229 protein-coding genes, 3 tRNA genes, 1 rRNA gene and 1 pseudogene (1 of these 234 cut by a window edge) are annotated in these 209,674 nt (G+C 66.7%); 113 read left to right on the plus strand and 121 right to left on the minus strand.

Features of this window, described 5'->3' with window-relative positions:
- The 4 genes from ACSC1Y_RS08580 to ACSC1Y_RS08595 form a co-directional block, all read right to left on the minus strand.
- Positions 1-548, minus strand: partial view of a selenium-binding protein SBP56-related protein gene (locus ACSC1Y_RS08580; protein WP_435334370.1) — the 5' portion only. The gene continues 925 nt to the left of window position 1, outside the view; the window shows 548 of its 1,473 coding nt (coding positions 1-548); its start codon is at positions 546-548; its stop codon lies beyond the left edge, outside the window.
- Between the two features lie 178 nt (positions 549-726).
- Positions 727-1,110, minus strand: coding sequence for a DUF5789 family protein (locus ACSC1Y_RS08585; protein ID WP_435334371.1), 384 nt, complete (start codon positions 1,108-1,110; stop codon positions 727-729).
- A 38-nt stretch (positions 1,111-1,148) separates the two neighbouring features.
- A complete protein-coding gene (cgi121, locus tag ACSC1Y_RS08590) occupies positions 1,149-1,670 on the minus strand; it encodes a KEOPS complex subunit Cgi121 (protein ID WP_435334372.1) in 522 nt (173 codons plus the stop codon).
- Positions 1,670-4,123: an ATP-dependent DNA helicase gene (locus ACSC1Y_RS08595; protein ID WP_435334373.1), complete on the minus strand. Its 2,454-nt coding sequence runs from the start codon at positions 4,121-4,123 to the stop codon at positions 1,670-1,672. Before ACSC1Y_RS08595 ends, cgi121 begins: the two co-directional genes overlap by 1 nt.
- Before the next feature lie 153 nt (positions 4,124-4,276).
- Here ACSC1Y_RS08595 and ACSC1Y_RS08600 point away from each other — a divergent pair, with 153 nt between their 5' ends.
- The 6 genes from ACSC1Y_RS08600 to ACSC1Y_RS08625 all read left to right on the plus strand — a co-directional run bounded on the left by ACSC1Y_RS08600 (position 4,277) and on the right by ACSC1Y_RS08625 (position 9,222).
- Complete coding sequence (locus ACSC1Y_RS08600; protein ID WP_435334374.1) at positions 4,277-4,540, plus strand: DUF7967 family protein; 264 nt, start codon at positions 4,277-4,279, stop codon at positions 4,538-4,540.
- Between the two features lie 119 nt (positions 4,541-4,659).
- Positions 4,660-5,628 (plus strand): ABC transporter ATP-binding protein, encoded by a 969-nt coding sequence (locus ACSC1Y_RS08605; RefSeq protein WP_435334376.1) that lies wholly within the window; start codon positions 4,660-4,662, stop codon positions 5,626-5,628.
- On the plus strand, positions 5,625-6,458 hold the full coding sequence (locus ACSC1Y_RS08610; protein ID WP_435334377.1) for an ABC transporter permease subunit: 834 nt from the start codon (positions 5,625-5,627) through the stop codon (positions 6,456-6,458). Before ACSC1Y_RS08605 ends, ACSC1Y_RS08610 begins: the two co-directional genes overlap by 4 nt.
- Before the next feature lie 67 nt (positions 6,459-6,525).
- Positions 6,526-7,467, plus strand: coding sequence for an ABC transporter ATP-binding protein (locus tag ACSC1Y_RS08615; protein ID WP_435334378.1), 942 nt, complete (start codon positions 6,526-6,528; stop codon positions 7,465-7,467).
- On the plus strand, positions 7,464-8,312 hold the full coding sequence (locus ACSC1Y_RS08620; protein ID WP_435334379.1) for an ABC transporter permease: 849 nt from the start codon (positions 7,464-7,466) through the stop codon (positions 8,310-8,312). The genes ACSC1Y_RS08615 and ACSC1Y_RS08620 overlap by 4 nt, the downstream gene beginning before the upstream one ends.
- A gap of 193 nt (positions 8,313-8,505) precedes the next feature.
- Positions 8,506-9,222, plus strand: a complete 717-nt coding sequence (locus ACSC1Y_RS08625; RefSeq protein WP_435334381.1) for an NINE protein — start codon at positions 8,506-8,508, stop codon at positions 9,220-9,222.
- A gap of 57 nt (positions 9,223-9,279) precedes the next feature.
- Here the strand turns inward: ACSC1Y_RS08625 and ligA are convergent, their stop codons facing one another.
- A complete protein-coding gene (ligA, locus tag ACSC1Y_RS08630; protein WP_435334384.1) occupies positions 9,280-11,361 on the minus strand; it encodes an NAD-dependent DNA ligase LigA in 2,082 nt (693 codons plus the stop codon).
- 77 nt (positions 11,362-11,438) lie between these two features.
- Positions 11,439-11,879: an SRPBCC family protein gene (locus ACSC1Y_RS08635; RefSeq protein ID WP_435334386.1), complete on the minus strand. Its 441-nt coding sequence runs from the start codon at positions 11,877-11,879 to the stop codon at positions 11,439-11,441.
- 404 nt (positions 11,880-12,283) lie between these two features.
- On the opposite strand from ACSC1Y_RS08635, the gene ACSC1Y_RS08640 reads away from it, so the two are divergent.
- Positions 12,284-13,570 carry an O-acetylhomoserine aminocarboxypropyltransferase/cysteine synthase family protein gene (locus ACSC1Y_RS08640; protein ID WP_435334388.1) on the plus strand — a complete coding sequence of 429 codons (1,287 nt, stop codon included), beginning with the start codon at positions 12,284-12,286 and terminating at the stop codon, positions 13,568-13,570.
- A gap of 198 nt (positions 13,571-13,768) precedes the next feature.
- A complete protein-coding gene (gene metX / locus ACSC1Y_RS08645; protein ID WP_435334389.1) occupies positions 13,769-14,989 on the plus strand; it encodes a homoserine O-acetyltransferase MetX in 1,221 nt (406 codons plus the stop codon).
- A gap of 89 nt (positions 14,990-15,078) precedes the next feature.
- Here the strand turns inward: metX and serB are convergent, their stop codons facing one another.
- Positions 15,079-15,714, minus strand: a complete 636-nt coding sequence (serB, locus tag ACSC1Y_RS08650) for a phosphoserine phosphatase SerB (RefSeq protein ID WP_435334391.1) — start codon at positions 15,712-15,714, stop codon at positions 15,079-15,081.
- A 288-nt stretch (positions 15,715-16,002) separates the two neighbouring features.
- Between serB and ACSC1Y_RS08655 the strand changes: the two genes are divergently transcribed.
- Together ACSC1Y_RS08655 and ACSC1Y_RS08660 are read left to right on the plus strand one after the other, a co-directional pair.
- The gene (locus ACSC1Y_RS08655; RefSeq protein WP_435334393.1) at positions 16,003-17,091 is read left to right on the plus strand and encodes a PrsW family intramembrane metalloprotease; all 1,089 of its coding nucleotides are present in this window, start codon (positions 16,003-16,005) and stop codon (positions 17,089-17,091) included.
- Between the two features lie 105 nt (positions 17,092-17,196).
- On the plus strand, positions 17,197-17,583 hold the full coding sequence (locus ACSC1Y_RS08660; protein WP_435334395.1) for a DUF7522 family protein: 387 nt from the start codon (positions 17,197-17,199) through the stop codon (positions 17,581-17,583).
- A 27-nt stretch (positions 17,584-17,610) separates the two neighbouring features.
- Here ACSC1Y_RS08660 and ACSC1Y_RS08665 read toward each other — a convergent pair whose 3' ends face one another.
- On the minus strand, positions 17,611-18,255 hold the full coding sequence (locus ACSC1Y_RS08665; RefSeq protein WP_435334397.1) for a DUF7504 family protein: 645 nt from the start codon (positions 18,253-18,255) through the stop codon (positions 17,611-17,613).
- Positions 18,256-18,351: 96 nt separating this feature from the next.
- Here ACSC1Y_RS08665 and serA point away from each other — a divergent pair, with 96 nt between their 5' ends.
- Both serA and ACSC1Y_RS08675 read left to right on the plus strand, forming a co-directional pair.
- Positions 18,352-19,938 carry a phosphoglycerate dehydrogenase gene (serA, locus tag ACSC1Y_RS08670; protein ID WP_435334398.1) on the plus strand — a complete coding sequence of 529 codons (1,587 nt, stop codon included), beginning with the start codon at positions 18,352-18,354 and terminating at the stop codon, positions 19,936-19,938.
- Between the two features lie 85 nt (positions 19,939-20,023).
- A complete protein-coding gene (locus tag ACSC1Y_RS08675; RefSeq protein ID WP_435334400.1) occupies positions 20,024-20,716 on the plus strand; it encodes a DUF4013 domain-containing protein in 693 nt (230 codons plus the stop codon).
- A 67-nt stretch (positions 20,717-20,783) separates the two neighbouring features.
- On the opposite strand, the gene ACSC1Y_RS08680 is transcribed toward ACSC1Y_RS08675, so the two are convergent.
- From ACSC1Y_RS08680 to ACSC1Y_RS08695, 4 genes are all read right to left on the minus strand, one after another.
- Entirely contained in the window at positions 20,784-21,041 is a 258-nt protein-coding gene (locus ACSC1Y_RS08680; protein WP_435334401.1) for a hypothetical protein, read from the minus strand.
- A gap of 102 nt (positions 21,042-21,143) precedes the next feature.
- A complete protein-coding gene (gene thrC, locus ACSC1Y_RS08685) occupies positions 21,144-22,397 on the minus strand; it encodes a threonine synthase (protein WP_435334404.1) in 1,254 nt (417 codons plus the stop codon).
- Between the two features lie 66 nt (positions 22,398-22,463).
- Complete coding sequence (locus tag ACSC1Y_RS08690; RefSeq protein ID WP_435334406.1) at positions 22,464-22,853, minus strand: helix-turn-helix domain-containing protein; 390 nt, start codon at positions 22,851-22,853, stop codon at positions 22,464-22,466.
- Between the two features lie 30 nt (positions 22,854-22,883).
- The gene (locus ACSC1Y_RS08695) at positions 22,884-23,126 is read right to left on the minus strand and encodes a DUF8001 family protein (RefSeq protein ID WP_435334407.1); all 243 of its coding nucleotides are present in this window, start codon (positions 23,124-23,126) and stop codon (positions 22,884-22,886) included.
- Between the two features lie 123 nt (positions 23,127-23,249).
- Between ACSC1Y_RS08695 and ACSC1Y_RS08700 the strand changes: the two genes are divergently transcribed.
- Positions 23,250-23,762 (plus strand): DUF6789 family protein, encoded by a 513-nt coding sequence (locus ACSC1Y_RS08700; protein ID WP_435334408.1) that lies wholly within the window; start codon positions 23,250-23,252, stop codon positions 23,760-23,762.
- 192 nt (positions 23,763-23,954) lie between these two features.
- On the opposite strand, the gene argF is transcribed toward ACSC1Y_RS08700, so the two are convergent.
- The 9 genes from argF to ACSC1Y_RS08745 form a co-directional block, all read right to left on the minus strand.
- The gene (argF, locus tag ACSC1Y_RS08705) at positions 23,955-24,905 is read right to left on the minus strand and encodes an ornithine carbamoyltransferase (protein ID WP_435334409.1); all 951 of its coding nucleotides are present in this window, start codon (positions 24,903-24,905) and stop codon (positions 23,955-23,957) included.
- Positions 24,902-25,960, minus strand: a complete 1,059-nt coding sequence (locus ACSC1Y_RS08710; protein ID WP_435334410.1) for a [LysW]-lysine hydrolase — start codon at positions 25,958-25,960, stop codon at positions 24,902-24,904. Before ACSC1Y_RS08710 ends, argF begins: the two co-directional genes overlap by 4 nt.
- A complete protein-coding gene (locus ACSC1Y_RS08715; protein WP_435334411.1) occupies positions 25,957-27,084 on the minus strand; it encodes an aspartate aminotransferase family protein in 1,128 nt (375 codons plus the stop codon). The genes ACSC1Y_RS08710 and ACSC1Y_RS08715 overlap by 4 nt, the downstream gene beginning before the upstream one ends.
- Positions 27,084-27,941: an acetylglutamate/acetylaminoadipate kinase gene (locus tag ACSC1Y_RS08720; protein ID WP_435334412.1), complete on the minus strand. Its 858-nt coding sequence runs from the start codon at positions 27,939-27,941 to the stop codon at positions 27,084-27,086. The genes ACSC1Y_RS08715 and ACSC1Y_RS08720 overlap by 1 nt, the downstream gene beginning before the upstream one ends.
- Positions 27,942-29,009 (minus strand): N-acetyl-gamma-glutamyl-phosphate reductase, encoded by a 1,068-nt coding sequence (argC, locus tag ACSC1Y_RS08725; protein WP_435334414.1) that lies wholly within the window; start codon positions 29,007-29,009, stop codon positions 27,942-27,944. It abuts the gene before it with no gap.
- Positions 29,009-29,893: a lysine biosynthesis protein LysX gene (gene lysX, locus ACSC1Y_RS08730; protein ID WP_435334416.1), complete on the minus strand. Its 885-nt coding sequence runs from the start codon at positions 29,891-29,893 to the stop codon at positions 29,009-29,011. The genes argC and lysX overlap by 1 nt, the downstream gene beginning before the upstream one ends.
- Before the next feature lie 2 nt (positions 29,894-29,895).
- Positions 29,896-30,060, minus strand: coding sequence for a lysine biosynthesis protein LysW (gene lysW, locus ACSC1Y_RS08735; protein WP_435334417.1), 165 nt, complete (start codon positions 30,058-30,060; stop codon positions 29,896-29,898).
- A gap of 221 nt (positions 30,061-30,281) precedes the next feature.
- Complete coding sequence (argH, locus tag ACSC1Y_RS08740; RefSeq protein WP_435334418.1) at positions 30,282-31,763, minus strand: argininosuccinate lyase; 1,482 nt, start codon at positions 31,761-31,763, stop codon at positions 30,282-30,284.
- On the minus strand, positions 31,738-32,991 hold the full coding sequence (locus tag ACSC1Y_RS08745; protein ID WP_435334420.1) for an argininosuccinate synthase: 1,254 nt from the start codon (positions 32,989-32,991) through the stop codon (positions 31,738-31,740). Before ACSC1Y_RS08745 ends, argH begins: the two co-directional genes overlap by 26 nt.
- A gap of 296 nt (positions 32,992-33,287) precedes the next feature.
- Here ACSC1Y_RS08745 and ACSC1Y_RS08750 point away from each other — a divergent pair, with 296 nt between their 5' ends.
- Positions 33,288-33,500: a DUF7554 family protein gene (locus tag ACSC1Y_RS08750; RefSeq protein ID WP_435334422.1), complete on the plus strand. Its 213-nt coding sequence runs from the start codon at positions 33,288-33,290 to the stop codon at positions 33,498-33,500.
- A 40-nt stretch (positions 33,501-33,540) separates the two neighbouring features.
- Positions 33,541-34,041 carry a 2'-5' RNA ligase family protein gene (locus ACSC1Y_RS08755; RefSeq protein WP_435334423.1) on the plus strand — a complete coding sequence of 167 codons (501 nt, stop codon included), beginning with the start codon at positions 33,541-33,543 and terminating at the stop codon, positions 34,039-34,041.
- Positions 34,042-34,190: 149 nt separating this feature from the next.
- On the opposite strand, the gene ACSC1Y_RS08760 is transcribed toward ACSC1Y_RS08755, so the two are convergent.
- Positions 34,191-36,374: an ATP-dependent DNA helicase gene (locus tag ACSC1Y_RS08760; protein WP_435334424.1), complete on the minus strand. Its 2,184-nt coding sequence runs from the start codon at positions 36,372-36,374 to the stop codon at positions 34,191-34,193.
- Between the two features lie 518 nt (positions 36,375-36,892).
- Here ACSC1Y_RS08760 and ACSC1Y_RS08765 point away from each other — a divergent pair.
- Entirely contained in the window at positions 36,893-37,078 is a 186-nt protein-coding gene (locus tag ACSC1Y_RS08765; protein WP_435334426.1) for a DUF8027 family protein, read from the plus strand.
- A 1-nt stretch (position 37,079) separates the two neighbouring features.
- Here the strand turns inward: ACSC1Y_RS08765 and ACSC1Y_RS08770 are convergent, their stop codons facing one another.
- Both ACSC1Y_RS08770 and ACSC1Y_RS08775 read right to left on the minus strand, forming a co-directional pair.
- Positions 37,080-38,039 carry a cation diffusion facilitator family transporter gene (locus tag ACSC1Y_RS08770; RefSeq protein WP_435334429.1) on the minus strand — a complete coding sequence of 320 codons (960 nt, stop codon included), beginning with the start codon at positions 38,037-38,039 and terminating at the stop codon, positions 37,080-37,082.
- Positions 38,040-38,124: 85 nt separating this feature from the next.
- A complete protein-coding gene (locus ACSC1Y_RS08775) occupies positions 38,125-38,676 on the minus strand; it encodes a hypothetical protein (protein ID WP_435334430.1) in 552 nt (183 codons plus the stop codon).
- Between the two features lie 79 nt (positions 38,677-38,755).
- Between ACSC1Y_RS08775 and ACSC1Y_RS08780 the strand changes: the two genes are divergently transcribed.
- Entirely contained in the window at positions 38,756-39,283 is a 528-nt protein-coding gene (locus tag ACSC1Y_RS08780; protein ID WP_435334431.1) for a metallophosphoesterase, read from the plus strand.
- Between the two features lie 226 nt (positions 39,284-39,509).
- On the opposite strand, the gene ACSC1Y_RS08785 is transcribed toward ACSC1Y_RS08780, so the two are convergent.
- Positions 39,510-40,199 carry an ArsR/SmtB family transcription factor gene (locus ACSC1Y_RS08785; RefSeq protein WP_435334432.1) on the minus strand — a complete coding sequence of 230 codons (690 nt, stop codon included), beginning with the start codon at positions 40,197-40,199 and terminating at the stop codon, positions 39,510-39,512.
- Positions 40,200-40,294: 95 nt separating this feature from the next.
- Between ACSC1Y_RS08785 and ACSC1Y_RS08790 the strand changes: the two genes are divergently transcribed.
- Positions 40,295-40,462: a DUF7859 family protein gene (locus ACSC1Y_RS08790; protein ID WP_435334435.1), complete on the plus strand. Its 168-nt coding sequence runs from the start codon at positions 40,295-40,297 to the stop codon at positions 40,460-40,462.
- A gap of 22 nt (positions 40,463-40,484) precedes the next feature.
- Here ACSC1Y_RS08790 and ACSC1Y_RS08795 read toward each other — a convergent pair whose 3' ends face one another.
- Positions 40,485-41,501 (minus strand): threonine aldolase family protein, encoded by a 1,017-nt coding sequence (locus ACSC1Y_RS08795; protein ID WP_435334436.1) that lies wholly within the window; start codon positions 41,499-41,501, stop codon positions 40,485-40,487.
- 148 nt (positions 41,502-41,649) lie between these two features.
- Here ACSC1Y_RS08795 and ACSC1Y_RS08800 point away from each other — a divergent pair, with 148 nt between their 5' ends.
- Both ACSC1Y_RS08800 and ACSC1Y_RS08805 read left to right on the plus strand, forming a co-directional pair.
- Positions 41,650-42,747, plus strand: a complete 1,098-nt coding sequence (locus tag ACSC1Y_RS08800; RefSeq protein WP_435334437.1) for an aminopeptidase — start codon at positions 41,650-41,652, stop codon at positions 42,745-42,747.
- Between the two features lie 437 nt (positions 42,748-43,184).
- Positions 43,185-43,907: a class I SAM-dependent methyltransferase gene (locus tag ACSC1Y_RS08805; RefSeq protein WP_435334438.1), complete on the plus strand. Its 723-nt coding sequence runs from the start codon at positions 43,185-43,187 to the stop codon at positions 43,905-43,907.
- A gap of 56 nt (positions 43,908-43,963) precedes the next feature.
- On the opposite strand, the gene ACSC1Y_RS08810 is transcribed toward ACSC1Y_RS08805, so the two are convergent.
- From ACSC1Y_RS08810 to ACSC1Y_RS08825, 4 genes are all read right to left on the minus strand, one after another.
- Positions 43,964-44,428, minus strand: coding sequence for a DUF6069 family protein (locus tag ACSC1Y_RS08810; protein WP_435334439.1), 465 nt, complete (start codon positions 44,426-44,428; stop codon positions 43,964-43,966).
- A 151-nt stretch (positions 44,429-44,579) separates the two neighbouring features.
- Entirely contained in the window at positions 44,580-45,017 is a 438-nt protein-coding gene (locus ACSC1Y_RS08815) for a MaoC family dehydratase (RefSeq protein WP_435334440.1), read from the minus strand.
- Between the two features lie 62 nt (positions 45,018-45,079).
- Positions 45,080-46,858, minus strand: coding sequence for a sensor histidine kinase (locus tag ACSC1Y_RS08820; protein ID WP_435334441.1), 1,779 nt, complete (start codon positions 46,856-46,858; stop codon positions 45,080-45,082).
- Positions 46,859-47,039: 181 nt separating this feature from the next.
- A complete protein-coding gene (locus tag ACSC1Y_RS08825) occupies positions 47,040-47,465 on the minus strand; it encodes an EamA family transporter (protein ID WP_435334442.1) in 426 nt (141 codons plus the stop codon).
- An 86-nt stretch (positions 47,466-47,551) separates the two neighbouring features.
- Between ACSC1Y_RS08825 and ACSC1Y_RS08830 the strand changes: the two genes are divergently transcribed.
- Positions 47,552-47,770: a hypothetical protein gene (locus tag ACSC1Y_RS08830; protein ID WP_435334444.1), complete on the plus strand. Its 219-nt coding sequence runs from the start codon at positions 47,552-47,554 to the stop codon at positions 47,768-47,770.
- A 170-nt stretch (positions 47,771-47,940) separates the two neighbouring features.
- Here the strand turns inward: ACSC1Y_RS08830 and ACSC1Y_RS08835 are convergent.
- Together ACSC1Y_RS08835 and ACSC1Y_RS08840 are read right to left on the minus strand one after the other, a co-directional pair.
- Positions 47,941-48,047, minus strand: a tRNA-Arg gene (locus ACSC1Y_RS08835).
- A 202-nt stretch (positions 48,048-48,249) separates the two neighbouring features.
- Positions 48,250-48,627 carry a YccF domain-containing protein gene (locus ACSC1Y_RS08840; protein WP_435334446.1) on the minus strand — a complete coding sequence of 126 codons (378 nt, stop codon included), beginning with the start codon at positions 48,625-48,627 and terminating at the stop codon, positions 48,250-48,252.
- Positions 48,628-48,740: 113 nt separating this feature from the next.
- On the opposite strand from ACSC1Y_RS08840, the gene ACSC1Y_RS08845 reads away from it, so the two are divergent.
- Genes ACSC1Y_RS08845 through ACSC1Y_RS08860 form a run of 4 tightly spaced genes read left to right on the plus strand, consistent with a single transcriptional unit; the run spans position 48,741 to position 50,844 of the window.
- Complete coding sequence (locus ACSC1Y_RS08845) at positions 48,741-49,313, plus strand: AAA family ATPase (protein ID WP_435334449.1); 573 nt, start codon at positions 48,741-48,743, stop codon at positions 49,311-49,313.
- Positions 49,310-49,729 carry an RNA-binding domain-containing protein gene (locus ACSC1Y_RS08850; RefSeq protein WP_435334451.1) on the plus strand — a complete coding sequence of 140 codons (420 nt, stop codon included), beginning with the start codon at positions 49,310-49,312 and terminating at the stop codon, positions 49,727-49,729. Before ACSC1Y_RS08845 ends, ACSC1Y_RS08850 begins: the two co-directional genes overlap by 4 nt.
- Positions 49,730-49,781: 52 nt before the next feature.
- Positions 49,782-50,429, plus strand: a complete 648-nt coding sequence (locus tag ACSC1Y_RS08855) for an HAD family hydrolase (protein ID WP_435334453.1) — start codon at positions 49,782-49,784, stop codon at positions 50,427-50,429.
- Between the two features lie 49 nt (positions 50,430-50,478).
- On the plus strand, positions 50,479-50,844 hold the full coding sequence (locus ACSC1Y_RS08860; RefSeq protein ID WP_435334455.1) for a cupin domain-containing protein: 366 nt from the start codon (positions 50,479-50,481) through the stop codon (positions 50,842-50,844).
- A 12-nt stretch (positions 50,845-50,856) separates the two neighbouring features.
- On the opposite strand, the gene ACSC1Y_RS08865 is transcribed toward ACSC1Y_RS08860, so the two are convergent.
- From ACSC1Y_RS08865 to ACSC1Y_RS08880, 4 genes are all read right to left on the minus strand, one after another.
- Positions 50,857-51,867, minus strand: a complete 1,011-nt coding sequence (locus tag ACSC1Y_RS08865) for a molybdopterin-dependent oxidoreductase (RefSeq protein WP_435334457.1) — start codon at positions 51,865-51,867, stop codon at positions 50,857-50,859.
- A 183-nt stretch (positions 51,868-52,050) separates the two neighbouring features.
- Complete coding sequence (locus ACSC1Y_RS08870; RefSeq protein WP_435334459.1) at positions 52,051-53,058, minus strand: hypothetical protein; 1,008 nt, start codon at positions 53,056-53,058, stop codon at positions 52,051-52,053.
- Positions 53,059-53,151: 93 nt separating this feature from the next.
- Positions 53,152-53,709 carry a magnesium transporter gene (locus ACSC1Y_RS08875; protein WP_435334461.1) on the minus strand — a complete coding sequence of 186 codons (558 nt, stop codon included), beginning with the start codon at positions 53,707-53,709 and terminating at the stop codon, positions 53,152-53,154.
- Complete coding sequence (locus tag ACSC1Y_RS08880) at positions 53,710-54,291, minus strand: magnesium transporter (RefSeq protein ID WP_435334463.1); 582 nt, start codon at positions 54,289-54,291, stop codon at positions 53,710-53,712.
- Positions 54,292-54,452: 161 nt separating this feature from the next.
- Between ACSC1Y_RS08880 and ACSC1Y_RS08885 the strand changes: the two genes are divergently transcribed.
- Positions 54,453-54,851, plus strand: coding sequence for a hypothetical protein (locus tag ACSC1Y_RS08885; protein WP_435334465.1), 399 nt, complete (start codon positions 54,453-54,455; stop codon positions 54,849-54,851).
- Positions 54,852-54,931: 80 nt separating this feature from the next.
- Complete coding sequence (gene surE / locus ACSC1Y_RS08890) at positions 54,932-55,792, plus strand: 5'/3'-nucleotidase SurE (RefSeq protein WP_435334466.1); 861 nt, start codon at positions 54,932-54,934, stop codon at positions 55,790-55,792.
- 33 nt (positions 55,793-55,825) lie between these two features.
- Here the strand turns inward: surE and ACSC1Y_RS08895 are convergent, their stop codons facing one another.
- The 10 genes from ACSC1Y_RS08895 to ACSC1Y_RS08940 form a co-directional block, all read right to left on the minus strand.
- Positions 55,826-56,545 (minus strand): class I SAM-dependent methyltransferase, encoded by a 720-nt coding sequence (locus ACSC1Y_RS08895; RefSeq protein ID WP_435334468.1) that lies wholly within the window; start codon positions 56,543-56,545, stop codon positions 55,826-55,828.
- Between the two features lie 55 nt (positions 56,546-56,600).
- Complete coding sequence (locus ACSC1Y_RS08900) at positions 56,601-57,803, minus strand: MFS transporter (RefSeq protein ID WP_435334470.1); 1,203 nt, start codon at positions 57,801-57,803, stop codon at positions 56,601-56,603.
- Positions 57,804-57,809: 6 nt separating this feature from the next.
- Positions 57,810-59,219 carry a signal recognition particle protein Srp54 gene (locus tag ACSC1Y_RS08905; RefSeq protein WP_435334472.1) on the minus strand — a complete coding sequence of 470 codons (1,410 nt, stop codon included), beginning with the start codon at positions 59,217-59,219 and terminating at the stop codon, positions 57,810-57,812.
- Positions 59,220-59,288: 69 nt separating this feature from the next.
- A complete protein-coding gene (locus tag ACSC1Y_RS08910) occupies positions 59,289-60,293 on the minus strand; it encodes a phosphatase PAP2 family protein (RefSeq protein WP_435334473.1) in 1,005 nt (334 codons plus the stop codon).
- A 433-nt stretch (positions 60,294-60,726) separates the two neighbouring features.
- Complete coding sequence (gene ftsY / locus ACSC1Y_RS08915; protein WP_435334474.1) at positions 60,727-62,040, minus strand: signal recognition particle-docking protein FtsY; 1,314 nt, start codon at positions 62,038-62,040, stop codon at positions 60,727-60,729.
- Positions 62,041-62,046: 6 nt separating this feature from the next.
- Positions 62,047-62,511 (minus strand): prefoldin subunit alpha, encoded by a 465-nt coding sequence (gene pfdA / locus ACSC1Y_RS08920; protein WP_435334653.1) that lies wholly within the window; start codon positions 62,509-62,511, stop codon positions 62,047-62,049.
- Complete coding sequence (gene rpl18a / locus ACSC1Y_RS08925) at positions 62,511-62,687, minus strand: 50S ribosomal protein L18Ae (RefSeq protein ID WP_435334476.1); 177 nt, start codon at positions 62,685-62,687, stop codon at positions 62,511-62,513. The genes pfdA and rpl18a overlap by 1 nt, the downstream gene beginning before the upstream one ends.
- Positions 62,688-62,756: 69 nt before the next feature.
- A complete protein-coding gene (locus ACSC1Y_RS08930; protein WP_435334477.1) occupies positions 62,757-63,422 on the minus strand; it encodes a translation initiation factor IF-6 in 666 nt (221 codons plus the stop codon).
- A gap of 1 nt (position 63,423) precedes the next feature.
- Positions 63,424-63,702, minus strand: a complete 279-nt coding sequence (locus tag ACSC1Y_RS08935; protein ID WP_435334478.1) for a 50S ribosomal protein L31e — start codon at positions 63,700-63,702, stop codon at positions 63,424-63,426.
- Complete coding sequence (locus ACSC1Y_RS08940; RefSeq protein WP_435334479.1) at positions 63,702-63,854, minus strand: 50S ribosomal protein L39e; 153 nt, start codon at positions 63,852-63,854, stop codon at positions 63,702-63,704. Before ACSC1Y_RS08940 ends, ACSC1Y_RS08935 begins: the two co-directional genes overlap by 1 nt.
- Positions 63,855-64,040: 186 nt before the next feature.
- Here ACSC1Y_RS08940 and ACSC1Y_RS08945 point away from each other — a divergent pair, with 186 nt between their 5' ends.
- Positions 64,041-64,619: a hypothetical protein gene (locus ACSC1Y_RS08945; RefSeq protein WP_435334481.1), complete on the plus strand. Its 579-nt coding sequence runs from the start codon at positions 64,041-64,043 to the stop codon at positions 64,617-64,619.
- A 103-nt stretch (positions 64,620-64,722) separates the two neighbouring features.
- Here the strand turns inward: ACSC1Y_RS08945 and thpR are convergent, their stop codons facing one another.
- Positions 64,723-65,277 (minus strand): RNA 2',3'-cyclic phosphodiesterase, encoded by a 555-nt coding sequence (thpR, locus tag ACSC1Y_RS08950; protein ID WP_435334482.1) that lies wholly within the window; start codon positions 65,275-65,277, stop codon positions 64,723-64,725.
- Between the two features lie 168 nt (positions 65,278-65,445).
- Between thpR and ACSC1Y_RS08955 the strand changes: the two genes are divergently transcribed.
- Together ACSC1Y_RS08955 and ACSC1Y_RS08960 are read left to right on the plus strand one after the other, a co-directional pair.
- Positions 65,446-66,174 (plus strand): tetratricopeptide repeat protein, encoded by a 729-nt coding sequence (locus tag ACSC1Y_RS08955; RefSeq protein ID WP_435334484.1) that lies wholly within the window; start codon positions 65,446-65,448, stop codon positions 66,172-66,174.
- Complete coding sequence (locus ACSC1Y_RS08960; RefSeq protein WP_435334485.1) at positions 66,171-66,464, plus strand: DUF424 domain-containing protein; 294 nt, start codon at positions 66,171-66,173, stop codon at positions 66,462-66,464. Before ACSC1Y_RS08955 ends, ACSC1Y_RS08960 begins: the two co-directional genes overlap by 4 nt.
- A gap of 133 nt (positions 66,465-66,597) precedes the next feature.
- Here ACSC1Y_RS08960 and ACSC1Y_RS08965 read toward each other — a convergent pair whose 3' ends face one another.
- Entirely contained in the window at positions 66,598-66,789 is a 192-nt protein-coding gene (locus tag ACSC1Y_RS08965) for a hypothetical protein (protein WP_435334486.1), read from the minus strand.
- Positions 66,790-66,979: 190 nt separating this feature from the next.
- Here ACSC1Y_RS08965 and ACSC1Y_RS08970 point away from each other — a divergent pair, with 190 nt between their 5' ends.
- Both ACSC1Y_RS08970 and ACSC1Y_RS08975 read left to right on the plus strand, forming a co-directional pair.
- Complete coding sequence (locus ACSC1Y_RS08970; protein ID WP_435334487.1) at positions 66,980-68,224, plus strand: aminotransferase class V-fold PLP-dependent enzyme; 1,245 nt, start codon at positions 66,980-66,982, stop codon at positions 68,222-68,224.
- A 45-nt stretch (positions 68,225-68,269) separates the two neighbouring features.
- Positions 68,270-68,914 carry an HD domain-containing protein gene (locus ACSC1Y_RS08975; RefSeq protein WP_435334488.1) on the plus strand — a complete coding sequence of 215 codons (645 nt, stop codon included), beginning with the start codon at positions 68,270-68,272 and terminating at the stop codon, positions 68,912-68,914.
- Here the strand turns inward: ACSC1Y_RS08975 and ACSC1Y_RS08980 are convergent, their stop codons facing one another.
- Positions 68,915-70,468 carry an LVIVD repeat-containing protein gene (locus tag ACSC1Y_RS08980; protein ID WP_435334489.1) on the minus strand — a complete coding sequence of 518 codons (1,554 nt, stop codon included), beginning with the start codon at positions 70,466-70,468 and terminating at the stop codon, positions 68,915-68,917.
- A gap of 126 nt (positions 70,469-70,594) precedes the next feature.
- On the opposite strand from ACSC1Y_RS08980, the gene sufU reads away from it, so the two are divergent.
- Positions 70,595-71,023, plus strand: a complete 429-nt coding sequence (gene sufU / locus ACSC1Y_RS08985; protein ID WP_435334490.1) for a Fe-S cluster assembly sulfur transfer protein SufU — start codon at positions 70,595-70,597, stop codon at positions 71,021-71,023.
- 186 nt (positions 71,024-71,209) lie between these two features.
- Here sufU and ACSC1Y_RS08990 read toward each other — a convergent pair whose 3' ends face one another.
- A complete protein-coding gene (locus ACSC1Y_RS08990) occupies positions 71,210-71,587 on the minus strand; it encodes a DUF8147 domain-containing protein (RefSeq protein ID WP_435334491.1) in 378 nt (125 codons plus the stop codon).
- Positions 71,588-71,695: 108 nt separating this feature from the next.
- On the opposite strand from ACSC1Y_RS08990, the gene ACSC1Y_RS08995 reads away from it, so the two are divergent.
- Entirely contained in the window at positions 71,696-72,052 is a 357-nt protein-coding gene (locus tag ACSC1Y_RS08995; RefSeq protein WP_435334492.1) for an NUDIX domain-containing protein, read from the plus strand.
- Positions 72,053-72,067: 15 nt separating this feature from the next.
- On the opposite strand, the gene radA is transcribed toward ACSC1Y_RS08995, so the two are convergent.
- The gene (gene radA / locus ACSC1Y_RS09000) at positions 72,068-73,099 is read right to left on the minus strand and encodes a DNA repair and recombination protein RadA (RefSeq protein ID WP_435334493.1); all 1,032 of its coding nucleotides are present in this window, start codon (positions 73,097-73,099) and stop codon (positions 72,068-72,070) included.
- Between the two features lie 209 nt (positions 73,100-73,308).
- Here radA and ACSC1Y_RS09005 point away from each other — a divergent pair, with 209 nt between their 5' ends.
- Positions 73,309-75,189 (plus strand): helicase C-terminal domain-containing protein, encoded by a 1,881-nt coding sequence (locus ACSC1Y_RS09005; RefSeq protein WP_435334494.1) that lies wholly within the window; start codon positions 73,309-73,311, stop codon positions 75,187-75,189.
- A gap of 171 nt (positions 75,190-75,360) precedes the next feature.
- On the plus strand, positions 75,361-75,618 hold the full coding sequence (locus ACSC1Y_RS09010; RefSeq protein ID WP_435334495.1) for a hypothetical protein: 258 nt from the start codon (positions 75,361-75,363) through the stop codon (positions 75,616-75,618).
- Between the two features lie 12 nt (positions 75,619-75,630).
- On the opposite strand, the gene ACSC1Y_RS09015 is transcribed toward ACSC1Y_RS09010, so the two are convergent.
- The 4 genes from ACSC1Y_RS09015 to ACSC1Y_RS09030 form a co-directional block, all read right to left on the minus strand.
- A complete protein-coding gene (locus ACSC1Y_RS09015) occupies positions 75,631-75,909 on the minus strand; it encodes a hypothetical protein (protein ID WP_435334496.1) in 279 nt (92 codons plus the stop codon).
- Between the two features lie 342 nt (positions 75,910-76,251).
- Positions 76,252-77,307 (minus strand): class I SAM-dependent methyltransferase, encoded by a 1,056-nt coding sequence (locus tag ACSC1Y_RS09020; protein ID WP_435334497.1) that lies wholly within the window; start codon positions 77,305-77,307, stop codon positions 76,252-76,254.
- Positions 77,300-78,412: a 60S ribosomal export protein NMD3 gene (locus ACSC1Y_RS09025; RefSeq protein WP_435334499.1), complete on the minus strand. Its 1,113-nt coding sequence runs from the start codon at positions 78,410-78,412 to the stop codon at positions 77,300-77,302. Before ACSC1Y_RS09025 ends, ACSC1Y_RS09020 begins: the two co-directional genes overlap by 8 nt.
- A 104-nt stretch (positions 78,413-78,516) precedes the next feature.
- On the minus strand, positions 78,517-78,987 hold the full coding sequence (locus ACSC1Y_RS09030) for a hypothetical protein (protein ID WP_435334501.1): 471 nt from the start codon (positions 78,985-78,987) through the stop codon (positions 78,517-78,519).
- 143 nt (positions 78,988-79,130) lie between these two features.
- Here ACSC1Y_RS09030 and htpX point away from each other — a divergent pair, with 143 nt between their 5' ends.
- Genes htpX through pspAB form a run of 3 tightly spaced genes read left to right on the plus strand, consistent with a single transcriptional unit; the run spans position 79,131 to position 81,103 of the window.
- Positions 79,131-80,009 (plus strand): zinc metalloprotease HtpX, encoded by an 879-nt coding sequence (gene htpX, locus ACSC1Y_RS09035; protein ID WP_435334502.1) that lies wholly within the window; start codon positions 79,131-79,133, stop codon positions 80,007-80,009.
- 13 nt (positions 80,010-80,022) lie between these two features.
- Positions 80,023-80,469, plus strand: a complete 447-nt coding sequence (locus ACSC1Y_RS09040; protein WP_435334503.1) for a hypothetical protein — start codon at positions 80,023-80,025, stop codon at positions 80,467-80,469.
- 25 nt (positions 80,470-80,494) lie between these two features.
- Entirely contained in the window at positions 80,495-81,103 is a 609-nt protein-coding gene (gene pspAB / locus ACSC1Y_RS09045) for a PspA-associated protein PspAB (RefSeq protein ID WP_435334504.1), read from the plus strand.
- Positions 81,104-81,123: 20 nt separating this feature from the next.
- On the opposite strand, the gene ACSC1Y_RS09050 is transcribed toward pspAB, so the two are convergent.
- Together ACSC1Y_RS09050 and ACSC1Y_RS09055 are read right to left on the minus strand one after the other, a co-directional pair.
- Positions 81,124-81,345: a DUF7561 family protein gene (locus ACSC1Y_RS09050; RefSeq protein ID WP_435334505.1), complete on the minus strand. Its 222-nt coding sequence runs from the start codon at positions 81,343-81,345 to the stop codon at positions 81,124-81,126.
- 25 nt (positions 81,346-81,370) lie between these two features.
- Positions 81,371-81,652 (minus strand): hypothetical protein, encoded by a 282-nt coding sequence (locus ACSC1Y_RS09055; protein WP_435334506.1) that lies wholly within the window; start codon positions 81,650-81,652, stop codon positions 81,371-81,373.
- A 196-nt stretch (positions 81,653-81,848) separates the two neighbouring features.
- Here ACSC1Y_RS09055 and ACSC1Y_RS09060 point away from each other — a divergent pair, with 196 nt between their 5' ends.
- From ACSC1Y_RS09060 to ACSC1Y_RS09070, 3 genes are all read left to right on the plus strand, one after another.
- Positions 81,849-82,727 (plus strand): YkgJ family cysteine cluster protein, encoded by an 879-nt coding sequence (locus ACSC1Y_RS09060; RefSeq protein ID WP_435334507.1) that lies wholly within the window; start codon positions 81,849-81,851, stop codon positions 82,725-82,727.
- Between the two features lie 144 nt (positions 82,728-82,871).
- Positions 82,872-83,795, plus strand: a complete 924-nt coding sequence (locus tag ACSC1Y_RS09065) for an NAD(P)H-binding protein (protein ID WP_435334508.1) — start codon at positions 82,872-82,874, stop codon at positions 83,793-83,795.
- Entirely contained in the window at positions 83,792-84,490 is a 699-nt protein-coding gene (locus ACSC1Y_RS09070) for a DUF7530 family protein (protein ID WP_435334509.1), read from the plus strand. The genes ACSC1Y_RS09065 and ACSC1Y_RS09070 overlap by 4 nt, the downstream gene beginning before the upstream one ends.
- On the opposite strand, the gene ACSC1Y_RS09075 is transcribed toward ACSC1Y_RS09070, so the two are convergent.
- Positions 84,487-84,660, minus strand: a complete 174-nt coding sequence (locus tag ACSC1Y_RS09075) for a DUF5786 family protein (RefSeq protein WP_435334510.1) — start codon at positions 84,658-84,660, stop codon at positions 84,487-84,489. The two genes, ACSC1Y_RS09070 and ACSC1Y_RS09075, sit on opposite strands and share 4 nt — an antisense overlap.
- Before the next feature lie 113 nt (positions 84,661-84,773).
- On the opposite strand from ACSC1Y_RS09075, the gene ACSC1Y_RS09080 reads away from it, so the two are divergent.
- Entirely contained in the window at positions 84,774-85,781 is a 1,008-nt protein-coding gene (locus ACSC1Y_RS09080; RefSeq protein ID WP_435334511.1) for a DUF5784 family protein, read from the plus strand.
- A 103-nt stretch (positions 85,782-85,884) separates the two neighbouring features.
- Here ACSC1Y_RS09080 and ACSC1Y_RS09085 read toward each other — a convergent pair whose 3' ends face one another.
- A complete protein-coding gene (locus ACSC1Y_RS09085; protein WP_435334512.1) occupies positions 85,885-86,175 on the minus strand; it encodes a DUF5789 family protein in 291 nt (96 codons plus the stop codon).
- A gap of 133 nt (positions 86,176-86,308) precedes the next feature.
- Between ACSC1Y_RS09085 and ACSC1Y_RS09090 the strand changes: the two genes are divergently transcribed.
- Together ACSC1Y_RS09090 and ACSC1Y_RS09095 are read left to right on the plus strand one after the other, a co-directional pair.
- Positions 86,309-87,088 (plus strand): PHP domain-containing protein, encoded by a 780-nt coding sequence (locus ACSC1Y_RS09090; RefSeq protein ID WP_435334513.1) that lies wholly within the window; start codon positions 86,309-86,311, stop codon positions 87,086-87,088.
- A gap of 37 nt (positions 87,089-87,125) precedes the next feature.
- Positions 87,126-87,287, plus strand: coding sequence for a DUF6757 family protein (locus ACSC1Y_RS09095; protein ID WP_435334514.1), 162 nt, complete (start codon positions 87,126-87,128; stop codon positions 87,285-87,287).
- 96 nt (positions 87,288-87,383) lie between these two features.
- On the opposite strand, the gene ACSC1Y_RS09100 is transcribed toward ACSC1Y_RS09095, so the two are convergent.
- Complete coding sequence (locus ACSC1Y_RS09100; RefSeq protein ID WP_435334515.1) at positions 87,384-87,707, minus strand: 4Fe-4S dicluster domain-containing protein; 324 nt, start codon at positions 87,705-87,707, stop codon at positions 87,384-87,386.
- A 124-nt stretch (positions 87,708-87,831) separates the two neighbouring features.
- Between ACSC1Y_RS09100 and ACSC1Y_RS09105 the strand changes: the two genes are divergently transcribed.
- From ACSC1Y_RS09105 to ACSC1Y_RS09115, 3 genes are all read left to right on the plus strand, one after another.
- Positions 87,832-88,299 carry a cupin domain-containing protein gene (locus tag ACSC1Y_RS09105; RefSeq protein WP_435334516.1) on the plus strand — a complete coding sequence of 156 codons (468 nt, stop codon included), beginning with the start codon at positions 87,832-87,834 and terminating at the stop codon, positions 88,297-88,299.
- A gap of 44 nt (positions 88,300-88,343) precedes the next feature.
- Positions 88,344-88,712, plus strand: coding sequence for a thiol-disulfide oxidoreductase DCC family protein (locus ACSC1Y_RS09110; RefSeq protein ID WP_435334517.1), 369 nt, complete (start codon positions 88,344-88,346; stop codon positions 88,710-88,712).
- A 123-nt stretch (positions 88,713-88,835) separates the two neighbouring features.
- On the plus strand, positions 88,836-89,249 hold the full coding sequence (locus tag ACSC1Y_RS09115; RefSeq protein WP_435334518.1) for a universal stress protein: 414 nt from the start codon (positions 88,836-88,838) through the stop codon (positions 89,247-89,249).
- Positions 89,250-89,303: 54 nt separating this feature from the next.
- Here the strand turns inward: ACSC1Y_RS09115 and ACSC1Y_RS09120 are convergent, their stop codons facing one another.
- The 6 genes from ACSC1Y_RS09120 to ACSC1Y_RS09145 all read right to left on the minus strand — a co-directional run bounded on the left by ACSC1Y_RS09120 (position 89,304) and on the right by ACSC1Y_RS09145 (position 96,537).
- Positions 89,304-90,482, minus strand: a complete 1,179-nt coding sequence (locus ACSC1Y_RS09120; protein ID WP_435334519.1) for an MFS transporter — start codon at positions 90,480-90,482, stop codon at positions 89,304-89,306.
- Positions 90,483-90,686: 204 nt separating this feature from the next.
- Positions 90,687-91,850 (minus strand): acyl-CoA dehydrogenase family protein, encoded by a 1,164-nt coding sequence (locus ACSC1Y_RS09125; RefSeq protein WP_435334520.1) that lies wholly within the window; start codon positions 91,848-91,850, stop codon positions 90,687-90,689.
- 106 nt (positions 91,851-91,956) lie between these two features.
- Positions 91,957-92,790 (minus strand): DUF8054 domain-containing protein, encoded by an 834-nt coding sequence (locus ACSC1Y_RS09130; protein WP_435334521.1) that lies wholly within the window; start codon positions 92,788-92,790, stop codon positions 91,957-91,959.
- Positions 92,791-92,890: 100 nt separating this feature from the next.
- Positions 92,891-93,613, minus strand: coding sequence for a type 1 glutamine amidotransferase (locus tag ACSC1Y_RS09135; protein WP_435334522.1), 723 nt, complete (start codon positions 93,611-93,613; stop codon positions 92,891-92,893).
- 309 nt (positions 93,614-93,922) lie between these two features.
- Positions 93,923-94,705, minus strand: a complete 783-nt coding sequence (locus tag ACSC1Y_RS09140; RefSeq protein WP_435334523.1) for an alpha/beta fold hydrolase — start codon at positions 94,703-94,705, stop codon at positions 93,923-93,925.
- A gap of 101 nt (positions 94,706-94,806) precedes the next feature.
- Positions 94,807-96,537, minus strand: a complete 1,731-nt coding sequence (locus ACSC1Y_RS09145) for a right-handed parallel beta-helix repeat-containing protein (RefSeq protein WP_435334524.1) — start codon at positions 96,535-96,537, stop codon at positions 94,807-94,809.
- A 197-nt stretch (positions 96,538-96,734) separates the two neighbouring features.
- On the opposite strand from ACSC1Y_RS09145, the gene ACSC1Y_RS09150 reads away from it, so the two are divergent.
- On the plus strand, positions 96,735-97,937 hold the full coding sequence (locus ACSC1Y_RS09150) for an HD domain-containing protein (RefSeq protein ID WP_435334525.1): 1,203 nt from the start codon (positions 96,735-96,737) through the stop codon (positions 97,935-97,937).
- Positions 97,938-98,285: 348 nt separating this feature from the next.
- Here ACSC1Y_RS09150 and alaS read toward each other — a convergent pair whose 3' ends face one another.
- Positions 98,286-101,057 (minus strand): alanine--tRNA ligase, encoded by a 2,772-nt coding sequence (gene alaS, locus ACSC1Y_RS09155; protein WP_435334526.1) that lies wholly within the window; start codon positions 101,055-101,057, stop codon positions 98,286-98,288.
- 186 nt (positions 101,058-101,243) lie between these two features.
- Here alaS and ACSC1Y_RS09160 point away from each other — a divergent pair, with 186 nt between their 5' ends.
- Together ACSC1Y_RS09160 and ACSC1Y_RS09165 are read left to right on the plus strand one after the other, a co-directional pair.
- A complete protein-coding gene (locus tag ACSC1Y_RS09160; protein WP_435334527.1) occupies positions 101,244-101,759 on the plus strand; it encodes a TspO/MBR family protein in 516 nt (171 codons plus the stop codon).
- An 81-nt stretch (positions 101,760-101,840) separates the two neighbouring features.
- Entirely contained in the window at positions 101,841-103,763 is a 1,923-nt protein-coding gene (locus ACSC1Y_RS09165; RefSeq protein ID WP_435334528.1) for an ATP-binding protein, read from the plus strand.
- On the opposite strand, the gene ACSC1Y_RS09170 is transcribed toward ACSC1Y_RS09165, so the two are convergent.
- Entirely contained in the window at positions 103,764-104,357 is a 594-nt protein-coding gene (locus ACSC1Y_RS09170; protein ID WP_435334529.1) for a HalX domain-containing protein, read from the minus strand.
- A 143-nt stretch (positions 104,358-104,500) separates the two neighbouring features.
- Positions 104,501-105,484, minus strand: a complete 984-nt coding sequence (locus ACSC1Y_RS09175) for a replication factor C small subunit (protein WP_435334530.1) — start codon at positions 105,482-105,484, stop codon at positions 104,501-104,503.
- A 123-nt stretch (positions 105,485-105,607) separates the two neighbouring features.
- On the opposite strand from ACSC1Y_RS09175, the gene ACSC1Y_RS09180 reads away from it, so the two are divergent.
- Genes ACSC1Y_RS09180 through ACSC1Y_RS09195 form a run of 4 tightly spaced genes read left to right on the plus strand, consistent with a single transcriptional unit; the run spans position 105,608 to position 107,867 of the window.
- A complete protein-coding gene (locus ACSC1Y_RS09180) occupies positions 105,608-106,723 on the plus strand; it encodes a bactofilin family protein (protein ID WP_435334531.1) in 1,116 nt (371 codons plus the stop codon).
- A gap of 60 nt (positions 106,724-106,783) precedes the next feature.
- Positions 106,784-106,981 (plus strand): ubiquitin-like small modifier protein SAMP2, encoded by a 198-nt coding sequence (gene samp2, locus ACSC1Y_RS09185; RefSeq protein ID WP_435334532.1) that lies wholly within the window; start codon positions 106,784-106,786, stop codon positions 106,979-106,981.
- On the plus strand, positions 106,978-107,487 hold the full coding sequence (locus ACSC1Y_RS09190) for a peroxiredoxin family protein (protein ID WP_435334533.1): 510 nt from the start codon (positions 106,978-106,980) through the stop codon (positions 107,485-107,487). Before samp2 ends, ACSC1Y_RS09190 begins: the two co-directional genes overlap by 4 nt.
- A 2-nt stretch (positions 107,488-107,489) precedes the next feature.
- On the plus strand, positions 107,490-107,867 hold the full coding sequence (locus ACSC1Y_RS09195; protein WP_435334534.1) for a GNAT family N-acetyltransferase: 378 nt from the start codon (positions 107,490-107,492) through the stop codon (positions 107,865-107,867).
- Positions 107,868-107,889: 22 nt separating this feature from the next.
- Here the strand turns inward: ACSC1Y_RS09195 and ACSC1Y_RS09200 are convergent, their stop codons facing one another.
- Positions 107,890-109,266: a phosphoglucomutase/phosphomannomutase family protein gene (locus ACSC1Y_RS09200; protein ID WP_435334535.1), complete on the minus strand. Its 1,377-nt coding sequence runs from the start codon at positions 109,264-109,266 to the stop codon at positions 107,890-107,892.
- 696 nt (positions 109,267-109,962) lie between these two features.
- On the opposite strand from ACSC1Y_RS09200, the gene ACSC1Y_RS09205 reads away from it, so the two are divergent.
- The 3 genes from ACSC1Y_RS09205 to ACSC1Y_RS09215 all read left to right on the plus strand — a co-directional run bounded on the left by ACSC1Y_RS09205 (position 109,963) and on the right by ACSC1Y_RS09215 (position 112,145).
- Positions 109,963-110,571, plus strand: a complete 609-nt coding sequence (locus ACSC1Y_RS09205; protein WP_435334536.1) for an OsmC family protein — start codon at positions 109,963-109,965, stop codon at positions 110,569-110,571.
- Between the two features lie 200 nt (positions 110,572-110,771).
- Positions 110,772-111,356 carry an NADPH-dependent FMN reductase gene (locus tag ACSC1Y_RS09210; RefSeq protein WP_435334537.1) on the plus strand — a complete coding sequence of 195 codons (585 nt, stop codon included), beginning with the start codon at positions 110,772-110,774 and terminating at the stop codon, positions 111,354-111,356.
- Positions 111,357-111,422: 66 nt separating this feature from the next.
- A complete protein-coding gene (locus ACSC1Y_RS09215) occupies positions 111,423-112,145 on the plus strand; it encodes an ATP-grasp domain-containing protein (protein ID WP_435334538.1) in 723 nt (240 codons plus the stop codon).
- 30 nt (positions 112,146-112,175) lie between these two features.
- Here the strand turns inward: ACSC1Y_RS09215 and ACSC1Y_RS09220 are convergent, their stop codons facing one another.
- On the minus strand, positions 112,176-112,427 hold the full coding sequence (locus ACSC1Y_RS09220; RefSeq protein WP_435334539.1) for a GIY-YIG nuclease family protein: 252 nt from the start codon (positions 112,425-112,427) through the stop codon (positions 112,176-112,178).
- 60 nt (positions 112,428-112,487) lie between these two features.
- Positions 112,488-112,640, minus strand: a complete 153-nt coding sequence (locus tag ACSC1Y_RS09225) for a DUF7563 family protein (RefSeq protein ID WP_435334540.1) — start codon at positions 112,638-112,640, stop codon at positions 112,488-112,490.
- A 467-nt stretch (positions 112,641-113,107) separates the two neighbouring features.
- Here ACSC1Y_RS09225 and ACSC1Y_RS09230 point away from each other — a divergent pair, with 467 nt between their 5' ends.
- Complete coding sequence (locus ACSC1Y_RS09230; protein ID WP_261649355.1) at positions 113,108-113,275, plus strand: DUF1931 family protein; 168 nt, start codon at positions 113,108-113,110, stop codon at positions 113,273-113,275.
- A 67-nt stretch (positions 113,276-113,342) separates the two neighbouring features.
- On the opposite strand, the gene rpiA is transcribed toward ACSC1Y_RS09230, so the two are convergent.
- Positions 113,343-114,035: a ribose-5-phosphate isomerase RpiA gene (gene rpiA, locus ACSC1Y_RS09235; RefSeq protein ID WP_435334541.1), complete on the minus strand. Its 693-nt coding sequence runs from the start codon at positions 114,033-114,035 to the stop codon at positions 113,343-113,345.
- Between the two features lie 146 nt (positions 114,036-114,181).
- On the opposite strand from rpiA, the gene ACSC1Y_RS09240 reads away from it, so the two are divergent.
- The 5 genes from ACSC1Y_RS09240 to ACSC1Y_RS09260 all read left to right on the plus strand — a co-directional run bounded on the left by ACSC1Y_RS09240 (position 114,182) and on the right by ACSC1Y_RS09260 (position 118,198).
- Positions 114,182-114,895 (plus strand): ABC transporter ATP-binding protein, encoded by a 714-nt coding sequence (locus ACSC1Y_RS09240; RefSeq protein ID WP_435334542.1) that lies wholly within the window; start codon positions 114,182-114,184, stop codon positions 114,893-114,895.
- Complete coding sequence (locus ACSC1Y_RS09245) at positions 114,892-116,133, plus strand: ABC transporter permease (RefSeq protein WP_435334543.1); 1,242 nt, start codon at positions 114,892-114,894, stop codon at positions 116,131-116,133. The genes ACSC1Y_RS09240 and ACSC1Y_RS09245 overlap by 4 nt, the downstream gene beginning before the upstream one ends.
- Before the next feature lie 347 nt (positions 116,134-116,480).
- Positions 116,481-116,693: a DUF6199 family natural product biosynthesis protein gene (locus tag ACSC1Y_RS09250; RefSeq protein ID WP_435334544.1), complete on the plus strand. Its 213-nt coding sequence runs from the start codon at positions 116,481-116,483 to the stop codon at positions 116,691-116,693.
- A gap of 49 nt (positions 116,694-116,742) precedes the next feature.
- Positions 116,743-117,108: a phosphoribosyl-AMP cyclohydrolase gene (gene hisI, locus ACSC1Y_RS09255; protein ID WP_435334545.1), complete on the plus strand. Its 366-nt coding sequence runs from the start codon at positions 116,743-116,745 to the stop codon at positions 117,106-117,108.
- Positions 117,077-118,198, plus strand: a complete 1,122-nt coding sequence (locus ACSC1Y_RS09260; RefSeq protein WP_435334546.1) for a DUF7118 family protein — start codon at positions 117,077-117,079, stop codon at positions 118,196-118,198. Before hisI ends, ACSC1Y_RS09260 begins: the two co-directional genes overlap by 32 nt.
- A gap of 76 nt (positions 118,199-118,274) precedes the next feature.
- On the opposite strand, the gene glmM is transcribed toward ACSC1Y_RS09260, so the two are convergent.
- Positions 118,275-119,639 (minus strand): phosphoglucosamine mutase, encoded by a 1,365-nt coding sequence (gene glmM / locus ACSC1Y_RS09265; RefSeq protein ID WP_435334547.1) that lies wholly within the window; start codon positions 119,637-119,639, stop codon positions 118,275-118,277.
- 441 nt (positions 119,640-120,080) lie between these two features.
- Between glmM and ACSC1Y_RS09270 the strand changes: the two genes are divergently transcribed.
- From ACSC1Y_RS09270 to ACSC1Y_RS09285, 4 genes are all read left to right on the plus strand, one after another.
- Positions 120,081-120,929 carry an HVO_0234 family beta-propeller protein gene (locus tag ACSC1Y_RS09270; protein ID WP_435334548.1) on the plus strand — a complete coding sequence of 283 codons (849 nt, stop codon included), beginning with the start codon at positions 120,081-120,083 and terminating at the stop codon, positions 120,927-120,929.
- Positions 120,930-120,969: 40 nt separating this feature from the next.
- A complete protein-coding gene (locus ACSC1Y_RS09275; RefSeq protein ID WP_435334549.1) occupies positions 120,970-121,437 on the plus strand; it encodes a hypothetical protein in 468 nt (155 codons plus the stop codon).
- A 65-nt stretch (positions 121,438-121,502) separates the two neighbouring features.
- A complete protein-coding gene (locus ACSC1Y_RS09280) occupies positions 121,503-122,351 on the plus strand; it encodes a ribose-phosphate diphosphokinase (protein ID WP_435334550.1) in 849 nt (282 codons plus the stop codon).
- Between the two features lie 72 nt (positions 122,352-122,423).
- Positions 122,424-122,960, plus strand: a complete 537-nt coding sequence (locus ACSC1Y_RS09285; protein ID WP_435334551.1) for a heme NO-binding domain-containing protein — start codon at positions 122,424-122,426, stop codon at positions 122,958-122,960.
- A gap of 19 nt (positions 122,961-122,979) precedes the next feature.
- Here ACSC1Y_RS09285 and ACSC1Y_RS09290 read toward each other — a convergent pair whose 3' ends face one another.
- The 5 genes from ACSC1Y_RS09290 to ACSC1Y_RS09310 all read right to left on the minus strand — a co-directional run bounded on the left by ACSC1Y_RS09290 (position 122,980) and on the right by ACSC1Y_RS09310 (position 129,622).
- Positions 122,980-125,337: a CARDB domain-containing protein gene (locus ACSC1Y_RS09290; RefSeq protein WP_435334552.1), complete on the minus strand. Its 2,358-nt coding sequence runs from the start codon at positions 125,335-125,337 to the stop codon at positions 122,980-122,982.
- Between the two features lie 66 nt (positions 125,338-125,403).
- Positions 125,404-125,550, minus strand: coding sequence for a hypothetical protein (locus ACSC1Y_RS09295; protein WP_435334553.1), 147 nt, complete (start codon positions 125,548-125,550; stop codon positions 125,404-125,406).
- A gap of 71 nt (positions 125,551-125,621) precedes the next feature.
- The gene (gene ileS / locus ACSC1Y_RS09300; RefSeq protein WP_435334554.1) at positions 125,622-128,810 is read right to left on the minus strand and encodes an isoleucine--tRNA ligase; all 3,189 of its coding nucleotides are present in this window, start codon (positions 128,808-128,810) and stop codon (positions 125,622-125,624) included.
- A 350-nt stretch (positions 128,811-129,160) separates the two neighbouring features.
- On the minus strand, positions 129,161-129,316 hold the full coding sequence (locus ACSC1Y_RS09305) for a hypothetical protein (protein ID WP_435334555.1): 156 nt from the start codon (positions 129,314-129,316) through the stop codon (positions 129,161-129,163).
- 57 nt (positions 129,317-129,373) lie between these two features.
- Positions 129,374-129,622, minus strand: coding sequence for a DUF8151 family protein (locus ACSC1Y_RS09310; protein WP_435334556.1), 249 nt, complete (start codon positions 129,620-129,622; stop codon positions 129,374-129,376).
- 85 nt (positions 129,623-129,707) lie between these two features.
- Here ACSC1Y_RS09310 and ACSC1Y_RS09315 point away from each other — a divergent pair, with 85 nt between their 5' ends.
- The 3 genes from ACSC1Y_RS09315 to ACSC1Y_RS09325 are packed head-to-tail and all read left to right on the plus strand — an operon-like array spanning position 129,708 to position 130,978.
- Complete coding sequence (locus tag ACSC1Y_RS09315) at positions 129,708-129,932, plus strand: DUF7860 family protein (RefSeq protein ID WP_435334557.1); 225 nt, start codon at positions 129,708-129,710, stop codon at positions 129,930-129,932.
- A complete protein-coding gene (locus ACSC1Y_RS09320; protein ID WP_435334558.1) occupies positions 129,929-130,564 on the plus strand; it encodes a uracil-DNA glycosylase in 636 nt (211 codons plus the stop codon). Before ACSC1Y_RS09315 ends, ACSC1Y_RS09320 begins: the two co-directional genes overlap by 4 nt.
- Positions 130,565-130,597: 33 nt before the next feature.
- A complete protein-coding gene (locus ACSC1Y_RS09325) occupies positions 130,598-130,978 on the plus strand; it encodes a hotdog family protein (protein WP_435334559.1) in 381 nt (126 codons plus the stop codon).
- Here ACSC1Y_RS09325 and ACSC1Y_RS09330 read toward each other — a convergent pair whose 3' ends face one another.
- The gene (locus ACSC1Y_RS09330; protein ID WP_435334560.1) at positions 130,979-131,812 is read right to left on the minus strand and encodes an amidohydrolase family protein; all 834 of its coding nucleotides are present in this window, start codon (positions 131,810-131,812) and stop codon (positions 130,979-130,981) included.
- A 140-nt stretch (positions 131,813-131,952) separates the two neighbouring features.
- Between ACSC1Y_RS09330 and ACSC1Y_RS09335 the strand changes: the two genes are divergently transcribed.
- From ACSC1Y_RS09335 to ACSC1Y_RS09355, 5 genes are all read left to right on the plus strand, one after another.
- A complete protein-coding gene (locus ACSC1Y_RS09335; RefSeq protein ID WP_435334561.1) occupies positions 131,953-132,627 on the plus strand; it encodes a SatD family protein in 675 nt (224 codons plus the stop codon).
- Positions 132,590-133,039: a hypothetical protein gene (locus ACSC1Y_RS09340; RefSeq protein ID WP_435334562.1), complete on the plus strand. Its 450-nt coding sequence runs from the start codon at positions 132,590-132,592 to the stop codon at positions 133,037-133,039. Before ACSC1Y_RS09335 ends, ACSC1Y_RS09340 begins: the two co-directional genes overlap by 38 nt.
- A gap of 79 nt (positions 133,040-133,118) precedes the next feature.
- Positions 133,119-133,538 carry an HIT family protein gene (locus ACSC1Y_RS09345; RefSeq protein ID WP_435334563.1) on the plus strand — a complete coding sequence of 140 codons (420 nt, stop codon included), beginning with the start codon at positions 133,119-133,121 and terminating at the stop codon, positions 133,536-133,538.
- Between the two features lie 53 nt (positions 133,539-133,591).
- Positions 133,592-134,194, plus strand: coding sequence for a hypothetical protein (locus tag ACSC1Y_RS09350; protein WP_435334564.1), 603 nt, complete (start codon positions 133,592-133,594; stop codon positions 134,192-134,194).
- An 88-nt stretch (positions 134,195-134,282) separates the two neighbouring features.
- Complete coding sequence (locus ACSC1Y_RS09355) at positions 134,283-135,041, plus strand: AAA family ATPase (RefSeq protein ID WP_435334565.1); 759 nt, start codon at positions 134,283-134,285, stop codon at positions 135,039-135,041.
- A 15-nt stretch (positions 135,042-135,056) separates the two neighbouring features.
- On the opposite strand, the pseudogene ACSC1Y_RS16160 reads toward ACSC1Y_RS09355, so the two are convergent.
- From ACSC1Y_RS16160 to ACSC1Y_RS09380, 4 genes and pseudogenes are all read right to left on the minus strand, one after another.
- Positions 135,057-135,635: pseudogene (locus ACSC1Y_RS16160) on the minus strand (SRPBCC family protein).
- A gap of 96 nt (positions 135,636-135,731) precedes the next feature.
- Positions 135,732-136,973, minus strand: coding sequence for a hypothetical protein (locus ACSC1Y_RS09370; protein WP_435334568.1), 1,242 nt, complete (start codon positions 136,971-136,973; stop codon positions 135,732-135,734).
- Between the two features lie 54 nt (positions 136,974-137,027).
- Positions 137,028-137,330 carry a DUF7130 family rubredoxin-like protein gene (locus ACSC1Y_RS09375; RefSeq protein ID WP_435334569.1) on the minus strand — a complete coding sequence of 101 codons (303 nt, stop codon included), beginning with the start codon at positions 137,328-137,330 and terminating at the stop codon, positions 137,028-137,030.
- A 51-nt stretch (positions 137,331-137,381) separates the two neighbouring features.
- Positions 137,382-137,897, minus strand: a complete 516-nt coding sequence (locus ACSC1Y_RS09380; protein ID WP_435334570.1) for a DUF7858 family protein — start codon at positions 137,895-137,897, stop codon at positions 137,382-137,384.
- A 168-nt stretch (positions 137,898-138,065) separates the two neighbouring features.
- On the opposite strand from ACSC1Y_RS09380, the gene ACSC1Y_RS09385 reads away from it, so the two are divergent.
- Entirely contained in the window at positions 138,066-138,944 is an 879-nt protein-coding gene (locus ACSC1Y_RS09385) for a transcription initiation factor IIB (RefSeq protein ID WP_435334571.1), read from the plus strand.
- On the opposite strand, the gene ACSC1Y_RS09390 is transcribed toward ACSC1Y_RS09385, so the two are convergent.
- The 7 genes from ACSC1Y_RS09390 to ACSC1Y_RS09420 form a co-directional block, all read right to left on the minus strand.
- Positions 138,901-139,587 (minus strand): MinD/ParA family ATP-binding protein, encoded by a 687-nt coding sequence (locus ACSC1Y_RS09390; protein WP_435334654.1) that lies wholly within the window; start codon positions 139,585-139,587, stop codon positions 138,901-138,903. The two genes, ACSC1Y_RS09385 and ACSC1Y_RS09390, sit on opposite strands and share 44 nt — an antisense overlap.
- Positions 139,584-140,006, minus strand: coding sequence for a DUF7857 domain-containing protein (locus ACSC1Y_RS09395; protein ID WP_435334572.1), 423 nt, complete (start codon positions 140,004-140,006; stop codon positions 139,584-139,586). Before ACSC1Y_RS09395 ends, ACSC1Y_RS09390 begins: the two co-directional genes overlap by 4 nt.
- Positions 140,007-140,031: 25 nt before the next feature.
- Positions 140,032-140,931 (minus strand): DUF7856 family protein, encoded by a 900-nt coding sequence (locus ACSC1Y_RS09400; protein ID WP_435334573.1) that lies wholly within the window; start codon positions 140,929-140,931, stop codon positions 140,032-140,034.
- Positions 140,928-141,266, minus strand: a complete 339-nt coding sequence (locus ACSC1Y_RS09405; protein ID WP_435334574.1) for a DUF7855 family protein — start codon at positions 141,264-141,266, stop codon at positions 140,928-140,930. The genes ACSC1Y_RS09400 and ACSC1Y_RS09405 overlap by 4 nt, the downstream gene beginning before the upstream one ends.
- 61 nt (positions 141,267-141,327) lie before the next feature.
- A complete protein-coding gene (locus tag ACSC1Y_RS09410) occupies positions 141,328-141,603 on the minus strand; it encodes a DUF7854 family protein (protein WP_435334575.1) in 276 nt (91 codons plus the stop codon).
- Complete coding sequence (locus ACSC1Y_RS09415; RefSeq protein WP_435334576.1) at positions 141,603-144,242, minus strand: AAA family ATPase; 2,640 nt, start codon at positions 144,240-144,242, stop codon at positions 141,603-141,605. The genes ACSC1Y_RS09410 and ACSC1Y_RS09415 overlap by 1 nt, the downstream gene beginning before the upstream one ends.
- An 86-nt stretch (positions 144,243-144,328) precedes the next feature.
- Positions 144,329-146,437 carry a S8 family serine peptidase gene (locus ACSC1Y_RS09420; protein WP_435334577.1) on the minus strand — a complete coding sequence of 703 codons (2,109 nt, stop codon included), beginning with the start codon at positions 146,435-146,437 and terminating at the stop codon, positions 144,329-144,331.
- Positions 146,438-146,749: 312 nt separating this feature from the next.
- Here ACSC1Y_RS09420 and ACSC1Y_RS09425 point away from each other — a divergent pair, with 312 nt between their 5' ends.
- Positions 146,750-147,535 carry an alpha/beta fold hydrolase gene (locus ACSC1Y_RS09425; RefSeq protein WP_435334578.1) on the plus strand — a complete coding sequence of 262 codons (786 nt, stop codon included), beginning with the start codon at positions 146,750-146,752 and terminating at the stop codon, positions 147,533-147,535.
- Positions 147,536-147,693: 158 nt separating this feature from the next.
- Here ACSC1Y_RS09425 and ACSC1Y_RS09430 read toward each other — a convergent pair.
- Positions 147,694-147,764 (minus strand) — tRNA-Pro (locus tag ACSC1Y_RS09430).
- Positions 147,765-147,850: 86 nt separating this feature from the next.
- On the opposite strand from ACSC1Y_RS09430, the gene ACSC1Y_RS09435 reads away from it, so the two are divergent.
- Positions 147,851-148,135 (plus strand): hypothetical protein, encoded by a 285-nt coding sequence (locus ACSC1Y_RS09435; RefSeq protein WP_435334579.1) that lies wholly within the window; start codon positions 147,851-147,853, stop codon positions 148,133-148,135.
- A 1-nt stretch (position 148,136) separates the two neighbouring features.
- On the opposite strand, the gene ACSC1Y_RS09440 is transcribed toward ACSC1Y_RS09435, so the two are convergent.
- From ACSC1Y_RS09440 to ACSC1Y_RS09460, 5 genes are all read right to left on the minus strand, one after another.
- Positions 148,137-150,026 carry an SLC13 family permease gene (locus ACSC1Y_RS09440; protein ID WP_435334580.1) on the minus strand — a complete coding sequence of 630 codons (1,890 nt, stop codon included), beginning with the start codon at positions 150,024-150,026 and terminating at the stop codon, positions 148,137-148,139.
- A 60-nt stretch (positions 150,027-150,086) separates the two neighbouring features.
- The gene (locus ACSC1Y_RS09445) at positions 150,087-150,923 is read right to left on the minus strand and encodes a DUF7504 family protein (RefSeq protein WP_435334581.1); all 837 of its coding nucleotides are present in this window, start codon (positions 150,921-150,923) and stop codon (positions 150,087-150,089) included.
- Between the two features lie 76 nt (positions 150,924-150,999).
- Positions 151,000-151,746: a DUF7504 family protein gene (locus ACSC1Y_RS09450; protein ID WP_435334582.1), complete on the minus strand. Its 747-nt coding sequence runs from the start codon at positions 151,744-151,746 to the stop codon at positions 151,000-151,002.
- Between the two features lie 172 nt (positions 151,747-151,918).
- The gene (locus ACSC1Y_RS09455) at positions 151,919-153,973 is read right to left on the minus strand and encodes a DEAD/DEAH box helicase (protein WP_435334583.1); all 2,055 of its coding nucleotides are present in this window, start codon (positions 153,971-153,973) and stop codon (positions 151,919-151,921) included.
- A 26-nt stretch (positions 153,974-153,999) separates the two neighbouring features.
- Complete coding sequence (locus ACSC1Y_RS09460) at positions 154,000-154,311, minus strand: DUF7552 domain-containing protein (RefSeq protein WP_435334584.1); 312 nt, start codon at positions 154,309-154,311, stop codon at positions 154,000-154,002.
- A gap of 171 nt (positions 154,312-154,482) precedes the next feature.
- Between ACSC1Y_RS09460 and ACSC1Y_RS09465 the strand changes: the two genes are divergently transcribed.
- Entirely contained in the window at positions 154,483-154,944 is a 462-nt protein-coding gene (locus ACSC1Y_RS09465; RefSeq protein ID WP_435334585.1) for a DUF7552 domain-containing protein, read from the plus strand.
- Positions 154,945-154,975: 31 nt separating this feature from the next.
- On the opposite strand, the gene ACSC1Y_RS09470 is transcribed toward ACSC1Y_RS09465, so the two are convergent.
- Entirely contained in the window at positions 154,976-155,347 is a 372-nt protein-coding gene (locus tag ACSC1Y_RS09470) for a cupin domain-containing protein (RefSeq protein WP_435334586.1), read from the minus strand.
- Between the two features lie 176 nt (positions 155,348-155,523).
- Between ACSC1Y_RS09470 and ACSC1Y_RS09475 the strand changes: the two genes are divergently transcribed.
- On the plus strand, positions 155,524-156,687 hold the full coding sequence (locus ACSC1Y_RS09475; protein WP_435334587.1) for a CBS domain-containing protein: 1,164 nt from the start codon (positions 155,524-155,526) through the stop codon (positions 156,685-156,687).
- Between the two features lie 87 nt (positions 156,688-156,774).
- The gene (locus ACSC1Y_RS09480; protein WP_435334588.1) at positions 156,775-157,101 is read left to right on the plus strand and encodes a hypothetical protein; all 327 of its coding nucleotides are present in this window, start codon (positions 156,775-156,777) and stop codon (positions 157,099-157,101) included.
- Between the two features lie 167 nt (positions 157,102-157,268).
- On the opposite strand, the gene ACSC1Y_RS09485 is transcribed toward ACSC1Y_RS09480, so the two are convergent.
- Positions 157,269-157,341, minus strand: a tRNA-His gene (locus ACSC1Y_RS09485).
- Positions 157,342-157,471: 130 nt separating this feature from the next.
- Between ACSC1Y_RS09485 and ACSC1Y_RS09490 the strand changes: the two genes are divergently transcribed.
- Positions 157,472-157,930: a DUF5814 domain-containing protein gene (locus ACSC1Y_RS09490; protein ID WP_435334589.1), complete on the plus strand. Its 459-nt coding sequence runs from the start codon at positions 157,472-157,474 to the stop codon at positions 157,928-157,930.
- Positions 157,931-157,942: 12 nt separating this feature from the next.
- Here the strand turns inward: ACSC1Y_RS09490 and ACSC1Y_RS09495 are convergent, their stop codons facing one another.
- The 3 genes from ACSC1Y_RS09495 to ACSC1Y_RS09505 all read right to left on the minus strand — a co-directional run bounded on the left by ACSC1Y_RS09495 (position 157,943) and on the right by ACSC1Y_RS09505 (position 160,024).
- Positions 157,943-158,365 (minus strand): DUF8146 domain-containing protein, encoded by a 423-nt coding sequence (locus tag ACSC1Y_RS09495; RefSeq protein WP_435334590.1) that lies wholly within the window; start codon positions 158,363-158,365, stop codon positions 157,943-157,945.
- Positions 158,366-158,469: 104 nt separating this feature from the next.
- Positions 158,470-159,087 carry an RPA family protein gene (locus ACSC1Y_RS09500; RefSeq protein ID WP_435334591.1) on the minus strand — a complete coding sequence of 206 codons (618 nt, stop codon included), beginning with the start codon at positions 159,085-159,087 and terminating at the stop codon, positions 158,470-158,472.
- Between the two features lies 1 nt (position 159,088).
- Positions 159,089-160,024, minus strand: a complete 936-nt coding sequence (locus tag ACSC1Y_RS09505) for a replication factor A (protein ID WP_435334592.1) — start codon at positions 160,022-160,024, stop codon at positions 159,089-159,091.
- A 229-nt stretch (positions 160,025-160,253) separates the two neighbouring features.
- On the opposite strand from ACSC1Y_RS09505, the gene ACSC1Y_RS09510 reads away from it, so the two are divergent.
- Together ACSC1Y_RS09510 and ACSC1Y_RS09515 are read left to right on the plus strand one after the other, a co-directional pair.
- The gene (locus tag ACSC1Y_RS09510; protein WP_435334593.1) at positions 160,254-160,529 is read left to right on the plus strand and encodes a DUF7091 family protein; all 276 of its coding nucleotides are present in this window, start codon (positions 160,254-160,256) and stop codon (positions 160,527-160,529) included.
- Positions 160,511-161,524: a mannose-1-phosphate guanylyltransferase gene (locus ACSC1Y_RS09515; RefSeq protein ID WP_435334594.1), complete on the plus strand. Its 1,014-nt coding sequence runs from the start codon at positions 160,511-160,513 to the stop codon at positions 161,522-161,524. Before ACSC1Y_RS09510 ends, ACSC1Y_RS09515 begins: the two co-directional genes overlap by 19 nt.
- A gap of 27 nt (positions 161,525-161,551) precedes the next feature.
- Here the strand turns inward: ACSC1Y_RS09515 and ACSC1Y_RS09520 are convergent, their stop codons facing one another.
- The gene (locus ACSC1Y_RS09520) at positions 161,552-162,337 is read right to left on the minus strand and encodes an SDR family oxidoreductase (RefSeq protein WP_435334595.1); all 786 of its coding nucleotides are present in this window, start codon (positions 162,335-162,337) and stop codon (positions 161,552-161,554) included.
- Positions 162,338-162,532: 195 nt separating this feature from the next.
- On the opposite strand from ACSC1Y_RS09520, the gene ACSC1Y_RS09525 reads away from it, so the two are divergent.
- The gene (locus tag ACSC1Y_RS09525) at positions 162,533-163,396 is read left to right on the plus strand and encodes a hypothetical protein (RefSeq protein WP_435334596.1); all 864 of its coding nucleotides are present in this window, start codon (positions 162,533-162,535) and stop codon (positions 163,394-163,396) included.
- Between the two features lie 55 nt (positions 163,397-163,451).
- Here the strand turns inward: ACSC1Y_RS09525 and ACSC1Y_RS09530 are convergent, their stop codons facing one another.
- The 3 genes from ACSC1Y_RS09530 to ACSC1Y_RS09540 form a co-directional block, all read right to left on the minus strand.
- Positions 163,452-163,817: a DUF952 domain-containing protein gene (locus ACSC1Y_RS09530; protein WP_435334597.1), complete on the minus strand. Its 366-nt coding sequence runs from the start codon at positions 163,815-163,817 to the stop codon at positions 163,452-163,454.
- A gap of 24 nt (positions 163,818-163,841) precedes the next feature.
- On the minus strand, positions 163,842-164,318 hold the full coding sequence (locus ACSC1Y_RS09535) for a Tfx family DNA-binding protein (protein ID WP_435334598.1): 477 nt from the start codon (positions 164,316-164,318) through the stop codon (positions 163,842-163,844).
- Positions 164,319-164,394: 76 nt separating this feature from the next.
- Positions 164,395-164,859 (minus strand): TRAM domain-containing protein, encoded by a 465-nt coding sequence (locus tag ACSC1Y_RS09540; protein ID WP_435334599.1) that lies wholly within the window; start codon positions 164,857-164,859, stop codon positions 164,395-164,397.
- A gap of 173 nt (positions 164,860-165,032) precedes the next feature.
- Here ACSC1Y_RS09540 and ACSC1Y_RS09545 point away from each other — a divergent pair, with 173 nt between their 5' ends.
- On the plus strand, positions 165,033-165,716 hold the full coding sequence (locus ACSC1Y_RS09545; protein ID WP_435334600.1) for a hypothetical protein: 684 nt from the start codon (positions 165,033-165,035) through the stop codon (positions 165,714-165,716).
- 51 nt (positions 165,717-165,767) lie between these two features.
- Complete coding sequence (locus ACSC1Y_RS09550) at positions 165,768-166,430, plus strand: HAD family hydrolase (protein WP_435334601.1); 663 nt, start codon at positions 165,768-165,770, stop codon at positions 166,428-166,430.
- A 61-nt stretch (positions 166,431-166,491) separates the two neighbouring features.
- On the opposite strand, the gene ACSC1Y_RS09555 is transcribed toward ACSC1Y_RS09550, so the two are convergent.
- The gene (locus ACSC1Y_RS09555; RefSeq protein ID WP_435334602.1) at positions 166,492-168,837 is read right to left on the minus strand and encodes a DEAD/DEAH box helicase; all 2,346 of its coding nucleotides are present in this window, start codon (positions 168,835-168,837) and stop codon (positions 166,492-166,494) included.
- Between the two features lie 77 nt (positions 168,838-168,914).
- A complete protein-coding gene (locus tag ACSC1Y_RS09560; protein ID WP_435334603.1) occupies positions 168,915-170,324 on the minus strand; it encodes an MATE family efflux transporter in 1,410 nt (469 codons plus the stop codon).
- Positions 170,325-170,462: 138 nt separating this feature from the next.
- On the opposite strand from ACSC1Y_RS09560, the gene lipA reads away from it, so the two are divergent.
- From lipA to pheA, 7 genes are all read left to right on the plus strand, one after another.
- Positions 170,463-171,407, plus strand: a complete 945-nt coding sequence (gene lipA, locus ACSC1Y_RS09565; protein WP_435334604.1) for a lipoyl synthase — start codon at positions 170,463-170,465, stop codon at positions 171,405-171,407.
- A gap of 364 nt (positions 171,408-171,771) precedes the next feature.
- Complete coding sequence (gene pdhA / locus ACSC1Y_RS09570) at positions 171,772-172,878, plus strand: pyruvate dehydrogenase (acetyl-transferring) E1 component subunit alpha (protein ID WP_435334605.1); 1,107 nt, start codon at positions 171,772-171,774, stop codon at positions 172,876-172,878.
- 2 nt (positions 172,879-172,880) lie between these two features.
- Positions 172,881-173,888, plus strand: a complete 1,008-nt coding sequence (locus ACSC1Y_RS09575; RefSeq protein WP_435334606.1) for an alpha-ketoacid dehydrogenase subunit beta — start codon at positions 172,881-172,883, stop codon at positions 173,886-173,888.
- A 1-nt stretch (position 173,889) separates the two neighbouring features.
- Positions 173,890-175,434, plus strand: a complete 1,545-nt coding sequence (locus ACSC1Y_RS09580) for a dihydrolipoamide acetyltransferase family protein (protein WP_435334607.1) — start codon at positions 173,890-173,892, stop codon at positions 175,432-175,434.
- A 1-nt stretch (position 175,435) separates the two neighbouring features.
- Positions 175,436-176,899 carry a dihydrolipoyl dehydrogenase gene (gene lpdA, locus ACSC1Y_RS09585; RefSeq protein WP_435334608.1) on the plus strand — a complete coding sequence of 488 codons (1,464 nt, stop codon included), beginning with the start codon at positions 175,436-175,438 and terminating at the stop codon, positions 176,897-176,899.
- Positions 176,900-176,997: 98 nt separating this feature from the next.
- Positions 176,998-177,258, plus strand: coding sequence for a DUF8593 domain-containing protein (locus ACSC1Y_RS09590; protein WP_435334609.1), 261 nt, complete (start codon positions 176,998-177,000; stop codon positions 177,256-177,258).
- Positions 177,259-177,330: 72 nt separating this feature from the next.
- Entirely contained in the window at positions 177,331-178,143 is an 813-nt protein-coding gene (gene pheA, locus ACSC1Y_RS09595) for a prephenate dehydratase (protein WP_435334610.1), read from the plus strand.
- A 38-nt stretch (positions 178,144-178,181) separates the two neighbouring features.
- Here the strand turns inward: pheA and ACSC1Y_RS09600 are convergent, their stop codons facing one another.
- Positions 178,182-178,937 (minus strand): plastocyanin/azurin family copper-binding protein, encoded by a 756-nt coding sequence (locus ACSC1Y_RS09600; protein ID WP_435334611.1) that lies wholly within the window; start codon positions 178,935-178,937, stop codon positions 178,182-178,184.
- A gap of 87 nt (positions 178,938-179,024) precedes the next feature.
- On the minus strand, positions 179,025-179,768 hold the full coding sequence (locus tag ACSC1Y_RS09605) for a plastocyanin/azurin family copper-binding protein (protein WP_435334612.1): 744 nt from the start codon (positions 179,766-179,768) through the stop codon (positions 179,025-179,027).
- A 113-nt stretch (positions 179,769-179,881) separates the two neighbouring features.
- Here ACSC1Y_RS09605 and ACSC1Y_RS09610 point away from each other — a divergent pair, with 113 nt between their 5' ends.
- The 3 genes from ACSC1Y_RS09610 to ACSC1Y_RS09620 all read left to right on the plus strand — a co-directional run bounded on the left by ACSC1Y_RS09610 (position 179,882) and on the right by ACSC1Y_RS09620 (position 181,000).
- Positions 179,882-180,232, plus strand: coding sequence for a helix-turn-helix domain-containing protein (locus ACSC1Y_RS09610; RefSeq protein ID WP_435334613.1), 351 nt, complete (start codon positions 179,882-179,884; stop codon positions 180,230-180,232).
- Between the two features lie 3 nt (positions 180,233-180,235).
- Positions 180,236-180,514, plus strand: coding sequence for a DUF7521 family protein (locus ACSC1Y_RS09615; protein WP_435334614.1), 279 nt, complete (start codon positions 180,236-180,238; stop codon positions 180,512-180,514).
- 72 nt (positions 180,515-180,586) lie between these two features.
- Positions 180,587-181,000: an Hsp20/alpha crystallin family protein gene (locus ACSC1Y_RS09620; protein WP_435334655.1), complete on the plus strand. Its 414-nt coding sequence runs from the start codon at positions 180,587-180,589 to the stop codon at positions 180,998-181,000.
- A gap of 47 nt (positions 181,001-181,047) precedes the next feature.
- Here ACSC1Y_RS09620 and leuS (ACSC1Y_RS09625) read toward each other — a convergent pair whose 3' ends face one another.
- Complete coding sequence (leuS, locus tag ACSC1Y_RS09625; RefSeq protein ID WP_435334615.1) at positions 181,048-183,711, minus strand: leucine--tRNA ligase; 2,664 nt, start codon at positions 183,709-183,711, stop codon at positions 181,048-181,050.
- A 131-nt stretch (positions 183,712-183,842) separates the two neighbouring features.
- Between leuS (ACSC1Y_RS09625) and leuS (ACSC1Y_RS09630) the strand changes: the two genes are divergently transcribed.
- The 3 genes from leuS (ACSC1Y_RS09630) (at position 183,843) to ACSC1Y_RS09640 (ending at position 187,434) form a co-directional block, all read left to right on the plus strand.
- Positions 183,843-186,761, plus strand: coding sequence for a leucine--tRNA ligase (leuS, locus tag ACSC1Y_RS09630; RefSeq protein WP_435334616.1), 2,919 nt, complete (start codon positions 183,843-183,845; stop codon positions 186,759-186,761).
- Positions 186,762-186,877: 116 nt separating this feature from the next.
- Complete coding sequence (locus ACSC1Y_RS09635) at positions 186,878-187,141, plus strand: DUF7535 family protein (RefSeq protein ID WP_435334617.1); 264 nt, start codon at positions 186,878-186,880, stop codon at positions 187,139-187,141.
- Between the two features lie 56 nt (positions 187,142-187,197).
- On the plus strand, positions 187,198-187,434 hold the full coding sequence (locus ACSC1Y_RS09640) for a DUF7535 family protein (protein WP_435334618.1): 237 nt from the start codon (positions 187,198-187,200) through the stop codon (positions 187,432-187,434).
- Between the two features lie 29 nt (positions 187,435-187,463).
- Here the strand turns inward: ACSC1Y_RS09640 and ACSC1Y_RS09645 are convergent, their stop codons facing one another.
- The 5 genes from ACSC1Y_RS09645 to ACSC1Y_RS09665 all read right to left on the minus strand — a co-directional run bounded on the left by ACSC1Y_RS09645 (position 187,464) and on the right by ACSC1Y_RS09665 (position 193,320).
- Complete coding sequence (locus ACSC1Y_RS09645) at positions 187,464-188,453, minus strand: ornithine cyclodeaminase family protein (protein ID WP_435334619.1); 990 nt, start codon at positions 188,451-188,453, stop codon at positions 187,464-187,466.
- A 73-nt stretch (positions 188,454-188,526) separates the two neighbouring features.
- Positions 188,527-189,381, minus strand: a complete 855-nt coding sequence (locus ACSC1Y_RS09650; protein ID WP_435334620.1) for a hypothetical protein — start codon at positions 189,379-189,381, stop codon at positions 188,527-188,529.
- Positions 189,382-189,500: 119 nt separating this feature from the next.
- Positions 189,501-190,421: a hypothetical protein gene (locus tag ACSC1Y_RS09655; protein ID WP_435334621.1), complete on the minus strand. Its 921-nt coding sequence runs from the start codon at positions 190,419-190,421 to the stop codon at positions 189,501-189,503.
- Between the two features lie 416 nt (positions 190,422-190,837).
- On the minus strand, positions 190,838-192,511 hold the full coding sequence (gene thsA / locus ACSC1Y_RS09660; RefSeq protein ID WP_435334656.1) for a thermosome subunit alpha: 1,674 nt from the start codon (positions 192,509-192,511) through the stop codon (positions 190,838-190,840).
- Positions 192,512-192,765: 254 nt separating this feature from the next.
- Positions 192,766-193,320 carry a KH domain-containing protein gene (locus ACSC1Y_RS09665; RefSeq protein ID WP_435334622.1) on the minus strand — a complete coding sequence of 185 codons (555 nt, stop codon included), beginning with the start codon at positions 193,318-193,320 and terminating at the stop codon, positions 192,766-192,768.
- A 127-nt stretch (positions 193,321-193,447) separates the two neighbouring features.
- On the opposite strand from ACSC1Y_RS09665, the gene ACSC1Y_RS09670 reads away from it, so the two are divergent.
- The 5 genes from ACSC1Y_RS09670 (at position 193,448) to endA (ending at position 198,260) form a co-directional block, all read left to right on the plus strand.
- Positions 193,448-194,239, plus strand: coding sequence for a YqcI/YcgG family protein (locus ACSC1Y_RS09670; protein WP_435334623.1), 792 nt, complete (start codon positions 193,448-193,450; stop codon positions 194,237-194,239).
- Entirely contained in the window at positions 194,236-194,823 is a 588-nt protein-coding gene (locus ACSC1Y_RS09675) for a cysteine hydrolase family protein (RefSeq protein ID WP_435334624.1), read from the plus strand. The genes ACSC1Y_RS09670 and ACSC1Y_RS09675 overlap by 4 nt, the downstream gene beginning before the upstream one ends.
- A 179-nt stretch (positions 194,824-195,002) precedes the next feature.
- A complete protein-coding gene (locus ACSC1Y_RS09680) occupies positions 195,003-195,998 on the plus strand; it encodes a radical SAM protein (RefSeq protein ID WP_435334625.1) in 996 nt (331 codons plus the stop codon).
- Positions 195,999-196,358: 360 nt separating this feature from the next.
- Complete coding sequence (locus ACSC1Y_RS09685) at positions 196,359-197,159, plus strand: topoisomerase DNA-binding C4 zinc finger domain-containing protein (protein WP_435334626.1); 801 nt, start codon at positions 196,359-196,361, stop codon at positions 197,157-197,159.
- Between the two features lie 75 nt (positions 197,160-197,234).
- Positions 197,235-198,260 (plus strand): tRNA-intron lyase, encoded by a 1,026-nt coding sequence (endA, locus tag ACSC1Y_RS09690; protein ID WP_435334627.1) that lies wholly within the window; start codon positions 197,235-197,237, stop codon positions 198,258-198,260.
- 18 nt (positions 198,261-198,278) lie between these two features.
- Here endA and ACSC1Y_RS09695 read toward each other — a convergent pair whose 3' ends face one another.
- A complete protein-coding gene (locus tag ACSC1Y_RS09695; protein WP_435334628.1) occupies positions 198,279-198,887 on the minus strand; it encodes a class I SAM-dependent methyltransferase in 609 nt (202 codons plus the stop codon).
- A gap of 459 nt (positions 198,888-199,346) precedes the next feature.
- Between ACSC1Y_RS09695 and ACSC1Y_RS09700 the strand changes: the two genes are divergently transcribed.
- A complete protein-coding gene (locus ACSC1Y_RS09700; RefSeq protein ID WP_435334629.1) occupies positions 199,347-200,963 on the plus strand; it encodes a tryptophan--tRNA ligase in 1,617 nt (538 codons plus the stop codon).
- A 24-nt stretch (positions 200,964-200,987) separates the two neighbouring features.
- Here the strand turns inward: ACSC1Y_RS09700 and ACSC1Y_RS09705 are convergent, their stop codons facing one another.
- Together ACSC1Y_RS09705 and ACSC1Y_RS09710 are read right to left on the minus strand one after the other, a co-directional pair.
- Positions 200,988-201,701 (minus strand): class I SAM-dependent methyltransferase, encoded by a 714-nt coding sequence (locus ACSC1Y_RS09705; protein ID WP_435334630.1) that lies wholly within the window; start codon positions 201,699-201,701, stop codon positions 200,988-200,990.
- A 65-nt stretch (positions 201,702-201,766) separates the two neighbouring features.
- Positions 201,767-202,414 carry a class I SAM-dependent methyltransferase gene (locus ACSC1Y_RS09710; RefSeq protein ID WP_435334631.1) on the minus strand — a complete coding sequence of 216 codons (648 nt, stop codon included), beginning with the start codon at positions 202,412-202,414 and terminating at the stop codon, positions 201,767-201,769.
- Between the two features lie 158 nt (positions 202,415-202,572).
- Here ACSC1Y_RS09710 and ACSC1Y_RS09715 point away from each other — a divergent pair, with 158 nt between their 5' ends.
- The 4 genes from ACSC1Y_RS09715 (at position 202,573) to ACSC1Y_RS09730 (ending at position 206,859) form a co-directional block, all read left to right on the plus strand.
- Entirely contained in the window at positions 202,573-203,118 is a 546-nt protein-coding gene (locus ACSC1Y_RS09715; protein ID WP_435334632.1) for a hypothetical protein, read from the plus strand.
- Positions 203,119-203,369: 251 nt separating this feature from the next.
- Entirely contained in the window at positions 203,370-204,872 is a 1,503-nt protein-coding gene (gene pheS, locus ACSC1Y_RS09720) for a phenylalanine--tRNA ligase subunit alpha (protein ID WP_435334633.1), read from the plus strand.
- Positions 204,872-206,635 (plus strand): phenylalanine--tRNA ligase subunit beta, encoded by a 1,764-nt coding sequence (gene pheT / locus ACSC1Y_RS09725; protein ID WP_435334634.1) that lies wholly within the window; start codon positions 204,872-204,874, stop codon positions 206,633-206,635. Before pheS ends, pheT begins: the two co-directional genes overlap by 1 nt.
- 32 nt (positions 206,636-206,667) lie before the next feature.
- Positions 206,668-206,859, plus strand: a complete 192-nt coding sequence (locus ACSC1Y_RS09730; RefSeq protein WP_435334635.1) for a hypothetical protein — start codon at positions 206,668-206,670, stop codon at positions 206,857-206,859.
- A gap of 29 nt (positions 206,860-206,888) precedes the next feature.
- Here ACSC1Y_RS09730 and ACSC1Y_RS09735 read toward each other — a convergent pair whose 3' ends face one another.
- On the minus strand, positions 206,889-207,944 hold the full coding sequence (locus ACSC1Y_RS09735) for a quinone-dependent dihydroorotate dehydrogenase (protein WP_435334636.1): 1,056 nt from the start codon (positions 207,942-207,944) through the stop codon (positions 206,889-206,891).
- Positions 207,945-208,014: 70 nt separating this feature from the next.
- The gene (locus ACSC1Y_RS09740; protein WP_267641674.1) at positions 208,015-208,212 is read right to left on the minus strand and encodes a hypothetical protein; all 198 of its coding nucleotides are present in this window, start codon (positions 208,210-208,212) and stop codon (positions 208,015-208,017) included.
- A gap of 244 nt (positions 208,213-208,456) precedes the next feature.
- Here ACSC1Y_RS09740 and ACSC1Y_RS09745 point away from each other — a divergent pair, with 244 nt between their 5' ends.
- Together ACSC1Y_RS09745 and ACSC1Y_RS09750 are read left to right on the plus strand one after the other, a co-directional pair.
- The gene (locus ACSC1Y_RS09745; RefSeq protein ID WP_435334637.1) at positions 208,457-208,765 is read left to right on the plus strand and encodes a non-histone chromosomal MC1 family protein; all 309 of its coding nucleotides are present in this window, start codon (positions 208,457-208,459) and stop codon (positions 208,763-208,765) included.
- Positions 208,766-209,557: 792 nt separating this feature from the next.
- Positions 209,558-209,674: ribosomal RNA gene (locus ACSC1Y_RS09750) — 16S ribosomal RNA — on the plus strand; the annotation flags it as partial.

The raw sequence follows: 209,674 nt of genomic DNA on the forward strand, positions 1-209,674 counted from the left end.
AGGAAGCCGCCCGGCAGTTCGCCGTCGGCGTCACCCAACATGCTGACCAGTATCTTCCCGTCGGGCACGCAGTGGACGGTGTGCGGGGCAGAGAGGTCGTGTTCGAACACCTCCTCCGGCTCGATGACCTCTTGCAGGACCGGATTCCGTCGGTCCTTCGCATCGACGACGTGCAAGCGAGAGGACCGCTGTCCCGGGACGAGGAGGTGGCGCCGCTCCAGCCCCTCCATGTGACAGGATGACGAGCAGGCGTTCCACCCGAAGTGGTGGAGTTCGTCACCCTTCTCGGGCATCTCCACCCGGTTCACCACCTCCTGGTACGTCTCGGAGTCGGGGTCGAGGTCGACGACCGCGAGGAAGTCGGGCGCGTCGACCTCGGTCCCGACGTACAGGCCCATGACGTACGCCAGTTTCTCGCGTTCGGACTCCTCGATGGCTGCCTGTGGTGTGGCGTAGCCTGGGCCGGTGTGGCTCCCGTGGTCGTGATGGTCGCCACCGTCCGTACAGTGGTCCCCGTGCCCCTCGGCCGTTGGCTGGTCGTTGGTCATGGTCACAGAGACGCTGCCTGACCGGGTGATGAATCGGGTCGCGGGTGCTGTTCCCGCTATCGATGACGGCCGATTCTCACTGCCACCCCGTCCGGTCACTTACGAGAGGCCCAGTGGAAACCATCCGCACTGTGTGGCTTGTCATCCCATGCCGTAACAACGACCGAAACTGAGGAAATTATTGCCGCCTGTCTGTCTCCATGTCGGCTGTATGGTCGAGGTCGCGCTCGTCGTTGTACTCCTCCATACCGCCGGCTTCACCGGTCACTCCGTTGTACACCGCTTCCCTGGCTTCCTCGGCGGACTCGAACCGCTCGTCGACCAGGCGGTCGAACACGTCACCCATCGACTCCGTCTCGTTCGGGAGGTCGTCGCGGGCGTCACCGTACTCGACGGCGAGCTCTTCGCCGGTCGTCGGGTATTTCTGCTCGTCGAGGAAGGTCCCGACGTCGCCGAGGATGTCCTCGACGGTCTTCGCGCGTTCGTGCTGTCGCTCCTGTGCACGGTCCATGTCGCGCTCGCGGTCGGGGGCTGTGTCGCGCCCGTTGTCTGGGTCCGACATAGGCGATGGTAGAGAGAGGAGACGGGAGAGGTTCCGGCCTACTTGTTTATGCTCAGGAGGGCGACCCGTTCGCAGACGAGGTCGGCGAGCGTCGCGTCGGTCGCGGCCAGCTCAGCGTCGCCGATATCGAAGAACTCGCGGACGGTGGCGTCGTCGGTCTCGCGCGCGAGCGTCTCACTCTTCTCGAATATGGCCGCGAGGTCTGCCGCGGCGGCCGCCTCCGCGTCGTCGGTCTCGAACGGGTGGGCGGGGAAGTCCGAGACGACGACGGCGACGACGGGCGTCTCCCCCTCGTCGACACCCATCGCCAGCGCCTCCGATATCTGTCGGCGACCGGCGGCGTACAGCAGTATCTCGACGGCCGGGTCCCGCGCCACCGCGTCGTCTCGCTCCCAGGCGCGTGCGGCCTGCCGTACAGCCGCGTCGAGGTGCGCCCGGTCGACGACGTACCGGGCGTCGAACACCTGCACCGCACAGCCGTGCTCGTCGGCGAGCTCCCCGAGGGTGGCAACGAACTCGTCGACGTCCGCGACCGTCGCGGTGCCTTCGACGACCCGCATCAGAAATCACCCAGGCTGGTCTGGCTCTGTTCGGACTCCTGTCCCTGCTCGTCCGCCCTCGAATCGGGAGTGGACCCCGGATCGTCCGGGACCGCCGTCGGGTCGGCCCGGACCTCGTCCATTGAGGGGTCCTCTCGCCCCGCGTTCTCCAGGATGTTCTCGGCGGTCTTCCGTCGGCCGTCGAGCGCCGCGAGCACGACGCCCTTCTCGACCGAACGGAGGTCGGCGGGCGTCTCGATACCTGCGTCGTACAGCTGCCGGGCGCGTTTTCGGCCGATTCCGCGGACCGATACCAGTTCGAGCAGCTCCTCGCGGACGCCGTCTTCGACTCGCTTCTTCGCGTCCCGGACGCCGCGCGTGATGGGCCCCGGCAGGCCGACCTCGCCGGCGACGCGTTCGGCCGCGCCGAGCAGCCACTCGGCCGTCTCGACCTTCCCCCGCAGGTCGCCCGGCCCGACCTCGTACGTCTCCGTGATGCGGGCCTCGTCGACCTCGTTCGCCCAGTCCTCAAGCAGTCGGGCGGTCTTCAGTGCCGACAGCCAGTCCTCCCAGCGGTTCTCCTCGTACTCCGACGGTGGGTGACCGAGCAGTTCGGTCTCGCGCTCGTAGAACTCCTCTGCGTACTGCTCGCGGTCACCCGACTTGAGGTACAGCTCGTACATGTCCGGCGTGCGAGAGATGAGCTGGTAGAGGCCCAGCGCGGTCGGTTTCTCGGGACGGTCGTCGGCGTCGTCACCTGCGTCCGCGACCGGTTCGGCCTGCTCGGTCTCTCCGTCGTCGTCCGCTTCGTCCCCGTCGTCGCCATCGAGGCTGTAGGTCTGGAACCCGGCTGCGGAGTCGGTCGCCGTGAAGCTGCCCGCCGACGTGTCGGTGCCGGCTGTCTCGCTCTCGCGCTCGGCGGCCCACCGCAGCCCGTCGATGATGGTCGCAGCGCTCATCGGGTCGAGGTAGAGCTGCGAGACGGTGTGGCCGACGTTCGTCGCCTGTAGCTCGCCGTCGTCGTTCTCGACGAAGCCGTTCTGGACGAGGTAGTCGAGCACCTGGTCGGCGACCTGTTCGAGTCTCCCCTCTTCGGTCGACTGTTCGGCGTAGAGCGTCTGCTCCAGAAAGCCGAGCAGGCCGTCGCGGTCACGGGCGAAACCGGAGGCGATGGTCGCCAGCACGTGGGTCCGCATCGCGGGCTGCGCCGCGAGCTTCGACCGGACCGGTTCCGGTTCGGCGTAAACGTAGCGGTCGAACAGCTCCTCGCGCTCGTCGTGGTTCGACGCCAGTAGGACCGCCTCGCCGTAGGGGTCCCGGCCGGGCCGGCCGGCGCGACCCATCATCTGGTGGACCTCGAGGACCGAGAGCGGGGCCATCCCGCTGCCGTCGTACCGCCGCCAGTCGCGGACGATGACCCGCCGACTCGGTGTGTTCACCCCGGCCGCGAGCGTGGGCGTGGCACAGATGACCCTGAGCTTGCGGTCGCGGAAGGCGTCCTCGACGAGCGCACGGTGTTCCCGTGCCAGCCCGGCGTGGTGGAACGCGCCGCCCTTGGCGACCACGTCCGCGAGGTCGTCGCTCGTGTCCGAGTCGCTCACGTCTCGGACCTCGGCCGCGAGTTCGCGGAGGTCGGACTTCTCGTCGGGCGTGAGGAACGGTTCTACCTCGTCGGCGAGGCGTCGCGCCGCGGCCTCGGCGTTCCGTCGGGAGTTGACGAAGACGAGGGAGGAGCCGCCGTCCTCGAGCACGTCCCTGAGCAGCGCCGCCTCCTGTTTCTCGCTGCCTTTCACCCGGACCTCCCGCTGGCTCCCGTCGTCGAACGAGAGCGCGTTTCCGAAGTGGACGCCCTTGCGCAGTTCGATGGGTCGCCAGTCGTCGTCGACGAGTTCGGCGTCGAGCCAGTCCGCGATGTCTCCCGCGTTGCCGACCGTCGCCGACAGGGCGACGACCTGCAAGTTCGGGTTGACCTGCCGCAGCTTGGCGAGGGTGACCTCGAGGGTCGGGCCGCGATGCCTGTCGTCGATGAGGTGGACCTCGTCCGCGACGACGCAGGTCAGGTCGTCGATCCACGGCGCGCCGTTGCGCACGAGCGAGTCGACCTTCTCCGAGGTGGCGACGACGATGTCCTTCTCGCCGAGCCAGCCGCCCTCTGACTCGTAGTTCCCCGTCGAGACGCCGACGCTGACGCCGAACTGCTCGAACGCCTCGAACTCCGCTTTCTTCTCGGAGGCGAGGGCGCGAAGCGGGACGATATAGAGCGCCTTCCCGCCGCGTTCGACCGCCGATAGCATCGCCAGCGTCGCGATGAGCGTCTTCCCGCTCGCCGTCGGGATGGAAGCGACGACGCTCTTCCCGTCCGTGATACCTGCCTCGACGGCCGCAGCCTGCGGCGGGTAGAGCTCCTCGATGCCCTCCGAGTGCAACTGCTCGACGAAGGGCGCGGGTACACCTGGAACGTCCGCCGTCTTCATTGGCCGGAGTTGGGTCGCGTTTCGGTTTAAACTGTCGTGTTCCGTGGCGGGCGGGAGTGTCGGTCCGTGGCTGGCAGGAGTGTCGGTTGTCGGAGTCGGGACGTGCCGACGACAGCCACAGCTTCAAACCCCCGAGCCACCAACCACGAACCGATGAGCGAAACCGTCCAGTGCTGGCTCGTAGAGCGGACCTTCGACGACCGGAACCTCGTGACCATCGTCTACGCGACCGAAGACGGCGAGCGGTACCTCCAGCAGGAGCGCTCTGCCAACTCGCTGACGCGAAATCCCGTCACGGCCGGAAAGGAGGTCGAGGAGGAGAGTCTCGAACCGGTGCCGGACGAGGAGACCCGCGCTCGTTACGCGAACGAGGTCTCCCGGACGTCCGAACAGTACGCGCCGGGCGACGCCATCTGATACGTAACAGGACTGGGGTTAGATTTTGCAGGACCGTTATACGGGCATTGATATGCGTGTATGATGGGTGATACAACCCATCAGTGTATCTATAAGTACTTGTCGGACGTATCAGTATCATGGTAGCTGCAATCGAACTTTCTGGAGTGACGAAGCGTTTCGGGGACGGGACAGTCGCGCTCCGCGACCTCGACCTCAGGGTCGAGGAGGGGGAGATATTCGGCTTCCTCGGGCCGAACGGGGCTGGGAAGTCGACGACGATCAACGTCCTGCTCGACTTCATCCGCCCGACCGAGGGAACCGCGTCGGTCCTCGGGATGGACGCCCAGGCCGACTCCCAGTCCGTCCGCCAGCGGACCGGCGTCCTCCCGGACGGGTACCACGTCTACGACCGGCTGACCGGCCGTGCCCACGTCCAGTTCGCCATCGACTCGAAGGGAACCGACGACGACCCGCTCGAACTGCTCGAACGCGTCGGTATCGCCGAGGCCGCCGACCGCAAGGCGGGCGGCTACTCGAAGGGGATGAAACAGCGTCTCGTCCTCGCGATGGCGCTCGTCGGCGAACCCGACCTGCTCATCCTCGACGAGCCGACGACCGGGCTCGACCCGAACGGCGCCCGCGAGATGCGCGACATCATCAGAGCCGAGGCTGCCCGGGGTGCGACCGTCTTCTTCTCGTCGCACATCCTGGAGCAGGTCGAGGCCGTCTGTGACCGCGTCGCCATCTTGAACAGGGGCGAACTCGTCGCCATCGACACGCTCGACAACCTCCGCGCGGCCATGGGTGACGGACAGACCCTCACCGTAACGGTCGACTCGAAACCCTCGGACCGGCTGCTCGACGAACTCGAGCGATTCCCGGGCGTCACCGCTGTCACCGCCACGGACGACACGCTCTCCATCACCTGTGACCGCGGGGCGAAGACGGGCGTCCTCGACGCCATCGAGTCCAGCGGCGTCGGCGTGCTCGACTTCGCGACGGCGGAGACGTCGCTCGAAGAGCTGTTCATGAGCTACACGAACGGCGGTGCTGACGAGGAAGACGCCGAACAGGCGACGGACGTCGATACGGAGGTGCGAGCATGAGCTTCGCAGTCGTCGCCAGGAAGGACTTCGAGGACGCGCGCCGCTCGAAGGCGCTCTGGGGCCTGACGCTCCTGTTCGTCCTGTTCGCCGGCCTGATGGCCTACGCGTACTCGACGCTGGACATCCCCATCACGGTCGGGAACGAGACCTACGAGGGCTCGACGCTCGGGCTGGTCTTCTTCCTGGCCAGCCCGGCGACGTTGTTCATCTCCATCACGGCGGTCGTGATGGCGAACAAGGCGATCGCCGGTGAGCGCGAGTCGGGACAGATGAAACTCGCCCTCGGCCTGCCGAACTCCCGGATGGACTTCCTGCTCGGGAAGGTCGTCGGCCGGACCGGCGTGCTCATCGTGGCGCTGTCAATCGGATTCGCCGTCTCGCTGGCCATCGTGGTCGCGACCCTCGGGGAACTCGCGCTCGTCCCGTTCGCGCTGTTCCTCGTCGTGACGCTGCTGTTCACGCTGGTGTACGTCTCGCTCGTCGTCGCGCTCTCGTCGATGTTCGCGACGACCGGCCGGGCGACCACGGCCGCAGTCGGCCTCTGGTTCGTCCTCGAGGTCCTCTGGGACGTCGTCCCGCTCGGCCTCTACTGGGTCACCAACGGCTTCTCGCTCCAGGGCCAGGTGCCGGCCTGGATCGGTGGTCTCAGCAACCTCGCGCCCTCGACGGCGTACTACACCGCGTTGACCTACGTCATCCCCAACGTGAACCCGTTCGTCGAGGGTGACGCGTTCTACCTCCAGCCCTGGTTCGGGCTGGTCGTGCTCGCGTTCTGGCTCGTCGTTCCGCTCGCGCTCGGTGCGATGCGGTTCACCAAGGCCGACCTCTGAGACGGCGAACGAATCCCGGCATTTCTCGGTACAAAGACATTTACCACATCGCCCAGTCGTGACCACCATGGTTGCAATCGACTGCACGGGCGTGACCAAGCGCTACGGCAGTATCACCGCCCTCCGCGACCTCGACCTGACGGTCGAAGACGGCGAGGTGTTCGGCTTTCTCGGGCCGAACGGGGCCGGGAAGTCGACGACCATCGACATCCTGCTCAACTACGCCTACCCCACCGCGGGCGAGGTGGAGGTGCTGGGTATGGACGCCGAAGACGAGACAGTCGCCATCCGCGAACGGACGGGCGTCCTCCCGGACGGCTACGGACCTCTCGGCGACATGACCGGACGCGAGCACGTCGCGTTCGCCATCGAGGCGAAGCGCGGCCGCGAGGACCCGGACGACTTGCTCGAACGCGTCGGCATCGCCGACGCGGCCGATCGCAAGGCGACCGGCTACTCGAAGGGGATGAAACAGCGGCTGATGCTCGCCATGGCGCTCGCCGGCGAGCCGGAACTCCTGATACTCGACGAGCCGTCGACCGGACTCGACCCCACGGGCGCTCGCGAGATGCGCGAGATCGTGCTCGAGGAGTCAGAACGCGGCGCGACCGTCTTCTTCTCGTCGCACATCCTGGAGCAGGTCGAGGCCGTCTGCGACCGCGTCGGAATCTTGAGCAAGGGCGAACTCGTCGCGGTCGACAGTATCGACGGGCTCCGACAGGCGACCGGCGCGACCGGCCAGCTCACGCTCACGCTCGACTCCGCGCCGGACGGCCTCCCGGACCGGATCCGTGCGGTCGATGGCGTCTCCTGGGTCGAGGCGTCCGGCTTCACCATCGAGGTCGGGTGCGAGAACCGGGCGAAGGGGCGGACCGTGCAGGCCTGCTACGAGGCCGGCGCGGTCGTCGAGAACGTCGAGACCAGCGAGACCTCGCTGGAGGACCTGTTCGTCGCCTACACCGGCGACGCCGACCCGGAACGTGAACCGGCCGTGGAGGTCTCGAGATGAGGTGGCGACTCGTCGCCCGGAAGGACTTCGGCGACGCGAAGCGTTCGAAGAGTCTCTACGTGGTCGGTGCGCTGTTCGCTCTCGTCAGTCTCGTCATCGGCTACGGCTACGGGTCGTCGACGGGCGGAAGCGGTTCCGAAACCGGCTTCGCGCTGCTGTCGCTCCTGCTCCTCGTCGGCCTGTTCTTCTTCCCACTGGTCGCCCTGTTCTTCTCACAGAACGCCGTCGTCAGCAAGCGGACCAGCGGGGAGATGAAGGTCCTGCTGGGACTGCCGCTGTCGCGCGAGGCGGTCATCCTCGGGAGCTTCGTCGGCCGGTGTGCTGTAGCGCTCTCGATACTGGCGCTCTACTTCGGCGTCGCACACGTGGTCGCACTCCTCTACTTCGCACCAGTCGACCCGCTCCTGTCGCTGGGCGTGTTCACCGCAGTCGCCCTGTTCACCGTGGCGTTCGTCGGCATCGCGACGGGCATCTCGGCGGCCGTCAGTAGCACCACTCGCGCCTCGGTCGGGTCCCTCGGGCTGTTCTTCCTGTTCGCGCTGCTCTGGGACGCCATCCCGGGCGTCGTCCAGTACGTCCTGAACGGCTTCAGCGCGACCTCACCCGGTCGTCCCGCACCGGAGTGGGCGGCCATCTTCCGGAACCTCGACCCGTTCACCGCGCTCCGGAACCTTGTGGTCGGTACGCAGCCGCAGTTCCGCGGCATCTTCGGCCTGTTCGGTGGGCTCTATCCAGGCAGCCCCGAGTACTACCAGGAACCGGTCGCCGGACTGGTGTTCCTCCTGCTGTGGCTCGTCGTACCGCTCGGCCTCGGCTACCGCCGATTCCGTGACGCCGACATCTGAACGGAGTTGGCCAACCCCCTCCGTTTCGGGTGGAGATTCGAGAATTTCATTCCAACTCCTGGTAGGACAGAGTCGAATGAACGTCGTACTCAAGAGCTGTTCTGGTGAAGGTTATCGGCAAGAAAGGTTAAGATGACAGTCAAATAATAGCATTTCAAACGTGAAATCTCCAAAATACGTCGGTAAAAACCGAATGGTAGCGATCCTCCTCGCAATATTCTTTGGAATCTTTGGTATACACCGAATCTATCTTGGCGAATTGAAGAAGGGAATACTATATTTCGTGTTCTCGTGGACAGCAATTCCTTGGTTGCTGGGACTATATGATGCGTATAAGTACGCAACCAATAAGGAAGCCTTCGAAAATAGCCCTGAAGCTATAGCGGTATCAGAACCAGCATCTATCGATTCTCAGAGGGGAGCCGATAAGACGAGTGACGTCACTGCGGATGTCGGAGACGGCCTGATGGCTATCAAAGGGGTGAACGGCAAAGTAACGCTCTACGATGACAGACTGGAAATCTCTCGTGAGGGTATCGGTATGTTGCACAAGATGCAGCACGGTTTCAAAGGAGACAAAGAAATCCCATACGAGTCGATAACGAGTATTCAGCTTCGGAAGCCATCCTCAGTGACGAGGGGTTATATTCAGTTTGGACAGAGTGGCTTTTCCGAGAGCGATGACGGCCTGCTGGACGCGACCTCCGACGAGAATACGGTGCTGTTCGAAAAAGAGTCGCTCAGTGGCTTTCAGGAATTACGATCGAAGGTCCGAGATTTGAAGAAAGGAGACGTGAAGGAATCGACTGGCTCGATGGACGGAGCGATGGAAACGCTTCGAAAGAGGTACGCAGAGGGCGACATAGACGAAGAGGAGTATAATAAGAGAAAAGATATTCTTCAACAGTAGTCCTCAATCCGTACTGAGCCAACGACTCTCGGTACCATTTACTCAAAGATACAACCTTTACGCGACCCACTCGGTCACGCCGTGCTCCTCCAGCACCGCCCGGAACTCCGCCTCGTCGATGGTCGGCACGTCGTTCGCGTCGGCGTCGTCTCGCTTCGACTGGCCCGGGTTGTCGCCGACCACGAGGTAGTCGGTGTTGCCGGAGACCGAGGAGGTCGCGCTCCCGCCGTGGCGCTCGACGAGGTCCTGGAACGCGCTTCGGGACTCCGAGAGCGACCCGGTGAAGACGAAGGTGAGCCCGTCGAGTTCATCGGCTCCCTCGACCTCGTACTCCTGTGGCTCGACGTGTTCGAGCAGCCGGTCGAGCTGGCGGGCGCTCGCCTCGCTCTGGAAGAAGTCCACGATGGTGTCTGCGACGATGGTTCCCACGTCGTCTATCTCGCGGAGGCGGTCGGCGTCGCCCGCTCTGGCCGTCTCTCGAAGTGCGTCGAAACTGCCGAACTCGGCGGCGAGCGCCCGTGCCGTCTCGGGTCCGACCTTGTGGATGCCGAGGGCGGCGACGAAGTCGGGGAGCTCGGGCGTCTTCGAGTCCTCGAGCTCCGCGAGCAGGTTCTCTGCACTCTTCTCGCCCCAGCCGTCGAGGTCGAGCAGCTGGTCCCGCGATATCTCGTACAGGTCGGCCATCGACTCCGCGACGAGTCCAGCCTCGACGAACTGCTTGACCGTCTCCTCGCCGACGCCTTCCACGTCGAGCCCGGTGTCCGAGCAGTAGTGGCCGACCGAGCGCTGGAGCTGCATCGGACAGCCCATCCCGCCGGTACAGAACGCCATCGGACCTTCGCGCTCGACCGCGGAGTCACAGACGGGACAGGTCTCGGGGGCTTCGAAGTGGCCGTCTGAGTGCTTCTCGACGACCTCCGACACGTACGGGATGACGTCGCCGGCGCGCTGGACCTTGACGACGTCGCCGACGCCGACGTCCTTCTCGGCTATCTCGTCGAAGTTGTGGAGGCTGGCTCGCGAGACGGTCACCCCGCCGACGTCGACCGGTTCGAGCAGTGCGACGGGCGTCAGCCGGCCGGTCCGGCCGACCTGAACCGCGATGTCGGCGATACGCGTCACCTCGGTCCGGGCCGGGAACTTGTACGCGAACGCCCAGCGAGAGGACCGGGCGGTCGAGCCGAGCTCCTCCTGCAGGGCGATGTCGTCGACCTTGATGACGACCCCGTCGATGTCGTAGTCGAGACCGTCGCGCGCCTCCATCATGCGCTCCCGGTAGTCGATCGCGTCCTCGATGTCGCAGCCGGTCTCGACCCGGTCGTTCAGCGGGAGGCCGAACCTGGGGAAGTCCGTCAGTGCTGCCGAGTGGGTGTCCCACGACCGCGAGGAATCGAGCACGTCGAAGAAGAATATCGAGAGGGGTCGCTCGGCCACGATGCTCGGGTCTTGCTGGCGGATGGTCCCGGCCGTCGCATTCCGAGGATTGGCGAACGGTTCGTCGCCACGCTCGACTCGCTCCTTGTTGTACGCTTGAAACGCGTCCTTCGGCATGTAGACTTCACCGCGGACCGCGAGGTAGTCGGGGTGGTCCCCGCGAAGCCGCTGCGGAAGTGCACCGATGGTTCGTGCGTTCTTCGTCACGTCGTCACCCTCGTAGCCGTCGCCGCGGGTCGCCGCCCGAACCAGCTTCCCGTCCTCGTAGATGACCTCGAGAGAGATGCCGTCGAACTTCGGCTCGCAGACGTACTCGACCTTGCCGACGGCCTTCCGCACCCGCTGGTCGAACTCGCGGACGTCCTCGGCGTCGCCGGACTGGTCGATGGAGAGCATCGGCGCGACGTGTTCGACCGTCTCGAAGTGGTCGACCGGCTCGCCGCCGACGCGCTGGGTCGGCGAGTCCTCGGTCCGGAGGCCGAAGGCGTCTTCCAGTTCCTGCAGACGGCTGAACAGCGCGTCGTACGCGCGGTCGGGGATCAGCGGTTCCGCCTCGACGTAGTAGCGGTGGTCGTGGTACCGGATGGCCTCGCGCAGCTGTGCGGCCTGCGCCTCGGCCTCGTCGGCCGTCAGCTCCTCGACCGGTTCGAACTCCGTCGGCGGCTCCTCGACGTACGGGTTGTCCCCCAGTTCGGCCTCGCTCATTGCTCCCGGCTTGGGCGGTATCCTACGTAAATCACGTCACTTCGCCGTACCGGCGGAGAGAAGAGAGTACGGACCCGTCAGACGACGACGCTCAGCGCCTCGGCTCGCTCTTTCAGCGCCCTGTTCATCGACTTGAAGCCGTCGCGGATGCGGGAATCGTCCAGCAGGACCGGGACGAGCAGTCCGGAGAACTCCTCGCTCTGGACGAGTCGCGTCCCGCCGTCGTCGAGGGGTTCGAGCTCGAAGCTGTGGGTCCCGTCGAACAGCCCGGGGACCAGCAGCCGGCCACGCCACTGGAGCAGGCGGTTCTCGTCGGCGGCAAGGACCGCGGGCGAGAACGACATCCCGCGACCGCCCTCGGGCTGGATGCGGACGTGCAGGCGTTCCCCGGGAGCGACGGTTCCGGACGCTTCCGGAATGAAGGGGTTCCACGTCGCGTAGTTCGGGAGGTCGGTCAGGACCCGCCAGACCGCTTCGACGGGGGCATCGATCTCTATTCGCGTCTCGATCCGTTTCATACCTGCAGTACGTCGTCCGAGGATATGACCAGCGCGTTACAGGAGGTACCGTACTCGGTGATAGCACCTCAGCCGCGATTCCAGACTTCTGGGAATCGGCCTGCCCACCTTTCCGTGTGCCGTCGTTAGCTCGAAGTGCGGGTCGCGACGCCGTGATGTCTCACGTACCGTGTCATCCCGTTCCCCGTCGCGTCCCCACCGAACCCCCTGACGCCCCGGACCCTCCCACGCATGCGGCGGTCGCTATCCCGGGCCACCCACCCCCGGCCGCGTCGCCGCAGTGGCACCCATCTGGGGCGTCACACACCCACCACAGCACCCACCCTATCCACCTTTCTCCGAGACCGAGCGAAAATTGCCGTAACTGCTGGTTATAGATTCGTGGAGGAATATGCTTCCTACACATGACCGAGGACGAGGACTCTCGATTCGACACTCGCGCCGTCCACGCGGGACAGGAGCCCGACCCCGCGACAGGAGCCCGCGCGCCGCCCCTCTACCAGACCACGTCGTACGTCTTCCCAGACGCCGACGACGCCGCGGCCCGCTACGCGCTCGACCGGGAGGACCACGTCTACTCTCGCATCTCCAACCCGACCGTCGAGTCACTCGAGAAACGCCTCGCCAGACTCCACGACGCGCCCGGTGCCGTGGCCACCGCCAGCGGGATGGCCGCCCTCGACGGCCTCACCTTCGTGCTCGCGGAGGCCGGTGACAACGTCGTCTGCTCGACCGACACGTACGGCGGGACGACCTCCTACCTCTCGAAGGCGGCCTCCCGCCGCGGCATCGAGGCCCGCTTCGTCGACACGCTCGACTACGAGGCCTACGAGGCGGCCATCGACGAGGACACCGCCTACGTCCACATCGAGAGCATCGGCAACCCGTCGCTCGTCACGCCGGACTTCGAGCGCGTGGCAGACATCGCCCACGAGGCGGGCGCACCACTCGTCGTGGACAACACGTTCGCCACGCCCGCCCTCTGCCAGCCGCTCGACCACGGCGCGGACGTGGTCTGGGAGTCCACGACGAAGTGGCTCCACGGCTCGGGAACCACCGTCGGCGGGGTCGTGGTCGACGGCGGTAGCTTCGACTGGAGCAATCACCCCGACGACTACCCAGAACTCGGCGGCGAGAATCCAGCCTACCAGGGCGTCGACTTCTCGACCTACGACGCGCCCCTGGCGTCCGCAGTCCGGTACCGCTCCCTGCGCACCCTCGGCAACCAGCAGTCGCCCTTCGACGCCTGGCAGACGCTGCAGGGCCTGGAGACGCTCGGCCTCCGCATGAAGCGCCACTGCGAGAACGCGACCATCCTCGCCGAGCACCTCGCCGACCACGACGAGGTCGCGTGGGTCACCTACCCCGGCCTCGCGGACCACCCGACCCACGAGAACGCCAGCGCTTTCCTCGCCGGATACGGCGGGATGATCGCCTTTGGGCTGGAAGACGGGTTCGAAGCCGGGAAACGGTTCTGCGAGAACGTCGAGATCACCTCGTTCCTCGCGAACATCGGCGACGCGAAGTCGCTCGTCATCCACCCGGCGAGTACCACGCACGCACAGCTCTCAGAGGAGGAACAGCGTGCCGCCGGTGTCCGTCCCGACATGCTCCGGTTCTCGGTGGGTATCGAGGACCCGGTGGACCTGTTGCGGGACGTGGAGGCGGCCATCGAGGCGGCGACGGACTGAACCCCCATCCGCGGCGAAATCCCGACGAATCTTCTGGCGGACGAATCTTTGCGGACCATCCGGCACACCTTGCCGTAACTATGGGTTATAAATTTCTACAGTGATATGCATACCAAACATGACCATGCACGCCGCTCTCCATCCGGTTTCGTCTGCCGACCCCTCGAACCAGCCGTTCGAGACACGGAGTGAATCCACATGACCGGGAACACGCGCGAGACCGCCGACCTCGGCGAGTTCACCTTCGAGTGCGGCGAGTCCATCCCGAACCTCGAACTCGCCTACGAGACCTACGGCGAGTTCGACGGCTCCAACGCGGTGCTGGTCTGTCACGCCCTCACCGGGAGCCAGCACGTCGCCCGGCGGACCGCCCGTGGCCGCGACGGCGACGCGAACGGCACCGCCGGGCAGGCCCGCGCCTGGTGGGCCGACGTCGTCGGGCCGGGCAAGGCCATCGACACCACGGAGTACTACGTCGTCTGCGCCAACGTCCCCGGCTCCTGCTACGGCTCTTCCGGGCCGACAAGCGAGGGTCCCGACGGCGAGCCGTGGGGCACCGACTTCCCGCCCGTGACTATCGGCGACTGGACCCGCGCCCAGCGCCGTCTGCTGGACGAACTGGGTGTCGGCCGACTCCACGCCGTCGTCGGCGGCTCCGTCGGGGGGATGAACGCCCTCGACTGGGCGGTCCGCTACCCCGACGACGTGCACCGGATCGCCGCCGTGGCGACGGCCCCGCGGCTCGACCCGCAGTGTCTCGCGCTCGATACCATCGCCCGCCGGGCCATCACGACGGACCCGAACTGGAACGGGGGCCACTACTACGGTGAGGACCAGCCGAACCCCGATGCCGGACTCGGGCAGGCCCGCCGCATCGGCCACGTGATGTACCTCTCGAAGGACTCGATGGACCAGAAGTTCGGCCGACGTGCGGCGGGTCGCGGCCACTCGCGGGAGGCCCCCGACCCCGCGGCGGCGTTCTTCCCCTACCGCGAGGTCGAGTCCTACCTCGACTACAACGCCGAGAACTTCGTCCACCGCTTCGACGCGAACAGCTACCTCTACCTGACGCGGGCGATGGACGACTACGACCTCTCGGCGGGCTTCGAGTCCGACGCGGCGGCGCTGGGCGCGTTCGAGGGCGAGCTGCTGCTCGTCTCGTTCACCGGCGACTGGCACTTCACGACCGACCAGGCGGAGGAACTCGCCGAGAGCGCCCGCGAGGCCGACGCGACCGTCGCCCACCACGTCGTCGAATCGGACCACGGCCACGACGCGTTCCTGGTCGAACCGGGCAACGTCGGCCCGCCGACGGCGGACTTCCTGGCGCGTGGTGTCAGGGGCAAGGCGGTGACAGATACGGTCGAACGCGAGCAAGAGGACGTCCACGCGCCGGTTCACACGAGCCTGTTCTCGTAAATTGCCTCGGGGTCAAGCCCCGAGGCTTTCGCGTGGACTCCCGTTCTAACCGCTGAGAGCGGTAGGCGAATACTCGCCGTTCACGTTAGTCAGAAGATTCCGCGCTCCTGCAACAGCTCACCCAGCTCGTCCATCGACGTGACCGTCACGTCGCAGGCCGGTTCGACGGCCGGCTTCGGGTCGAACCCGACCGATAGCCCCGCGACCTCGAGCATCGGCAGGTCGTTCGCCCCGTCGCCGACGGCGACGGTGTTCGAGACGTCTATCTCCATCTCGGCGGCGTAGTTCCGGAGCGCGGTGTCCTTCGTTCCCTCGATGAGTGGTCCCTCGACGCCACCGGTCAGGACGCCGTCTTCGACGGGCAGGCGGTTCGAGACGATGGCGTCGACGCTGACGCCCTCGCGCTCCAGTGCTGCCTTCACGCCGCGCTGGAACCCGCCGGTGAAGATGGCGACCACGACGTCGTGGTCGTTCAGGGTTCGGATGAGGTCGGCCGCGCCCGGGCGGAGTTCCACCTCGTCGAAGGCGGCCTGTGCGTCCTCGTCCGAGAGGTCGGCGAGCAGGCCGGCGCGCTGGCGCAGGCTCTCCGCGTAGCCAATCTCGTCGTTCATCGCCCGCTGGGTTATCTCGGTCATCTGGTCGGCGACGCCCTTTCGCTTCCCGAGCAGCACCGTCATCTCGGAGTCCGAGAGGGTTCCGTCGAAGTCGAACGCGACGAGTGTCATGTACGGGAATGGGTCGGGCGAATGCATCAAAGGTACGGTGTCGGCGAGGATTCGTGGGTGTCGCTGGGGGTGCTGGACGCTTCGGACACGGTCGACAGACGTGGGTCGGTTCACGTTCGGGAACCACCGCCGTCTCTCGGTGTCCTCCTCTACGGTGAAGACTCTCCGCGAATGGGTGTTGCGAGCCGTTATCCCGCCCAGTCGCCTACCTCTCGCCGTGTTCGGCGGTCGTCGTCGCCATCGGTCGTCGCCGCTACCGGTTGCGAGTCGGCCCCGAGGGGGGACCAGATGAATCTCAAGGGGTTGAACCAGACGCTGCACCGAATCGTCCACTGGTCGTCGACCGACGTGACGCCGCACAGTGAACCGACGCGGGCGCTCGCCGGCGAGCGCGACCTCTACGAGGTGTCGACGTGGGAGCCACGGACCAGGCTGGACGGTGCCGCGATGCACGTCGAGGCCTTCCTCCGCGAGTACTGGAAGCTCGTGGTGGTCGCACTACTCTCCCTGCTGGTCGCCATCTCGTTCGTCGTCTCGAGCGTCGTGATACTGTTCGTGCCGGGTATCATCCGCTACACCCTGCTGTCGGTCCTCGCCGCCATCGCCATCACCGTCTACCTGTGGTACGCCTTCGTCAGCCCACAGCTACCCATCAAACCGCTCGTCGTCACCTTCGGTCTCGGCATCTTCGCGTCGGTGATGGCGGGGGTCTGGAACACGACGTTCCGGCCGCTCGCGGCGATCCCCGTCGTCGGGACGCTCCTGCTCATGTTCCTCATCGCCGCGCCCGGCGAGGAGGTGGCGAAACTCCTCGCGGTCCGCCTGTACGCCTACACCGACGACCGGCTGTTCGCCCGCGTCGTCGACGGCGCGGTCTACGGCGCGGTCGCGGGGCTCGCGTTCGCCGCGAGCGAGAACTTCGGCTACATCGTCCAGGAGGCCATCTCCAGCCTCCGCTTCGGCCCGTTCATGGACCCGACGGCCGCGCTCGGCGACGTCGCGGTCGAACGGGCACTGAGCGCACCCGGCCACGTCATCTACTCCGCCTTCGCCGGGTACTATCTCGGTCTGGCCCGCTTCAACCGCGAGCACGCGAGTGCCATCGTCGTGAAGGGCCTGCTCGTGGTCGTCCTCGTCCACGCGACGTTCAACGTCTTCGTCGTGGGGACGCTCCCCGCGTTGCTCGGCGTCGGTGACCTCGGGGCTTCGGTCCTGACCATCCTCTACGACGGCGCGCTCGGCTACATCCTCTACCGGAAACTGGCCCGGTACCGCGACGCCTACCGGACGGCGACCGACCGGGGCAGGTCACCGCCGACGACACCCGACAGCGGCTATCCGCCTTCGGTTCCACCCGAAACGGTCCCCCGTGACTGACCGCCCAGGTATCGACGCTCGGCCGAGGTGACCGGTGGCGGCGAGGGTTCCGGACCCGCGACCGCCCGCCTAGCCTTAAGCCCCCGTACCCGAAACGTCCCGTCGATGACCGACGTACTCGACGACGTGCAGGACCGAGACCTCCGGTCGCTCGTGAGCCAGCTCGACGAGGAGACCGACACGTCGCTCCGGCTCGTCTTCCGCTACGACGGCGAGGAGCGAGAGCTGGTCCACGTCCGCGACGACGTTCGAGAGCAGTTCACCGGCCACGAACTCGACGAGCGGGTGAAGACGCTCGCACTAAAGGGGCTGGGCGACCCGCCGACGGAGCAGTCGCTGTACGACTTCGGCGGCCTGAACGCGACCCTCCGGTTCTTCGACGAGGTGGTCGTCGCCACGTTCCCCGACGAGGAGTGGTCCGGTGTCGTCGTCGTGTTCGAGAGACAGGCGTCGCCGCTGGTCGATACCACGCTCTCGTTCCTCGACGCCTGACGGGAGACTCTCGCGGGTCTCCAGGGTTCAGAATGTGGTCCAGCGACGCGGCCCCATCTCGACGCCTCTGATGCGGACCTGCCGTCCATCGTCGTCGTCGTCGCGCGTCTCGACGAGCCCGTCGAACGGCTGTTTCAGCAGTTCGATGGTGTCGTCCGCCGTCGGCGTGTCGACGACGAAGACGCCGACGAAGCCGGCCGACTCGATGCGGCCGGTGAGCACGTGGACGAACTGGAAGACGCGTCGGAGGTCGGTGTACATGAGAACGGTCGAGGAAGTGTGTAGCCCGACTCGAACGTCGTCGAGGTCGTCGTCCGTCTGGAACTGCCGCATGAACTCGGAGGTCCGGATACCGATACCGGTGAGATCGCCGGGGTCGGAGACGTACCGCCTGTTCTCCGAGCTGTGACTCCCCGAGAACCCGCGTTGCCGGCTGACGCAGTCGACCACCCCGAGCCGGCCCACGTCCGGGTGGACGTCGCGGTACTCGCGTTCCACCCTGTCGGCTCCCTTGCGGGTCGTGATGAGCGCCCTCGCGCTCTCCGCGCGAGAGTCGCCGGCCAGCAGTTCGTACATGAGTCTACGCTTCCCGGTCATCGCCGGGCCGGCAACGAGCAGGTTGGTTCCCTCGGGGACGGCTGCCCCGTCGAAACCGGACTCTGCAAGGGACATCTTCTTCGCCCTACAACTCATCCACATTTGAAGTTTCCTGTGGATAATTCCACCGCGAGAGGAAGCGTTAACACCGCCGAGGTGGTTGCCCCGACTATGAAGGTACTCGTGACCGACCCCATCGCGGACGCCGGGCTGCAGGTGTTCCGTGACGCGGGCCACGAGGTCGAGACGGCCTACGAAGTCGAGGGCGATGAACTCCTGAACGCGGTTTCCGACGCGAACGCGCTGGTCGTTCGTTCCGGAACCGAGGTGACGCGCGAGGTGTTCGAGGCCGCGAAGGAGCTCGTCATCGTCGGCCGCGCCGGTATCGGCGTCGACAACATCGACATCGAAGCGGCGACCGACCACGGCGTCATCGTCGCGAACGCGCCGGAAGGGAACGTCCGCGCAGCCGCCGAACACACGGTCGCGATGGCGTTCGCGTCCGCACGCTCCATCCCGCAGGCACACGCTCGCCTCAAGGAGGGAGAATGGGCCAAGAGCGACTACCTCGGCGCAGAGGTCAACGGAAAGACCCTCGGTGTCGTCGGCCTCGGCCGCGTCGGCCAGGAGGTCGCGAAGAAGCTCCACTCGCTCGGGATGGACATCGCAGCATACGACCCGTACATCTCCGAAGAGCGTGCCGAGCAGTTCGGTGCAGAGCTCGTCGACCTCGACGAGTGTCTCGAACGAGCCGACTTCCTCACCGTCCACGTCCCGCTGACCGACGAGACGGCAGACATGATATCGACCGACGAGCTCGCGAAGCTCGAGGGCGGCTACGTCGTCAACTGCGCCCGCGGTGGCGTCGTCGACGAGGAGGCGCTCGCCGAAGCAGTCGAGGATGGCGTCCTCGCCGGCGCGGCTGTCGACGTCTTCGCGGAGGAGCCGGTCTCGCCGGACAACCCGCTGCTCGACGTCGACGACGTCGTCGTCACGCCCCACCTCGGCGCGAGCACGGAGGCGGCACAGGAGAACGTCGCCGTCTCCACGGCTGAACAGATCGTCGCCGCGTTCGAGGGCGAGCCCGTGATGAACGCGCTCAACGCCCCGTCCATCGACGAGACCGCCTTCCCCCGCATCGAGCCGTACATCGAACTCGCCGAGACGGCGGGGAAGGTCGCCGCCCAGCTGCTCGACGACCGTATCGAGGGAATCGAGGTCGTCTACCAGGGCGACATCGCCGCCGAGGACCTCGACCTCGTCACCGCAAGCGCCCTCAAGGGCGTCTTCGAGCCGCTCGAGTGGCAGGTGAACGCGGTCAACGCGCCGCGCATCGCGGAAGAACGCGGCGTCTCCGTCACGGAGTCGAAGACCCGCTCGGCAGAGGACTTCCAGAGCCTCATCACCGTCAAGGTGGCCGACGGCGACGACGAGGTCTCGGTCTGCGGGACTCTGTTCGCCGGTGACGACCCGCGCATCGTCCGTATCGACGGCTACCGCGTGGACGCCATCCCGCACGGCCGCATGGTCGTCGCACGCAACGCCGACGCACCCGGTGTCATCGGCCTCATCGGGACCGTCATGGGCGAGTACGACGTCAACATCGCCGGGATGTTCAACGCCCGCGAGGCCATCGGCGGCGAGGCGCTGACGGTCTACAACGTCGATACGGAGGTCCCCGACGCTGCAATCCAGAAGCTCCACGACGACGACCGCATCATCGAGGTGCGTCAGATCGTGCTGGATGCCGGAGAGTAGTACCGGCGCGGGAGAGTAGTACCAGCGACGTTCCTGTCTTCGACACAATACTTATCCCACGGTCCGCGGTATCCTTCTCCGAACTATGATAGAAGACGCGGTTTCGTATCCGTTCGAGGGTGACGAGGGCCTGAAGCGGCTCGCAATCGGGGGCCTCCTGATTCTGCTGAGTATTTTCATCGTCCCGATATTCCTGGTGATCGGCTACCTCGTGGCGGTCCTCCGCGAGACGCTTCAGGGGTCGACCGAACCGCCCGCGTACGACGACTGGGGTGCACTGTTCGTCGACGGGCTCACGGCGTTCGTCATCGGGCTCGTCTACGGTCTCGTCCCGCTGGCGATATTCGGGGTCGTCGCGTTCGGGTTCCTTGGCGCGGGCGCCGCGGCAGGTGGCAACGGTGGCGGCATCATCGCGGGCTTCGGGCTGCTGTCCCTCCTGTTGCTCATCCCGGTGTACGTCGTCGTCTACTACATCACGCCGGCGGCGCTCGCTAACTTCGCCCGTGAGGGACGACTCGGCGCGGCGTTCGACTTCACCACCCTCGGCAACGTCGTGACGTCCGGCGACTACGTGGTCGCTGCGCTGGTCGCCATCGGCATCAGTCTCGTAGCGAACGTCGCGACGACCCTGCTGGCGGCGACGGTCGTCGGGCTCGTCGTCGTTCCGTTCGTCTCCTTCTACGTGCAGGTGGCGACGTTCCGTCTCTTCGGGTCGGCGTTCGCGAAGGCCACTGACACGGAACGGACGGCCGAGCAGCACGCGACGGCGGGCTACTGAGCCGTCGCCCGGGTCGGGTATCCGTTCAGAGAAGGAAGAACGCTGTTCTGGAAGCGGCGGGTTCCCTTCAAGAGAGAACGGTACGGACGCGAGTGAGGAGGTCGCGCACGGGATTGTCGCTGGCTGTCGGTCGCTGGTTCTTCCGTTCGTCGAGTACCGTCTCGTACCGTTCTCTGAGCGCCTGCACCTGTGTCTCGCGGGCGGCGAGGTCGCGTTCGAGTTCGGTGATACGGTCTCTGAGCTGGTCGGGGTCCTGCGCGTCGTCGTCGGCCGGCTGGCTGGCGTCCCCCGAGTCGGTCACCAGTTGCTGGGTGTCTCGGGTCACACCTGTGACTACCCGGGGAGAGACAAAGAAAGGGTGGCAGACCCGCGACGGACGGGCGTCAGACGTCTTTCAACGCGGGTGACGTTCCCGATTTCGCAGCCGTCACAGATATTCGAGCACGCCCGAAGTCTCGCCCGGGACCGGCTCGGGGTCGGCACCTGCAGCGGCGGCCGCGTCGGGGTCCTTGAGCAGGTGGCCGGTCGTGAGACAGACGACGCGCTCGTCGTCTCCTATCTCGCCCGACTCGCGGAGCTTCTTGAGTCCAGCGACGCTCGCGGCCGAGGCGGGTTCGACGCCGACGCCCTCGCCCGCCAGGTCGCGCTGTGCCGCGGTTATCTCGTCGTCGCTGACGGCGACGGCGGTCCCGCCGGTCTCTCGGATGCCCGGGAGCGCCTTCGGCGCGTTGACCGGGTTGCCGATGCGGATGGCGGTCGCGATGGTCTCGACCTCGTCCCAGCGGCGGGTCTCGTCGTTCCCCTCGCGGATGGCTTCGACCATCGGGGCGGCGCCCTCGGCCTGCACGCCGGTCAGCTTCGGGACCTCGCCGGGTTCGAGTTCGCCCGCCTGGACGAGCTCGCGGAAGCACTTGTACAGCGCCGAGGTGTTGCCCGCGTTGCCGACGGGGAGGACGATGCGGTCGGGGTAGGTCCCGTAGTCCTCGAGGTGCGCTTCGAGGATCTCCAGCCCGATGGTCTTCTGGCCCTCGAGCCGGAAGGGGTTGAGCGAGTTGAGCAGGTACGCCTCGCCGCGGTCTGCCAGGTCCTGTACGATGTCGAGGCAGGTGTCGAAGTTTCCGTCGACCTCGAGGATGCGGGCACCGTGGAGGGCGGCCTGTGCGACCTTCCCGGCGGCGACCTTCCCGGCTGGCAGGAGGACGAGCGTCTCCAGGTCGGCGCGGGCGCCGTAGGCAGCGAGCGCAGCGCTCGTGTTCCCGGTCGAGGCACACGCGAGCCGGTCGACGCCGAGTTCCTGGGCGACGCGGACGCCCATCGTCATCCCGCGGTCCTTGAACGAGCCGGTCGGGTTCATGCCTTCGTGCTTGATGCGGAGGCTCTCGACGCCGACGTCGGCTTCGAGTCGGGGGACGCGGTGAAGCGGGGTGTCGCCCTCGGGCAGGGTGACTCCTTCTTCGAACGGCAGGGCTGCCGAGTACCGCCAGACGCCGCGACCCTCGAACTCGTCCCAGGTGGGAAGGTCGGCGTAGCGGACCTCGAGCAGGCCGTCGCAGTCACAGGTGTAACGGATGTCGTCGAACGGGGCGTACGTCTCACCGCACTCGATACAGGCGAGCCAGACGCCGTCTACCGCCTCGGCGGGTTCGGCCGGTGCCTCTGCTGCAAGCGAGAGAGAACTCATTATCGGCGGATTGCGCTACGGAGGGAAAAAGACGCAGGTTCGAGCGAACGCTTGCCTTCGAACGCCTCAGTCGATCGAGGTGTCGCCGTCGAAGTTCTCGATGACGTCGTGGACGTTCTCGACCCACTCGTCCAGCGCGCCGTGGAGCATCGTCTTGGCCTCGGGGAGCGGGACGGCGGTGTACTGGTAAACGTAGCCACCGGAGTCCAGCAGTCGCCGCTCACGGGTGACGAGGCCGCGTTCGAGCAGCGTCGAGAGCGACCGGTTGACGTTGCTGCGGTCGCGTTCGAGCTCGCCGGCGAGCTCCTCGACGGTGCTTCCGGGACCGTCGATGAGGGCGAGATAGGTACGCGTCTCGTGCTGGTGGATGCCGAAGACACAGCTCATGACCTCTCTGAAGCCCGGGTCCGGCTGTTCCATGAGGTCGCCGAGGTCGTCCGGCGTCGCATCTGCCATGCGAGAAAGAGGAGAGCGCGGACCTAAAGACTACTCCTCGACGGCGATATAGCCCTGTTTCTCGATGCACAGACGCATCTCGTCTTCCGTCTCGTGTTTGTGGAGGGTCGTCGGCGTATCGCAGTAGAAGACGTTCCCGTCGTGACGAAGGGTCACCTCGTGCTCGCCGCCGAGCAGCTCGGTGGTTATCTGGACCCGTCGCCCCTCGCGGAGGGCCGACAGTATCTCTTCAGCGTCGAGTTCGCCGGCCCGTGCGCGCAGTGGTTCCGCCATCGTCTCTCGGTTCGAGCGCCTCCCTACCTGATTCTTTCGACCGGTAACGTTCACGCTATCTGGGGAGTGCGCGGATGTCGCCCACCCGGTGGGGATATCGCTCTTTCGGCGCGTATACTCAGTATGGTTCCAGCAACCACAACACCCACGCAGACCGAGGTAACGACGAAGATGAAGCACTGGGAGGGCGGCGTCGTCGCCGGCCTCGTCGCCGGTGCGGTCTTCGGCATCCTGATGACGATCATGATGCGTCCGACCATCGAGAACGCGATTCCTGCACTCCTCGGTATGGAGGGCGGACTGGCCGGCTGGATCATCCACATGTCCATCGCCGCCACCCTCGGTGTTGTCTTCGCAGCCCTGTTGGAGACGATACCCAGCATCGGCGCCGATATGCAGAAGAACGTCGCCATCGGGATGGCGTACGGTGCCGTCCTCTGGGTCCTGCTGGCCGTCATCGTCATGCCCATCTGGCTGCAGGCGGTCGGTTTCGCTGGCGCACCCGCGGTTCCGAACGTCAACTACACCAGTCTGCTCGGCCACCTCGTCTACGGTGCGATACTCGGCGCGGTCTACCCGCTCTTGACCTACACCAACATGGGGACCGAGAGGGTGGCCGAACCCCGGCCGCAGTAGTCCACATGTCTCGGTAACTACTGACAATCTCGTGCATTCCCGGCACACGACCGGGATATCTCTTTCTACGGATGGGCAAGGCGGGTGTCCCAGGGTCGAGACCCGAGGCAGTTCACGGATCGTTGCTGGGGCTCTGTACGGCGATGCTGGTCAGAACGAGGGCACCGCGTCGTGAGGACAGAGAAAAGTCGTTCAGTAGCCGTTGACGAGCGTCGACAGCAGCGCCTTCTGGGCGTGCAGGCGGTTCTCGGCCTGTTGCCAGACCACGGAGTTCTCGCTCTCGACCGTCTCGTCGTCGACCTCCTCGCCGCGATGCGCCGGAAGGCAGTGCATGACGTAGGCGTCCGTCCCGGCGAGCAGGTCGCCGTTCAGCTGGTAGCCGTCGAAGGCGGCCAGCTTCTCGTCGCGTTCGGCCTCCTCGCCCATGCTGACCCACACGTCGGTGTAGACGACGTCTGCGTCCGCGACCGCGGCTTCTGGGTCGGTCGTGACCGTCGGGGCGTTCCCGAACGAGGCCGCCGTCTCGATGGTCTCCTCGTCGAGTCCGTAGCCCTCGGGCGTCGCCACGGTCAGGTCGACGCCGGCCATCGCACAGCCGATCGCGAACGACTGTGCCACGTTGTTGCCGTCGCCGACCCACGTGGCAGAAACGTCGTCGAAGTCGCCGAACAGCTCCTTGATGGTCAGCAGGTCGGCGAGCGTCTGGCACGGGTGTGCGTCGTCCGTGAGACCGTTGACGACCGGGACGTCGGCGTAGGCCGCCAGCTCCTCGAGGTCTGCGTGGTCGAACAGGCGGGCCATGATGACGTCGACGTAGCCCGAGAGCGCTCTCGACGTGTCCTTGAGCGGCTCGCCACGGCCCAGCTGCGTGTCGTCCGGGCCGAGGAAGATGGCGTGGCCCCCTAGCTGCGTCATCCCCGTCTCGAAGGAGACGCGAGTGCGCGTCGAGGGCTTCTCGAACAGCATCGCCATCGTCTTGCCCGCGAGGTCGGCGTGCGGCTCGGCGGTGGACAGCTGGTGTTTGTACGTGCTCGCCAGGTCGAGGACCGATTCGAGTCCCGCGGGCGAGAGGTCGTCGACGGTCAGGAAGTGGTTCGGTGGCTGTGCTGGCATCGGTGTCGTGGTGTCGGTGTTCGTGCTCATTGCAGGTCGCTGCAGACGGTTTCGAGGACCGCGATGGCGCGGTCGTACTCGGACAGTGCGAGGCGTTCGTCGGGGGCGTGGTCCAGGTCGGAGTCGCCCGGGCCGTAGGTGGCCATCGGGCAGTCCCAGGCGCCCGCGAACAGGTTCATGTCGGCCGTACCGGTCTTCCTGAGGAGGCGGGGGTCGCCCCCTCGCTTCCGGATGCCGACGCGGAACGCCCGGGCGACCGGGCTGCGCGGGCTGACCATCACGGGCTGAATCTCGTCGGTCCACTCGATGGTTCCCGGGCCGAGCATGCCTTCGATGGTCTCCCGAATTTCCTGAGGCGTGACGCCGGGCGGGATGCGGAACTGGACGTCCGCGGTGGCCTTCATCGAGAGGCCGTCGTCGGCGACGCCGCCCTCGAACCCGACGGGCTTCGCCGTTATCGACTCGAAGACGCTCTCGTCGTCGGCCGACTCGAAGGCCGCCGCAACCTCGTCCCACCAGGCCATCGCGTGCTGGATGGCGTTGGTGTCCGGACGCGAGGTGTGACCCGAGGCGGTCTCGACGGTGTAGGTCCCAGAGAGCAGTCCGCGGTAGCCGAGCGTCACGGCGTCCCAGCCGGACGGTTCGCCGTTGATGACGGCCTCGGGGGCGTCGCGGTCCTCGACGAGGAAGCGGGCTCCCCGCGAGTCGGTCTCCTCGCCGACGACGCCGACGAAGGAGACGCCGGTGTTCACGGCGGCGACGGCCATGGCACAGAGCGGGCCGGTGGCGTCGACGCTGCCGCGACCCCAGAGGGTCGCCTCGCCGTCGTCGTCTTCCTCGACACGGACGGGGATGTCGCCCGGCACGGTGTCGATGTGGGAGGTGAGCAGGACCGAGTCGTCGGCGGGGGCACGCACGTTGCCCACCTCGTCGAGGTAGGCCTCGCGGCCGTGCTCTTCGAAGAAGTTCTTGAGGTAGGTCGCCGCACCCTGTTCCTCGCCGGAGGGTGACGGGATGGAGACCATCTCGACGAGCAGATTGCGGGCGGCTTGCTCGCTCACCTGCGTCGTCGTGGTCACGCTCATGCGTCCTCCTCCAGGATGTCGGCCATCGCGTCGACGACCGCGTCCGCGTGCGACTTCGTGAACGTCAGCGGCGGCAGGAAGCGGACGACGCGACGACCCGCCGGGAGCGCGAGTATCTGGTGGGAGAGTGCGAGGTCGCGGAGCATGGCGTTCGCGCCACGGCCGACCTCGACGCCGACCATCAGTCCCTTCCCGCGCACGTCGTTCACGGGCAGTTCGGCCAGCTGTTCGACGAAGTAGTCGCCGACCTCTGCCGCGTTGGTCGGCAGGTCGGCCTCGACGAGCACGTCGAGCGTCGCCGCGGCTGCCGCCGAGACGACCGGCCCTCCGGAGAACGTCGAGCCGTGCGAGGCGGCGCCATCGGCTATCCAGTCGGCACAGAGCGTCGCGCCCATCGGCAGGCCCGAGGCAAGACCCTTCGCACTGGTCAGGATGTCGGGCGTGACGCCCGCGGCCTCGCAGGCCCAGAAGGTGCCCGTGCGGCCGAGCCCGGTCTGCACCTCGTCGAAGACGAGCGCAGCGCCGTGGTCCTCGGTCGCCTCGCGGGCAGCCTGCAGGAACTCGACGGTACCGGGATTGACGCCGCCCTCGCCCTGCACGGGTTCGAGGATGACGGCGGCGGTGTCGTCGTCGACGGCCGCCGCGATGGCGTCTGCATCGCCGTAGTCGACGAACTCCACGTCCGCCAGCAGCGGCTCGTACGGCTTGCGGTACTTCGGCTTCCACGTCGCCGAGAGCGCGCCCATCGTCCGGCCGTGGAACGCCTTCTTCGCGGCGACTATCTTCGTGCCACCCGTCGCGCTACGGGCGAACTTGAGCGCCGCCTCGTTCGCCTCGGTCCCGGAGTTACAGAGCCAGACGTTGTCGACGTCCGCGGGCGCGACGGCATCCAGCTTCTCGTAGACCGAATCCTGCGCCTCGGTCGGGTACGACGCCTGGACGAACAGCAGGTCCGAGACCTGTTGCTGGACCGCCTCGACCACCTGCGGATGGCAGTGGCCGACCGGGGTGCAGGCGTAGCTCGCGCCCGCGTCGAGGAACTGGGTATCCTCCTCGTCGTAGAGGTAGACGTCCTCGCCACGGGCGAGGGAGATGGGTTTCTGCGAGTAGACGAAGCCGCCCATCAGGCGGACACCTCCGTTTCAGAATCCGAGAGTGCCTCGGGGAGGATCGTCGTCCCGTCGCCCGCGAGCGCGGACTGGATGGGCTCGTCGACGTTCGCGCTGGCGACGACGACCGAGGCGGCACCGCCCGAGAGCGCCTCCTTCGCCGCCATCACCTTCTTCGTCATGAAGCCCTCCGCGGCGGCTTCGAGGCCGTCCCAGTCGGCGGCAGTCGCCACGGTGTCGATGCGTGTCGACTCGTCGTCCGGGTCGGCGTAGACGCCCGACACGTCGGTCAGGACGACCAGGTCTGCGCCGAGTGCGCCCGCGATGGCCGCGGCGGCCCGGTCGGCGTCGGCGTTCACGGGGGTGTAGCCACCCGCGCGCTCCTCGCCCAGCATCGGGACGGTCACGACGGGCGTGTAGCCGCCGGACAGCAGGGTGTCGAGGAGGTCCGCGTTGACGGATTCTATCTTCCCGGAGTGGTCGCCGCGCTTGATCTTCTTCTTGCCGTCTTCGAGGACGCGCACGGCGTCCTTGCGCGTACCCGAGAGGAGCTTGCCGTCGACTCCCGAGAGACCGACCGCGTTGACGCCCTGGTTCTGCAGGCCGGCGACGAGGTCCGTGTTGAGCTTGCCGGGCATCACCATCTCGAAGACCTCCATGGTCTCGGCGTCGGTGAACCGCCCGACGACGCCGCCGGGGGTCTCGACGTAGGTCGGTTCGATGCCGAGCTTCTCGAGCGTCTCGTCGACCGCCGTGGAGCCGCCGTGGACCACGACGACCTGCTCACCCGACGCGACGAGGTCGTTCACGTCCGCGAGTGCACCGGCCGGGTCGACGGCGCGTGCGCCGCCGATCTTGACGACTACGACCATTCAGGGACTCCCCACGGGGTGCAGCCCGAGGAACTCTAGTCCGGCGGTCTCTTCGAAGCCCAGTGCGACGTTCGCGGCGTGGACGGCCTGGCCCGCGGAGCCCTTCATCATGTTGTCGATGGCCGAGAACACGACGATGCGCCCGTTCTTCGGGTCGAGCTCGAAGCCCACGTCGGCGAAGTTCGTGCCCGCGAGCGCCTTCGGCTCGGGATAGCGGTACGTCCCGGAACCACCGGCGACGAGGCGGACGAACGGCTCGTCCTCGTAGGCCTCGCGGTAGGCGGTCCAGAGGTCGCGCTTTTCGACCTTGTTCGCCGGGAAGACGTGCGAGGTGGCACTCGCCCCGCGCACCATGTCCACGGCGTGGCAGGTGAACGAGACGGACGTGCCGAGCCACTGCTCTATCTCGGCCTCGTGACGGTGGCCTGTCGGCGCGTAGGGCCGGACGACGCCGGAGCGCTCGGCGTGGCTCGACGCCTCGCCGCCGCCCGCGCCGCCCTCGCTGCTGCCGACCTTGACGTCGACGACGACCTTCGAGTCCTCGAGGATGCCCATGTCGGCGAGCGGTTTCAGCCCGAGGATAGTCGCGGTCGCGTTGCAGCCGCCGGAGGCGATGAGTTTCGCGCCAGGGAGGTTCTCGCGGTTGACCTCGACGAGCCCGTACTGGGCGTCGGCGAGGAGCTCCGGGTGGGTGTGGCCGCCGTACCAGTCGTCGTACTGTGCCTCGGTCGCCAGCCGGAAGTCCGCCGAGAGGTCGACGACCACGTCGGCGGCCTCCTGAAACGCGTCTATCTGCTCCATCGTGACGCCGTGGGGCGTCGCCGCGAACAGAACGTCGACCGACTCGAGGTCGGTCGGTTCGGAGAAGCGCACGTCGAACCCGCGCAGGTTGGGGTGTACGCTGCCGATAGATTTGCCCGCGTACTGGCGGCTCGTCGCCTGCGCCACCTCGAAGTTGGGGTGCCCGATGAGGAGGCGCAGCAGTTCGCCGCCGGTGAAGCCGGAGCCGCCGACGACGGTCGCCGAGAGCGTCTCTGTCGACTCGTCGGTCGCGTTCGCGACGGCCATCAGGCCGTCACCTCCGCACTCGGCGACTGCTTCACGCCGCTCGCGACGACGTCCTCGAGCCAGTCGACGACCGCTCCGGGGACGTCGACGCTCGTGCAGTCGTTCAGCGCCTTGAACTCGACCGTGTGGTTGACCTCGTGGACCGTGTAGCCCGATTCCGTCTCCATCAGGTCGACGCCGAGCAGACCGCCGCCGACCGCTTCGGAGGCACGCTTCACGAGGTCGAGCGCTTCGTCGTCCAGTTCGAACTCGTCGGTGGTGGCACCCTTCGCCGCGTTGGTCAGCCAGTGCTCGGAGGTGCGAGCCATCGCCGCGATGGGCTCGCCGTCGGTCGCGAGGACGCGAATGTCACGGTCCGGCTTCTCGACGAACTCCTGGACGTAGAACACCTTGTGCTCGTAGTGGCCCAGAGTCGCCTTGTGCTCGAGGATGGCCTCGGCGGCACTCCTGCACTCGATCTTCGCCATGAGACGTCCCCACGAGCCCACGACGGGCTTGAGGACGCAGGGGTAGCCGAACTCCTCGATGATCTCGAGGGCGGCGTCGGTCGTGAACGCGACCTTCGTCTCCGGCGTCGGGACGCCCGCTTTCGCGAGCGCGAGACTCGTCTTGGCCTTGTCCGCGCAGACGTCCGCCGTCGTCGGCGAGTTGACGACCGGGATTCCCCACGCTTCGCAGAACTGCGTGGCGTAGAGGCTCCGGGAGGTCGCCAGACAGCGGTCGAGGACGACGTCGATGCCCTCGAACGCCGCGGGCGGCTCGTGCAGCCCGAAGGTGAGGTCGCGGACGTCGAGTTTGACGACCTCGTGGCCGCGCTCTCTGAGCTCGGTGAGCAGGAGCTTCTCGTCCCGGCGGATGCGGGAGTAGAGGATGCCTACCTTCACAGTTACTCCCCCCAGTCCTCTTCGAGCTCGGGTGCCACGTCGAGGACCGGCGGGTTGGTGTCGATGACCTCCAGCTCCGCACCGCAGGTCGTACAGTCGACGATCTCTCCAGCTTCCAGGTTCTCGTGCAGGGTCACGTCGGCCCCGCATTCGACGCATTCTGTCATCACCTGTATGAGGGCGACGTAAGTACTTAAAAGTTCCGAACTTACCAATAATTTTACAAAACTACTGATGGCTCTAACTGGTTTTCTGGGGCTTGAAGCACAGGAACCCGAATACAATTATCGGATTTTAGTTATATCGTCCCCGGTGAGGGACTCGTGGCTGTCGTGGCGACAGCCGTGGTCGTGGTCGTCGAGGTGACGACCGGTAGATCGACGGCAGTTCAGACATAGGAACACACCTCGCTGGTGAGCGATTCGTGGGCGTCGGCGAGCGCCGACTGCTTCGATTCGAGCGTCTCGACGTCGGCCGACAGCGTCGCCTCGGCAGCCTCGAGTGCGTCACGAACAGCTGCGGGCGCGGGTCCGCCGACCGAGTCGCGCATCGCCACGCTCTCGGCGGGGTCGAGTGCGGCCTCGACCGATTCGGCGTCGACGTAGCTGTCGAGCGAGTCACCCAGGACCTCCTGGGAGGCCGCATCGAGCGCGTCGTAGTCGCCGCCGAGTTCGCCCGCCTTCGCGACGAGCTCGTGTGCGGTACGGAAGGGGATACCCTCCATCGCGAGCAGGTCGGCGACCCCGGTCGCCGTCGAGAAGTTCGAGCCGGCCGCCTCGGCCAGCACGTCCTCGTTCCAGGTCGCGGTCGCGATGCCGCCCGCGGCGACACTGGTCGCCTCGGTCACCGCGTCCACAGCGTTCCAGACGTGGGGCGTCGCGTTCTGCAGGTCGCGGTTGTACGCACGCGGCAGGCCCTTGAGCGTGGTCAGGAGTCCCGTCAGGCCGCCGGTCGCGTCGCCCGCGACGGAGCGGACGAGCTCGAACGTGTCGGGATTCTTCTTCTGGGGCATTATCGAGGAGGTCGACGAGTAGTCGTCGGACAGCTCGAGGTAGCCCTCGTTCGAGAACAGCACCACGTCCTCGGCCAGTCCCGACAAGGTCGTGGCGAGGTTCGCCAGCGCCGAGGCGACCTCGACGAGGAAGTCACGCGCCGACGAGGCGTCCATCGAGTTGGTCAGGACGCCGTCGAAACCGAGCAGTTCGGCTGTGCGTTCGCGGTCGATCTCGAAGGGAGTGCCGGCGAACGCGGCCGCCCCGAGCGGGCTCTGGTTGACGCGCTCGAAGGCGTCGAGGAGACGGGCCGTGTCGCGCGCCAGCGCCTGCTCGTACGAGCAGAGGTAGTGCCCGACCGTGGTCGGCTGAGCGTGCTGGAGGTGCGTGAACCCGGGCATCACCGTCTCGGCGTGCTCGGTCGCACTCGACAGCAGCGCGGCGCGCAGGTCACAGACCGAATCGACCGTCTCGAGGACGTCCTCGCGCAGGCGCAGGCGGATGCAGGTCGCGACCTCGTCGTTGCGCGAACGGGCCGTGTGCATCTTCCCACCGTCGGGACCGACCTGGTCGATGACGGACGTCTCGATGGCCTCGTGAACGTCCTCGCCGTCGGGCAGCGAGCCGTGGCCCTCGACCTCGACGACGTTCAGCGCCTGCAGTATCGTTCCGGCCGTCTCGGCGTCGACGATGCCCTGTTCGGCGAGCATCACGACGTGGGCGCGGTCGACCGCGAGGTCGGCCTCGAAGATGCGCTCGTCGGCCTCGAGCGAGGAGAGGAAGCCGCGGGCGGGGCCGCCGCTGAAGCGGTCGCCGCGGACTGCCGTCTTCTCGCCGTCGAGGCCGGTCATCTCAGTCGTCTGCGGGGAGTTCGACATCGGTCTCCTCCTGCTGCTTCGTCACCGCGTTCGCGAGGCGGGACTGGAAGCCGTGGTACTTCGCGACGCCCGTCGCGTCTGCTTGCTCGATGCCGTCGACGGTCTCGGTGTTGAACGACGCCGCGGACTCGGAGTAGACGGCGTACTCGGACTCGCGGGCGACCGGGCGGACCGTCCCGCCCTGGAGCTTGACCGTCACGGAGCCGGTGACCTTCGTCTGGCTCTCGGCGATGTAGGCGTTGAGCGAGTCCATCAGCGGTGCGTCGACGAGCCCCTCGTAGGCCTTCTGGGCCCACTGCTGCTCTATCTGGGGCTTGAAGTCGCGCTCGTCCTTCGTGAAGACGAGCTGTTCGAGCGCCTCGTGCGCGGTGAGCAGGACCGTCGCGGCCGGGTGCTCGTAGTTCTCGCGCACCTTCAGGCCGAGCATGCGGTCTTCCATCATGTCCGTGCGGCCGACGCCGTACTCGCCGGCGAACTCGTTGAGGTACTCGATGAGCTCGACCGAGCCGTACTCCGTGCCGTCGATGGCGACCGGGTACCCCTCTTCGAACTCGATGGTGAGCGTCGTCGTCTCGCCGCTCGGGGCGGTCGTCCACTCGTAGATGTCCTCCGGCGGCTCGTAGCTCGGGTCCTCGAGGTCCTTGCCCTCGACCGAGCGGCTCCAGAGGTTCGTGTCGATGGACCAGTCGCCCTCGTTGCCGCCCTCGACGGGCAGGCCCTTCTCCGCGGCGTACTCCTGCTCCCACTCGCGGGTGAGACCGAGTTCGCGCACGGGGGCGATGACCTCGAGGTCGGAGCCGCGCCAGACCGTCTCGAAACGGAGCTGGTCGTTGCCCTTGCCCGTGCAGCCGTGTGCGATGCCGGAGCAGCCCTGCTCGATGGCCACCTCGAGGATGGCCTTCGCGATGACCGGGCGGGCCATCGCCGTGCCGAGCGGGTAGCCCTGGTAGGTCGCGTTCGCCGTCACCGAGTCGAGACAGAGCTGCGCGAACTCCTCCTTGGCGTCGACGACGTAGTGCTCGAGTCCGAGCGCCGCCGCGGTCTCCTCCGCTTCGTCGAACTCGGCCGCAGGCTGGCCGACGTCGACCGTGACGCCGATGACCTCGTCGTACCCGTACTCCTCTTTGAGGAGCGGGACGCAGACCGTGGTGTCGAGACCGCCAGAGAACGCGAGTGCTATCTTGCCTTTTCCGTCTGCCGTCGTGCCGTCCGATGTGTGCTGTGTCATTGTGTGTCCGTGTGACTGGCGGACGAGTGTCCGCCGGGGGTAGTGTTGCAAACTGTGCGCCGCGATGGTGAGAAGTTGAGTAGGCCCTAACGGGCCGGTCGTCGCGGTCGTCGGACGGCAACACCGCTCGCGGAGAACGAAGGCGCGAGGTGGCTGCGGTGTTGCTTCATCGTACCCAGAGATACTACGATGTTCATACTAAAAGCTTGCGCGGCTGGCAACGCTTTCAGGTATGTCGATTGTACGCACGGGGCATGCACAGCGGGTTTTATGCGCCCCCACGCCCATCCGTTCGTATGTTCGACATCACCGGTCTCACGGACGCACGGGCGGACATGGACGCAGAGAGCCTGCTCCGCATCGTCCTGCTCCTCGTCGTCGTCTGGCTCGTCTTCGAGATCGTCGGCGAGGTCCTCGACATCGTCGGCTGGCTGCTCGGGCCGTTCAAACCGCTACTGGGCCTGGCCATCATCGTCCTCATCGTGCTCTGGCTGACCGACCGGCTCTGAGGACCGTCACGCTCTTTTCGCTCGCTCGCCGACTGCGACCGTGTACAGCCTGAACGTACCCGTCCCCGGGCGGGTCTCGCGCATCGCCAGCGACCTTCGCCCCGCCCTCATGGGCTTCGCGAACGTAAAGCGCGAGCACACGCTCCTCGCCAAGCGACTCGGCGACCCCGACCACTTCGACGGCTACGTCCACGAGGTCCGCCGCGCCCTCCGCGGCCAACCCACGTTCGAGGTCGGTATCACCGGTATCGGCTGCTTCGAGCAGCCGACGAAGGGTTCGGCGCCCGTCGTCTACCTCGACGTGGAGAGCCCCGAACTCGTGCGCATGCACGGGTCACTCTGTGACGAGTTCGGTGCCATCGACGGCCTCGAGGGCGACGACTACCGCCCGCACGTGACCATCGCCCGCGACGGCGACGTAGAGACGGCGCGACGGCTGGTCGAGCGAGACGTCGAGCCGGTGACGTGGACGGTGACGCAGCTGGAGGTCTACGACGCACGGTACGGCGAGGTGGCGGCGCGGATCAGTTTGCCGGCGTGAGTGAGACGGAACGCAGTGGAGTCGAGCGAATCGGCTGGGGAGGCTGCGGGGCGTTTCTCGCTACAGTCGTGACTCGTGGGCTCCTTCTCTCATCGACTACTGGACTCGAGGCGGGCGCTCGAAACGGTGTCTCGGGATACGACAGGAACTCACGGCGCTGGCGGCGGTCCATCGTACCGCCCGTTGTCCTGGTAGAAGTTCATCATCGCGAACTTCAGCTTCTCGGGCGCGAGGTCGATCATCTCGTCACGCTCCTCCGGCGGGAACGTCCCGCGGACGCTGTACTTTCCCATGTCGGACCGGCTCTGCTGCGTATACCGCTCGTCGAGCAGCACCCGGACGCCGATGTCCTCCGGTGACCGAATCACGCGGCCGAGCGCCTGTCTCGTCTTCCGCACCGTCGGAATCTCGACGGCGTAGGTCCAGCCGGGGTCCGACTTGCCGGGCCGGTCGAACGCCTTCCCGTAGGCCTGCTGGACCGCTTCGGCCCGGTCGTCGAGGTGCGGGTACGGAACCCCGATGACCACGACGGTCGTCGCATCGTCGCCGTCGAAGCTCACGCCCTCCGCGAGCGTCCCCCACAGCGAGGTGAGCAGGACGCCGTCGTCGTCGTTCGTGAACCGCTCGCGGAGGTCGTTCGCGTCGACGCCGGCCTCGTCGAGGTAGACCGTCGCGTCGCCCTGCTGGCGGAGGCGCTGTGCATACCGTTCGGCCTCGGCGTAGTTCGGCGTGAACACGAGCGTGTTGCCGGGGGTGAACCGGACCGCGTCGTGCAGGGCGGTGCCGACCTCCTCCTGGACCTGCGGGTCGTCGCGGGCGCTCGAGAACAGTGCGGGCGTCGAGACGGCGTAGGTTCGGCGGTTCTCGGGGGGGAACTGGAGCCCGTAGGCCATCGTCACGGGATTCGTCAACCCGAGAACGTCCTCGGTCACGTCGAAGGGTCGGAGCGTCGCGCTCATGAGGACGGTGGCGTGGACCTCCTCGAACAGCTCTCTCGTGACCTCCTGCGGGATGCAGGTGTAGAGCTCCGCCCGGCCGTAGACCTCGTCGGTCCCCTGGTCCCGGCGCACCGAGACGACCGGGTGGAGCCCCTCGTCGGTACCCTCGCGCATCCACGCGCCGACGAAGGCGGCGCTCTGGAGCGTCTGGCAGTCTTTCCGGGTGGTCGTCTCGCCGTTCTTGTACGCCTCCTCGTACTGGTCGTCGAGGTCCTTGCCGAGCATCACCGCGGCCTCGAGGTCGGACTTGTAGCCCGGCCCCTCGTAGCGCTGGAGGAACTCGATGGTGAGGTCGTCGCGCCCCGATTCGTTCGCCACGGCGACGTCCTCCCAGTTGTCGCCGACGCGCTCGCGCTCGCCGAAGCCGAACGAGTCCTCGTAGACCTCCACGAGTGCGTCGCGGTACGGCCGGAGCACGTTCGCGGCCCGTTTCGTCCGCGGGTCGTCCGTCTCCTCGAGTTCGTCCAGTGCCTGGTTCAGCGTCTGCTCCGTGAGGGTGCGCGTCGCGTGGTCGCGAGCCGCCGCCTCGACGTTGTGCGCCTCGTCGAAGACGGTGATGACGTCATCCGGGTCGCGGCCGAGCCAGCGGAAGAACTGCTCGCGGATCATCGGGTCGAGCAGGTGGTGGTAGTTCGCGACGACGAGGTCGACGCCCTCCATGCCCTCCTTCAGCAGCTCGTAGCCGCACATCGTCCGCGCCTCGGCGAAGTCGTAGACGTCGTCCGGCGTGCGCACGTCGTCGAACAGCCACTCGTAGAACTCGTCGACGTTCCCGGTCAGGTTGTTCTTGTAGTACTCGCAGACGTTCTTCTCGCTGCTGATGGACTGGACCCGCTCCGCCACGTTCTCCAGCTCGTCGACGACGGCGTCGCGCGCCTCGACCGCCCGCTCCTCGCCGTCCTGGGCGTCGGAGAGCAGCTGTCGCTCGCGCTCGCGGAGCTGTGCCTCCTCCTGTCTCGCGTCGACGAGTTCGCGTGTGTTGTCGCGCAGCACCTGGCACTCCTCGTAGCCCACGTCGATGTGACACATCGAGGCCTTCCCCTTGAAGACGACCGAGCGGATGGGCTCCTGCCGCGTGATGGCGCGCGCCTCCTGAACGAACTGGCGCATCTGCTGGTGGACGTCGGTCGTGATGACGACGGCCTTCCCCGCGTCACGGGCGTACTCCAGCGCCGGGACGAGCGCCGAGAGCGTCTTGCCGGTCCCGCAGGCCCCCTCGAACAGCACGTCCTGGCCTCGTTCGAGCGAGGTGTGGATGCGGTCCATCGCCTCGCCCTGGTTGTCGTAGGGCTCGTCGTAGGGGAAGAAGCGGAGATACTCGTCTACCTCGGACACGTCGAGAGGTACCGCGTTCTGGCCTAAAAGGATTCGCCCCCGAACGGCTGGAATAGAGATCGTGGCTCGTTCTTCGTCGTCATGTTCGGCTGTCTGGGGTCGCAGTTCGCAAATCACGATGGAAATGAGACCGCCCAGCCCCGCACAGAACCACTGCTCGCGGGCCACTCCTTCACGGGTCGCTCCTTCACGGCTTGCTTCGCTCGCCGTTCAGTGCTGGAGACGCTCCCCGTTCAGGTGGAGATGCTCGCTTCACTCGCATCTCCCGTTTGTGGCCCGCTCTCTCCTCCCCAGCCGATTCCTCATTCGCCTTCGCTCCGCTCAGGCTCACTCGTCATCCCTCGCGCAACTACCGCTCGCGGCCAGGCCGTTCACCTGACACGCTCGCCAGCGCGCGCCGGAGTGGTCGATTCGATAGCGTCGTCGCTTCGGTTCACACGGACTGTGCGACCACGTCGGCCCACTGCATGACCACGTCGGCCCTAGCCATAAGCTACCACGAGACGTAGTGTACCACGATGCCCATCCCTGGATACGACATCGACGACATAGAGGAGAACCTCAGACAGCGAATCGACGACCGGAAACTTCGAGAACTGCTCACAGAGGAGGAGTGGAAGCGCCACGAGAACGGCGAGAACCTCGTCGACCTGCTCGACGATGAGGACATCCACCGACTGCTCGGAGACGACGAGACGAACTGAGCTAGACCGACGCGCTGTCGAGAATCTCCGGCTCGATGTAGACCTTCTTCACGTCGTCGTCGTGTGCCTGTAGCTCGCGTTCGATGGCCGTGATAGTGTCGTCCATCTCCTCGGTATCCATGTCCGCGTCGAAGGCCACGTCGGCCGTGACGATGAGCCGATTCGGCCCGAAGTAGACGGTGCGGAAGTCTTCGACCTTCTGGACGCCAGCGTAGTTCGCGACGATGTTCCGGAGCGGGTCCTCTTCGTCCTTGGGAAGCGACTCGCCGAGCAGGAGACGTTTGTTCTCCCACGCGAGCGCGATGGCGAAGCCCATCAGCATGAGGCCGATGAGGAAGGCGGAGACGGCGTCGTAGATGCTGTTTCCGGTGACGCGCGTGAGGTAGACGCCGAACAGGGCGATGCCGGCGCCGCCCATCGCGATGGTGTCCTCGGTGAGGGCCGTGAGCGTCGTCACGTCGCTGGTCTTCTTGAACGCCTCGCGGAGACTGGTCCAGCCGTGTTTGTCCATCTGGAGCTTCATCGCCTTGTACGCCTTCGCGAACGCCCAGGCTTCGAAGACGATGGCGCCGATGAGCACGGCGTAGTTGACCCAGACGCTGGGGAAGGTGAAGCCCAGCAGGGTCGCCTCGGAGACCTTCGGCGGGTGCGGGTGCATGATCGCGTTGTAGCCGTGTTTGGCGGACTCCCAGCCGGCGATGCCGAACAGCAGCACGCTGACGAGGAACGAGTAGAAGAACTGTGCCTTGCCGTACCCGAACGGGTGGCTCCGCGACGCCTCCTTTCCGGAGTAGCGGATGCCGACGAGCAGGAACACCTGATTGCCCGTGTCGGAGATGGAGTGATACGTCTCTGAGAGCATCGCGGCCGACCCCGTGAGGAGGAAGCCGATGAACTTCAGAATCGCGATGGCGCCGTTGGCGATGAGCGCCGCGATGACGACGGACTTGCTAGAGGCCATTCAGGTACAGTCGCTCGGGCCAGCGAAAAAGCGCTTCCGTTCTCTGGCTGATACGTCCGCCCGTCTCGATGGCGACGAAGTCGGTTCAGGCCGGGACGTACGTCCAGGTCGAGCCGTCCTCACCGGGACCGGAGACACCGGGAAGGTGGGGCAGGCGTGGTCGGACGAACTCCCACCAGGCCTCGGGGTCGTCGTAGCCGGCGCGGTACTTCGGGTAGACCTCCGTCTTGAACCCGTCGGCGGTGACGACGTCGGCGTCGGAGAGGTGTTCCCACGCGGCCCGGATCGCGTCTCGTCGCCAGTCCACCATCATCTCGCTCACGCCAGGTACCTCCATCTCGGCGACGATCTCGTCGACGGCCTCCTCGTGGCTGACCGTCGGTTCAGCGCCGCTTCCGCCGTCGTCCGTTCCGGCGAAGTACGCGTCCAGTGTCACCTCCTCCGCCCGGAGCTCTTTCACCGATAGGTCGCCATCGGCGACGAGTTCCTCGAGGACCTCGACCGCCGTGTCGGGCGGGAGGTCGGTCTCTCGGGCGACCTCGGCCGCCGTCCGAGGGGCACCGTCGTCGAACGTCGCGAGGACGACCGCCTCTACGACCCGCCGGGTGCTCCCGTGACGCTCGCGCTCTTTCGACATACATCACAGTTCTGAGGCAGACACCAAACCGTTTTTTGTCCGACGAAAATCACGTCACCCCTCACCCCGAAGGGAGCGTATGCTCGTCGTCTGCTCAGACACACACGCGTCCGACGCGGAGGCACTCACCGGACGGACACTCGAAGCCGTCCGCGAGGCCGACCTCGTCGTCCACGCCGGCGACTTCACGACGACCGATGCCCTCGACGGGTTCCGCGAAACGGCACCCCGCTTCCTCGCGGTCCACGGGAACGCCGACGCCCCGGACGTGAAGGGCCGACTTCCCGAATCGCGGATGTTCACCTACGGCGGCGTCCAGTTCGCCATGACGCACCGTCGCGACGGCGGCGACACGGGGCTCAGGATGTTCGGCCGCGAGAAGGGGGCGACGGTGGTTGTCTCCGGCCACACGCACAGACCGCGATTCGTCCAGACCCCAGACGTGGCGCTGCTCAATCCCGGCAGCCACGCCGACCCGCGGGGCAATCGACCGGGACACGCCGAACTGGAGGAGACGGACCGAGGGCTCGATGGCCGGCTCGTCCAGCCGGACGGGACGGTGTTCGAACGGTTCCGTATCGAGCGACTCGACGATGACGGCGCCTGAGGAGGGTCGCAGTCCTGCGTCTCACGTTGTGTGCGAAGGTCGCCGGAAGAATGGGGACCGAAGGGAGGCGTCGGTGTCTCATGCCAGACTCCCTGTCCCCGGCGACTCTCGACGGCTGGAGGGCCGAATCCCCGGGGTGCATGTAGAACGAGCGCCGACATATCAATAGAGCTACCGCTAGCTGAAAGAGCTATTTTATCGAAAGCGTGGGGGCCGGTCCGAGCCGCTAGCGACCGCTCTGTTCGGTGTACCAGTAGGCGAACACGGCGACGAGGACGAGGGCGCCGCCGAGGAAGAACGTGACGCCGGGGCCGATGGCGGCCTGCGTCGCATCTGCGGCGGCGCCGGCGGCCTGTGAGGTGGTCTCGACCACCGTCGTGGTGGTCGTCGTGTTGTTGGCGTTGCCCGCGACGGTCCCGCCACCGGGCGCGGGGGCAGGACCGCCGGTCGGGAGGTCGCCACCGCCGAACAGCGAGCCGTCACCGAAGAATCGTTCGACGAGCCACGCACCGACGCCGAGCAGGCCGAAGGCGGCAAGCAGCCGCGAGAGCGCCGCCCTCAGCCCCGACGACTCCTCTTTCTTCCCCGCGAATACGACGAGGGGCTGGTTCGACGGCGCGTAGACCTTCATCTCGCGTCCTTTCGCGGAGTAGGCGGTGTCGACGACCTCGATGATGTCCGCGTCTTCGAGCTTGTCCAGGTGGTACTGCGTGTTCTGGAGCGATGTATCGACTCGGTCGGCGAGGTTCGACGGTGTTCCCGGCTCGTCGTGGAGCGCGGTGAGTAGTTTACGGGCGGTCGCGGACGACAACGCCCCGATGAGGTCGTCGGCGTCTTCGCTGTCGAGACCGATGACGCGCGGCTCTGCGTCTTCGGCCGCCGACGTGTCCGGGGTGGAGGGCAACAGGTCGGCCATATGTTGGGCTAGGTAGTGTTTGGCATGAAGGTTTGTATATGTTTCCCGTAACGACCGGCGAAACCCATATACCACGTGGTCGTGAATTTATTCGTATGCTTACACCGGTCCCAGCGCAGTTCGGCGGGCTCTTCGACGACCCGTTCACGCTCGCGGTCGTCGGATTCCTGCTCGTGCTCATCTTCTTCTTCTACCTGATGTTCCGGAAGACGATGCTCAGCTTCCGAGAAGGGATGAACAAGGGCTCGGGACGGAACCGCTGACCGGCCGAAGTCGTCGTTCCTCTCAGAGCGCTCCAGCGACTCGTTCTACCGCCTCCGCGATGTCCGACTCGTCGACGTTCCAGTGGGTACAGAAGCGCGCCGTGTACTCGCCGAACTGGACACCGAGCACGTCCCGTTCTTCACACGCGTCGAGGAACTCGCCAGCGGTGACGCCGGCGTCCTGGGTGTGGACCAGCACGATGTTCGTCTCCGGTTCCGGGACGCGGAGCCCCGAGACACCGTCGAGTCCCGCCGCGAGGGCTTTCGCGTTCTCGTGGTCGTCGGCGAGTCGCTCGACGTTCGAGAGGGCTCGCAGACCGGGGGCGGCGACGATTCCCGCCTGCCGCATTCCGCCACCGAGCAGCTTGCGGTTCCGGCGCGCCCGCGCGATGAACTCCTCGCTTCCGGCGAGCATGGAGCCGACCGGGGCACCGAGCCCCTTCGAGAGACAGAACATCACGGAGTCCACGGGGTCGGTCAGCTCGGTCACCGGCACGTCCAGCGCGACGGCGGCGTTGCAGACGCGGGCTCCGTCGAGGTGGACCGGCACGTCGTGTTCGTGGGCAGCCTCGGCTGCGGCGGCGATCTTCTCGGGCTCGATGGCGATACCGCCTTTGGCGTTGTGGGTGTTCTCGAGGGTCAGGAGCCCCGTTCCCGCGGTGTGGAGGTCCTCCTCGACGTAGTTCTCGTGGACCTGTTCGGGCGTCGGCACGCCCCGGGAGCCCCCGTCGAGCATCTTGACCTGGAGCTGCGAGAGCTGTGCGAAGCCGCCTAGCTCCCACTTGACGACGTGGCTCTGACGTTCCGTGAGTACCTCCTGTCCGCGGTCGGTGTGTGTCCGCGCCGCGAGCTGGTTGCCCATCGTGCCGGACGGGACGTAGAGCGCGGCCTCCTTTCCGACCAGCTTCGCTGCCTCGGCTTCGAGTTCGTTGACCGTCGGGTCCTCACCGTAGACGTCGTCGCCGACGACGGCGTCGCGGGCGGCCTCGCGCATCGCCTCGTCGGGCTTCGTGACCGTATCACTACGAAGGTCTATCATACGCGGGGATTCAGTGGCGGGTAGCAAATAGCCGGTGGTCGTCGTCGCGTCCAGCCGCGACGGGCGACGTCGTGCTTCATGGCGGCACCGGTCCCGGCAGTATTTCGTATCGAAAACCGTAAACGACCACCACCACGACAGAGGAGACATGGACCCACGAGTTCGCGAACACGCACAGATCATCGCCAGCCACTCCGCCGAACTGAGTGAGGGCGACAACGTGGTCATCGACGCCCACCCGGTCGCCGAGGACCTGGTGACGGCCCTGTTCGAGGAGTGTGCCGACGTGGGTGCGAACCCGCTCTCCATCAGCCAGCGGACGGGCGACCGTTTCCGGCGCGCCTACCTCCGCAACAGCGACGACACCGACTTCGACCTGCCGAGCCACGAGATGGCGCTGTTCGAGGAGATGGACGTCTACGTCGCCATCCGAGCCGGTGCGAACATGACCGAGGAGTCGGATATCGACCCCGAGGTCCTCGCCGAGTACGAGAAGGCCCGTCGCCCGCTGCTCAACGAGCGACTCTCGAAGACGTGGGTGCTGACGCAGTATCCGGCCGCGGCGAACGCCCAGCTCGCGGAGATGAGCACCGAGGGCTACGAGAACTTCGTCTGGGACGCCGTCAACAAGGACTGGGACGAGCAGGGCGAGTTCCAGCAGCAGATGGTCGAGATTCTCGACCCCGCCGACGAGGTCCGTATCGTCTCCGGCGACACGACCGACGTCACGATGTCCGTGAAGGACAACATCACGCTCAACGACACGGGCAAGAACAACCTGCCCGGCGGCGAGGTCTTCACCGCGCCGGTCCCCGACTCCGTCGAGGGCGAGGTCCTGTTCGACAAGCCGCTCTACCACCAGGGACGCGAGGTCACCGGCGTCCGACTCGTCTTCGAGGGCGGAAAGGTCGTCGAGTACGAGGCCGAGAAGAACGCGGACGTCCTCGAGGGCGTGCTCGAGGCCGACGAGGGCGCGAAGCGCCTCGGCGAGCTCGGTATCGGCATGAACCGGGACATCGACATCTTCACCTACAACATGCTGTTCGACGAGAAGATGGGCGACACCGTCCACATGGCCGTCGGACGAGCCTACGACGCCACCGTCGGCGAGGGCAACGAGCAGAACGAGTCGTCGGTCCACGTCGACATGATCGTCGACATGAGCGAGGACTCGTACATCGAGGTCGACGGCGAGGTCGTCCAGCGGAACGGGACCTTCAGGTTCGAAGAGGGGTTTGAGGAGTAGGGTGATTCGGAGCGAGCGAAGCGAGTGAGAATCACCTCATTCCGAACGGGGAGCGAGTGGGAGACGCGACCGCAGGGAGCGTCTGCAACACCTGAACGGCGAGCGAAGCGAGCCGTGAAGGGGCGACCCGTGAGGAGTAGCGAGGTTCGGAGCGAGCGAAGCGAGTGAGAACCTCGGAAGGCGAGCGGCGTAGCCGCGAGCAGTAGGGAAGTTCTGAGCGTAGCGAAGAACTTCCAGAGACGAACGGAGAGCGAAGCGACCCGTGAGGAGCAGGGTGCGTTTCGGAGCGAGCGAAGCGAGTGAGAACCTCGGAAGGCGAGTGCTGGAGCCACAACAGTCGTGGGCACAGAACTGTTTTCGTCGTCGGTTTCCGATGAGTCCTGACTCGACGCCGGAACCACAACGATTACCTCGACGAGTGACAGATACCCGTGCTCATGCCGCCCGAGGAGAGTCCCACGGTAGACGACGCGTACGATAAGCTAGCCCGGACGTACGAGGTGCAGGAGGAGGACCCCTACTGTGCGGACCTGGAATTTCCCGCGACGACGGACCTCATCCCGGACGTAGCGGGCAAACGGGTCCTCGATGCGGGTTGTGGGCACGGCCGGTACGCGGAGTGGTTGCTCGAGCGGGAAGCGGACGTGGTCGCTGTCGACAGGAACGCCGGGATGCTCGAACGGGCGCGACGACGGCTCGGTGACCGTGCAGCAGTTCACCAGGGCGACATCTCCGAGCACCTCGAGTTCGCCGCCGACGGGACGTTCGACGGTGTCGTCTGCGGCCTTTCGCTCCACTACGTCGAGGACTGGCGAGAGTGCTTCACCGAGTTCGCTCGCATCCTCCGCCCGGGCGGATTCCTGGTGTTCTCGGCCCAGCATCCAGTCGACGAGTACGTCGCGTTCGACGCCGAGGACTACTTCGAGGTCGAACGAAAGGTGATGACGTGGTCGCCCGGCGGTGAGGAGATCGACGTTCCGTTCTACCGTCGACCCTTCTCTGAGGTCGTCAACCCGCTCCTCGAGTCCGGGTTCCGGCTGGACGAACTGGTCGAACCGAGACCGACAGCGGGTTTCGCGGAGAAGAAGCCTGAATCCTACGAGAAACGGATGACGTACCCGACGTTCCTGTGTGTTCGTGCATCGAAGTCCGAGCGGTGACAGTGTGTCGAGGTCGCTCTGTGGACGAGAGGGAGTGACCTTCGTGTGCTATTCCGTCAGGGGGCTTCGTCTCTCTCGCCGAACTCTCGCTCGAATATCTCGGCATGCGTCAGCGTCCCGACGCTGGCGGCAGCAACCGCGACGTGCATCAACACCAGCAGGCCGAGAACTCCCGGGCCGACGCCGGCCGCCATCGTCGGAGCGACGGCGAAAATCGGCACCAGGGAGAGCAGGAGGACGGCCGCAGCGACGACCGTGAACGTCCGGTCGGTCTCGTCGACGACGCGGTCGAGGACCGCGTAAACGGCGGTGGCCGCGAGGGCGCCGACCGCCGAGGCGGTGACGACGGAGCCGATGCTCAGCGGCTCGAAGCCGGCCGGAATCGCGACGAACCGGTCTCCGAGCACGAGCAACAGGGTGTTCACGATGACTGCGATACCTGCGCCCGTTGCCCCCCGTTCGAGGATGGCGCGAAGCGGCTGGAACGACTTCGCTGGGGCACGGACGGTGGTTGTTGCCATGGGGCACTGTACGGTATCTGGTGCGATAACGTTACCCAGAACTCCTATCGAACCTGAAACTCGGGTACGGTGAGGATACACTGGTGAACTACTCCTCCCCACAAAAACTCTAGTTAATGAGTAACTCGGAGTTCCATATCTGCGGGACCGGTCACTCGCGCTGTTCGTACAGCACCCGCCCGACGAACGACTGTTTCACCTCGCCGTCCTGGTTCGACGTGACGACACGGCTTCGAACGAGGCCGACGCCGGGGCGGTAGTCGGCCTGTTTCTCGACGACTTCGACTTCGACGCCGAGTTCGTCGCCAGGACGGGTCGGATTCGGCCAGCGGAGCTCGTCGACCCCGACCGCGCCGAGCGCCGCCGTCCCCGGAAAGATGCCGTCGACGAGCAGGCGCATCGTCATCGAGCCGGTGTGCCAGCCGCTGGCGACGAGTCCGCCGAAGAGGGACCCTTCCGCGGCCTCCGGGTCCGTGTGGAACGGCTGCGGGTCGTACTGCTCGGCGAAGTCGACTATCTCCTCGTCGTCGACCGCGTAGGTGCCGTACTTTCGCGTCTCGCCGACCTCGAGGTCCTCGAAGTACTCCATGGGCTCACCACGCTGGGTCGAGTGAAAAATGCCCGGTGGGTCGCCGGAATGGGACCGTCGGGTCACTCGCGGTCGTCGTAGGAGGTCACACCGGCGAACTCGAAGCGGGCACCGCCGTCGGTTCCCTCGACGAGCGAGACCGACCAGCCGTGCGCCTCGGCGGCCTGTTCGACGATGGCGAGGCCCAGCCCCGTGCCATCCGTCCGGGAGGTGTTCCCGGCTTCGAACACCTGGCCGCGGGCAGTCTCGGGGATGCCGATTCCGTCGTCCTCGACGAAAAAGCCATCCGGCAGGTCACCGACGGTGACTCGGATCGGCCGGTCGGCCCGGTCGCCGTCGTCGCTACCGTTGGCTCCAGAGGTCGACCGTCCGGCGCCGGAGAGACGTTCCGGTTCGACGGTGTCACTGCTCGCGGTCTGGTCGCCCGTGGAGCCGTGCTCTACGGCGTTCCGGTAGAGATTCTCGAGGACGGTGAGCAGGCGGCTCCGGTCCGCCTCGATGTGCCGGCTCGTCTCCACGGCCAGCACTGCGACGTCGGTATCGACCGTCTCCCACGCCTCGAGCGCGGCCGACCTGAGGTCGACGCCGTAGGGGTCCATCGTGCCCTGTTTCGAGCGTGCGAGCGACAGTGCGTCCTCGATTATCTCCTCCATCCGTTCGGTCGATTCGCGGATCGCATCCAGCGAGTCGTGTTCCATCTCCTCCGCCAGTAACTCGGCGTGCCCACGAGCGACCGAGACGGGATTCCGGAGGTCGTGAGAGACGAGCCCGGCGAACTGGTCGAGCTGCTGATTCATCGCCTCGAGCTGGCGTTCGCGTTCGATTCGCTGGGTGACGTCGCTGAGGACGACGAGCGTCCCGGTGCTCCGCTCGTCCGTGGTCGTGAGCCGCATCGCCGTGACCTCGAACACTCGTCCGTCGGGATGGTCGACCTCGATGGGGAGGTCGAGAGAGAGTGCCTCGTCGAGCGCCGTTTCCCAGTCGGGGAACGGCGTTTCGAGTTCGCTTCCGCGGATACCGGCCCCGAACAGCTCCCGAGCGGAGCGGTTCCCGTCGACGACGACACTGTCGGGGTCGAGGACGAGGACGCAATCGTCGAGTTCTTCCAGGAGCCGGTCGCGTGCGACTGGAACCAGCCGAAACAGGCCGAACCGGGAGAGGGCGAGCCCGATGATGAGGACGCTCACCGAGAAGGCGACGGGCGTCAGGTTCACGCCGTACAGCGCTCCCGTTGCGAACAGGCTCGCGATACTCACCGCGAAGGGGAACAGCCCGGCCACGAGGACGGCACCGGCCTGTCGCCGGGTCTGCCCACGGGACCCGACGTACAGCCTTGCGAGCACCACCACTGCGAGGAGGTCGAGCAGAATGGTGTAGACCACGAACAGTAACAGCACGGGACCGGGCGTCGCCTCGACCAGCGAGTACCCGTCGACGGTGACGAGCTCGACGTTTCGGAAGGCGAGCTCGTGGCCCTGCCCGGTCAGGACCAGGACGAAGGTGACCACCGGGACGACCGACAGTGCGGCGATGGACTTGCGCGTGACGTAGTCGCGGTACCCGGTGTACGTAAGCGCGAACACCGGCCACGCGACCGACATGACGGTGATAGCGAACCAGACGACGACGGCCCAGAGGAACTTCCCCTGTTCCGGGCTGCTCGTCAGCTGGAGGCTGTAGGCGAACGCCCACACCGCCGCCGACCCCGAGACGACGGCGAACTCGGCCGCCGACCGGACCCGGGCGGTCCCCCGGAGCAACAGGAGGATGTAGGCGGTGATCCCCGTGCTGACCGCTGCGGAGACCAGCAATGCAGCGAAGAGCACGTCCACGAACCCCATCAGATAGCTCTACGCCTCAGTACAGTGGTTGCAGTGATGAAGCTATTGACCGCTCTGGGGAGAAGACTCGTTCTGGCCGCCCAAACCGGGGCTGACCGGCGAATGACCTGCTGGTTCTGAGAGGACGTTCGGTTACGTTCCGTCGACGGTGCTCCGGTTCAGGAACGGTCTCTCGACCGGCTCATCCGGTCGAGACGAGATAGACGGAGACGACGGCGAGTCCGATGCCGGCCAGCTTCCGTGCCGACGCCGGCTCGTTCAACACGACGATACCGAGCGCCGAACTCGTAACGAGGAACATACCGAAGATGGGCGAGACGACGCTCACCGGGCCCAGCGACAGCGCCTTGTAGTACGCGAGGATGCCGACGGCGAGGCAGAACCCCGCGGCGTAGACGTAGCCCGCCTTCGGGTGGGTGAAGTACTCGGTGGGGTCACCCTGGTTGAACGCGACGACGCCGAGCGTCAGCAGGACGAGGACACCGTTGCCCATCAGGGTCGCGACGTTGCTCGGAATCGGCGAACTGCCGTTCGTTGCGATGCTCATCAGGGGCGCGACCAGCGTGTACGCCGCGAGCGCCAGCGCGGCCCAGAGGAGATAGCTCATGCACCGGATTCAGTGGGGCAGGTGGCTAACGGTTTCGAAGTACGAGGCACCCGAAGAGGTTTGTCGAGTTACGGCCAAGTCGCCGTATGTACGAGAGCGCCCTCCCGCAGCACGGCTACATTCGTGTCACGCTCGCGTTCCTGGCGTACGCGTTCTGCGCCCTCTTCGTCGCCGTCGCCGCCGCCGAACTCGGCGCCACGGGCCAGCAGGCAGTCTACGTCTTCATCGTCGCCGCCCTGGCGCTGCTGAAGTGGTTCCTGCCGGTCTTCAGGCGGTTGGTGCCTGGTTCTGTCGGGAGCGAATAGGCTCTGGACGGTTTGTCTCTCAGGAGTACAGGATAGGAGTTCTTGAAGCGAGCACGATGGGAGTCCCGTGAGTGGAACGAACGGGATGGTTCGAGACGGCGGAGCCGTCTCGTCATGCCGAAAATCTTTGATTTTCGTGCACTACATCGTGTGAGTGAGGCGAAGTCGAACGAGCACGATGGGATTTGAACCCACGGCCATCGGATGTCTTCCCCCACCACAGGAAGTGTGTGGGGATAGAAGTCCGACGCTCTAATCCAGGCTGAGCTACGTGCCCTCGAACCAGCGTACGGCCCCCTCGTAAAAAAGAAGTAGGGATTCATTTCCTCCCCTGCGTGTGAACGATTCACAGTTCTGTCGGGCGTTCTCACCTCTACTTTCCCTCGGACGGAACGTGACGCTCAGGTCACAGACGATGTCATGCTCGCCGAGGGCTGGGCCGACAGGCCACCTTCGACCGGGTTGCTGGTCGAACCCGTCTAACCGTCTAACCGGTACAGCGACGTCACGAACGGCAAATAGGTGAACATGACGAGGCCAATAGGCAGGCCGATGATGGAGGCACAGAACGCCCACGCGACGTTCGCCCAGAGCAGGCTGAGCCACCAGCCGACGAGGAGGAAGTAGACGGCCCGGACCAGCAGCGACGACTGTTCACTGCCTCCGGCCTCGGGGTCGAGCGGCCGCTTTCGCTCCCGGAGCGTCAACAGCCACGGGACGCGGTTGATGAGCTTGATACCGAGCGGGATACCGACGACGGTGACGTTCAGGAACCACGCGACGTTGATGGCGAGGAAGGTGAGCCACCAGCCGACGAGGAGGAACCAGACCGCACGGACGAGCAGTGAGCGAGCCATGCTGTTGGAGAAGTCGGGTGACACGAAAACGGTGGCGGGCGACCTGGTGGCCGCCGGACTGGACGCGTACCAGAGCGGTGGCGTTAAGCCGCCGTCACGAATAGGGTCGGCCGATGACCGTCATCGGAACCGTCGGCCTCCCAGGCAGTGGCAAGGGCGAGGCGGCGAAGGTCGCCCGCGAGCACGACGTCCCAGTCGTGACGATGGGCGACGTCATCCGGCAGGAGTGTCGCGACCGCGGGCTCGACCCGGCCGAGCACCACGGCGAGATAGCGCAGGCGCTCCGCGAGGAGAACGGCCCGGACGCCATCGCGCAGCGGTCGCTGCCCATGATCCGCGAGTACCTCGAATCGCACGAGACGGTGCTCGTCGACGGGCTCCGCTCGGGCGTCGAACTCGACTGTTTCTCCGAGGCGTTCGGCGACGAGTTCGTCCTCGTGAGCATCGAGGCACCGTTCCAGATCCGCAAGGAGCGTATCTCCGAGCGCGGCCGCGACAAGGGCGCCGACGAGGGCGGCGAAGGGCTCGAAGCCCGCGACGAGCGCGAGCGCGGCTTCGGGATGGACGACGCGATGCGACGGGCCGACCTCGTCATCGTCAACACGGACACGCTCGAGGCGTTCCGGACGAGGATAGAGGCGCTGCTGGAGGGTGGCCCCGAAGCCGCCCGCGAGGTCGAGACGTGATCTACAGCGTCGACGTGCAGGTGACCGCACCGGTCAACGACACCGAGGTCACCGACCGGGTTCGCGACGCCATCACGAACCTGTTCCCCGAAGCCGAGGTCGAGGAACACCCCGGCGAGCTCATGGCGACGACCCACCAGCTGGAACACTTCTCCGAGCAGCTCCACAAACAGGAGATTCTGGACACCGCCCGCGGCCAGTTCTTCGAGGGGCAGGATGGCGATACGTTCGAGTTCTCGCTGAAGAAGCAGGCGGCCTTCCAGGGCAAGGTCAACTTCGCGGTCGGCAAGCCCGACGAGCTGGGCGACATCCACGTCCGCGTCCGGGTGACGGACCCGACCGTCGAGCAGTTCGTCGACTACCTGGCGCCGCCGACCGAGGACGGAAAGCCGATCCAGCCGGACGACGAGTCGTAACCCCACACCACCGGAACCGTCTTCTCGCCCACCCGAGAACCGGGCACCTACGATGCCCACGGCAGTCTTCTTCGACCTCGACGGGACCGTCGTCGAGTTCACCCGCGACTACGGAGAGATACTGGTGGAGACGTTCGACGAGTGTCTCGACGCCGTCGATGCGGGGGAACTCACGGAACGCTACGACGAGGCCTTCTTCGCCCGGTTCGAGGCCTGCGAACCGGAGCCGGTGCTGGGGGCGATGCAGGCAGTTCTCGACGAAACGGGACAGGACGGCGACCCGCACGCCCTGCGCGAGACCCTCCACGAGAAGGAACTCGCGACGACGCACGTCTCCGACGAAGCTCGCGCCCTCTTCACCGCACTCGGTGAGCGTCACCACCTCGGCGTCCTCACGAACGGGGTGCCGGACTGGCAGCGGAGCAAGCTCGCCCACCACGACCTGCTCGAGACGTTCGACACCGTCGTCGCCTCCTACGAGGCCGCGGCGCACAAACCGGATTCGCGGGTCTACGACCTCGCCCGCGAGCGCGCACCCGACGACGTGGACCAGTTCGTCATGGTCGGCGACGATTACGAGCCGGACGTCGCGGGAGCCCGGGAAGCCGGTTTCCAGGCTGTCCACCTCGACCGGGCCAGCGAGGGTGCACGGGTCGAGAGCCTCGGAGAACTGAGAACGCTGCTTGGGCTGCTGTCCTGAGTCGCAGACCCGCCCCCGAGACTTTGCCCTGCCGTCACGTGGCACCACTATGGACGAGCACGAACCGGTCTCGCTGGACGACGCCTTCGCCGCGCTCGACGACCATTGGTCTCCCGAGATAGCCGCCGAGCTGAACGGCCAGGCGGTCAAGGTCGCGCGGGTCGAGGGTGAGTTCGTCTGGCACCACCACAACGACGCAGACGAGCTGTTCTTCGTCCGGTCGGGCGAGCTTCGAATCGAGTTCCGCGACCGCGACGACGTGACGCTCGAACCGGGCGAGCTACTGGTGGTTCCGGCCGGCGTCGAACATCGGCCGGTCGCGCCGGTCGAGACCGAGCTGTTGCTGTTCGAACCGGCTGAAACGCGCAACACCGGGAACGTCGAGAACGAGCTGACGCACGAGCCGGAGCGCTGAGTGAGAGCGGCCTCAGTCGAATCCACTCACCACCGTCGCGAGCCACTGCGCCGGGTCGCTCCGGTACCGGACCTCGACGGCGTCGACCCACTTCACCCACTGGAAGCCGCGTCGCCCCGGTGCGACCAACCGCACCGGGAAGCCGTGCCCGTGGCTCAGCCGGTCGCCGTCGACGTGAGTCGCCAGTAGGGCGTCCCGCGCCTCCGCCATCGGGAGGCTCCAGCGGTAGCCCGTCACGGACCGGAACCGGACCCAGCCGGCGTCCTGGTCGGCCTCCGCAGCGTCGAGCAGGTCACCGACCCGGACGCCCTGCCAGTCGTGTTCTGAGTACCACCCGCTCGTACAGTCGAGCAGCGCCCGCGATTCGCTCCCGCCCGGAAGCTCGTCGGCCGCGAGTTCGAGCGGCGTCTCGACCCCGCCACGGACCGAGAGCTGCCACGTGGACTCGTCGATGGGTTCGGGGTCGTCCGCGACCCAGCTCGTCACCGGGAAGGCGTTGCCGTCGTCGCTGCCTGCTTCTCGCGAGCCGGTGAACCGCCGCGAGGGAACGAGTTCACTCGCGAGACCCTGCTGGAGCCGCCAGACCACGGCACCGCCGACGAGCAGTCCCCCGACCCGGAGGGCCTGCCGTCGCTCGCGGATGGTCTCGCGGTCGGGCAACCGGAACCGCGCGAGCAGGTGAACGAGGAGGATGGGAACCACGAGTGCGCCGAGGTAGCCGTGCAGGACGAGCAGGGTGAGACCCGGAACCGGTGACGTCGCTCCGAGCGTCCACGCGATGCCGGTGAGGAGCGCCGCGATAGCGACCAGCGAGAGGAGGAGGGAGACGCCGACCGTTCGGGTCAGCCGTCCCCGGAGCCGACGCCAGACCCGCCGGAACTTGAAGCCGAGCAGGACGACGAGGACGAGGCCGACGACGCCGTGGACGACGAACAGCCAGCCGTCGTCCGAGCGGGCGGTGAGGCTCCAGAGGCCGGTCACGCCCTCGACCAGCACCGCCACGAGGATGGCCGCGTCGACCACGCTCGGGTCCGGGGAGAATCTCGCACTCGTCGCGTCCGGAGAAAGAGACGAGTCGGTAGGGCCTGACGCGCCCGTAGAACGAGGCCGGTCGGGACCGGTAGAGCCGCTCATCTGACGATGGTAGGAACTGGTGAGGGATGAACGTGCGGACGAACGTAGTTCTGCGGGGCCGTCAGCGAGCGTTCAGCACTCGTTGACCTTCTGCAGCTCCGCCTCGCCGGCCTGCTTCTGCTCGTCGGCTTCGAGCAGGTTCCCGTCGTCTGCGGCCTCGGTCGCTTTCTCGAAGTGGTCCGCAGCTGCGATGAGGTGGTCGGTCTGACAGCGCGAGCGGTCGAGGTGGGCCGAGACGTCGTCCGGAGCGTCGTCGGGGATGCCGCTGAACTGCTCGTCGGCGGCGGTGAACCGGGCTTTCGCGTCGCTGATGGCGGCGTTCGCCTCGTCGTACTCCCGGGCTTCGAGGTGGTCTTTCGCGGCCACCAGGTGCTCGCGGCCGAGCAGGATCTCCTCGTAGCCGGTCGCGAGTTTGAGGAAGCCGTTCACGAGAGCGGTCAGTTTCGTCAGGGCCGGTTCGACGCGCCCGAACTCGACGGCGTCGACGGCCTCGAGCCGGGCCGGGTCGATGGCTTCGGCGGCCTCGTTCGCGGCCGTGACGTGTTCGTCTGCCGCTGCGACCTGGGACTTCGCGTCGCGGACCATCGTGAGCGCCTTCTCGTAGTTCTCGGCCTCGACGGTCGACTGTATCTCTTCGAGGTGCGCGTTGGGGTTCTCGCCCTGGAACGTCGAGACGATGTGGGCCATCGATTCCATGACGGTCGCGAGGTGGCGAAGCGTCTCGATGTCCTTCTGTTGTTCCGCCGTCGCCGTCTCGCTGGCCGCGTCGAGTTCCGTCCGTGCGAGGGAGACGACCTCGAGCGTCCGCTCGACGTCGAACTCGACGCTTGCGGGGTCCTCCTCGAGCGACTGTTCGGTCTCGGAGAGCTTGAAACCGACCTTGTTGAGGGCGCTGACCGCCTCCTTGACGTGGTTCTCTGCCCGTTCCTCGGGTGTATCGGTTCCCTGGTTCGCACCGTCGGAGTCTGCGCTGTTCCCACCGCTCGACCCTCCAGCGGCCGTTCCCGGTGCATCCTGGCACCCGGCGACCGACGCCGCCGCACCCACGGCGAACGTCCGGAGGTAGTCGCGTCGCTTCATGCACGGTACTTCTGCCCATCACTATTGACGCTTTGGGCTCAGACGTGGACCGTTTATACGTCGCGGTGGGTCTGCGTCGCGCGAAGCCTCTACTCACACCAGCACTTTCACGACCCCGAACAGCACCAGGACGCCGAGCACGTCGCACGTGTTGGTGACGACTGGGATGACCACGTCGTCGGGATCGAGCCCGAGCCGGTAGGCCGCGTAGGTCGCAGCGAGCGTCACGGCGATGGCGAGCACGGCGAGTACCGCGCCCGAACTGAACGCGACCGTCACGACCGTGCCCGGACCGAGCACCGCACCGACAGTGACGCTGGTCAGGACCCACGCGCCCAGTCCGACGACCGGGAACACAGAGAGCCCGAGCGCGACGGTCGCGATGGCGTTGCCGACGAGGGTCGGGTCGGTCGGGTCGAACGAGACGGTGCCCAGGTGGACCGCGGTCGAGAGCCGGGCGGCGAGGATGGAGCCGAGGTTCCCGGCGGTCCCGATGGTCACGGGGACGAGGACGAGTAGCGAGGGCTTCGCCAGCAACGTGTCTTCGATGCTTCCGAGGACGAGCCCGGAGGCGATTTCGACGGTCGAGAGCGCGAGCAGGAGCGGGAGCATGGCCCGCGAGATGTCGCGGACGGTCCACTGCTCCGGCATCTAGCCGCCTCCGAGGCCAAGGACTATCTCGACGGCGAGCAGGAGGAACGCGACCCCGAAGACGTCGCCCGTGGTCGTGACGAGCGGGCCGACCAGCGTGTCCGGATTGTGCCCTCGACGGAACCCGAGGAAGACGACGCCGACCACGGCGACCGTCAGCGCGACGCCCGAGAAGACGCCCGCGAGCGCGGCGATGGCCAGCAGGGTCGGAAGCGTGGTGACCTGCCCCGACGGTAGCAGCGAGAGGACGACGTAGACCGCGGTCGCGGCGAACAGACTGACGAAGACGCCGTTGGCGAGGGCGGCCGCGATGGCACCCCGCAGGCGGTCGTCGGAGAGGTCGACGTACGGGTCGACGAGACCCTGGTGGAGGCCGGTCGCGAGGCGGGCTCCGAGCGACCCGTAGACGTTTCCACGGGTCGCGAGCAGGGCTGGAACGAGCACGAGCAGGCCGTCGACCTGGCCCAGCTGGTCGCGCATCCCACCAAGGACGATGCCCGCGAACAGACCGCCGACGACGCTGGCGGCCAGCGCTGGCACCGCCTCGCGGTAGGCCTCCCGGGCGACGTCGCGGACGCTCATGTCCGTCGAATTGCAGGCCGGCGAGATAAAAGGCAGCCTCCCGGACGGTATCGACGTAGCAGTGAGAATTCAGGCGACTCCCCAACCAGATACCCACGCCAACTTTCACGATACCGTGACACTCTGCCAGGTTTATTGCACGCCTCGAAAAAAGGCGGGTGATGAGTCGTCTGTCGCCGCTTCGTATCGTCGAAACAGGCAGCTTCGTGCTCGCGGCACTCGCCGCCGTTGCGAGCCTCCGTATCGGTGTCGTCGGGGTCGGCTCGGCCATCGTGGGGATGTTCCCCATCTCGCTCGCCGCGCTCGCCATCGGCTTCGCGGCCAGCGGAGCCGTCTCGGTCCAGGCGAACCAGCCCGAACGTGGACTCGGTTCGTTACTGGGTCTGAGCGGGTTCTTCTTCTACACCGTCGCCAAGCGTCACTGGTACGGGACCGCGACCGTCGTGTCGGTCGCGACGGTCCTCGTCGTGGCCTACGTCGCGGTCGAGTCCGACCGCGTGAGCGAACTGGCCGGGTCGCTCCCCTTCGGCGACGGCCACGGCGACAAGCGCGACGACTGAACGCGCCGACGTCCGCCGGTGAGCAGTCCCATCCACCGCCGGTCGGCAGTTTTTCGACGGCCTGCGTCGTCGGTCTCCGCATGACCGCGACCGACCGCGACATCCTCCTCACCAACGACGACGGTATCGACGGCGATGGCCTCGCCGCTCTCCGCGAGGAACTCACCGAGCTCGGAACGGTGACCGTCGTCGCACCCGCCGACAACCAGTCCGGCGTCGGCCGGAAACGTTCGCGCTACACGACCCGACGCGAGCACGAGTGGGGGTACGCCATCGGCGGAACACCGGCGGACTGTGTCGCCTACGCCCTTCGCGGCCTCGACACCGACTTCGACCTCGTCGTCTCCGGCTGCAACTACGGGCCGAACATGGGTGCGTACGTCCTCGGCCGGTCCGGGACGGTCGGCGCCGCGATGGAAGCGGCGTTCCTCGGGACCCCCGCGGTGGCGGTCTCGGCCTACCACGACGTCGAGTTCTTCACGCGCCCACCCGAGGAGTACGACTTCTCGACGCCGGCGCGGATCGCCCGCGAACTCGTCGCGGACTGCCTTGCCGCAAACGTGTTCGACCAGGTCGACGTCCTCAACGTCAACGTCCCGTGTGACGCCTCGGACCCCAGGGTCAGGGTCACCCACGCCCACGGTGACTTCGACGTGCGGGTCGAGCACCGGGACCCGGCGGAGGCCGACCCGGACGACCCGCCCATCGCGGTCGGCGACGACGAGGAGCTCGTCACGCTCTGGGACAAGTTCTGGCCGCACGTCGAGGGCTACGAGAACCCACTGACGGACGTCGATGCAGTGCGCGAGAACTACCCGGTCGGTAGCGACCGCCGGGCCGCCATCGACGGTGAGGTGAGCGTCTCGCCGCTCTCTGCACCACGAGAGCCCGCTCATCACGAGACGCTCGACGCCATCGTCGAGCGGTTCAACGCCCAGTGAGGACCCGTTTCGCACGCTGACAGCTCGTTCGCGTTACTTCTCCAGCCTGGCCCTGTAGTAGACGTCGCCGTCGTGAGCCTCGGCCACCGACCACGGCGTCCCGATGCAGGCGTCCCGGAGACGCCCCGGCGAGAGCAACAGAAAGTGGAGCGTCCGTCCCACGAGTCGTTCACCGTCGCGGTCGTACTCGAAGTGAAACGTCCGGTGGGCGACGCCCTCGCGCGGGTCTGGGCGGTAGCCGAGCATCCCGTCGGGGTCGTCGAGCCGGTCCGGGTCGTAGCTATCGACGACGGCGCTCGCGTCAGCCCCCGTGACGCGCGCGAACTCGGCGAGCAGCGCTCGGACGCCCGGCACCGAGCCACCGAGACAGAGCTGGGTTCCGTTGCAGAGGAGGCCCCCGAACGCGCCGTCAGGGTAGGGCATCTGGAACATGTCCGCGACGTGGACACCGTCGACGCCCCGTTCCCGCGCGGCTTCGACTGCACCGGGGCTCACGTCGAAGGCGGTCACGGGCACGTCGCGGCCCCGGTAGAACAGCGCGTACTGGCCGCTGCCGCACCCTACGTCGAGTACCGGGGCGTCGAGGGACAAGAGCAGGGCCTCGGTCCCGGGGTCGACGTCCGACAGGTCGCGAAAGTAGTTCTCGCGGACGTGTCCGTCGACCGTGTCTCGCCCATCCACGTACCGACACTCCCCGCGCAGGCTGCCACGCTGGTAGTCGAGCATCGCCATCCCCAGTGGGTCTGCTATCATGGGCCTAGGCAGACAACGACACAGCCAATAACTCTGTAATGATGGGTGGTAACATCTAGCGTCGAGGTGTGCTATCGCCGCGTGCCAGCACCGCCAGCACGCTCACCAGTCCGAGCGCGCCTGCGAGCGCTACGAGCAACAGGGCGAATGCGGCACGGAATCCGGCGACGTCCGAGACGATGCCCACCGCCGCGGGGGCGACCGCGCCGACGCCCATGATAGCCGTCCTGACCACACCGAGCGCACCGCCGGCCACCGAATCCGGAATCAGTTCGACGAGGTAAGCGCCGCGGACCGGCCGGAAGCCGTGGCTCCCGAGGCCGAATGCGACGACCGCCACGCCCAGAACCAGCGGTCCGGCATCGGGGACTGCGACGACCGCCGCGAGCCCGGTTGTCGCCAGTCCGAGCGTCGCACCCACGACGACCAGCCGCCCGACCCGGTCGCTCACGTCACCGGTAACGACCTGCACGAGACTGACGAGGAACAGCCCGGAGTAGAGCGTCCCGGCGAGTTCAGGTGAGAGACCAGCGGCCTCCTCGAGGTACAGCGGCAGGAACGCGACCGCGCCGTTGTAGGTGAACGAGAACAGGACCGTGACGGCGACGAAGCCGAGGAACCACCGGTCGGCGAAGAGCGTCTGATACGCGGAGAGCCCTCGCTCACCCTCGCCCGTCTCCGTCGGGTCGGGAACGCGCCGCGGAACGCGCCAGGCGAACAGTACGGCGAGGACGAGGCCGGTGAGCCCGCCGGCGAGGAAGACGGCGTGCCATCCCGGGCTCCCGGCCGCGAGCGCGGCGACGACGGCCGCTGGTGCGACCACTCCACCGAAGGCACCGAGGGTGTCCATGACGCCGAGCGCCCGGCCCGTCCGGTCGCGGTAGATACGCGAGAGGAGCCCGACAGAGACCGTCTTGTGGGCGCCGGTCCCGACGCCGACGAGCACCATCGCCGCGACGAGACCGACGAACGGCAGGTGCAGAGAGAGGACGAGTGCGCCGAGTGCCGCGAGGACGGCTCCGGCGGTGACGACGCGCACCCCGCCGACGCGGTCCGCGAGGGCGCCCGAGGGGAACTGCATCGCGGCGTAGGCCAGCATCAGGGCCGTGAAGGCGCTCCCGACGACGGCGTTCGAGACGCCGTAGCCGTCTCTCAGGGTCCCGAATAGCGGTGGGAACGCGTAGCGAAGGAACTTCGCGAGGAACCAGATGACCGCCGTCAGCGCGAGGGCGTCGAGCTGTGCGAGTCGCGAGCGCACGCGAGCTTACCCGAACGGACCGCCGCCGCCACCGAAGCCGCCCATACCGCCCATGCCGCCGTCACCGCCCTGTTTCTGCATCTTCTTCATCATGCGCTGCATGTCGCCGTCCATCCCGCCCTGGAACTGCTTGAGGGTGCGCTCCATCATCTTGTGCTGCTGGAGCAGTTCGCGGACCTTCTCCTCGGGCTGGCCGGAGCCGCGGGCGATGCGTTCGACCTGCTTCTGGCCGACGCCGCGCGGGTTCTCCATCTCGTCGTCGGTCATCGAGTCCATGATGACCTCGAAGCTGCGCATCCGGTCCTGGGTGACGTCCATCGCGTCGTCGGGCAGCTGGTCCTTGATGCCGCCGCCGAAGCCCGGAATCATGTCCATGATCTGGTCCAGCGGCCCCATCTTGTTCATGGCGTCCATCTGCTTCTTCATGTCCTTCAGGGTGAAGTTCCCCTTCAGCATGTCCTCGGGGTCCCAGTCGTCCTCGTCGTCCTCCTGGGTCTCCTGCATCGCCTGCTCGACGCGGGTGACGAGCGACTTGAGGTCGCCCATACCGAGCAGCCGGGAGATGAAGCCCTCGGGCTCGAAGCGTTCGATGTCGCGGACCTCCTCACCCGTCCCGAGGAAGGCGATGGACGAGTCCGTCTCGTTGACGGCGGCGAGTGCACCACCACCCTTCGCGGTACCGTCGAGCTTCGTGATGACCACGCCGTCGATGCCGATGGCCTCCTCGAACTTCTGGGCCTGCTCCTTCGCGGACTGACCCATCGCGGCGTCGATGACGAGCAGGTTCTTGTCGGGGTTGGCGACGCCCTCGATGCGCTCTATCTGGTCGATGAGCTCCTGGTTCAGGCCGTCACGACCGGCCGTGTCGACGATGCGGATGTCGGCGTTCTTCGTCGCTTCCAGTCCGTCGCGGAGGATGGTGAGCGGGTCGTCGGCGTCGTCGTCGCCGTAGAAGTCGACCTCGGCGCGACGCGCCATCTCCTTCGACTGGTCGTAGGCACCGGGGCGGTCGGTGTCCGTCTGGATGATGGCCGGCCGAAGGCCCTTCTTCGAGAACCACCACGCCATCTTCGCCGCGGTGGTCGTCTTCCCCGACCCGTACAGGCCGGCGAGCATGATGGTCTGTTCTTCGAGGGGAAGCTCGGTCGACTCGCCGACGAGGGCCACCAGCTCCTCGTAGACGATGCGGAGTACGAAGTCGCGCGCCGGCGTCCCCTTCGGGGGCTCCTCTTCGAGGGCACGCTGTTTGATGTTGTCCGAGAGCTCCATCACCAGGGAGACGTCGACGTCCGCTTGCAGGAGCGACCGCTGGATCTCCTTGACGATCTCCTCGACGTCCTCCTTCGAGATTCGGGACTTCCCGCTGAGCTTGTCGAGTGTGCCCCGCAGGGATTTGCCCAAGTCGTCGAGTACCATTTACTGTCCGTTAGTGGAGTCGCGCGTTAAAGCCTTTTTCTCGGGGCTCGGGTCGGAACGCCCCGGTCGTCAGGCGCGAGAACTGGAGCGGTCGACAGCGAGTCGGGAGACGAGGACGGGGGCACCGACGGTCCAGCCGCCGAGGACGGCCGTCAGGAGCACCGTCACGACGACGTGGGGCGACCAGGCGTACGCCGCCACCCAGATTACGCCGAGCGGACCGGCAGCCAGGAGCGCCGGGACGATACCGAGGGAGCGAGACGGTCTGACTCGCATCCAGACGTAGCCCGCACCCGTCGCGGCTCCCAGCCACTGGCCCGCGCTCCACACCGAGCCGGTGGGCTCGAGCGCCGCCGCGACGACGGCTATCCCGCCGAGTACGGCCGCGAGGCCGAACACCTTCGTCGGGTCGTCGTCGCCGACCCAGATGGCCGCGCCCAGGAAGGCGAGTCCAGTGGCCACACCGACGACCAGGTCGACGAAGAAGTGGACGCCGAGGACGAGCCGCGAGACCGCGATGACCCCGATTCCCAGGGACGCAACCCCCCAGCGAGTCCGCGAGCTCCCGACCGAGAGCTTGTACGCGAGGGCACAGAAGACGGCGGTGGTCCCGAGCGCGTGACCGCTCGGGAAGCCGTACCCGGTCCCGGTCGTGAGGTTCCGGAACAGTCCAGCGAGCGCGGATGGCAGCCACTCTGGGATGGTCACCGTGTCGGCGCCCGGCGGCCGAGGGAACCGGTAGGCGTGTTTGAGCACGTCGGTTAGAGCGAACGCGCCGTAGGCAACTGCGACGACGAACGCACCGTCGGCGGGGCGTTCGACGATGCCACGGCTCGCCCCGAGCAGATAGACGGCGGAGGCGACGAGGAGCAAGAACCACGGGTCGCCGAACTGTGTGACGAGGCCGAAGCCTAGCAGTACGGCCGTCGACTCGCTCACCACGGCCTCGACGATGCCCAGCGAGCGCTGGGAGAGTTCGAGGCTGAAGACCGCCGTCGCGACGATGCCCGCCGTGACCGCGAGGGTGACGAACAGCGTCAGCACCCCCCAGTGGTCGCGCGAAGCGGTGGTCATCGTACTAGCACCCCGGTCGAACGGGACGGTCTCTCGGTCATCGGTGGGTATTCGGTTGGATAATCGTCTTCACCGGGTAAAACCTCTGACCCCACGGTGGCAAAGGACACAGGTTCCGTACATCTTTATGGTATGTTGTGTCGTACCATGCATGGTGGCGAGGAGCCACACCTGTCATCCCACGTCCCGTCTCCATCCGTGCCAGCGAGGCGGGACGGCCTTCGAATCAGCGAGCGACTGGTCTCTCCATCCACGACTTCGACCTCCGATTCCGTCACATCGGAGCACCGACACTCTCTGGGTTCTCGCCGACTGCTGCGGCTCTTGCACCCGAAACGATGGCCTTGCACCGCTCGCTCTCGAATGGTGAGAACAGCCTGTAGAAGGATGGGGGAGCGGGCGAGTGAAAACTCGTCCGTTGTTTCGACTGGAGCTACTCTTCGGTCTCGTCGCCCAGCAGCCGTTCGACCATCACGTCCGGGTCGAACCGCTCCAGGTCGTCGTACTCCTGACCCACCCCGAGGAAGAGGATGGGTTTGCCCGTGACGTGGGCGATGGAGATGGCCGCGCCGCCGTTGGAGTCGGCGTCGGCCTTCGTCAGAATCGCCCCGTCGATGGCCGCGGCCTCGTTGAACTTCTTCGCGCGCTGGACCGCGTCCTGTCCGGCGACGGCCTCGTCGACGAACAGCGTCATGTCCGGGCCGACGACCCGCTCTATCTTCTCGAGCTGGTCCATCAGCCCCTCGTTCGTGTGGAGCCGACCGGCCGTGTCGCCAAGGACCACGTCGACGTCGTGCGCCTCGGCGTACTCGACGGCGTCGTAGATGACCGCTGCTGGGTCTCCGCCCTGTTCGTGAGCGATGAGCTTCGTGTCGAGGTTGTCCGCGTGTTCGCGGATCTGCTCGTTCGCGCCGGCACGGTAGGTGTCACCGTTGGCCATCACGGACGAGTAGCCTCGCGCTTCGAGGTAGCGCGACAGCTTGGCGATGCTCGTCGTCTTCCCGACGCCGTTGACGCCGGTGAAGATGATGACGAGGGGCTTGTCCGCCTCGGCGATTCGCGCATCGAAGTCGAACTGGCCGACCGAGATGACGTCGTAGAGCGCGTCACGCAGGGCGTCCTCGACGATGGTCCCCGTCGAGGTCGTCATGCTCCGGCGCTCCCCGATGAGGTCCTCCTTGATGTTGTCGAGAATCGCTTCCGCGACGCTCATCTCGACGTCGGCTTCGAGCAGGGCCATCTCCAGCTCCCAGAGGGGGTCTTCGAGGTCGTCCTCCTCGATGACGAACTTGCCGGTCGCGGCCGCCTTGAGCTTCGAACCGAAGCCGGTCGACTTACTCGACTTCTCCGGTTCGGTCTCGTCGGCTGCCTCGGCTGGTTCCGCGTCCGTCGACGCGTCGACCGCGTCGTCGACTCGCGGGTCCTCGCTGGGGACCGACGCGGCACCGGCGGGCTCGTCCTGCGTCGGCTCGCTGGTCTCGCCGGTCGCCGCCGGCGGGCCGCTGTCTGCCGACTCGGTCGAGCCTTCGACCGCCGCTTCGGCCACCTCGGTGTCGGTCACGTCGTCGACCACCGACTCGTTCTCGTCGGCCGCCTCGGCCGGTTCCGCGTCTGCCGACGTCTCGACCGGCTCTGCGTCCGGCTCCTCGACGTCAGCGTCGGTCTCGGCTGCTTCCGCCTTCTCCTCGGCCGTCTCCTCGACGTCCTCGCGGAAGCTCCCCAGTTTCTTCTTCAGGCTGTCGAACATCGGTCGCTACTCGTCGTCGCCCTCTTCCTCCTGCATCTGCTGCATCTGCTGCATCTGCTGTTGCATCTGCTGCTGACGCATCTGCTGGACCTGCTCCTCTATCTCGGCGTTCTCGTCCTCGAGCTCCTGGATCTCCGCTTCGACCTCTTCGATGCGGTCGTCGATGGTGTCCTGCTTCGTCTCGAGGGTGTCGATGGCGCCGTCGCGGTCCTGCTCTGCCGCGTAGCCGCCACCGAGGCCGACGACGACCTCGTCGATGTCCTGCACTTCGGCGCGGACGTAGGCGCCGCCGCCGATGGGGACCTGCACGAGCGACTCGGTCTCGAGTGTCTCGAGTGCCTCGATGGCCTCGTCCATCTCGGTCTGCTCGTCGCGGAGGTCCTCTATCTCCTCTTCGAGCTCTTCGATCTCGGCCTGAATCGCCTGCATCTCCTGCTGGAGCTGCTGGGCCTGACCGCCACCACCGCCCATCATTGTGCCTTCACCTCCTCGATCTCGATCTGGGTGCGCTTGAGGTTGTGCTTGCTACCGAAGTTCGAGAGCGTGTGCTCCCGTGCGAGGTCCTCGTTCTCTGCTTCGATGGTCGTCTCGAACGGGCTCATACCGTCCCGTGTCTGGAACTTCCCGCGGACAGTAAACTGACTCATGGTCGAGACTCGGGGAGCGAGATGGAAGAATCTTCCCTTCTCGATAGCGGTCGACGGAGAAGTGGGGCCTCAGTCGATGAGGCCGAGTGCGTCTTCGATGCGGCCAAGTTCGGGGCCGGTGGTCTCCTCGCCAGCGACGTAGCCGTAGTCGTTGACGACGAGCCCGGAGCCGACGAGCGGGGCACCGTAGTTGATGGTGCCGACGTCGGCGGGGACGCCCAGCAGGTCCTCCAGGAAGTCGAGTTCCTCGTCGGTCGACTTCGGGTGACAGAGGACGCCCTCGTTCGTAGCGACGGCGGCGGTACCGACCGTCCGGACACCGGCGAGATCACCGCGTTCGACGGGTACCTGGAGGGTGTCCTCGACGACCGACACTGCCTCGTCGGAGAGGTCCGGGTGGACGTACGCCCCGGTGTCGTTGGCGAGCACGATGTTCCCGGCGGCGTTGCGCCGGCCCGGGAGTTCGCCGATGGGGAGGTCGACCACGTCGGCGATGCGGTCGCGTTCACGCTCGGTGACGCGACTCGTCACGACCAGTCCGTTGGAGTTGCCAGCGACTAACGCGCCGACCGTGGACGAACCGGCGATGGTCGTCGGAATTGCGGGTACCTCGAGCTCGTCGGCCATGGCGTCGCGGATGGACTCCTCGACGTCTGGTCTGCAGAGGAAACAGACGTCGGTTGCCCGCGCGAACACGCCGACGTACGGGGACCCGGCGAACGCGGTTCGAAGCACGTTACTCCGCGTGTTCGGCTTCCACGACGGCCTCGCCCTCTTCGTCGAAGCGGGCGGCACGGACGCGAAGCTTGCTCGGGGGCTTCTTGCGGCCGCGCGACCAGATGGCCTCGTTGATCGACGGGTCCAGACGGACCTGGTCCGACTCGACCTTGAAGTGCTGTGCGAGGTGGTCGCGGATGAGCGTCATCGCCTTGTCGGCGCGCTTGTGCTTCGCTTCCGCGTTGACGTCTCGGAGCGGCACGGTGACGACACGCTCCTCGAATTCGTTCGAGCTCATTATTCGTCGGTGTCGTTACGCCGCCAGTTTCGGCGCTTGGGGTTGCGCTGGACGTCCATGTTAGTCTTGAGCATGACCCACGCAGGAACGCGGCTGTTCTGACGCTCCAGCTTGGCGAGTCGCTTCTTCTTGGCCTTCGATTTCTTACCCATAGTGGACGGAGATACCCTAGCCTCGTTTAAAATGTTGTTCTTTTCGAGCCGTGAGCGCCCGACGGGGCGCTGCATCTCCCTGGCACGCGGGGGACGTCAACTGGTGTTCCAGAGGAAGTGACGAACCATGGCTAACAGGTTTGGCCGACCCGTTTCCCGTCTCTGTCGCCTATCTCGACGCACACGATGACAGACGCGAGTGACGACCGTCGACGAACGCGACGCGCGGTGCTCGCAGGAACGGCCGGCGCGGTGGCGACGCCGGCGCTCACGGGAGCGGTGACGGCCCGGGGGAGTACACAGGCGAGCCGACAGTTCGTGTTCGAGACGCCGAAAGACTTCTCCGGAGAGCTCGAGGGTAACTGGCTCGTGGTGGCCGACCAGGTGGACGACGTCGACACGAGCGGCGTCGGCGGCTGTACGAACGCGAACTGGTCGCCCGACGAGTCCCGTGCCTACGAGGCCGTCCTCACGGACAAGCTCGAGCGGGACCCGAAGGGTGCCGAGGTCCAGCTCGTGAGCGCCGCGAGCGGGGACGACATCGAGTCCGGACAGGTGTTCCAGATCAGCTCGGCGAAGGACTGCGCGAACGGCTACGTCACGGTCGACGCCGTGGTGGTGCCCGAGGAGAAGATGCCGGAGGGGACCGAGACGACCGTCCCGAACACGGCCGACGGCAGCCAGGGGCCACTTCCGGGCTTCACGAGCACCGGCTCGTTCGCGGCGCTCGCGACGCTCGTCGGCTGGGCGCGCTGGCGGGACTGATGCCGGCGGACTGACGCTGGCGGACTGATGCCGACGGGACACGGACGTCGGGAGACTGCCGCTGGCGGGACTGCCGCCGGCGGAATACGGACCCCCGCTGGCCTCAGAGCGGGAACCGTTCGACCGTCTCGTAGTTCGGTCCCGCTTGTGTGAGTGTGCTCTTCGTGAGACGTACCTCTGTCACGCGCATCTCACCACCGTCGGGGTCCCCCTCGCGGACGCACTCCTGGACCCGTTCCTTCCCGCCGGAGTGCTCCATCCGGGCGACGGTGACGTGCGGCGTGAACGAGTGACCCTCGGGTTCGAACCCGATGGCGGTCGTCTCCGCCTCGATGCCCTCGTGGAGCGCGCTCATCTCCGCCGACCCGTCGCGGACGCCGAGCCAGACGACGTTGATGTAGTTCAGCGACGGGAACACCCCGAGGCCGCCGAGCTCCGCGTCGAACGGGTCCACGTTGGCCGCGTCGACGCCCGATTCGATGGCGTCGACGACGGCGGGCAGTCGCGCCTCGCTCACCTCGCCGAGGAACTTGAGCGTCACGTGGCACTGGGCCGGGTCGGTGAAACGCAGCCCCGTCGCGTCAGAGAGACAGTCCTGCACCGACGCGACCTGGTCCGCGAGGGCCGCGGGGAGGTCGATACTGACAAACAATCGCATGGTTCTCCAGTCGACGGACGATGACTTGAAACTGTCTTCCGTTCAACCGGTTGTTCGGGGCGGGGGTCTCCCTGCCTCGGGCTGGCCATCCGTGGGCGTCAGGCCCGCCTGCAACCGTTGTCGGGGCACGTCGTAGTCCTTAACCGTCCGCACATCCAATCGCGTCACATGACCGACCGCGAGCGAAAGCACGAGTTCTCCGAGGGACAGGGCTTCTCGGACCCCTACGACGAGTTCGACCTCGACCCCCCCGAACTCGGCGTGGACCCGACGAAGGTCGACCCCGTCGACTCGCGCGTCCTGACCGACCTCCTCGACCGCGAGAACATCGACGCCGACGCCGTCGACGCGAGCGAACTCGTGGACGTGGGCCTGAACTACATGGGCATCAACCGCCACGAGCAGGCGGCCGATACGTTCGAGCGCGCCGCCCGATTCGCCGAGGACGAGATGGTGCAGCAGGAGGCGTGGGTGAACAAGGGCGTCGCTCACGCCGAGATGGAAGAGTGGGACGAGGCCATCGGTGCCTACCGGGAAGCGCTCCACATCGACGCCGAGGGCGACCACGCGGCCGACGCCGAGACGAACCTCGCCTACGCGCTCTGGGAGTCCGGCGACGTCTCCCTCGCGCTCGAACACGCCGAGCGCGCCGTCGAGATCGACCCGCGCTTCCCGCAGGCGTGGTACAACCGCGGGTTCTTCCTGCTCGAACGCGGCCTTGCCGAGGACGCCGTCAACGCCTTCGACAACGCGGTCCGCCTCGGGATGCGGAACGCGACGCTGCTGGAGGAGAAGGCGCGCGCGCTCGAAGAGCTGGGCCGTGACGAGGAGGCGGAGGAACTCGCGGACGAAGCCGAGGAGATACGCAAACGGGCCGAAGAAGAGATGGTGAGATGATACTCAACGAGCGACAGACCGAGGAAGGGCTCCTCGTCTCCCTGTGCGACGCCGACGTCCTCGGCGAGACGTTCGAGGAGGGGAAGATAACGCTCACCGTCTCCGAGGAGTTCTACGGCGGTGAGGAGGTAGAGGAGTCCGTCGCAATCGACAGCCTCCGTCGCGCGTCGGTGGCGAACATCGTCGGCCGGCGGTCGGTCGACGCCGCCGTCGAGGCTGGCATCATCGACGAAGCGAGCGTGCTCGCGGTCGAGGACACGCTCCACGCACAGCTGCTGCGACTCGGCTAGGGATTCTGCGACACGTATCGTGCTTCTGTAGCTCGTCCACGCCTGCTGCGACACGGCTACGAAGACGTTCTTCAGGAGAGAATCCGATGTAATCCGCCACTGCACCGTCGGGAACCGACGCTGTCGACAGGGGTCACCGTCGAGGGCTCAGGAACTCTCTCTCCCCGCGAACGACGATGAGGTAGCCGACGGCGACGCTCAGGAGGAACTCTGCCTCGACGACCGGTGACCCTGCGGTGTGGGCCGTGGTCAGGATGACGGTGGGCGTCACCAGCAGCGTGAACACGACGACGGTGACGATCCACACGTCGAGCAGACGGCGCATACGCCGACCCAGACGTCCTGCCGGCAAAAATTTCTCGATGTACTGAGGAGTCGGCGCTACCCCTCCGTTTCCACTCGAACTCGGGCGGAACGGGCCGCTGCCGCTCGGACTCGGTCGACCGGCGCACGGGCGACGGCAGCACGCGCCCGGACCGAAGGACAGTTGGGTCTCTGGCCCTCATGGACAGGCAATGAGCACCCAGACGACCGACCCCCTCAACGTCGAACGTATCCGGGAGGACTTTCCCATCCTCGACCGCCAGTTCGACGGGACGGACCTCGTCTACCTCGACAACGCCGCGACGACGCAGACGCCCGAACAGGTCGTCGACAGCATCGTCGACTACTACTACGGCTACAACGCGAACGTCCACCGCGGCATCCACAATCTGAGTCAAGAGGCCTCCATCGCCTACGAGGAGGCACACGACCGCGTCGCCGAGTTCATCGGCGCAGCCGGCCGCGAGGAGATTGTCTTCACGAAGAACACGACCGAGAGCACGAACCTCGTCGCCTACTCGTGGGGCCTGAACGAGCTCGGCCCCGGCGACGAGGTCGTTCTCACCGAGATGGAACACCACGCCTCGCTGGTCACCTGGCAGCAGATAGCCAAGAAGACCGGTGCCACGGTGAAGTACATCCCCATCGACGAGTCCGGCCAGCTGGACATGGACGCCGCGGCGGAGCTCATCACCGACGACACGAAGCTCCTCTCGGCGGTCCACGTCTCGAACACGCTCGGGACCATCAACCCGGTCTCCGAGCTGGTCGACCTCGCTCACGACCACGGCGCGCTCGCCTTCATCGACGGCGCGCAGGCAGTCCCGACCATGCCGGTCGACGTCGACGCCATCGACGCGGACTTCTACGCCTTCTCCGGCCACAAGATGTGCGGCCCGACCGGCATCGGCGTCCTCTACGGCAAGGAACACGTCCTCGAAGGAATGGAGCCGTACCTCTACGGCGGCGACATGATAACGAAGGTCACCTACGAGGAGTCGAAGTGGAACGAGCTGCCCTGGAAGTTCGAGGCCGGTACGCCCAACATCGCCCAGGGAATCGCCCTCGAGGCCGCTATCGACTACCTCGACGACATCGGGATGGAGCGCGTCCAGGCCCACGAGGAAGCGCTCGCCGAGTACGCCTACGAACGCCTCTCCGAGGAGGGCGACGTCGAGATCTACGGTCCGACGCCGGAGCAGGGACGCGGCGGCCTCGTCGCGTTCAACCTCGACACGGTGCACGCCCACGACCTCGCCTCCATCGTCAACGACTACGGCGTAGCCATCCGTGCCGGCGACCACTGCACTCAGCCTCTGCACGACAAGCTGGGCGTCGCCGCCAGCGCCCGCGCCTCGTTCTACGTCTACAACACCCGGGACGAGGTCGACGCTCTCATCGAAGCCGTCGACGAGGCGCGGCAGCTGTTCGCCTGACCCGGAACACCCACCGTTTTTGCAATCGCCCGTTCTCGACTGTCTATGGACCTCTCCGCTATCCGCGACCGCGCCCGGACCTACTTCGGTGGTCTCTCACCGACCCACGACTGGCACCACGTCCAGCGGGTCGCCGCCAACGCGAAGCGACTCGCGTCCCAGTCCGGTGACCCGGTCGACGAGGACGTCCTCCTCGCCGCGGCGTGGCTCCACGATGTCGGCCGCAAGCGAGAGGACGCTGGCGAGATAGACTGCCACGCCGAGTGGGGCGCAATAGAAGCGCGCGACATCCTCGCCGGGTTCGACGTGGACGAGGCGCGAATCGACGCCGTCGCCCACTGCATCCGCGCCCACCGATTCTCGAACGACGTCGAACCCGCTACCGCGGAGGCGAAACTACTCTCCGACGCCGACAACCTCGACGCCATCGGCGCGGTCGGTCTCGCCCGGACGTTCGCACACACCGGCGAGTTCGAGCGCCCTATCCACGACCCCGACCTTCCACCGGAGGCCGACGACTCGGCGGCCGGCCGGACCGCGTTCAACCACATCCACAAGAAGCTGTTGCGGCTCGAATCGCGCATGTACACCGACGCTGGTCGCGAATTGGCCGCCGAGCGGCACGCCTTCATGGAGCGTTTCGTCGAGCGGTTCGAGCAGGAGGCCGGCGGCAGTATGGGAGACCGATAGCTACTCGTCCCGTTTCGCGAGACGACGTGCCGCAGCGACCGCACCACCCACCGATGCGATCCCTGCGAACAGGCCGAACCCTGGTGTTTCGTCCGCTGCCTCCGCGGGTTCCTTCGTCGCGGTGTCGGTCTCGGTTGGTCCTTCGTCCGGGCTCGTTCCGGTCTGTGACGTCTCCGGCGGGTCCTCCGGGGTCGTCGCCGCGTTCGTAGTCGTCGTCTCGACCTGCGGCTTCGGCCGCGGTTCCATCGTCGGCGCAGGCTCGCCCTCGCTCGATGGTTCGGGGAACAGGTAGACGGTGGCCTGCTTCCCGCTCTGGTTCTCCTCGCGGGACAGGCTCGGGTCGTAGAAGCTCGTCGCGACGAAGCCCTCGTGGATGGGTTTCGCCGCCCAGAACGAGGTGGTCTCGGGCTCGCTCCACGCCCCGAGCAACGTCGGCTCGGCGAGGTCTGAGACGTCGTAGACGGCGACGCCCCCGGCGTACCACGAGGCGTAGAGCCGGTCGCCACGGATGCCGAGATTGTGCGAGGTCGCGTCCGAGTCCGGACCGAGCGGCGTCTGGATGATGCTCTCGCGGGTTCCGTCGCTCCCGTCTCGCGACCACAGCTCGATACCGCCGGGCCCGCCGTCGACCTCGGTCTCCTCGTCGTCCCAGGCCTCCTTGCCGACGAAGACAGCGTTTCCGTCGGCGGTCGGCTGGACGTAGTGGCTGTTGCCGGGCAGTTCGATGAACTCTGGCGAGAACCCGCGGCCCGAGCGACCGGCTCCCTCGAGGTAGCGGGGGTCGTGCCCCCCGAACCGGGTGATGGCGTTCGGGTTCGCCGGGTCGCTCACGTCCACCAGCCACGTGCCCGCGTCCCAGTACGCGACGTAGAGCACGTCGTCCTGCACGTAGATATCGTGCGTCTGCCTGAAGTTCTCACCCGCGTCTGCCCAGGCCTCGTCGGCGTCGCTCGCCTTCCACGAGCCGACCTTCCCCGGGTCGTCGCCGGAGACGTCCCAGAACATCGTCGGCGCCCCGGGCGACGGACCGGCGGTCAGGTAGGCGACCCCGTCGCGGAGGAAGCAGTTGTGGATCGCGTGGCTCGTCCGCTGGAATGCGATGCGCTCCGGGTTCGCCCGGTCCGACACGTCGTAGACGAAGAAGCCGACGAGGTCACTATTTCCGCCGTTGGGTCCGGCGACCAGTAATCGGTCGTCGTCGTACTTCACGTCGTAGATGGCTTCCATAGGTCCCTCGCCGTCGACCGTCAGGTCGCGTTCCTCGGCGAGCATCTGGGGGTTCGAGGGGTCGCCCACGTCGAGGATGGCGAAGCCGTCCTGGGTCGCGACGAAGACGGTCTCGCCCGACTCGTCGACGACGACCTCGGTCGCGCCGTCGAGTTCGAGCGTGGCGGCGGGGTCGAGAGCTGTCGAGTCGGCTGGCTGTCGGTCGGTTCGTCGGCTCGTCGAGTCGGTCGCTGTGACGCCGGCAGCGAACGCCGGGATGGCTGCGAGGCCGCCCAGCAGGGTGCGGCGGGTCGGTCGATACGGCTGTCGCGATGGTCGGAGGGCCATGTCACCACGCAACTCTCTGTGGCGGTATAGTGATTTATCAAATATCTGTTTCACATACCGCGGATGCCAGCGGCTCACACGCGCTGCGGAACGTTTTTCCCGAGGACTACCCTACGACCGACAACGATGGGAATGGGCTCGGACATGTACCGGCAGCAGATTCTCGACCACTACAAGAACCCGCGGAACTACGGGGAGATGAAGGACCCCACGTTCACGCACGTGGGCGAGAATCCGATGTGCGGGGACGAGATACGGATGGACGTGAAGCTCGACGAGGACGAGGAGACCATCGAGGCGGTCGCCTTCCGTGGCGACGGCTGTGCCATCTCGCAGGCCTCCGCGAGCATGCTATCGAGCAAGCTCCGCGGCAAGACCCTCGACGAACTCGCCGAGATGGATCGCGACGACGTCGTCGACATGCTCGGCGTCGAGATCTCGCCGATGCGCATCAAGTGCGCGGTCCTCGCGGAGAAGGTCGCCCAGGACGGGGCGGAGATCTACCTCGGCGAGAAGGACCTGGACAAGACGTCGACCGAAGAAGACGACGACTGATCTTCACCCTCTTCCGAGCGCCGCCGCCAGCGCGAGCAGGTAGCCCGGCCCCTGCTTGACCTCGTGGTACTCGTTGTGGTCCCTGCCGCTACCGCGGATAAATTCGAAAACGTTTGTTTTGCGGGATTTTCCCTCTCTCAGCGACCGGTCCCTACTGAGGCGTGATTGTCCAAGTATCGAACTATACTACCTGCCCGCACCGCTGCGTTCTCCGATCCAGTCGCTCGCGACGACCAGTACCGCCACGGCGACGCTGAGAACGACCTGGAGCGAGAAGCCGACGGCAGCCTGAAGCCCGGCGACGTGGGCATACCGGAGCAACCAGATGCCGAGGAACGCGTAACCGAACGCGGCGTACCCCATCGCGAGGCGTTCGAAAAGCGGGCTGGCGTCGCCGAGTGCGAGCCAGACCCCCACGACCGCGAGGAGCCCGGTGAACAGCCCACCGAAGAACCCGACGATGCCACCAGGGAGGTCGGGAATCTGTGACGCGAGGAGTCCACCGACGAGCAGGAACGTGGTCGCCCCGGACCCGAGGGCGACGAGGAGGCGTCGAGTGTCCATACGAGGCTGTACGCGCTCCCCGGGCGAAAGTATTTCACCTGTGACATGACGTGGCGTCGTTCCCCTCGCCCCCGGAAGTTTCCTCGGAACAGTGTATGAGGCTACACGATGGCCGCAGGCGAGCACATCCAGACGCGAATCGACCGACTCGAGTCCGAGTACGGTGATTTCCCAGTCGAGACCGCGGTTACCGACCTGTCGGCACCGGACTACCAGCGTGCACGCGAACTCGACGACCGGGGCGTGCCCGGCGCTTCCAGGGTCTGGGTCGAGCGCGGCGAGGAGGCGCTGTTGGTCCGTGAGCAGGACCGCACCGACTCCTGGGGTGTCGCAGGTGGCCTCATCGATCCCGGAGAGTCCGCAGTTCAGGCTGGTGAGCGTGAGCGGTGCGCCTCCACTCACCCGCCGACCGCATCTGGGACGAGCGATTCGACTCTGCGACGGAACCGTAGAAACGAACCGTGACAGGGACTGCGTCCCCTACTCCGGCTTCAGACCGCCGTCCTGCACGCGCATGACGGCCTCGCCGTCGGCGAGGTTCGGCGCGTCCACGAGGCGGACGATACGCTTGTCGCCCTTCGACTTGCGGAGGTACATCCGGAAGGTGGACTTGTGACCGAGGATGTTGCCACCGATGGGCTGGGTCGGGTCGCCGAAGAACGAGTCGGGGTTCGAGGCGACCTGGTTGGTGACGAGGACGGCGCAGTTGTACAGGTTGCCGACCTTGTCGAGGTCGTGCAGGTGCTTGTTGAGCTTCTGCTGGCGCTGGGCGAGCTCACCACGGCCGACGTACTCGGCGCGGAAGTGGGCGGTCAGCGAGTCGACGCAGAGCAGGCGGACGGGCCACTCGCTCTCCTCGTGCTCGCTGGCGAGCTCCTGTGCCTTCTCGGCCAGCAGCATCTGGTGGTTGGAGTTGAAGCCCTTCGCGACGTGGATCTTGTCGAGGAAGTCCTGGACGAGCTCGTCCATCGTCTCGTCGTCGTCGATGCTGCCCTCCATCTCGCGGTCCTCGAGGGTCGCCTCGAGCGCCTCGTCCGGGAGGCCGCGGACCATGTCGTCGATACGCTCCGGGCGGAACGTGTCCTCGGAGTCGATGAAGATGACGGAGCCGCGGAGGCCGCCGACCTCCTTCGGGAGCTGGACGTTGACGGAGAGCTGGTGGGTGACCTGGGACTTACCCGCACCGAACTCACCGTAGACCTCGGTGATGGACTGCGTCTCGACGCCGCCGCCGAGGAGGTCGTCGACCTCGTCGATCTGCCAGCTGAGCTTGCCGATCTCGTTCCGGCGTTCGAGGACCTGCGAGCCGGTCTCGAAGCCGCCGATGTCTGCTTCTTCACGCGCCGCCTGCACGATGTCTGCGGCGGTGGACTCGCCGACGTCGGCCGTGTTCGAGAGTTCCGACGGGGAAGCGACCGCGATGCCCGCGAAGGAGTCGAAGCCCGCGTCTCGGAGTTTGTCTGCTGTCGCCGGTCCCACACCAGGGAGTTTCTCGAGGTCTGCGTCTGCCATACAACAGGCTGGGGCGGGTTTCCACATAAACCCTCGTTAACAGGGGAGTGAAAGTGAAAGTGTGCGACTGCGCGGGGGTGGTGCGGAACGGTTTCCCGGGGTTTACCCGTGAAGCGGAACCGACGGGCTCGCCGAGACGCACGCGAGCGGCCTCGTCCGAACTCCCGCTTCCGATGACTTTACCATCGCCCCACCGCTTCGATGTGACAGTGGATCCGTCCCGTATCTTCGAGGAGTTCCCCGCACCCTCCTACCGCGGAAATCAGGAGCAGGCGCTCTCGGACATCGCGGACGCGTTCGACGCCGGCAACGACGTCGTCCTCGTCCGCGCACCCACCGGGAGCGGTAAGTCCCTCCTCGCGCGAGCCGTCGCGGGCTGTGCGGCCCGCGCGGACGCGGTCGCCCCGAGCGAGGCCAGCGGCGCCTACTACACGACGCCGCAGGTCTCACAGCTCGACGACGTGGCGGCCGAGTCGATGCTGGACGACCTGAACGTCATCCGCGGCAAGTCGAACTACAAGTGCATCCTCCCGGGCGAGCGCGACACGCCGGTCAACCGGGCGCCCTGCGTGCGCGAGAAGGGCTACGACTGTACGGTCCAGCACCGCTGTCCGTACTTCTCCGACCGCGCCATCGCCTCGAATCGGAACATCGCCGCGATGACGCTCGCGTACTTCATGCAGACCGCCGGGTCGGAGGTGTTCCGCAAGCGCGACGTGGTCGTCATCGACGAGGCACACGGCCTCGCCGAGTGGGCCGAGATGTACGCGACCATCGACCTCGGCCCCCGCACCGTCCCGGTCTGGGAGGACCTGAAGGTGCCCGACCTCGATTCCGTGGAGCGGACCGCGAAGTACGCCGAGAACGTCGTGCAGACGCTCACGCGGCGGAAGGACGAGCTCGTCTCGAAGCCCGCGCTCACGCCCGACGAGGTGTACATGCGCGACCGTCTCCAGGAGCGCATCGGCGAGCTGACCTGGTTCGTCGACGACTACCGGGACCCGCAGTCCGCGACCGAGTGGCTGGTCGACCAGCCCGATGGTGAGGGTGGACAGGTCACCATCAAGCCGATGAACCCGGAGAAGTACCTCCAGCACACCGTCTGGGACCGCGGCAACAAGTTCGTCCTGCTCTCCGCCACGATACTCAACAAGGACGCCTTCTGCCGGCAGGTCGGCCTCCCGCCGGACAACACCGCCCTCGTCGACGTCGGCCACACCTTCCCGGTCGAGAACCGACCGCTGTACGACGTGACCCAGGGCAAGATGACCTACGAGCACCGCGGGGAGACGCTCCCGAAGATCGCCCGCGTCATCACGCGCATCATGCAGGAACATCCCGACGAGAAGGGGCTCATCCACTGCCACTCCTACGGCATCCAGGAGAAGCTCGCCGACCTGCTGCGTGACTTCGGCGTCGGCGAGCGCATCCGCGTCCACTCGCGGGAGAACCGCGACGCGGAACTGGAGTCGTGGAAGGCCTGCGACGACCCGGAGGTGTTCATGTCCGTCAAGATGGAGGAGGCGCTCGACCTGAAGGGCGACCTCTGTCGCTGGCAGGTGCTCTGCAAGGCGCCGTTCCTCAACACCGGCGACTCCCGCGTCGCCCACCGGCTCGAACAGGGTCAGTGGGCGTGGTACTACCGCTCCGCCCTGAGAACCGTCATCCAGGCCTGCGGCCGGGTCATCCGCGCCCCCGACGACTACGGCGACACCTACCTCGCGGACACCAGTCTCATCGACCTGTTCGACCGCGCGAAGAGCGACACCCCGCCCTGGTTCGCCGAGCAGGTGAACCGCCTCTCGAAGCCCGACCTGCCCGAGTTCGCCCCGAACGACGCTCTCGCGGCGTTCGACGGCGCGAGTGTGCGAGGGTCGCGCCGGAAGGAGACCTGGCGGGAGGGCGGAGATGGAGGCAGCGACGGCGGCAGTGGTAGCAGTAGGAGCGGCGGCGGAAGCAGCAGTACCGGCGGTGCCAGCGCCGGGTCGGGCAGGAACACCGACGACGACGGCTACCCGACGAGCCGGTCCAGCCGCCGCTCGCGGCGCTCACGGTCGCCGATGGCCGACGTGTGGGACACCGACGGTTAGAGCGCGCCGATGACGCCCACGACGGAAGAGAGCACCATCAGCCCGACGAAGACGAGGGCGATGAGCTGCTGACGCGAGAGTCCGAACATACTGGTCCATCTCTGCTCCGACTGCTTCAACCTCTCGGCCTGATTCCGCCCCGTTTTAGCGACGTCGCACCAACCGACGAGCATGTTCGAGAATCTGCGTGCCGGCTGGTCGCGACTCGCGCGGCCGATGGGACTGGCCCTGACGCTGGTCGGTGTGCTGCAGCTCCGTGCGCCCGAGAGGCTGCTGTCGACTGCTGGGAAGGGATGCGACCTGCTGCTCGACGGCGAGTTCGAGCCACGGGAGGGGAGCGAGCGACGGGTGAAGCTGGTCGGCGTGCTGCTGGTCGCGGCGGGGTTGCACCTGCTGTACTGGGGCGGCGTGCTGCCGCGAAAATCGTAGGCCGTTCTCGGTTCAGTTCGCCCGTCGAACCGTGTACGCCACCACGGCGACGAGGCCGGTCCACTTCACCACGTCGCCGAGCAGGCTCGCGAAGACGCCGACCAGTTCTCCGACCTCGCTGAAGAGACGGCTGTTCAGCAGGTGCGCGAGCGCCTCGAAGACGAGGGTCTGGACGAGGAGGACGATGACCGCCTCGACGAACCACGCGGCGAACAGGACGGCGAAGACGGCGACGGCGATTCTGGGGAGCTCTGAGAGGAGCCAGTCGCGGTCTGTGGAGGGGCGGGTCATACCGGTATTGTGTCCGGATTCGGTATAGTTCTTGTCGGTGGAATGAGCGTCGAACGGGATTCGTGTCGAGTGTAGCTTCGAGAATCAGTCCACGAATCACGATGGCGACGAGAGACCGCCCCGCCCCGCACAGCACCACTGCTCACGGCTCACTTCGTTCGCCGTTCGCCACGAGGCGACTCTGTCGCCTCGCTCTCCTCCCCAGCCGACTCGGCGCTCCGCTTTCGCTTCGCGCCTCGTCCCTCGCGCGACTGTGACCGCCGGCCCTCACTCTCGTTCGGGCCAGCGGTCAGCGCGCGCCAGAATGCAGGTGTCTTCGTCGCCGGCTCGGAAACTCCAGACTCAGTCGACTCGCGCGTCCAGAACCACGTGCCAGACGCCCTCGCTGTGGCTCTTGACGCGGCGCTTGTCCAGTATCTCGACCGCTCGCCCTTCCTTCTCGGCGGCCGCTTCCAGCCGCGAGACGGGACGGTCCCACAGCAGGTCCTCCGGCGTCGTCGCGTGCATGTGCAGGATGCCGCCGGGTTCGAGGGCGTCGAGGGCCGAATCGAGATATGCGTGAGCGTCGTAGTAGCCCATCACGACCCGGTCGGCGGTGGCCTCGACGTCGCGGCAGTCGCCGAGGACGAGCGAAACGCGGTCGAGGACGCCGTTGAGGTTCGCGTTCTCGCCGAGGAACCTGAAGGATTCGGGGTTCTTCTCGACGGCCGTGACCTGCGCCCCGGCGCGGGCCATCGGGAGCGTGAAGTAGCCGATGCCGGCGAACATATCGAGGACGCGCTCGTCCTCGTCGACGACCTCGCCCATCCGGGCGCGCTCGGCCTGGTTGCCGGGCGAGAACATGACCTGCGAGAGGTCGAGCGAGTACCGGGTGCCGTGCTCGGTGTGGACCGTCTCGGTATCGCCGAGCCCGGCCACGACGCGGGTTTCGGGCTGGCGGAGCTCGCCGGTGACGCCCTCGTGGGCGCAGACGGTGTCGGCCTCGCCGTGGAGTTCGAGCAGCGCCTCGCCGATGTCCTGTTCCTCGACGTCGCTCCAGCTGTCCAGCGAGACGAGCACGACGGAGCCGACGACGGCCCAGGAGGCGGGCGCGTCGGCGACCGAGTCGTCGTCCCAGCCGCGCTCTCGCAGGAGGGTCTCGAGGTCGGGCGCGCGGGGTTCGGGGTCGGTCTGCCGGACCACGTCGAGCACGTCGGTCGACTCCGGCGGGTCGAGGATGGGGAGGGCGACCGTCTCCGTGCCGTACTCGCGGACGCGGCGGGAATCGTCGTAGACGCCCTCGTCGCGGAGGCTGGCGATGGCTATCTCGGCATCGGGTTTGGCGACGACGGCGGCGAGGTCGGCCGGCTGGTCGCCAGCCGATAGGACGGGGTCCGAGTCGCCCGCGTCGTCACTCATCGTCGGGCAGGATGTGCAGGCCGGCGCGGCTCTTGAGCACGCGGACGGTCTGGCTGTCGGGGTCGAAGTAGTCGGGTCGGGAGATGGTCTTCGCCTCGAACGTCTCGGGGTCGAGCACCTGCACCGCGTGGTCGTCCTCGACCGTGACGACGGTGGTCTCCTCGCCGTCGTCGAGGTCGCCAAGCTTTCTGGCGTCGGGCGCGTCGCCCTCCTCGAAGCTGGCCTCGTACCGCTCGCCGGTCGTGAGCCGGACGCCCTTGAGGTTGCCGTGGGCGCTCCGGACGAGGACCGGGCCGTCGGTGTCGTCGTCGTCCATCAGCTCGATGACGTCGCCGGGGATGAACGGCGGGAGCCGGACCGCGTATGTGACCCGGTATACCTCGTTGCCGTCCTCGTCCTCGGTGACGAGCGTCTCGTGGTCCTCCCACGAGCCGCCGAACTCCTCGATGACCTTGTTCGAGATCTTCTTCCCGATGTTGTTCGTCGAGACCTTGATGTCGAGACCGTCCTTCTCCTCGCCCATCTCGGTGATGAAGGCGTGACGGTCGCCCGTCGCCTCCATGTCCGCGACGATCTTGTTCGCTATCTCCTTCGAGCGCTCTATCTCCTCGTTCGTGGGCTTCCGACCGGCCGCCCGGACCTGCACGATGGACGCGTAGTAGTCGCCGGAGATGCGGCCACAGCGGGTACAGGTCTGCCGGGAGATGAGGACGGGGACCGTGACCGACGCCTCGCGGAACTGCCCGCGGACGATGCCGGTGAAGTGACAGTGCATCCTGATGTTGTTCTGGTCCACCTGCTCGGGCTCGACCTCCCAGCCGACCTCGTCGACGTCGACGTGGACGGCGAGGGCCTGGGCCACCTCGTCGATGGCGACGTCGGTGTAGTCCTTCGCGCCGACGTCGACCCAGCGGTTGCCGCGGTGGACGGCACCGCAGGTCGCACAGACCATGACCTCGATGCGGTCGGGCGCGTCGACGAGTTCGAACTGCTCGAAGTAGCAGTCGTCGCAGACGCCGACGCCGGACTTGCCCAGCGGGTCGCTCGCGGCGACGTCCGACATGGGGTCGCCACAGCGGGGACAGAACGTACGCTGGTCGCTCATTTGACCGTGTTTCGCCGTTCAACGGTAAAAGGAACGCGGCTTCAACAGCAGGGCCCTCCTGGACGGCGACTATCGCCTTCCGGGACGGCAATCATCGCCATCTCTCAGACCGCGGCGAACAGCTGCCCCGCGAGCATCGCTCCGCCGATACCCGCCGCCATCGTGGCGATGAGTCCGAAACCAAGCGAGGTGAGCAGGGCCGCGACGACGCCGACGAGGTACATATCGACCCACGGCGGGTCGCCGCCCGTAACCTGTTCGCGGTACGTGACTCGCGCGTTCGCCTGGTCGGCGGATTCGTAGATGACGCCGTCTTGCGCCTGCGGGCGATGCGTCTGCTGGAGACGGTAGAGGCGGACGGCGAGGTACGCGGTGAACAGAGAGAGCGTGACGCCGATACAGACGCCGAGGAACACCCCGGCGTAGAAGAGGCCCGCGAGGTCGCCGACAGCGACGACGAGCGTCGTGAGAACCGGCGGCCCGAGGACGACCGTGATGCCGCTGACCGTCCCGACGAGACACGCCGTCACCAGGACGAACCCCGTCTCGACGAGCGGGGACTCTCGGGTACCCATCTCCGTCGGTAGACGCGGGCATGGTATCTATGTGTACTGGCCAGCGACACGTTCCCAGCCCCTGGCAGAGACGGTCCTGTCGGGGACGGAGCGTGTTTCACCGCGCCGACGTGTTTTAGTCCACGCGTTGCCTCACTGAGAGTATGAAATGGAAAGCGGACAGGGGCCTCCAGTTCCGGATGTTCCTCACGATGTTCCTCCTGGCGACGGTCTACATCGTGTTCATCGCCGCACTCGCGTTCTACACGAACGGGTCGCTCCTGGTTATCGCGATGTTCTTCGCTCTGTTCAGCATCGCGCAGTGGTACTTCAGCGATAGCCTGACGCTGTGGAGTATGGGCGCGAAAGAGGTCTCGGAGGACGAGTATCCGCGACTACACGCGACGGTCCAGCGGCTCTCCCAGCAGGCCGACATCCCGAAACCGAAGGTGGCCGTCGTCGACTCCCGCAACCCGAACGCGTTCGCGACGGGCCGCTCGCAGAAACACGCAGCGGTCGCCGTCACGACTGGCATCATGCGGACGCTCGACGAGGACGAACTCGAGGGCGTGCTCGCACACGAGCTCGCGCACATCAAGAACCGCGACGTGATGGTCATGACCGTCGCCTCGTTCCTGTCGACCATCGCGCTCCTCATCGTCCGCTGGGGGCCGTGGCTCGGCGGGGGGCGGAACCGTAACCAGGGTGGCGTCTGGGTCGCAATCGCGGTCTCGCTCGTCGTCTGGATAATCTCGTATCTGCTCATCCGCGCCCTGTCGCGTTACCGCGAGTTCGCCGCCGACCGCGGCGGAGCCATCATCACGGGCAAGCCCGCCGCACTCGCGTCGGCGCTGATGGCCATCGACTCGGAAATGCACCGGGTGCCGACGGACGACTTCCGCGAGCAGGCGGAGATGAACGCGTTCTTCATCATCCCCATCTCGGGCAGCATGATAACGCGCCTGTTCAGCACCCACCCGCGGACCGAGAAGCGCATCGAGCGCCTCCGCCAGCTCGAACGTGAGATGGAGTCGTCCCGATGAGGCTCGACCTCGTATGAACCGGCGCGACGCCGCCATCGCCGCCCTGCTCGTCGGGCTCGCCGTCGCCGCCCATCCACTCTACCTCGACGTGAAGCCGGGCGAGACGAAGGTCTACCTCGACGTCGACCCGGCTTCGGCTGCCGTCGGCGAGGTCGACGACGAGCGGGTCGTGAACTTCACCGACCTCCCGAGACGAGCCCAGACCGCGGTCGAGGCTGCGGCAGAGACCGGCGACGCGAGCCTCTGGCTCGGGACCGACTCGGCCGCCGTCGACGCGCTCGCGAGCCACGACTACGTCCGGTGGGACGGCCAGCTCTACCGGTCACGCGTCGAGGCCCGCGAAGGTCTGTTCAGCCGGGTCGACACCGTCGTCTCACCGCTCGTCTCGCTCGTCGGCGTCATCGCCGCGCTCCTCGGGGGTCGGACGCTCGTCGACGTGGCCGCGAAGGGCGGCACCTAAGACGCCCCCGGTCCACCTCCCGGCTATGGGGCTGCTGGATTCACTTCGTGCCGCACTCGGGCTGAAAGCGGAGGCCGACGCGACGCGCGACGCCGACCCGGACGACCTGTTCGGGATGAGCACTGCGTACATCACGATGTCCGCGGAGCTGGGTTTCGACTCGACCGGCGACGCGGCGCTCTGTTTCTCCTCGGTCGACAGCACCGATTTCACGGACACCGTCTCCGAGGTCGAAGCGATTCTCACCGCGGGAGAGGACGAGACCGGAACCGAGTTCACGGTCAGCGAGGACGACCACGGCTACCACTGGGTCGTCCTCCACGACGACGATCCCGAGGACCTCGTCACGAGTATCCACTTCGCCGCGGACACGTTCATCGACCGGGGATACGGTTCTCGCCTCCTGATGGCCTTCTTCGCATTCGGACAGGACGACCGTCTCGCCTACTGGGTCTACTCGTTCCGCCGGGGCGCCTACTACCCGTTCGTCCCGAAGCGAGGGAAGAAGGACCGCGACAGCGGCACCGAGTTCAAGCTGGAGAGCAACCTAGACGGAGAGCTCGACCTCGAGAAGGAGAAGGAGTACTGGTACCCGATGTACGCCAGCTCGACCGGGAAACATCCCTGGGAGTGACATCGGGCTGCGGCACCGGGCTACTCTTCGTGCGCTGGCAGGGCGGCGACGTCGGCCGCCGTCGGCTCGTCGGGTAGGCGTTCGATGCAGTCGAAACAGAGGAAGTGACTGGAGTCGTCGCTGTCGAACTCGAGCGTCATGCCGCCGCCGTCCTCGACGTCGCTCCCGAAGGTCCAGAGGTCGCTGATGCCGCCGCGTATCCTGACCGGTTTTCCACAGCCGTCGCAGGGGTCGCTGCTCACGATTGTCCTGAAACGTCGGACGGGGTTAGGCCTTCTGTCCGGCCCGCCGGACGACCCAGCCGAGGCCGACCGCCAGCAGGTACAGGTAACAGACGAACAGGATGGCCACCGTTGCAGCCGTCTGTTCGACGAGTGGGAGCAGCTCCTCGAAGAGGTTCCAGCCGACGACGAGGAGATGTCCGGGGAGTTGTAGTACCTGTACCGACGTGAGCTCCGCCATCGCCACCAGCGAGAGCAACAACGCGAAGCTGACCGCTGCTTCCCGGTTGAACAGCGGGCCCGTCAGCCGTGGTCGTGCCGCCACCATGTGACCACGTTATTGGACATCTACGTAATACCTTCGGTGAAAATGACGTTCTGATTACTACTGTTTAAATACCAAAATTCGGGGGTCTGACCAGCGTCAGACAGCTGTCAGCCGACGTTATCGGTGGCGATACTGTTGGATGGTTGTCCCTATCGGCTGGGCGTTTTTTGAGCCCCCGGCTCGTACCTGTCGGAGTATGGAGGTGAACTGCGAGGGCTGTGCTGGCTGTTGCATCGACTGGCGGCCGCTCTCCGACCAGCGCGAGAGCCACGACCACGAGCGACGCGGACCCCACCAGCCGATCGACGACACCTACAATCTGGTACCGCTCACCCGGGACAAGGTCCGGGCGTTCTGCGATGCGGGACTCGGTGACGTGCTCGTCCCGCGGCTGTGGCTATCCGACGGCGACGACGGCGCCGAGGTCGACGGGTACACGCTGGCGGCGGTCGGTGGGAAACCGGCCTTCTTCGTCGGGCTCAGGAAGCCGCCGAAACCGCTCGCACCGTTCGACATCGGCGAGGAACGTTGGCTGCGAGCCTGTACGTTCCTCGACCCGACGACGCTCCAGTGCCGCATCCACGAGAGCGAGCTCTACCCGACCGAGTGTCGGGACTACCCGGGGCACAACCTCGTTCTCGACCAGGAGACGGAGTGCGAGCGCGTGGAGCGCGAGTACGGCGGCGACCGACTCGTCGACGACACGCCGCCCGAGGGCGTCGAGGGCCTGATTCTCGGTCCCCAGGCCGTCGGTCACAAGGTGTTCGTTCACCCGGAACCGGCCGACCTCGCAGGCGTGGTCCGGCGAGCCATCGACCGGGAACTGACCGACGACGACCGGGCTGAGCTCGTCGCGACAGCGGCCGCCTCTGCGCCCGGAACGACCGAGCGAAGCGAGTCGCACTACCGGTCCTACCGGGAGTCGGTTCGCACGACCGCCTCGTGGGCGGGCGAGGTCGTCGACGAGTGGGAGAGCAGGGCGGGTATGCTGGGCGATTCGGCCCCCGACGCCGCGCTCGCCGAGACGGTCGAAGAAGCCCGTGGTGCGCCGGCGACGCCCGGCTGGGTCCGATGAAGGAACCGATGGGTGGCGCTGTCTGGTGACACTGGTGGGCGGTCCGTCGGTCCGCCTGTCCAGCATTCGAGGGTTCGATGTCGTAGCGAACCGTGTCACTGCGCCGGGGCCACCGTTATACTGGCGGGTGGTCTCTGGTAACACATGCGAGTTCTCGTCACCGGTGCGACCGGTTTCGTCGGCAGCCACCTCGTCCCGGCGCTCGTCGAGGCGGGCCACGACGTGGTCGCGCTGGTCCGCGATGCGACCCGGTACGATGGTCCCGAGGCGGTCACCGTCGTACAGGGCGACCTGCTCGACCCAGGGACGCTCCCGCCGGCGTTCGAGGGCGTCGACGCCGCCTACTACCTCGTCCACTCGATGCACTCGGGGACCGACTTCGAGGAACGCGACCGCATCGCGGCCCGGAACTTCGTCGACGCCGCCTCGGCGACAGGAGTCGACCGCGTCGTCTACCTCGGCGGACTGGGTGAGGAGCGCGACCATCTCTCGAAACACCTCCGGTCGCGTCGCGAGGTCGAGTTCGTCCTCGAGGGCGGCGACTACGACCTCACCGTTCTACGGGCCGCGATCATCGTCGGGCCGGGCAGCGCCAGCTTCGAGATGATCCGCCAGCTCGTGAGCCGGCTGCCCGTCATGGTGACGCCACGATGGGTCCGAACGCCCTGCCAGCCGATAGCCATCGAGGACGTGGTCGCGTACCTCGTGGGAGTGCTCGACGTCCCGGCGACCGCGGGTGGGACCTACCAGATAGGCGGGCAGGAGACGCTGACCTACCAGGAGATGCTGGAACGGACCGCCCGCGTGATGGGACGGCGACTCCGGGTCGTCCCGGTCCCGGTGCTCTCGCCCGAGCTCTCGGCGTATTGGGTCGAACTCGTGACCAACGTCCCCAAGAGCGTCTCTCGTCCACTCATCACGGGATTGCGCAATCCGGTCGTCTGTACGGAGAACGAGATTCGTGACCTGCTCCCCATCGAGCTGACACCGTTCGATAGGGCCGTCGAGCGGGCACTCTTGGCAGAGGACGCAGTGTCGGTCCAGCTGCCACCGGAGGTGAGCCGATGACCGAGGAGTTCGGCGAGACGTGGGTCTACGAGAGCATCGTCGGCGCGCTTCCCGGTATCGACATCACCGAGGGGACGGCCGTCGCGATCCAGATCGCAGTGTTCGAGCTGGCACTGCTGGCGCTCGCGTGGTACTACGACCTCTGGTCGGCCGTGCCCGCGGGAACCGCGGCCGTGGTCGTCGCCGCGGTCGGGAGCGTGCTCATGTTGCAACTCGGCAACTCGATCCGCGAACTCCCGGCACCGCCCGCGTACCGCCAGCTACTGTTCGGCTCCAGCGTGGAGGTCGTCCTGGGGGTGCTCGCGTTCATCGCACTCATCACGCACCTGTTCGTGTTCGACCCGGCGAACGCCGCGAGCCCCATCCTCGACGACCTGTTCGGCGAGGAGCCGCCGGTGCTCGCGATGTACCTGATGCTGCTCATCCTCTGGGACGTCGCCTACCGTATCGGGACGGGCTGGTGGGCAGCCGTCGTGGCCATCTGGCGGGCGTACGTCTACGACTTCGAGCACGACACTGCCCGCGCGTTCGCCCGTACCGACATGCTCAACCTCGGGTTCGCGGTCATCCAGCTGGTACTGGCGCCGTTCGTCTGGAACCGGCCGGTGCTCGCGGCCGTGATAATCGGACACGTCTGTGCCGTCACCTGTGCAACTGCACTGTCCGTAGGATTGGGTCTTCGAAGCGCGAACTAGTCCTTCTTTATCTGTTTGAACTGGTCGAGCAACGCTTCCGTCGAGTCGCCCGAGTCGTACTCCACCTTCCCGTGATAGACGGTCCGCTCGTCGTCGAATGCCGCGTCCACCTGCGCGGTCTTCTGTTCCCGCCGTTCGTGTTCATCGTCGTCATAGGCACCCATTGACATGGTAGTCAACAACACGTTTCGGCATTCGAGTATATCAATTTAATTTCTCTATATTGACAGAATGGGCTCGAACGACCCGAAGGGGGTTTATCACGGGCATTCGTAGCCATGGTGTGGCACGACCCCTGCGATTCCGTCGTTCAGAAGAACGGTGGTCCGACTCGCGTATCCGGCAGCAACTGTACAATCCGCTGGATTCGAACCTGGGGGCGACGATGGGGGGTCCCCATCACAGCCCTCCGACCGAGTGGGACGCCGTGCGATTCGACATGGAGAACGGCGACATCGCGCTCTTCTGCTGGAACGACGACGGCGCGTACTGGCTCGGCAACACGGAGACGCCGAGCGCGCTCTGGCGGACGGACAAGTTCGAGTGGGACGAGGTCCCGTACCCGGTGGCGCGGTGGGCCCAGCGCGAGCTGCTCGTCGACCTCCTCGAATCCGACCCGTGGCTCGCCGACTATCCACACGTTACCTGGTACTTCCTACCGGTGCTCATGTCCAAGGACGGACGAGAGAGCACTCGCGAGTTCCTCTACGAACACTCTTGCGGCTTCCCTGACGCCAACCAGGAGTCGGCGCTCGCCTACATCGAAGCCGTCCTCCACCCGGGAACGCTCGACGACTACCGACACGAGATGGCGGGCAAGCTCGGTACGAGCGAGTACGTCGACCACACGCGGATGAGCTCGGCCATCTCGGAGTTCGTCGCCGCGAAGCTCCTCGCCGACGCTGGCTACGGCGTCACGCCCGAGATAGAGGTCAAGACCGGCCACTTCCTCGACTACCGGGCGACCCGCGAGGACGGGACGAGCGTTCTCGTGGAGGTGACGCGACCGCGGCCGCCGTCGAAGCGAAGCGCCAGCACACCCGTCGCGGCGGTTCGCGACACGGCACAGGTGAAGACGCAAGGACAGCTCTCGGCGCACGCGGGCGGGGTCGTCCTGTTCGTGGACTGCTCCAGCTTCACCGACGACCAGTGGGCGGCCGTCAGGGGCGAGCAGCCGGACGTCCGGCACCGACCGGCCGTCGTCTACCGCGTCCGGCCGCACGGCTGGGTGGAGGGCTACACGAAGGGTGACGTCCCGCTGGAGCTCGGGGACGTCATCCAGTGGGCCTGATTCTGCGAGCGAACAGCTGATTCTGCGAGGAACTGTCGCGTCGACGCTGAAAAATCGATACTCGGTCGAGCGGGGCGGCTGGGCGGGGTGGGCGGGTCGGGACCTAGAACGACACCGTCTCCGGTGCGTGGGGGCTGCCGTTCGGTGTCGGGTCCCGGTCCGTGTACCCCTTGCGGCCGATAGCTCGGTCGGAGACGCCACCGTACAGCGTGTACAGCACGTCCTCCGGGGTCTCGAACGTCTCGTCCGCCTCGATGCGGTCGAGCACGTCCTCGACGGTCGCCGTGTCGTATGTGAGCTTGAGTTCGGCGTCGCCGAGCTTCTCGCGGAGTTCGTCGGCTGTCATGGGGTAGGTCTGGGACTCGATGCGGTCGCCAGTTCCGTTGCGGAACATACCAGATTCTGCGTGAACGATAGTGATAAACTTCGTCCATAATCACCTTGGGAGGCTACCGCATTCCTATGTGTGATTAATCGTGTTAATATGTGGCCGAAGGAGTTTCCCGTTCTATCCCCAAGCCACCGCCATGGTCTATGCGGATCTCCACGTCCACACGACGAACTCTGACGGGCAGTTCACCCTCGACGAGGTACCGGCCGCGGCCCGGGAGGCTGGCATCGACGTCGTCGCGATAACCGACCACGACCGGCTCCACCCCGACCTCGACGAGCCCGTCACGGAATTCGGCGGCGTCACCGTCCTCCACGGCATCGAACTCCGGGCCGACGCGGGTGACCAGCGGGTCGACTTACTCGGCTACGGCGTCCGCCAGACGGCGGCGCTGACCGACCTCGTCACGCACATCCAGCGCGACCGCCGCCAGCGCGGACAGGCCATCATCGACTGCGTCGAGGACCGCCTCGGCGTCGACCTCGGCCTCGAAGCACGCGAGGGTCTGGGCCGGCCACACATCGCCCGCGCCGTCGGCGACCATCCGGACACCGAGTACGACTACCGGGAGACGTTCGACCACCTCATCGGCAACGGCGAGCCGTGTTTCGTCGCCCGCGACGTCCCGTCCTTCCAGCGCGGTGTCGAGGTGCTCTCGGAGGCCTGTGGCATCGTCTCGCTGGCGCATCCGTTTCGGTATCCTGATCCGGAGAAGGCGCTCGCACTCTGCGACAGCCTCGACGCCGTCGAACGGTACTACGACTACGGTCACGAGGTGGACCCCGAACCCGTGGAGGCCGCCGTCGAGCGGTACGGCCTGCTCGTCACGGGTGGGAGCGACGCCCACGACCACGAGCTCGGGCTGGCCGGACTGACGGCCGAGCAGTACGAACCAATCGGCGAACGCATCCACTAACGTAGACTTAAACGTGTAGCACCACCTATTGGTAGCCATGAAGTGCCATTACTGCGACCGTGAGGCCGCATTCGCCGCCGAAACGGGTGGCCTGAAGGTCGGCCTCTGCCAGCAGCACTTCCGCGACCGACTGGAGGAACTCGCGGACGCCGACGAGCTCAAGCGGCTGAAAGAACGAGTGGACATCGACCGAGCCTGAGCACGGTCGAATGGTACGTGCGTCTTCTCTCTGTTCGCGCCGCACGGTGAGCGCCGCCGTTACGCGATAGTTTCGACGGCGGCCACTCTCGAGCTCTCAGGCAGAACGGCTCCCGTCGACGTCGATGGCGTCGACCGGGCAGACGTCGACACAGAGCATGCAATCGATGCACTGTGCCTCACGAGCCGGGTCGGCCTTTATCTCGCTCTCCGGGTGACCGGGGGTGTCCACCCACGAGAACACGTCGACCGGGCAGTCTTCGAGACAGGCACCGTCTGCGAGACAGATGTCGAAGTCCACCGCAACGTGAGTTCCGTGGATACCGAGCGTCTCCGGCTCCTCGACGGGACCCCAGACGTTGTGCCCGTCGTGTTCGTCGACGACCTCGCGGTTCTCGTGGAAGTTCGGGTCGATAGCCATGGGTGTCGGTTCCGCATACAGGGGGATAAACCGCCCGGCTCGGCGGGTCGGCCAGGCAGCCTCCGTCGGCGACCCGTGGCTGGCGTCGCCCGGCTTTTTCACCGCCCACTGCGTCCACCCGCCCATGAAGAAGGTACACATCGACGACGTGGACTCGCGGATGGGTCCGGCCGCGGTGAAGCGGCCGCTTACCGACGCCCTGGGTGCGACCGACCTCGCGCTCAACTACTACGAGCTCGACCCCGGCGACAGTCTGGGCTTCGGTTACCACCGCCACGGCGCACAGGAGGAGGTCTTCTACGTCCAGTCCGGCGCGGTCACGTTCGAGACCGACTCCGGCGACGAACGGGTCGAAGGGGGAGAGGTCGTCCGCTTCGCTCCGGGCGAGTCTCAGCTAGGAACGAACGAGGGGGACGAACGCGCCGTCGTCCTCGCCATGGGCGCGCCACAGGACTCCGGCGAACTGCACATGGTCCGCCACTGCGAGGCCTGCGGCGAGCGGACGCCGCAGACCATCGAACTCACCGAGGAGCGCGACGCCGTCGTCACCCTGTGCGAAGACTGCGGGACCGAGACCGGCCGGTTCGACTGACCCGGCGACACACGGTTTTCCGACTGGCGGTCCTAAACACCGACGTGACCGAACTCCCGACACTCGTCTACGACGACGACTGCGGCTTCTGCACGTGGAGTGCGCGCTACGCCGCGACCCACGGCGAGTTCGAGACGGTCGGCTTCTCCGAACTCACCGACGAGCAGCTCGCCCGGCTCCCCACGGACTTCGAGACCTGTGCGCACCTGTTCGCCGACGGCCGGGTCTACTCGTGTGGCGCGTGTGCAGAGGAGGTACTGGCCCGCCTCGACACGCCAGCGGCGCTCCCGGCCCGGGTGTTCGGGCGGCTTCCCGAGCGCGTCCGCGGACCGATCCGCGAACCCGTCTACCGGTGGGTCGCCGACCACCGCGCCTGGTGGGGCAAGCTCCGCCGTGCCGAGCCCCCGGCGTGAGCGTTGGCGGACCATCCGGCGTAACCGCTGGCAGACAATCCGGCGTGACCACGGACAGACCTGTCGAACGTCTGTCGGTCTACCGTCCGTCTCGATTATCTCCTCTCGTATCCTATCTGGAGCATGTACCGCCGCATCCTCGTTCCGACCGACGGCAGTGAGTGCGCCGAGCGGGCGACCGACTACGCCATCGACCTCGCCCGGCGCTACGACGCCGACGTCCACGCCCTGTTCGTCGTCGACACCAGCATCTACGACGAGCCCGCCCTCTCGAGCGCCGAACTGGTCATCGACGACCTCGAGGACTGGGGCGCGGGACTGATGGAGGATATGTCGGCCCGGGCCGACGAGCACGGAATCGACTTCGAGTGCAAGCTCTGTCACGGCCTCCCGCACGAGGAGATCGCCAAGTACGCCGACGCGGTCGAGGCAGACCTCATCGTGATGGGTTACCAGGGACAGACCCACCGAAAGCACATCGGCAGCGTCGCCGACCGGGTGGTCCGCTTCGGTGACCGTCCCGTGCTGACGGTCTGAGCGCACCTTCTCATCTCGATACTATCGACACTCGACAGAGGACTCTCTTCAGCGTCAGTACCCGAGGTCGAACAGCTCGTTCACCACGAGCGCGAGGAAGACCAGTGAGAGGAGTGCGACCAGTATCCAGATTGCGGCTGCCCACCCGAACAGGTCGGCGACTGTCCCGGTCGCGACAGACCCGACGGAGCCGAGGACGCCGTAGACCGTCCGGACGAGGCCGAAACCAGCACCCTGCTCCGAATCGCCCAGTTCGTCCATGAACCGCGGGAGGAGTGCTCCACCCCAGCCCAGGCCGGTCCCGATGAGCGATAGCGCGGCCACGAGCGACACGGTTCCGGGGACGGCCACCAGCAGCACGAACCCGACCGCCGCGAGGAGCATACAGCCAGCCGTGGAGACCTCGCGGCCGAAGCGGTCCGAGGCCGCACCGACGCCGACCTGCGTGACGGCCTGGACGACGAAGTACGCCGAGAAGACGGCACCCGCGACCGTCTCGGACTGGTTCCGGTACTCGACGAGGAACGTCGGCAGGAACGACGCCGTCGCCTGCCAGACGAACGCGCCCGCGACGGCGATGGCGACGGTGAAGGCGATCTTCCGGCGCGAGAGCAGCTCCACCAGCGCTTCGAGTTCGAACCGCTCTCGCATCGGCTGGTCCGGCCGCCGCGGCTCCGTCGGCCGGATACGCCACGCGAACAGCACGAAGATGGGGATGGCGACGACCGCACCGAGGGCCACCGCGGGTCGCCAGCCGTACCGGACGCCGACCCAGGCGGCCGCGACCGGCGCGACCAGTCCGGCCGCTGGGCCGCCCGCGTTGTGGAACCCGAGGGCGAAGCCGAGGTCATCGTAGGTCCGCGTGAGGAGCGCCGCGGCGACGCTGTAGTGCAGTCCCGCGACCGCACCTAGCAGGACCGTCGCGAGGACGAAGACGGCGAACACCGGCGATACGGCGAGGAGAAGACTCGAAACCGCCGTCCCGCCGACCGCGACGAGGATTATCGGCCGCTCGCCGAACCGGTCGGCGAGCACGCCGCTCGGAAACTGTGCGGCGAAATAGGACATCCAGAGACCCGTCAGCGCGAGCCCGACGAGCGATTTCGAGACCTCGAACTGCTCGGTGATGGCCGGGACGACCGGACTGATGACCAGCCGGCCGGCCATCGTCGCGAAGAACGCGAACGTGCTGAGAACGAGGACGGTCCGTCGGTAGCGCCACGTGAAAGCCATTCTATGCGGTCACCAGAATCGTCTCGGTAGAGTGGTCGTAGACGTCGGGAGAAGAGGGCGTCGGTTGCGGCGGAATGTACGGCTCACATCCGTTCGCCGTTCGGAATCTGGAGGTTCTCGCTCGCTGCGCTCGCTCCGAACCTCCCTCTGCTCGCGGGTCGCTAGGCTCCCCGCTCGCAACTTCGCGGCGCTACGCGCCGCGCCTTACTCGAACGCCGCAATCCCCGTGAGGTCCTGACCCAGAATCAGCGTGTGGATGTCGTGGGTGCCCTCGTAGGTGTACACCGTCTCCATGTTCGCCATGTGGCGCATCGGCGAGTAGTCCGAGGTGATACCGTTCCCGCCGAGCATCTCGCGAGCGATACGGGCCTGGTCGCGGGCCATGCGGACGTTGTTGCGCTTCGCCATCGAGACGTGCTGCGGGCGGAGGTCGCCGCGCTCTTTCAGGTCGGCGAGGCGGTGGGCGAGCAGCTGGGCGGTTGTTATCTGGGTCGCCATCTCGGCCAGCTTCTCCTGCTGGAGCTGGAACCGTGCGATGGGGCCGCCGAACTGGTCGCGGTCTTTCGCGTACTGGAGCGCGGTCTCGAAGCAGTCGCGGGCGGCGCCGATGGCGCCCCAGGCGATGCCGTAGCGGGCTTGCGTGAGACACGAGAGCGGACCCTTCATCCCCTCGACGTGCGGGAGGACGTTCTCCTCCGGCACGAACACGTCGTTGAGGCCGAACTCGCCCGTGATGGAGGCCCGGAGCGAGAGCTTCTCGGTGATCTTGTTGACGGAGAACCCGTCGCGGTCGGTTTCGACGAGGAAGCCCCGAACCGGGTCGTCGTCGCTGGTCTTGTCGCGCGCCCAGACGATGGCCACGTCGGCGATGGGCGCGTTCGTGATCCAGGTCTTCGAGCCGTTGAGGACGTAGCCGCCGTCGGCCTCCTCGGCGCGGGTCTCCATGCTGGAGGGATTCGAGCCGTGCTGCGGTTCGGTCAGGCCGAAGCAGCCGACCTTCTCGCCGCGGCCCATCGCCGGGAGCCACTCGTCCTTCTGCTCCTCGCTCCCGAAGGCGTGGATGGGGTACATGACGAGCGCGCCCTGCACGCTGGCCATCGAGCGAAGCCCGGAGTCACAGGCTTCGAGCTCCTGCATCAGCAGCCCGTAGGCTTTCTCGGAGACGTTCGGCAGGTCGTACCCTTCGAGGTTGGGCGCGTAGAAGCCCATCTCGCCGAGTTCCGGGATGATATCCGTAGGGAACGTGCCCTCCTCGTAGTGCTGTGCGATGTCCGGGCGCACGCGTTCCTCGACGAAGTCGCGGGCGGAGTCGCGAATCATCCGCTCCTCGGCGTCGAGGTCCGCTTCCAGACCGACGTAATCGAGCATACTGGTGGTCGGTCCCACTGGCTGAAAAGTACTCCTACTTCGACGCAAGTGTTGCCGGAGAACGGGGTCGGCGATATAAGCCGAGGAGAACGAAGGTAGTCGGCGGTCAGTTCACGCGCTGTTCGAGCACGCGCTCGCCACTCTCCGCGCAGACGAGGGCGACCACGTCGTAGGAGTTACAGCACGACTCGACGGTCTCCTCCTGGAACTCGACGCGGCCACCCTCGGGACACTCGTCGAGGAAGACCCGGAGTCCGTTCAGGACTGCACCACGGGCGACGGGGTCGAGGTCGGCCCACTGTTCCGGAGCCGTCTCTGCGAGGACGTAGGCACCGGCGACGTCGACCCGAAGCGCGGTCCGTGACGGCCACTCACCGACCCGGTGGCCGTTACGCTCGAGGAGGACCGCCTGGTCGTAGTACTGGACGTCGTACTCGCCGGGGTCGAGGCCGAAGACGGTCCGCACCTCGTCCGGGTCGACCTCGCGGTCGGTCTCTTTCAGCACCTCGTCCCACCGCTCGGCGAAGTCGGGGGCGAGACAGAGGTCGTCGACGTCCTCGCAGGGTTCGATAGCACCCGCTTCCGAGAGGAACTCCTCGGGGTCCACGTCGCGGACGTCGCCCGCTTTCGGCATCGGGTGTTCCGGTTCCTTGCCGAACCACGCGAGCAGCCAGTCGGGCATGTACCGCTTCGTCAGTTCGGGCGTCCCCGGGACGAGGTAGCCGCGGAGCCAGATGGCGGCGGCGCTCAGCGCGAGGACGACGAGCGCCCCGATGCTCGCTGTGCCGGTACCTGCGGCGGCCGACAGGCCGGCCCAGACGACGCCAGCCAGTACAAGCGCGATGATCGTGTTGACCGTCGTGCATGGCCAGCACCGGTTCTCTCCGGTGTACTCGGGTCGACGGAGGCTGCCGAAGCCGGACGAATGAGAGTCTGCCATACCCTGAGAGAGTGTAACGAAGAAAAAAGGTCTTTCCGTCGGATATCACGAACGACAACCAGCGTGAGAGGTGGACACCGTCGCTGGACTCACGCAGACGTCAGTCCGACGTCGCCGTCGTCTCGGCGGTGGCGGTGGCCTCGGTCTTCACCTGCTTGATGTAGGAGGTGAAGTTCTCGAACAGCTGCTTCGCGTGGCAGGCTTTCGCGTAGTTCTCGTCAGTGATACCGTCGATGACGGCTTGCTTGCGGGCGTCGTCCAGTTCGTCCTTGCCGAGGGTCACCGCTTCGGCGGTGACGGTGTCGTATTCGGGGTGGAACTGCACGCCGAAGACGTGGCCCTTGCGGAAGCCGTGGTTGCCGTACTCGTTCTTCGCGGTCTCCTCGGCTCCCGGTGGAAGCTCGACGACCGAATCGGAGTGCGTCGTGAACACGGTGAAGCGGTCGTCGACGCCCTCGAACAGCGGGTTGTCCCCGACTCGTTCGACCTCGCGGTAGCCGATCTCGTACTCGCCCATGCCGGCAACGCGGCCGCCGAGCGCCTCGGCCAGCAGCTGGTGGCCCCAACAGACGCCCAGACAGGGGATGCCGCGGTCTGCGGCTTCTCGAACCCACTCCTTGGTGGGTTGAATCCATGCTTCGTCCCAGTACACGGACGAGCGTGACCCCGTGACGACGACCCCGTCCCACTCGAAGTGCTCCGGCAGGTGACCGTCTGTTGCGCTGAACTCGACCAGGTCGGCGTCGAGCTCCCGCCGGAAGTTACGGCGGGTGTTCTCGTCGCCATGGGCGGCGTCCAGCAGTGCGATACGAACTCGACTCATCACGTATAGAACGGTCACTTTGCGGGAAGAACGTTACGCTATGGCCAGTGTTGCCGAAACCGCCGACGCCCCCCAGTCACCCTCGGTCGCCACTGGGCCCCGACGGGAAGCGACCGAACCCATCTCTCGGTGTGGGTCCGTCTCGCGCCCATCCGCCCCACAACCCAACGTGTGTAGGACGCAGAGATTCCTCGTCCCCTGCCATAGCTATAGTTGCCGTCAATCCGACGGACACCCCACCCCACCCCACCCCAAACCGCCAGACCTGACCGCCCATCCCACAGCCTGCGACCGTGCCAACGTCGCTGCTCAGGTCTCCGCTTTTGCTGCTGCGTCCACGAAGTCCGTAATCGAATCGTTGAGCGGCCGCGACCGCTCGACGTGTACCCAGTGCCCCGCGTCCGGGTAGTCCACGAGCTCACCCCGCGGGAGACCGTCCGCGAGCTCCCTCGCGCTCCGTTCCGCCAGTAGCCCGTCGGCACCGCCCGAGACGACCAGCGTCGGGACCGTCACCTCGTACAGGGGAGCCGCGTCGAACCCGTCGAGTGCGGCGACCTGCCGGTCCCACGTCTCGCGGTCGGCGTCCTCGGCTGCCCGCCAGCTGGCGATGCCGTCGAGCACGTCCGGATGGTCCTCGCAGAACGCCGCGGAGAGGACCGACGAGAGCGTCTCGCGGCAGGCGTCCTCGTCGTCCGGGCTCGCGAAGAACGGCTCTGGGTCGTAGGAATCGCCCGTCGCCGCCCCGCTGACGAGCGTGAGACTTCGGACCCGGTCGTGTTTCCTCGCGTACGCCAGTGCGACCATCGCGCCGAGCCCGCAGCCGACGAGGTGGACCGTCCGCGCGCCGTGGTCCGAGAGCACGGCGTCGAGGTCGTTGACGAACGTCGCCATCGACATGTCTCCCTTCGGCGGGTCCGACCGGCCCGTTCCGCGCGTGTTCCAGACGAGGCTCTCGTACGGTCCCGCGAGTGCGGCGTGCTGCCAGCCCCAGAACCACGCGCCACAGCCGGCGTCCGGGACGAAGGCGACCGTCTCGCCCTCGCCGTCGGTCTCGTAGTACAGACTCGTTCCATCTCGGTCGACAGTCGGCATGGGCGAATCGACGGTTCCCCACCGGAAATAGGCACGGAACCTGGCTCTCCGTCTCTGTTCCGGTCCTCGTCTCGACCTCACTCTCGGTCCTCGTCCCGGTCTCACCGCCCGCCGACGAAGACGTCGACTACGGTTGTCTCGCCGGCGAGAGCGAGGGTCACGCCGACCACGTTCCCGTCACCGTCTTGCTGGTACGATTCGCTCTGGATCGAACTGCCTCCCCGGGCGTACGTGAGCCGGGGCGGGTCGGCGTACGGCCGGTCGAACCGGAGCGAGACCTGTCTATCACCGTCCGGGGATAGCCCGCGGTGGACGTCGTGTGCTGGCGTATTCCCCCTGACACGAGTCTCTGGACCGGCGATTCGCCACGGACGCTCGCCGTCCGCCCAGTTGGCCTCGACGAGGTTCGCGCCCGCGTCTTTGTTCGCGTCCTCGACGACCGCCGGACTCCCGTTCTGCCGGATGGCGTTCCCGCGGACGCGGACGCCCCGTTCTTCGACGCGGATGGCCGGCGGCACCGGGTCCCTGTTCCAGCCGTTCTCGACGACGTAGTTCCCCGTGACGTCGTTGCCCGTGGTCCCGTCACCGCCGTCCACACGGATGCCGAGGGCTCCCGCCCGCTGGACGTAGTTGTCGGTGACGCTCGTCTCGCGGGTTCTCGACAGCCGAATGCCGGCGAGGCCCGTCTCGTGTATCTGGTTGTCCCCGACGAGTCCGCGACTCGCGCCGACGAGTCGGATTCCCTCCAGTCCGACGCTCGAGACGGTGTTCTGTTGGACCGAGAGGTCGCGGATGTCGCCGTTGATCTCGATGCCTCGCCCGCTGTAATCGTACAGTTCGTTGTTACGTATCGACAGGGTGTCACCACCGTCAGGGTCAATCGCGATGCCGGCGAACGTCTTCTGGGGTGTCTCGAGCCCGTCCGCGTCCTGGTGGCCGACGTTGTTCTGGATGCTGACGTTCTTGAACCGGTTCGGGCCCCGGATGTGACAGAACGACTTGTGCGCGCCGAACCCGACGTTGCCGACGACGCTGAGGTAGCCGTCGTTCGCACCGGACCCGATCTGCTGGGCGGCGCCGACCAGGCTCCCCTCGTAACTGTCCCCGAGGAGGTTGCCGAAGACGGACACCGTCAGCGCGGTGTAGTCGCGACTGTCCTCGTCCCAGAGGTCGGCGGAGACGGGTCTGTCGAGTCCGTCCGCGATTACGTTCCCGAACACCACGTGGTTCGCTCCCGCGACCTGCACCCCGCGGTCACCGAAGTCGGAGATCTGGTTGTGGGAGATTCGGACGTTCGAGCAGCGGCTCGTGACGCTGATGCCGCTTCCACCGTCCCCGTGGCTTCGGGGACCCGTGTTCCGGACCTGGCAGCCGTCGAGTATCACGTTCTGGGCGTCGACGACGGAGATACCGTGCAGCCGTTCCGCGCCGCTCGACTGTCGGTCACGGTTCCCGTGATAGCCGACGCCGTGGACGAGGACGTCGCGGACGCGGGCGTGCTTTCCGATGCGTATCCCGCCGACGTTCGCGCCGTTCGCCGGCTGGACCAGCGTCGGAATCTCCGGACCGTACACCCGGACGTTCTCCACGTCGATGTCCAGCCATCCCCTGGTCCGGTACGGTGCACCTTCCGCCGTGATGAATATCGAGTCGCCAGCGGAGAGGTCGCGGAACGCGGCTTCGAGTTCGTTCCGGGTTCGGACCACGACGTCGTCGCCGTCCGGGACGGGGCCACCGGCGGCCCCACCCCGTTTCGCGGCCGACCATCCCGGAGCGGTCGCGGCCGATGCCGCCAGCAACGAACAGAACGTTCGACGTGGAATCTCGCGCATACGTCGACAGTCGACCGGCGGTACTGTAGTGCTGCTGGTTGGTTCCATCACGAAAGCGGTCGTGTGTATTGTTCTGTCCGTTACATCTGTCTGTCAAGTACCCAGAGGATACCGACGGAGACGACCGACCGCGGGCCGGCTGGTCGGTGACGTGACATTCACACTCCTTTTTGTTCACCGCGGAAACACTCCATCTTATGCACGCCATCAAGGACAGCGTCCACGACTACATCGAGGTCTCCGGCGTGGTCGCCGACCTGCTCGACACGGCGGCGATGCAGCGCCTGCGCCACGTCAAGCAGCTCTCGACCGTCCGGCTCGTCTACCCCTCTGCGAACCACACCCGATTCGAGCACTCGCTCGGGGTCTACCATCTCGCCCGCCGGGCGTGTCGCCACCTCGACGTCGACGGTTCCCGCGCCGAGGCCGTCCAGGCCGCCGCGGTCCTTCACGACGTGGGCCACGGCCCCTACGGCCACCAGACCGAGGGCGTCATCGAGCGCCGACTCGACCGCCATCACGACGAGGTCCACGACCTGCTCGGAACCGGCGAACTCGCCGACGTGCTCGAATCCTACGGGCTCGACACCGACGCCGTCGCCGACCTCATCGACGGGCAGGGCGAACTCGGCCAGCTCGTCTCCGGCGAACTCGACGTCGACCGGATGGACTACCTCGTCCGCGACGCCCACCACTCCGGGGTCCCGTACGGCACCATCGATCAGGGGCGGCTCCTCCGTGCCCTCACCTTCATCGACGGACACCTCGCCCTGTCCGAGGGCAACCTCGCGACCGCCGAGTCGATGCTGGTCGCCCGCGCCCTGATGAACGCGACCGTCTATCGTCACCACGTCTCCCGCATCGCGGGCGCCATGCTGGAGAAGACCTGCGAACGCCTGCTGAACGAGACGCCCGTCGAGGCGACCGAGTTCGCCCGGATGACCGACGGCGAACTGCTCGCCGCGCTCCGCGAACACGACGAGACGGCCGACGCCGCCGCCAGGCTCGCCACCCGCGACCTGTACAAGCGTGCCGTCTGGGCCGAGCTCGACGACGTTCCGGACCACGTCGTCGGTGCCGACCACGACCAGTTGCGCGAGTGGGAGGCCGAGATAGCCGAGGACGCGGCCGTCGCACCCGAGGCCGTCCTCGTCGACGTTCCAGGTCGCCCCTCGATGCCGGAGTCCTCGACCCGCATCGTCGTCAACGGCGAGGTCCGCCGGCTGCACGAGGAGTCGCCGCTCGTCCAGGGCCTGCAGGCAGCCCAGTCGGTCCAGTGGCGACTCGGCGTCTACGCTCCGACCGAGGCAGTGGGGAACGTCCGCGCCGCCGCACTCGACGTGCTCGACCTACCCGAGACGGGGACCCGCCCGTCCGGTTCTCGTTCGTGGCCGGCCTGAACGCCGGCGCGAGGCGAAATGGACGGATTCTCTGGTTATTTAGCCGATACGTTTACAGTGGTCGGTCTCACAGTCGTCTATGGGGTACGAACCCCGAGATCGGATCAGTCGTTGCCTCCTGACCGATGTCCTGCTCGGCCGGGACCGAGTAGGAACTGGGATACGCCACTATCATTTCGGTCGGGTCCTCCCCCGCGGACGGGCTTCACCGCCCACGCTGGACGGACCCGGCACACTTTCACGCCCCGAGCGTGGCGTGGGTCTCCCGAGTCTCTGGTATACTCACCCAGTCGCAGTGGCGACGCTACGCAGGTCGGAAGACGGAAAGGAGAGAAGAACCGCCCGTCGTCAGGCGTTCAGCACCGTCCGAAGCACGTCGGGCGCGGCGTCCAGCGCCTCGTCGAGCTTGTCGGCGTCGGGGCCGCCGCCCTGTGCGAAGTCCGGCGGGCCGCCGCCGCCACCGCCGACCTTCTGGGCGAGCCGGGCGACGACTTCGCCGGCGTTCACGTCGGAGCCCTCGGGGACCGCGACGACGAACTGCGCGCCTTCGAGGGCGGAGCCGATGACGGCGATTTTTCCCTCCTCGACCAGCGCGTTGGCCATCGCACGGAGCTCGTCCGAGTCGGCGTCGATGCGCTGGACGACCGCGGGCGTGTCGCCGACCTCGACCTCTTCGGCGTCTGCGCCACCGGAGGCGCGGGCCTCGGCGAGTTGTTCCTTGAGGTCCTCGATGGTCTTGCCGCGGGCCTTCCACTCCTCGAAGAAGCGCTCGGCCGTGTCGGGCACCTCCTGCGGCGTCACGTCGAGCACCTCGGCGGCCTCGTACAGGGCGTCCTCGGTCCGCTGGGTCGCCTCGATGGCGGCCGTGCCGGCGGCGAAGGTGAGGCGTTCGACCCCGTCCTGGACGCGCTCTGTGTTCTGAATCTTGATGGCGCCGATGTCGCCGGTCCGGGCGACGTGGGTGCCACCGCAGGCCTGGACGTCCTCGGCGACGTGGATGAGCCGGATGTTCGTGCCCGGCGGGATGCCGCCCTGGTACAGGTCGAAGCCGTGTTCCTTCTCGGCCTCGTGGCGGTGGGGCCACTCCTGTTTGACCGGGGAGTTCTCCATGACGAGCTCGTTCGCGAACCGCTCTATCTCCCTGACGTCCTCGCGTGAGATGCGGTCGAAGTGGTGGAGGTCGATGCGGGAGGACTCCACGCCCTTCTGGGCACCTGCCTGCCGGATGTGCTCGCCGAGCACCTGCCGCGCCGCGTGGATGATGACGTGCGTGGCGGTGTGGTTGCGCATCAGCTGGCGGCGCCGGTAGGTGTCGAGCTGGCCGCGGACGAACTCGCCCTTGCCGGGGTCGCGGTTCGTCCGGTGGAGGATGACGCCGTCCTGTATCTGGACCTGCTCGACCTCGACGGTCACGTCGTCGGTGCTGAGCGAGCCCGTGTCGGACGGCTGGCCACCGCCTTCGGGGTAGAACATCGTCTGGTCGAGGACGACGTCGTAGCCGTCTTCGCGTTCGAACACGTCGAGGACGACGGCCTCGAACTCGGTCCGCTGCTGGTCCTCGTAGTAGAGGCGGTCGGTCTCGGGCAGGTCCGCGAGACGGTCGTCCTCGTCATCGCCCTCCTCGTCGAACGCCTGGCCGCCGTCGTGTCGCTCGGCGACGAGCGAGTAGAAGTCGTCGGGGACGTTGACGCGGGCGCCCTCCTCGTTCGCGATCTCCTCGACCATGTCCGGCTGGATGCCGTGGCTGTCGTACAGCTCGATGAGCTCCGTCGTCGGGATGGGCTCGGATTTGCGGGCGTACTCCTCGGCGAGCTGGCGGACCTTCCGGCCGCCGCGCTCGAGCGTCTCGTGGTACTTCTCGACCTCGTTACGGACGATCTCGCGGATGGTGTCGCGGTTCTTGTACTCCAGCCGCTTGGCCTGCATGTCGACCAGTTCGTCGAGCGGGGCGTCGACGCCGACGGTGTCACAGAGACGCTTCGTGCGTCGGAGGACCATCCGCGCGAGGTAGCCCGTCGAGACGTTCGACGGGACGATGCCGTCGCCGAACATGTACGCCAGCGTCCGACAGTGGTCGGTGATGGCGTAGATGTCCTCGAGCGGCTCCATCAGCGCGGTCAGTTCCTCGACATCGACGTCGAGCTTCTCCGCGATGGTCCCGCGGGCGGTCTCCATGTCCTCCGCCTCGTCGATGTCCATGTGGCCCGCCAGCTTGGCGGCCCGGTGGACGAGCTGTTCCTCGTCCTCGGTGAGCTCGATGCCGGCGTTCTCCTTGAGGAACGCGATCATGTCGGGATAGACCGCCTCGTAGACGGTCGGTGTCCCCTGCGACATCCACGTCCACCGCTCCAGCCCGTAGCCGGTGTCGACGATGTACGTGTCCATCGGCGAGTAGCGGTTGCCGTCCTTGAGCTCGTACTCTCCTTCGGGGTCCTGTTTCATCGACATGAAGACGAGCGTCGCGAGCTCGGCGCCGCGGTAGATGACCTCGATGGCCGGTCCGGCGTTGCCGCCGCCGACCCACGGGTCTTCGATGTAGATTATCTCGTCGAGGTCCGCACCCAGGGACTCGAAGAACTCGTCGCAGTACTGGACCGTCTCGTCCTTCCAGTAGACCTCGCCCTCGTAGGCGTACTTGTCCTCGGCCTCCTCGCGGGCGTTGAACGCGTGGTGGGCCATCATCTCGAAGGCCATCGTGTGCCGGCCGGTCTTGCCGACGTTGTCGATGTCCTGCATCCGGATGCAGGGCTGACTGATGCACAGCGGGTTCGCCGGCGGCGGCGTCTCCCCGGAGGTGACGAGCGGCTGGAAGTCGTAGATAGACGCCTGCGTCAGCAGGACGTCGTCACGCCAGCGGTTCGCCGCTACCGGATACGGGTCGATGCGGGAGTGGCCGTTCTCCTCGAAGAAGGAGAGGAACGCCTCGCGCATCTCCTCCAGTGAGAACTCCTCCGCGAACCCGGGGTTGTCGATGAAGCTGTAGTCCTCGCAGGGCGGCTCCCCACACGTCTCCCGGTCGTGGTCGCGCGTCCAGAAGTGTGCGCCACAGTCCACACACTCCCGTCGCACGAAGTCTTCCTCCTCGAAATACTCGAGGCGGTACTCCTCCTCTAGACTCATTCTTGTTCCACTGTGGTCTTTCGGGCGGTAAAACAATTCCGCAACCGTGGTACGTGGCCATTCTGCCGGTTTCCTGACGGAGTCTCCCGTCGGCGGAGTTCAGGGTTCGGTGGCGCCGTCGCGACCGTCCAGACACCCAACACGTTCGAACCAATCCTCTTCCCCGTCGCGGTCCTCCCTACGATCATGTCGACCGACCGCGGTAGCTGGCTCGCTCGTATCGACCGTCCCGACCGGGACGAACTCCTCGCGCTCGTCGGCTTCGTCGTCCTCGTCAATCTGGTCGGTGGCGCCGCGGCCGTCATCGGCGGCCCGGGAAGCGACTGGTTCGCCAGCCTGGAGAAGCCGTGGTTCTACCCGCCGAGCTGGCTGTTCGGCGTGGTCTGGACCCTGCTGTTCACGCTGATGGGTATCGCCCTCTACCGCGTCTGGCGCGTCGGCTGGTCCGACAGGGCGGTCAGGGTAGCCGTCGCCCTCTTCGTCGCCCAGATGGCGGTCAACGTAGCCTGGACGCCGGCGTTCTTCGGACTGCAGAACCCCGGTCTGGCGCTCGTCGTCATCCTCGTGCTCGGGCCGCTCGTCGCCGCGACCATCTGGGCGTTCGACCGCGTCGACCGGACGGCGGCGGCGCTGCTCGTCCCGTACCTGCTGTGGGTCTCGTTCGCCACGGTCCTGAACGCGGCAATCTGGTTGGCGAACTGAACTGAAAGGCAGCAACATTATACCACTCCTTATAGTACACCTGCGGTAACGACACACGAAGGGGTCGCGATGGGTGAACAAATGACAGTCTCTCCCCGGGTCGTCGTAACCGCCAGCAGTGCCGCCAGGCGGAGGGCGGTAGCGGCTGCACTGGGCGACGCCATGGACACCGAGTCGGTCGATATCGGGGACCTGGACGCTACGGCCCTCGCGGGCGCGGACTGTCTCGTCGTGGCCGACGAAGCGGCGGACACCGGGGGTGTAGCCTCCTCCACGAACGGTGGTCCCCCGACCATCGCGTTCGTCGACGCCGACCCCGCCAGCGTCGCCTGCGAGGCGGACGGGTTCGTCCGAGACCGGGGCGAAAGCGCCATCGAGCGGCTTCGAGACGAGATCCGCTGGCGCGTCCGGGACGGAACACGACGAGCCGACGCCGAAACGGCACTCGTCGAGAGCCACGCGAAGATAGAGCGACTCCACGAGGTCGCCGCGAAGATGGTCGCGTGCGACTCCGAGCGAGGCGTCTACGACGTCGCGGTTCGGGCGGCCGAGGAGATACTGGACCTCGACATCGTCGGCATCGATGTGCTAGAGGACGGGTTCTTCGTGCCACAGGTCGTCTCCGACGAGATGCGGTCAGCGGGCTACGGGCGGATCCCTGTCGACCAGGGCATCGCCGGGGAGACCTACCAATCCGGGAGTTCCATCGTCGTCGCGGACATCCACGAACGCGCCGATGTCGATCCTGCGGGGGCGTACCGTTCCATCCTGTCGGTTCCTGTCGGTGACTTCGGGCTCTTGCAGGCGGGGTCGACCGAGATCGGCGCGTTCGACGACCGCGACCGCGAACTCGCCGAACTGCTCGCGACCCACGTCGCCGAGACGGTCGAGCGACTCCGCGCCGAGGACGAACTGCGGCGCGAGCGCGACCGGCTCGCGGCACTGTTCGAGAACGTCCCCGACCCGGTCGTCTGTTTCGCGTACTCCGATGGCTCGCTCCGCGTCGTCGACGCGAACGGACAGTTCGAGCGCTGCTTCGGCTGGAGTGCGGACGAGATCAGGGGCGGGGACATCGACGAGTTCATCGTTCCAGAGGGCTTCGAAGCCGAAGCGACCGAGCTGAACGAGAAACTCCTCGCCGGCGAGAGCCACATCGCCACGACGAAGCGCCTGACCACGGAGGGTGTCCGTGACTTCCTGTTGCACGTCGTCCCCTTCGCACTGGGCGAACGGAGCTGGCAGGGATACGCCATCTACACCGACATCACGGACCAGCAACAGCGTCAGCGCGAACTCGAACGGCAGAACGAACGGCTCGACGCCTTCGCGAGCATCGTGAGTCACGACCTGCGGAACCCGCTCTCCATCGCGCAGGGCTATCTCGACCTCGCCGAGGAGACGCACGACTCCGCCCACTTCGAGGAGGTTCGATTCGCACACGAGCGCATGAACACCCTCGTCGACGACCTGCTCACCCTGGCGCGGCAGGGCGACGTGGTCGGTGAGTGCGAGCCGGTCAGCCTCGAAGACGTCGTGAAACGCGCCTGGGCGAGCGTCCAGACCGGTTCGGCGACCCTGACGGTGACGGAGGACACGACCGTGACCGCCGACCGGGCCCGGCTGCTGGAGCTGCTCGAGAACCTGTTCCGGAACTCGGTGGAACACGGGTCGGGGTCGCCAGCGCGGGACAGACCCGGCGGGTCGGGCGACACGGCGGTCGAGCACTGTCCCGAGGAGCGGTCGCTCTCGATCCGGGTCGGACCGCTCGAGTCCGGGTTCTTCGTCGAGGACGACGGGTGCGGCATCCCGGAGGCGGAGCGAGAGGCGGTCCTCGAGTTCGGCTTCACGACGAGCGAACAGGGAACCGGATTCGGGCTCACCATCGTCCAGGAGATCGCCGAGGCCCACGGCTGGACGTTCGATGTCACCGAGAGCGACTCCGGCGGTGTCCGGTTCGAGTTCACCGAGCGCCAGAAGGCGGTCGACGCCGACCCCGTCGCCTGATCAGTACGAGACGGCGCTCGAGTGGTTCCCGAGCAGACCGTGGAACAGGTGCGTCTCGTCGGTCTCTGCGAGCAGTTCGTCGAGCAGCGCGTCGGCGCGATTCGACTGCCGTTCGACCGCGACTTCGAGGTCGGCGTACTCCTCGCTCTCGTCCAGTTCACCGGCGGACTTGCGAGATTCGAGCACGGCTTTCTTCGCGACGAGCGCGTAGTACTCTCGGAGCTCACGGTCGTACTCGTTCCGCCGGGCGAGTCGCTCGAGACAGCGGTTGAGCGTCGCCTGCTGGACCGGTTTGATGAGGTAGTCGTCGAAGCCCATCTCGACGATGTCGAACCCCGGCTCGACCGCCGTGACGATGACGACCTGACAGTTGTAGCCGTCGGCGCGGAGCTGTTCGAGCACCTCGTCGCCCGAGAGTCCCGGGAGGTTCCGGTCGAGGACGACGATATCGGTCGCTTCCGTGATAGCGGATATCGCGGACCCGCCGTCGGTGACGGTCCGAACCCGCCACTGCTCGCCTAGCCAGCACGCGTAGAGGCTCGCAAGCTCCGTGTTGTCCTCGGCGATGAGGACCTCTGTCGGGTCGTCGACCATGCGATTTGAGTAACCGATGGAAACGAGAACGCTTCTACGCATAAAAGTCTCGGCCGTTGTCGTGTCGAGTTCATCGACGGTCGCAACGCAGGAGCGTTCCGGACGAGAATTGCGCAGAACGCCCGTCGTCGGCGGTTCGGTACTCAGTCGTGCAGCGCGAGCGACGCCAACAGGGCCTCGAGCTGGACGCGCTCGTTCGCCCCCTCCGTGATGCGGAAGTCGGCCTCACCGACGCGGTCCATCAGGCGGACGGCGGCCTTCTCGGGGAGGTCGAACTCCCAGGCGGAGCGGTGGAGCTGGTCGATGATGTCGCCACCGGCCAGGCCGCGCTCGGACAGGAGGTGGTCGAGTTTGGCACGCGCCGCGATGAAGTCCCCCGCGATGGCGTCCGTGACCATCGCCTCGACCTCCTCGGGACGGGCGGTCGACGTGATGGCGTAGACCGTCTCTTCGTCCACCTCGTCGCCCATAACCGAGGCGGCCTGCAGCGCGTTGATGGCCTTACGCATGTCGCCGTCGGCCGCGTAGACGAGCGCGTCGACACCCTCGTCGGTCAGCTCGATTCCCTCCTCTCCTGCGATGTACCGTATCTGCTCGGCGACGGCCTCGTCCGCGAGCTGCGAGAACCGGAACACCGCACACCGGGACTGGATGGGGTCGATGATCTGGCTGGAGTAGTTACACGAGAGGATGAACCGCGTGTTGTTCGAGAACTGCTCCATCGTCCGGCGCAGTGCGGACTGGGCGTCCGAGGTCAGCGCGTCCGCCTCGTCGAGGAAGATGATGCGGTAGTCGTAGCCGCCGAAGGAGGTCCGCGCGAAGTTCTTGATACGGTCGCGGACCACGTCGATGCCGCGCTGGTCCGAGGCGTTCAGCTCGAGGAAGTTCTCGCGCCACTCGTCGCCGTATATCTCCTTGGCGATGCTCACGGCCGAGGCGGTCTTCCCGACGCCGGCCGGCCCTGCGAACATGAGGTGCGGCAGGTCGTCCTTCTGGATGTAGCTCTTCAGCCGTCCGAGGATGTCCTCGTGACCCACCACCTCGTCCAGCGAATCGGGGCGGTACTTCTCTATCCAGACCTCGTTGCGACCGGCGGCCGGCGCCTCCGTCTCCTCGGCCTCGCTCATGGACGAACGGAGGGTCGGTCCGGTCATAAAGCCCCCGAGACGCTGGCGTGCGAGTCTGTCGCACGACGACTGCTATCTCTCAGCCAGCGGATAGGTTATCTCTCGGCCCAGCGTAGAGTTTGCATGAACAGTTCACACGCTGGACGCCGAGCGGCAGTGCTCGCCGTCACACTCATGCTCGTCCTCGCGTCGATTCCCGGCACGGTCGCCGCCGAATCCGCCATCGCGAACACATACGTCGTCGCGGAAGGCGAGACGGTGAACGGACTCGACGTCGTCGGCGCGACGGTCGTGATTCGCGGGACCGTCCAGGGTGACCTGAACGCCGCCGCCGCCGACGTCCGCATCGAAGAGACCGGCGTCGTCACGGGTGACGTGAACGTCGCGGCAGCCAGCCTCACCATCGCCGGTCGCGTCGAGGGGAACGTGAACGCCGGCGTGGCCACCCTCGAACTGCGCGAAGGCTCCGTCGTCGGCGGGTCCGTCGCCGCGGGTGCGGCCGACGCGACCCTCGCCGGTGAGGTGACGGGAAACGTCGAACTCGGTGCGGACACCATCCGGGTCGCCGACACGGCCGTCATCGGCGGTGACCTCCGCTACGACGGCGACCTCCAGCGAGCCGAGGGTGCCAGCATCGCTGGCGAAGTCGTCCGCGACGACACCATCGGCGCCGGCGATGGCGCCTTCTCCGGAGTAGCCGAGGACGTTTTGGAGGGGCTGTTCACCGTCTACGGCTTCGTCGTGAACCTCGTGGTCGGTGCGCTGCTCCTGCTCGTGCTGCCCCGGTTCTCCGAGCGCGTGGCTGCCCGGGCGATCACCGACCCCGTCAAGAGCGGTGGTGTCGGTCTACTGGCGCTCATCGCGGTCCCGGTCGCCCTCGTGCTGCTCGCGCTGACCATCATCGGCATCCCGTTCACGGTCGTCGGCGCGCTGCTGTTCGCGCTGGTCGCCTGGGTGGCGGTCATCTACGGCCGCTTCGCCATCGGCTCGTGGCTCGTGGCGAAGGCGGGTGGCGACAACCGCTGGCTCGCACTCGTCGTGGGCCTGCTCGTCGGTCTGGTGTTCAGCTGGGTCCCGGTCGTCGACGGCGTACTCGAACTCGCCGTGTTCCTGCTGGGTCTGGGCGCGCTCGCCCTCGTGCTGAAGGAGGAATTCGACGCTCGCCGGGAGCGCCGGACCGCTTCCCCCGACTCGCGGGAGTCGGTCGCCGACGACGCAGAGGGCGTCCCGCCGGCGTGACCGGACCGAACGGCGGCTTCGGACGACACCCTTAGGGCCGCCCACTCGCAATCGTCTCTCATGCAGGTCACCGTGGACGTCAAGGGCGAGGGGACCCACGAACTGGACCTCCCCGAGCCGACCTACGCCGACTGCCTCGCCGAACTGGGGCTCAGCCCTCACGAGGTGAGCGTCCTCGTGGACGGCCGGCCCGTCCCGGAGGACCAGCCGGTCGCGGTACAGCAGTTCACCGTCTTGCGGCTCATCAAGGGCGGATGACGGCCATCGGCTTCTCGCTCCCGAACGTCGGTCCCGGCCCTGACCCCTGCTCGCTCGACCGGCTCGCCGCCGACCACGACTTCGTCCTCCTGCTGTTCCAGCGCGACCACTACTGCACGAACTGCCGCAAGCAGGTCCAGCAGGTCCGCGACCGCTACGACGAGTTCGCGGCCCGGAACACCGAGGTCGTCTCCATCGTGCCCGAATCGCGCGAGCGGGTCCAGGAGTGGCAGGACAGCTACGACCTCCCGTATCCGCTGCTCGCAGACCCCGAGGCGGCGACCGGCGACGCCTACGACCAGCCGGTCCGGTTCGGCCTGCTCGGCAAGGTGAGCGACTTCTTCGGTCGGATGCCAGAGGCCGTCATCCTCGATACCCGCGGGGACGAGCCGTCGGTCGCGTGGGAGTACAGGAGTCGGTCGACGTTCGACCGCCCGGACCTCGACCGCATCCTCGCGGAGCTGGACCGGCTCGCGGGGAGTGACCATGCCGGGAGCGGGCCGTAACGATGCGCGTCCGACGGGCCCGGGAGGACGACCGCGAGGCCGTCGAGGCAGTCCTCGACGCCGCGATGCTCCAGACCGACCACGTCGAGGGTGCCGTTTCGGGTGGAGATGCCTTCGTCGCGGTCGAGGAAGGGCGGGTTCTCGGCGCGGCCGTGCTGGTCCAGGACGAGCGCGCGATGCACGTCGACGCCATCGCGGTCCGGCCGAACCGACGCGGGCAGGGCATCGGGTCGGCGCTGGTGGAGGTGGCGGCAGCGGAGACCGACGACCGGCTCACGGCCGCCTTCGACGAGACTGTCAGGCCCTTCTACGAGTCGCTGGGGTTCGAGGTTCGCGAGAAGAACGAGCGGCTGTGGGGCGAGCTGATGACACGGCCGTAGGAGAGGGTAGAGTCGTCGCGATTCAGACCAGCTGCGAGACCAGTTCGTACCCGTCCTCCAGCAGCGCATCCACGCGCTCGGCACTCGACGCCTCGGCGTAGACCCGCATCTTCGGCTCGGTCCCGGACGGGCGGACGAGCACCCACGAACCGTCCTCCAGCAGGAGCTTGAAGCCGTCCTTCGTCACCACGTCGGCGACCGAAACGCCGGCGACCTCGTCGGGAATCTCGTCGCTCAGGTCGGCGACGACGCGGGCCTTCTGGCTGTCGGGGCAGTCGACGCTGACCTTGTGCTGGTGGATCTCGCCGAACTCGTCGAGCAGGTCGTCGACGCGGTCGTCGTAGGCGCGCTCGTGCTCGACGGCGGCGGCGAGCAGCGCCATGAGGACGCCGTCCTTCTCGCGGATGTGGCCGCGGATGGAGAAGCCGCCCGACTCCTCGCCGGCCATCAGGGCGTCGCACTCGCCCATCGCCTCGGCGACGTACTTGAAGCCGACGGGTACCTCGACGACCTCCTGGCCGTGCTTCTCGGCGATGCGGTCGAGCAGGAACGTCGTGGAGACGGTCCGGACGACCGGCCCCTCGTCGGATTCGAGCAGGTAGTCGTAGGTCGCGGCGAAGAACAGGTTCTCGTCGAGGTGGCCCCGGTCGGGCGTGACGACGGCGATACGGTCGGCGTCGCCGTCGTTGGCGATGCCGAGGTCGGCGCCCCTCTTGTCGACGGCATCGGCGAGTCCCTCGAGGTTCTCGGCGCTCGGCTCCGGCGAGACCCCGCCGAACTCGGGGTCGGTCTCACAGCGCAGGCGGTCGACCGTCGCGCCGGACTCCTCGAGCAGCCTGTCGGTCGTGTCGCGGCCGGAGCCGTGCATCGCGTCGTAGACGACGTGCAGGCCCGACAGGTCGTCGGGAACGAGGTCGCGGGCGTGCGAGAAGTGCGGTTCGACGAAGTCGACCTCCCGAACGGTCCCGTGCTGGTCTTCCGGGAGCGGATCTGGCTCGGCGAGGCGGTCCTCGATGGCTTCCGTGACCGACTCCGGCGCGGGTGCGGCGTCGTCGCCGATGAACTTCACGCCGTTGTACTCCGGCGGGTTGTGACTCGCGGTGAGCATCAGGGCACCGGCGAGGTCCCGATGACGTATCTGCCAGGCCGTCAGCGGCGTCGGTCGGTCGCGGTCGGGGAGGACGACGTCGAAACCGTTCGCACAGAGCACGCGGGAGAGTTCCTCGGCGAACTTCGGTGAGGACTCGCGGGCGTCGTAGCCGACGGCGACGGTCTCGCCGCCTCGCCCCTCGTCGCGGAGGTAGCTGGCGACGGCCTGTCCGACCATCCGGACTCGGGGGACGGTGAACTCGTCGAGCGTCGCCCGCCACCCGTCGGTCCCGAAGGTGATGGCATCCATGTGGGGCCAGTCACCGCCCCGGGCGATAAATCCCACCGACGACACTCGCCTCTCGGCGACGGCGTTCACTTTCACTCCGGTAGGACCAGACCTTTCACCCGTCCGTTCGATATCACCATTAGCGTCCGATAGCGACGCGAGTCCCACGCGGGGCGCGACGCACACCGCTCTGCGTCTGAAAACAACGTGCGGCGGAGGTGTTAGGAAATCGGAAAGGGCCTCCGCGCGACACTCGCGACGGGTGGCGTCACCCTGCTGGCACAGGGGTCGCAGTCCGGCTGGATCTTGATCGCCCTCGCGGTGTTCGCTCCGTCTGACGAGCAGTCCGAGTGATACCGGTGGTCGCTGGCACGGCCGCCGGCCTTCTTTCGCGTCTCGCACCGGACGACCCGTCTCTGTATCCGACAGCCGTGAGTACCGTGCGCAGGGTCAAATAGTTTCAGTTCCACCGTGTTGTGCGCGGAAGCGTGCGCCGACATCCCGGGGCGTCGAGCCCCGAAACGGGTGGTCCCCGGCGTTCCGACCTGTTGTCCCCAGCACCGTAGCGTGTGGTCACAGACCCCGAAATGGGCTACCCTCGCACCCCGCAACGGACTGCCCTCGCACCCCCTCAACGGACTGCCCTCGCACCCCTCAACTGGCTGGCCATCGGCTTACCCGCTCGCTCGTCCTACACCACTGCACGGAGTGAAGACCATGTCTGTAGAGAAACGTACGGCCGGGAAAGCAGCGGTCCACGGTATCGACCTCGAGACACACGAGGCGTTCGTCGACCAGGTCGCCGCCGACCCCGAGGCCTCGACCGTCACCTTCAGTGCCACGGGCACGACCGAGGACGTCGCCAACCACACGCTGGCCACCGTCGGCGAGTTCATGATGGGTGACGAGAAGATGGGAACCAACCGCGCGCACACCGTCGAGCTCGGGCTCCCGGCGGAGCTCGAGGAGGCGATGGGCTACGTCGACGTCACCGACCGCTGTGAGGCGGTCGAGATGGCGCTCGCGGGCCTGACGGCCTGCATCAACGGGACCATCGAGCTCAACGCCATGCGGGAGGGAATCGACGTCGAGGACGTCACCACGACCGTCTCCGTCCCGCTCGACACGCGCGTCCTGTTCGGCATCCAGGACGTCGACAAGGCAGGCGAGATGCTCGGCGACCTCGAGATAGAGGTACAGGTGACCGGCACGGACCTCTCCGAGGCAGACGTCGAGCGCATCAAGACGTTCCCGCAGCGGTCGCCGGTGTTCAACCTGCTGACGCGTGCGAACCCCAGCGAGCCGACCGTTCACGTGTCTACCTGATGTAGACCGGAACCGGCCTCGCAGGCCCGTTCCGCACGACGGTCTCGCGACCGCCCCGACGCAGCCGGCCGCCGACTGCTGCCCGTAGCTGTCGAAATTCTGTTCTGTACGGATACCGAAGATAGCGAGCGTATAGCGGAAGAATTACCATCAGAGATGGACTGACGAACTTTTACGTGCGGACCCCCGACCATCGTCAGATGAGTGGTAAGCCGACCGTCCTCGCGGTCTGTGGAAGTCTCCGCGAGACGAGCTACACGAGAACGGCGCTGTTACACGCACTGGCTGCCGCGGAGACGGCCGGTGCGGAGACCGACCTGCTCGACCTCGCCAAGGCCGACCTCCCCGTCTTCGACCCCGACGAGGACGACCAGGGCGCGACGGAGTACGTCCGGCAGGTCCGCGAGGCCGACGCGGTCATCCTCGGCACGCCCGTCTACCACGGCTCGTACTCGGGCGCGCTGAAGAACTTCCACGACTTCTGTAGCTTCGACGAGTACGAAGACACCGCGGTCGCACTGCTGGCGACGGCCGGCGGCGGTTCGTACGGGCCGACCCTGGGACATCTGCGGAGCACCGTCCGCGGCGTCCACGGACACGTGATTCCCCAGCAGGTCGGCATCCGGAACGCCTACGACCGGTTCGTGGACGACCCGGACGCCCCGGGCGGTCGAGCGTTCGTCGACGACGACCTCGCGGAGCGAGTCGCGACGCTCGGTGTCGAGGTCGTCGCGGCCGCCCGTCGGTTCGCCACCACGCCGGCCGACGTCGCCAGCCCGGAGTGAGCTTCCGCCGTCGTCAGTTCTTGCATCGACGCCACTCCTTTCGTCCTCGACCCCGTAGTGAGAGCCATGTCCGGCCGTCCCCTCGTCGGGTTCTGTTGTCCGTCCGACCACACGGTGTTCGCCGGTGTCGCGGACGCACTGAAGGCGCGAGGTCTCTCGGTGGCCTTCTACGACCCTGACGAACCTGTGGCCGAGGGGACGCTCCGTGAACTGGACGCGCTGGTCGTCAAGAAGGCGCGACCGGCATCGTTCGTCACTCTCCGTCGGGCCGATTCCCTGGGCGTTCCCGCGTGGAACGACTTCTTCGTCTACTGCCTCTTCGGCTTCCGGCTCACCGGGCTGCACGCGCTCGAGGCGGTCGGCCTTCGGACGCCGCCGGTGTCGTTCGTGCCGCCCGCCGGCGAGTACGTGGCGAAATACCTCAGGAGCTGGGATGGCGTGCCCCGGAGGAACGGAGACGGTGACTTCTACCAGCCGCTGCTCCCCACGGACGGGACCGACCAGAAGTACTACGTCGTCGATGACGGGGGGCGCATCCACGTGAGCGTCCTCGAGACCACCTCCAAACTGGAAGCCGAGAAGCAGGTGCTCGGTCGTCTCGACGCCGACCCGGCCGTGGTCGCGAGCCTCAGAGACCTCGTCGGGCGAACCGGTGCGCGGGGGCTCGGGGTCGATATCGTCCTCGTCGACGGCGAACCGGTCGCGGTCGACGTGAACCCCGCACCGAGTTTCCGAGGGGCGGGACTCGACGACGCGATCACGGAATCGGTCGAACGGCTCGTCCGCTGAGACAGCGGTGTGCGGGTCCGTCCCGTCGACTCAGTCCGTCCCCTCGACGAGAGCCAGCTTCTCGGTCCGCGAGAGCTGTTTTATCGCGTACTCGCGGCTCATCGCGGCCGATCGCGTCCCGTACCGCTGCTGGTAGCGAAGGCTGACGGGCGTCCGCCCTCGCGTGTACTTCGCTCCCTCGCCGGCGTCGTGTTCCGCGACCCTGCGCGCTACGTCGGTCGTGTAGCCGGTGTACAGCGATCCGTCGGCGCACTCCAGCACGTAGACGTAGTGGTCACTCACGTGCCCGAGTTCGGACTCCCGCCGTAGAAAAGTATCGCGTGGCCGGTCACCGAGTCTGCGTCATGTCGCGCCGGCACGTCGGCGTCGGGCTTCCTCGGCGATTCCGGCGTTCGCCGAGCAGCTGATACACGCCAGTATTCGGCCGTGTTCGTCCGCGAACACGCGCGCGAACTGTTCAGAGACATGCGCACTGCAGTTATCACACGTTGGCATGGTTGGAACCGGTAGACCAGGTACCGGGTAGCTGGTTGTTGGGGGTACGATAGTAAATAGCTATTCCAGATTGTCACCCAAATTCGGTCAGTGGGAAGTATCTCTTGCATTCGGTGACGCTCGACTGTCTAACTCTGTGGTTCGATTCTCGAACTACAAACTATATCTACTGAAAGACCAAACTTACCCAGCGTCGCCGGCGCGCGCGAGAGCCGATGACTGGTTCCAATGGTGTTCGTATGCCGTCTGTCGGTTCTCCTCTCGAGAGACCGGTGGAGCGGACGGAACCGCCGTTCCGTCGTCCGAATCCACTGGAAGGGCGCTGCAGTCTTGCGATTTCCTGATTTCCAGCTCGATTCCGATTCTGTCGTCGAACCCCCGACAATCCTCGCTACACGCCCGTCTCAGGGCCTATGTGGGTGCTATACAGCAAGTATTATAAAGGGGGCGTGGGAAGGGGCGGTCGTATGGCAGACCTCATCGTCAAGGCAGCCGTTAAGGAAGCGCTCAAGGACAAGAACGTTGCATCGGACTTCTACGACGCACTCGACGAGGAAGTCGCAGAGCTCCTCGAGGACGCCGCCCGCCGCGCAGAAGCGAACGACCGAAAGACGGTCCAGCCCCGCGACCTGTAAAGCGGTCTCCCCGCTTTCTAACCGTTTTCACGACCCCCGAGCCGCAGGACTCGGCAGTCCGGTCTCCTCAGTCCGACCGCGTAGTGACGTCCACGCCGTCGTCGGTCCCGACGTGTATCTCGTCCGCGAGCCCCACGAACAAACCGTGTTCGACGACGCCGGGGACGGTCGAGAGCGCGGGTGCGAGTGCGCCCGGTTCGTCGACCGTGCCGAAGTCGCAGTCGAGCACGACGTTCCCGTTGTCCGTGACGACGGGCCCATCTTTGCGCTCGGCCGCTCGGAGTGAGGGTTCGCCACCGAGTCCACGAATCGCCTCCGCGACGGTCGGCCGTGCATCGGGGAGCACCTCGACCGGGACCGGGTAGTCGAGGCCGTCTACGACCTTCGACGGGTCCGCGACGACGACGAAGCGGTCCGCAGCCGCGTCGACAACCTTCTCGCGGGCGTGAGCCGCCCCACCGCCCTTGACGAGCGCGAAGCCGTCGACCTGGTCCGCCCCGTCGATAGCGATGTCGACGCGGTCGACCGCGTCGAGGCTCGTGAGCGGAATATCACAGTCGAGCGCGAGCTGGCGCGACTGGAACGAGGTCGGGATCCCCCGGACGTCCAGTCCCGCGTCGACGGCCCGTCCGATGGCTCGGATGGCGTGTGCCGCTGTCGAACCGGTCCCGAGTCCGACCACCATGCCGTCCTCGACGAGGTCCGCGGCGTGTTCACCCGCCCGTCGCTTCTGTTCGGTCGTCCCACCGGTGTTCTTCATGTGCGTGTGCTCCACGCGGGGCCAGTAAGCCGTTTTCCTCCCGACCGGCCGTGCGGATTCGAGAGCCGCTACTCCGGTGGTTCTGGGTAGCACACCACTCGGCGTTCGGAGATACACTTTTGTTCACAGCGCGTGTCATGAACGTTATGAGTTCTTCCACCGACGACGGGCCGGCGGTCCGGCTCTCGGAGGTACGCAAGACCTACCACGTCGGCGAGCCGGTCCACGCCCTGGACGGGGTCTCGCTCGATGTCGACCGTGGGTCGTATACGGCGGTTATGGGGCCGAGTGGGTCCGGGAAGTCGACGCTGATGAACCTCATCGGCTGTCTCGACACCCCCACGGAGGGGCAGGTGTACGTCGACGGCGAGGAGGTGACCGCCATGTCCGACCGCGAACGAACCCGTATCCGCGGCGACTCGGTCGGTTTCGTCTTCCAGACGTTCAACCTGATGCCGCGGATGACCGCGGTCGAGAACGTCGCCCTCCCGCTCGTGTTCCGGGGCGTCGATAGCGACGAACGACACGAGCGCGCCGCCGCCCTCCTCGAACGTGTCGGTCTCGGCGACCGGCTCGACCACGTCCCGAACGAGCTCTCCGGCGGGCAGCGACAGCGCGTCGCCATCGCCCGGGCGCTCGTCGCCGACCCGGCCATCATCCTCGCGGACGAGCCGACCGGCAACCTCGACACGGCGACCGGCGAGCAGATAATGGACCTGTTCGCCGAGCTCCACCGCGAGGGGAACACCATCGTGATGGTGACACACGAGCGCGACATCGCCGAGCACGCCGAGCGGATCGTCACGCTCGTCGACGGTCAGATAGAGTCCATCGAGGAGCTCGCGGCGGTGCATGGATGAATCCCGCCACCAGCTTCCGCATGGCGTGGCGAGCCATCCGCTCGCACAAGCTTCGCTCGACGTTGACCACCCTCGGCGTCATCATCGGCGTCGCTGCGGTCATCACCTTCGTCACGCTCGGCGCCTCGCTTCAGGCCGGCATCATCGGCGAGGTCAGTCCCGACGAACAGCAGAACGTCTACACCTGGGCTGCACCCGAGGAGCGCAGCAATCAGGGGCCACTCGCCGGCGCACAACCGGTGTTCACACAGCGTGACGCCGACCAGCTCGCCGGGAAGTCGGCCATCGCCGCGGCCTACGGCTATACTCCATTACCAGCCCAGAGCGTGAACTACGGCGGGCAACGCGTCCCCAGGCAGGACGCCGTGGTCGCGACGGGTCCGGAGTACCTCGACGACGAGGACATCGCCGAGGGCAGGCGGTTCGAGCTGGGTACCCGTGAAGCGGTCATCAACCCCGCCATGGCCGGTGCGTTCGAGCAGAACGTGACTGTCGGCGACACCATCACCGTAACGCTGCTCGGCGGTCGAACCATCAACGCCACCGTCGTGGGCATCACGGAGACCTCCGAGTCCCGCTCGCCGTTCGAGGGCTTCAATCCCGCGCCGCGGGTCTACCTGCCCATCGACCCGTACTACACGCAGGACGTGGCCGGCGGCCAGGAGACGCCCCGGTTCGCTGCACTCGTCATCGAGGCGACCGGCGTCGGGGACGTCGAGCAGGCGAAGGAGCAGGCGCGAGCCTACCTGGACAGCGACCAGTCCGACGCGGAGGAGCTGGCCGGCGACGACCTGACGTACCGGCTCCAGACGAGCACGGAGCTCCTCGGCCAGCTCGAGGCAATCCTGAGTCAGCTGCAGGCGTTCGTCATCGGCATCGCCGCGCTCTCGCTCATCGTGGGCTCCATCGGTATCGCGAACATCATGCTCGTCTCGGTCACGGAGCGGACCCGCGAGATCGGCATCATGAAGGCCGTCGGCGCACAGAAACGCGACATCATCGGCCTGTTCGTCACCGAAGCCGTCATCATCGGCATCATCGGGTCGATACTGGGAACGATACTCGGCGTGGTGGTCGGCTACGCTGGCGCCCAGTTCATCGACATCCCGCTGACCTACCCGTTCGAGTGGTTCGGCATCGCCATCGCCGTCGGCATCCTGGTCGGCGTACTCGCGGGGCTGTATCCGGCGTGGTCGGCGGCGAAGACCGACCCGATAGACGCCCTGCGGTACGAGTAGTGCGGGTATTGGGGTTATACCGTCGCGTTCCTCCTCTGGGCTCGATATTTGACCGAGGACCCGGCAACCTCGAGGAGCGGTTCACGAGACACGACTCACACGAGAGACCGCACCACTGCTCACGGGCCACAAAGTGGCCCGTTCGCCACGAGGCGGCTTCGCCGCCTCGCTTCCCTCCCCAACCGACTCCTTCCACTCCGCTTCGCTTCGTGTCAGTCGTCCCTCGCGCACCTTCGAGAGCGTCTCTCACTTTCGTTCGAGACGGCTCTCAGCGCGCGCCAGAGTGTATGCGGAGGCTCGATGGCACCCAACGGAAAATCTATCAGTCGGACTCCGTAGCCATACACATGGTCAACCCCGTCGGTGCCCTCCTCGTCCTCGCCGGCCTCCCGCTCGCGCTCCGGCCGTACAGAATCGCCAGACTCTCTGAACGACTCGACTCGCTCGGCAGCAAGACGCACTGGGGTGACGTGGAACCGGCCAACTGGAAGGTACTCCTGACGCGGGTCGTCGGCGTCGGGGCTGCCATCGTCGACGTGATGGGGCTCGTCGGGGTGTGATGCTGCCCCCAGCAAAAGACACATAGCCCACACTCACACACCTGCACGTATGAAACCGGTGTCGCTCGACTTCGGCGAGGACGGGCTAGTCCCAGTCGTCGCACAGGACGCGGAGACAGACGAGGTGCTGATGCTCGCGTACGCGACCATCGAGGCGCTCGAGAAGACCCGCGAGACGGGCCGGGCGCACTACTACTCGCGCTCCCGCGACGAACTGTGGGAGAAGGGCGCGACCAGCGGCCACACCCAGTCGGTCTCCGAGGTCCGCGTCGACTGCGACGGCGACGCCCTGCTCTACCGCGTCGACCAGTCGGGCGGCGCCTGTCACACCGGCTACGAGTCGTGTTTCTACCGGACCATCGAGGGCGAGGAGGTGGGAGAGCGTGTCTTCGACCCCGACGACGTCTACGAGTGACGCGGCCGCGGCGCTCCGCGAGGCCGAGGCGGAACTCGCGGACGCCCGCGACGCGGTCGAGGAGCGGGGTCGCGAGGACCTCCAGGCGGTCGCCGATGCCCACGACGAGCTGACTGACCTGCTGGACCGGTACGTCGACACGGCGACCGGCTCCGGCGACTTCCAGGCGTACGTGGAGTTCCAGGAACGCTTCGCGACGGTCGTCGAGGGCCTTCCGGAGGACCTCCCGCACCGCGACGCCTTCGAAACGGCGCTCGACCGGACCGACAAGCGACGACTCAGCGAGTCGGACTTCGCGGCGGCCCGCGAGGCCCTCTCGCCGGCTGCGGCGGCGGCCGACCGTCTCGAACGTGAGGCGGCGGCGAGACGGGCTCGCGAGGAGGCCGAACGGGCGGCCCAGCGGCGGCTGAACGAGGTCGAGGACCGCATCGACGAGCTGGAGCGCCTGCAGGAGCTCGGCGAGGCGGACCTGGACGCGCCGGTCGAGGAGCTTCGCGAGCCGGTCGAGACCTACGACGAGGCGGTCGTCGAGGCGTTCACGGAGTATCGACAGGAAGCGAACGCCCGCGAACTGCTCGACTTCGCCAGCGAGGCGGCGGGCTACCCGCTGGTCGACGTGCGCGAGCCCGCCGGGGAACTGGTCGAGTACGTCGAGGGAGAGAAGTCCGGCGAGGAGACGGTCCCCCGGCTGCTCGAACTCGCGGACTACTCGCGGTCGAAGCTGGAGCACTACGTCGACGACCCGGTCGAACTGACGAAGACCGTCGGGACGCGCCAGACGTACCTCGACCGACTCGACGGCTCCGCCCTCCAGCTGGGCTGGCCGCCGGGACCGGCCGCACAGCTCCGTCGACGTGCCGACGAACGCATCTCGCTCGTCTCACGGTTCGCGAGCGAGGACGTGGTCGCCACGCTCCGGACCGCCCGGGAGATGACCTGGCGAGACGACTACGAGCGGCTCCGGAACGCGGCGGTCGCGATGGCGGAACTGGACGACGACGAACAGGCGCGGCTCGAATCGGGCGCCGTCGACGAGGAGCTGGACGAGAAGCGAGCGGTTCGGGAAGACCTGCAGGACGCGCTGTCGTAGCCCGATTCACGCGGAGAAGCCATGGCTGTCGTCGGCGTGGTCGTGACAAAAACCTGTTCGTCGTCGGGCAGTTGAATCAGACGTTCTGCTTCGCGTCGAGCAGTATCTCGTAGAACTCCTCGACGAGTTCCTCGGCGCGGTCACGGTCGCGTGCTTCGGCGTAGATGCGGACGAGGGGTTCGGTTCCCGAGGGGCGGGCGAGTACCCAGGCGTCGCCGTAGTCGAGCCGGTAGCCGTCTTTCATGTTGACGTCGACGTCGGACTCCTCGGCGGCTTCCTCGGCCGCGACGAGCATCGCGGTCCGTTCGGCCTCCGTCTCGTACTCCAGGTTCCGGCGGACGTTGTGGTAGCCGCTGTAGGGTTCGACGACCTCGCTGACGGGCGCCTGGGCGACGAGTTCGAGGAAGCGAGCGGCGGTGTAGGCACCGTCTCGGGTGAGCCGGTAGTCCGGGAAGAAGATGCCGCCGTTGCCCTCGCCGGCGACGGGGACGTGCTCGTCGCGGGCCTGCAGCTCTTCGATACGGGTGATGATGTTCGTCGAGCCGATGGGTGTGAGCGCGAGTTCCGCGTCCGCGTCCTCGGCAACGTCGACGAGCCGCTGGGAGACGTTGACCGCGGAGACGGTGGTGTCGCCGGGTTCGAGCTCGGCGGCCGCGAGCGCGGCGAGGGTCGCGTCACCCTCGACGTACTGGCCGGTCTCGTCGTAGAAGATGGCGCGGTCCGCGTCGCCGTCGTGGGCGATACCGACGTCGGCGTCGGTCGCGCGGACGAGGCGGCCGAGGTCGTCGAGGTTCTCCGGGACGGGCTCCGGGTTGCGGCCGGGGAAGTGGCCGTCCGGCTGGGCGTTGACCGTGACGACGCGGCAGCCGAGCCGGCGGAAGAACTCCGGCGAGGTGAGCGAGCCGGCGCCGTGGCCGGGGTCGAGCGCGACGGTCAGTTCGGCGTCGGCGATGGTCTCGCGGTCGACCGCCTCGAGAAGCTGGTCGACGTACCGGTCGCCGGCGTCCTCGACGTGGGTGACGTGGCCGACCTCGTCCCACGTCGCGTCCTCGAACTTCTCGGCGAGGAACAGGTCCTCGACGCGTTCGAGGTCGGCGACGGCGAGCTCGACGCCGTCTGCCCCGATGAGCTTCACGCCGTTGTACTCCGGCGGGTTGTGACTCGCGGTGATCATCAGCGCGGGGACGGCCTCGTCCTCCGCGTAGACCTGTGCACCCGGCGTCGGGACGATACCGAGTCGGTCGACGTCCACCCCGACGCTGGTCAGCCCGGCGACAGCGGCGTCGGCGAGCATCTCCCCCGTCGCTCGCGTGTCGCGCGCGATGGCCACGCGGTCGACGCTCCACGCGGAGCCGGCCGCCTTCGCCACCCGCATGACGAAGTCGGGCGTCAGCTCCTCGTTGGCGACGCCTCGTGTGCCACTCGAACCGAATACTTTCATTCGGGTGGTGCTCGGGTGGCCGAGACAAAAGTGGTTCCGAAGCGTGGCGACGGTCGTGGACCGACCACGAGCGATGCGAACTGCACATTCCTCTGGCGCGCGCTGAAAGCCGTCCCGAGTGGATACGAGGGACGGTTCTCGAAGCCGCGCGAGGGATGACGAGTTCGCCGGAGCAAAGCGGAGGCGAGCGAGGAATCGGCTGGGGAGGGACGCGAACGGGGAGTGGGAGATGCGAGCAACGCGAGCATCTCCACGTCCTGAACGGCGAGCAGTGCGAGCCGTGAAGACGAACGACCCGTGAGCGGTGTGGTGCGGTCTCTCGGTTCCATCGTGATTCGTGATCTGCTCGGCTGCGATGACCACTCCGGTTGCTTCCGAACGAATTCTCACGACCAACTGCAACCACATCGCTTTCCACCCCGCACCTCCCATCCACAGCCAATGAGCGCCGAGAAGGACATCACCCTCGACGAGAAGCGGGTGTACCGGGGCGACCAGCGCGAGCGACACGCCTTCGTCGCCTGTGAACTGGGCGTCGTCCGGGTCGAGGTCGTCGAAGAGCGCGTCGGCGGCTTCGAACTGGCACACCGCTGCGAGGCCCGGGACGTGGCAGCCGGGCCAGGTGGGACCATCGCGGTCGCGACGAGCGGCGGGGTGCTCCTCGCTGGAGTCGACGACGAGTTCCGCGAGACCGGCTTCCCGGCCGAGCACGCCCCTGCGACCGCCGTCGGCTTCGACGGCGACGACCTGCTCGCGGCTGCCGAGGACGGGACGGTCGCCCGGCTCGCCGACGCCGCCACGAACGAAGACGGAGACGGCGGCTGGACCACCGTCGACACCACCCTGTCCGCAGTTCGAGCCGTCGACGGCGACCTCCTCGCCACGGAAGCGGGCGTCTATCGCGCCCTCGCGGACGACCTCGAGTACGTCGGGCTCGACGACGCCCGGGACGTCTCGCTGGCTGGCGTTCCGCGGGCGGCCACCGCCGACGGCCTCTACTACCTCGGCAACGGCTGGATGGACGACCTGCCGGGCGAATTCCGACTGGTCTCCGACGACGGAACCCGCGCCCACGCCGCTACTCCGGACACCCTGTACGAACTCACGGACGGCTCGTGGCGCGTGCACCCGCACCAGCTCGACGGACACCTCGCTGGCCTCGTGTCGGGGTCGACGACCTACGCTGTCACCGAGAACGGGGAGTTCCTCGCGGAGGCCGAGGATGGCTGGCGGACGCAGGTGCTCGGGATGCCGGGGGTCTGCGGGCTGGCGGTTCGGCTGGAAGAGTGACAGAATATTTTTGACAGCTGGGCGAGTTTTCCGGCCACGAATGGTCTCCCGTCGCACCCTCCTCGGCAGTTTCGCCACCGCTCTCGCCGGCGGAGTCACCCTCTCGCGGCTCGGCCTGTGGCCGCAGTTGCCGACAGTCGACGCCGACGAACCGCCGGTAGACTCGGTCCTCTGCCAGGTCGAGGTGATGAACGAGGACGAGGAGCCGCACACCGTCTCGGTGACGGTCGAGCAGGACGACGAACTCGTCACCCGGGCGACCCGCGACCTGGGGGGGACCGACAACCGGAACGACCCGACGGGGTTCTTCCTCGGCGAAGACTTGCCCACCGACCCCGGCCAGTTCGTGCTCACGGTGACGGTCGACGGCGAGCACACCGTGGTCCACGACAGCCGCGAGGACGACCCGGGCGCGCACTGGCTGTACGCCTTCGTCGAGGAAGACGGTGAACCACATCTCTTCGGTCCGGCGAATCCGCTAGACGAGTGCCCTCCCGACACCATGTGACCCCCTGCCCCCGCCGAACGCGCCGTAACGAAACTGGAAAGACCCCGGCGACTGACCCATCGAGTATGATTATCCCAGGCTCCGGGTCGCAGGCACTCGCGGCCGAACTCGCCGCGGCACTCGGCGAGGAACTCGCACCCGTCGAGTACGCACGCTTCCCCGACGGGGAGCTCATCGCCCGCGTGGGCGACGTCTCGCCCGACCGGGCGGTCATCGTCGCGTCGACGCCGACCAGCGACGCCCACGTCGAACTGCTCCAGCTACAGGACGCCGCACGAGAGGCGGGCGCGGACGAGGTCATCACCGTCCTGCCCTACATGGGCTACGCCCGGCAGGACCGCGTCTTCCAGGCTGGCGAACCGGTCTCCTCGCGAGCCGTCGCGCGGGCCATCTCCGCGAACACCGACCACGTCATCACCGTCAACCCGCACGAGCGGGCGGTCTGTGACTTCTTCGAGCCGTCGGCGGTCGCCATCGACGCGGCGAGCGTCCTCGCCGACCCGCTCCCGCACGACCTCGTCGAGCCGCTGTTCCTGGCACCCGACGAGAGCGCGACGCCGCTGGCCGAGACGGTCTGCGACGCCTACGGAACGGGCGAGGTGGACTACTTCGAGAAGGTCCGACTGTCGGGCGACGAGGTGGAGATAACCCCGAGCGACGCCGACGTCGGGGGCCGCGACGTGGTCGTCGTCGACGACATCGTCGCCACCGGCTCGACGATGAGCGAGTCCATCGCCGTGCTGAACGAGCGCGACGCCTCGCGCGTCTACGTCGCCTGCGTCCACCCGCTGCTGGCCGAGAACGCGGTCACGAAACTGGCCCGGGCGGGCGTCGAGCAGGTCATCGGGACCGACACGCTGGAGCGGCCGGTCTCACGCGTCTCCGTCGCGAAGGTCCTCGCCGAGGAGCTGTAGGGTCCGGCGACACACGGTTTCTTTATACCTGCGTTCTGAGGTAGTGACTACTACCGAACGGTGGGTGTCGTCATGCACGGGATACTACACAGATCGCTGAAGGGGTACGTGGGGGAACACGTCGACGAGACGAACTGGAACGCGGTGCTCGACGCCGCGGACATCGAACCGAAGCTCTACCTGCCGGTTACGCGCTACCCGGACGAGGAGTTCACGGCGGCGCTCGCGGTCGTCGCCGACGAGACCGGACACGACGAGCGGACCGTCCAGCGCGCCGTCGGCCGCTACCTCGCACCGGAGCTGCTGAAGACGTTCAAGGCGCACATCAAGCGCGGCTGGGAGACGCGCGAGGTGTTGCTCGCGCTCGAAGACATCACCGAGCAGATACGCGCTCGCGACGACGAGTCGGGGATACCGACGGTCTCGACCGACCGGCTCGACCCGAGTACGTACGTCGTCAACTACCGCTCGGAACACCGGCTCTGTGACCTCGGCAAGGGAATCGTCGAGGGAATCGCCGCCGAGTTCGAAGAGCGCGTGACCATCACAGAAGCGCGCTGCCTCCACGAAGGAGAGGGTCACTGCGAACTGACGGTCGAGTTCTCGTAGAACCGCCGAACAGCGATTTTCAGCGCCGGCGAAGCCCGACCAGCACTACCAGCGCGAGCGCTGCGACCGACCCGAGGCCGCCGACACCCGGGGTCGGCAGTGACCGGCCCACGTCGTCGCCGTCCTCCTTCGCTGCACCCGTCGCCGTCACCGTCAGGGTCCTATCGCCGACCTGGATGGTGTGATTCCCGGGCTCGTCGAACGAGGCCGACAGCGTGTAGGTCACCTCGCTCTGCGCCTGCAGCACCGCCTCCTTCGTCAGCACCGATTCACCGTCGAGGAAGAAGCCCACCGACCGGCGTGCCGGGACCGGGCCGTCGTTGGTGACCGTGGCGGTCACGGTGAACGACTCCCCGACTGCGACGGTCTCCGGCGCCTCGAGCGACGTCACCTGCGGGGGCGTCGGCTCGGCGACCGTCACCGTCACGACGCGTTGTCCGACGGAGAGATTGTACGTCCCCGCCCGTTCGAAGGTCCGTCTGAACGTGTGCGAGGCGGTCTCTTCGGGCGCGAGCCGACCGTCGTACGACCCGCCAGGCTGGCCGTTCACGTGGACGGTCGCGTTGTACGTCCCCGCCCTGCCGCCGATGTTCTCGACGGTCACGTTCACGGCGAGGGTCTCCCCCGCCGCGAGCGTCGGGTTCGCAGCGACCGCCCCGGCCCGGTACGGTCCCGACACGGCGAGCCCGTCGTCCGGAACCCGGTACTGCATCACGGCCGGGACGACGCCGAACAGTTCGCTGTGGACGGCCTTCGACCACATCTCGGGCGTCGCCGTCGTCGTCGTGTATCGGCTGGCGACGGTCCGGGTATCGTCCCCGGCCATCGCCTGGACCGCCTGCAGGATATCGGCGTTGGAGACCGGCTCACGCTTCGCGTTCAGCTGCCGGATGACGTTCTGGAAGGTGCGGCTCTGGTCGGTCGACTCCCGTATCCTCCGGTCGATCGCGCCGCTGACGAGCGCGCCCTTGAGATACGCACTGCCGCGCGCCCACGTCTCGGGCTCGGCGAGCACTGCATCGGCGTGCGGCTCGGTGGCCCCGCGGTCCAGCTTCCGTTCGAACGCCTCGAACGAGATGTGGCCCTGCTCGAACGCTATCAGGGCCGCGTAGTAGTCGGCACTCGCCTCGACGAGCCAGCGTCCGGTCTCCGCCGTCTTGAACTCCTGGCGCGTGTGAACGTACTCGTGGAGCCAGACGTTGTCCGCGGACGCGAGGCGGGCGCTGTCGATGACCCAGGCGTCGTCCTCGCCGAGTTGCAGGCCGGCGACGGCCCAGTCGACGCTCGCCGGTGCGGCTATCATGACGACGGTCGGGTCGCGCTCGCCGATGACGAGGCGCTCGCTCGCGTTCTTCACGGAGTCGAGGACCGCCGCGGGCGTCTCGCGCATCGACGCTGCACGCGGAACGACGAGTCGAATGGTCTGCCCGCGCGCCGTCGTCTCGTACGACCGCATCGGGCCGAGGTAGGCTATCTCGCCGCCGGTCGCGCCCTCTCCGGCGACGACGACCTGCTTGTCCAGCGAGACCGACCCGGAGCCGACCCACTCCCACGAGGTGCCGAGCTGTGGGACGCGGACGATGGCCCAGTCACCGGTATCGACGAAGGAGTAGGTGGTGACGGACTGGCTCGGGGTGGCGGCTGGCCCACTCGTCCGAGCAGCCCTCACAGACAGCGGGTCCGAACCGGCGTTGCTGGTCTGTTCAGCGGTGTTTCCGGGGTCGCCTCCCGGTCGAGCTATCTCGCTCGGTGGGTTCTCCTCGGCGGTCTGTGCGACTTTCATCCGCTGTGCGGCGGCCGTCCGCCGCTCGACGTCCCCTGTCTCGTTCGCGTCCACGGTGAACCTGAGCGTGGCGGTGTTGGACTCGCCGGTCCACTCGTACCGGCGTTTGCCCGTCCGTTCGAAGGCTTCGGTCGCGGTGACGGCCGCGTTCTCCTGGATCGTCACCTCCAGCGTCCGCACCGCGTCGGGTATCTCGTAGACGACGTCCGCCTCTATCTTGCCGGGTTCGTTCGGCGTCAGATGCAGCCGGATGGTCCGCTGGATGGTCGACTGCGCTCCCGGTGCGGCTTCGGCGGCCGTCGCCGCTGCCGGACCGCTCGCTGGCGTTGCGGTGGACGATTCGGAGAGGGCGTTCGCCCGTCTCTCCTCTCTCGGTGGGTCGGTTGCGCTCCGGGCTGACTCCCGTGACTCGGCCTGTTTCGTAGCGCCCGACGCGGAGTGGGTGGTTTCTCCCACTGCTGTCGCAGCTCCAGCCGGACCTGCTCCGGCTGTCGCGGCTTCGGCAGGCGCGGCCGCGGCTGACGCTGGTGCGACGGCGACACCGGCGAACGACGACACGAGAACGATGAGTGCGAGTGCGACCCGACGGTACACGAACCGACGGACGGACGGCGGTGAGATTACTCTTGTGCCTGTCGCGGCCGGCTGCCGCCGCCGGTTTCAGTACCGGCCGGCGCGGCTGTAGAAGACGACGACGCCGAGGACGACGAGCGCGATACCCCACCAGAGCGAGTCACCGGGTAACACCTCGAGGAACAGCGTGACCAGTCCCGAGGAGACGAGCGACCAGCCGAGTGTGTCTGCCATGGCCGTCTTTCTCGACGCAGTCAGAAAGGTCCCCGGCCGGGGGTATCAGGCCGGGGCGGGTTGGCCTCCCGTCAGACCGTCGCGTCGGCGAGCGGTTCGATGGCCAGCGTCATCGTGACGCCCTCGACGTCCCAGTCCTTGCGGTGGCCGTCCTCGACCGGCGCGAACTCGGCTGCGCGGACCTCCTCGGCGATGAGGTCCTCGTGCCGGCGGACGAGTTCGGCGATGCGGTCGTCGGCCACGTCGAGTTCGAGACGGACCTGCGCGTCGATGTCGAGGTCGAGGTCCTTGCGCATCTCCTGGACGCGGCGGATGACCTCGCGGGCGTAGCCCTCGCTCTCGATGTCCTCGGTGAGGGTCGCGTCGACGTAGACGACCCCCTTCTCGTCGCCCTTCACGGCGAAGCTGCTGCCGGTGACGCCCTCGGGCGTCCGGGTGACGAACTCGACCATCTCCTCGGTGATGTCGTCCTCACCGACGGCCTCGCGAAGCGCGTCGAGGTCCGGCCCGTCGAGGTCGGCCTCGTTGAGCGCGTTCATGACCTCGGGCGCGCGCTGGCCGAAGGCGGGGCCGAGCTTGCCCATGTCGGCGCGAGCCGCGTAGGCGAGCTCCTCCCACTCCTCGTCGGGGGCGACCAGCTCGACCTCGCGGGCGTTGAGCCGGTCGGCGAGCAGGTCGCGGTGACGGTCGACGGCCTCGGCGGCGCGAGCGTCGTTCGCGGCGACGACGATGCGCGAGACGGGCCAGCGGAGCTTACGGTCGGCCTGCTGGCGGGCGTTCGAGCCGGCCTCCTCGACGGCGCGGAGGAGCTCGACGTCGGTCTCGAGCTGCTCGTCGACCCAGTGCTCGTCGACCGCGGGCCAGTCGCACATGTGGACCGTGTCGTGACCGTTCTCGCCGGTGAGCGTCCCGTAGATCTCCTCGGAGACGAACGGCGCGTACGGCGCGAGCAGCTTGACGACCTCGCTCAGGACGTGGTAGAACGTCGCGTACGCTGCCGTCTTCGAGTCACTGTCCTCCTCCTCCCACATCCGCTCGCGGACGACCTGGATGTAGAAGCGGGAGACGTCCTCGACGACGAACTCGAGCAGCGTCTCGACGGCGCGGTCGGGCCGGCGGTGCTGCTCCCACTGCTCGGTCATCTCGGCGACGACCGTCTGCAGGCGGGCGAGCAGCCACTCGTCGACGAGTTCGAGGTCGGCCTCGGTCAGGTCGACCTGTTCGGGGACGAAGTCGTCCATCCGCATGTACGGCAGCGGGAACCGGAACACGTTCCAGAGGATGTTCAGGTCGCGCTGCATCGTCTCCATCTCGTCCCACGAGAAGCGCATGTCCTCCTCCTGCGGGTTGCGCGAGAGCAGGAACAGGCGCATCGCGTCGGCACCGTGTCGCTCGATGGCCTCGCTCGGCTCGACGATGTTCCCGATGGACTTCGACATCTTCCGGCCGTCCTCGGCGAGCGCCCAGCCGTGCATGACGACCTCGTCGTACGGCACCTCGTCGAGCGCTGCGGTTCCCATGCCGAGCTGGGACCAGAACCAGCCGCGGGTCTGGTCGTGGGCCTCGATGATGAGGTCGGCGGGCCACAGCTCCTCGAAGGCGGCCTCGTCGCTCGGGTAGTCGAGCGTCCCCCACGAGGCGACCGAGGAGTCGAGCCAGACGTCGAACACGTCGGGGACGCGGGTGTAGGTCGTCCCGTCCTCGGTGATGGTCAGGCCGTCGACCGTCGGCTTGTGGATGTCGACCTCGTCGGGGTCGACCTCCTGGTCGACGCGGTCTGCGAGCTCCTCGCGGGTGCCGACGACGACGACGTCGTCCATGTCGCCAGACCAGTCTTCAGGAACCCAGATCGGAATCGGGATGCCCCAGTAGCGCTGGCGGGAGACGTTCCAGTCCGGCGAGCCCTCGACGAAGTCGCGGAAGCGCTTGTCGCGGGCGGACTGCGGCCACCAGGTCGAGTCGTCGATGTTGTCCAGCAGGTCGTCTTTGATGTCGGAGACGGTGATGAACCACTGGTCGGTGACGAGGCGGACGATGTCCGTGTCACAGCGCCAGCACTGCCCCTCGCCCTCGACGAGGTACTGCTCGTCTTTGGCGAGCAGGTAGCCCTTCTCCTCGAGGTCGTCGATGACGTTCGCGTTCGCGTCGCGGACGAACTGGCCGGCGTACTTGCCCGCCTGCTCGGTGTAGACGCCGTCGCCGCCGACGGGACAGAATATCTCGAGCCCGAGCTCGGAGCCGCGCTCGAAGTCTTCCTCACCGTGCCCGGGTGCGGAGTGGACCATCCCGGACTTGTCGTTGGCGTCGGGATACTCGGCGGTGTAGACCTGGCCGGCGCCGTCGCCCTGCGGGTGCTCGGGGACCTCGTCGGCCAGCGGGTGGTCGTACGCCCAGCCGACCATCTCCTCGCCGGTGAGTTCCTCGACTATCTCGTAGTCCTCGTAGCGGCCCTCCTTGAGGACCGTCTCGACCTGCGGCTCGGACACGTAGAGCACCTCGCTCTCGTCGTCCTTCTCGGCACGGACGCCGACGTAGGTCGCCTCCTCCTCGACGGCGACGAACGTGTTCGCGGGGATGGTCCACGGGGTCGTCGTCCAGATGACGAGATTCCCTTCACGCTCGACGAGGGGGAACTTCACGTAGATAGCCGGCTTGTGCACGTCGTGGCGCTCGACCTCGTTGTTCGCGATGGCCGTCTCACACCGCGGACACTGGTTGATGGAGCGTTTGCCCTGCTCGACCAGCCCGCGCTCGTGTGCCTTGGAGAAGCCCCACCACGCGGCCTCCATGTACTCGGGACTGAGCGTCTTGTACGGGTCGTCCCAGTCCATCCAGACGCCGAAGGACTGGAAGTCCTCGTCCATCGCGTCGAGGTTCCGGTTGGCGAAGTCCTTGCAGGCCTCGATGAACTTCTCCTCGCCGTACTCCTCGATGTCCTTCTTGTTCTCGAAGCCGAGCTCCTCTTCGACCTTGGTCTCGATGGGCAGGCCGTGCATGTCGTAGCCCGGCCGGTCGGTCACGTCGAAGCCCTGCATCCGGTAGAAGCGGATGAAGGCGTCCTTCAGCGACTTGTTCCACGTCGTGCCCATGTGGGCCGCACCAGAGGTGTACGGCGGGCCGTCCACGAAGAAGAAGGGCTCGCAGTCCGCACGATGCTGCTTCGTCTGCTCGTAGGCATCCACCTCGTCCCAGTAGTCGAAGATTCGGTCTTCGACCTCGTGGGGGTCGTACTGGTCGGATACCTCCCCGAAGCGTTCCATGTGCGGGCTGACTCGCTCCTACAGTAAAGGGGAATCGGTCTTGCAGGTGGCCGGGCGGGTGGTTCTGCCGCAGCGGCGGCGAAGCACCATCCCGGGGAGGACCCGCTGCATGGCGGCGTTCGGTTCCGGCGGGGCGTTCCGGACTCGGCTGACGAAGACGTCGACGAGGCGACGATGCCGACGACGGTCAGGAGCAGCGTCTCCCCGACGATACCGATGGCGAGGCCGATGTCCGGGTCGCACTCTTCGAACCACCGTGCTGGGTCGATGAGGGGGAGTCGAACCGTGTGGAGGACCAAACGCTCCGCTTCCGGTCCGCCGGCAAATGTATTCTGTTCAGAACGTCTCGCTCACTCCTCGTCCGTCAGCTCGAACGTCGTTCCGTCGCTGTCGACGACGAGCATCCGACGCTGTGGCGCTGATTCCTCGAAGATACTCTCCGGATACTCGTGTGAGTCCTCGACCTCCTCCGTTGAGAAGATACTCCCCAGTTCCCCTTCTGACATATCGGAAGAGTCGTAGACCGTTGACATGAATCTACCGGCCACCCCGCCAGCCCGTACTCACTCGGCGAGGACGCGTCGAAGCCGCGGGACGAGCTGTTCGTAGCCGACGACGTAGACCGCACCGTAGAGGAGCAACAGCCCGAAGACGGCGTACCAGACGGTGAGAACGGTGACGCCCTCCGCCACGAGTGTGTGCCAGCTCGCGAGTTCGGCGGCCGCGCCGACGACGGTCAGCACGGACGCGACGAGTGTGTACCCGGCGATGGGAAGTACCTCGGGTAGCAGTTCTGCGAGTATCGATAGCATACACGGCAAGAGTGGACCCTCTCGTATTTACGCTTCGCATCGATGAGCCGGAATAGTTTTGCTGAATCCGAAAGTTGCCATAAGTATGCACCACGGAAATATGGATTATCCACGGCTCGCGAAGCTCGGGTTCCTCCTCGGGCTCGGTCTGTTCGTCGGCGGCGCCGTCGCCGAGGTACTGGGTCACGCCCTGTTCGGCACCCTGCCCGCCTGGGAAGACGCGCTGTTCACCGATTCGATACTCCTCGGTATCGTCGTCGGATTCGTCTCGGTGTTCGGCTTCGGTATCGTCCTCCCGCTGCTAGAGTGAGTCCCGAGTTCCCCGACCCCGGTGCTCGGCTGGAACTCGAGCCCGACTGCTCGCGCTGTCCTGCCCTCGTCGGCTGCCGTGAGCGCATCTCGTGGGGCAACGGGCCGCGAGACGCCCAGGTAGTCGTCGTCGGTGAGGCACCTGCCGCGGGCGACCCCGACGCCGACCGCTGGCAGGGTGGCAACTGGACGGGGATGGCCTACACCTCGCGACACTCGGGCCGGCGAGTGCGGAAACTGCTCGCCGAGGCGGGTCACCCCGACGCCTTCTATACGAACGCGGTGAAGTGCTTCCCCTGTGAGGGTGGTGAGTCGGACGGGAACAGGGAACCGATCGCCGAGGAACTCGCGAACTGTAGGCTCCACCTCGAGGCAGAGCTCGACATCGTCGACCCCGCCGTCGTGGTTCCGACGGGGAAACACGCGACGAAGACGGTCTTCGCGCTCGACGGCCGTCGGCTCGACGGTTTCCTCGATTCGGTGCTCGAGCCGGTCGATTCGACGGTTCTCGGCTGTACAGTTCTCCCGATTCTACACCCGTCGTACCAGGACGTCTGGGTCTCACGCCTCGGCTACGAACCCGAGGAGTACGCCGCAGCACTTCGGGACCGACTCACCGCACTCACCGGCTGAACCCTTTTCTCTCCTCCCGCCGACACTACCGGTATGCCCGTCCCCGACGAAGGCCAGACCGACACTTTCACCCGGACCTTCAGGCGCGAGGACGTCGAGCGATTCGCCGACCTCTCGAACGACACCGGCGGCCACCACGAGGAGCCGGACGACGACGGCCGGCTCGTCGTCCACGGGCTGCTGACGGCGACGCTTCCCTCCAAGATCGGCGGCGACTACGACGTGCTGGCCGACCGGATGGACTTCGCGTTCCCGCGGCCGGTCTACACGGGCGAGGAGGTAACGTGCGAACTGACCTTCCACACCGTCACGGAGCGCGAGCGGAGCTACCGAATCGCGGCGTCCGGAACCTGCCGGAACGAAGATGGAGAAGTCGTCATGGAGGCGGACGTCGGCGGGGTCGTCCTGAAGTAGTCACGACTCGCCGAGGAACCGAGACGCCGCGTCCCGGAACAGTCCGTCCAGGGCCTCCTCCGACAACGGTCGCGAGAGCAGGTGCTTTCGCTCTCGCTCGTACTCGTAGGGGATGTTCGGGTAGTCGGAGCCGTACATCACGGAGCCGGCCAGCTCCTCGAACACCGAGTCGTCGACGCTCGCCGGGTCGAGGTCCATCCGGTTCGATGCCTCCGCGGCCATCGTCACGGCAGTGTCGAGGAAGACCTGTTCGTGGGTCCGCGCCATCTCGACGAACGCGTCTATCTCGTCCGCGCCCATGTGCGCACAGCAGACCCGCACGTCCGGATAGGAGGCGACGAACTCGCGGAACCTGTCGATTCCCACCGCCGGCGAGTCGTGGAAGTTCGGTGCGGTGCCGGCGTGCAGCAGGACCGGCCGGTCGTACTCCGCACAGAGTTCGAACGCGGACTCGAGGCGCGGGTCGTCCGGCGGGGCGTCTTGTACCGGACACTGGAGTTTGAGCCCACGAGCGCCGCCGTTGAGGGCGTCTCGAACCACGCTGCGAACGTCGTCCTCGGGGTGGACCGTCGCGAACGGAATGGCCATCTCGGAGCGCCCGGCGGCCTCCAGTACCCAGTCGTTGAGTCGGTCGGCCATCCCGGCCTCGTGGGCGTACGGGAGTGCGAGGTACCGGTCGACGCCGGCCCGTCGGAGGACGGACTCCATCGCGGTTCGCTCGGCCGGATGATCGACGTCCCAGCCGAGGTCACGCCGGAGAGCGTCGCGGATGGCAGCCATCAGCCGCTCGGGCATCAGGTGGACGTGGGCGTCGGTGGCAGGGGCGAAGGACATGTTCGACTCTGAGGCAGCCGGGACCATCACCGTTGTCCCGGTCGAACCGGACGGTGGATTGATACACTTCCGGCACGGAATTCAACCTGTGAGGGTTGAAAGCCGAGAACTAAACCACAATGGGTTGAACAAATAGCACGATGGCGAAGGACTACTGCGTGGTACTGGGGGACGTCGTGGAATCGAGAGACGTCGCCGACAGAGCGGCGTTCCAGCGGGACCTGCGGCACGCACTGGAGGAGGTGAACGAGCGCCACGACGAGGCGGTCGTCGCCCCGTTCTCGCTACTCAAGGGTATCGACGAGATCGGCGGCGTCCTCGCGACCGTTGCGCCCATCGTGGAGATACAGCGGACGCTCTCGTGGGCGGTCCACCCGACGCAGATTCGGCTAGCGGCCGTCGTCGGGGAACTCGACGTCAACGTCGAGACCCGAGACATCGCCCTGATGGACGGACCGGCGTTCGCCAGGGCGGACAGGGTCTTGCAGGCGGTCGAGACCGAGGAGTTGACGTTCCGACTGGAGGGCGACGACCCCACGCTCGACCGGCTCGTCTCTGACGAACTCAACCTGCTCGACATGCTCCGGAACGACTGGAGCGAGCGACGGCTGGAGGTGATAACGGTGTACGAGCGACACGGCACGCTCAAAGAAGCCGCCGCGGTCCTCGACATCTCGCCGCAGGCCGTTTCGAAACACGTCCGAGGGGCAAGACTGGCACAGCTGACCGCCATCGAAGACCGATTGATTAAGACGCTGCGGTCGTATCCAACGGACGATGTCTCCGGCGACGATTCCGCTCGTACAGACCGCTGACACCGGTTCTAACAACGGGGCAATCTTGTTCGACGCGCTGGCGTACAGTCCCCTCGTCGCGACCGTGGCCATCCTCGCGACCTATCTGCTGCTCGTCGTCACGAGTGGTGTCGTCGTCCGGGCAGCCTTCTCGCACGCGGGCATCGAGTTCGGCGACGACGCGGAGAGGGCCAGCCAGGAGGACACCGGTCGGTCAATCGGGAAGCTGGAGAACGTGCTGGTGCTGACGTTCATGCTGATGCAGGCGTACACCGCACTCGGCGTCATCTTCGCCGCGAAGTCCATCGTCCGCAAGTCGGACATGGACGCGGGGGACACCTCGTACTACCTGACGGGGACCATCGCGAACTTCGCGTACTCGGTCGTCGTCGGGCTGGCACTCCACGTCGGGCTCTGGCTACTGGTCACCTGAGTCTGCTGTCGGTCCCTTCTCCGGCGCTGGCGGACCGTCCCGGGAAACCTTGATACACCGCCCGCGTGTCCCTCCGACCATGGACGACTGTATCTTCTGCAAGATCGTCGACGGCGACATCCCGAGCCGGACCGTCTACGAGGACGACGACGTGTTCGCGTTCCTCGACGTGAACCCGCTCGCCGACGGCCACACGCTGGTCATCCCGAAGGACCACCACGAGACCATCGAGGACATGCCAGCCGACGTGGCGAAGGAACTGTTCGCGGCGGTCCACGAACTCGTTCCCGCGGTCGAGGACGCGGTCGACGCCGACGGCTCGACGGTCGCGTTCAACAATGGCGAGGCGGCCGGCCAGGAGGTCCCCCACGTCCACTGCCACATCGTCCCGCGGTTCGACGGCGACGGGAACGGCCCCATCCACGCGCTGTTCGGCGGGCCCGGCGAGATGGACGACGACGAACTCGACGCCATCGCCGAGCGAATCTCGGAGCGATAACGACACTCCTTCACCAGCTTTATCCATCGCGTCTCGACAGTCGATGGTACCACATGGACCGCCCGCTCACGAGACGCGCCCTCCTCGCGACCACGATATCGACGAGTGCCGGACTGGCCGGCTGTATCGGCACGCAGTCGACCGGCTCCGATTCCCCGGACGAGACCGCGACCGCGTCCTCGACCCAGTCGACGACCGCGACCGACACACGAACAGTCACACGGACCGCCACGAGTGACGCAGAATCGAACACGCTGTTCCTCGAGAACCACGACGGGACTGCACGGACGGTCTCGGTCGTGGCCTGTCCCGACGAGGCGACCGAGGCGGCCCTCGATGGCACCTTCGAGCTGCCAGCGAACCAGGGGGTCGCACTGGAAGGACTCGGCGAAGCGGGCGCGACGTACAGTCTCGCGGCCCGACTCGACGGCGGCGAGCTTCGGACGGACTCGTTCTCGAACGAACGCTGTGCGGACGAGGAGTACACCCCGGACGGCGACCGGAACGCCGCGGTCCGGGTGCGAGAGGGGCAGCTCATGGTCGTCTCAACCGCGTGTGATTCGAGGCTCTTCCACTCCGGCGTCGAGGACTGGGCCGACCGGGACTCGGCCAGAACGGGACAGAGTGGCATCCCGTGCGGCGGAACGAGCGCCTGAGAGAGACGCACCGACGACCCGGCCGACCGGCGCACGTCACACCGTCCCGACCGGATATTTTTTAACGGATAGCGAACGAGGAATTAGCATGTCCGCGAAGGAGCGCTCTGCAGCCATCGTCGGGGTCGCTGGTGGGGCCGGAACGACACGATTGACGGTCGAACTCGCCGCGACGCTGGCCCGCGACGGCCGGAGCGTCGCGGTCTTCGACGCCGCGTTCGCGACCCAGGGGCTCGCCCAGTACGTCAAGGGCCGCATCGACACCGACGTGACCAGACTGCTGACCGACGAGTCCGTCCAGCCGAGCGACGCCATGGTCGACCTCGGTATCGACGCACCGGCGTCGGTGTCTGTCTGTCCGGCCTACGCCCCGTTCGAACGGCTGGCGCGGGCGAAGTCGGGCGCGGCAGCGGAGCGCTTCGGCGACGTCATCCGCGACGCCTGCACGGTCTACGACCACGTCCTCGTCGACACGCCGCCGGTCGGGGACAATCCATCCATCGCGGCGGTCAACGCGGCCGAGCGAGTGGCCCTCGTGGTCCCGCCGACGAACCGGGGCGTCGACTCGCTCCAGCGCATGCGCGACCGGCTGACCGACATCGGGGTCGAACCGGATCGTGTGCTCGCGAACCGGGCGGAGGGTACCGAACACCCGGTCGAGTCCGCGGAGGTCACCGTCCCCGAACACGAGGTGTCGGACGTCGCCGGCGTCCCGGTCTGTGCTCCCGACGCGACCGGGGCGTTCGCTCGGGCGGTTGCGACCAGTGCAGAAGCGGTGTTCAACACGCAGCTCGACCTGGAGTTCCCGCGCGGTGGGCTCAGGAGCCGGCTCGCGTCTCGGTTCTGAACCGGCAGAGACGGTTCACTCGCCGACCGCACCGGCGGCCGATTTCGCGGGTCGCCGTCCAGCCTCGCCTTCGAGGTTCTCCTTCAGCCGGACGAGTTCCTTCGACAGCCGTCGGCGCATCATGTAGCGCAGCAGTGGCCGGAAGACGGTGAACATGACCGTGGTGAACGTTCCGTCCGAGCCGGTCTCGATGGTGTTCGAGACGCGGGTCTTCCCGTCGACCGCCTCGAGTTCGAGCAGGCCGTCGAAGGCGAACGGTCCCTCGGGTGCCGTGATACCGAACCGCGTCGGCGGCTCGTACTCGGCCACCTCGAACTGCACGTCGTGGGTCTTCCCGCCGTAGGTGTACTCGCTCTCTTATCGGTCGCCCACGCTAGAGCCGTCCCCTTCGACGAGGCGGGTCTTCCCCACGCCGACGACCCACTGGCCCATCTTCTCCACGTCGGAGATGTACTCGAAGACGTCCGCCACCGGCCGGGATACCGTGATCATCGCTGTTGCGCGCATGGGAGAGTACACGTTGGATTTCTGAGAGTATAGCCGTATCGACGAGTGAGGTTCCGTTCGGCAGATGGGCGATTTACCGCTTTCCATGCCAGCATCGTCGCCGGCGTGTCCGGTATCGTCACCCGCCGGTTCAGAATCGTCGTCTGCCTGTCAGCGTGCTCGGCCTCTTTCGGACCTTCCCGGTCACCCGTGACGTTCCACCACGGTCCCCTCGTCACCGACAGCGACAACGAGTCCGACATCACCCGCCACACCGGTGAGATTCCGAACGACCCCGACCTCGTCGGCGGTCCAGTCTCCCGGCCCGGTTCGACGGTAGACGTCGTCGCTGCTGAGGGCCACGGCTTCGCCGGCCCAGGCGACGTCGAGGAGGGCCTCGTCCGTCACCCGTTCCGGGGTCCACCGGCCGGTTTCGTACCGGTGGGCGACGCCGTCGGTTGCGGCGACGAGACACGACCTGGAGTCGACGGCCGAGAGACCGGCCGGCGTCCCGTCGGCGGCGACGCCGACTCGCTCGGCGTCGAGCGAGCTAGCGTGAGGGTCGCCGCTGAGTTCGAACACGCCGTCGTTCGTGTCGCAGCAGAAGCCGGCCGTGGGCGTGAGCAACGAGACGGCAGCGATGCTCGACCCGCTTCCTGGCTTCATCGGGCCGTCCCAGGTACAGTCGCCGTCGCGGTACCGGCCGAACAGGAGTTCGCCGGAGCCGGTCGCGAGCACGAGCGTCTCCTCGCCCGCGTCCTCGCCGCCGGTGCCCGCGTCCTCGCCGCCGGTGCCCGCGTCCTCGCCGCCGGTGCCCGCGTCCCTGGCGACCGACACGTCTGTCCAGTCGTCGGTCAGGTCGAGTGGTGCAGAGAAGTCGACGTGGCGGCCGCTCTCGGGGTCGATTCTACCGAGAGCGCCGCTGGACCCGGCGACCCACACCGCGTCGCCGTCAGCTGTCGCGTCGACCCCTGCGAGGTCGTTTCCCCGCGCGGCGGGACCGTCGGCGAGTGCGACCTCCCAGTCGAGCTGCCGGGCGTCGTCCTCCGTCGATTCCCCGGCGAGGACCACGCCGCCGGAGCCGACGGCGTGAGCCGTTCCCTCGGCGACGGCGACGTCCGCGAGGTCGGCTTCGGTTGGAAGGTCGGCGGTCCGCCAGCCGGGTTCGCCGACCTCCCCGATGGTGGTCGGCGGCTCCGCAGCCCGGTCCTCGTCCGATGACGACCGGTCAGTGGTCTGGCCGCGCTGCTCGTCCGGTCCCCGGGTGACGAGGTAGTACCCGACGAGCGGAGCGACGTAACTCGCGAGCGCGACGACTGCGAACCAGCGATGGACGACCGTCAGCGTCCCGAACGCGGTCATCGCGGCCGTCGCCAGTCCGTGGACCCACGTCTTGACGTACTGACGGAAGAACGCGACGGGGGTGGCTGCTGTCTCGTTACCCATTCTCGCTCACCCGTACTGTGAGGTCGGAGTCGCCGGAGGCGGTATCTCGACCGGTCAATCCTCGACCGCGCGGAAGAGGTGCTCCTTGGCCGCACCACAGCTCGGACACTGTTCGGGCATCTCGTCGTCGAGCTCGCCCATCTCGCCGCACTCCTCACAGCGCCACATGATGTAGCCCTCGCCGAACTCCTGGCCGGGGTTCGTCTCCCCGTCCGCTTGCTCGACCGAGTCGTGCAGGGCGACCTCGAACCCGTCGCTGGTGAACCGACGGATCTCTCCCAGCTCCGTTCCGTCGGGAGTACAGACTGTCTGGCCGACGTCGACGGCGGTCGTGTCGTCTGGTGTGTCGTCTGCCATGTACGGACGTACCGGCTCCGCGGGGAAAAGGAGCGAGACTAATTATGCAAGTCACCAGAAGTCGTCCGACCCGCTCATCGTCTCCGCCAGTGCGTCCCGCTTGTGGACCGCGGCGTTCCCCGACGGCGAGAGCGCGGCCGTCACGACGTCCTCCGCACCCGGAAGTGGGTCGTGGGATTCGACGAACGCGGCGAGGACGAACTCCGCTTCGCTTACTCCGGTGAGCGTCCGGGCGTCCGCCCGCGTGAGTTCCGCGTCGAGCCAATCGCGGACGATGCGGCGACCCTGCGGCGACAGCGGTGAGACGCCGTCGAGACCCAGCAGGTGCAAGACCTTGGCCGCAGCCATCGGCGCGATGCCCGCTTCGTGTCCCGCCGTGTCGATGGCTGCTCCACCCGCGTACGCGTCGACGACTTCGGCGGCCTCGGACGCGGAACACGGCAGGTCCGTCGCGTACGATTCGAGCTGGTCGACGAGGTCGCCGGCTGTCTCGTCGACGGTGGCTACCCCGTGGTCGCGCTGCTCGATTGTCACGCACAGCCCGTCTGCGAGGTCGGCCAGCGGCATAGTTCCTCTCTGTCTGCCATGGAATAAAAACGTTCGCTTCGGTCCGGCGCGGCACGCCTCCAGAGGAGTCGAAGCTACCGGTAACCGGTAGCATCCGGCGTGGAACCGAGCCAGTTTCCACCCATTCTTTCCTTCATTTAAGTATACTATCGGCTCGAACGTAGAAGTATGAGCAAGGCACACCAGGCCTGCCCCGAATGCGATGGCTTCCTGACCAGCGACCGCGACGAGACCGTCTGTAGCGACTGCGGGCTCGTCGTCGGGACCGACCGACTCGACCGCGGCCCGGAGTGGCGCTCGTTCTCCGAGGGCGAGGCGAGTGGCAAGCGGACCGGTGCACCACTCACGCGCTCGCGGCACGACCGCGGTCTCTCCACCGAGATCGGCTTCGGTGACGGGAGTGCGGTCCGACTCACCGGGCGCAAGCGACGGCAGCTTGCTCGACTTCGGAAGCAGCACAACCGCGCCCGAATCGCCACCAAGACCGACCGGAACCAGGTCTACGGCTTCACCGAGATTCGTCGCATCGTCGGGTCCCTCTCGTTGCCGCGACCCGTGCGCGAGCAGGCGTGTCGCCTGTTCGAATCCGCCCAGAACGAGGACCTGCTCCGCGGCCGCTCGCTGGAAGGCTTCGCCGCGGCGGCGATCTACGCGTCCTGCCGGGTCAACGGTATCTCCCGGACCGTGGGCGAGGTGGTCGACTGCGCTCGCGCGGACGAAGCAGAGCTCCGGGCGGCCTACGACGCGCTGAACCGCGAACTCGGCCTTCCGACCGGTCCCATCGACCCCTGCGAGTATCTGGCCCGGTACGCGAGCAAGCTCGACCTCCCTCAGGCTATCGAGCGTCGCGCCCGTGAACTCGTGACCGCCGCAGTCGAGGACGGGGCCGTCGCCGGACGGAACCCGAGCGGTGTGGCCGCGGGGGGTCTCTATGCGGCCGCGAAAGATGCGTCGACCACCCTCACGCAGGCGGAGGCTGCCGCGGTCGCGGACGTCTCGACGGTCACCGTCCGGTCGGCGTTCTACGCGCTCGTCGACGAGGCGTGACCGCCCGGGCGAGCCGGTAGAACGCGTCGGTCGCCTCGCTGTCCGGGGCAACCGCACTGACCGGCAGCCCCGTCGCGCCTGCCTGTGCGACCGCCGCCGACTCCGGGACGGCCGTCACCGGCGCGCCGAGAACCCGCTCGATGGCGTCGAGCGGCGAATCGCGGTCGGCCCAGTTGACGACGACCTGTGCGAGCCCGGCATCGAGTTCTCGCGCGAGTGCCCGTGTTCGAAGCGCGTCCGGGAGCGCGAAGGCGTCCGGACGGACGACCAGCACCGACCGGTCGGCGACCAGCAGTGGGATGCCCGCGTCGGCGGCCATCCCCGCCGGACAGTCGACTATCACGGAACCGTAGGCCCGATGGATGGCGCGGACCGTCTCGACCAGGCGCGTTACGTCGGCCGCGTGTGCTCCCGCGAGCGAGCGACCGCATGGAAGTAGTTTCACCGGCCCTTCCTCCCTGACCGCCTCGACCGGGTCTGCTCGTCCTGCCAGCACGTCGTGTAGGTCGGGTCCGGTACCCGTTGGAAGGTCTGCCATCCCCAGGTCGCCATCGACGACGACCGCGCCCGTCTCCGCTCCCAGGTTGTACGATACGGTGGATTTGCCGACGCCACCTTTTCCGCCGGTCACCGCGAGTATCATCGCGACGTCCGCATCGCGCACGCCCCGTCACGCCGGGCGGCACGTCCCAGCGACTGCGGGACCACGTCTCCCGGCGGTGTCGGATCGCCGAGGGTACGGACGAGGCCGGCCGCGGAGATATCCAGTGATTCCTCGTCAGTGGGCTGCTCCGAGACGAGAGAGAGCAGAGCGCCGTCTGCCGCTTCAGGTGGGTCGGGACTGGCGAATCCGATGCCGCGAATTCCGCCCGGTGGTATCACGCACGTGACTGCGTCGTCCTCCCACCCCGCTTCTGGCATACCCTGTCTGCGTGGCGGCCACACGTTCGGGAGCCCGCTTTCGAGCGTCACTTCACGCGCTCTCGTTTCGTCGTTCGTGAGCGTCGCCGCGACGAACGTCACGCACTCTCGTCGATCCGTCCTGACGTCGAGTTCGACCATGCCCACTCTGGACCCCTGTTCGGATTTAAACCGTGATGACGGGTGCGGCGAGCGTCGAGGCGGCTGCCTCCGCCGACTCGAACCGCTCGCACGCCAGCACGACGGGGGCACGGACTGCAGCCACGCGAACGATGGCGAGTGCAGCAGTCACCGGGTCTTCGGGAACGGAGGCCGTGCCGGCGTCGACACGGTCGTTCGCGGCGTCACCGTTCCCAGGAACGGCCGCCAGTGCGGTCTCGAACTCGTCGTGCATCCGTCTCGCGAGCCACGCATCGGCCTTCCGCTGCAGGTTGTCGCGGCGGTCCTGTAACTGCAGCAACCGCTGGCGGGCGTCCCACGAATCGAGAGCGGCCACTCTCGCCCTGCTGAGCGTCTGTTCGGCCGCGACACGGTCGGTTTCAACGTCGGTGAGCTGCTGGACCGTCTCTCGCAAGGTCCGTTCGACGTCGTCGGTCTCCGCGCCGAGTTCGCGCCGGGTCCGAATCGCACCCTGTAACGAAGCGACGCGCTCGCGGAGTTCTGCCTCCGTCACACCGACGGTCGCTACCTGCCGACGAGCCTCCCGGCAGTCGACAGTTGGCGGAGATGCTGCCGCTATCTCAGACTCGACAGCGGCGAGGGCCTTCGCCTGTGGTGGCTCCATTCCTCGGCTCCGAGCGGCCGCCGCGAGTGCCGACCGTCTCGAGAACTGCATTCCGTGCCGGACGAGCCCGACGAACTCGTGGACCGGTCCCGGCGTCCCGCACTCGACCGTCAATCCCCTCTCGTCCGACTGTCCATCCACGACCGTCGATTCCCCCTCGTCTGACGGTCTCTCTACTGGCTCACTACGGACGGCCGCGAGTACACGCTCTGGAGTCAGGCCGTGGTCCCGCAGGTCGACCGCGAGCCCCGACCGTTCCCACTCCTCCCCACGGATCCTCACAGCTGTCGTCGCCGCATCGACTCGGCCGTCGGGTGGTCGGTCCCGACGGCGAACTTCTCGTACGGCGTGTAGGGCGACTCGCGCGACTCGAACGCCTCGGCCGCCCGCCTCACCCGGTCGAACACCGGCTCGAACTCGTTCAGCGGTTCGGTCCGCTCCACCCGTACGTCGGCACCGAACCTCGCCCGTAACCGGAGCGCACAGAAGGCGCCGAACTCGGTCCGCTCGAACAGTACCGCCCGTCCCAGTCGCCTGACGACCACGTCCTCGTGCGTGTTGCAGATGTTCCGAAGCGTCTGCCGCGACGCCTTCGAGTACGCGATGACGAGGAACACATATTTGTAGAGAATAAACTGTGTAAAGAACTGTTCGGTTACCGGATGGCCGCGTTCGCCGTCAGCCCGAGATCCGTTCCGCGTCCAGTGCCTGCGGGGCGTCCGTCCACAGCTCACGCGTTCGTTCCCTGGCCTCCGTCGGCCCGGACGCGACGACGACGACGCTCCTCTCGGAATCGGATACGCGGTAGACCGCGAGCTCGGGCACGTCGAACTCGCTGACGTAGGTCCGGAGGATGGCCTGCACTCGCTGTTCCAGGGCGGCGAGGCCGACCTCGCCGCGTTCGAACTCGCCGAGGGCTTCCTCGACGTTCCTGATCGCGGATATCCGGTCCATCACGTCGTCCGCAGGTGGTCGGTGCGCGGTTCGTACACCTCGCCCTTCTGTTTCAGCTTCTCTATCTCGTGTTCCGCCTTCGAGTGGTCCATGCCGATCTCCTCGGCCCGCTCCATCACGACGTCGACCGGTGCGCCGTCGTCGTAGTCCTCCTCGATGTCGCCGATGAGCTGTTTGAGGTTCTTGATGCGGTCGCGCTGGCTCTTCGACGTCCCCGTCTCGATGACGTCCGCGTCGAACTCACCCGTCTCGGGGTCGACCCCGATGTTCTGCAGGCACTCTCGGACAATAGCGACGACGCGCTCCGCGTCGGACTCCTCGACCGTATCCGACAGTCGCATCCGCGCCGACGCCTCCGACAGCCGCACCAGCGCCTCCAGCTTCCGGGCCGTCACCGGCACCGGCGCGTCCTCGTCCTGCCCTTTCGAGCGCAGGTCGACGTAGAAATCACGGATGGTCTCACGCGCCTCCTCCGTCATCCGCGGGTAGCAGTTCTGCTTCGCGTAGGCGATGTACTTCCGCACGAGGTCGGCGTCGATGTCCGGGTCGACCTTCTCCGTCATCCGGGCGACCTCCTCGTCGTCGACGTCGTGGTTCGTCATGTTGTTCCGCTGCGTGTGGAGCTCGCCGGCGTAGTTCGTGTTGAGGATGTGTTCGGCCAGGTCGCGGTCCTTCTCCGGGCTCGGGTTGTCGGTCACCGTGAAGATGAGGTCGAACCGCGAGATAAGCGCCGGCTCCAGCTCTATCTGCTCACCGATGGGCTCGTACTGGTCGAAGCGACCGTATTTCGGGTTCGCGGCGCCGAGCAGCGAACAGCGCGACTTGAGGGTCGCGTTGATGCCCGCCTTCGAGACGGAGATCTTCTGCTGCTCGAGGGCCTCGTGCATGGCAGAGCGGTCCTCGGAGTTGTGGACGACCATTCCATTGGCGACGAAGTTGTGGGTTTCCTCGACGGTGAGGTCGTAGACGTAGTCGAACTCCTCATTATCCAACTTGGAAACAGAATCGACGCGGTGGCACTCGACGTCATCGCTGAACGTTTTCGACTCTAAATCTGCTACTAAACCGCCGTCGTAAGCCATAATCGGGTCCTCAGTAGGTACAAATGTCCAGTCCCCAGCTTCGAGCTCCGCTGCCGGTCGTTCGACCCGTTCACCATTCTCCAGCACAAAGAACGGATGGTCGGCAGTCGCACGAATCTGCTCACCGGTCTGGAGGGTTACCTCCCTCAGTTCGGAAGGAGCTTCGTACTCGTGGATGGCGGTGATTGGCCGCCGTACGAGATTCCCGGCATCGTCCATAGTCCAGGCTTCGAACTCACCGCCTCGAATTGTTCTCCCATTGTCTAGTTCTTCAACCTCTCCTGACTCTGCTAATTCTCGAGCGAGGTCGCGAATTCTCGAAACCTGCCCGTCTCCAAGGTGAACCAGTGTGTCTCCAGTGACACAACGCATCTTGTCCAGCTCGTCGACCGCCGCGATTCCCTGGTCTGCGAGCACGAGCGCACCGGCTTCGAGGGTCCACTGCTGGCCGTCGCCGAAGTCATCTCTCACAGCTGCAGCGGTAAGGCCGGCGCTACTGCTACCTTTCCCAGACGTATACACCGACCGAGGTGCAATGTTCTGGATATATCCTAGCATCTGACTCTTTCCGGTGCCCGGGTCCCCGATCAACAGCATGTGCAGGTCGCCACGGATTCGCGACCCGTCGGGCAGGTGCTTCGTCACGCCGGAAAACAGCTGCAACATCATCGCGAGCTTCTCCTGCTCGTAACCGAAGATGGAGGGGGCGATGGAGCCGACCATCTTCTCGTAGATGTCGGGCTCGTTCGAGAGGGAGACGATCTCCTTCTTGTCCTCCTCGGTTATCTCCATGTCCTCGAACTGCTCTTCGTCGACCTCGACGGAGACGCCCTCCATGTAGTGGTCGAAGATGGGCGACTTCTCCTGCTGGTTGCCCTGCTGTTCGAGGCGGAGGATGCCGGTCGCGGCGACGTGGTCGCCGGGGGTGACCTCGCCGGTGATGTCGTCCTCGATGTGGACGTCGAGCGCCTGTGGGGTCTCGCCGCCGCGGAGGCCTTCGGGGGACTCCTGGATGCGGAGCTTCTGGGCGTCGACGAACTCGGACTGGTCGTTGTTGAGGATGAACGGGCCCTGTCGCTCACAGCCCTGGCACTCGTGGGGTTCCTGGAAGGTGCCGGTGGACTGCGGGATGCGGGTGAGGGTGCCACAGCGCTGGCACTCGAAGGCGGCGACCTCCATCTTCGACTTGACGTCGGTCGCCTTGCGGACGATACCGCGGGCGGTGATGAGCGTCCCGATGTCCTTCGAGCGGATGGCACGGATGTCGATGGAGTCGGGGAGGGGCTGGATGCGGACGTGGGCCTGTCCGAGGCTCACGTCGACCGGGAGGTCGTAGAGGCGGAGGGCTTCCTCGGCGTACTCCTGGAGCTGTTCGGGCTGGTTGCGGTAGTCGTCGGCGAGGTCGGGGTCGAACGTGTAGAGGTCGTCCCAGTCGACGAACAGCGAGCGCTGCTCGTTGGGGTACTTCTGTGCGAGCGTCCCGATCTCGTCTCGATAGTAGGTCCGGTAGAACTCGAGAAACGCGTCGACGAGTTCGGCGTTGTCCCCTGCGGCCATTGAAGCGGACTAGGGGCGGCTTCGCCTATGAAGGTTGGCAAAGTGGAACGGAAGTAGTGGGCTGGACGAACGAGAAACGAGCGGGCTCAGTAGCCGTAGATGGTGCCTGCGCGTTCGAAGACCGTGTAGCCGACGACCTCCGAGGTGTGAGAGGTTTCGCTGTCTGCGCTCTGTTCCTCTTCGACCTTCACCTCGACGCCGTCGCCGTCGAGGTTCCGGTAGCGCAGCCCTGCCGGGTCGCCGCCGTCGGTCGTTTGCATGGCGGCGAGGAAGACGGGTGCAGCCCCGTAGCTTGCCGCTCCGAAGTCCACCCGCTTCCAGCCGTGTGTCATCACGTCGTTGGTCGTCGCGACTCGCATCGCTGTCCCGTCGAGGTCCGCATCGCCCTCGACGAGTGCGACGTAGCCAACCTGCTCGACGACGTGTGGGCCCTCTGCTTCCTCTTCTGCGACCCAGACGGTGAAGCCGCCGGTCGTGATGCCCTTCACCCGCGTGACGACTGCGTCTGGACCGTCGTACGTCTGGACCTGTGACAGGACGACGGGCGTCTCGTCGAACGGAGCCGAGAAACTGACGAAGTCCGCGTTCTCGTCGGTCAGCGTGGTCCCCGCTTCGACGACCCGACCGTCGGCCAGCGTGTGGACTCCCCGCTCGAGGACGAGGTACGAGACGGTCTCTGCGACGTGGCCGCCGTCGAGGTAGTTCCACTCCTCGAGCTTGAACTGGAAGCTGCTCGACTGCACGTTGCGGACCCGGACGTGGACGGGCTGGACGCCGTTGTAGCTGGCCGGGTCCATCACGACGACGGGGTCGTCGAAGCTGTTGGACAGCGAGACGGTGTGCCACTGTGCGCGGCCGCCCTGCGAGACGGTGACAGTGCCGGTCTCGCCGATGGTGACTGGGCCAGCCCCAGTCTGTAGCCCGGCGGCGAGCACCCGGTCGACCTGGACGAGCCCGTGGCCGGTGTCGCGGTCGAAGCCGGCGGCAGCGATGTCCGCGGCGGTGTCGACCAGACGAGTTCGGACGGCTGCCGGTGAGAGGTCCTTCGCCCCGTCCTGCATGTCCTGTGCGAGCACGAGAGCTGCCGTCGCGGAGACGTGCGGGGTCGCCATCGAGGTGCCGCTCTTGTACGAGTAGCCGTTGCCGCGCTCGGTCGAGTAGACGCTCACGCCGGGACCGGCGATGTCCACGTCCGGCCCTTCGGCGCTCCACGACGGTGTCCCGTCGTCGCTGTTCGTTGCGGCGACGGCGATGGCCCCGCCGCATTTCGCCGGGTAGCGGACGTCGTCGGTGCCCGTGTCGCCGTCGCCGGTGTTTCCGGCCGCGGCGACCACGACGACGCCCGCGTCGACGGCACGGTTGACTGCGTCACACAGTCCGCCCGCCGTCGGGCCGCTAAGGCTCATCGAGAGTACGTCGGCGTCGTCCGGTGTACCGATGATGCCGTCTGGACCCTTCACGGCCTCGTCCATCCCGGTCATGATGACGGAGTAGGGACCGTTCCCGCCGTGGTCGAGGACCTTGACGGGGTAGAGCTGGACGTGTGGTGCGACGCCTACGACACCGAGCCCGTTGTCCTCGGCGGCGATGGTGCCGGCGACGTGGGTTCCGTGGCCGTTGTCGTCGTCCGCAGCGTCCTTGCCGTAGGAGAGCTTCTCCGTCGGCCAACAGATCACCCACAGGCACTCTTCGCCGGTGGTGACGCGGACGCCCCAGTCGGCGACGTTGTTCCGGAGGTCCTCGTGGTCGTAGTCGATGCCCGTGTCGACGACGGCGACCTGGACCTTCTCCTGGTCGTTCGGGCTGATTCCGGCGACCGAGATGCCGGTTGCAGCTCCGACGCGCGCGATGCCCCAGGGTTCGGTCTGGCTGCTCGCGCTCACCTGTGGCTGCGGGATGGCGGTCGCGACGGCGTCCGGGTAGACGCCGGCGACGTGGGGGTTGTTCGCCAGCCGTGGAATCGCCCGTTCGGGAATCATCGCGAAGACGACCGGGACGAGCTGGATGTCTCGACCCCCGGTCACGTGTCCACCGAGTGCAGCGACCGGGCCGTCGGCTCGTACCGTGTGGTCCTCGAAGACGACGATGACGCGGACGAGTTCACCCTGGCCGTGGTCGGTGCCGCCGACTACTCCGGTGACGGACGAGAGCAGGATGACGGTGACGAGCGCTACCGCGACACCGCGTCGGCTCATCGCGACCACACTCTGACGGGGTTCGCACTCGCCGTCCAACACCGCCGACTCACTCTCCCCTTCGCCGATACCTCCGTCTGCGTCTCTGCTCTCGGTGTCATGTCTGTCGTCGGACGGAGCCGTCGCTCTCGGCAGTCCCGTCGCCGATGTGGGCGGCCCGTATATACGTCCCGTTGACGCTTCGACCGGTTATGAGCATTCTCGACCCGTAACGCGGTCACCGGGGCCGATTCCACTCCGTCTGGGTAACCCTCAGCGAGCGATACCTCCCAGTGGGCACGTACAAGTGCGCGCGAACCGGAACTCGACCCGATGCGCGCCCACCTCCGCCGATACGCTCCCTACGCCGTCCTCGCAGTGGTCGTCCTGCTCGCCCTCTCGCTCGCCGGCGCGTACGTCTACTTCGACGTCCTCGCGTACCACGCCGAAGAGCCCGTCTCCGCGGTCGAAGCCGAACACGAGGTGACGGTCGAGCCGGCCCACGGCGGCTACGTCATCCGCGACTCCGACTCTGCCCCCGAGACCGTGGGACTCGTCTTCTACCCCGGCGGACGCGTCGCCCCGGACGCCTACCTCGAGACGCTCGCCCCACTCGCCGCCCAGCACGACGTCACGGTCTACGTTCCCGGGATGCCGCTCAACCTCGCCGTGCTGGACGCCGACAGGGCGAACACCGTCATCGAGGCCGACGAGACGGTGACGGACTGGTACGTCGGCGGCCACTCGCTCGGCGGCGCGATGGCCTGTCGGTACGCCGCGAACCACGGCGACCGCGTCGACGGCCTCCTGCTCGCCGCCTCGTACTGCGACGTCGACGTCTCCGGGTCGGAACTCTCCGTGCTCACCGTGACGGGAACCAGGGACGGTGTCCTGAATCGTGACCGGTTCGAGGAGGCCCGGACGAACCTGCCCGCCGACGCCCGGTTCGTCGCCATCGAGGGCATGAACCACTCGCAGTTCGGGAACTACGGCGGCCAGTCGGGCGATTCGAGGGGGACCGTTTCGACTGGAGCTGCCCACGAGCGGTTCGTGGAAGCGATCGCCGAGTGGCTGTGTGCTGCGGAGGAGGAAGTGGTGTGCGGAGACCGGTCAGGGTGAGACTGGTCGTCGACGTTCTCCACTTCGTCACTTGGTCGTTGACTGGTGCAGAACCGCGTCGCTCGCCATCCAGATTCTTCACTTCGTTCAGAATCTGGGACCACGGTCGCTCGCTGCGCTCGCGACCTGGTCCAATTTTTCTCGCTGCGTTCGAAAAGTGGGACCGCTGAGAGTCGAACTCAGGTCCTAGCGTCCCAAACGCCAGAGGATACCACTACCCTACGGTCCCGCAATGCGTTTTTTAGTGCGTCCGGTGTAAAGCGTTTCGTTCTCGCCGTCCCTCAATTTATCCCTGCGCCGCGCTTCGAACCAGTCGTGGTCACCACGGTCGAACTCGCCGTCCTCGTCCTCGCACTGGCCTTCCTCGTCGGTGCGAGCCGTATCGTAAGGACGGTCAAACCCTTCGTCGTCAACGCAGTCGTTGGGCTGCTGGTGCTGCTGGTCGCGGCATGGTTCGGTCTCGGCGTCACGGTCACGCCGCTCGTGCTGCTCGTCGTCGCGATCGCTGGCGGTCCGGGTGCCCTGCTCGTGATACTGCTGCACGTCTTCGACATCGCGTTCGTACTCGGGCCGGTCGCCGGTGTTGCGCTGCTGGTCTAACTCAGAACAGCGTCCAGATACCGATCGTCGTCACGACGGCGAAGATGAGCTGGAGCGGCGTCCCCACCTTCGCGTAGTCGGAGAACCGGTAGCCACCGGGACCGTAGACGAACAGGTTGGTCTGGTAGCCGACCGGCGTCATGAACGCCGTCGAGGCGGCGAACGTGACCGCGAGCACGAACTGGTAGGGGGATGCACCCGGCAGCTGGGCGGCTGCGTCGAACGCCACGGGAATCATCAGGACGACGCTCGCGTTGTTGGAGATGACGTTCGTGAGGGCCGCCGTCAGGACGTAGAACAGGCCGAGGACGGCGATGGTCGGCAGGACGGCGGCGCTCTCGACGAGCAGTTCCGCGAGGTACTGGGCCGCGCCGGTGTGCTGCATCGCCGTCCCGAGTGGGATGACGCCCGCGAGAAGGACGATGACGTCCCACTGGACGGCGTCGTAGACCTCACCGGGTTTGAGACAGCCGGTGACGACCATGGCGAGGGCGCCACCCAGCGCGGCGACCACGATGGGGAGGAAGTCGAGGGCGGCCAGGCCGACGACGGCGATGACGATGCCGACAGCCACCGCCATCCGGTCCTCTCGGTAGTCGTGTTGCTCTATCTCCTGGGCGACGATGAAGTCGCGGTTGAGGTCGAGGCGTTCGATGGACTCGGCGGTCGCCTGCACCAGCAGGGTGTCACCGACGCGGAGGACGATGTTGTCCATCCGCTTTCGGATGAGCTCGCCACCGCGCCGGAGCGCGAGCACGGTCGCGTCGTAGCGCTGGCGGAAGTTCGACGAGGCGAGCGACTCGCCGACGAGGTCCGAGCCCGGTGCGACGACGACCTCGACGAGGTTCTCCGTGGTATCGGCCTGTTCCAGCTCCTCCTCGGTGACTCGCACGTCCGGGACCAGACTGAGCCCCTCGACGTCGATGAGTTCGACGAGCGTGTCCCGGTCGGTCCGGACGGTGAACACGTCGCCGGCCTGGATGGCCTTCGGACCGAGCGGCTCGAGGAACACCTCGTTACCACGGATGAGCTGGACGAGGTCGACGTCGAAGTCGGTCTCGACCAGCGCGTCACGGACCGTCTGACCGATGAGCGGCGAGTCCTCGCGCACCTCGACCTCGGTCAGGTAGTCGGCCATCCGGAACTCCTCGGTGAGGTCCTCCTGCGGCTTGATACGCTCCGGGAGGAGGTACCGGCCGATGAACAGGAGGTAGACGAAGCCGACGGCGGCGACGACGACGCCGAGTTTCGTGAACTCGAACATCGAGAAGCCATCTGCGAGCCTGGCGACCGCCGGTGTCGGATTCTCGGTCGCGCTCGCGATGTCGCTGGCGACCTGGCTCGCGAGGATGTTCGTCGAGGTGCCGATGAGGGTGAGCATCCCGCCGAACATCGAGGCGTACGAGAGCGGAATGAGCAGCTTGGAGGGGGAGGTCTTGCCCTTGTGGGCGATGTCGGTGACCATCGGGAGGAGGATGGCGACCGCGGCGGTGTTGTTGATGAATCCGGAGAGCGGACCGACGACGCCCATCGTCGCGGTGAGCTGTTTCGTCTCGCTCTCTTCGGTGACGGCGGCGATCTTCCGGCCGAGTATCTGGACGATACCAGTCCGCTGGACGCCGTCGGAGAGGATGAACATCGCGAGGACGGTTATCGTCGCCGTCGAAGCGAAGCCGGCGATGCCCTCCCCCGGGTAGTCGCCGAAGACCTCGATAGGGCCCGCGATGAGGCCTAACTCGGCCAACTGGACGGTCAGTGGCGTGACCACGAGTAGCGTCACCATGATCCCGAGCGCCGTGATGTCTACTGGTACGGGCTCCGTGGCGAACAGAACGAGCACCACGAACACCAGGGCGAAGACGAAGACGGCGGCGGGTGAGAGCGCTACCACAGTCCAGTGAGAGGTCGGGGTCAAAGAAAAGCCTACGGAACGAACACACCGCGAAGCGGCTCAGTCGGGGAGCGCGTTCGCGATGTCCTCGTCCGATGCCTCACCGGCGGTGCTGTCACCGCCCCCGGAGTTCTGGGTCGACGAGTCTCCCGCGCCACCGTTCTGGCCGTCTGCGACGTCTTCGGCCCCGGCCTCGACTGCTGCGGGGGTAGCCGTGCCGGACTCCGTCTCATTCGCCGGGTCGTCGAGGTCCAGCGCGGCAGTCCCGCGAGCGACGTCTCTGTCGCTCGCCCGGCTTCGCCGGGTCGGAACGAGCTGTTCGATGTCTATCTCCTCGTGCAGCGTCTGGTCGAAGATCTGCTCGAACGTCAACTGGAGCCGCTGGCCGTGGGCGTTCGGGTCGAGGTGGAAGTGAGCGGTCGCTCCGGCCGAGCGCAGCCGGCCGGCGAGGACGTGGCAGAACTGGAAGACGATCTCCGGGTCGTTCGCCTCGAGGAGCGCCGTGAGCGAATCGAAACAGACCGACAGCTCGTAGCCAGCACCGCGCCACACCTGGCAGAACTGGCTGATACGTCGACCGAGTCCCTGTAGGTCAGACGGGTCCGTGATGGCCGTCTCGACGATGGGTTCGCTGAAGTCCGGGTCACCGGTCGTGACCGTGCGCATCGTCTCGCCGACGGTTATGACCCCTCTCTTGGCCGGCTGGCGGCCGCTGGAGAGTGCTCCCAGGTCGAGACTGTCGGTCACGTCCTTGGCGAAGGTGACGACGAGCTCCGCCCGTCGGGCGGCCTCACAGACCGTCATGAGACGGTCGCAATGCTCGCCGGCCTCGTCATCGGTCGTCTCGTCGAGGAGCAGTGTACACCGGTGGCTCCTCGCTCGTCCGCTGTCCGTCATCGCATCCTCCCCACACCCGTTCCCACCGGGTGAGCGTACGCAGTGTCGTGGTCTGACATGAGATGGTCTCTGGCCGCTATACGTCGAGCAGCTCCGTCTCGAGCCGGTCGGCGATGTCCTCATCCGACGCTTCCCGGATCTCGTCCGGGCGGCCCAGCTCTCCGTCTCCGACGATGGAGTAGTTCGCCTCCTCGCCCCAGCCATCCGTGAGCGCGGCGATGTCGTCGTCGGTCGCCTCCACGAACTCCGACAGCGCGTCCGCGTCGGTCGTCTCGCCGACGGTGTCGTCGTATATCGACTGGAACGTGGCGACCGTCTGGTCCGCGTGTCGGGCCGTATCCAGGTGGAAGTGTGCGAGGGCCCCGACGGACGCGAGCCGGCTGTTGAGGACGTGGCAGAACTGGAAGACGACGTCAACCCCCGCGTGTTCGAGCAGCTCCGACAGCGAGTCGAAGCAGACGACGATGTCGTAGCCGTCGGCGTCCCACCGTTCGCAGAACCGGCTTATCGCGGTCCCGATGCTCTGGAGGTCGCCCGGCGACTCGACGGCGTCCATCGGGACGGGTGCGTCGAAGTCGGTTCCGCTCTGGGCCGTCGACCGAAGGACGTCGCCGACCGAGACGATGCCCTTCTTCGCGGGCTGGGTCGCGGAGTGACTGCCGAATCCCGTGGTCTCCGCCTGTGCTTTCGGGAACGAGACGGTCAGTTCTGCGCGGTTCTCGGCCGGTACTGCGTCCAACAGCTCCGAGCAGTAGTGGCAATCGTCTGCGACCGCCGTCAGGAGGACGTTCCCCGTGTCCCCGATTGCGTCGATATCGTTCATGGTTCTCGTAACGGGCAGACCCCCGGTTCGTGAAGACGGAAAGAGTGGTACTGTATTGATAGCTTCGGCCGTTTGAGAGGTAGCTAATGACTGTTGTGGCCAGATGGGTGGCGCGTCGTTGGTCGCGGAGAGGGTCGGTATGGGGGTCTTCGCCGCGGGACTCCGTCGACCGCTACAGCTCCTGGTCTTTCAGCTCGATGTCGGCCACGACCTCGTAGGGGTGTTTCTCCTTCCGGATGCCGTCGAGGATGGTGAACGAATCACCCGGCGTGAGGAAGTGCGTACAGACGACGCGGCCGAGGTCGGTCGGGGCGAACCCGTCGATGAAGCCGTACTCGAGGAGCTTGCCGATGGCGTGCTTCGTCGGGACCTGTCCGAGCATCCGGTCGTTCAGCTTCTTCGCTCGCTTGCCCGCGACCGTGATGTTCGCCAGGGTCTCCTCGATGGCTGCGTCCTCGTCGTACCGGGTCATCACCGGCTCCATCTCGCCTTTGAGCAGCTTGAACGCGACCTCGTCCTCCGACATCTCCATCGAGTTGTGGTAGGTGCAGTCCGGCTCGACCAGCATGTAGACGGTCCCGCGGTCGTGGTAGTCGGGCCGGCCGGCGCGGCCGAGCATCTGGCTGAACTCCTGGACCGAGAGCCACTCGATGCCCATCGCGAGCGAGTCGAAGATGACCTGCGAGGCGGGGAAGTCGACCCCGGCTGCGAGTGCCGCGGTCGTGACGACCGCGGAGAGCTCCTGGTTGCCGAACCGACGCTCGATGCTCTTGCGTTTGCCGTAGTCCAGACCGGCGTGGTAGGCCGCGGCGTCGTACTGTATCTTCCGGGCGATCTCGTGACAGCGCCGGCGCGAGTTGGTGAAGATGATGGTCTGGCCGCGGTAGCCCTTCGAGGACTTGCGGTCGAACTCACGTTTGACGAGCTTGTTCTCGATGTCGACCTTCTCCTGGCTGCCGGCGAAGGTGACGTGGCGCTCGATGGGGACCGGGCGTTCTTCGAACTCGATGAGCTTCGCACGGAGCGCCTGGGATAGCTCGCCCGGGTTACCGACGGTCGCGGAGAGGTAGATCCACTGCGCGCCGTCGTAGCTCTCGCGCCTCTTCTGGCGTTCGTCGCTGTAGTACTTGAGGCGGGAGATGAGCCCGTCGAGCCGGTGGCCGCGCTCGTCCTCTTTGAGCGTGTGGACCTCGTCGATGACGACGGTGCCGACGTCGCCGAGGTCCCGCCCGGAGCGAAGCGCGTGGTCGATCCCCTCGTAGGTGCCGACGATGACGTCGGCGGAGGGGTCGAACTTGTTGCCCGATTTGGAGACGCGGCTCGCGCCGACGCGGATGGTCACGTCGACCATGTCGCCGTAGCGCTCCTCGAAGTCCTCGTGCTTCTGGTTGGCGAGTGCGACCAGGGGGACGAGGAACAACATCTTCCCCTTGCCGTTCAAGACGCGGTTGATACCGGCCAGCTCGCCGATGAGCGTCTTCCCGGTCGCCGTGGCGCTCACGACGAGCTGGTCGTCGCCGTCAAAGAGGCCGTTGTCGACCGCGAGCGACTGTACGGGGAGCAGCGTCTCGAACCGGTCTTCGAGCATCGACTGGAGCCCCGGATGGAGGTTCAGCGTGTCCGTCCGGACGAGGTCGACCTCGTCCGTCGTCGCCGATATCTCGTCGAACCGGGTCAGGTCGGGATCGAGCTGCCCCTTCAGCAGGTTCGTGATGCGCTCGAGGTCTCCCACGTCGAGCATCAGCTCCTCGAGGCGGTCGCGAGCGGCCGCGGTGAACTCACCGCGGTAGGAGAGTTCTTTCTCCAGTTCGGTCCTGGCACAGTCGACACAGATCGAGTCCTGTCCGGACTTCACCGAGCGGTCGGCGGTGATTGGCGAGTACCGGCCGTCGTTGGCGCAGTACCGACAGGTGCGGACGACCTTCGCCTCGAGCTGGTAGCCGTCGAGCATCTCCTGTAGCTCGCGGCGGCCGGTCCGGCTCGTCTGCTCGGAGATGCGGATGCGAGTCGCTCGGCGGGCTATCTCGACGAACTCGTCGGGACTGCGCGGTTCCTCGGACGAGCCGCGGATGACCCGGAACTTGCCGGGACGGGGACCTGCACTGGTCTCTTTCAGTTCCAGCTTCGACCGGAAGACGCGCTCGCCGTCGCGCTGGACGACCGCGAGGTAGTTGCCACCGGCCTCGTGGAGGAACAACGTGTCGACCCGCTGCACCTGTTGTGACACGCGCGAGGATACGAGAGTGGGGTATTTCAGGGTTCTGCGTTGCTACCGCCCGGCACCGCCTGTGCCCCGGCCGCGTCGACCGACCCGTCGGTCTCTTCACAGACGATGAGGTCGCAGATCGGGACCGAGGGGTCGTACAGACGCAGGTACGCGCGGTAGCTCGCGACGACGTCCGCGGCCTCGGCCGCGGTCGCCCTGGCGTCGAACCGGAGGCCCTCGGCCGGTGCCGGCGTCGTTCCGCTCTTGGCACAGACGAGGTAGTACGGACCACCGGGGGCGTCCAGAGCGTCGAGGTGCTCGCGAATCGAACCGAACCCGTCTCTCTTGCCCACCATCATCACTGGACATCAGGGTTCTCTATGGAAGAACGTTATGATTTTGGTGTGGCAAGTATTACCTGCTGCGGGAGGACGTTATTTAGGCCTACCGAAAGCTACCGTTCTCGTACACGAGACGCTCTGAGAGCCGACTCCGGTATCTTTTTAGGTTTGCCTAAATACCCGGTAAACATGAGCGATACCGCGGAGCGACTGCGGACTGCCCGCGACACGATAGAGGAGCTGTCGGCCGAAGACGGCGACTTCGTCGTGGCCTGCGCCCTCACTGGCAACCGGCCCGCGCCCGTGACCGGTGCGCGGTTCGGTTCGCGTGGCGACGCAGAAGCGGCAGCGGAGGCGACGAGAACCTACCAGACGGCGTTGCGTGACATCGACCCCGACCATCCACGCTACCGCCCGACCGTGTACGAGGACGACGCAGACGGCGCCCGACTGGACGTCACGTCGACTCGCTCGCGGACGAACGGCCTCCGTTCGAACGGACTGCCCGCGACCTCCGAGTCCGTCACGGTCTCGAACGGTCGCGACGGGGAATGGCTCCGTATGGACAACGCCCCGCTCATCCACCTCGGACAGGACGACGGCCCATTCGACGACGACGTGGTGGCGCGACAGCTCGACGTGAAGCTCTGAGTCCGCGACGAATCGAATCAGCCGCCTGTCGCTACTCCTGCAGTTCGATGGTGTCGTCACCGTTCGGTACGGCACAGAGGAACGCGCCAGTCGTCTCGCTCTCGTTCCGGTACCAGTGGACCGTTCCGGCCGGAATCAGCAGCGAATCGCCCGCACTGACCGTGTACTCCTCGTCGCCGATACCTACGACGTACTCCCCTTCGAGGACGTACTGTTCGTGTTCGACGGCGTTCGTGTGCTTCGGAACCTCGGTACCCGGGTCGAGGGTGAACCGTCTGATGGCGAAGTTCGGCGCACCGTGTTCTTCGGCGACGAGGACGCCCTTCTCGAGACCGTCGGCGGCGGCGACGGGTTCGTAGTCGATGTCTTCAGCGCGGCGAACCAGTGGTTTCGGGTCGCTCATACCTGTGGCTACGCCCGGCGAACACTTAGCGGCGGGGGAACGGATGTGCGTGACGGAGGACGGTGCGTGACGGGCCATGCGAAGACACCGCTGGCCGTGCGAAGACACCACCGGCCGTGTGTAGTAGACGCCCGTGCGGCCTCCCCTTTAAGCCAGTTCCGCCACTACTGTCTCTCATGCGAAGTTTCCGTATCGGGTCCGTGTTCGGCATCCCGATCAAGCTGGACCTCACCTTCTTGCTGGTCCTACCACTGTTCGCGTACCTCATCGGCAACCGGGTTGAAGCCATCGCCGACCTGATGAACGCGACGCTCGGGGCCGACCTGGCTATCGGTCCCCTCACGACAGGGGCAACCCCGTGGGTGGTCGGGACAGCCGCCGCCGTCGGCCTGTTCGTAGGCGTCGTGTTGCACGAACTCGGACACTCCGTCGTAGCGATGCGGTACGGCTACCCCATCGACTCCATCACGCTCTGGATATTCGGCGGGATCGCCGCCCTCTCGGAGATGCCCGAGGACTGGAAGCAGGAACTCCAGATAGCCATCGCCGGCCCCGTCGTCTCCGTGCTCGTCGGTATCGGCTCGGCCATCGGGTTCCTGCTCTTCCCAAGTGGCTACGCGGCCCCCAGGTTCGTCCTCGGGTATCTCGCACTGATGAACGTCTCGCTGGCAGCGTTCAACCTCCTGCCGGGCTTCCCCATGGACGGAGGTCGTGTCCTCCGTGCCCTGCTGGCTCGAAAGCGACCGTACGCCCGGGCGACCCAGATCGCAGCCGAGGTCGGCAAGGCCTTCGCACTCCTCCTCGGGCTGTTCGGCCTGTTCACCTTCCAGCTCCTGCTCATCGGTATCGCCTTCTTCATCTACATCGGCGCCTCCAGCGAGGCCCAGCAGGTCGTGATGAAAGCGACGTTCCAGAACGTCACCGTCCGCGACATCATGACGCCGTGGGACAGCCTCAGGACCATCGAGGCCGGCGACAGCGTCGCCACGCTCATCCAGCGGATGTTCGAAGAGCGCCACACCGGCTATCCGGTCCTCGAAGATGGCACCCTCGTCGGCCTCGTCACGCTCGAAGACGCCCGCGAGGTCGCCGCCGTCGAACGCGACGCCTACCGCGTCGAAGAGATAATGACCCGCGAACTCGTCACCATCTCGCCCGAGGCCGACGCGATGGAGGCGCTCCAGACGATGCAGGAGACCGGCGTCGGTCGTCTGCTCGTCACGGACTATCACGACGACCTCGTCGGCCTCATCACCCGGACCGACCTGATGACCGCCTTCGACATCATCCAGAAGAGCGGGTCGTCGAGTCCGACGCGGCGGCCGGGGACGGCTGACTGAGTCGGGCGTAGCGAGGCTGGAAGAGCCAGTACGAGGGTGGGACGAATCGGGAGGGGAATTTATGACAGTTCGGGGAGCTGTCTGTGTATGGGAGAGAAATCCGACTTCCGAGACAGGATGGTCCGAAACGGGCTCCTCGCCGCGGTCCTCATCGGCTACGGCGCACTCGTGCTCGGCGGCTTCGTCGCCGTGTTCTTCGCGACCGCGTGGCTGGACACGAACGTCCTCCAGCCCATGGTCGGTGGCAGTGACCTGCTCACCCTCGTCCTCTTCGGCGGAGTCATGTGTTCGTTCGTGTGGGTGGTCTTCCGGCTCGGTGGCTCCGAGTCGACCGGGGGGTCGGGACCGGGTGCCCCGTCTTCGATATTCATGATGGGGAGTCTGGGAGACGACGACGATACTGGGGGACGATAGCGGCCCTCGCCAGCGGGCGAATCGAGTGTCAACTGTCGGGTACGAGTGAGTGGCACGACTGCGCACTGGCAGTTGCAAGAGTCGGACATCTGATTCCTCTTCACCCCACGACAGTTCGCGGCACTCGCCGACGCGAGTACACGCTCACTGGGTTACGTTCGGAGAAGGTCCAGGTGCGAGAATTGAACCCGCGTCTCAGCCTCCACAAGGCTGAAGGATAGTCCACTACCCCAACCCGGACACTGTGTGCATCGATTCCTACTCCAGCGTCGTAAAAATACGTTACGACTCGGCCTTCCCACGACAGACAGACACACGCGCGGGTGGACCGGGGCGTTTTTGCCCGTGACGACGCTACCTGTCGTCAATCGTGGCCATCACGGACAAAATCTACGTCAAGAACCACCGCCAGCTCAGCTCCGCGCTGGACACGAACATCCCGAAGGGGGCGTTCAAGGGGGCGACGCTGGATATCCTGTTCAACGGTGGCGAGGCGCTGGAGCGGCTGGACGAGACGACCCGTGAGCGCGTCCTGGACTTCGCCCAGGACTTCATGGACTGTGGCTGCAAGAACGCGCCGTACTGTGGGCACCCGGAGCGGAAGTTCATCCAGTACCTGCTCGAACTCCGTGCACAGGGGCTGAGCCCCTCGGCCATCGTCGACGTGATGACGGACGACTACATGGTCTACGCCTACGAGGGCGACATCCTCTCGTTCCTCGACGACGGGGTACGGACGCTGGAGGCGATGGAGGAACTCGCCCGCGTCGACGGAAACGAGGAGATGCAGCGGCGGGCGAGAGAGACGAAACGAGAGCTATCTGGCTGAGCGAGGTGGCGGTCAGTCGCTGAGCCGGTAGGGCGAGTCGTCGTCGGACCCGGTGTTCAGGTCGAGGTCGTCGAGGTGGATGACGTCCTCGGGGGCCTCCGCGTCGTCGAGGTTCTGGCGGAGGTGCGTGACGTACTGTTTGTACTCGTCGAGCTGTTCGCGAAGGTGTTCGGCCTCGAGTTCGAGCCGCTCGTGCTCGCGGACGAAGCTCTTGGGAACCTCGACCCGTGGCGGCCAGTCGGTGACCTGCCCGCTGGCGTCCGGCGCCTCGTGCTCCGGGACGACAGCGACCTGCCCGTCGTGGGCGACGAGCATGTCGACGTAGTCACGAAAGACCGACGAGAGCGAGATGTCGCGCTCTTCCGCGATCTCCTGGAGCGTCTCGAATGCGTCCTCGTTGACGCGGAAGGAGATGGTCTTGTTCTTGTTGCCCATGCTAACAGGAGTATACGTATCCGTCTACTTGTAGCTTCGTCAGACGGGGATAGGTGGATGACGCGGGGCTTCCCCGTCGGCGTCAGTTCCGCTCGCTCACTGCCTCAGGGCGTCGCTTCGACTTCGTCGTCCTCGGGTTCGTCGCCGTCGACCGCGCCGTCCATGCTCTCGAGCGCCTGCACGACCTCGTCGCGGTACATCCCGAGCAGCTCGGGGTCGTAGTGCTCGCGCGCCATGGCGGCGTACTCGTTGGTCTCGTCGTCGAACGCCTCGATGCGGTCGAGGGTTCGCTCGGCGGCTTCGACGACCCAGCGGTTGCGGGTGGCCTCGTCCACCGCGGTGATGGACTCCGGCCGCAGAGAGACGTTGATGCTGCCGTCGTCGGTCTCGAACGTTCGTGGCTTGCCGACCACGGAGACGTACGCCGGCGGTTCCGTGTCGCGTAGGAACGCGGCGGCGTCCGGCTGGTACTGCCCAGCGTAGACGAAGAACGTCCCCGTCGGGTCGACCACGCGGCCGCGCCAGTACTCGGAATCGTCACCGATGTCCTCCGTCTCGGTGAGGGTGCCAACGACGAACACGCGGTTCGCGCGGTCGCCGGTCGGCAGGAGCGCGAAGTTGGGTGCGCGCTCGTCGTCGGACTCTTTGAACGTGTACGTCGCGTCGTTGAACTCTCGTGCGAAGACGCGCTTTGCGACTTCGCGGGTGGGTGCCTGGCTCATATCACATCGACCTCGCGCGGATGAGTGCCGCTTCACTGCTCGGACTGGTCGTCAGCTCTTCGACGTCGTCGGCGAGGACGTACCGGCCGAAGGTCGGCCCGGAGACGCGGTAGTACGTCCCCATGATCTTCTCGCGGATCTCGTCCGCGACGACCGTCGTGTCGAGTGCGTCCATCGCCATCTGCTTGGCCTCGTCGAGCGTGATGCCTGCGACGGCCTCGGTGGCGTCCTTGTCGAAGATGACCTCGTGGGCGTCGATGCCGTCGTCGACGACGGCCTTGATGCGCAGGTCGAACTCGCCTTCGCCCTCGCCGTGTTCGGTGCACCGCCCGTTCTGGAGGACGCGGGTGCAGTCCTCCTCGGGGCAGCGCTTGATGAGGCCGCTCCCGGACTGGATGTCCACGAGCGCGCCCTCGACCGTGGTCGAGTCGTCGCCGACTTCGACCTCGTGGTCGAGTTCTTCGATGCCCGTCGTCCGGTTGAGCTTGACCGAGAAGTTACCCTCGTACTCGTCGCTGACGACGTTGGTCAGCCGGTAGGATTTCCCCTCCTCGAGTTCGGGTAGCTCGGAGGTCGTGAAGGCGATGAACTTCATCGTCCCCGACTCGTCGCCGAGCAGGCCGACCTGGGCGACGGCGTCGGAGCGGGGCTCCCAGAGCTGGGTGACCTTCGCCTCGACGTCGAGCCACTGCTCGTCCTGGTCGATGTCGTTGAGGAGCATCTGCTCGCTGCCACCGCCGCTGGCGACCTCGTCGCGGTCGAGGCCGGCCTGTTCGAGGTAGTGGCTACGGACGGAGCGGACCGCCTCGTCCATGGGTACCTTGAACTCGTTGACGAGGCTGTCGAGCCGCGTCTCTACGTCGTCGACGGTGACGTCGTCCAGATGCTCGGAGAACTGTTCGTGTATGTCTTCCGCGTGCTGGCGCACATCAGTCATGGTCTCTCTGTCTCCGCGTGTGTTTCTGTGGGAGACGTACCGACGTTGGTGCGCGATGCTATTTAAACTACCGTGAGGGCGGAGTGAAAGTGAAACTGGTCACCGGTTCGAGTACGAGTTCAGGTCCGGGAACGAGTTCGGAATCGGCCCCTCCACCGACGTGCATTAGTGGTCCCGCCCGCTACGAACGAACAGATATGCGACCGTTCGTCCCCGGGAGGTGCTCCTGGTGAGCGACCGCGGCATCGGCGGGTTCGTCCGTCGGGCGCTCCGGTCCGCGGGCCGGCAGTACGCCAAATCGCGCGAGGAGTTCACGACGGGTCACAAGGTCAGCCGACTCCCCCGCGACGAGTACGGCCGGGTCCAGATCGTCTGTCGCCGCTACGTCGAACAGCGGGCCGTCAACCTGAACGAGGCCGCGGTTCCCGAGTGCTACGACCACGAGAACCCCGACTGTCGGGGCTGTCTGGAGGACATCCGCGAGGGGTGCATCGAGACGTGGTGACGACCGTCGCGCTCGTCCTCGCGGGGGGAACGGGAACCCGGCTCTACCCGGCCAGCCGGAGCGACCGGCCGAAGCAGTTCCTCCGGTTCGGGGGCGACGACTCGCTCCTCACGGAGACCGTCTCCCGCGTCGGGTTCGCCGACGAGACGTACGTCCTCACCGGCGACAGCTACGCCGAGCAGGTTCGCGAGCACGCGCCGAAAGCTGGCGTCCTGGTCGAACCCGCGGGAAAGGACACCGGTCCGGCACTGGCGTACGCGGCCCGCCGGATTCGCGAGCAGGTCGGCGACTGTGTCCTGCTCTGCGTCCCGAGCGACCACCACGTCACGGGCGCGTTCGCCGACGTCGCCACCCGTGCATGTAAGGTTGCAGTGGAAACGGGGGGGTTGGTCACGATGGGCGTGACGCCGACCCGGCCCGCAACGGGGTACGGGTACATCGAGCCCGGCGAGTGGGACGAGAGCGAATGGGACGCTGGCGAGGGGACGGTCGCTCCAGTCGCCGAGTTCCGCGAGAAACCCGACGTCGAGACCGCTCGCGAGTTCGTCGACGCGGGCTACCTCTGGAACGCCGGCATCTTCGCGTGGACGCCCGACGCCTTCCTACGGGAGTGCGAGGGCACGCCACTCGAACCCATCGCGACCGCCGACGACCCGGACGCCGGGTTCGACGCGGCCGAGTCCGTCAGCGTCGACTACGCGGTGCTGGAACGCACGGAATCGGCCTACGTCGTCCCGGCGGACTTCGACTGGGACGACCTCGGCTCGTGGGACGCGCTCGAACGCCTGTTCGACGGGGAGAACGCGGTGCTCGGCGACGCCTTGACGGTCGACGCCAGCGGGAACGTCGTCGCCGGCGACAAGCACGTCTCGCTCGTCGGGGTCGACGACCTCGTGGTCGCGGCCTACGACGACCGGGTGCTCGTCGTGCCGAAATCGGAGGCCCAGCGGGTCAGGGAGGTCGTCGCTGCGCTGCGAGAAGAGGAGCGATTCTGAGGTGCGGAACCGGCGAACGGTTCGGGCTTAGCTGCGCGTCCGGCCGCCGTCGATGGGGACGCTCGCCCCGTTGACGAACCCCGCCTTCTCCGAGGAGAGGAACGCCACCACGTCGCCGAGTTCCATCGGGTCGCCGACCCGTCCCATCGGGATGTCGTCCGCCCAGGAGGCCAGTCCTTCCTCGTAGCTGTCGAACTCGCCGCGTTCGAGCGACTGCTCGACGAGTTCCTTGATTCGACTCGTCTCGTGTGCTCCGGGCATGACCACGTTCGCCCGAACGTCGGGTGCCCACTCGCGCGAGACCGTCTTCGCCAGCCCCACGACGGCCCGGCGAACCGCGTTCGAGAGGACGAGGCCGTCGATGGCCTCCGTGACGCTGGTCGAGGTGATGGCGACCCAGCTGCCGGCGTCGCTCTCGACGAGGTGCGGATGCGCCTCCTTCAGCGTCCAGACTGCGCTCATCACGAGCAGGTCGTAGGCCGCGTAGAAGTCCTTCTCCGTCATGTCGAGGAACGGGCCGGAGGGCGGGCCACCCGCGGAGGTGACGACGTGGTCCAGCCCGCCGAAGGCTTCGACGGTCGTCTCGACGATGTCCGTCACGTCGTCCGGGTCGGTGATGTCGCCCTGCCGGGTCAGTACCTCGCCGAAGCCGTACTCCTCGATCTCCTCCTCGGCGGCTTCGAGTCGGGCCGCGTCCCGGCCGCAGATGGTCACGTTCGCGCCCTCGCGGGCGAGTGCCTTCGCGCTCGCGAGGCCGAGGCCCGACGAGCTGGCGGTCACGAGTGCCGTGTTCCCTTCGAGTTCAAGGTCCATACCGGGTCACACGGTGGCATGCACCTAAATCCCTGAGGCCGCGGCGAGTTCGACCCGTTACGGCCGTCCGCAGCCACCAGCGACGTGGTTCGAAAATCGTACACATTTCCACAATATCCGGATCTCCGATGACAACATCGGCGTTCAGTACGGTCATTCAGAAGACTTATGACTTCGAACAGATGTGACTGGATTATGAGAAAATTTGCCCCGCTGGCGCTCGCCGCACTCGTCCTCTTCAGTGGGTGCGTCGGCGTCATCGGCGACGACACTGCGTCGGGGCCGACCGAAGTCGACCCCGCCGACGCGGACCTCCCGCCTGGCGTCACCGAGTCTGGCCTCGAAGACCCTGAGGCTCTCGTCGCGGCTCACAAGGAGACGCTGAACCGCGAAGGCTTCGTCCTGCGTGGACACCACGTGTTCACTGCATCGAGCAATCGAGACTCGGAAGAGAAACGGGAATACAAGAACGAGTCCATCAACGTGACCGTCGCCCCCGGCGGAACACCGTTGCTGATCGAGACGCGATTCCATGACGACTCGGCCGTCACCAGTGGGCAGATCTGGGCGAACGAGTCGACCAACTTCGGACGGCTCGTCCACGGTAACAACTCTACTGTCGTCGGTTCGAAGGGCGAGCCCAACCTCAAGTGGATCCAGAAGCCGACCAAGGCTCCCGTGTACGAGCTATATCTCACCCTGGGGAACCCGAACTACACAATCGAGAAGGTGGTCGAGCGTGACGGTCACACCTTCACCACACTCGTCGCAAACGAAACGGTGGAAGTCGGCGAGGATGGTGACACCAGAAACCACACCGCTCGGTTCGTCGTCGACGAACGTGGCATCGTTCACGAGGCCGTCATCGACCACGAGAACGGCCCCGACACGGGCCACCTCGAGTATCGAATCGTCGAACTCGGACCGGAGCCACCGGAAGCGCCAGCCTGGACCGACAACGTCACCGAATGGGCGCCGGAGTCAGAGTCACTGGTGAGTACGACTGATACGTCGCTCGACCGGTATCCGACTGTAGACCGAACGAGCGTCGTTCGATAAGGAATCCCTCGTTCTCCAGCAAGAGAGGTAGTGTTTGCGCTACTCTCGCCCGAGCTCACTCCGGCCCTGCCCCGGACTTCGCCACTTCCGCCTCCACCATCGCCACCGATATCGGGAGCCCGAACTCTCCCGAATCCGTGATGGGGAACGGGACGACCGACACGATGGCCTCCTCGTTCAGCGGGCCGTAGACGTGCGGAAAGTCGTTCTCGTACTTGACCTCGGCATCGAGCTTCGACTCGTCGATACAGAGCAGCAGCGAGTCGTCCGGAAAGTCGTTCGCGGGGTGGTTCGCCACGTCCTCGACCTGCTCGGGCGTCGAGCAGTGGACGAAGCCCTCGTCGTCGAGGCTGTCGGGCCGGTACGAGTCGGCGTCGTCGTCCCACTCGGACTCGGGGACGATGTGCAGGATGAGTCCCATACAGGTGCAGAGCGGGCCGAGGCCCTAATCGCTGTCCGTCTGTCTTCGGACTCGAACCGTGCCGTCGGTCGTCACGCTCACGAGCAGGTCGTCGCGGACCTCACGGCCCTCGACGGCGTCGCCGGCGGCGTCGTTGACGACCTTCATCAGGTCGGGTGCGGTGTAGGGGACCTTCACGTCGACCTCGTCGCAGGCGTCGTAGACCGTGGCGGGAACGTCGTACAGGTCGGTGCCCTCGGGGAACGGGATGCGCACTGGTGCGGCGAGGGCGTCGGCGAAGGCGACCGTCTCGCGCGCTTTCGCGACGTTGTCGCGGGCGGTGGACTCGATGCTGGAGATGTTCGCACGGGAGGTCCCGAGCAGGTCGGCGATGGCGGCCTGCGCGTAGCCGCGCTCTCGAAGCGCCAGCACCTCGGCCTGCCGGCGGGTGAGCACGCTCGCGGACGCGTCGAAGCCGGTCTCGTCGAGGATGTCGTCGGCTGTTGGCAACTCCTCGTTCATGGCGGGCGGTACGGGCCGCGCTGCGAAAAAGGGTCGGTGGACTGTCCGTGAGAGTGGGGACGCCGCCGAGGGCGGCTTACTTGCCCCAGAAGTTCTCGCGCGAGCCGAGGCGTTCGCGGCTGGCGCGGCCGCGCCGGCCGCTGTCTCGGTTGCCGCGGTTGCCCTTCTCACTCGTTGCCGACGATTCCTCGTCCTCGTCCTCCTCCTCCATCGGGAGGCGCTCGACGGGGTCGGCGCGGGCGTGGTTGCTGAAGACCTTCGTTACCTTCACCTTCGCGCGGGCGTCCGGCAGGATGCCGTCGACCATCACGATGAAACCGTCCTCGGTGCGGCCGACGCCGGCACCCGACTCGTGGATGTCGGTGACGTCCACGACGATCTCCTCTCCCGGCTTGACCGGCTGGGTCTTCAGGTCGGCGATGGGCTGGTCGTAGTTCTGGCACCACTCCATCCCGCCGCGGTCGCCGTAGTGTGCACATCCCATCCCGGCGATTCGCTCCTCGAACCGGGGGCAGTCGTCCGCGAGTGGACAGTCCGACATGGATGCGAATAACGAGTGAGCCGCCTAAACGCTTGCCCTTCGTGGAATCGGACAGAAGCGTCCGTCTGTCGGCCGCTCGGGGACGACCCGGCGGACGCACCGTACCGGGACAGCGCCGGGCGCTCGCTGCCCCGAGCGACACCGTTTCACGCCTGCCGTCCCGAGCACCGACCATGTCCCGCCGCGTTCCCGAGGCGGCCATCGTCGTCGGCGTCCTGTTCGCCAGCACGTGGCTCGTCTTCCCGCTCCTGGTCGGGGAGTTCGCCGTCCTCACCGAGCCGATGGCCGTCCTCGGATACGTCGGCGTGGCCGCCCTCCTGTGCTATCCGTTCGCCGCGTACACGCTCCTGGTGGCGGACGCCCCGGACGAGACCGTGCCGCCGCGACCCGTCTTCGCGGCCGGTACCCTGGCCGGGTTCGTACTCGCTGGTGTCGGCGTCCTCGGTGGTGTCCCCCTACTCGGCCTGCTCGTCGGCCTCGTCGTCGCGGTTCCGCCGGCGGCCTACGCGCTGGCGTACCGGGTGATTCGGCCGCCGCCGGGGCCGACGCTCGCGGCTGGCGGGCTGCTCGGTCTCGCCTGCGTCGGCACCGGACTCGTTCTCGCCAGAACCACCCTCGCCGGGGTGGTCGCCCTGCTGGCGTTCGCCCCGGCAGTCGTCGCCTACGACCGACTGGCCCGGAACCGACTGCCGACACGGACCGTCCTCGGCAGCGTCGCGCTGGCCGTCCTGGCGGTCGCCGGACTGGGGTTCGTACTCGGCCGCACCCCCGAAGCGGTACTCACCGCCGCGCTCACGGTCGGCTTCGGAGGGATGGTCGCGGCGCGGTTCGTCGCCGAGACTCCGGGACGGCGGTAGCCTGTTGCTGCAACCCCCGGACCGAAGTACCGCGGTCACCTCGTTCCCACCATGAGCCACGAAGCGGTCCTGTTCGACATGGACGGCGTGCTGGTCGACTCGGAGGACTACTGGGTCGAGCGCGAGCGCGAGGAGATACTCCCGTGGGCGGTCCCCGACCACGAGGTCCCCGTCCGCGAGATAACCGGGATGAACTACCGCGAGATTCACGACTACCTCGCGGCCGAGTACGACGTCGCGGTCTCGAAGCAGGAGTGGGTCGACCGGTTCGACGAGACGGCCGAGACCATCTACACGGACGAGGTCGAGCTGCTCCCCGGCTTCCGTGACTGGCTGACTGCTCGTCGCAGTGCCGGGATACCCGTCGCGCTGGTCTCCTCGTCGCCGCACCACTGGCTCGACACCGTCTGCGAGCGGTTCGAACTGGAGTTCGACGCCGTCGTCAGCGCCGAGGACCTCGACGGCCCGGGTAAGCCGGAACCGGACATCTACGAGTTCGCCGCGGCCAAACTCGGCCTCGCCCCCGAGGACTGCGTCGCGGTCGAGGACTCCGAACACGGCGTCGCTTCCGCGGCAGCCGCGCGGACGACCTGCGTCGCCTACCGTTCGGGAGCCGACGACTCGCTCGACCTCTCTGCTGCTGACTTCGTCGCGGAGACGCCCGAGGAACTGCTGTCGCTGGTCGACGAGCTGTTGAACGTCGAGTCGCCGTAGAACCGGGCGGAAGTTGTTGTACCGCGCAGCTGACGCTGGCCTGCGCAGCCGACGCCGACTTTCAGTCCTGCACCCGGACCGTCCGCGTCTCCTCGACCGGTACCAGCGGGAGGTCCGGGAACGCGACCGAGACCTCGTAGGTCAGTTCGTCGTCGGTCGCGCCGAAGACCCCGACCGGAACCGTCGCCGGCTCCCCCAGGTAGGTCTCGGCGCTGCTCATCTCGACGCCGTTGACGGTCACGCGGATGCCGGCGTTCGCGCCGCCAGCGACGTTCTTGACCGTCACGTCGCACATCTCGTTCTCGCCGCGGCGGATGGTCTCGGGGAAGTCGCCCCACTCGACGACGACCTTGGGGAGCCCGGTCGCTCCCTCGTGGACTTGCTCGGCGACGCCCTCGGAGAGACCGGCCCGGACGAGGCCGTCGACGCCCGAATCGACCACGTCGCCGGGCGTCTGCAGGCCCTCCTTGGCGAGCTTGCTGGCGCGGCCGGAGCCGACGCCGTCGATGGCGGTGAGGCCGACCGCATCCGGCGGCACCCCGTTCTCGACGCGGGCCTCGACACGGCTGGCGACGTTGGTCGCGTGGGCGTCGGCGAAGCGGTCGAGGAACGCCTGCAGTGCGGCGAGCAGACGCAGCCCGTTCTGTTTGATGACCCAGGCGTCCGAGCGGAGGTCGCCCGGCGTCGTCCCGTTCATCGACCCGACGAGGATGGCGAGCACCTTGCGGCCGCCAGCGTCCATGTCGCCGGTGCGCTGCCCGGTCAGCATCGCGTCGACGGCCTCCTTCTCGGAGTGGCGGGCGCTGACGCTGTCGAACTCGGCGGCCGTTGCGACCGCCCCCAGCACAGCCTTCTCGCCGATACCGTCACGCTCGGCGAGGTCCTTGAACCGCTCCGCGGTCTCCAGTCTGAGGTAGTACTTCGAGGCGAGGACGCCCAGTCCCGTGGCCGACACGGAGAGGTCGTCGCCGGTCTCGACGAAGCCGCGGTCGACCAGCGACTCGAGGACGCCCCGGACGCGCTCGCGGAGGTCCGCGAAGTCGTACGCTTCGGGGTCCGACTGGGCCCGCTGGTAGTAGAACGTCGTCTCCAACCAGGCCATCACGTCGTCGAGGTCGCGGATGGTCCCCATCGCGATTTCGGCGTTGAGGTGAGCGTCCAGATTCTCTGCCAGCCGACTCTCGATGTCTTTGCCCTCGCGGAGCAGGCGGCGGTACTTTCCTGCATCCGAGCCGTCGCAGACGACCCAGCCGTAGCCCACGTCGTCGTAGCCAGGTCGCCCGGCGCGCCCGAGCATCTGGAGCACGTCGAGCGGGCTCATGTCGACCTCGCCCTCGAGCGGGTCGTGCAGCTTCGTGTCGCGGATGACGACACAGCGGGCGGGCATGTTGACGCCCCACGCCAGCGTCGAGGTCGAGAACAGCAGGCCGAGCTTACCCTGCTTGAACCAGTCCTCGACGCGGTCCTTGTCGTTCTTCGAGAGTCCGGCGTGGTGGAACGCGACCCCGTCAAGACACGAGTTCCGCAGCGTGTCGTTGTCGAGCTCCTGCGTCTCGGTGTGGAAGTCGTAGTCGCCGCGGGCACCCATCGCCACGTCGCGCTCGGCGATCTCGTCGCGGGCTTTCTTCGCGGCCTGCACGGTGTCCTGCCGCGAGGAGACGAACACGAGCGCCTGTCCGTCGTCATTGAGGTGCGGCTCGGCGAGGTCGATGGCGCGGTAGAGTCGGCGGTACTTGTCCGCGAAGGAGTTCTCGCCGTGGCTGTACGTCTTGACGCCGGCGTTGAGGTCGACCGGCCGGTAGTCGTCGGTGAACTCGAACGTGTTCTCGGGCGGGGCGTCCAGCCAGTCGGCCACGTCCTGGACGTTCGGCATCGTCGCCGAGAGGGCGACCACGCGCGGGGCACAGAGCCGACGGAGCCGCGAGATGGTCACCTCGAGGACGGCCCCCCGCCTGTCGGAGTCGAGCAGGTGGACCTCGTCGATGACGCAGACGTCGACGTCCGTGATGAAGCTGTAGCGCGAGGTGTCGTGCTTGCGCGTCGCCGAGTCGAGCTTCTCCGGCGTCATAACGAGGATGTCTGCGTGACGCGCCCGGCGCGGATTGAGGTCACGTTCGCCGGTCACGACGTAGACGGAGTAGCCCAGCTCTTCGAACCGCTCCCAGTCGGCCTCCTTCTCGTTGGTCAGTGCTCGCAACGGCGCGATGAACAGCGCGGTACCCCCCACGTCGAGCGCCCGACAGATGGCGAGTTCGGCGAGGGCGGTCTTGCCACTCGCTGTCGGCGCGCTCGCGACGACGTTCTCCTCCGAGTCGAGCAGCGCGGGCAGCGCCTCCCGCTGCATGCGGTTGAACTCCTCGAAGGCGAAGGCGTCGGCAAAATCTGGTACGACCTCGGCGACCTCCATTCTCGTTCCATAGCCAGTGGGCCGGTGTCAAGAACGTTTCCGTACCGGGGCGAAAGTGACAGGGCCCCGGGTCGGCCTCAGCCCGCCGATTCCGCTGCCTTCTCGGCCGCGCGCTCCAGCATCCCGTCGGCGGTCGAGTAGCGGTAGTAGACGGCCAGCCCGAGGGCGGCGAGGATGTTCGAGAGCGTCACCCCCCAGAAGACGGCGACGACGCCCATGTCGAGGACGTAGACGCCGACGAGCGCGACGGGCAAGCGGACGCCCCAGTACTGCGCCATCGACGTGACCATGCTCGTCTTGGTCTTCCGCGCGCCGTTGAACCCCGCCCGGAACAGGTAGGTCGCGCCGATGGCCCAGTAGCCGATGGCGAGTATCTGGAGGTAGCTGACCGTGAGCTCGAGGGCGGCTGGCGTGATGTCCGGGACGAAGAACGTCGCGATGGCTTCCGGGACGAGGAGCTGTGCGCCCCCGACGACGAGCATGGCGAGGACGATCATGCCGGTGCCGGTCCACGTGGTCTGTCTGGCCCGACCCGTGTTGCCGGCGCCGAGGTTCTGCCCGACGATGCTCTGGGCGGCCTGGCTGAATCCGTTCGCGGGGATCCACGCGATTGCGGAGATGCGCGCGCCGAGTGTGTAGGCAGCGAGACCCGGCGCACCGCCAGCCGCGAGGACGACGCTCACGAGGACGAGTCGAACTGCATCTTGTGCGAGACGCTGCCCGGTGCTCGGTGCACCGACGTCGACGAGCTCCCGCCAGTCGTCGAGGTCGAAGACCGCAGACGCGCGGGTGAAGGTGAACGTATCGCGCCCGCCGAGCGCGTAGTAGAGGATGAGGAGCATTCCCGCCAGGTAGCCCAGCGCGGTGGCGAGCCCCGCGCCCCGGACGCCCATCCCCTGGATGGGACCGACGCCCCAGATGAGAAGGGGGTCGAGCGTGAGATTGACCCCGACGCTGACGACGTTCGCGTAGAACGCTGGCCGGGAGTCGCCCCACCCGACGAAGCCGCCCTCGGTCACGTCCGATACGACCGCGAACGGATAGCCGAGAGCGTACATCGCGAAGTACCCTGCTGCGAGCGGCCCTACGGGTGAGCCGGGCCGGAGGATGCCGACGACGCCCTCGATGAGCGGCTCTGCGCCGACCACGGCGAGCATCGACAGTGGAATCAGTAGAGTGAGCCCGAGGATGGCGCCGTTGAACGCGACCTTCCTGGCGCCGAATTCGTCGTCGGCGCCCACGCGTTGTGAGACCACTATCTGCGTCGCGACGAACGGAAGTAAGAGGAACGCGGAGAGGACCGACGTGAGCGGAAAGACGAGCCCGACCGCCGCGACCGCGTTCTCGCCGATCTGTCCGACCCAGAAGGCGTCGACGACGAGCTGGGCGAACTGGACCAGGTTCTGGGCGACGAGGGGGGCGGCGAGGAAGACGAGAGCTCTGGGTATCGACCCAGAGGTGATGTCATCGCGGGACACGTCGAACATTCACTAGTTCTTGACTGGTACGCCAACCACATAAAAGTCTACCGTCCATCACCGATGAAAACGGTTGGCTGGTTGAAGATTCATGCAGGGGCACCCGAATCCCCACGCTTTTTCACCGCGCCACGCGCAGGTGGTTGCATGAGTCGCTCGCGGAAGCCCGACTGGTTGAAGATGCGACCGCCGGCGGGCCGGGAGTTCACCGACATCAAGCAGACGCTTCGCGACCACGACCTCAACACGGTCTGCGAGGAGGCGAACTGTCCGAACCTCGGCGAGTGCTGGAGCGGTCGCAACGGGACCGGCGACGGCGGGACGGCGACGTTCATGCTGATGGGTCACCGGTGCTCGCGTGGCTGCAACTTCTGCGACGTCGAAACCGGGGGTATGGAGCCGCTGGACCCCGATGAACCCGCGAACGTCGCCGACGCCATCGCGGAGATCGGGCTGGACTACGTGGTCCTGACCTCTGTCGATCGAGACGACTTACCCGACCAGGGGGCGGGCCACTTCGCCGAGACCATCCGCGAGATAAAGAAACGACACCCGGGTATCCTCGTCGAGGTCCTCATCCCCGATTTCCAGGGTGAACCCGAACTCGTCCGAAAGATAATCGACGCCGACCCGGACGTCATCGCGCACAACATCGAGACCGTGGAACGGCTCCAGTGGCCGGTCCGAGACCGCCGTGCGGGCTACGAGCAGTCGCTGTCGGTGCTCGAGCAGGTCTCGCGCGAGTCCGACATCTACACGAAGACGAGCCTGATGCTCGGCGTCGGGGAGTACGCCCACGAGATATGGCAGACCCTGTCGGACCTTCACGAGATAGACGTCGACGTGGTGACGCTGGGACAGTACCTCCAGCCGTCGCTCACCCACCTCGACGTCGAACGGTACGTCCACCCCGACGAGTTCGACACCTGGCGGGCCGTCGCCGAGGAGGAACTCGGCTTCCTCTACTGCGCCTCCGGGCCGATGGTCCGGTCGTCGTACAAGGCCGGCGAGCTGTTCGTCGACGCCGTGTTGCGGGACGGGCAGTCCGTCGAGGAGGCCAGAGAGGCCGCCCGGAGAGCGGCGGGCGATTAGTCCTGGCGCTGTTTCGCTACCTTGTTCTCGGGTCTCTCGTCCGTGACCTCCGCACCGGTAGCTCGGAGCTTCGTCTCGTCATCGCGAAACTCGTCCGCGAGTAAACCGCCAGACCGCGGCCTGTTTCGAGCTATCTAGTGACACGGCAAAACCCGCCCACTCGTCCAGAATCCCGCCGGGAAAACCGTGATAGTCCAACGAACTCCGCCAACCTTCACTCGAAAATTAAAAACTGTACGAATTTCCGCGGAATATCGTTAATCTTTGCGACTGAGTGGCAAGAATGGGAGTGAAAGCAACGTTTTTACGAAAACAATATAACGCGAGCGCGAGTCGTGTCAGCCATGTCAAGGTGGGTTCTCCCGTGAGCACGCTACAGCACAACCCCCGCGACCGGGTTCAGATACTCGACGACGCGGGTCGAGTCCTTGACCACGCGGACGTTCCAGACATCGACGACGACGAGCTCGTCGAGATGTACAAACAGATGCGGCTGGCCCGCCACTTCGACCAGCGAGCCGTCAGCCTGCAGCGGCAGGGCCGCATGGGAACGTACCCGCCCCTCTCGGGGCAGGAGGGCGCACAGGTCGGTAGCGCCCACGCGCTGGACGACGACGACTGGCTGTTCCCCTCGTACCGGGAGCACGCCGCCGCACTCGTCCGTGGTCTCTCCCTGAAACGGACACTGCTCTACTGGATGGGCCACGAGCAGGGTAACGCCGTCCCCCCGGAGGCGAACATCTTCACCGTGGCGGTCCCCATCGCGACGCAGGTCGTTCACGCGACCGGCGCGGCGTGGGCCTCCAAGCTGAAGGACGAGAACAAGGCGTTCATCTGTTACTTCGGCGACGGCGCGACCTCGGAGGGCGACTTCCACGAGGGACTCAACTTCGCCGGCGTCTTCGACACGCCGAACGTCTTCTTCTGCAACAACAACCAGTGGGCCATCTCGGTCCCTCGGGAGAAGCAGACGGCGTCGGAGACCATCGCCCAGAAGGCCAACGCCTACGGCTTCGACGGCGTCCAGGTCGACGGTATGGACCCGCTCGCGGTCTACCAGGTCACCAAGGACGCGATCGACAAGGCGAAGAACCCGGGCGACGCCCGGCGTCCGACCCTCATCGAGGCGGTCCAGTACCGCTTCGGCGCCCACACGACGGCCGACGACCCCTCGGTCTACCGCGACGACGCGGAGGTCGAGAAGTGGAAGAAGAAGGACCCCATCCCGCGGATGGAGACGTTCCTCCGGGAGCACGGTCTGCTCGACGACGAGCGCGTCGACGCGATCACCGCCGAGATCGAGGACGACGTGGCGGCGGCCATCAGCGAGGCAGAGACGTACGAGCGACCCGACCCCGAAGAGATATTCAAGCACGTCTACGCCGACATGCCCCGCAAGCTGCAGGAGCAGCTCGCGTGGTTCAACGAGGTTCGTGAAGAGTTCGGCGACGACGCACTTCTGGAGCACTAACAATGTCTACGCAAGAACACGCATCTGAGACGGAGAACCTGACCCTGGTCCAGGCGGTCCGGGACGGCCTGGCCACGGAGATGAGCAACGACGACGACGTCATCGTCATGGGCGAGGACGTCGGCAAGAACGGCGGCGTCTTCCGCGCGACGGAAGGCCTCTACGACGAGTTCGGCGAGGACCGTGTCATCGACACGCCGCTGGCAGAGTCCGGCATCATCGGCACGGCCATCGGTATGGCCGCCTACGGCCTGAAGCCGGTCCCCGAGATACAGTTCATGGGGTTCATCTACCCCGCCTTCGACCAGATCGTGAGCCACGCCGCACGCCTGCGCACCCGCAGCCGCGGCCGGTTCACCTGTCCGATGGTCGTCCGCGCACCCTACGGTGGCGGTATCCGCGCTCCGGAGCACCACTCCGAGTCGACGGAGGCCATGTTCGCCCACCAGCCCGGCCTGAAGGTCCAGATTCCGAGCACGCCCTACGACGCGAAGGGGATGCTCATCGCGGCCATCCGCGACCCGGACCCGGTCCTGTTCCTCGAGCCGAAGCTCATCTACCGCGCCTTCCGTGGCGAGGTCCCGACCGGCGACTACGAGGTCCCGCTCGGTGAGGCCGCGGTCCGCCGGGAGGGCACGGACATCTCCGTGTTCACCTGGGGCGCGATGACCCGGCCGACGATGAAGGCCGCAGAGGAGCTCGCGGAGTCCGACGGCATCGACGTCGAGGTCGTCGACATCCGCTCCATCTCGCCGCTCGACGAGGACACCATCGTCGAGTCGTTCAAGAAGACGGGCCGCGCGGCGGTCGTCCACGAGGCGCCGAAGTCCGGCGGCCTCGGCGGCGAGATAGCCTCCATCATCCAGGAGGAGGCGCTCCTCTACCAGGAGGCACCGGTCAAGCGCATCACCGGCTTCGACACGCCGTTCCCGCTCTACGCACTCGAGGACTACTACCTCCCCGAGCCGGCGCGCATCAAGAAGGGTATCCGCGAGGCGATGGACTTCTAAGATGGTACGAGAGTTCAAGCTCCCCGACGTCGGTGAAGGCGTCGCAGAAGGCGAACTGGTATCGTGGCTCGTCGAAGAGGGCGACACCGTCACCGAGGACCAGCCGGTGGCAGAGGTCGAGACGGACAAGGCACTGGTCGAGGTGCCCTCGCCCTACAACGGGACGGTCAAAGAACTGCGCGCCAAGGAGGGCGAGATGGTCCCCGTCGGCGACGTCATCATGGTGTACAACGTCGAGGGCGAGGACGACCTCGATGCGGTCGGTGCGGACGAACCTGCGGAAGCCGAGGAAGATGCTGCTGAGGCGGCCGCGGAGGAGGAAGCCGAAGAAGCGCCCGAGACGCCCTCGGGCCGCGTCTTCGCACCCCCGAGCGCCCGCAAGCTCGCCCGCGAGCTGGGCGTGAACATCGAGAACGTCTCCGGCAGCGGTCCCTCGGGCCGCATCACGGAACAGGACGTCCGCGCACACGCGGACTCCGGCGGCGAGCCGGAGCCCGCGACGGCGGAAGCGGATGCATCCGCCGCAGAGGCGGCGGCCGCCGACAGTGGCGCAGCCGAGGCCGAATCTGCGTCCACCGATTCCGGTGGCTCCGGCGGCCAGATGGCCCAGACCATCCAGCGCCCCGAGGCCGCAGACCGCGAGAAGACGCTCGCGGCACCCGCGACCCGGCAGCTGGCGAAGGAGAAGGGCGTCGACATCAACGCCGTCCCCGCCGTCGAACAGCGCGAGGGTCAGGCGTTCGTCACGCCCGAAGCCGTCACGGAGTACGCCGAGGCGCAGCAGCAGGCCCAGCAGGCCGACGCACAGGCCCTGGCCGCCGGCGAGGACCGCCCGCGCGAGGAGCGCACCCCGTACAAGGGCGTCCGCAAGGCAATCGGCGACCAGATGCAGAAGTCGAAGTACACCGCCCCCCACGTCACCCACCACGACGAGGTCGACGTCACGGGCCTCGTCGAAGCTCGCCGCGAGCTCAAACCCCACGCGGAGGCGAAGGACATCAAGCTGACCTACATGCCGTTCGCGATGAAGGCGGTCACGGCCGCCCTCAAGGAGTTCCCGAAGCTCAACTCGTCGCTCGACGAGGAGAACGGCGAGATCGTCCAGAAGAACTACTACAACATCGGCGTCGCGGCCGCGACGGACGCGGGTCTGATGGTCCCGGTCGTCAAGGACGCGGACCGGAAGGGCATGCTCCAGCTCTCCTCGGAGATGAACGAGCTGGTCGCGAAGGCCCGCGACCGCTCCATCGCGCTGGACGAGATGCAGGGCGGGACGTTCACCATCACGAACGTCGGCGTCATCGGCGGCGAGTACGCCACGCCCATCATCAACTACCCCGAGGTCGGCATCCTCGCGCTGGGTGCCATCAAGAAGAAGCCCCGCGTCGTCACCGACGAGAACGGCGAGGACAGCATCGAGCCGCGTCACGTCATGACGCTCTCGCTCTCGTTCGACCACCGCATCATCGACGGCGCCTACGCCGCACAGTTCACGAACAAGGTCAAGGAGTACCTCTCGAACCCCAAACTCCTCCTACTAGAATAACATGGTCGTCGGAGACGTCACGACAGGAACGGACGTACTGATAATCGGCGCCGGCCCCGGCGGCTACGTCGCCGCCATCCGCGCCGGACAGCTCGGCCTCGACGTCACGCTCGTCGAGAAGGACGCCTACGGCGGTGCCTGCCTTAACCGGGGCTGCATCCCGTCGAAGGCGATGATCACGGCCTCCTCGCTCGCCCACGACGCGGGCACCGCCGAGGAGATGGGCATCCACGCCAACCCGGCCGTGGACCTCTCGCAGATGGTCAACTGGAAGGACGGCGTCGTCGACCAGCTGACCGGCGGCGTCGAGAAGCTCTGCAAGGCCAACGGCGTCAACCTCGTCGAGGGGAAGGCGGAGTTCGCCGGCAACGACAAGGTCCGCATCGTCCACGAGGGCGAGGGCCAGGGTTCGGAGTCCATCGAGTACGAACACTGCATCGTCGCGACCGGGTCGCGCCCCATCCAGATACCGAACTTCGAGTTCGACGAGGAGTACGTGCTCTCCTCGAAGGGCGCCCTCGAACTGGACGAGGTCCCGGACGAGATGGTCGTCGTCGGCGCGGGCTACATCGGCATGGAGCTCGCGACCGTCTACGCGAAGCTCGGGACGGACGTCACGGTCGTCGAGATGCTCGACGACGTACTCCCCCCGTACGAGGACGACATCTCGCGCATCGTGCGCAAGCACGCCGAGGACCTCGGCGTCGAGTTCCACTTCGGCTACTCCGCCTCCGACTGGGAGCGGCGCCCCGACGGCCGCGGCATCACGGTGACCGCCAGCCCGGCCGCCACCGACGGCGGTCAGGCAGCCGAGGCCGAGGCCGAAGCGCTCGAACTCGACTGCGACAAGGTGCTCGTCGCGGTCGGCCGCCAGCCGGTCACGGACACGCTCAACCTCGAGGCCGCTGGCATCGAGACGAACGAGAAGGGCTTCCTCGAGACCGACCACGAGGCCCGCGTCGAGGGCACGGACAACGTCTTCGCCATCGGTGACGTCGCCGGCGAGCCGATGCTCGCTCACAAGGCGTCGAAGGAGGGGCAAGTCGCCGCCGAGGTCATCGCCGGCGAACCCGCCGCACTCGACTACGTGGCGATGCCCGCCGCGGTCTTCACCGACCCCGAGATCGGCACCGTCGGCCTGACGAAGCAGCAGGCCGAAGAGCAGGGCTTCGAACCCGTCACCGGCAAGTTCCCGTTCCAGGCCAGCGGACGTGCCCTCTCGACGGGCGAGACCGACGGCTTCGTCCGCATCGTCGCTGACGAGGACTCGGGCTTCCTGCTCGGGGCGCAGATCGTCGGTCCCGAGGCTTCGGAGCTCGTCGCCGAACTGTCGCTCGCCCTCGAGATGGGCGCGACGCTCGAGGACGTGGCCGCGACGGTCCACACCCACCCGACGCTCGCCGAAGCAGTGATGGAGGCCGCCGAGAACGCGCTCGGCCACGCCATCCACACGCTGAATCGGTGAGCAGGACGTTTCCGATTATCCACATTTTTCGAGGGTAGAAGCCCGCTCGTAAGAGATTAGGTCGAGTACTAAGGTGTCCCAGTAGGGAACTCCCAGGTATGAACCGACCGTTCCGTGCGAGCGATGAGGGGAAGCACGTCTTCACGGCGGACGGCGAACTCGTCGGGACCGTCTCCTCGGTCGAGGCCAGCGAGGCGCACGTCGACCTCGACGGCGGTGTTCCCTCTAGCACCGTTCGAAACGCCGTCGCCGAGGACGAGGACGGCAACGCGATAATCGAGCAGCGACACGTCGACGTCGTCGAGGGCGAGCGACTCACGCTCACCTCGCTCGAGACGGATACCAGCCTCGACCACTGACGCGGCGGACCGACGCTGTCACACCACTGTTTCCCCGACGCGCTTTTCCCGACACATCCTGTAGCGGCGTGTATGACAGTCGTCACGCTGGGGCCCGCCGGTACGTACTCGCATCGGGCCGCGAGTGCGGTCGCCGACGGGGACGAGGTGTCGTTCCGCGAGTCGGTGACGAGTATCGTCGAGACCATCGCCGAAGGCGGTGCAGAACGGGGTGTCGTCCCCATCGAGAACAGCATCGAGGGGAGCGTCTCGGAGACGCTCGACGCGCTCGCGAGCTACGACGTGGCCGTCTGCCAGGAGGTCGTCACGCCCATCCGCCACGCGCTGCTGGCACAGGACGAGACGTTCGAGACGGTCGCGAGTCACCCACAGGCGCTCGCCCAGTGCCGGGAGTATCTGGACAGGGAGTATCCCGACGTCGCGCGGGAACCGGTCGCGAGCACGGCCCAGGGGGTCGAACGTGCCCGTGAAGACCCGAGCGTCGCCGCTATCGCCCACCCCGGGACGGCGGACGAGACGGTCGCGGTGCTGGCGTCGGACATCCAGGACCGGAACTCGAACGCGACGCGGTTCTTCGTCGTCGCGGCCCCGGACGCACGCTCCGAGGCGGGCGGGAAGACCTCGCTCGTGGTCTACCCGGACACGAACTATCCGGGACTGCTTCTCCGCCTGCTCGAACCGTTCGCAGAGCGCGACATCAACCTGAGCCGTGTCGAGTCACGCCCCTCGGGAGAGCGACTCGGGGACTACGTCTTCCACATCGACATCGAGTCGGGGCTGTACGAGGAGCGGACGAAGGAGGCCATCGCGGCGCTGGAGGAGACGGTCCCGGAGGGCTGGGTGCGCGTCCTCGGCAGTTACGACGTTCGGCACGTACTGGAGTGATAGTGGGGTAACCGCTGGTCGGCGGTAGAGACGCGACCTCAGCTGTGGTCGTGGTCGTCGTCGGAGGTGTTCGTTTTCGTCTCTCCGTCGTCGGTGTGGTGGTCGTCGTCCGAGTGGTTTTCGTCGTCAGAGTGCGTTTCGTCCTCGGAGTGACCGTCGCCACCGTGTCCCGAGAGCGCCTTCTTCACCGTCTCGTTGCGCTTCTCGATGGCGGCACCGGCGTCGCCCGGGAGGTCGGACTGCGGCGGTGCGAGCCCGGGCTGGCCTTCGGGGCTCGGCTCGCCGACGATGACGCTACCTATCATCCCCAGCCCGTGGTGGGGCGTGCAGTAATAGTCGTAGACGCCTTCGGTCTCGAAGCTGTGCTCGAACGTCGCGCCCTCCTCCGTGAGGACGCCGCTGTCGAACGACTTCGCACCCTCGGGGATGCGACGGGGCTGGCCGTTCTCCTCGGTGTAGGCCGTCGCGGAGTGGTTCCCGCTGTCCATGACGAACGTGACGGTACCGCCTTTCTCGACCCAGACGACGTGCGGGGAGTAGTGGTTGCTCCCGCCGGACCCCTGTATCATCTTCACCTCGGCCGTGGCGGACGGACCGTCGGGGACGTCGCCGCCGTGGTCGTGGCCGTCGCCGCCGTCGGTTTCGGTGTCGTTCTGGTCGGTTTCGGTATCGTCCTGGTCGGTCTCGGTGTCCGTTCCCTCGTCATCGCCGCCGAGACAGCCGGCGAGGCCGAGGAGGGAACCGGCGGTGGCGAGTCGAAGCAGTGACCGTCGTGTCGTGTCGGTAGGGACCATCGTGTCGTTGTACACGATACGACGGCAATAGATTAGTGCATTCCGACGAACAGGTCGGAGAACGATGGTCGTCTCCGATACGGGTCATCAGTGATCGTGGCCGTCGGTGGTGGTTCCGTTCGTCGTTTCCTCGCCGTTAGAGTGGCTCGTCTCGTCCGAATGGCCGTCGCTGCTGTCGCCCGAGAGTGCCGTCTCGACCTTCTCGTTCAGCTCGGTTATCTTCTTCTGGGCCTTCTCCGGCAGGGAGCTCTGGGGCTTCGCCAGGCCAGGCTGGCCGTCTGGTGCGGGTTCGCCGACGATGACGCTGCCGATCATCCCCATCGCGTGGTGGGGGATGCAGAAGTAGTCGTAGACGCCTTCGGTCTCGAAGGTGTGTTCGAACGTCGCACCCGACTCCGAGAGAGTGCCGCTGTCGAACGATTTCGCGCCCTCGGGGATGCGGCCGGGTTTGTCGTTCTCCTGGGTATAGGCCGTTACCGAGTGGGCGCCACTCTCCAGTTCGAACGTGACGGTCGCACCCTTCTCGACCCAGACGACGTGGGGCTCGAAGTGGTTGCCCGAGTCGGTGGTCTTCATCGTCACCGTGGCTTCCGACTTCGGGCCGTCGAGTTCCGAGCCATGGCCGTGGCCGTCACCGCCGTGCCCATCGTCGGTCTCCTTGCTCGACCCGTCGCCGGCCGTCGTCTCTTCGCCGCCGGTGGTGGTCGTGGTGGTCGTTTCCGTCTTCTCTCCTGTGCTCTGGCTACCGAGACAGCCAGCGAGCGCGAGCAGTGCTGTGCCTCCGGCGGTGCGGAGGACGGTTCGTCGGGTCGGGGATTCGCTATCGTTCATCGGAAGTCGCCTCTCTCTGGGGGTTGCTGGTCGTGGAAGAAGGGGGTTGCGACGGTTCGCAGCGGGTGCAAAATAGGGCCTCCTTTTAGGTTCGGTACACGAAAGGCGATACCGTGGCCGACGAGCAGGACGCCGAGGCAGTGCTCGCACTGCTCGGTGACGCGACCGTTCGCACCATCCTCGCCGCCGCGAGCCGTGAGGCGCTCTCGGCGAAGGAACTCGGCGCGGTGTGCGATACGTCGGTGTCGACCGTCTACCGGCGGGTCGACGAACTCGTCGACCACGAACTGCTCGTCGAACGAACGCGAATCGAGGACGGCGGAACTCACGTGAGCGTCTACGAGACCGCGGTACGGGGGTTCGACGTCGGGCTCGAAGACGGTGCCTGGGCCGTCGAACCGAACCGGCGGGAGGACGCCGCTGGTCGCTTCACCAACATCTGGGAGGACATCCGGAGGTCGTAACACATGCACATCGGACTCGTCATCGCAAAGCTCGTCACCGTGGTTCTCGGACTGCTCGTCTCCTACCAGGCGTACCGGGGGTACCGGACCCACGGGAGCGAACCCATGCTGTACGTCGCCATCGGGTTCGTCTTCGTCAGCGTGGGCGCCGTCATCGAAGGAGTGCTGTTCGACGTCCTCGGCTGGTCCATCTTCGTGGCCGGTGCAGTTCAGACCGCCGCCGTCGCCGTCGGTCTGTTGTTCGTCCTGTACTCGCTGTACGGGATACGTTCGACTCGGTGAAGAACCAGTCTACCGACCGACACCGTCTCCCGGAGTCGCCTTTATGGTGTCAGAACGAGTACTTCTTTCATGATGCGACGAAATCCGTTCGAAGAGATTGAGGACATGTTCGACCGAATGGGCCGCCAGTTCGAGTCCGGACCGGGGATGAGATCGTTCCAGAGCGTCCCCATCGACCTGCAGGACCTGGGCGACGCGTACGAACTCGCCGCGGACCTGCCGGGCTACCGGAGCGACGATATCGACCTCACCTTCTCGGACGGGTCCCTCAACATCGACGCCACACGGGAGGAGACCGAGGACGAGGCGGACGGGGGTCGGTACGTCCACCGAGAGCGCCGCGAGTCGGTCAGCCGGCGCGTCCGCATCCCCGAACCCGTCGACGAATCCGGTATCTCGGCTTCGTACAACAACGGGACGCTGACGGTGAAGCTGCCGAAGGAAGAGCAGACCGAAGACGAAGGGCACCGTATCAACATCGAGTGACGGCACGGCGGTCGAGTGACCGACACCGAGTCGGTCCCGCGGCGACGTTAGTTCTCGTGAATCTGGATGGCCGGTCGGCCCGGACGCGCCTTCTTCGACACGCTGTCGTCGGCCTCGTCGGCTGATAGCACGCTGACCGGCGCCTCGAACTCGTCCTCGACGAGCCACGCGGCCCGCTCGAGGACCGCGCGTTCGCGGTCCGGCGAGAGCGCCTCGGCGAGGCCGGGATGCTCCGCGGCGAGGTCCTTCGCGAAGTCGGCCGCGGCGGAGCCCTGCTGGCGGAGTTCCTCGTCACGCATCACGGTGCCGACCACGTCGTCGTCGGCGTCGATGGCCAGTTCGAGCGCCCGGTGCTTCCACTGGGGTGCGACGACCACGTCGATGCTGGTCGGGTCCTCGATGCCCGCCACGTCGATTATCTGGCGCACGTCGTCGCGAGTGTTCTCGACCAGCGTGCGCTCTCGCTCGTGGTCGGAGACGTCGCTCTCCGGGGCCGGCCAGTCGGCGGTGGCGACGAACTCGGCGTCGTCACCGACGAGTTCGGTCCAGGCCTCCTCGCAGACGTGGGGCGCGACGGGAGCCAGCAGCTTGATCGCGGTCTCGACGCCGCGGGCGAGGACGCCCGGGTCGGCGTCGTCGCGGGTGCGGTACCGGACCAGCAGCGTGACGAGTTCGTCCACCTCGCGGACCGCGAGGTTGAACGTCATCTCCTCGAACTCGGCGGCCGCGGCGTCGATGGTCGCGTCTATCTCGCGGTCGACGTAGGCCGCGGCGGGCGAGTCGGTGTCGGGTGTAGCGCCGTGGTCGACGTCGCTCGCCAGCCGGTAGAGTCGCTGAAGGAACTCGTGACTGGAGCGGACGCCCTCCTCGCTCCACGGGAAGTCCTTGTCGGGTCGGGCGGCCCGGAGGACGAACAGCCGGGCGGTGTCGGCACCGTACTCCTCGACGATGCGCTCGGGGGAGACGCCGTTGCCCTTCGACTTGGACATCTTCGCGCCGTCCTCACCGAGCACCATCCCCTGCGTGACCAGCGTCTCGAACGGCTCGCGGTGGTCGAGCATGTCGAGGTCCGCGAGCGCCTTCGTGACGAACCGGGAGTAGAGCAGGTGCATCACGGCGTGTTCGACGCCGCCGACGTACTCGTCGACCGGCATCCAGTCGTTCGCCCGCCCGGTGTCGAACGGGGCGTCCAGCAGGTCGGGCGAGATGAAGCGCAGGAAGTACCACGAGGAGTCGACGAAGGTGTCCATCGTGTCCGTCTCGCGCTGGGCGTCGCCGCCACACTCGGGACAGTCGGTGTGCTTCCACTCCTCTGCGGCGTCCAGCGGGTTGCCCGTGGTGTGGACGAACTCTGGCAGTTCGACCGGCAGGTCCTCGTCGGGGACCGATACCGGGCCACAGTCGGTGCAGTGGACGATGGGTATCGGGGTTCCCCAGTAGCGCTGCCGGGAGACGCCCCAGTCGCGCAGCTGGTACTGGACGGTCGACTCGGCGCCGGGCAGGTCGGCGGTGAGCGACTCGCGGGCCTCGGCACTGGCGAGGCCGTCGTACTCGCCGGAGTTGACGAGAACGCCGTCCTCGGTGTACGCGGCCTCCTGAACGTCGACCTCCGCCGCCGCGGCGTCGTCCGCAGGTTCGATGACCTGCCGGATGTCGATATCGTGTGACTGGGCGAAGGCGTGGTCGCGCTCGTCGTGAGCGGGGACGGCCATCAGCGCGCCCGTCCCGACGTCGCTCAGGACGAAGTCGGCGACGTAGACGGGGAGCTCCTCGCCGGTCGCGGGGTTCGTCGCGGTGAGGTCCGTCTCGACGCCCTGCGGCTCGTCGCCCTCTGGGTCTGCGACTTCCTCGACGAAGTGAGCTACGTCGGCATCGCGCACGGCGGCCGCCTCGGCCAGCGGGTGGTCGGGAGCCAGGGCGAAGTAGGTCGCGCCGTGGATGGTGTCGAGTCGGGTCGTGAACGCGGTCACGTCCTGCTCGCCGTCGGGCGTCTGGATGGTGAACGGTATCTCGGCACCCTCGGTGCGACCGATCCAGTTGCGCTGCATGTCCCGGACGTTCGTCGGCCAGCCGTCGAGCTCGTCGATGCAGTCGAGCAGCTCGTCGGCGTACTCGGTGATGCGGAAGAACCACTGGTCGAGCTCGCGCTCGCTGACCGGGGTGTCACACCGCCAGCAGCGCTCGTCGTCCCCCTCGACCTGCTCGTCCGCCAGGACGGTCTCGCAGGAGGGACACCAGTTGACCTCGCTGGCTTTCTGCTCGACGAGGCCGGCGTCGTCGAAGCGGGAGAAGAGCCACTGGTTCCAGCGGTAGTAGTCGGGGTCGCAGGTCTTCACCTCGCGCTCCCAGTCGTAGCCGAAGCCCAGCGACTCGAACTGGTCGCGCATCTGTTCGATGCAGCGCTCGGTCCACTCGCGGGGGTTCGTGTCCCGCTCGTTCGCCGCGTTCTCGGCGGGAAGCCCGAAGGAGTCCCAGCCCATCGGGTGCAGTACCGTTTCCCCCTGCATCCGCTTGTAGCGGGCGTAGGCGTCCGTGATGGCGTAGTTCCGGACGTGGCCCATGTGCAGCTGCCCCGACGTGTACGGGAACATCGCGAGGACGTACTCCGGGTCCGCGGCGTCGTCGGGCACCCTGAAGACGTCCGCGTCGTCCCATTCCTCCTGCCATCGTCGCTCGATTCGTGTGTGGTCGAACCCCTGCTGTCGCTGCATGGATGTCTCGTTGCGTGAGTCGACGGCATGCAGCGTGAAAGGCTTTTCAATCCGACAGCGCGCCGGTACCGACCGACGGTGGCGGGGTGCCCGTGACTGCTTTTTTGTCGTCTCCGCGCGAATCCGCGCCCATGGAGTACGACCCGCAGTCGCTCGAGTCCGAGTGGCGGGACCGCTGGCGTGCGGAGGGGCGGTACGAGGCGGAGCCGGACCCCGACGGCGACGAGGAGTCGACGTTCGTCACGGTTCCCTACCCGTACCCGAGCGGCGGGATGCACATCGGGCACGCCCGGACCTACACGGTGCCGGACGTCTACGCCCGCTACCGACGACAGCAGGGCGACAACGTCCTGTTCCCCATCGCCTGGCACGTCACGGGGACACCCATCATCGGGGCCGTCGAGCGCCTCAAGAAGCGCGAACCGAAGCAGCTCGACGTCCTGACGAACACGTACAACGTCTCCGAGGACACGCTGTCGGAGCTGGAGACGCCGATGGGTTTCGCCCGGCACTTCATCGAGGAGCACTACAAGAAGGGGATGCGACAGCTGGGACTGTCGGTCGACTGGCGGCGCGAGTTCACGACGAACGACGAGCGCTACTCGAAGTTCATCACCTGGCAGTACGAGACGCTGCGAGAACGCGGCCTGCTGGAGAAGGGTCTGCACCCGGTCAAGTACTGCACCGAGGAGCGCCAGCCGGTGACGACCCACGACCTGTTGGAGGGCGAGGAGGCCGAGTTCCAGGAGTACACGCTCGTCAAGTTCGGTGCCGAGATCGACGACGCAGCTGTCTCCGTGCCGATGGCGACCCTGCGACCGGAGACGGTCCGTGGCGTGACGAACGCCTTCGTCGACCCCGAGGCCGACTACGTCGTCGCCGAGGTCGACGACGAGCTCTGGTTCGTCTCCGCACGGGCGGCAGAGAAGCTGCGGCTGCAGGGCCACGAGGTCGAGCTCCGGTACGAGTACGAGGGCGCGGACCTCGTCGGAACCCGTGTCGAGAACCCCGTCACGGGCGACGAGGTTCTCGTCCTGCCCGCCGGCTTCGTCGACGCGGACAACGCGACGGGCGTCGTGATGTCGGTCCCGGCACACTCGCCGGACGACTATCTGGCGCTACAGGAGGCGAAAGCCGCGGCCGAGGCCGGGGAGATGACCGAGTACGGCATCGACCCCGACGAGGTCGAAGCCATCGAGCCGGTCCCGATCCTCGAGATAGAGGGCTACGGCGACATCCCCGCGAAGCACGCCGTCGAGGAGGCCGGCATCACGTCCAGTCAGGACCCCGACCTGCACGACGTGACGAACGACCTGTACAACGCGGAGTTCAACTCGGGGACCCTGCTCGACGCCTACGGCGAGTTCGCCGGCGGGGTCGTCCGGGACGTCCGGGACGAGTTCAAGGCCGAGTACGTCGAGTCGGGCGCGTTCGCCACGATGCAGGAGTTCTCCGAGGAGGTCGTCTGTCGCTGTGGCGGAAGCGTCGAGGTCGCCAAACAGGACACGTGGTTCCTCCGCTACGACGACGCGGAGTGGAAGCAGAAGGCCCACGACGCCATCGCACAGCTTGACGCCATCCCGGAGAACACTCGCGAGCAGTACGACCACACCGTCGACTGGCTGAACGAGTGGCCGTGCATCCGGAACTACGGGCTCGGAACCCGCCTGCCGTGGGACACCGACTTCGTCATCGAGCCGCTGTCGGACTCGACCATCTACATGGCGTACTACACCATCGCCCACCGGCTGGAGGACGTGGACCCCGAGGAGATGGACCGGGAGTTCTTCGACACGCTGTTCTATGGGAGCGAGGCGCAACGCGCCTCGGAAGATTCGAGCGGCGACGGGACGGAGCCGCGAGAAGCGGTCGACGAGCCGAACGAGACGGCGCTGGAACTCCGCGAGGAGTGGGACTACTGGTACCCGGTCGACTACCGCTGCTCCGGCAACGACCTCGTCAACAATCACCTGACGTTCTACCTGTTCCACCACGCCGAGCTGTTCGACCAGCCGCAGTGGCCCGAGGGAATCACCGTGATGGGGATGGGGCTGCTGGAGGGCCAGAAGATGTCATCCTCGAAGGGCCACGTCGTTCTCCCGGGCGAGGCCATCGAGAGGTACGGTGCCGACACCGTCCGGTTCTTCCTGATGAACTCGGCCGAGCCGTGGCAGGACTACGACTGGCGGGCCGACCAGGTGTCGAGCACCCGCGACCAGCTCGACCGCTTCTGGCGGCGCGCCGAGGCGGTCATCGAGCGGACCGAGGGCGAGCGCGACCTCGAACGCGAGGACCGCTGGCTGCTCTCGAAGCTGCAGGACACGGTCGAGACCGTGACCGAGGCGATGGAGCGCTTCGAGACCCGAACCGCGAGTCAGGCCGCCTTCTACGACTTCGAGGAGGACCTGCGCTGGTACCGCCGCCGGACCGACACCGACCGGAAGGGTGCCCGCTGGACGCTCCGAACCGTGCTGGAGACGCGCCTGCGTCTGCTGGCGCCGTTCGTGCCGTTCCTCGCGAACGAACTCCACGAGCGCCTGACCGGGGCCCCCGCCGAGGACGCGCCGTGGCCCGAAGTCGACGAGAGCCTGCGCTCGGCGCGCGCGGAGGCCGAGGAGACGCTCGTGAAGGGCCTGACGGCGGACATCCGCGACATCGTCGACGTGACGGATACGGACCCGGAGACGGTCCGGGTCTACGTCGCCGCCGACTGGAAGCGCGACGTGTTCGAGACGGTCCGCGAGGTCGGCCCGAACGTCGGGACGGTCATGGGCACTGTCATGGAGGACCCCGCCCTGCGCGAGAAGGGCGACCAGGTCAACGAGCTCGTGCAGGACCTGACCGAACTCGTCCGCGAGCGCGACGAGGAGACGCTCCGGCTGCTGGCGGACGTGAACGAGGACGAGGTCTACGGGGACGTCGCCGGCTTCCTCGGCCGCGAGTTCGACGCAGCGGTCGAGATCTACGTCGAGGGCAGTGACGACGTGGTCGACCCGGCCGGAAAGGCCGGCCGGGCGTTGCCGTATCGGCCCGCGATCCACCTCGAGTGACCCTGCGCGTGGCGGAGAGTGGTTCACCGGTGTAGAATCTTCGCCTCACCCCCGCCTCACCCACCACCGATTCCACGGACCGGTGAGGGTATCTCGTCTGGTGCCCTACACGTTACATGGTATCGTCGCACACACCGACTCCCGTCCTGCCAGCTGCCGAGTCCCGGAGCGTCACGCCGTCGTCGAAGACACACGAAGACGTCGCGATGAACTCCGTCGGCTGGGCAGCGTTCCTGCTCATCGGCCTCCTGCTCCTGCCGCTCCTGCCGGCGCTGGCCGTCGTCTGGCTCGGAACGAAGCTGTTCGGGACCACCGCACAGGCCCGCGACGGACGCACTTCGGAACCGGTTTCCCGAGTTCCGGACCCGCTCTCTCGGTGAGCCGTCTCACCGAGGACTCACGTATCAGCTATCTCATTGCGGCCCCTACTGGACGCATGTCACCGCCTGAATCCGATGAATCGGCCCCGACACCCGCGCCAGCGGCGAAGCGACTGCTCCGGACGGTCACCGCGCCGGTCCGGCCGCATCCGGACGCCGACATGTCGCTCATCGGCTGGGTGATGTTCGCCCTGCTGTTGCTGCTGCTACTGCCGGTGCTGCCGGTACTGGCGCTCGTGTGGGTAGTGTCGAAGATGATGGACGCCCTCCAGCGGGGCGGGCGTCCGACGTAGAACGGTCAGTTCGCTCGAAGCGCGCCGGCTCAGTTGAGGCCGAGCAGGTCGAACGGCGTGCCGTTGTCGTTCTCGTCGGCGTGCTCGTAGACGACGTGGGCCGTGGCCACGTCCTGGATCGCGAGGCCGGTCGAGTCGAAGACGCTCACGCCGTCGTCGCCGGTGCGGCCCTCCTTGGACCCGGTGACGATCTGGCCGATTTCGCCGTAGATGTCGTCGTCGTCGAGGACGCCCTCGTGGAACGGGACGTTGATCTCGCCGGAGTGGGTGCACTGCTTGTAGTCGTCGATGACGAGCTTCGCGTTCAGGAGAACCTCGTCAGCGAGTTCGTGCTTGCCCTCCGCGTCGGCGCCCATCGCGTTGATGTGGGTGTGCTCGCCGAGGTCGTCGGCGGAGACGATGGGCGATTCGACGGGCGTGACCGTCGAGAGCACGTCACAGGAGGCAGCCTCCGCGATGGAGCCCGAGCGGACGTCGAACTCGTCGTCGTAGCGGTCGATGAACGCCTGGACGGCCTCGTCGTTCAGGTCGCTGACGATGACGGTCTCGATGTCGCGAACCTGTGAGATGGCGTCGAGCTGGGTGTAGGACTGGACGCCAGCGCCGACGATACCGAGCGAGGAAGCATCCTCGACGGCGAGGTGGTCGGTCGCGACGGCGGCCGCAGCGCCGGTGCGCTTCATCGTGAGCTCGGTCCCGTCCATGATGGCGAGCGGGAACGCGGTCTCAGGGTCCGAGTATATCATCGTCCCCATGACTGTGGGGAGGTCGAAGTCTGCGGGGTTGTTCGGGTGGACGTTGACCCACTTGATGCCGGCGGCGTCCCAGTCGTCGGCCAGGAGGTATGCGGGCATCGACCGGAAGTCGCCGTCGTACTGCGGCAGGTCGATGTACGATTTGGCGGGCATCTGTGCGTCACCGCGCTCGTAGGCCGCGAAGGCGTCCTCGACCGCCTGGATGACGTCGGGCATCTGGGCGTTCTCGTCCACGTCGTCGCTGCTCAGAAGGAGCGTCTGCATTGGCCGCAATTTTCCGGGGAACCCACTTAGTTAAATCGAAACATCGTTTGTCGCGAGCGGGCGGGAGAGCGCCTCAGTTGCCGCCGTCGCCGAGGGAGACGCTCGCACGTTCGCGCGCACCGACCGCGTACAGGACGAGGTCCATCTCGTTCTCCTCCTCGTCGTTCGCTTTCGCAGTGAGTTCGACCTCGCGCGTCTCCGAGCCACCCGCCGCGAACTGGAGTTCGAAGAGTTTCGGCTCGGGGCCGTTCAGGGCGCCGTGGAAGACGCCGGCGGTCCCGTTCGTGTTCTCGATGTCGAACGAGACGGTCACCGTGTCGCCGGGGGATGCGGACTCCGGGGCCGAGAAGTTCGAGACGTCGTACTCGGCGATGGGCTTCTGCAGGGAGCTACGGGTCGATTCGGGTAGTCGCGTCCGGACGGTCTCGCCGCCGACGCTGAGGGAGACGACGTGGTCGCCCTTCAGCGGCGCAGGGACCGCGAAGCCGATCCAGCCGCTTCCGCGCTCGGGCGTGTAGGGTGCCTTCGCCGTCGGATTGCGGGCGGGGACGACGCCGTCGTAGGCCGTCCAGGCGCGGGCGGAGGAGTCGCCGGCCTCGAACGTGAAGTCCTCGAGCTTCGGCGCGACGTCGCCGGTCGAGTCGACCGTGAGGAACACGAACCGCTTCCCGTTGACGGCCATGACGGCGATGGTCTCCTCGGAGAGTGCGGCGAAGTAGGAGTCCTGGACCGCGGGCTTCGAGAGGCTCACCTCCGCGTTCCCGGCGGCGAGCGGCTGGTCGAACGACTGGACGGCCGGGCCCGAAGGCGTGTCCGTTCCGTCGCTTCGTTTCGACCCGTTCGACTCGTCGTCGTTCGACCCTCCGAAGCAACCTGCTGTCGCGATGGCGGTACCGACTGCGGCGAGGTACGTACGGCGGCGTTGCACGACTTGCCTATACTCGACCGGCCATAAATGCTTTCTACATCTGTGTCGTGAGGCATCCGAGACCGCCGGGTTACGGGCGTCAGACGTGCGGCTGACGAATTCCTCGCGAGGGCCGCCGGTCAGTTCTCGGTCGTCGTCCCGTCGGAGTCGACCGTGACGGTCTGGCGGTGGTCGACGCCGGGGGCGACGACGTGGAGGCGCACCTCCGACGCGGTCGACCCACCGCGGTCGGTCGGTATCGACTCCGCGAGTGTCGTCGACTTCCCGGCTCCGAGGTCCGCCTCGACGCGGTGGGGCGCGTACATCGGTCCGACCTCGTTCACGACGACCCGGGCGGTTCCTCGCCCGTCGCCCTCGTTCGTCACGGGCAGTTCGACCTTGATGGGGTCGTTCGGCCCGACCGAGTCCGGGATGGAGACGTCGCCGAAGGCGAAGTCCGGGGACGGGACGGCCAGTCCGTCGGCGACGAAGTTCGGGAGCGCGACCTCGGCGGTGGCCTCCCCCTGTTCGATGCGGATGCGGAGAGTCTCGCCAGAGAGGGGAGCCGGCACGTCCGTAGCGAGCCAGCCGGCGCCCTCCTCTCGCGTGTAGTACTGTCCGTTCCCGGCAGCGACAGGGGAATCGTACGAGTCGCGGTCGGCGAGGCTCGTAGTGAGGTCGTACGTCTCGTCGCCGACGCGAACGTCGAACGAGTCGGGACCGGGGGCGTCGCCCTCGGTGACACGGACGCCGACGAAGAAGAACTGGCCGTCGGCGGCTTCTACTCCCATCGTGTCCGGACTCGTGAGGTGGAAGTACGAATGCTGGGTCGTCGCACTCGTGAGCTCGAGGGTTGTGTCGCCGAGGGTCACCGGTTCGGCGAACCCGCCGCCGGTGTTCTTCGGGGTCGTCCCGGTCGTCCCCGAGTCGATGGTCTGACTGTTCGTGTCGTGGTAGGTCTTCGTGCCGGTGCTGGTCCCGGGCGAGTCGTCGCCCGCGAGGCAGCCGGCGGACGCCGCAAGTCCGGTTGCGAGACTCGCGAGGAGGGAACGTCGTCGCATATCCGGGACGAATGGCCGTTCCGGTAAATACTTTCTACTGAATGAAATGTATTTTTCACCGTCAGGAGTGTACGCGGTATCCGTCGTTCTCTATCGAATCCCGCCAGCAACCGCGGCGTGCGACGACGGGGATGGCACTGTCGCTGCTCGATTCGGCGTCGAAAGAAGATCGTCGGTCAGCAGGCGATTCGGTGGGTCGGTGGATGGGGGATGTGAATTATCTACCCGAACTTCACTGGCTCACGGCGACTGCGTCGCCGTTCGCCCTCCCGAGGTGCGGCGAAGCCACACCTCGCTTACATCGGCGTCGTCGGACTACCGTCCGACGGCTTATGGAAATCTGTCTCCGACAGATTTCACATAGCCTTGGCCGAGGGAACCTCGGCCGTACGATTAGATTTCTCGTTCCTCGAAATCTACATCGCGCCGCCCATGCCACCCATACCGCCCATGCCGCCCATGCCGCCGCCCATACCGCCGCCCGGGGGCATGTCGTCGCCGCCGTCGTCGCCGTCTATCTTGCCGCCGGAGAGGTCGCCTGCGGCGATGACGTCGTCGATGCGGAGGAGCATGACGGCCGCCTCGGTCGCGGACTCGATGGCCTGCGTCTTCACGCGGAGCGGCTCCACGACGCCTTCCTCTTCCATGTCGATGACATCGCCGGTGTAGGCGTCGAGGCCCGCACCGTACTCGCCGCCGTCGTGGCGCGAGCGGAGTTCGACGAGGCTGTCGATGGAGTCGAGGCCCGCGTTCTCGGCGAGGGTGCGCGGGATGACCTCGAGCGCGTCTGCGAACGCCTCGACTGCGAGCTGCTCGCGGCCGCCGACGGAGTCGGCGAAGTCACGGAGTGCGAGTGCGAGCTCGACCTCGGGTGCGCCGCCGCCGGGGAGGACGGTACCGTCCTCGATGGTCGCGCGGACCACGCCGAGGGAGTCGTCGATTGCGCGCTCGACCTCGTCGACGACGTGCTCGGTGCCGCCGCGGAGGAGGAGCGTGACGGACTTGGCGTCCTCGACGTCCTCGATGAGGATCTGCTCGGAGCCGCCGACGTCCTGCTGGCTGATGGAGCCGGCGAAGCCGAGGTCGTCGGCCTCGATGTCCTTGACGTTGGAGACGACGCGGGCGCCGGTCGCGCGGGCGATGCGCTTCGCGTCGGAGTCCTTGGTGCGGCGGACCGCGAAGATGCCCTCCTTCGCGAGGTAGTGCTGGGCCATGTCGTCGATACCGTCACCGACGAAGACCGCGTCGACGCCGGCGTCGACGAGCGCGTCGACCATCTCCTTCAGCTGCTTCTCCTCCTGGTCGAGGAACTGCTGGAGCTGGTCGGGGTCCGTGACGTTGACCTCTGCGTCGATCTCCGTCTCGCGCACTTCGAGTGCGTCGTCGAGCACGGCGACCTTCGCGTCCTCGACGAAGTACGGCATGTTGTCGTGGACGCGCGTCTTGTCGAGGAGGACGCCGTCGACGAGTTCGGAGTTCTCGATGGAGCCGCCGACGAGCTTCTCGATCTTGATGTTGTCGAGGTCGATGCCGTCCTCGTCTTCGACGGCGAGGATGGCGTCGACGACGAGCGTGGCGAGGGTGTCCTTCGCGGACTCTGCGCCCTTGCCCGTCATCGCGGTCGCGGCGATCTTCTCGAGGTACTCGCGGTCGTCCGCGCCGACCTCGATGGCCATGTCCTCGAGGACCTCCTTCGCCTTCTCGGCTGCCTGGCGGTAGCCGTTGGCGAGGGTGGTCGCGTGGATGTCCTGCTCGAGGAGCTCCTCGGCCTTCTTCAGGAGCTCACCGGAGACGACGACGGCGGAGGTCGTGCCGTCACCGACCTCCTCTTCCTGCGTCTGGGCGACTTCGACGATCATGTTCGCCGCCGGGTGCTCGATGTCCATCTCCTTCAGGATGGTGACGCCGTCGTTCGTGACGACGACCTCGCCCGTGGAGTCGACGAGCATCTTGTCCATCCCTTTCGGGCCGAGCGTGGTGCGTACCGCCTCGGCCACGGCCTTCCCGGCCGTGATGTTCATGGACTGTGCGTCACGTCCGGATGTTCGCTGGCTGTCCTCGGAGAGAACGATGAGGGGCTGGTTGCCCATTTGCTGAGCCATGGTCACTCGATGGATTGATTGCGATTCTATATAAATTCTTCGGTGGCGGTCCTTCTATGGGCCTGTAGTCCCCCACCGCTGGGCGTATGGCACACCGACACACACTACCTTTATATACTACTTCGGGACAGTCGTCGCTGCCCGGAGAATCGGGCGATTCATCTCAGCAGGCTGGTCAGAAAGAACACGAGTATCGGCGTTCAGTCGTGCGGTTTCGGTGGGTCGGTCGCCGGAATCGACGGTCAGCTTCCGCCCTGGAAGCGGTGGTAGTCCATTCCCTTGCGCTTCAGCTCGTTGTGCTTGCGCTCGAGGAAGGAATAGACCGAGCCGTGCGGGGCACCGTCGAGCAGTCGCTCGGCGGCCTCGCGGACGATCTGTACCTCCTCCGGCCCGCCGATGACGCCCATCGTCGAGCCGTAGATGACGACGCTCGCGCCGGTCAGCTCCTCCATCAGTTCGCGGGTGCGGCCGTTCTCGCCGATGAGCCGACCCTTCTTTCGCTTCAGATCCGATTTGTTCCGCGCGGCGGCGTCGATGTCGATGAGGTCGAACATACGCATCTCGTCGTCGAGCAACGAGAGCGCCTCCTCGGGCGGGAACCCACGGCCGATGGCCTGGACGATGTCCGGGCCTTTCAGCGCGTCGATAGGGTCGCCCACCTGGTCGATGGCGACGGAGCCGTTCTCGGAGTCGATGTCGAGTCTGACACCGGCCCGGTTCTCGATCCGTCGCATCGTCTCACCGCCCTCACCGATCAGCACGCCGATACGGTCCTGCGGAATCTTCACGTGCTGCATAACGTTCGCTAAGATTTGGGACCGTTTAAGACTTCGGCAACGGCGGTACCGGTCCCCAGACCGCCTGACGAGAGCGCCGAGCTGCCCGTCCCGACAGTTACAAGCCGACCCGGTCCAAGCCACGGGTATGAGTCAGCCGGCGGTCACCGGCGGAACCGACCAGCTGTCGGGCACGGACGTCACCCGACTGTTCGACCAGGAGCGTCTCCACGACCGGCTCGCGACGGGGACCCTTCCCGACTGGGCGGTCGACCACTACGAGAGCTTCCGCGAGGCGATGCTCGGCGAACACAACGGCACCGAGTTCGTCTGCTACTTCGGCGTCGACTCCGAGCGTGAGGGCTGGGCGCTGTACACCTTCGTCCCCGGCCTCGACGACGAGTCGCTGCTCGCCTACCGAGACGTCCTCCTCGCCTACCTCCGGACCTACGAGCACCACGCCCCGCGTGCCTCGCTCGTCACGTTCTTCGCACACGACGGAAGCGACCTCGACGAGGCCGAGTGGCACGAACGGTACTGGGACGTCCTCCAGTTCTTGCACGACCACGACCCCGAGCCATGGCCCGACGAGTTCCCGACCGAGCCCGACGACCACCAGTTCGAGTTCTGTTTCGGCGGCGAACCGCTGTTCCCCACGGCCCGCGCCCCGAGCTACCAGCGCCGCCACAGCCGCCACAACCCACACGGGCTGGAGATAACGGTCCAGCCCCGGAAGGTGTTCGAGGGCATCACAGGTGACACCGAGGCCGGCCGCCGCGCCCGCGAGATAATCCAGGGCCGCATGGAGACCTACGACGACGTCTGTCCCCACGCCCAGCTCGGCGACTGGGAGGACGACGAGAGCCACGAGTGGCCGCAGTACATGCTCCCCGACGGTGAGGAGCTGCTCGAAGAGTGTCCGCTGGAGATATCGCGATGACGGGTGATTCGACCCCGCGAGAGGCGACCGAGAACCGCCCGGACGTCCTGCTCGTCGTCGACGCCCAGCGCGGCTTCGACGAGCCACACTGGGGCGAGGAGCGTTCCACCCCGGAGGCCGAGACGCGAATCGAAGAGCTGCTCGCGCACTGGCGCGGGCGCGGTTGGCCGGTCGCGCACGCGAAACACGACTCGACGGAGGCGGGGTCGCCGCTCGCCCCCGACCAGCCCGGAAACGAGTTCAAGGACGGGCTCGGCCCCGAAGACGACGAGCCGGTCTTCGCGAAGACCGTCAACAGCGCCTTCCTCGGGACGGACCTCGAGTCCTGGCTCCGCGAGACGCCCCACGCCAGGCTCGTCGTCTGCGGGTTCACGACCGACCACTGCGTCTCGACGACGACGCGGATGGCCGAGAACCTCGGCTTCGACCCTGTCCTCGTCTCGGACGCGACGGCGACGTTCGACCGGGCGATTCCCGTCGGTGGACGGATATCTGCCGAGGAGAACCACCGGGCGGCGCTGGCGCAGCTGTCGGGTGAGTTCGCGAAAGTGGTGACGACGCGAGAACTGGTCGGCGACGACTGACCGCGGCCGTCTGATTCGTCTGTCGTTCCGCAGACCTCGGCTCGTCGACGGTGGATGCGTCGTCGAGCGTAGACGGCTCGAAACCGGCACGGGGAACTCACCCATGCCCTTCCGTGCCACCCCAGACCGTCCGATTTCGCACGCTTTTTCCCGCTTCGGCCGGTTATCCTGTACAACGAATGATCTCGAAGGGCTGCGAACAGTGCGCCAAGGGCGGGAAGATGGTCATGTTCGTCTACGGCTACTGTGACCAGCGCGACTGCTTCTACTGCCCGCTCGGGGAGAACCGCAAGAACGTCACCGACGTCTACGCCAACGAGCGCCTCGTCGAGTCCGACGAGGACGTCATCACCGAGGCGAAGCGGATGGACGCCCTCGGCACCTCCATCACTGGCGGCGAACCGCAGGAGGCGCTGGACCGGACCTGTCACTACCTCTCGCTGCTCAAAGACGAGTTCGGCGAGGACCACCACACCCACCTCTACACCGGCATCACGGGCGGGCGCGAGAACATGCGCCGCCTCTCGGAGGCGGGCCTCGACGAGATCCGCTTCCACCCGCCGCTGGAGCTCTGGGGCGACATGCACGGCACCGAGTGGGAGGACATCCTCTACATCGCCCGCGAGGAGGGGCTGACCCCCGCGTTCGAGATTCCCGGCATCCGGCCGGAGACGGAGTTCCTCGACTTCCTCGACGAGGGCGCCGCCGAGTTCTGCAACGTCAACGAGTTCGAGATGTCCGACGGGAACTACCGCCGGATGCAGGAGGAGGGCTACGAGCTCAAGGAGGGGCACATGTCGGCCGTCGACGGCGACCGCGAGGAGATACTCGACGTGATGGGCGAGCACCCGCGCGTCTACTTCTGTACGAGCGTCTTCAAGGACGCCGCCCAGCACCGTCGTCGCCTGAAGCGCATGGCGCAGAACATCCGCCGCGAGTTCGACGACGTGACCGACGACGGCACCCTCGTCTACGGGAAGACCCGCGCCGACCCCGAGCGCTTCGCCGAACTGGGCGTTCCCGAGGAGTTCTACACCGTCAAGTCGAACCACGTCGAGGTCGCGTGGTGGCTGCTGGAGGAGATGATTCAGGAGGGTGACGTCGACGACGGCGAGATCGTCGAGCAGTATCCGACCTACGACGGACAGGTCGTCGAGCGGACGCCGCTGGTCTGATTCTGTTTCGTTGCGAGCTGTTGTTTCCGTATTTCGTGCGTCCTGTGCTCGTTCGAGTCGCAGTTCTCGAATCACGATAGAACCGAGACCGCACCACTGCTCACGTCTCACTTCGTTCGCCGTTCGCCGCGAGGCGACTGCGCCACCTCGCTCTCCTCCCCAGCCGATTGCGGGGTTCGCTCACTCGCTTCGCTTCGTTCGGCTGCACTCCTCATCCCTCGCACGATGTCGGCTCGCGACTCTCACTCCGTTCGAGCACGCTCACGAGCGCGCGCCACCCGGTTGTCCGGTACCGTCGACAGCCTCGGCTGCTCCTCTCTCGTCCGAGCCTTCAAATACCATCCCGCGGCCAACCACGGCATGTCAGCAACCGTCCGCCTGTTCGCGGGAGACTGCACCGTCGTCGCCGACGCCGGCGACCGAGCCGAGTTCCGGGGGAACGTCGTCGTCCTCGTCAAACCGGATGACACCGTCCTCGTCCACGACGCCCGCGGCTACCAGCCGCTGGCGTGGCTCACCCGCGCCGAGGAGGTGTTCGTCACCAGCGAGGGCACGAGTGGGCACGATTCGGCGAGTGGAGGCGACGGTGGACTCGACCTGCGGGCCCGTGATGGGGACCAGACCCTGCTCGTCCGGTCTCACCAGCTCCACCTCGCCGGCTCGTACCCGGTGAACACCGCGGGAACCCCGGTCGGCCGGTGTCCCGACTGCGACGGAGCGCTCGTGAAGACCCGGCGGGCCGTCTCCTGTCTCGACTGCGAGCGCCACCACGGCATCCCGACCGACGCGACCCTCCACGGCGGGCGCTGTGAGTGCGGACTCCCACGGATGCGGGTCGAACGCGGTGCTCCGCTGGACCTCTGCGTCGACCGCGACTGCGAGTCGCTGGACGAGGCGGTCGTGGCACGGTTCGACCGCGAGTGGGACTGCCCCGAGTGCGGAGACGACCTGCGCATCATCCGCCGAGGTGGCCTGCTCGCGGGCTGTGACGCCTACCCGGACTGCGAGACCGGCTACTCCTTCCCGGCGGGGTCGGTCGTCGGGTCGTGCGACTGTGGCCTGCCCGTGTTCGAGACGGCGGCGGGGCGGCGCTGTCTGGACAGCACCTGCGAGGCCCCCGTCGGCGGGGCGGGTGGCGTGAGTGCGACGCCGGGTCCGTAGCCAGCGACGAAACCGAGACACGTGCGACCGGCCCGGACCGTCATCACTTTGCCCGACCGGGCCGCATCCGCGTCCATGGACGGACACCTCGACGGCGACGTGGTCCACGTCGGGCAGGACGCGCGCCAGCGGTTCCACGACTCGCGGGGCTACGGCTACCCACTCGGTGGCAACGACGTGGCCCTCTCGCGGGTCGAGGCCGCACATCTGCTCTACCGTGGCGACCTGGACTCGGTCGACGGGATGGGTTTCCGCGAGTTCGTGCGCGACGCGACGGACGCGAGCTTCATGCCGCGCTTTCTGGTCTACGCCGACCTGCGCGAGCGCGGGTTCTACCTCTCGCCCGCCCGCGGCGACTGGCTGAAGCGGCTCGACCCGGGCGACGAGGACTTCGTCGTCTACCCGCGGGGGAGCGGTCCCGGTGCCGGCGAAGCCCTCTACCGGGTGAACGTCATCGGCGAGCGAGAGAGCACGCCCGCGACGGCCCTCGGCGACGGCGTCCTCGCAGTCGTGGACGAGGAGTCGGAGATAACCTACCTCGACACCGACCGGCCGGACATCGCCGGGAACGCCGACGTCGAGCTTCCCGAGGGCGTCGACACCGACCTGCTGGCCGACCGCGCGACGTGCTGGAACCCGCCGGAGCGCCTCTACCACGAGGGCTTCTACGGGACGCCGCTCTCGGGCCGCGACGCCGACTTCGACGCGCTCCAGCTCTCGCTGGTCGAAGCGGCCTACCTCGCGACTCGCGGGGCGCTCGACGCCGACCCGGAGACGGTCTGCGAGCGCGGTCGCGAGGTCGAAGGCGAGCGGTTCGACCGCCGGCTCCAGGCCTACGCCGAACTTCGTGAGCGGAACGTCGTCCCCAAGACCGGCTTCAAGTTCGGCGCGGACTTCCGGACCTACGCCGAGTTCGAGACGGTCGACGACTTCGGGCACAGCGAACTGCTTGTGCGGGTGCTGCCCGAGGGCCACACCTTCGTCCCGCGGGATCTCTCGCTCGACGTCAGGCTGGCGAACGGCGTCAGGAAGGAGATGGTGTTCGCCATCGTCGGCGAGGACGGTATCGAGTGGCTGCGGGTCGGGCGGCTGACGCCGTAGTCACGCCAGCCAGTTCGTTCAGCGCTGCACGGGCAGCCGACACAGCAGGTTCGCGAACGTCGTTCCCGAGGGGACCTGGTTCACGGTCACGTCCTCGATGGCGAAGCCGGCAGCTTCGAGCTCCTGCCGTGCTTCGGCCTCGGTGACCCGGTACTCCACCGTGCTGCCGCCCCACTTCTCGACCTCCACGGGACCGTCGCCGACCTTGAAGCCGATTCTCGCGACGCCGCCCGGTCGCAGGACGCGTCGGAACTCCCCCAGTACCGTCGGCCACTCGTCTCGCTGGACGAAGAAGACGGTCGCCGGGCACCAGACCCCGTCGAAGGAGTCGTCCGGAAATCCGAGTGCCCGGACGTCCATCTTCGCGTAGGCTGCGGGCCGGTTCTCACGAGCGTACTGGAGCATCCCGGCGGCGAGGTCGACACCGACCGGTTCGAGGCCCTTCCGCTGGAAGTACTCGACGTCGCGGCCGGGGCCACAGCCGGCGTCGAGGACGGCGGGGCCAGCGAGGGCGTCGACGAACGAGTCCAGGATGGCGACGAACTCGTCGGGGAGGTTGTCGAGGCTGGTGGCCTCGTCGAACGCGTCGGCGTTCCGGTCGTAGAGGTCGGCTGCGTCGTCCGGCATGCTGGTTCGTTGTTGTTGGCGGAGTGGAACGAATAGTGTTGGGTCTCGGTCTCCGGGATAACAGTCCACCTGTCAGCTGAGTGGGCTCCGAGATAGCAGTCTACGAATCACGATGGAAGTGAAACTGGAAATGAAACCGCACAGCTCCTCATCCTCCCCAACCGGCTCACTCCACTTCGTTCCGTTCGCCCCTCGCACGAGCGGCTCCCGACACGCCTCGCTGTCGCTCGGCGGTCGCGAAAGCCGCGCGCCATGGTCGATGGACGAGGCTGTGGGCGCTGTTCTCCTCTCCGTCGTCAGTTCGTCGTCGTCAGTTCGTCCCCGCCAGGCACAGCAGAACGACCAGTTCTACTCTGGCAACCCCTGACACTCGACTACACGATTCCTGACACTCGAACGACTCCAAGACGCGGGAAGCGAAGCTTTTTGCGCGGCCCGGCGCCACTCTCGGGTAGTCAAATGACGCGCGATTCCGAGTCTGTGCCGGACGAGGAGCTGCTCGCGGACGGTGGCGAGACGGCGGCCGAGGGGGCCGACGAGGTCGCTCTCGACCCGTGGGGCTCGTCGACCGTCTCGGACTACCGCAAGCTGTTCGAGGAGTTCGGCATCGAGGAGTTCGAGGAGGTCCTCCCCGAAGTGCCGAACCCGCACTACCTGATGCGCCGCGGGGTCATCTTCGGGCACCGCGACTACCGACCCGTCGCCGAGGCGATGCGGGAGGACGAGCCGTGGGCGGTCCTCTCGGGCTTCATGCCGACGGGTGACCCGCACATCGGCCACAAGCTGGTGTTCGACGAGATAATCTGGCACCAGCAGCAGGGCGGCGAGGCGTACGGCCTCATCGCCGACCTGGAGGCCCACTCGGCTCGCGGTCTGACGTGGGACGAGATCGACGAGCACTCGCGGGACTACCTCCTGAGCCTGCTGGCGCTCGGATTCGACGCCGAGGAGGGCGAACTGTACCGGCAGTCCGACAACCGGCAACTGCAGGACCTCGCGTTCGAACTCGGCATCGAGGCGAACTACTCCGAGCTGCAGGCCATCTACGGCTTCGACGGCGAGACGGACGTCTCGCACATGCAGTCGGTCGTGACCCAGATGGCGGACATCCTCTACCCGCAGCTGGACGAGCCGAAGCCGACCGTCATCCCGGTCGGACCGGACCAGGACCCGCACATCCGTCTGGCGCGCGACCTCGCGACCCGGATGCGCTTCTTCAAGGTCTCCGAGGCGTACGCGAGCTTCGAGGCGAACGACGCCGAGCGCGCACTCCTCGCGAGCGCGTACGAGACGCTGGTCGACCTCGCGGAGGGAGAGACCATCCGCTGTGTACACGCGGCGCAGTTCCTCGCCCACGGTGCGGACGCGGTCGACTTCGAGGCGGACCGCCCGAGCGTCAAGGTGCCGGACATCGACGAGAAAGCGCGGGCGAGCGCGGTGAAGAAGCTGCAGTCCGCCGGGATGGAGCCGTTCCGTCCCAGGACGCGCTTCTTCGACCGGAAGGCCACCGACGAGGGATTCGAGGCGCTCATCGACGCCATCGAGGGCGAGAAGCGGGTCTACGAGGGCCACATCGACGCCTTCGACCTCGACCGGGAGGAGGCCGAGGCGCTCGCCCGCGAGGTCGAGGTCGACCAGGGCGGCTACGGCTTCGTCATGCCCTCTTCGATCTACCACCGGTTCATGACCGGGCTGACCGGCGGCAAGATGTCGTCGTCGGTCCCGGCGAGCCACATCAGCCTGCTCGACGACCCGGAGGATGGCTACGACAAGGTGAAGTCGGCGACGACGGGCGGCCGCCAGTCCGCCGAGGAACAGCGAGAACTCGGCGGCGAGGCCGACAAGTGCCCGGTGTACGAGCTGTACGCCTACCTGCTCGCGGGCGACGACGACGAGTTCGCGAAGGAGGTCTACGACGAGTGCGTCGGCGGGGAGCGACTCTGTGGCGGCTGCAAGGAGCAGGCCGCCGAACTGATGAAGGAGTTCCTCGAGGAGCACCAGGAGAAGCGCGAGGAAGCGGCCGAGCTCCTCGACGAGCTGGACATCGACCTCGATTCGGACCGAAAGCAGGTCTGAGCTCGGGCTGGTCGCACGAACCGACTACTCTTTCTCGACGTAGACGCAGGGCGTGTCCCGGCCGACGAACGAGTGGTCTCGTGCGCCGACGGCGCCCCAGTAGTCGCGCGGGCGCTTGCCGAGGAGGTCGCCGATCGTCGCGTACGAGAGCAGGTTCGCCCCGTCGACGACGTGGCCGAACAGCTCCCGGCGAGCGCCGGTGAACTCGCGGTCGAACCGGGCGCGTGTGTACCGGTTGGGGTAGTTGAAGACCAGCCTGCCGCCGGGAGCGACCCGGTCGTACATCGCCGCGACCGAGGCCTCTGCGTCGTCGACGAAGTAGAGGGTGGCCATGCAGTAGACGAGGTCGAACTCGCGGCTCACGTCGAGGTCCGGAAGGGCGTCGACCGCGAAGTGGACGTTGTCGTAGCCGTACTCGGTGGCGATGGCCCGGTTGTCCCGGATGACCGACTCGGAGACGTCGTAGCCGTAGAACTCGGTCTCGGGGAAGCGGGTCGCGAGTTCGAAGAGGTCGACCGCGGGCCCGCAACCGATAGAGGCGACCGTGTCGGGGCCGCCTGTGAGTCTGTCCGGGGTGGGCGGCCAGTGGTCCGCGACGAACCGGGCGAGCAGGCTGGGCATCACCTCGCGCCCGATGTAGGCGATGCGCTCGTAGTCGCCAGCGCTGTAGAAATCCTCCCACGCGGTGGCCGTCCCCGGGTCGGCCCAGGTCGCGTCGGTGGTGACGTTCTGTGACACGGTATAGGTAAGGCTATCCGGTAACATAAAGTTCGACCCCTGGTGACTGGGTACAGGCTCGCGGCTCAGGCTCTCGGCTTCCGGACGTACACTGCCGGACTCCGTCGAGTGACGTACTCCTCGTTCCGCGCGTCGACGGCGGTCCAGTAGCTCTCCGGCCGGATTCCGAGGGCGTCTTCGATGGCGTCGTACGAGAGCAGGTTCTCGCCTCGGGCAACGAGTTCGAACGCCTCGCGCTTCTCGCCCTCGAGGTCACGGGCCCACGATTGCGTGTACCGGTTCGGATAGTTGAAGACGAGGGAACCGCCGGGGGCGACCCTGGCGTGCAGGGCCCGGAGGGCGGCTTCGACGTCGTCGACGAAGTAGAGTGTGGCCATGCAGTAGACGAGGTCGAACTCGCGGCTCACGTCGAGGTCCGGGAGCGAATCGACGGCGAACCGTAGATTGTCGAGTCCACGTTCGTCGGCCTGTTCCCGATTGGCCTCGACCACGGACGGGGCCAGGTCGTAGCCGTAGAACTCGGTCTCGGGGAAGGCCGATGCGAGTTCGAAGTCGACGAGTGCGGGGCCACAGCCGACGTCAGCGACGCTGTCGGGGGTTTCGACCCGTTCGAAGAACGTCCGCAGGTGGCCGGGCATATCGTCGCCGCCGACGTACGCCCCCCTGTTCCAGTCGGTCGCGGCGTAGAAGTCCGCCTCCCAGTCGAACGGCATGTGCGTGAGTGCCACCGGACGGCCGAATAGCCTTCCGGTCGGCTCGGGACCATCACGGCAGTCGTACCGCAACGGACCCCGGGGAGTTCGCGAACGTGGCGAGGAAATTGAACGATTCTATGCAAGGAATTAACTACCAGAAGGATGAATGTATCGTCATGCCAACACGGGAGCCGGACGGTTCAGAGGACGAGCTGGCCGCGGTGGCGGACGCCCTTGGGATGGACGAGGCCGACATGAAGCCGGAGCGGAACGAGACCGGAGAGGACGCCGGCGAGGGCGTTGACGCCCTGCTCGCCGACCTGACGGGAGATGCGCCCGGGGAGCTGACGCACCCGGACGACGGCAGCCTCGAAGAACTCGACAGTGCACTATCCGAGCTGGCGACCTCGTTCGACGGGACAGCTGAGGCCGGAGAGAGGTCGGCGGACGCAGGAGGCGACAGCAGTACGGGGGCCGAGGGATTCGCTCTCGAGGAATTCGACTTCGGAGACGCCGCAGATTCCGCGCCACGAGAGATGACACCCCACGAGGAGTTCCTGGCGCTCGTCGCAGAGCTCGGCGGCTCGGACGCCGAGGACCTCGACCTCGAAGACCTGACGCTCGGGAGTTCCGTGACCGTCGCAGACCTCGAAGCGACCGGGACGGACGGCGAGCGAGGCGAGCGCGACATCGACGAAAGCGGGTTCCACTGGGGCGGCTGACGGAGCCCGAGTACTCGTCATCCGTCCGCTCCCGAAGGCTTTTCTCCCGGCCGTGACTGCGTTCGTACATGGCAACCGACTCCCGCCGTGGTGGTAGCGTGCCCGAGCCGCAGCACAGCGACCGGGGAGTCGGCTTTTTTCGCGCGGCCTGACTGAGCGCGGCGGACTCCGGGGAGGCCGATCTCGCCGGACGAAATCGCGCGCTCGTTCGGAATAGCTAACTGACTCACGCGAACACGCAACACCAAGAGATGAAACTTTCAGCGACACAGGCCGCGGTCCTCGAGGCCGCGAGTGCCACCGACCCGAAGTCGGTCGGGGCGCTGGCCGACGAGGTGGGCGAGAAGCCCGAGACCGTCGCCGGCGCTGCCTTCGAACTCGAAGAACAGGGCCTCCTCGCCGTCGAGGAGCGAACGGAGGAGCGGATCGAACTCACCGAGGAAGCCGAGTCGTACATCGACGAGGGCCTGCCGGAGGTCCGTCTGTACGAGGCCGCCGTCGAAGCAGGGGCGACCGACGACCCGGTCTCGATGGGGCAGGTCATCGGTGCCTCGGGACTGGGCAACCTCGTCGACATCGCGCTGGCGAACTACGCCCGGAAGGGGTACGGGAACATCGACAGCGGCGAACTGTCGGCGACCCCGGACGCAGACCCGGCCGACGACGCGGAGGCGAACGCACTCTCGGCACTCGCCGCGGGCGAGTCCGTGACCGACACCGCGATCGTCGACCAGCTCGAGCGCCGTGACCTCGTCACGCGGGTCGAGTCGACCGAGCGCTTCGTCACCCTGACCGACGACGGCGTCGACGCCCTCATGGCCGGCGTCGAGGTGGCCGAGACGGTCGGGCAGCTGACGCCCGAGCTGCTCACGAGCGGCGAGTGGCAGGACGCCGAGTTCGCCGAGTACAACGTCGAAGCCGACGCCGAGACCATGTACGGCGGCAAGAAGCACATCCTGCGCCAGACGGCCGACCGGGTCAAGGACGTGCTCGTCGGCATGGGCTTCCAGGAGATGGAGGGCCCGCACGCGGACGCGGAGTTCTGGATCAACGACTGCCTGTTCATGCCACAGGACCACCCGGCCCGGACCCACTGGGACCAGTTCGCCCTGGACGTGCCGCCGATGCAGGACCTGCCCGAGGACCTCGTCGACCGCGTCGAGGACGCACACCGGAACGGCGTCGGAGAGGACGGCGAGGGCTATCACTCGCCCTGGACCGAGGACGTGGCTCGCGGGGTCGACCTCCGCGGGCACACGACCTCGCTGTCGATGCGGTACCTCTCCGGCGATGCCATCGGCGACCTCGAACCGCCGCAGCGGTACTTCTCCGTCGAGAAGGTCTACCGGAACGACACGCTCGACGCGACCCACCTGCTGGAGTTCTTCCAGATAGAGGGCTGGGTGATGGCCGAGGACCTCTCGGTGCGCGACCTGATGGGCACGTTCACCGAGTTCTACGAGCAGTTCGGCATCACGGACCTGCAGTTCAAGCCCCACTACAACCCGTACACGGAGCCGAGCTTCGAGCTGTTCGGCGAGCATCCCCGCACGGGGGAGCTCGTGGAGATCGGTAACTCGGGCATCTTCCGCGAGGAGGTGCTCCGCCCGCTCGGCGTCGAGTGCGACGTGATGGCGTGGGGGCTCGCCCTCGAGCGCCTGCTGATGCTGACGCACGGCTTCGAAGACATCCGGGACGTCCACGGCACGCTGAGTGACCTGGAGTTCCTGCGGAACGCGGAGGTGATTCGCTGATGCCAGTCGTAGACGTAGACCCAGACGAACTCCGGCGCCTGACCGGCCACGACGAGAAGCGCGACGAGGAGCTGAAAGACGACCTGTTCGGACTCGGTCTCGAGTTCGAAGGCGAGACGGAGGACGAGAAGTTCCAGCTCGAGTTCGCTCCCGACCGACTCGACCGGCTCTCCGTCGAGGGGGTCGCCCGGTCGCTCCGCTACCAGTACGGCGACGACCGCGGCGTGTACGTCCCGAAGACGAACGACGCCGACTGGACCATTCGCGTCGACGAGTCCGTCCCGGACGAGCGCCCGTACGTGACGGGTGCCATCGCACGAGGCGTAAACCTCGACGAGGACGCGCTCGATTCGCTCATCCAGTTGCAGGAGAAGCTCCACGCGACGATGGGCCGAAAGCGAACGAAGGGCGCCATCGGGATTCACGACCTGACGATGCTCAAAGGTGCTGCTGCCGACGGCGATGGCGGCCACAGCATCGAGTACGTCGGCGTCGAACCCGACGAGGACCGGTTCGTCCCGCTCGACTCGGACGAGGAGTTGACGCCCGCGGAGGTGCTGGAGCAGCACCCGACCGGTGAGAAGTACGCCGACATCGTCCGCGAGTACGAGCGCTACCCGGCCATCTACGACGACATCGGCCTGTTCTCGTTCCCGCCGGTCATCAACGGCCGTCGGACCGAGGTCAGCACCGACTCGCGCGACCTGTTCATCGAACTGACGGGCACCGACCAGTGGACCATCGACAAGATGTGCAACATCGTCTGCTACGCGCTCGACGCCCGCGGCGCGACCATCGAGGAGGTCGTCGTCGACTACCCGGAGCGGGACGTCTACGCGCCGGACCGCATCGAACTGGTCGACCCCGGCGTCGACCTCGTGCGGCCCGATCTCTCGACCACCGACAAGCACGTCCGCCACACCCGGATAGAGACGCTCCTGGGGATGTCGTTCGACCCCGACGAGGTCGTCGACCTGCTCGAACGCGCCGGGCTGGATGCAGAGACGTCGGAGACCGACGACGGCGAACTCGTCTACGACGTCGACGTTCCGCCGTACCGGGTCGACGTGCTCCACCCGCTCGACATCGTCGACGACATCGGCCGCGCCTACGGGTTCAACCACCTCGAACCGCGCTACCCCGAGGTCGGAACCGTCGGCGGCCGACACGAGCGAACCGGGCTCGAGGACGCGGTCCGCGACCAGCTCGTTGGCCTCGGTTTCGAGGACATGCTCAACTTCCACATGATAAGCGAGCGCGAGAACTACGAGCGTCTGCGGCTCGACCCCGAGACGGACGACTGTCTCGGTGCTGGTTCGCCCGTGACCATCACGGAGCCCTACAGCGAGGACTACACGATGGTCCGTTCGTGGGCGCTCCCCTCGCTGATGATGGTGCTCGAGAACAACACCCACCGGTCGTACCCGCAGGACGTCGCGGAGGTCGGACTCGCGGCACACTACGACGAGTCCGAGGACACCTACGTGGCGGAACGGCGGACGGTCGCCGGTGCTCTCGCCCGGTTCGACGCCTCCTACGAGGACGCGAAGGCTCGGCTACAGGCTATCGCACGGAACTTCGACGTCGAGCTGGAGACGCCGCCGACCGAGCACCCGTCGTTCATCGACGGCCGGACCGCCGAGGTCCGTATCGACGGCGAGGTTGCAGGCGTCGTGGGTGAGGTCCACCCGGCCGTGCTCGTCGAACACGATCTGGAGTTGCCGGTGGTGGCGTTCGAGTTCGAGCTGGACGCGCTTCGATAGTCGTCTTCACACTTTTTGGTCCCGCTTTTGGAGTGACGAGCGGAGCGAGGCGACGCAGTCGCCTCGATGGGAACGGGGAACGGCTGGGGGACGTGACCGCAGAGAGCGTTCCCCCAGCCGTGACCCGTGAGCGGAGCGAGGAGCGAGACAAAAGGGGGTCGCAGCACGACCTGGAGTTGCCGGTGGTTGCGTTCGAGTTCGAGCTGGACGCGCTCTCCGACTGAGAAAACGAACCATCTCTGCTGCTCTCTTCTTACAGGTCGGCGCCCACAGCGTCGGCGACCGAATCGAAGCCGTCGCGGTCGAGGAGTTCGAGGAGCCCCTCGTTGATGTCCCGTGCCAGCGAGGGCCCCTCGTAGACGAGACCGGTGTAGAGCTGGACGAGCGAGGCGCCGGCCCGGATCTTCCGGTAGGCGTCCGCTGCACTCGAGACGCCACCGACGCCGACCACCGGAACGTCGGTCCGCTCGGCGACGAACCGGACCATCTCGGTGGCACGGCCCTCGATGGGTGCACCGGAGAGACCACCCGTCTGTGCGGCGTTCGGGCTCTTGAGCCCTTCGGGGCGTTCGGTCGTCGTGTTCGTCGCGACCACGCCGTCGAGCCCGAACTCGTCGACCAGTTCGAGTGCGTCCTCGATAGCGGGGTCGGGAAGGTCCGGCGAGAGCTTCACGAGGAGCGGTGCTGCTCCTGCGTCGACGAGTGCCTCGAGGATGGCGGCCATCTCGTCGCGGTTCTGGAGGTCGCGAAAGCCCTCCGAGTTGGGGCAGGAGACGTTCACGACGAAGAAGTCGCCTCCGTCGGCGACCTGCTCGTAGGTGTAGCGGTAGTCGTCCGGCGCTTCTTCGGCGGACGCCGACTCCGACTTCGCGAGGTTGACGCCGACGGGCACATCGGGTCGCTCGAGCTCGTGGAGACGCTGGCCGACCACGTCGGCACCCTCGTTGTTCAGCCCCATCCGGTTCACGATTGCACGGTCCTCCGGGAGGCGGAACATCCGCGGTCTCGGGTTACCGCCCTGCGGCTCAGCGGTCACTCCGCCGACCTCGACGTGGCCGAACCCCAGGGCAGCCAGCGCACGCGGCACCTCGGCGTTCTTGTCGAACCCTGCGGCGACGCCGACGGGAGTCGGGAACGACTGTCCGAAGGCGTCGACGTGTAGTCGCTCGTCTCGAACCCGGTAGCGTCGAGTGAGCGCCGACTCGACGGGCGTGCCCTGGCTGACGGACAGCAGGCCGCGGACACCCTCGTGGGCCGTCTCTGCCGGTAGCTGGAACAGAAACGGCTTGGCTACATCGTAGAGATTCATCTACGCATGAGGGAGGCGGCGATCGACAAAAGCGTCCCGAACCGGTTCCACACCGACGATGGTACGGGGTTCAGAACTCGTGTTCGACCTCGTCCTGGTCGGCCTTCTGGATGATTATCTTGTCCTCACGTACGCGCACGAAGACCTCGTCGCCGATCTCCATGCCGGCGACCGCGAGTTCGTCTTCGTGGAGGTTGATGTGCACGTTGTGGTATTCGCCGTTCTCGTCTTTGGCACCACTTGGGCTCAACTTCTTTTTCCGTACCATCGCGGTAGTCTATCTCGTGTGTTCGCCACACGAGGTACTTAAGTGTTTTCTACGGGTGCGCTTGCACGATACAGGTCCCGCGCGCGCGGGTTCGGCGACGTCGATTGGGGGCGATTTCGGCGAATCGCGAGAGGGGACCGACCTTGATTTTGCAACCCATATATAAACACATCGCCGCCGTCGTCCGTTTTCGGGGGATATCTTTATCACGGGTCGTGTGTTGCAGTGACATGGAGGGAAAATCATGGTACGTGAAGACGGAAAGCGCAACTTCGCGCTTAGAAGCAAGAACGGCGACGAATCGAGTGTGTTCTCGGGGAACACGCCGCGACAGGCTGCACTGAAGGCTGCACGTCGGCTGGAACCGGCGAGCAGTGAAGACGCCGCCGACCGGGTGGAACTTCGACTTCGAGAGAAAGGGACCGACAAGGTCCACATCTACGAGGGATGGTCCTGGCACGAGACGGCTCCGGACGACAAGCCTGACTGGATGCCGGACGAGATCACGGAAGCGAACGTCTCCAAGAAGGGTATCGAACACCTCGACGAGTAGCGACCGCTCGCGTAGCGCACGTGAGTGTAACAAACCAACAATCGTTTCTACCGGGCCGACCCAGTGGCTCATGCGCGGTTCACACCCGACCAGACCGAACGCGACCTGCGCGGAATGACCGGTCGGCCTCCACCCGCGTGACATCGTCCTCTGAACAGTCTCTCTCCGAGCGTGAGCTCTCGTCGACGGGTGTGTCGTTCTCCCCCACGAGAACGTCCTCTCACGGTACACAATTCCCACACGGCGTCCGGTTCGACGGTCTTAAGTGTTCGTCGGGCATTCGTTCAGATGCGAACGACGTGGCGCACGCCGCCACTCCCTCTGGCCGCATCCCGGCACGGAGGCAGGACATCTCCCATATGCTCTCGGGCATCGGCGTGGTTCGTCTGAACTACGATGGTCCGCTGGTCCGACGACCGGCGTCGACGACAGAACGATGCCCTTAAGTACAACAGGGCACTGGGATATGAACGCAAAAGCACAACGCGATTCGGGGCACGTTGAACTCGTGCCCCAATCCCGGACATTGTCTGCGGGGGCCGTCCCGGCGGACGCACGCCAACTTCGATGGGTTTAATACCTGTCTCGAACTACGTGCAGGTCCGGAAGGAAATGAGGATTCCACCCCTGCGGTCCGCCGTATACGATGGAATCTGATGTTAGCCCTGGTAGTTCGGTGACGCCTGACCGGCCGCTTCGGTCGGCTCGCCGAACTCGGACCACGCAATGCAAGGTGTATGCCATTCATATGGTATACCCGCCAAGCCCCCCGGACCGTATGGTTCGGGACACATTCCGGTTGATCCTGCCGGAGGTCATTGCTATTGGAGTTCGATTTAGCCATGCTAGTTGTACGAATTCATATTCGTAGCAGATAGCTCAGTAACACGTGGCCAAACTACCCTATGG

It is taken from the genome of Haloarchaeobius lipolyticus (assembly GCF_051208015.1).
Classification (GTDB): Archaea; Halobacteriota; Halobacteria; order Halobacteriales; family Natrialbaceae; genus Haloarchaeobius.

What these genes read in the sequence shown, in the direction of transcription:
- ACSC1Y_RS08585 (WP_435334371.1), bottom strand. Translation starts at nt 1,110, where the DNA reads ATGTCGGACCCAGACAACGGGCGCGACACAGCCCCCGACCGCGAGCGC.
- cgi121 (WP_435334372.1), bottom strand. Translation starts at nt 1,670, where the DNA reads ATGCGGGTCGTCGAAGGCACCGCGACGGTCGCGGACGTCGACGAGTTC.
- ACSC1Y_RS08595 (WP_435334373.1), bottom strand. Translation starts at nt 4,123, where the DNA reads ATGAAGACGGCGGACGTTCCAGGTGTACCCGCGCCCTTCGTCGAGCAG.
- ACSC1Y_RS08600 (WP_435334374.1), top strand. Translation starts at nt 4,277, where the DNA reads ATGAGCGAAACCGTCCAGTGCTGGCTCGTAGAGCGGACCTTCGACGAC.
- ACSC1Y_RS08605 (WP_435334376.1), top strand. Translation starts at nt 4,660, where the DNA reads ATGGTAGCTGCAATCGAACTTTCTGGAGTGACGAAGCGTTTCGGGGAC.
- ACSC1Y_RS08610 (WP_435334377.1), top strand. Translation starts at nt 5,625, where the DNA reads ATGAGCTTCGCAGTCGTCGCCAGGAAGGACTTCGAGGACGCGCGCCGC.
- ACSC1Y_RS08615 (WP_435334378.1), top strand. Translation starts at nt 6,526, where the DNA reads ATGGTTGCAATCGACTGCACGGGCGTGACCAAGCGCTACGGCAGTATC.
- ACSC1Y_RS08620 (WP_435334379.1), top strand. Translation starts at nt 7,464, where the DNA reads ATGAGGTGGCGACTCGTCGCCCGGAAGGACTTCGGCGACGCGAAGCGT.
- ACSC1Y_RS08625 (WP_435334381.1), top strand. Translation starts at nt 8,506, where the DNA reads ATGGTAGCGATCCTCCTCGCAATATTCTTTGGAATCTTTGGTATACAC.
- ligA (WP_435334384.1), bottom strand. Translation starts at nt 11,361, where the DNA reads ATGAGCGAGGCCGAACTGGGGGACAACCCGTACGTCGAGGAGCCGCCG.
- ACSC1Y_RS08635 (WP_435334386.1), bottom strand. Translation starts at nt 11,879, where the DNA reads ATGAAACGGATCGAGACGCGAATAGAGATCGATGCCCCCGTCGAAGCG.
- ACSC1Y_RS08640 (WP_435334388.1), top strand. Translation starts at nt 12,284, where the DNA reads ATGACCGAGGACGAGGACTCTCGATTCGACACTCGCGCCGTCCACGCG.
- metX (WP_435334389.1), top strand. Translation starts at nt 13,769, where the DNA reads ATGACCGGGAACACGCGCGAGACCGCCGACCTCGGCGAGTTCACCTTC.
- serB (WP_435334391.1), bottom strand. Translation starts at nt 15,714, where the DNA reads ATGACACTCGTCGCGTTCGACTTCGACGGAACCCTCTCGGACTCCGAG.
- ACSC1Y_RS08655 (WP_435334393.1), top strand. Translation starts at nt 16,003, where the DNA reads ATGAATCTCAAGGGGTTGAACCAGACGCTGCACCGAATCGTCCACTGG.
- ACSC1Y_RS08660 (WP_435334395.1), top strand. Translation starts at nt 17,197, where the DNA reads ATGACCGACGTACTCGACGACGTGCAGGACCGAGACCTCCGGTCGCTC.
- ACSC1Y_RS08665 (WP_435334397.1), bottom strand. Translation starts at nt 18,255, where the DNA reads ATGTCCCTTGCAGAGTCCGGTTTCGACGGGGCAGCCGTCCCCGAGGGA.
- serA (WP_435334398.1), top strand. Translation starts at nt 18,352, where the DNA reads ATGAAGGTACTCGTGACCGACCCCATCGCGGACGCCGGGCTGCAGGTG.
- ACSC1Y_RS08675 (WP_435334400.1), top strand. Translation starts at nt 20,024, where the DNA reads ATGATAGAAGACGCGGTTTCGTATCCGTTCGAGGGTGACGAGGGCCTG.
- thrC (WP_435334404.1), bottom strand. Translation starts at nt 22,397, where the DNA reads ATGAGTTCTCTCTCGCTTGCAGCAGAGGCACCGGCCGAACCCGCCGAG.
- ACSC1Y_RS08690 (WP_435334406.1), bottom strand. Translation starts at nt 22,853, where the DNA reads ATGGCAGATGCGACGCCGGACGACCTCGGCGACCTCATGGAACAGCCG.
- ACSC1Y_RS08695 (WP_435334407.1), bottom strand. Translation starts at nt 23,126, where the DNA reads ATGGCGGAACCACTGCGCGCACGGGCCGGCGAACTCGACGCTGAAGAG.
- ACSC1Y_RS08700 (WP_435334408.1), top strand. Translation starts at nt 23,250, where the DNA reads ATGGTTCCAGCAACCACAACACCCACGCAGACCGAGGTAACGACGAAG.
- argF (WP_435334409.1), bottom strand. Translation starts at nt 24,905, where the DNA reads ATGAGCACGAACACCGACACCACGACACCGATGCCAGCACAGCCACCG.
- ACSC1Y_RS08710 (WP_435334410.1), bottom strand. Translation starts at nt 25,960, where the DNA reads ATGAGCGTGACCACGACGACGCAGGTGAGCGAGCAAGCCGCCCGCAAT.
- ACSC1Y_RS08715 (WP_435334411.1), bottom strand. Translation starts at nt 27,084, where the DNA reads ATGGGCGGCTTCGTCTACTCGCAGAAACCCATCTCCCTCGCCCGTGGC.
- ACSC1Y_RS08720 (WP_435334412.1), bottom strand. Translation starts at nt 27,941, where the DNA reads ATGGTCGTAGTCGTCAAGATCGGCGGCGCACGCGCCGTCGACCCGGCC.
- argC (WP_435334414.1), bottom strand. Translation starts at nt 29,009, where the DNA reads ATGGCCGTCGCGAACGCGACCGACGAGTCGACAGAGACGCTCTCGGCG.
- lysW (WP_435334417.1), bottom strand. Translation starts at nt 30,060, where the DNA reads ATGACAGAATGCGTCGAATGCGGGGCCGACGTGACCCTGCACGAGAAC.
- argH (WP_435334418.1), bottom strand. Translation starts at nt 31,763, where the DNA reads ATGTCGAACTCCCCGCAGACGACTGAGATGACCGGCCTCGACGGCGAG.
- ACSC1Y_RS08745 (WP_435334420.1), bottom strand. Translation starts at nt 32,991, where the DNA reads ATGACACAGCACACATCGGACGGCACGACGGCAGACGGAAAAGGCAAG.
- ACSC1Y_RS08750 (WP_435334422.1), top strand. Translation starts at nt 33,288, where the DNA reads ATGTTCGACATCACCGGTCTCACGGACGCACGGGCGGACATGGACGCA.
- ACSC1Y_RS08765 (WP_435334426.1), top strand. Translation starts at nt 36,893, where the DNA reads ATGCCCATCCCTGGATACGACATCGACGACATAGAGGAGAACCTCAGA.
- ACSC1Y_RS08770 (WP_435334429.1), bottom strand. Translation starts at nt 38,039, where the DNA reads ATGGCCTCTAGCAAGTCCGTCGTCATCGCGGCGCTCATCGCCAACGGC.
- ACSC1Y_RS08775 (WP_435334430.1), bottom strand. Translation starts at nt 38,676, where the DNA reads ATGTCGAAAGAGCGCGAGCGTCACGGGAGCACCCGGCGGGTCGTAGAG.
- ACSC1Y_RS08780 (WP_435334431.1), top strand. Translation starts at nt 38,756, where the DNA reads ATGCTCGTCGTCTGCTCAGACACACACGCGTCCGACGCGGAGGCACTC.
- ACSC1Y_RS08785 (WP_435334432.1), bottom strand. Translation starts at nt 40,199, where the DNA reads ATGGCCGACCTGTTGCCCTCCACCCCGGACACGTCGGCGGCCGAAGAC.
- ACSC1Y_RS08790 (WP_435334435.1), top strand. Translation starts at nt 40,295, where the DNA reads ATGCTTACACCGGTCCCAGCGCAGTTCGGCGGGCTCTTCGACGACCCG.
- ACSC1Y_RS08795 (WP_435334436.1), bottom strand. Translation starts at nt 41,501, where the DNA reads ATGATAGACCTTCGTAGTGATACGGTCACGAAGCCCGACGAGGCGATG.
- ACSC1Y_RS08800 (WP_435334437.1), top strand. Translation starts at nt 41,650, where the DNA reads ATGGACCCACGAGTTCGCGAACACGCACAGATCATCGCCAGCCACTCC.
- ACSC1Y_RS08805 (WP_435334438.1), top strand. Translation starts at nt 43,185, where the DNA reads ATGCCGCCCGAGGAGAGTCCCACGGTAGACGACGCGTACGATAAGCTA.
- ACSC1Y_RS08810 (WP_435334439.1), bottom strand. Translation starts at nt 44,428, where the DNA reads ATGGCAACAACCACCGTCCGTGCCCCAGCGAAGTCGTTCCAGCCGCTT.
- ACSC1Y_RS08815 (WP_435334440.1), bottom strand. Translation starts at nt 45,017, where the DNA reads ATGGAGTACTTCGAGGACCTCGAGGTCGGCGAGACGCGAAAGTACGGC.
- ACSC1Y_RS08820 (WP_435334441.1), bottom strand. Translation starts at nt 46,858, where the DNA reads ATGGGGTTCGTGGACGTGCTCTTCGCTGCATTGCTGGTCTCCGCAGCG.
- ACSC1Y_RS08825 (WP_435334442.1), bottom strand. Translation starts at nt 47,465, where the DNA reads ATGAGCTATCTCCTCTGGGCCGCGCTGGCGCTCGCGGCGTACACGCTG.
- ACSC1Y_RS08830 (WP_435334444.1), top strand. Translation starts at nt 47,552, where the DNA reads ATGTACGAGAGCGCCCTCCCGCAGCACGGCTACATTCGTGTCACGCTC.
- ACSC1Y_RS08840 (WP_435334446.1), bottom strand. Translation starts at nt 48,627, where the DNA reads ATGGCTCGCTCACTGCTCGTCCGTGCGGTCTGGTTCCTCCTCGTCGGC.
- ACSC1Y_RS08845 (WP_435334449.1), top strand. Translation starts at nt 48,741, where the DNA reads ATGACCGTCATCGGAACCGTCGGCCTCCCAGGCAGTGGCAAGGGCGAG.
- ACSC1Y_RS08855 (WP_435334453.1), top strand. Translation starts at nt 49,782, where the DNA reads ATGCCCACGGCAGTCTTCTTCGACCTCGACGGGACCGTCGTCGAGTTC.
- ACSC1Y_RS08860 (WP_435334455.1), top strand. Translation starts at nt 50,479, where the DNA reads ATGGACGAGCACGAACCGGTCTCGCTGGACGACGCCTTCGCCGCGCTC.
- ACSC1Y_RS08870 (WP_435334459.1), bottom strand. Translation starts at nt 53,058, where the DNA reads ATGAAGCGACGCGACTACCTCCGGACGTTCGCCGTGGGTGCGGCGGCG.
- ACSC1Y_RS08875 (WP_435334461.1), bottom strand. Translation starts at nt 53,709, where the DNA reads ATGCCGGAGCAGTGGACCGTCCGCGACATCTCGCGGGCCATGCTCCCG.
- ACSC1Y_RS08880 (WP_435334463.1), bottom strand. Translation starts at nt 54,291, where the DNA reads ATGAGCGTCCGCGACGTCGCCCGGGAGGCCTACCGCGAGGCGGTGCCA.
- ACSC1Y_RS08885 (WP_435334465.1), top strand. Translation starts at nt 54,453, where the DNA reads ATGAGTCGTCTGTCGCCGCTTCGTATCGTCGAAACAGGCAGCTTCGTG.
- surE (WP_435334466.1), top strand. Translation starts at nt 54,932, where the DNA reads ATGACCGCGACCGACCGCGACATCCTCCTCACCAACGACGACGGTATC.
- ACSC1Y_RS08895 (WP_435334468.1), bottom strand. Translation starts at nt 56,545, where the DNA reads ATGATAGCAGACCCACTGGGGATGGCGATGCTCGACTACCAGCGTGGC.
- ACSC1Y_RS08905 (WP_435334472.1), bottom strand. Translation starts at nt 59,219, where the DNA reads ATGGTACTCGACGACTTGGGCAAATCCCTGCGGGGCACACTCGACAAG.
- ACSC1Y_RS08910 (WP_435334473.1), bottom strand. Translation starts at nt 60,293, where the DNA reads ATGACCACCGCTTCGCGCGACCACTGGGGGGTGCTGACGCTGTTCGTC.
- ftsY (WP_435334474.1), bottom strand. Translation starts at nt 62,040, where the DNA reads ATGTTCGACAGCCTGAAGAAGAAACTGGGGAGCTTCCGCGAGGACGTC.
- pfdA (WP_435334653.1), bottom strand. Translation starts at nt 62,511, where the DNA reads ATGGGCGGTGGTGGCGGTCAGGCCCAGCAGCTCCAGCAGGAGATGCAG.
- rpl18a (WP_435334476.1), bottom strand. Translation starts at nt 62,687, where the DNA reads ATGAGTCAGTTTACTGTCCGCGGGAAGTTCCAGACACGGGACGGTATG.
- ACSC1Y_RS08935 (WP_435334478.1), bottom strand. Translation starts at nt 63,702, where the DNA reads ATGAGCTCGAACGAATTCGAGGAGCGTGTCGTCACCGTGCCGCTCCGA.
- ACSC1Y_RS08940 (WP_435334479.1), bottom strand. Translation starts at nt 63,854, where the DNA reads ATGGGTAAGAAATCGAAGGCCAAGAAGAAGCGACTCGCCAAGCTGGAG.
- ACSC1Y_RS08945 (WP_435334481.1), top strand. Translation starts at nt 64,041, where the DNA reads ATGACAGACGCGAGTGACGACCGTCGACGAACGCGACGCGCGGTGCTC.
- thpR (WP_435334482.1), bottom strand. Translation starts at nt 65,277, where the DNA reads ATGCGATTGTTTGTCAGTATCGACCTCCCCGCGGCCCTCGCGGACCAG.
- ACSC1Y_RS08955 (WP_435334484.1), top strand. Translation starts at nt 65,446, where the DNA reads ATGACCGACCGCGAGCGAAAGCACGAGTTCTCCGAGGGACAGGGCTTC.
- ACSC1Y_RS08960 (WP_435334485.1), top strand. Translation starts at nt 66,171, where the DNA reads ATGATACTCAACGAGCGACAGACCGAGGAAGGGCTCCTCGTCTCCCTG.
- ACSC1Y_RS08965 (WP_435334486.1), bottom strand. Translation starts at nt 66,789, where the DNA reads ATGCGCCGTCTGCTCGACGTGTGGATCGTCACCGTCGTCGTGTTCACG.
- ACSC1Y_RS08970 (WP_435334487.1), top strand. Translation starts at nt 66,980, where the DNA reads ATGAGCACCCAGACGACCGACCCCCTCAACGTCGAACGTATCCGGGAG.
- ACSC1Y_RS08975 (WP_435334488.1), top strand. Translation starts at nt 68,270, where the DNA reads ATGGACCTCTCCGCTATCCGCGACCGCGCCCGGACCTACTTCGGTGGT.
- ACSC1Y_RS08980 (WP_435334489.1), bottom strand. Translation starts at nt 70,468, where the DNA reads ATGGCCCTCCGACCATCGCGACAGCCGTATCGACCGACCCGCCGCACC.
- sufU (WP_435334490.1), top strand. Translation starts at nt 70,595, where the DNA reads ATGGGAATGGGCTCGGACATGTACCGGCAGCAGATTCTCGACCACTAC.
- ACSC1Y_RS08990 (WP_435334491.1), bottom strand. Translation starts at nt 71,587, where the DNA reads ATGGACACTCGACGCCTCCTCGTCGCCCTCGGGTCCGGGGCGACCACG.
- ACSC1Y_RS08995 (WP_435334492.1), top strand. Translation starts at nt 71,696, where the DNA reads ATGGCCGCAGGCGAGCACATCCAGACGCGAATCGACCGACTCGAGTCC.
- radA (WP_435334493.1), bottom strand. Translation starts at nt 73,099, where the DNA reads ATGGCAGACGCAGACCTCGAGAAACTCCCTGGTGTGGGACCGGCGACA.
- ACSC1Y_RS09010 (WP_435334495.1), top strand. Translation starts at nt 75,361, where the DNA reads ATGTTCGAGAATCTGCGTGCCGGCTGGTCGCGACTCGCGCGGCCGATG.
- ACSC1Y_RS09015 (WP_435334496.1), bottom strand. Translation starts at nt 75,909, where the DNA reads ATGACCCGCCCCTCCACAGACCGCGACTGGCTCCTCTCAGAGCTCCCC.
- ACSC1Y_RS09020 (WP_435334497.1), bottom strand. Translation starts at nt 77,307, where the DNA reads ATGAGTGACGACGCGGGCGACTCGGACCCCGTCCTATCGGCTGGCGAC.
- ACSC1Y_RS09025 (WP_435334499.1), bottom strand. Translation starts at nt 78,412, where the DNA reads ATGAGCGACCAGCGTACGTTCTGTCCCCGCTGTGGCGACCCCATGTCG.
- ACSC1Y_RS09030 (WP_435334501.1), bottom strand. Translation starts at nt 78,987, where the DNA reads ATGGGTACCCGAGAGTCCCCGCTCGTCGAGACGGGGTTCGTCCTGGTG.
- htpX (WP_435334502.1), top strand. Translation starts at nt 79,131, where the DNA reads ATGAAATGGAAAGCGGACAGGGGCCTCCAGTTCCGGATGTTCCTCACG.
- ACSC1Y_RS09040 (WP_435334503.1), top strand. Translation starts at nt 80,023, where the DNA reads ATGAACCGGCGCGACGCCGCCATCGCCGCCCTGCTCGTCGGGCTCGCC.
- pspAB (WP_435334504.1), top strand. Translation starts at nt 80,495, where the DNA reads ATGGGGCTGCTGGATTCACTTCGTGCCGCACTCGGGCTGAAAGCGGAG.
- ACSC1Y_RS09055 (WP_435334506.1), bottom strand. Translation starts at nt 81,652, where the DNA reads ATGGTGGCGGCACGACCACGGCTGACGGGCCCGCTGTTCAACCGGGAA.
- ACSC1Y_RS09060 (WP_435334507.1), top strand. Translation starts at nt 81,849, where the DNA reads ATGGAGGTGAACTGCGAGGGCTGTGCTGGCTGTTGCATCGACTGGCGG.
- ACSC1Y_RS09065 (WP_435334508.1), top strand. Translation starts at nt 82,872, where the DNA reads ATGCGAGTTCTCGTCACCGGTGCGACCGGTTTCGTCGGCAGCCACCTC.
- ACSC1Y_RS09070 (WP_435334509.1), top strand. Translation starts at nt 83,792, where the DNA reads ATGACCGAGGAGTTCGGCGAGACGTGGGTCTACGAGAGCATCGTCGGC.
- ACSC1Y_RS09075 (WP_435334510.1), bottom strand. Translation starts at nt 84,660, where the DNA reads ATGTCAATGGGTGCCTATGACGACGATGAACACGAACGGCGGGAACAG.
- ACSC1Y_RS09085 (WP_435334512.1), bottom strand. Translation starts at nt 86,175, where the DNA reads ATGTTCCGCAACGGAACTGGCGACCGCATCGAGTCCCAGACCTACCCC.
- ACSC1Y_RS09090 (WP_435334513.1), top strand. Translation starts at nt 86,309, where the DNA reads ATGGTCTATGCGGATCTCCACGTCCACACGACGAACTCTGACGGGCAG.
- ACSC1Y_RS09095 (WP_435334514.1), top strand. Translation starts at nt 87,126, where the DNA reads ATGAAGTGCCATTACTGCGACCGTGAGGCCGCATTCGCCGCCGAAACG.
- ACSC1Y_RS09100 (WP_435334515.1), bottom strand. Translation starts at nt 87,707, where the DNA reads ATGGCTATCGACCCGAACTTCCACGAGAACCGCGAGGTCGTCGACGAA.
- ACSC1Y_RS09105 (WP_435334516.1), top strand. Translation starts at nt 87,832, where the DNA reads ATGAAGAAGGTACACATCGACGACGTGGACTCGCGGATGGGTCCGGCC.
- ACSC1Y_RS09115 (WP_435334518.1), top strand. Translation starts at nt 88,836, where the DNA reads ATGTACCGCCGCATCCTCGTTCCGACCGACGGCAGTGAGTGCGCCGAG.
- ACSC1Y_RS09120 (WP_435334519.1), bottom strand. Translation starts at nt 90,482, where the DNA reads ATGGCTTTCACGTGGCGCTACCGACGGACCGTCCTCGTTCTCAGCACG.
- ACSC1Y_RS09125 (WP_435334520.1), bottom strand. Translation starts at nt 91,850, where the DNA reads ATGCTCGATTACGTCGGTCTGGAAGCGGACCTCGACGCCGAGGAGCGG.
- ACSC1Y_RS09130 (WP_435334521.1), bottom strand. Translation starts at nt 92,790, where the DNA reads ATGGCAGACTCTCATTCGTCCGGCTTCGGCAGCCTCCGTCGACCCGAG.
- ACSC1Y_RS09135 (WP_435334522.1), bottom strand. Translation starts at nt 93,613, where the DNA reads ATGAGTCGAGTTCGTATCGCACTGCTGGACGCCGCCCATGGCGACGAG.
- ACSC1Y_RS09140 (WP_435334523.1), bottom strand. Translation starts at nt 94,705, where the DNA reads ATGCCGACTGTCGACCGAGATGGAACGAGTCTGTACTACGAGACCGAC.
- ACSC1Y_RS09145 (WP_435334524.1), bottom strand. Translation starts at nt 96,537, where the DNA reads ATGCGCGAGATTCCACGTCGAACGTTCTGTTCGTTGCTGGCGGCATCG.
- ACSC1Y_RS09150 (WP_435334525.1), top strand. Translation starts at nt 96,735, where the DNA reads ATGCACGCCATCAAGGACAGCGTCCACGACTACATCGAGGTCTCCGGC.
- alaS (WP_435334526.1), bottom strand. Translation starts at nt 101,057, where the DNA reads ATGAGTCTAGAGGAGGAGTACCGCCTCGAGTATTTCGAGGAGGAAGAC.
- ACSC1Y_RS09160 (WP_435334527.1), top strand. Translation starts at nt 101,244, where the DNA reads ATGTCGACCGACCGCGGTAGCTGGCTCGCTCGTATCGACCGTCCCGAC.
- ACSC1Y_RS09165 (WP_435334528.1), top strand. Translation starts at nt 101,841, where the DNA reads ATGACAGTCTCTCCCCGGGTCGTCGTAACCGCCAGCAGTGCCGCCAGG.
- ACSC1Y_RS09170 (WP_435334529.1), bottom strand. Translation starts at nt 104,357, where the DNA reads ATGGTCGACGACCCGACAGAGGTCCTCATCGCCGAGGACAACACGGAG.
- ACSC1Y_RS09175 (WP_435334530.1), bottom strand. Translation starts at nt 105,484, where the DNA reads ATGAGCGAGGCCGAGGAGACGGAGGCGCCGGCCGCCGGTCGCAACGAG.
- ACSC1Y_RS09180 (WP_435334531.1), top strand. Translation starts at nt 105,608, where the DNA reads ATGAACAGTTCACACGCTGGACGCCGAGCGGCAGTGCTCGCCGTCACA.
- samp2 (WP_435334532.1), top strand. Translation starts at nt 106,784, where the DNA reads ATGCAGGTCACCGTGGACGTCAAGGGCGAGGGGACCCACGAACTGGAC.
- ACSC1Y_RS09190 (WP_435334533.1), top strand. Translation starts at nt 106,978, where the DNA reads ATGACGGCCATCGGCTTCTCGCTCCCGAACGTCGGTCCCGGCCCTGAC.
- ACSC1Y_RS09195 (WP_435334534.1), top strand. Translation starts at nt 107,490, where the DNA reads ATGCGCGTCCGACGGGCCCGGGAGGACGACCGCGAGGCCGTCGAGGCA.
- ACSC1Y_RS09200 (WP_435334535.1), bottom strand. Translation starts at nt 109,266, where the DNA reads ATGGATGCCATCACCTTCGGGACCGACGGGTGGCGGGCGACGCTCGAC.
- ACSC1Y_RS09205 (WP_435334536.1), top strand. Translation starts at nt 109,963, where the DNA reads ATGTCTGTAGAGAAACGTACGGCCGGGAAAGCAGCGGTCCACGGTATC.
- ACSC1Y_RS09210 (WP_435334537.1), top strand. Translation starts at nt 110,772, where the DNA reads ATGAGTGGTAAGCCGACCGTCCTCGCGGTCTGTGGAAGTCTCCGCGAG.
- ACSC1Y_RS09215 (WP_435334538.1), top strand. Translation starts at nt 111,423, where the DNA reads ATGTCCGGCCGTCCCCTCGTCGGGTTCTGTTGTCCGTCCGACCACACG.
- ACSC1Y_RS09225 (WP_435334540.1), bottom strand. Translation starts at nt 112,640, where the DNA reads ATGCCAACGTGTGATAACTGCAGTGCGCATGTCTCTGAACAGTTCGCG.
- ACSC1Y_RS09230 (WP_261649355.1), top strand. Translation starts at nt 113,108, where the DNA reads ATGGCAGACCTCATCGTCAAGGCAGCCGTTAAGGAAGCGCTCAAGGAC.
- rpiA (WP_435334541.1), bottom strand. Translation starts at nt 114,035, where the DNA reads ATGAAGAACACCGGTGGGACGACCGAACAGAAGCGACGGGCGGGTGAA.
- ACSC1Y_RS09240 (WP_435334542.1), top strand. Translation starts at nt 114,182, where the DNA reads ATGAGTTCTTCCACCGACGACGGGCCGGCGGTCCGGCTCTCGGAGGTA.
- ACSC1Y_RS09245 (WP_435334543.1), top strand. Translation starts at nt 114,892, where the DNA reads ATGAATCCCGCCACCAGCTTCCGCATGGCGTGGCGAGCCATCCGCTCG.
- ACSC1Y_RS09250 (WP_435334544.1), top strand. Translation starts at nt 116,481, where the DNA reads ATGGTCAACCCCGTCGGTGCCCTCCTCGTCCTCGCCGGCCTCCCGCTC.
- hisI (WP_435334545.1), top strand. Translation starts at nt 116,743, where the DNA reads ATGAAACCGGTGTCGCTCGACTTCGGCGAGGACGGGCTAGTCCCAGTC.
- glmM (WP_435334547.1), bottom strand. Translation starts at nt 119,639, where the DNA reads ATGAAAGTATTCGGTTCGAGTGGCACACGAGGCGTCGCCAACGAGGAG.
- ACSC1Y_RS09270 (WP_435334548.1), top strand. Translation starts at nt 120,081, where the DNA reads ATGAGCGCCGAGAAGGACATCACCCTCGACGAGAAGCGGGTGTACCGG.
- ACSC1Y_RS09275 (WP_435334549.1), top strand. Translation starts at nt 120,970, where the DNA reads ATGGTCTCCCGTCGCACCCTCCTCGGCAGTTTCGCCACCGCTCTCGCC.
- ACSC1Y_RS09280 (WP_435334550.1), top strand. Translation starts at nt 121,503, where the DNA reads ATGATTATCCCAGGCTCCGGGTCGCAGGCACTCGCGGCCGAACTCGCC.
- ACSC1Y_RS09285 (WP_435334551.1), top strand. Translation starts at nt 122,424, where the DNA reads ATGCACGGGATACTACACAGATCGCTGAAGGGGTACGTGGGGGAACAC.
- ACSC1Y_RS09295 (WP_435334553.1), bottom strand. Translation starts at nt 125,550, where the DNA reads ATGGCAGACACACTCGGCTGGTCGCTCGTCTCCTCGGGACTGGTCACG.
- ileS (WP_435334554.1), bottom strand. Translation starts at nt 128,810, where the DNA reads ATGGAACGCTTCGGGGAGGTATCCGACCAGTACGACCCCCACGAGGTC.
- ACSC1Y_RS09305 (WP_435334555.1), bottom strand. Translation starts at nt 129,316, where the DNA reads ATGTCAGAAGGGGAACTGGGGAGTATCTTCTCAACGGAGGAGGTCGAG.
- ACSC1Y_RS09310 (WP_435334556.1), bottom strand. Translation starts at nt 129,622, where the DNA reads ATGCTATCGATACTCGCAGAACTGCTACCCGAGGTACTTCCCATCGCC.
- ACSC1Y_RS09315 (WP_435334557.1), top strand. Translation starts at nt 129,708, where the DNA reads ATGCACCACGGAAATATGGATTATCCACGGCTCGCGAAGCTCGGGTTC.
- ACSC1Y_RS09325 (WP_435334559.1), top strand. Translation starts at nt 130,598, where the DNA reads ATGCCCGTCCCCGACGAAGGCCAGACCGACACTTTCACCCGGACCTTC.
- ACSC1Y_RS09330 (WP_435334560.1), bottom strand. Translation starts at nt 131,812, where the DNA reads ATGTCCTTCGCCCCTGCCACCGACGCCCACGTCCACCTGATGCCCGAG.
- ACSC1Y_RS09335 (WP_435334561.1), top strand. Translation starts at nt 131,953, where the DNA reads ATGGCGAAGGACTACTGCGTGGTACTGGGGGACGTCGTGGAATCGAGA.
- ACSC1Y_RS09340 (WP_435334562.1), top strand. Translation starts at nt 132,590, where the DNA reads ATGTCTCCGGCGACGATTCCGCTCGTACAGACCGCTGACACCGGTTCT.
- ACSC1Y_RS09345 (WP_435334563.1), top strand. Translation starts at nt 133,119, where the DNA reads ATGGACGACTGTATCTTCTGCAAGATCGTCGACGGCGACATCCCGAGC.
- ACSC1Y_RS09350 (WP_435334564.1), top strand. Translation starts at nt 133,592, where the DNA reads ATGGACCGCCCGCTCACGAGACGCGCCCTCCTCGCGACCACGATATCG.
- ACSC1Y_RS09355 (WP_435334565.1), top strand. Translation starts at nt 134,283, where the DNA reads ATGTCCGCGAAGGAGCGCTCTGCAGCCATCGTCGGGGTCGCTGGTGGG.
- ACSC1Y_RS09370 (WP_435334568.1), bottom strand. Translation starts at nt 136,973, where the DNA reads ATGGGTAACGAGACAGCAGCCACCCCCGTCGCGTTCTTCCGTCAGTAC.
- ACSC1Y_RS09375 (WP_435334569.1), bottom strand. Translation starts at nt 137,330, where the DNA reads ATGGCAGACGACACACCAGACGACACGACCGCCGTCGACGTCGGCCAG.
- ACSC1Y_RS09380 (WP_435334570.1), bottom strand. Translation starts at nt 137,897, where the DNA reads ATGCCGCTGGCCGACCTCGCAGACGGGCTGTGCGTGACAATCGAGCAG.
- ACSC1Y_RS09385 (WP_435334571.1), top strand. Translation starts at nt 138,066, where the DNA reads ATGAGCAAGGCACACCAGGCCTGCCCCGAATGCGATGGCTTCCTGACC.
- ACSC1Y_RS09390 (WP_435334654.1), bottom strand. Translation starts at nt 139,587, where the DNA reads ATGATACTCGCGGTGACCGGCGGAAAAGGTGGCGTCGGCAAATCCACC.
- ACSC1Y_RS09395 (WP_435334572.1), bottom strand. Translation starts at nt 140,006, where the DNA reads ATGGTCGAACTCGACGTCAGGACGGATCGACGAGAGTGCGTGACGTTC.
- ACSC1Y_RS09410 (WP_435334575.1), bottom strand. Translation starts at nt 141,603, where the DNA reads ATGGACCGGATATCCGCGATCAGGAACGTCGAGGAAGCCCTCGGCGAG.
- ACSC1Y_RS09415 (WP_435334576.1), bottom strand. Translation starts at nt 144,242, where the DNA reads ATGGCCGCAGGGGACAACGCCGAACTCGTCGACGCGTTTCTCGAGTTC.
- ACSC1Y_RS09420 (WP_435334577.1), bottom strand. Translation starts at nt 146,437, where the DNA reads ATGAGCCGACGCGGTGTCGCGGTAGCGCTCGTCACCGTCATCCTGCTC.
- ACSC1Y_RS09425 (WP_435334578.1), top strand. Translation starts at nt 146,750, where the DNA reads ATGCGCGCCCACCTCCGCCGATACGCTCCCTACGCCGTCCTCGCAGTG.
- ACSC1Y_RS09445 (WP_435334581.1), bottom strand. Translation starts at nt 150,923, where the DNA reads ATGACGGACAGCGGACGAGCGAGGAGCCACCGGTGTACACTGCTCCTC.
- ACSC1Y_RS09450 (WP_435334582.1), bottom strand. Translation starts at nt 151,746, where the DNA reads ATGAACGATATCGACGCAATCGGGGACACGGGGAACGTCCTCCTGACG.
- ACSC1Y_RS09460 (WP_435334584.1), bottom strand. Translation starts at nt 154,311, where the DNA reads ATGATGGTGGGCAAGAGAGACGGGTTCGGTTCGATTCGCGAGCACCTC.
- ACSC1Y_RS09465 (WP_435334585.1), top strand. Translation starts at nt 154,483, where the DNA reads ATGAGCGATACCGCGGAGCGACTGCGGACTGCCCGCGACACGATAGAG.
- ACSC1Y_RS09470 (WP_435334586.1), bottom strand. Translation starts at nt 155,347, where the DNA reads ATGAGCGACCCGAAACCACTGGTTCGCCGCGCTGAAGACATCGACTAC.
- ACSC1Y_RS09475 (WP_435334587.1), top strand. Translation starts at nt 155,524, where the DNA reads ATGCGAAGTTTCCGTATCGGGTCCGTGTTCGGCATCCCGATCAAGCTG.
- ACSC1Y_RS09480 (WP_435334588.1), top strand. Translation starts at nt 156,775, where the DNA reads ATGGGAGAGAAATCCGACTTCCGAGACAGGATGGTCCGAAACGGGCTC.
- ACSC1Y_RS09495 (WP_435334590.1), bottom strand. Translation starts at nt 158,365, where the DNA reads ATGGGCAACAAGAACAAGACCATCTCCTTCCGCGTCAACGAGGACGCA.
- ACSC1Y_RS09500 (WP_435334591.1), bottom strand. Translation starts at nt 159,087, where the DNA reads ATGAGCCAGGCACCCACCCGCGAAGTCGCAAAGCGCGTCTTCGCACGA.
- ACSC1Y_RS09505 (WP_435334592.1), bottom strand. Translation starts at nt 160,024, where the DNA reads ATGACTGATGTGCGCCAGCACGCGGAAGACATACACGAACAGTTCTCC.
- ACSC1Y_RS09520 (WP_435334595.1), bottom strand. Translation starts at nt 162,337, where the DNA reads ATGGACCTTGAACTCGAAGGGAACACGGCACTCGTGACCGCCAGCTCG.
- ACSC1Y_RS09525 (WP_435334596.1), top strand. Translation starts at nt 162,533, where the DNA reads ATGAGAAAATTTGCCCCGCTGGCGCTCGCCGCACTCGTCCTCTTCAGT.
- ACSC1Y_RS09530 (WP_435334597.1), bottom strand. Translation starts at nt 163,817, where the DNA reads ATGGGACTCATCCTGCACATCGTCCCCGAGTCCGAGTGGGACGACGAC.
- ACSC1Y_RS09535 (WP_435334598.1), bottom strand. Translation starts at nt 164,318, where the DNA reads ATGAACGAGGAGTTGCCAACAGCCGACGACATCCTCGACGAGACCGGC.
- ACSC1Y_RS09540 (WP_435334599.1), bottom strand. Translation starts at nt 164,859, where the DNA reads ATGTCGGACTGTCCACTCGCGGACGACTGCCCCCGGTTCGAGGAGCGA.
- ACSC1Y_RS09545 (WP_435334600.1), top strand. Translation starts at nt 165,033, where the DNA reads ATGTCCCGCCGCGTTCCCGAGGCGGCCATCGTCGTCGGCGTCCTGTTC.
- ACSC1Y_RS09550 (WP_435334601.1), top strand. Translation starts at nt 165,768, where the DNA reads ATGAGCCACGAAGCGGTCCTGTTCGACATGGACGGCGTGCTGGTCGAC.
- ACSC1Y_RS09555 (WP_435334602.1), bottom strand. Translation starts at nt 168,837, where the DNA reads ATGGAGGTCGCCGAGGTCGTACCAGATTTTGCCGACGCCTTCGCCTTC.
- ACSC1Y_RS09560 (WP_435334603.1), bottom strand. Translation starts at nt 170,324, where the DNA reads ATGTTCGACGTGTCCCGCGATGACATCACCTCTGGGTCGATACCCAGA.
- lipA (WP_435334604.1), top strand. Translation starts at nt 170,463, where the DNA reads ATGAGTCGCTCGCGGAAGCCCGACTGGTTGAAGATGCGACCGCCGGCG.
- ACSC1Y_RS09575 (WP_435334606.1), top strand. Translation starts at nt 172,881, where the DNA reads ATGTCTACGCAAGAACACGCATCTGAGACGGAGAACCTGACCCTGGTC.
- ACSC1Y_RS09580 (WP_435334607.1), top strand. Translation starts at nt 173,890, where the DNA reads ATGGTACGAGAGTTCAAGCTCCCCGACGTCGGTGAAGGCGTCGCAGAA.
- lpdA (WP_435334608.1), top strand. Translation starts at nt 175,436, where the DNA reads ATGGTCGTCGGAGACGTCACGACAGGAACGGACGTACTGATAATCGGC.
- ACSC1Y_RS09590 (WP_435334609.1), top strand. Translation starts at nt 176,998, where the DNA reads ATGAACCGACCGTTCCGTGCGAGCGATGAGGGGAAGCACGTCTTCACG.
- pheA (WP_435334610.1), top strand. Translation starts at nt 177,331, where the DNA reads ATGACAGTCGTCACGCTGGGGCCCGCCGGTACGTACTCGCATCGGGCC.
- ACSC1Y_RS09600 (WP_435334611.1), bottom strand. Translation starts at nt 178,937, where the DNA reads ATGGTCCCTACCGACACGACACGACGGTCACTGCTTCGACTCGCCACC.
- ACSC1Y_RS09605 (WP_435334612.1), bottom strand. Translation starts at nt 179,768, where the DNA reads ATGAACGATAGCGAATCCCCGACCCGACGAACCGTCCTCCGCACCGCC.
- ACSC1Y_RS09615 (WP_435334614.1), top strand. Translation starts at nt 180,236, where the DNA reads ATGCACATCGGACTCGTCATCGCAAAGCTCGTCACCGTGGTTCTCGGA.
- ACSC1Y_RS09620 (WP_435334655.1), top strand. Translation starts at nt 180,587, where the DNA reads ATGCGACGAAATCCGTTCGAAGAGATTGAGGACATGTTCGACCGAATG.
- leuS (WP_435334615.1), bottom strand. Translation starts at nt 183,711, where the DNA reads ATGCAGCGACAGCAGGGGTTCGACCACACACGAATCGAGCGACGATGG.
- leuS (WP_435334616.1), top strand. Translation starts at nt 183,843, where the DNA reads ATGGAGTACGACCCGCAGTCGCTCGAGTCCGAGTGGCGGGACCGCTGG.
- ACSC1Y_RS09635 (WP_435334617.1), top strand. Translation starts at nt 186,878, where the DNA reads ATGGTATCGTCGCACACACCGACTCCCGTCCTGCCAGCTGCCGAGTCC.
- ACSC1Y_RS09640 (WP_435334618.1), top strand. Translation starts at nt 187,198, where the DNA reads ATGTCACCGCCTGAATCCGATGAATCGGCCCCGACACCCGCGCCAGCG.
- ACSC1Y_RS09645 (WP_435334619.1), bottom strand. Translation starts at nt 188,453, where the DNA reads ATGCAGACGCTCCTTCTGAGCAGCGACGACGTGGACGAGAACGCCCAG.
- ACSC1Y_RS09655 (WP_435334621.1), bottom strand. Translation starts at nt 190,421, where the DNA reads ATGCGACGACGTTCCCTCCTCGCGAGTCTCGCAACCGGACTTGCGGCG.
- thsA (WP_435334656.1), bottom strand. Translation starts at nt 192,511, where the DNA reads ATGGGCAACCAGCCCCTCATCGTTCTCTCCGAGGACAGCCAGCGAACA.
- ACSC1Y_RS09665 (WP_435334622.1), bottom strand. Translation starts at nt 193,320, where the DNA reads ATGCAGCACGTGAAGATTCCGCAGGACCGTATCGGCGTGCTGATCGGT.
- ACSC1Y_RS09670 (WP_435334623.1), top strand. Translation starts at nt 193,448, where the DNA reads ATGAGTCAGCCGGCGGTCACCGGCGGAACCGACCAGCTGTCGGGCACG.
- ACSC1Y_RS09675 (WP_435334624.1), top strand. Translation starts at nt 194,236, where the DNA reads ATGACGGGTGATTCGACCCCGCGAGAGGCGACCGAGAACCGCCCGGAC.
- ACSC1Y_RS09680 (WP_435334625.1), top strand. Translation starts at nt 195,003, where the DNA reads ATGATCTCGAAGGGCTGCGAACAGTGCGCCAAGGGCGGGAAGATGGTC.
- ACSC1Y_RS09685 (WP_435334626.1), top strand. Translation starts at nt 196,359, where the DNA reads ATGTCAGCAACCGTCCGCCTGTTCGCGGGAGACTGCACCGTCGTCGCC.
- endA (WP_435334627.1), top strand. Translation starts at nt 197,235, where the DNA reads ATGGACGGACACCTCGACGGCGACGTGGTCCACGTCGGGCAGGACGCG.
- ACSC1Y_RS09695 (WP_435334628.1), bottom strand. Translation starts at nt 198,887, where the DNA reads ATGCCGGACGACGCAGCCGACCTCTACGACCGGAACGCCGACGCGTTC.
- ACSC1Y_RS09700 (WP_435334629.1), top strand. Translation starts at nt 199,347, where the DNA reads ATGACGCGCGATTCCGAGTCTGTGCCGGACGAGGAGCTGCTCGCGGAC.
- ACSC1Y_RS09710 (WP_435334631.1), bottom strand. Translation starts at nt 202,414, where the DNA reads ATGCCGTTCGACTGGGAGGCGGACTTCTACGCCGCGACCGACTGGAAC.
- ACSC1Y_RS09715 (WP_435334632.1), top strand. Translation starts at nt 202,573, where the DNA reads ATGCCAACACGGGAGCCGGACGGTTCAGAGGACGAGCTGGCCGCGGTG.
- pheS (WP_435334633.1), top strand. Translation starts at nt 203,370, where the DNA reads ATGAAACTTTCAGCGACACAGGCCGCGGTCCTCGAGGCCGCGAGTGCC.
- pheT (WP_435334634.1), top strand. Translation starts at nt 204,872, where the DNA reads ATGCCAGTCGTAGACGTAGACCCAGACGAACTCCGGCGCCTGACCGGC.
- ACSC1Y_RS09735 (WP_435334636.1), bottom strand. Translation starts at nt 207,944, where the DNA reads ATGAATCTCTACGATGTAGCCAAGCCGTTTCTGTTCCAGCTACCGGCA.
- ACSC1Y_RS09740 (WP_267641674.1), bottom strand. Translation starts at nt 208,212, where the DNA reads ATGGTACGGAAAAAGAAGTTGAGCCCAAGTGGTGCCAAAGACGAGAAC.
- ACSC1Y_RS09745 (WP_435334637.1), top strand. Translation starts at nt 208,457, where the DNA reads ATGGTACGTGAAGACGGAAAGCGCAACTTCGCGCTTAGAAGCAAGAAC.